The sequence below is a fragment of the Aureimonas altamirensis genome, assembly GCF_023702225.1.
In the GTDB taxonomy this organism is placed as follows: domain Bacteria; phylum Pseudomonadota; class Alphaproteobacteria; order Rhizobiales; family Rhizobiaceae; genus Aureimonas; species Aureimonas altamirensis_B.
The window spans coordinates 54,987-258,386 of record NZ_JAMQCO010000003.1 but is presented as its reverse complement, the minus strand read 5'-3'; the positions used below and the strand labels follow the sequence as shown (position 1 = coordinate 258,386).

The 203,400-nt window shown below is 65.7% G+C and carries 203 protein-coding genes, 2 tRNA genes, 1 other RNA gene, 1 pseudogene, 1 riboswitch and 1 other annotated feature (1 of these 209 cut by a window edge); of the genes and pseudogenes, 113 read left to right on the top strand and 94 right to left on the bottom strand.

What is annotated here, in order from left to right; genetic code table 11:
* Nucleotides 1-24: 24 nt before the first annotated feature.
* Nucleotides 25-447: a peptide-methionine (R)-S-oxide reductase MsrB gene (msrB, locus tag NDN16_RS06475; protein ID WP_251112799.1), complete on the bottom strand. Its 423-nt coding sequence runs from the start codon at nucleotides 445-447 to the stop codon at nucleotides 25-27.
* Between the two features lie 252 nt (nucleotides 448-699).
* Between msrB and NDN16_RS06470 the strand changes: the two genes are divergently transcribed.
* From NDN16_RS06470 to mnhG, 7 genes are read left to right on the top strand one after another with little or no spacing between them, the layout of a single operon-like run.
* A complete protein-coding gene (locus tag NDN16_RS06470) occupies nucleotides 700-3,078 on the top strand; it encodes a putative monovalent cation/H+ antiporter subunit A (protein ID WP_251112798.1) in 2,379 nt (792 codons plus the stop codon).
* Nucleotides 3,075-3,491: a Na(+)/H(+) antiporter subunit B gene (locus NDN16_RS06465; RefSeq protein ID WP_039188888.1), complete on the top strand. Its 417-nt coding sequence runs from the start codon at nucleotides 3,075-3,077 to the stop codon at nucleotides 3,489-3,491. Before NDN16_RS06470 ends, NDN16_RS06465 begins: the two co-directional genes overlap by 4 nt.
* Nucleotides 3,491-3,868 (top strand): Na+/H+ antiporter subunit C, encoded by a 378-nt coding sequence (locus NDN16_RS06460; RefSeq protein ID WP_039188889.1) that lies wholly within the window; start codon nucleotides 3,491-3,493, stop codon nucleotides 3,866-3,868. Before NDN16_RS06465 ends, NDN16_RS06460 begins: the two co-directional genes overlap by 1 nt.
* Before the next feature lie 5 nt (nucleotides 3,869-3,873).
* Nucleotides 3,874-5,574 (top strand): proton-conducting transporter transmembrane domain-containing protein, encoded by a 1,701-nt coding sequence (locus tag NDN16_RS06455; protein ID WP_435301063.1) that lies wholly within the window; start codon nucleotides 3,874-3,876, stop codon nucleotides 5,572-5,574.
* On the top strand, nucleotides 5,571-6,044 hold the full coding sequence (locus NDN16_RS06450) for a Na+/H+ antiporter subunit E (protein WP_251112797.1): 474 nt from the start codon (nucleotides 5,571-5,573) through the stop codon (nucleotides 6,042-6,044). Before NDN16_RS06455 ends, NDN16_RS06450 begins: the two co-directional genes overlap by 4 nt.
* The gene (locus tag NDN16_RS06445; protein ID WP_251112796.1) at nucleotides 6,041-6,430 is read left to right on the top strand and encodes a cation:proton antiporter; all 390 of its coding nucleotides are present in this window, start codon (nucleotides 6,041-6,043) and stop codon (nucleotides 6,428-6,430) included. Before NDN16_RS06450 ends, NDN16_RS06445 begins: the two co-directional genes overlap by 4 nt.
* A complete protein-coding gene (mnhG, locus tag NDN16_RS06440) occupies nucleotides 6,427-6,795 on the top strand; it encodes a monovalent cation/H(+) antiporter subunit G (protein WP_251112795.1) in 369 nt (122 codons plus the stop codon). Before NDN16_RS06445 ends, mnhG begins: the two co-directional genes overlap by 4 nt.
* On the opposite strand, the gene cysQ is transcribed toward mnhG, so the two are convergent.
* Nucleotides 6,787-7,590, bottom strand: a complete 804-nt coding sequence (gene cysQ / locus NDN16_RS06435) for a 3'(2'),5'-bisphosphate nucleotidase CysQ (RefSeq protein WP_251112794.1) — start codon at nucleotides 7,588-7,590, stop codon at nucleotides 6,787-6,789. The genes mnhG and cysQ overlap by 9 nt on opposite strands.
* 57 nt (nucleotides 7,591-7,647) lie before the next feature.
* Here cysQ and NDN16_RS06430 point away from each other — a divergent pair, with 57 nt between their 5' ends.
* Nucleotides 7,648-8,034 (top strand): DUF423 domain-containing protein, encoded by a 387-nt coding sequence (locus tag NDN16_RS06430; RefSeq protein ID WP_251112793.1) that lies wholly within the window; start codon nucleotides 7,648-7,650, stop codon nucleotides 8,032-8,034.
* Here the strand turns inward: NDN16_RS06430 and fic are convergent.
* Nucleotides 8,006-9,118 carry a protein adenylyltransferase Fic gene (gene fic / locus NDN16_RS06425; protein ID WP_251112792.1) on the bottom strand — a complete coding sequence of 371 codons (1,113 nt, stop codon included), beginning with the start codon at nucleotides 9,116-9,118 and terminating at the stop codon, nucleotides 8,006-8,008. The genes NDN16_RS06430 and fic overlap by 29 nt on opposite strands.
* A gap of 108 nt (nucleotides 9,119-9,226) precedes the next feature.
* The gene (locus tag NDN16_RS06420) at nucleotides 9,227-10,027 is read right to left on the bottom strand and encodes a potassium channel family protein (RefSeq protein ID WP_251112791.1); all 801 of its coding nucleotides are present in this window, start codon (nucleotides 10,025-10,027) and stop codon (nucleotides 9,227-9,229) included.
* A 206-nt stretch (nucleotides 10,028-10,233) separates the two neighbouring features.
* Between NDN16_RS06420 and NDN16_RS06415 the strand changes: the two genes are divergently transcribed.
* Together NDN16_RS06415 and preA are read left to right on the top strand one after the other, a co-directional pair.
* Nucleotides 10,234-11,592 (top strand): NAD(P)-dependent oxidoreductase, encoded by a 1,359-nt coding sequence (locus tag NDN16_RS06415; protein WP_251112790.1) that lies wholly within the window; start codon nucleotides 10,234-10,236, stop codon nucleotides 11,590-11,592.
* A gap of 14 nt (nucleotides 11,593-11,606) precedes the next feature.
* Nucleotides 11,607-12,950, top strand: coding sequence for an NAD-dependent dihydropyrimidine dehydrogenase subunit PreA (gene preA, locus NDN16_RS06410; RefSeq protein WP_251112789.1), 1,344 nt, complete (start codon nucleotides 11,607-11,609; stop codon nucleotides 12,948-12,950).
* 8 nt (nucleotides 12,951-12,958) lie between these two features.
* Here preA and NDN16_RS06405 read toward each other — a convergent pair whose 3' ends face one another.
* A complete protein-coding gene (locus tag NDN16_RS06405; protein ID WP_435301062.1) occupies nucleotides 12,959-13,594 on the bottom strand; it encodes a TetR family transcriptional regulator C-terminal domain-containing protein in 636 nt (211 codons plus the stop codon).
* Between the two features lie 173 nt (nucleotides 13,595-13,767).
* Between NDN16_RS06405 and NDN16_RS06400 the strand changes: the two genes are divergently transcribed.
* The 8 genes from NDN16_RS06400 to NDN16_RS06365 all read left to right on the top strand — a co-directional run bounded on the left by NDN16_RS06400 (nucleotide 13,768) and on the right by NDN16_RS06365 (nucleotide 21,656).
* A complete protein-coding gene (locus NDN16_RS06400) occupies nucleotides 13,768-15,036 on the top strand; it encodes a Zn-dependent hydrolase (RefSeq protein WP_251112788.1) in 1,269 nt (422 codons plus the stop codon).
* The gene (gene hydA / locus NDN16_RS06395; protein WP_251112787.1) at nucleotides 15,033-16,481 is read left to right on the top strand and encodes a dihydropyrimidinase; all 1,449 of its coding nucleotides are present in this window, start codon (nucleotides 15,033-15,035) and stop codon (nucleotides 16,479-16,481) included. The genes NDN16_RS06400 and hydA overlap by 4 nt, the downstream gene beginning before the upstream one ends.
* A gap of 30 nt (nucleotides 16,482-16,511) precedes the next feature.
* Entirely contained in the window at nucleotides 16,512-17,291 is a 780-nt protein-coding gene (locus tag NDN16_RS06390; RefSeq protein WP_251112786.1) for an ABC transporter ATP-binding protein, read from the top strand.
* A gap of 80 nt (nucleotides 17,292-17,371) precedes the next feature.
* Nucleotides 17,372-18,217 carry an ABC transporter permease gene (locus NDN16_RS06385; RefSeq protein WP_251113005.1) on the top strand — a complete coding sequence of 282 codons (846 nt, stop codon included), beginning with the start codon at nucleotides 17,372-17,374 and terminating at the stop codon, nucleotides 18,215-18,217.
* Nucleotides 18,214-19,065 carry an ABC transporter permease gene (locus NDN16_RS06380; protein ID WP_251112785.1) on the top strand — a complete coding sequence of 284 codons (852 nt, stop codon included), beginning with the start codon at nucleotides 18,214-18,216 and terminating at the stop codon, nucleotides 19,063-19,065. Before NDN16_RS06385 ends, NDN16_RS06380 begins: the two co-directional genes overlap by 4 nt.
* Nucleotides 19,066-19,113: 48 nt before the next feature.
* Entirely contained in the window at nucleotides 19,114-20,112 is a 999-nt protein-coding gene (locus tag NDN16_RS06375) for an ABC transporter substrate-binding protein (protein ID WP_251112784.1), read from the top strand.
* Between the two features lie 182 nt (nucleotides 20,113-20,294).
* A complete protein-coding gene (locus NDN16_RS06370) occupies nucleotides 20,295-20,729 on the top strand; it encodes a hypothetical protein (RefSeq protein WP_251112783.1) in 435 nt (144 codons plus the stop codon).
* Between the two features lie 258 nt (nucleotides 20,730-20,987).
* The gene (locus NDN16_RS06365) at nucleotides 20,988-21,656 is read left to right on the top strand and encodes a response regulator transcription factor (RefSeq protein ID WP_251112782.1); all 669 of its coding nucleotides are present in this window, start codon (nucleotides 20,988-20,990) and stop codon (nucleotides 21,654-21,656) included.
* 24 nt (nucleotides 21,657-21,680) lie between these two features.
* Here NDN16_RS06365 and NDN16_RS06360 read toward each other — a convergent pair whose 3' ends face one another.
* Nucleotides 21,681-21,995 (bottom strand): polyhydroxyalkanoic acid system family protein, encoded by a 315-nt coding sequence (locus NDN16_RS06360; protein WP_251112781.1) that lies wholly within the window; start codon nucleotides 21,993-21,995, stop codon nucleotides 21,681-21,683.
* Nucleotides 21,996-22,191: 196 nt separating this feature from the next.
* On the opposite strand from NDN16_RS06360, the gene NDN16_RS06355 reads away from it, so the two are divergent.
* Both NDN16_RS06355 and NDN16_RS06350 read left to right on the top strand, forming a co-directional pair.
* On the top strand, nucleotides 22,192-22,488 hold the full coding sequence (locus NDN16_RS06355) for a type II toxin-antitoxin system HigB family toxin (RefSeq protein WP_251112780.1): 297 nt from the start codon (nucleotides 22,192-22,194) through the stop codon (nucleotides 22,486-22,488).
* The gene (locus NDN16_RS06350) at nucleotides 22,488-22,928 is read left to right on the top strand and encodes a helix-turn-helix domain-containing protein (protein ID WP_251112779.1); all 441 of its coding nucleotides are present in this window, start codon (nucleotides 22,488-22,490) and stop codon (nucleotides 22,926-22,928) included. The genes NDN16_RS06355 and NDN16_RS06350 overlap by 1 nt, the downstream gene beginning before the upstream one ends.
* Here the strand turns inward: NDN16_RS06350 and NDN16_RS06345 are convergent, their stop codons facing one another.
* The 6 genes from NDN16_RS06345 to NDN16_RS06320 all read right to left on the bottom strand — a co-directional run bounded on the left by NDN16_RS06345 (nucleotide 22,929) and on the right by NDN16_RS06320 (nucleotide 32,640).
* On the bottom strand, nucleotides 22,929-24,305 hold the full coding sequence (locus NDN16_RS06345; RefSeq protein WP_251112778.1) for a DEAD/DEAH box helicase: 1,377 nt from the start codon (nucleotides 24,303-24,305) through the stop codon (nucleotides 22,929-22,931).
* 215 nt (nucleotides 24,306-24,520) lie between these two features.
* Entirely contained in the window at nucleotides 24,521-26,329 is a 1,809-nt protein-coding gene (locus NDN16_RS06340; protein WP_251112777.1) for an ABC-F family ATP-binding cassette domain-containing protein, read from the bottom strand.
* 37 nt (nucleotides 26,330-26,366) lie between these two features.
* Nucleotides 26,367-29,492: an efflux RND transporter permease subunit gene (locus tag NDN16_RS06335; protein ID WP_251112776.1), complete on the bottom strand. Its 3,126-nt coding sequence runs from the start codon at nucleotides 29,490-29,492 to the stop codon at nucleotides 26,367-26,369.
* Nucleotides 29,489-30,766, bottom strand: a complete 1,278-nt coding sequence (locus NDN16_RS06330; protein ID WP_251112775.1) for an efflux RND transporter periplasmic adaptor subunit — start codon at nucleotides 30,764-30,766, stop codon at nucleotides 29,489-29,491. The genes NDN16_RS06335 and NDN16_RS06330 overlap by 4 nt, the downstream gene beginning before the upstream one ends.
* A 144-nt stretch (nucleotides 30,767-30,910) precedes the next feature.
* Nucleotides 30,911-32,344 (bottom strand): PRC-barrel domain-containing protein, encoded by a 1,434-nt coding sequence (locus tag NDN16_RS06325; protein ID WP_251112774.1) that lies wholly within the window; start codon nucleotides 32,342-32,344, stop codon nucleotides 30,911-30,913.
* Nucleotides 32,345-32,475: 131 nt separating this feature from the next.
* On the bottom strand, nucleotides 32,476-32,640 hold the full coding sequence (locus tag NDN16_RS06320) for a DUF1328 domain-containing protein (RefSeq protein ID WP_251112773.1): 165 nt from the start codon (nucleotides 32,638-32,640) through the stop codon (nucleotides 32,476-32,478).
* Between the two features lie 106 nt (nucleotides 32,641-32,746).
* Between NDN16_RS06320 and NDN16_RS06315 the strand changes: the two genes are divergently transcribed.
* Nucleotides 32,747-33,658, top strand: coding sequence for a diacylglycerol/lipid kinase family protein (locus NDN16_RS06315; protein ID WP_251112772.1), 912 nt, complete (start codon nucleotides 32,747-32,749; stop codon nucleotides 33,656-33,658).
* 60 nt (nucleotides 33,659-33,718) lie between these two features.
* Here the strand turns inward: NDN16_RS06315 and NDN16_RS06310 are convergent, their stop codons facing one another.
* From NDN16_RS06310 to NDN16_RS06285, 6 genes are all read right to left on the bottom strand, one after another.
* The gene (locus tag NDN16_RS06310; protein ID WP_251112771.1) at nucleotides 33,719-34,087 is read right to left on the bottom strand and encodes a hypothetical protein; all 369 of its coding nucleotides are present in this window, start codon (nucleotides 34,085-34,087) and stop codon (nucleotides 33,719-33,721) included.
* A 19-nt stretch (nucleotides 34,088-34,106) separates the two neighbouring features.
* Entirely contained in the window at nucleotides 34,107-34,364 is a 258-nt protein-coding gene (locus tag NDN16_RS06305) for a hypothetical protein (RefSeq protein ID WP_251112770.1), read from the bottom strand.
* Between the two features lie 160 nt (nucleotides 34,365-34,524).
* A complete protein-coding gene (locus tag NDN16_RS06300; protein WP_251112769.1) occupies nucleotides 34,525-34,965 on the bottom strand; it encodes a hypothetical protein in 441 nt (146 codons plus the stop codon).
* Between the two features lie 3 nt (nucleotides 34,966-34,968).
* On the bottom strand, nucleotides 34,969-35,298 hold the full coding sequence (locus NDN16_RS06295) for a DUF883 family protein (protein WP_251112768.1): 330 nt from the start codon (nucleotides 35,296-35,298) through the stop codon (nucleotides 34,969-34,971).
* Between the two features lie 85 nt (nucleotides 35,299-35,383).
* Complete coding sequence (locus NDN16_RS06290) at nucleotides 35,384-35,935, bottom strand: sigma-70 family RNA polymerase sigma factor (RefSeq protein WP_251112767.1); 552 nt, start codon at nucleotides 35,933-35,935, stop codon at nucleotides 35,384-35,386.
* Between the two features lie 6 nt (nucleotides 35,936-35,941).
* Nucleotides 35,942-36,151 (bottom strand): NepR family anti-sigma factor, encoded by a 210-nt coding sequence (locus NDN16_RS06285; RefSeq protein WP_251112766.1) that lies wholly within the window; start codon nucleotides 36,149-36,151, stop codon nucleotides 35,942-35,944.
* 279 nt (nucleotides 36,152-36,430) lie between these two features.
* Here NDN16_RS06285 and NDN16_RS06280 point away from each other — a divergent pair, with 279 nt between their 5' ends.
* The 3 genes from NDN16_RS06280 to NDN16_RS06270 all read left to right on the top strand — a co-directional run bounded on the left by NDN16_RS06280 (nucleotide 36,431) and on the right by NDN16_RS06270 (nucleotide 38,642).
* Nucleotides 36,431-37,225 (top strand): response regulator, encoded by a 795-nt coding sequence (locus tag NDN16_RS06280; RefSeq protein ID WP_251112765.1) that lies wholly within the window; start codon nucleotides 36,431-36,433, stop codon nucleotides 37,223-37,225.
* A gap of 74 nt (nucleotides 37,226-37,299) precedes the next feature.
* Nucleotides 37,300-38,277, top strand: a complete 978-nt coding sequence (locus NDN16_RS06275; RefSeq protein ID WP_251112764.1) for a sensor histidine kinase — start codon at nucleotides 37,300-37,302, stop codon at nucleotides 38,275-38,277.
* Between the two features lie 80 nt (nucleotides 38,278-38,357).
* Nucleotides 38,358-38,642, top strand: a complete 285-nt coding sequence (locus NDN16_RS06270) for a glycine zipper domain-containing protein (RefSeq protein WP_251112763.1) — start codon at nucleotides 38,358-38,360, stop codon at nucleotides 38,640-38,642.
* Between the two features lie 25 nt (nucleotides 38,643-38,667).
* Here NDN16_RS06270 and NDN16_RS06265 read toward each other — a convergent pair whose 3' ends face one another.
* The gene (locus NDN16_RS06265; protein WP_251112762.1) at nucleotides 38,668-39,435 is read right to left on the bottom strand and encodes a HugZ family protein; all 768 of its coding nucleotides are present in this window, start codon (nucleotides 39,433-39,435) and stop codon (nucleotides 38,668-38,670) included.
* 173 nt (nucleotides 39,436-39,608) lie between these two features.
* On the opposite strand from NDN16_RS06265, the gene NDN16_RS06260 reads away from it, so the two are divergent.
* Nucleotides 39,609-40,745 (top strand): P-loop NTPase, encoded by a 1,137-nt coding sequence (locus NDN16_RS06260; protein WP_285292495.1) that lies wholly within the window; start codon nucleotides 39,609-39,611, stop codon nucleotides 40,743-40,745.
* 10 nt (nucleotides 40,746-40,755) lie between these two features.
* Here NDN16_RS06260 and NDN16_RS06255 read toward each other — a convergent pair whose 3' ends face one another.
* The 9 genes from NDN16_RS06255 to NDN16_RS06215 all read right to left on the bottom strand — a co-directional run bounded on the left by NDN16_RS06255 (nucleotide 40,756) and on the right by NDN16_RS06215 (nucleotide 51,909).
* Entirely contained in the window at nucleotides 40,756-41,526 is a 771-nt protein-coding gene (locus tag NDN16_RS06255) for a hypothetical protein (protein WP_251113004.1), read from the bottom strand.
* A gap of 71 nt (nucleotides 41,527-41,597) precedes the next feature.
* Nucleotides 41,598-42,539: a 2-hydroxyacid dehydrogenase gene (locus NDN16_RS06250; RefSeq protein ID WP_251112760.1), complete on the bottom strand. Its 942-nt coding sequence runs from the start codon at nucleotides 42,537-42,539 to the stop codon at nucleotides 41,598-41,600.
* 24 nt (nucleotides 42,540-42,563) lie between these two features.
* Nucleotides 42,564-43,217, bottom strand: a complete 654-nt coding sequence (locus tag NDN16_RS06245; protein WP_251112759.1) for an NUDIX domain-containing protein — start codon at nucleotides 43,215-43,217, stop codon at nucleotides 42,564-42,566.
* Nucleotides 43,214-44,842: an ABC transporter ATP-binding protein gene (locus tag NDN16_RS06240; RefSeq protein ID WP_251112758.1), complete on the bottom strand. Its 1,629-nt coding sequence runs from the start codon at nucleotides 44,840-44,842 to the stop codon at nucleotides 43,214-43,216. The genes NDN16_RS06245 and NDN16_RS06240 overlap by 4 nt, the downstream gene beginning before the upstream one ends.
* Before the next feature lie 14 nt (nucleotides 44,843-44,856).
* Entirely contained in the window at nucleotides 44,857-46,044 is a 1,188-nt protein-coding gene (locus tag NDN16_RS06235; protein WP_251112757.1) for an ABC transporter permease, read from the bottom strand.
* The gene (locus NDN16_RS06230; protein ID WP_039188951.1) at nucleotides 46,041-47,123 is read right to left on the bottom strand and encodes a microcin C ABC transporter permease YejB; all 1,083 of its coding nucleotides are present in this window, start codon (nucleotides 47,121-47,123) and stop codon (nucleotides 46,041-46,043) included. The genes NDN16_RS06235 and NDN16_RS06230 overlap by 4 nt, the downstream gene beginning before the upstream one ends.
* A gap of 63 nt (nucleotides 47,124-47,186) precedes the next feature.
* Nucleotides 47,187-49,064, bottom strand: a complete 1,878-nt coding sequence (locus NDN16_RS06225) for an extracellular solute-binding protein (protein ID WP_251112756.1) — start codon at nucleotides 49,062-49,064, stop codon at nucleotides 47,187-47,189.
* Nucleotides 49,061-50,917: an extracellular solute-binding protein gene (locus NDN16_RS06220; RefSeq protein WP_251113003.1), complete on the bottom strand. Its 1,857-nt coding sequence runs from the start codon at nucleotides 50,915-50,917 to the stop codon at nucleotides 49,061-49,063. The genes NDN16_RS06225 and NDN16_RS06220 overlap by 4 nt, the downstream gene beginning before the upstream one ends.
* 215 nt (nucleotides 50,918-51,132) lie before the next feature.
* Nucleotides 51,133-51,909, bottom strand: a complete 777-nt coding sequence (locus NDN16_RS06215) for a c-type cytochrome (protein ID WP_251112755.1) — start codon at nucleotides 51,907-51,909, stop codon at nucleotides 51,133-51,135.
* A gap of 218 nt (nucleotides 51,910-52,127) precedes the next feature.
* Between NDN16_RS06215 and NDN16_RS06210 the strand changes: the two are divergent.
* Both NDN16_RS06210 and NDN16_RS06205 read left to right on the top strand, forming a co-directional pair.
* Nucleotides 52,128-52,892 (top strand): annotated as a pseudogene (locus tag NDN16_RS06210) (3-deoxy-manno-octulosonate cytidylyltransferase); the annotation flags it as partial.
* Between the two features lie 30 nt (nucleotides 52,893-52,922).
* Nucleotides 52,923-53,783: a prephenate dehydratase gene (locus tag NDN16_RS06205; protein WP_353050202.1), complete on the top strand. Its 861-nt coding sequence runs from the start codon at nucleotides 52,923-52,925 to the stop codon at nucleotides 53,781-53,783.
* Here NDN16_RS06205 and nudC read toward each other — a convergent pair whose 3' ends face one another.
* Nucleotides 53,784-54,704, bottom strand: a complete 921-nt coding sequence (nudC, locus tag NDN16_RS06200; protein ID WP_251112754.1) for an NAD(+) diphosphatase — start codon at nucleotides 54,702-54,704, stop codon at nucleotides 53,784-53,786.
* On the bottom strand, nucleotides 54,701-55,120 hold the full coding sequence (locus NDN16_RS06195; protein ID WP_251112753.1) for an HIT family protein: 420 nt from the start codon (nucleotides 55,118-55,120) through the stop codon (nucleotides 54,701-54,703). Before NDN16_RS06195 ends, nudC begins: the two co-directional genes overlap by 4 nt.
* Nucleotides 55,121-55,195: 75 nt before the next feature.
* Between NDN16_RS06195 and ffs the strand changes: the two genes are divergently transcribed.
* From ffs to recR, 4 genes are all read left to right on the top strand, one after another.
* An RNA gene (gene ffs, locus NDN16_RS06190) (signal recognition particle sRNA small type) lies at nucleotides 55,196-55,293 on the top strand.
* A gap of 113 nt (nucleotides 55,294-55,406) precedes the next feature.
* The gene (locus NDN16_RS06185) at nucleotides 55,407-57,341 is read left to right on the top strand and encodes a DNA polymerase III subunit gamma/tau (RefSeq protein WP_251113001.1); all 1,935 of its coding nucleotides are present in this window, start codon (nucleotides 55,407-55,409) and stop codon (nucleotides 57,339-57,341) included.
* A 4-nt stretch (nucleotides 57,342-57,345) separates the two neighbouring features.
* On the top strand, nucleotides 57,346-57,669 hold the full coding sequence (locus NDN16_RS06180; RefSeq protein WP_251112752.1) for a YbaB/EbfC family nucleoid-associated protein: 324 nt from the start codon (nucleotides 57,346-57,348) through the stop codon (nucleotides 57,667-57,669).
* Between the two features lie 22 nt (nucleotides 57,670-57,691).
* A complete protein-coding gene (gene recR / locus NDN16_RS06175) occupies nucleotides 57,692-58,297 on the top strand; it encodes a recombination mediator RecR (RefSeq protein ID WP_251112751.1) in 606 nt (201 codons plus the stop codon).
* 35 nt (nucleotides 58,298-58,332) lie between these two features.
* Here the strand turns inward: recR and NDN16_RS06170 are convergent, their stop codons facing one another.
* Nucleotides 58,333-59,340 (bottom strand): lytic transglycosylase domain-containing protein, encoded by a 1,008-nt coding sequence (locus NDN16_RS06170; protein ID WP_251112750.1) that lies wholly within the window; start codon nucleotides 59,338-59,340, stop codon nucleotides 58,333-58,335.
* A gap of 217 nt (nucleotides 59,341-59,557) precedes the next feature.
* Here NDN16_RS06170 and dapE point away from each other — a divergent pair, with 217 nt between their 5' ends.
* Together dapE and NDN16_RS06160 are read left to right on the top strand one after the other, a co-directional pair.
* Complete coding sequence (dapE, locus tag NDN16_RS06165) at nucleotides 59,558-60,757, top strand: succinyl-diaminopimelate desuccinylase (protein WP_251112749.1); 1,200 nt, start codon at nucleotides 59,558-59,560, stop codon at nucleotides 60,755-60,757.
* Nucleotides 60,717-61,349, top strand: coding sequence for a hypothetical protein (locus NDN16_RS06160; protein WP_251112748.1), 633 nt, complete (start codon nucleotides 60,717-60,719; stop codon nucleotides 61,347-61,349). Before dapE ends, NDN16_RS06160 begins: the two co-directional genes overlap by 41 nt.
* Here the strand turns inward: NDN16_RS06160 and truA are convergent, their stop codons facing one another.
* The 3 genes from truA to def are packed head-to-tail and all read right to left on the bottom strand — an operon-like array spanning nucleotide 61,350 to nucleotide 63,557.
* The gene (gene truA, locus NDN16_RS06155; RefSeq protein WP_251112747.1) at nucleotides 61,350-62,093 is read right to left on the bottom strand and encodes a tRNA pseudouridine(38-40) synthase TruA; all 744 of its coding nucleotides are present in this window, start codon (nucleotides 62,091-62,093) and stop codon (nucleotides 61,350-61,352) included.
* Nucleotides 62,093-63,037, bottom strand: coding sequence for a methionyl-tRNA formyltransferase (gene fmt, locus NDN16_RS06150; protein WP_251112746.1), 945 nt, complete (start codon nucleotides 63,035-63,037; stop codon nucleotides 62,093-62,095). Before fmt ends, truA begins: the two co-directional genes overlap by 1 nt.
* A 4-nt stretch (nucleotides 63,038-63,041) precedes the next feature.
* Nucleotides 63,042-63,557 (bottom strand): peptide deformylase, encoded by a 516-nt coding sequence (gene def / locus NDN16_RS06145; protein ID WP_251112745.1) that lies wholly within the window; start codon nucleotides 63,555-63,557, stop codon nucleotides 63,042-63,044.
* 174 nt (nucleotides 63,558-63,731) lie between these two features.
* Here def and NDN16_RS06140 point away from each other — a divergent pair, with 174 nt between their 5' ends.
* The gene (locus NDN16_RS06140; protein ID WP_251112744.1) at nucleotides 63,732-65,240 is read left to right on the top strand and encodes a serine protease; all 1,509 of its coding nucleotides are present in this window, start codon (nucleotides 63,732-63,734) and stop codon (nucleotides 65,238-65,240) included.
* Between the two features lie 33 nt (nucleotides 65,241-65,273).
* Here the strand turns inward: NDN16_RS06140 and NDN16_RS06135 are convergent, their stop codons facing one another.
* The 4 genes from NDN16_RS06135 to dapD form a co-directional block, all read right to left on the bottom strand.
* Nucleotides 65,274-66,758 carry a SulP family inorganic anion transporter gene (locus NDN16_RS06135; RefSeq protein WP_251112743.1) on the bottom strand — a complete coding sequence of 495 codons (1,485 nt, stop codon included), beginning with the start codon at nucleotides 66,756-66,758 and terminating at the stop codon, nucleotides 65,274-65,276.
* 78 nt (nucleotides 66,759-66,836) lie between these two features.
* Nucleotides 66,837-66,892, bottom strand: a sequence feature (sul1 is cis-regulatory element that is thought to sense ions involved in sulfur or methionine metabolism; They are found in Alphaproteobacteria).
* Between the two features lie 63 nt (nucleotides 66,893-66,955).
* Nucleotides 66,956-67,864, bottom strand: coding sequence for a cation diffusion facilitator family transporter (locus NDN16_RS06130; protein ID WP_251112742.1), 909 nt, complete (start codon nucleotides 67,862-67,864; stop codon nucleotides 66,956-66,958).
* Nucleotides 67,865-67,872: 8 nt separating this feature from the next.
* Complete coding sequence (locus tag NDN16_RS06125) at nucleotides 67,873-69,102, bottom strand: lytic murein transglycosylase (protein ID WP_251112741.1); 1,230 nt, start codon at nucleotides 69,100-69,102, stop codon at nucleotides 67,873-67,875.
* Nucleotides 69,103-69,120: 18 nt separating this feature from the next.
* Nucleotides 69,121-69,966 (bottom strand): 2,3,4,5-tetrahydropyridine-2,6-dicarboxylate N-succinyltransferase, encoded by an 846-nt coding sequence (gene dapD / locus NDN16_RS06120; RefSeq protein WP_251112740.1) that lies wholly within the window; start codon nucleotides 69,964-69,966, stop codon nucleotides 69,121-69,123.
* 364 nt (nucleotides 69,967-70,330) lie between these two features.
* On the opposite strand from dapD, the gene NDN16_RS06115 reads away from it, so the two are divergent.
* The gene (locus NDN16_RS06115; protein WP_251112739.1) at nucleotides 70,331-71,188 is read left to right on the top strand and encodes an LOG family protein; all 858 of its coding nucleotides are present in this window, start codon (nucleotides 70,331-70,333) and stop codon (nucleotides 71,186-71,188) included.
* Nucleotides 71,189-71,292: 104 nt separating this feature from the next.
* Entirely contained in the window at nucleotides 71,293-71,574 is a 282-nt protein-coding gene (locus tag NDN16_RS06110; RefSeq protein ID WP_251112738.1) for a hypothetical protein, read from the top strand.
* On the opposite strand, the gene NDN16_RS06105 is transcribed toward NDN16_RS06110, so the two are convergent.
* The 4 genes from NDN16_RS06105 to NDN16_RS06090 all read right to left on the bottom strand — a co-directional run bounded on the left by NDN16_RS06105 (nucleotide 71,557) and on the right by NDN16_RS06090 (nucleotide 75,984).
* A complete protein-coding gene (locus tag NDN16_RS06105) occupies nucleotides 71,557-72,306 on the bottom strand; it encodes a pyrimidine 5'-nucleotidase (RefSeq protein ID WP_251112737.1) in 750 nt (249 codons plus the stop codon). The two genes, NDN16_RS06110 and NDN16_RS06105, sit on opposite strands and share 18 nt — an antisense overlap.
* Nucleotides 72,307-72,364: 58 nt before the next feature.
* Nucleotides 72,365-73,669, bottom strand: a complete 1,305-nt coding sequence (locus NDN16_RS06100; protein ID WP_251112736.1) for an MFS transporter — start codon at nucleotides 73,667-73,669, stop codon at nucleotides 72,365-72,367.
* A gap of 82 nt (nucleotides 73,670-73,751) precedes the next feature.
* Complete coding sequence (gene argB, locus NDN16_RS06095) at nucleotides 73,752-74,639, bottom strand: acetylglutamate kinase (protein ID WP_251113000.1); 888 nt, start codon at nucleotides 74,637-74,639, stop codon at nucleotides 73,752-73,754.
* Nucleotides 74,640-74,715: 76 nt separating this feature from the next.
* Nucleotides 74,716-75,984, bottom strand: coding sequence for a glycerate kinase type-2 family protein (locus NDN16_RS06090; protein ID WP_251112735.1), 1,269 nt, complete (start codon nucleotides 75,982-75,984; stop codon nucleotides 74,716-74,718).
* A 170-nt stretch (nucleotides 75,985-76,154) separates the two neighbouring features.
* Between NDN16_RS06090 and ltnD the strand changes: the two genes are divergently transcribed.
* The 5 genes from ltnD to otnC are packed head-to-tail and all read left to right on the top strand — an operon-like array spanning nucleotide 76,155 to nucleotide 80,529.
* Nucleotides 76,155-77,063, top strand: a complete 909-nt coding sequence (ltnD, locus tag NDN16_RS06085; RefSeq protein WP_251112734.1) for an L-threonate dehydrogenase — start codon at nucleotides 76,155-76,157, stop codon at nucleotides 77,061-77,063.
* Complete coding sequence (otnK, locus tag NDN16_RS06080) at nucleotides 77,063-78,346, top strand: 3-oxo-tetronate kinase (RefSeq protein ID WP_251112733.1); 1,284 nt, start codon at nucleotides 77,063-77,065, stop codon at nucleotides 78,344-78,346. Before ltnD ends, otnK begins: the two co-directional genes overlap by 1 nt.
* 2 nt (nucleotides 78,347-78,348) lie before the next feature.
* Nucleotides 78,349-79,128 carry a 2-oxo-tetronate isomerase gene (gene otnI / locus NDN16_RS06075; RefSeq protein ID WP_251112732.1) on the top strand — a complete coding sequence of 260 codons (780 nt, stop codon included), beginning with the start codon at nucleotides 78,349-78,351 and terminating at the stop codon, nucleotides 79,126-79,128.
* Nucleotide 79,129: 1 nt separating this feature from the next.
* Entirely contained in the window at nucleotides 79,130-79,912 is a 783-nt protein-coding gene (locus tag NDN16_RS06070; protein ID WP_251112731.1) for a DeoR/GlpR family DNA-binding transcription regulator, read from the top strand.
* Nucleotides 79,909-80,529, top strand: a complete 621-nt coding sequence (gene otnC / locus NDN16_RS06065; protein ID WP_251112730.1) for a 3-oxo-tetronate 4-phosphate decarboxylase — start codon at nucleotides 79,909-79,911, stop codon at nucleotides 80,527-80,529. The genes NDN16_RS06070 and otnC overlap by 4 nt, the downstream gene beginning before the upstream one ends.
* Nucleotides 80,530-80,539: 10 nt before the next feature.
* Here the strand turns inward: otnC and NDN16_RS06060 are convergent, their stop codons facing one another.
* From NDN16_RS06060 to NDN16_RS21070, 6 genes are all read right to left on the bottom strand, one after another.
* Complete coding sequence (locus NDN16_RS06060) at nucleotides 80,540-80,881, bottom strand: type II toxin-antitoxin system PemK/MazF family toxin (protein ID WP_353050196.1); 342 nt, start codon at nucleotides 80,879-80,881, stop codon at nucleotides 80,540-80,542.
* The gene (locus NDN16_RS06055; protein WP_285292461.1) at nucleotides 80,878-81,096 is read right to left on the bottom strand and encodes an antitoxin MazE family protein; all 219 of its coding nucleotides are present in this window, start codon (nucleotides 81,094-81,096) and stop codon (nucleotides 80,878-80,880) included. Before NDN16_RS06055 ends, NDN16_RS06060 begins: the two co-directional genes overlap by 4 nt.
* 75 nt (nucleotides 81,097-81,171) lie before the next feature.
* On the bottom strand, nucleotides 81,172-81,969 hold the full coding sequence (locus NDN16_RS06050) for an ABC transporter ATP-binding protein (protein ID WP_251112728.1): 798 nt from the start codon (nucleotides 81,967-81,969) through the stop codon (nucleotides 81,172-81,174).
* Nucleotides 81,966-82,847, bottom strand: coding sequence for an ABC transporter permease (locus NDN16_RS06045; RefSeq protein WP_251112727.1), 882 nt, complete (start codon nucleotides 82,845-82,847; stop codon nucleotides 81,966-81,968). The genes NDN16_RS06050 and NDN16_RS06045 overlap by 4 nt, the downstream gene beginning before the upstream one ends.
* Complete coding sequence (locus tag NDN16_RS06040) at nucleotides 82,844-83,812, bottom strand: ABC transporter substrate-binding protein (protein WP_251112726.1); 969 nt, start codon at nucleotides 83,810-83,812, stop codon at nucleotides 82,844-82,846. Before NDN16_RS06040 ends, NDN16_RS06045 begins: the two co-directional genes overlap by 4 nt.
* A 103-nt stretch (nucleotides 83,813-83,915) precedes the next feature.
* Nucleotides 83,916-86,237, bottom strand: a complete 2,322-nt coding sequence (locus tag NDN16_RS21070; RefSeq protein ID WP_251112725.1) for a mechanosensitive ion channel family protein — start codon at nucleotides 86,235-86,237, stop codon at nucleotides 83,916-83,918.
* Nucleotides 86,238-86,611: 374 nt separating this feature from the next.
* Between NDN16_RS21070 and galU the strand changes: the two genes are divergently transcribed.
* Nucleotides 86,612-87,517, top strand: coding sequence for a UTP--glucose-1-phosphate uridylyltransferase GalU (gene galU, locus NDN16_RS06030; protein WP_251112724.1), 906 nt, complete (start codon nucleotides 86,612-86,614; stop codon nucleotides 87,515-87,517).
* A 7-nt stretch (nucleotides 87,518-87,524) separates the two neighbouring features.
* Here galU and NDN16_RS06025 read toward each other — a convergent pair whose 3' ends face one another.
* The 4 genes from NDN16_RS06025 to NDN16_RS06010 all read right to left on the bottom strand — a co-directional run bounded on the left by NDN16_RS06025 (nucleotide 87,525) and on the right by NDN16_RS06010 (nucleotide 90,871).
* Nucleotides 87,525-87,968, bottom strand: coding sequence for an NfeD family protein (locus tag NDN16_RS06025; RefSeq protein WP_251112723.1), 444 nt, complete (start codon nucleotides 87,966-87,968; stop codon nucleotides 87,525-87,527).
* A gap of 2 nt (nucleotides 87,969-87,970) precedes the next feature.
* Nucleotides 87,971-88,912: an SPFH domain-containing protein gene (locus NDN16_RS06020; RefSeq protein WP_251112722.1), complete on the bottom strand. Its 942-nt coding sequence runs from the start codon at nucleotides 88,910-88,912 to the stop codon at nucleotides 87,971-87,973.
* A 25-nt stretch (nucleotides 88,913-88,937) separates the two neighbouring features.
* A complete protein-coding gene (locus tag NDN16_RS06015) occupies nucleotides 88,938-89,306 on the bottom strand; it encodes a hypothetical protein (protein WP_251112721.1) in 369 nt (122 codons plus the stop codon).
* A gap of 119 nt (nucleotides 89,307-89,425) precedes the next feature.
* The gene (locus tag NDN16_RS06010) at nucleotides 89,426-90,871 is read right to left on the bottom strand and encodes a homospermidine synthase (RefSeq protein WP_251112720.1); all 1,446 of its coding nucleotides are present in this window, start codon (nucleotides 90,869-90,871) and stop codon (nucleotides 89,426-89,428) included.
* A 124-nt stretch (nucleotides 90,872-90,995) separates the two neighbouring features.
* On the opposite strand from NDN16_RS06010, the gene NDN16_RS06005 reads away from it, so the two are divergent.
* Entirely contained in the window at nucleotides 90,996-91,970 is a 975-nt protein-coding gene (locus NDN16_RS06005; RefSeq protein WP_251112719.1) for a small ribosomal subunit Rsm22 family protein, read from the top strand.
* Here NDN16_RS06005 and NDN16_RS06000 read toward each other — a convergent pair whose 3' ends face one another.
* Nucleotides 91,971-93,797: a M3 family oligoendopeptidase gene (locus NDN16_RS06000; RefSeq protein ID WP_251112718.1), complete on the bottom strand. Its 1,827-nt coding sequence runs from the start codon at nucleotides 93,795-93,797 to the stop codon at nucleotides 91,971-91,973.
* Nucleotides 93,798-93,996: 199 nt separating this feature from the next.
* Between NDN16_RS06000 and NDN16_RS05995 the strand changes: the two genes are divergently transcribed.
* From NDN16_RS05995 to NDN16_RS05980, 4 genes are all read left to right on the top strand, one after another.
* Nucleotides 93,997-95,907: a DUF882 domain-containing protein gene (locus NDN16_RS05995; protein WP_251112717.1), complete on the top strand. Its 1,911-nt coding sequence runs from the start codon at nucleotides 93,997-93,999 to the stop codon at nucleotides 95,905-95,907.
* A gap of 388 nt (nucleotides 95,908-96,295) precedes the next feature.
* Nucleotides 96,296-96,721: a MucR family transcriptional regulator gene (locus tag NDN16_RS05990; RefSeq protein WP_251112716.1), complete on the top strand. Its 426-nt coding sequence runs from the start codon at nucleotides 96,296-96,298 to the stop codon at nucleotides 96,719-96,721.
* Nucleotides 96,722-96,867: 146 nt separating this feature from the next.
* Nucleotides 96,868-99,432 (top strand): bifunctional lysylphosphatidylglycerol flippase/synthetase MprF, encoded by a 2,565-nt coding sequence (mprF, locus tag NDN16_RS05985; protein ID WP_251112715.1) that lies wholly within the window; start codon nucleotides 96,868-96,870, stop codon nucleotides 99,430-99,432.
* Entirely contained in the window at nucleotides 99,429-100,763 is a 1,335-nt protein-coding gene (locus tag NDN16_RS05980; RefSeq protein WP_251112714.1) for an AcvB/VirJ family lysyl-phosphatidylglycerol hydrolase, read from the top strand. The genes mprF and NDN16_RS05980 overlap by 4 nt, the downstream gene beginning before the upstream one ends.
* A gap of 50 nt (nucleotides 100,764-100,813) precedes the next feature.
* On the opposite strand, the gene NDN16_RS05975 is transcribed toward NDN16_RS05980, so the two are convergent.
* Both NDN16_RS05975 and NDN16_RS05970 read right to left on the bottom strand, forming a co-directional pair.
* Complete coding sequence (locus tag NDN16_RS05975) at nucleotides 100,814-101,515, bottom strand: outer membrane protein (protein WP_251112713.1); 702 nt, start codon at nucleotides 101,513-101,515, stop codon at nucleotides 100,814-100,816.
* Nucleotides 101,516-101,717: 202 nt separating this feature from the next.
* Nucleotides 101,718-101,792, bottom strand: a tRNA-Glu gene (locus NDN16_RS05970).
* A 114-nt stretch (nucleotides 101,793-101,906) separates the two neighbouring features.
* Here NDN16_RS05970 and NDN16_RS05965 point away from each other — a divergent pair.
* The gene (locus tag NDN16_RS05965; protein WP_251112712.1) at nucleotides 101,907-102,707 is read left to right on the top strand and encodes a TrmH family RNA methyltransferase; all 801 of its coding nucleotides are present in this window, start codon (nucleotides 101,907-101,909) and stop codon (nucleotides 102,705-102,707) included.
* Here the strand turns inward: NDN16_RS05965 and NDN16_RS05960 are convergent.
* Nucleotides 102,685-103,494 (bottom strand): hypothetical protein, encoded by an 810-nt coding sequence (locus NDN16_RS05960; RefSeq protein ID WP_251112711.1) that lies wholly within the window; start codon nucleotides 103,492-103,494, stop codon nucleotides 102,685-102,687. The genes NDN16_RS05965 and NDN16_RS05960 overlap by 23 nt on opposite strands.
* A 21-nt stretch (nucleotides 103,495-103,515) precedes the next feature.
* A complete protein-coding gene (locus tag NDN16_RS05955) occupies nucleotides 103,516-104,094 on the bottom strand; it encodes a DUF1134 domain-containing protein (protein WP_251112710.1) in 579 nt (192 codons plus the stop codon).
* A 203-nt stretch (nucleotides 104,095-104,297) separates the two neighbouring features.
* Between NDN16_RS05955 and chpT the strand changes: the two genes are divergently transcribed.
* Nucleotides 104,298-104,954 (top strand): histidine phosphotransferase ChpT, encoded by a 657-nt coding sequence (gene chpT, locus NDN16_RS05950; RefSeq protein WP_251112709.1) that lies wholly within the window; start codon nucleotides 104,298-104,300, stop codon nucleotides 104,952-104,954.
* Between the two features lie 102 nt (nucleotides 104,955-105,056).
* Here the strand turns inward: chpT and ctrA are convergent, their stop codons facing one another.
* A complete protein-coding gene (gene ctrA / locus NDN16_RS05945; RefSeq protein WP_251112708.1) occupies nucleotides 105,057-105,752 on the bottom strand; it encodes a response regulator transcription factor CtrA in 696 nt (231 codons plus the stop codon).
* A gap of 296 nt (nucleotides 105,753-106,048) precedes the next feature.
* Here ctrA and NDN16_RS05940 point away from each other — a divergent pair, with 296 nt between their 5' ends.
* Nucleotides 106,049-106,408 (top strand): flagellar export protein FliJ, encoded by a 360-nt coding sequence (locus NDN16_RS05940; protein WP_251112707.1) that lies wholly within the window; start codon nucleotides 106,049-106,051, stop codon nucleotides 106,406-106,408.
* 28 nt (nucleotides 106,409-106,436) lie between these two features.
* A complete protein-coding gene (locus tag NDN16_RS05935) occupies nucleotides 106,437-107,144 on the top strand; it encodes a ribonuclease activity regulator RraA (protein ID WP_251112706.1) in 708 nt (235 codons plus the stop codon).
* Between the two features lie 3 nt (nucleotides 107,145-107,147).
* Here NDN16_RS05935 and lhgO read toward each other — a convergent pair whose 3' ends face one another.
* The 3 genes from lhgO to NDN16_RS05920 all read right to left on the bottom strand — a co-directional run bounded on the left by lhgO (nucleotide 107,148) and on the right by NDN16_RS05920 (nucleotide 109,078).
* Nucleotides 107,148-108,350 carry an L-2-hydroxyglutarate oxidase gene (gene lhgO / locus NDN16_RS05930; RefSeq protein ID WP_251112705.1) on the bottom strand — a complete coding sequence of 401 codons (1,203 nt, stop codon included), beginning with the start codon at nucleotides 108,348-108,350 and terminating at the stop codon, nucleotides 107,148-107,150.
* Between the two features lie 31 nt (nucleotides 108,351-108,381).
* Nucleotides 108,382-108,633: a DUF2312 domain-containing protein gene (locus NDN16_RS05925; protein ID WP_143190195.1), complete on the bottom strand. Its 252-nt coding sequence runs from the start codon at nucleotides 108,631-108,633 to the stop codon at nucleotides 108,382-108,384.
* 142 nt (nucleotides 108,634-108,775) lie between these two features.
* Nucleotides 108,776-109,078, bottom strand: a complete 303-nt coding sequence (locus NDN16_RS05920) for a DUF1244 domain-containing protein (protein WP_251112704.1) — start codon at nucleotides 109,076-109,078, stop codon at nucleotides 108,776-108,778.
* A 153-nt stretch (nucleotides 109,079-109,231) separates the two neighbouring features.
* Between NDN16_RS05920 and NDN16_RS05915 the strand changes: the two genes are divergently transcribed.
* The gene (locus NDN16_RS05915; RefSeq protein ID WP_039189086.1) at nucleotides 109,232-109,666 is read left to right on the top strand and encodes a DUF1036 domain-containing protein; all 435 of its coding nucleotides are present in this window, start codon (nucleotides 109,232-109,234) and stop codon (nucleotides 109,664-109,666) included.
* Nucleotides 109,663-111,099: a pyruvate kinase gene (pyk, locus tag NDN16_RS05910; RefSeq protein ID WP_251112703.1), complete on the top strand. Its 1,437-nt coding sequence runs from the start codon at nucleotides 109,663-109,665 to the stop codon at nucleotides 111,097-111,099. The genes NDN16_RS05915 and pyk overlap by 4 nt, the downstream gene beginning before the upstream one ends.
* A 43-nt stretch (nucleotides 111,100-111,142) precedes the next feature.
* Here the strand turns inward: pyk and NDN16_RS05905 are convergent, their stop codons facing one another.
* The 5 genes from NDN16_RS05905 to NDN16_RS05885 all read right to left on the bottom strand — a co-directional run bounded on the left by NDN16_RS05905 (nucleotide 111,143) and on the right by NDN16_RS05885 (nucleotide 113,926).
* Complete coding sequence (locus NDN16_RS05905) at nucleotides 111,143-111,790, bottom strand: tetratricopeptide repeat protein (RefSeq protein WP_251112702.1); 648 nt, start codon at nucleotides 111,788-111,790, stop codon at nucleotides 111,143-111,145.
* Nucleotides 111,791-111,890: 100 nt separating this feature from the next.
* Nucleotides 111,891-112,016 (bottom strand): type B 50S ribosomal protein L36, encoded by a 126-nt coding sequence (gene ykgO / locus NDN16_RS05900; RefSeq protein WP_039189096.1) that lies wholly within the window; start codon nucleotides 112,014-112,016, stop codon nucleotides 111,891-111,893.
* 130 nt (nucleotides 112,017-112,146) lie between these two features.
* A complete protein-coding gene (locus tag NDN16_RS05895; RefSeq protein WP_251112998.1) occupies nucleotides 112,147-113,223 on the bottom strand; it encodes a 5-(carboxyamino)imidazole ribonucleotide synthase in 1,077 nt (358 codons plus the stop codon).
* A gap of 5 nt (nucleotides 113,224-113,228) precedes the next feature.
* On the bottom strand, nucleotides 113,229-113,726 hold the full coding sequence (gene purE / locus NDN16_RS05890) for a 5-(carboxyamino)imidazole ribonucleotide mutase (protein ID WP_251112701.1): 498 nt from the start codon (nucleotides 113,724-113,726) through the stop codon (nucleotides 113,229-113,231).
* Nucleotides 113,723-113,926, bottom strand: coding sequence for a YdcH family protein (locus NDN16_RS05885; RefSeq protein ID WP_039189103.1), 204 nt, complete (start codon nucleotides 113,924-113,926; stop codon nucleotides 113,723-113,725). The genes purE and NDN16_RS05885 overlap by 4 nt, the downstream gene beginning before the upstream one ends.
* Nucleotides 113,927-114,136: 210 nt before the next feature.
* Here NDN16_RS05885 and NDN16_RS05880 point away from each other — a divergent pair, with 210 nt between their 5' ends.
* The 7 genes from NDN16_RS05880 to NDN16_RS05850 all read left to right on the top strand — a co-directional run bounded on the left by NDN16_RS05880 (nucleotide 114,137) and on the right by NDN16_RS05850 (nucleotide 119,755).
* A complete protein-coding gene (locus tag NDN16_RS05880) occupies nucleotides 114,137-114,313 on the top strand; it encodes a YdcH family protein (RefSeq protein ID WP_251112700.1) in 177 nt (58 codons plus the stop codon).
* Between the two features lie 75 nt (nucleotides 114,314-114,388).
* Complete coding sequence (locus NDN16_RS05875) at nucleotides 114,389-115,042, top strand: thiamine phosphate synthase (RefSeq protein ID WP_251112699.1); 654 nt, start codon at nucleotides 114,389-114,391, stop codon at nucleotides 115,040-115,042.
* Nucleotides 115,039-115,977 carry a tetratricopeptide repeat protein gene (locus NDN16_RS05870; protein WP_251112698.1) on the top strand — a complete coding sequence of 313 codons (939 nt, stop codon included), beginning with the start codon at nucleotides 115,039-115,041 and terminating at the stop codon, nucleotides 115,975-115,977. Before NDN16_RS05875 ends, NDN16_RS05870 begins: the two co-directional genes overlap by 4 nt.
* 92 nt (nucleotides 115,978-116,069) lie before the next feature.
* On the top strand, nucleotides 116,070-116,633 hold the full coding sequence (gene efp, locus NDN16_RS05865; RefSeq protein WP_251112697.1) for an elongation factor P: 564 nt from the start codon (nucleotides 116,070-116,072) through the stop codon (nucleotides 116,631-116,633).
* Nucleotides 116,634-116,719: 86 nt separating this feature from the next.
* Nucleotides 116,720-117,544, top strand: a complete 825-nt coding sequence (locus NDN16_RS05860; protein WP_251112696.1) for an inositol monophosphatase family protein — start codon at nucleotides 116,720-116,722, stop codon at nucleotides 117,542-117,544.
* Between the two features lie 125 nt (nucleotides 117,545-117,669).
* Nucleotides 117,670-118,722 (top strand): flagellar motor protein MotA, encoded by a 1,053-nt coding sequence (locus tag NDN16_RS05855; RefSeq protein WP_251112695.1) that lies wholly within the window; start codon nucleotides 117,670-117,672, stop codon nucleotides 118,720-118,722.
* Between the two features lie 4 nt (nucleotides 118,723-118,726).
* On the top strand, nucleotides 118,727-119,755 hold the full coding sequence (locus NDN16_RS05850; protein ID WP_251112694.1) for a peptidoglycan -binding protein: 1,029 nt from the start codon (nucleotides 118,727-118,729) through the stop codon (nucleotides 119,753-119,755).
* Nucleotides 119,756-119,771: 16 nt separating this feature from the next.
* Here NDN16_RS05850 and NDN16_RS21065 read toward each other — a convergent pair whose 3' ends face one another.
* Together NDN16_RS21065 and NDN16_RS05840 are read right to left on the bottom strand one after the other, a co-directional pair.
* Entirely contained in the window at nucleotides 119,772-124,046 is a 4,275-nt protein-coding gene (locus NDN16_RS21065; RefSeq protein ID WP_353050195.1) for a hypothetical protein, read from the bottom strand.
* A gap of 181 nt (nucleotides 124,047-124,227) precedes the next feature.
* Complete coding sequence (locus NDN16_RS05840; protein ID WP_251112693.1) at nucleotides 124,228-124,863, bottom strand: GcrA family cell cycle regulator; 636 nt, start codon at nucleotides 124,861-124,863, stop codon at nucleotides 124,228-124,230.
* 392 nt (nucleotides 124,864-125,255) lie between these two features.
* On the opposite strand from NDN16_RS05840, the gene NDN16_RS05835 reads away from it, so the two are divergent.
* From NDN16_RS05835 to NDN16_RS05825, 3 genes are read left to right on the top strand one after another with little or no spacing between them, the layout of a single operon-like run.
* Nucleotides 125,256-126,467 (top strand): aspartate aminotransferase family protein, encoded by a 1,212-nt coding sequence (locus NDN16_RS05835; RefSeq protein WP_251112692.1) that lies wholly within the window; start codon nucleotides 125,256-125,258, stop codon nucleotides 126,465-126,467.
* The gene (argF, locus tag NDN16_RS05830; RefSeq protein WP_251112691.1) at nucleotides 126,464-127,396 is read left to right on the top strand and encodes an ornithine carbamoyltransferase; all 933 of its coding nucleotides are present in this window, start codon (nucleotides 126,464-126,466) and stop codon (nucleotides 127,394-127,396) included. The genes NDN16_RS05835 and argF overlap by 4 nt, the downstream gene beginning before the upstream one ends.
* The gene (locus NDN16_RS05825; protein WP_285292458.1) at nucleotides 127,341-128,387 is read left to right on the top strand and encodes an Hsp33 family molecular chaperone; all 1,047 of its coding nucleotides are present in this window, start codon (nucleotides 127,341-127,343) and stop codon (nucleotides 128,385-128,387) included. The genes argF and NDN16_RS05825 overlap by 56 nt, the downstream gene beginning before the upstream one ends.
* Before the next feature lie 21 nt (nucleotides 128,388-128,408).
* Here NDN16_RS05825 and apaG read toward each other — a convergent pair whose 3' ends face one another.
* Complete coding sequence (apaG, locus tag NDN16_RS05820; RefSeq protein WP_251112689.1) at nucleotides 128,409-128,801, bottom strand: Co2+/Mg2+ efflux protein ApaG; 393 nt, start codon at nucleotides 128,799-128,801, stop codon at nucleotides 128,409-128,411.
* A gap of 18 nt (nucleotides 128,802-128,819) precedes the next feature.
* The gene (locus NDN16_RS05815; RefSeq protein WP_251112997.1) at nucleotides 128,820-130,010 is read right to left on the bottom strand and encodes an O-succinylhomoserine sulfhydrylase; all 1,191 of its coding nucleotides are present in this window, start codon (nucleotides 130,008-130,010) and stop codon (nucleotides 128,820-128,822) included.
* Nucleotides 130,011-130,057: 47 nt separating this feature from the next.
* A riboswitch (SAM riboswitch) is annotated at nucleotides 130,058-130,135 on the bottom strand.
* An 89-nt stretch (nucleotides 130,136-130,224) separates the two neighbouring features.
* On the opposite strand from NDN16_RS05815, the gene NDN16_RS05810 reads away from it, so the two are divergent.
* Nucleotides 130,225-131,307 (top strand): 2'-deoxycytidine 5'-triphosphate deaminase, encoded by a 1,083-nt coding sequence (locus tag NDN16_RS05810; protein WP_251112688.1) that lies wholly within the window; start codon nucleotides 130,225-130,227, stop codon nucleotides 131,305-131,307.
* Nucleotides 131,308-131,373: 66 nt separating this feature from the next.
* A tRNA-Gly gene (locus NDN16_RS05805) sits at nucleotides 131,374-131,448 on the top strand.
* Nucleotides 131,449-131,466: 18 nt separating this feature from the next.
* On the opposite strand, the gene NDN16_RS05800 is transcribed toward NDN16_RS05805, so the two are convergent.
* Genes NDN16_RS05800 through NDN16_RS05790 form a run of 3 tightly spaced genes read right to left on the bottom strand, consistent with a single transcriptional unit; the run spans nucleotide 131,467 to nucleotide 134,164 of the window.
* Entirely contained in the window at nucleotides 131,467-132,318 is an 852-nt protein-coding gene (locus tag NDN16_RS05800; protein WP_251112996.1) for an ABC transporter permease, read from the bottom strand.
* A 5-nt stretch (nucleotides 132,319-132,323) separates the two neighbouring features.
* Entirely contained in the window at nucleotides 132,324-133,145 is an 822-nt protein-coding gene (locus NDN16_RS05795) for an ABC transporter ATP-binding protein (protein WP_251112687.1), read from the bottom strand.
* A complete protein-coding gene (locus NDN16_RS05790; protein WP_251112686.1) occupies nucleotides 133,142-134,164 on the bottom strand; it encodes an ABC transporter substrate-binding protein in 1,023 nt (340 codons plus the stop codon). The genes NDN16_RS05795 and NDN16_RS05790 overlap by 4 nt, the downstream gene beginning before the upstream one ends.
* A gap of 154 nt (nucleotides 134,165-134,318) precedes the next feature.
* Between NDN16_RS05790 and NDN16_RS05785 the strand changes: the two genes are divergently transcribed.
* The 9 genes from NDN16_RS05785 to NDN16_RS05745 all read left to right on the top strand — a co-directional run bounded on the left by NDN16_RS05785 (nucleotide 134,319) and on the right by NDN16_RS05745 (nucleotide 141,381).
* A complete protein-coding gene (locus NDN16_RS05785) occupies nucleotides 134,319-135,053 on the top strand; it encodes an SDR family NAD(P)-dependent oxidoreductase (RefSeq protein WP_251112685.1) in 735 nt (244 codons plus the stop codon).
* Nucleotides 135,054-135,188: 135 nt separating this feature from the next.
* On the top strand, nucleotides 135,189-135,908 hold the full coding sequence (locus NDN16_RS05780) for a tetratricopeptide repeat protein (protein ID WP_251112684.1): 720 nt from the start codon (nucleotides 135,189-135,191) through the stop codon (nucleotides 135,906-135,908).
* Between the two features lie 19 nt (nucleotides 135,909-135,927).
* Nucleotides 135,928-137,334: a ribosome biogenesis GTPase Der gene (gene der, locus NDN16_RS05775; protein ID WP_251112683.1), complete on the top strand. Its 1,407-nt coding sequence runs from the start codon at nucleotides 135,928-135,930 to the stop codon at nucleotides 137,332-137,334.
* Between the two features lie 74 nt (nucleotides 137,335-137,408).
* Nucleotides 137,409-138,500 carry a cell wall hydrolase gene (locus tag NDN16_RS05770; RefSeq protein ID WP_251112682.1) on the top strand — a complete coding sequence of 364 codons (1,092 nt, stop codon included), beginning with the start codon at nucleotides 137,409-137,411 and terminating at the stop codon, nucleotides 138,498-138,500.
* Between the two features lie 15 nt (nucleotides 138,501-138,515).
* A complete protein-coding gene (locus NDN16_RS05765) occupies nucleotides 138,516-138,887 on the top strand; it encodes an AtpZ/AtpI family protein (RefSeq protein ID WP_251112681.1) in 372 nt (123 codons plus the stop codon).
* A 171-nt stretch (nucleotides 138,888-139,058) separates the two neighbouring features.
* Nucleotides 139,059-139,808, top strand: a complete 750-nt coding sequence (locus NDN16_RS05760; protein ID WP_060603054.1) for a F0F1 ATP synthase subunit A — start codon at nucleotides 139,059-139,061, stop codon at nucleotides 139,806-139,808.
* A gap of 161 nt (nucleotides 139,809-139,969) precedes the next feature.
* Nucleotides 139,970-140,194, top strand: coding sequence for a F0F1 ATP synthase subunit C (locus NDN16_RS05755; protein WP_039189151.1), 225 nt, complete (start codon nucleotides 139,970-139,972; stop codon nucleotides 140,192-140,194).
* Between the two features lie 79 nt (nucleotides 140,195-140,273).
* Complete coding sequence (locus NDN16_RS05750; RefSeq protein ID WP_251112680.1) at nucleotides 140,274-140,885, top strand: F0F1 ATP synthase subunit B; 612 nt, start codon at nucleotides 140,274-140,276, stop codon at nucleotides 140,883-140,885.
* Nucleotides 140,886-140,898: 13 nt separating this feature from the next.
* Nucleotides 140,899-141,381, top strand: a complete 483-nt coding sequence (locus tag NDN16_RS05745) for a F0F1 ATP synthase subunit B family protein (RefSeq protein WP_251112679.1) — start codon at nucleotides 140,899-140,901, stop codon at nucleotides 141,379-141,381.
* Between the two features lie 92 nt (nucleotides 141,382-141,473).
* Here NDN16_RS05745 and NDN16_RS05740 read toward each other — a convergent pair whose 3' ends face one another.
* Together NDN16_RS05740 and NDN16_RS05735 are read right to left on the bottom strand one after the other, a co-directional pair.
* Nucleotides 141,474-142,139 (bottom strand): ribonuclease HII, encoded by a 666-nt coding sequence (locus tag NDN16_RS05740; RefSeq protein WP_251112678.1) that lies wholly within the window; start codon nucleotides 142,137-142,139, stop codon nucleotides 141,474-141,476.
* Between the two features lie 67 nt (nucleotides 142,140-142,206).
* Nucleotides 142,207-143,361, bottom strand: a complete 1,155-nt coding sequence (locus tag NDN16_RS05735) for a PA0069 family radical SAM protein (protein ID WP_251112677.1) — start codon at nucleotides 143,359-143,361, stop codon at nucleotides 142,207-142,209.
* 147 nt (nucleotides 143,362-143,508) lie between these two features.
* Here NDN16_RS05735 and NDN16_RS05730 point away from each other — a divergent pair, with 147 nt between their 5' ends.
* Nucleotides 143,509-144,042 (top strand): glycosyl transferase family 2, encoded by a 534-nt coding sequence (locus NDN16_RS05730; RefSeq protein ID WP_251112676.1) that lies wholly within the window; start codon nucleotides 143,509-143,511, stop codon nucleotides 144,040-144,042.
* Between the two features lie 7 nt (nucleotides 144,043-144,049).
* Here NDN16_RS05730 and moaB read toward each other — a convergent pair whose 3' ends face one another.
* The 4 genes from moaB to NDN16_RS05710 form a co-directional block, all read right to left on the bottom strand.
* Nucleotides 144,050-144,598 (bottom strand): molybdenum cofactor biosynthesis protein B, encoded by a 549-nt coding sequence (gene moaB, locus NDN16_RS05725; protein WP_251112675.1) that lies wholly within the window; start codon nucleotides 144,596-144,598, stop codon nucleotides 144,050-144,052.
* Complete coding sequence (locus tag NDN16_RS05720; RefSeq protein ID WP_251112674.1) at nucleotides 144,595-145,494, bottom strand: 4-(cytidine 5'-diphospho)-2-C-methyl-D-erythritol kinase; 900 nt, start codon at nucleotides 145,492-145,494, stop codon at nucleotides 144,595-144,597. Before NDN16_RS05720 ends, moaB begins: the two co-directional genes overlap by 4 nt.
* Nucleotides 145,495-145,498: 4 nt before the next feature.
* Nucleotides 145,499-147,295 carry a tetratricopeptide repeat protein gene (locus tag NDN16_RS05715; protein WP_251112673.1) on the bottom strand — a complete coding sequence of 599 codons (1,797 nt, stop codon included), beginning with the start codon at nucleotides 147,293-147,295 and terminating at the stop codon, nucleotides 145,499-145,501.
* Nucleotides 147,296-147,441: 146 nt separating this feature from the next.
* On the bottom strand, nucleotides 147,442-148,455 hold the full coding sequence (locus NDN16_RS05710; RefSeq protein ID WP_251112672.1) for a polyprenyl synthetase family protein: 1,014 nt from the start codon (nucleotides 148,453-148,455) through the stop codon (nucleotides 147,442-147,444).
* A 150-nt stretch (nucleotides 148,456-148,605) separates the two neighbouring features.
* Here NDN16_RS05710 and NDN16_RS05705 point away from each other — a divergent pair, with 150 nt between their 5' ends.
* From NDN16_RS05705 to NDN16_RS05630, 16 genes are all read left to right on the top strand, one after another.
* Entirely contained in the window at nucleotides 148,606-148,824 is a 219-nt protein-coding gene (locus tag NDN16_RS05705; protein ID WP_251112671.1) for a DUF2007 domain-containing protein, read from the top strand.
* Nucleotides 148,811-149,587 carry a tRNA1(Val) (adenine(37)-N6)-methyltransferase gene (locus NDN16_RS05700; RefSeq protein WP_251112670.1) on the top strand — a complete coding sequence of 259 codons (777 nt, stop codon included), beginning with the start codon at nucleotides 148,811-148,813 and terminating at the stop codon, nucleotides 149,585-149,587. Before NDN16_RS05705 ends, NDN16_RS05700 begins: the two co-directional genes overlap by 14 nt.
* Before the next feature lie 72 nt (nucleotides 149,588-149,659).
* Nucleotides 149,660-150,511 (top strand): S49 family peptidase, encoded by an 852-nt coding sequence (locus NDN16_RS05695; RefSeq protein WP_251112669.1) that lies wholly within the window; start codon nucleotides 149,660-149,662, stop codon nucleotides 150,509-150,511.
* 86 nt (nucleotides 150,512-150,597) lie between these two features.
* Nucleotides 150,598-150,780, top strand: a complete 183-nt coding sequence (locus tag NDN16_RS05690; RefSeq protein WP_251112668.1) for a hypothetical protein — start codon at nucleotides 150,598-150,600, stop codon at nucleotides 150,778-150,780.
* 79 nt (nucleotides 150,781-150,859) lie between these two features.
* Nucleotides 150,860-151,801 (top strand): glycine--tRNA ligase subunit alpha, encoded by a 942-nt coding sequence (locus NDN16_RS05685; protein WP_251112667.1) that lies wholly within the window; start codon nucleotides 150,860-150,862, stop codon nucleotides 151,799-151,801.
* A 75-nt stretch (nucleotides 151,802-151,876) separates the two neighbouring features.
* Complete coding sequence (ypfJ, locus tag NDN16_RS05680) at nucleotides 151,877-152,764, top strand: KPN_02809 family neutral zinc metallopeptidase (protein ID WP_251112666.1); 888 nt, start codon at nucleotides 151,877-151,879, stop codon at nucleotides 152,762-152,764.
* Nucleotides 152,765-152,830: 66 nt separating this feature from the next.
* A complete protein-coding gene (gene glyS / locus NDN16_RS05675) occupies nucleotides 152,831-154,960 on the top strand; it encodes a glycine--tRNA ligase subunit beta (RefSeq protein ID WP_251112665.1) in 2,130 nt (709 codons plus the stop codon).
* Nucleotides 154,961-155,164: 204 nt separating this feature from the next.
* Nucleotides 155,165-156,607, top strand: a complete 1,443-nt coding sequence (locus NDN16_RS21060; RefSeq protein WP_353050194.1) for a glycoside hydrolase family 25 protein — start codon at nucleotides 155,165-155,167, stop codon at nucleotides 156,605-156,607.
* A 69-nt stretch (nucleotides 156,608-156,676) separates the two neighbouring features.
* Complete coding sequence (locus NDN16_RS05665) at nucleotides 156,677-157,636, top strand: L-threonylcarbamoyladenylate synthase (RefSeq protein WP_251112664.1); 960 nt, start codon at nucleotides 156,677-156,679, stop codon at nucleotides 157,634-157,636.
* 39 nt (nucleotides 157,637-157,675) lie between these two features.
* Nucleotides 157,676-159,082, top strand: a complete 1,407-nt coding sequence (locus NDN16_RS05660; protein WP_251112995.1) for an FAD-binding oxidoreductase — start codon at nucleotides 157,676-157,678, stop codon at nucleotides 159,080-159,082.
* 90 nt (nucleotides 159,083-159,172) lie between these two features.
* A complete protein-coding gene (locus NDN16_RS05655) occupies nucleotides 159,173-160,117 on the top strand; it encodes a metallophosphoesterase (protein ID WP_251112663.1) in 945 nt (314 codons plus the stop codon).
* A 46-nt stretch (nucleotides 160,118-160,163) separates the two neighbouring features.
* Nucleotides 160,164-161,141 carry an ABC transporter substrate-binding protein gene (locus NDN16_RS05650; protein ID WP_435301061.1) on the top strand — a complete coding sequence of 326 codons (978 nt, stop codon included), beginning with the start codon at nucleotides 160,164-160,166 and terminating at the stop codon, nucleotides 161,139-161,141.
* A gap of 7 nt (nucleotides 161,142-161,148) precedes the next feature.
* Complete coding sequence (locus tag NDN16_RS05645; RefSeq protein WP_251112661.1) at nucleotides 161,149-162,840, top strand: ABC transporter permease; 1,692 nt, start codon at nucleotides 161,149-161,151, stop codon at nucleotides 162,838-162,840.
* A complete protein-coding gene (locus NDN16_RS05640) occupies nucleotides 162,828-163,856 on the top strand; it encodes an ABC transporter ATP-binding protein (protein ID WP_251112660.1) in 1,029 nt (342 codons plus the stop codon). Before NDN16_RS05645 ends, NDN16_RS05640 begins: the two co-directional genes overlap by 13 nt.
* Before the next feature lie 199 nt (nucleotides 163,857-164,055).
* Nucleotides 164,056-164,631 (top strand): DUF6101 family protein, encoded by a 576-nt coding sequence (locus NDN16_RS05635; protein ID WP_251112659.1) that lies wholly within the window; start codon nucleotides 164,056-164,058, stop codon nucleotides 164,629-164,631.
* A gap of 68 nt (nucleotides 164,632-164,699) precedes the next feature.
* Nucleotides 164,700-165,776: an NAD(P)-dependent alcohol dehydrogenase gene (locus NDN16_RS05630; protein WP_251112658.1), complete on the top strand. Its 1,077-nt coding sequence runs from the start codon at nucleotides 164,700-164,702 to the stop codon at nucleotides 165,774-165,776.
* Nucleotides 165,777-165,798: 22 nt separating this feature from the next.
* Here the strand turns inward: NDN16_RS05630 and ubiA are convergent, their stop codons facing one another.
* Complete coding sequence (gene ubiA, locus NDN16_RS05625) at nucleotides 165,799-166,773, bottom strand: 4-hydroxybenzoate octaprenyltransferase (protein WP_251112657.1); 975 nt, start codon at nucleotides 166,771-166,773, stop codon at nucleotides 165,799-165,801.
* Between the two features lie 171 nt (nucleotides 166,774-166,944).
* Between ubiA and purD the strand changes: the two genes are divergently transcribed.
* The 4 genes from purD to NDN16_RS05605 all read left to right on the top strand — a co-directional run bounded on the left by purD (nucleotide 166,945) and on the right by NDN16_RS05605 (nucleotide 173,967).
* A complete protein-coding gene (gene purD / locus NDN16_RS05620; protein ID WP_251112994.1) occupies nucleotides 166,945-168,192 on the top strand; it encodes a phosphoribosylamine--glycine ligase in 1,248 nt (415 codons plus the stop codon).
* A 110-nt stretch (nucleotides 168,193-168,302) separates the two neighbouring features.
* Nucleotides 168,303-170,564, top strand: coding sequence for an acyl-CoA dehydrogenase (locus NDN16_RS05615; RefSeq protein ID WP_251112656.1), 2,262 nt, complete (start codon nucleotides 168,303-168,305; stop codon nucleotides 170,562-170,564).
* Nucleotides 170,561-171,844 (top strand): acetyl-CoA C-acetyltransferase, encoded by a 1,284-nt coding sequence (locus tag NDN16_RS05610; protein ID WP_251112655.1) that lies wholly within the window; start codon nucleotides 170,561-170,563, stop codon nucleotides 171,842-171,844. The genes NDN16_RS05615 and NDN16_RS05610 overlap by 4 nt, the downstream gene beginning before the upstream one ends.
* 20 nt (nucleotides 171,845-171,864) lie before the next feature.
* Nucleotides 171,865-173,967: a 3-hydroxyacyl-CoA dehydrogenase NAD-binding domain-containing protein gene (locus NDN16_RS05605; protein WP_251112654.1), complete on the top strand. Its 2,103-nt coding sequence runs from the start codon at nucleotides 171,865-171,867 to the stop codon at nucleotides 173,965-173,967.
* A 96-nt stretch (nucleotides 173,968-174,063) separates the two neighbouring features.
* Here NDN16_RS05605 and NDN16_RS05600 read toward each other — a convergent pair whose 3' ends face one another.
* On the bottom strand, nucleotides 174,064-174,939 hold the full coding sequence (locus tag NDN16_RS05600; protein WP_251112653.1) for a LysR family transcriptional regulator: 876 nt from the start codon (nucleotides 174,937-174,939) through the stop codon (nucleotides 174,064-174,066).
* Nucleotides 174,940-175,035: 96 nt separating this feature from the next.
* On the opposite strand from NDN16_RS05600, the gene NDN16_RS05595 reads away from it, so the two are divergent.
* The 10 genes from NDN16_RS05595 (at nucleotide 175,036) to NDN16_RS05550 (ending at nucleotide 184,591) form a co-directional block, all read left to right on the top strand.
* Nucleotides 175,036-176,055 carry a hydroxyacid dehydrogenase gene (locus tag NDN16_RS05595; RefSeq protein ID WP_251112652.1) on the top strand — a complete coding sequence of 340 codons (1,020 nt, stop codon included), beginning with the start codon at nucleotides 175,036-175,038 and terminating at the stop codon, nucleotides 176,053-176,055.
* A gap of 60 nt (nucleotides 176,056-176,115) precedes the next feature.
* The gene (locus tag NDN16_RS05590) at nucleotides 176,116-177,117 is read left to right on the top strand and encodes an ABC transporter substrate-binding protein (protein WP_251112651.1); all 1,002 of its coding nucleotides are present in this window, start codon (nucleotides 176,116-176,118) and stop codon (nucleotides 177,115-177,117) included.
* A 76-nt stretch (nucleotides 177,118-177,193) separates the two neighbouring features.
* Nucleotides 177,194-177,979, top strand: a complete 786-nt coding sequence (locus NDN16_RS05585; protein WP_435301066.1) for an ABC transporter ATP-binding protein — start codon at nucleotides 177,194-177,196, stop codon at nucleotides 177,977-177,979.
* Nucleotides 177,976-178,869 carry an ABC transporter permease gene (locus NDN16_RS05580; RefSeq protein ID WP_251112650.1) on the top strand — a complete coding sequence of 298 codons (894 nt, stop codon included), beginning with the start codon at nucleotides 177,976-177,978 and terminating at the stop codon, nucleotides 178,867-178,869. The genes NDN16_RS05585 and NDN16_RS05580 overlap by 4 nt, the downstream gene beginning before the upstream one ends.
* 42 nt (nucleotides 178,870-178,911) lie before the next feature.
* Entirely contained in the window at nucleotides 178,912-179,793 is an 882-nt protein-coding gene (locus tag NDN16_RS05575) for a hypothetical protein (RefSeq protein WP_251112649.1), read from the top strand.
* The gene (locus NDN16_RS05570; protein WP_251112648.1) at nucleotides 179,793-180,293 is read left to right on the top strand and encodes a PPC domain-containing DNA-binding protein; all 501 of its coding nucleotides are present in this window, start codon (nucleotides 179,793-179,795) and stop codon (nucleotides 180,291-180,293) included. Before NDN16_RS05575 ends, NDN16_RS05570 begins: the two co-directional genes overlap by 1 nt.
* Complete coding sequence (locus NDN16_RS05565; protein ID WP_251112647.1) at nucleotides 180,290-181,267, top strand: 2-hydroxyacid dehydrogenase; 978 nt, start codon at nucleotides 180,290-180,292, stop codon at nucleotides 181,265-181,267. The genes NDN16_RS05570 and NDN16_RS05565 overlap by 4 nt, the downstream gene beginning before the upstream one ends.
* A gap of 17 nt (nucleotides 181,268-181,284) precedes the next feature.
* Nucleotides 181,285-181,992: an RraA family protein gene (locus NDN16_RS05560; protein WP_251112646.1), complete on the top strand. Its 708-nt coding sequence runs from the start codon at nucleotides 181,285-181,287 to the stop codon at nucleotides 181,990-181,992.
* Nucleotides 181,993-182,060: 68 nt separating this feature from the next.
* On the top strand, nucleotides 182,061-183,821 hold the full coding sequence (locus tag NDN16_RS05555; protein WP_251112645.1) for an acyl-CoA dehydrogenase: 1,761 nt from the start codon (nucleotides 182,061-182,063) through the stop codon (nucleotides 183,819-183,821).
* Nucleotides 183,822-183,832: 11 nt separating this feature from the next.
* Complete coding sequence (locus NDN16_RS05550; protein WP_251112644.1) at nucleotides 183,833-184,591, top strand: crotonase/enoyl-CoA hydratase family protein; 759 nt, start codon at nucleotides 183,833-183,835, stop codon at nucleotides 184,589-184,591.
* Here the strand turns inward: NDN16_RS05550 and NDN16_RS05545 are convergent.
* The 7 genes from NDN16_RS05545 to aroC form a co-directional block, all read right to left on the bottom strand.
* A complete protein-coding gene (locus NDN16_RS05545) occupies nucleotides 184,563-185,159 on the bottom strand; it encodes a DedA family protein (protein ID WP_251112643.1) in 597 nt (198 codons plus the stop codon). The two genes, NDN16_RS05550 and NDN16_RS05545, sit on opposite strands and share 29 nt — an antisense overlap.
* A 15-nt stretch (nucleotides 185,160-185,174) precedes the next feature.
* A complete protein-coding gene (locus NDN16_RS05540; RefSeq protein WP_251112642.1) occupies nucleotides 185,175-186,404 on the bottom strand; it encodes a class I SAM-dependent RNA methyltransferase in 1,230 nt (409 codons plus the stop codon).
* Complete coding sequence (locus NDN16_RS05535; protein WP_251112641.1) at nucleotides 186,401-187,144, bottom strand: TlyA family RNA methyltransferase; 744 nt, start codon at nucleotides 187,142-187,144, stop codon at nucleotides 186,401-186,403. The genes NDN16_RS05540 and NDN16_RS05535 overlap by 4 nt, the downstream gene beginning before the upstream one ends.
* Nucleotides 187,141-189,048, bottom strand: a complete 1,908-nt coding sequence (gene dxs / locus NDN16_RS05530; RefSeq protein ID WP_251112640.1) for a 1-deoxy-D-xylulose-5-phosphate synthase — start codon at nucleotides 189,046-189,048, stop codon at nucleotides 187,141-187,143. Before dxs ends, NDN16_RS05535 begins: the two co-directional genes overlap by 4 nt.
* A 186-nt stretch (nucleotides 189,049-189,234) precedes the next feature.
* Nucleotides 189,235-189,495, bottom strand: a complete 261-nt coding sequence (locus tag NDN16_RS05525) for an exodeoxyribonuclease VII small subunit (RefSeq protein ID WP_251112639.1) — start codon at nucleotides 189,493-189,495, stop codon at nucleotides 189,235-189,237.
* 9 nt (nucleotides 189,496-189,504) lie between these two features.
* A complete protein-coding gene (locus NDN16_RS05520) occupies nucleotides 189,505-190,431 on the bottom strand; it encodes a histone deacetylase family protein (protein WP_251112638.1) in 927 nt (308 codons plus the stop codon).
* Nucleotides 190,428-191,519, bottom strand: a complete 1,092-nt coding sequence (gene aroC / locus NDN16_RS05515; protein ID WP_251112637.1) for a chorismate synthase — start codon at nucleotides 191,517-191,519, stop codon at nucleotides 190,428-190,430. The genes NDN16_RS05520 and aroC overlap by 4 nt, the downstream gene beginning before the upstream one ends.
* A 124-nt stretch (nucleotides 191,520-191,643) precedes the next feature.
* Between aroC and NDN16_RS05510 the strand changes: the two genes are divergently transcribed.
* Nucleotides 191,644-191,901 carry a DUF1344 domain-containing protein gene (locus NDN16_RS05510; protein WP_251112636.1) on the top strand — a complete coding sequence of 86 codons (258 nt, stop codon included), beginning with the start codon at nucleotides 191,644-191,646 and terminating at the stop codon, nucleotides 191,899-191,901.
* Between the two features lie 10 nt (nucleotides 191,902-191,911).
* Here NDN16_RS05510 and NDN16_RS05505 read toward each other — a convergent pair whose 3' ends face one another.
* The 4 genes from NDN16_RS05505 to NDN16_RS05490 all read right to left on the bottom strand — a co-directional run bounded on the left by NDN16_RS05505 (nucleotide 191,912) and on the right by NDN16_RS05490 (nucleotide 194,998).
* Nucleotides 191,912-192,511 (bottom strand): histidine phosphatase family protein, encoded by a 600-nt coding sequence (locus NDN16_RS05505; RefSeq protein WP_251112635.1) that lies wholly within the window; start codon nucleotides 192,509-192,511, stop codon nucleotides 191,912-191,914.
* Nucleotides 192,512-192,520: 9 nt separating this feature from the next.
* Nucleotides 192,521-193,339, bottom strand: coding sequence for an enoyl-ACP reductase FabI (gene fabI / locus NDN16_RS05500; RefSeq protein WP_251112634.1), 819 nt, complete (start codon nucleotides 193,337-193,339; stop codon nucleotides 192,521-192,523).
* Nucleotides 193,340-193,464: 125 nt separating this feature from the next.
* Entirely contained in the window at nucleotides 193,465-194,406 is a 942-nt protein-coding gene (locus tag NDN16_RS05495; RefSeq protein ID WP_251112633.1) for a DnaJ C-terminal domain-containing protein, read from the bottom strand.
* Nucleotides 194,407-194,524: 118 nt separating this feature from the next.
* Nucleotides 194,525-194,998, bottom strand: a complete 474-nt coding sequence (locus NDN16_RS05490) for an RT0821/Lpp0805 family surface protein (RefSeq protein ID WP_251112632.1) — start codon at nucleotides 194,996-194,998, stop codon at nucleotides 194,525-194,527.
* Nucleotides 194,999-195,038: 40 nt separating this feature from the next.
* Between NDN16_RS05490 and pdxH the strand changes: the two genes are divergently transcribed.
* Nucleotides 195,039-195,659 carry a pyridoxamine 5'-phosphate oxidase gene (gene pdxH, locus NDN16_RS05485; protein WP_251112631.1) on the top strand — a complete coding sequence of 207 codons (621 nt, stop codon included), beginning with the start codon at nucleotides 195,039-195,041 and terminating at the stop codon, nucleotides 195,657-195,659.
* 5 nt (nucleotides 195,660-195,664) lie between these two features.
* On the opposite strand, the gene tldD is transcribed toward pdxH, so the two are convergent.
* Both tldD and NDN16_RS05475 read right to left on the bottom strand, forming a co-directional pair.
* Nucleotides 195,665-197,083 (bottom strand): metalloprotease TldD, encoded by a 1,419-nt coding sequence (tldD, locus tag NDN16_RS05480; protein WP_251112630.1) that lies wholly within the window; start codon nucleotides 197,081-197,083, stop codon nucleotides 195,665-195,667.
* A gap of 77 nt (nucleotides 197,084-197,160) precedes the next feature.
* A complete protein-coding gene (locus tag NDN16_RS05475) occupies nucleotides 197,161-197,751 on the bottom strand; it encodes an invasion associated locus B family protein (protein ID WP_251112629.1) in 591 nt (196 codons plus the stop codon).
* Between the two features lie 346 nt (nucleotides 197,752-198,097).
* On the opposite strand from NDN16_RS05475, the gene coxB reads away from it, so the two are divergent.
* The 6 genes from coxB to NDN16_RS05445 all read left to right on the top strand — a co-directional run.
* Nucleotides 198,098-199,012 (top strand): cytochrome c oxidase subunit II, encoded by a 915-nt coding sequence (gene coxB / locus NDN16_RS05470; RefSeq protein WP_251112992.1) that lies wholly within the window; start codon nucleotides 198,098-198,100, stop codon nucleotides 199,010-199,012.
* A gap of 32 nt (nucleotides 199,013-199,044) precedes the next feature.
* Nucleotides 199,045-200,646 carry a cytochrome c oxidase subunit I gene (gene ctaD, locus NDN16_RS05465; protein ID WP_251112628.1) on the top strand — a complete coding sequence of 534 codons (1,602 nt, stop codon included), beginning with the start codon at nucleotides 199,045-199,047 and terminating at the stop codon, nucleotides 200,644-200,646.
* A gap of 125 nt (nucleotides 200,647-200,771) precedes the next feature.
* A complete protein-coding gene (locus NDN16_RS05460; RefSeq protein ID WP_251112991.1) occupies nucleotides 200,772-201,692 on the top strand; it encodes a heme o synthase in 921 nt (306 codons plus the stop codon).
* Between the two features lie 2 nt (nucleotides 201,693-201,694).
* Nucleotides 201,695-201,835: a protoheme IX farnesyltransferase gene (locus NDN16_RS05455; RefSeq protein ID WP_251112627.1), complete on the top strand. Its 141-nt coding sequence runs from the start codon at nucleotides 201,695-201,697 to the stop codon at nucleotides 201,833-201,835.
* Entirely contained in the window at nucleotides 201,832-202,440 is a 609-nt protein-coding gene (locus NDN16_RS05450) for a cytochrome c oxidase assembly protein (protein WP_251112626.1), read from the top strand. Before NDN16_RS05455 ends, NDN16_RS05450 begins: the two co-directional genes overlap by 4 nt.
* Before the next feature lie 109 nt (nucleotides 202,441-202,549).
* A protein-coding gene (locus NDN16_RS05445) for a cytochrome c oxidase subunit 3 (RefSeq protein ID WP_251112625.1) crosses the window boundary here: on the top strand, nucleotides 202,550-203,400 show its 5' portion. It continues 28 nt past the right edge of the window; only the first 851 of its 879 coding nucleotides appear in the window; it begins with the start codon at nucleotides 202,550-202,552; its stop codon lies beyond the right edge, outside the window.

Genomic DNA, 203,400 nt, shown 5'->3' with positions numbered 1-203,400 from the left:
TAACCCGCCCCGACGATCGGATGTTCAGTCGCCTTCCGGCGTGAACTCCATGGCATAGCCGTTCATGCAATAGCGAAGCCCGGTCGGTCGGGGGCCATCGTCGAAGACATGGCCCAGATGCGCGTCGCAATCGGCGCAACGCACCTCCGTGCGCACCATCCCGTGGGAGCGGTCGACCACCTCGAGGACGGCCTCCTCGTCGACGGGTTCATAGAAGCTGGGCCAACCGGTGCCGGATTCGAACTTCGTATCGGCATCGAACAACGGCCGATGGCAGCATACGCAGGAATAGGTGCCATCAGCCTTCTGGTCCCAGTTCGGGCCGGTGAAGGGCCGTTCGGTACCGTGTCCGCGCGCGACGGCATATTGTTCGGGCGTCAGGATCGCGCGCCATTCCGCGTCCGTCTTGTCGACTTTCAGCTGGCGATGCGCTTCGTTTTCCATCATCTTTCTCCGTGAAAGGCGTCGTCGACGGTCAAGTAGTCCCGGATGGGCATCCCCACAAGCGCGACGCCGTGCGGCCCGGTGGCAATCGTTGCCGGGAGCGTTTGCGCGGCAGCATGAAGCCTTCGTGAAAATGACTTGAACGGGTTGAAGAATCACCGCTGAAATCTAACATGGTGAAAGAACTCGGCCGTCGAGCGAGAGCGTCGATCCGGCCGGTTAGCCGACACGAAATCCACAGAGGGGAACAGGTGCATGGAAGGACAGACTGGGCAGCTTTTTTACTTGGCTGTCGTCCTTCCTTTTCTTGCAGCGATTGTTGCTCCGTCAGTTCACAAGCTTCTCGGACGGTTTTCTGCTTACGCGCTGGCACTTTTTCCCGCTCTCGCATTTACATTGATATTTGCCGTATCGGAGCAGATCCAGGGACGGGAGATTTTCCTGTTCGGCTTCGATTGGATTCCGACTTTCGATGTGCGGCTATCGTTCCGGCTCGACGGATTATCCTACGCTTTCGCGCTGCTGATCCTGGGAATCGGGGCGCTTATCGTCCTCTATTCCGGCGGCTATCTATCGAAAAGCGACAAGCTCGGTAGATTTTACTCCTATATTTTCCTGTTCATGGGCGCGATGCTGGGCCTCGTGCTTGCCGACGACCTGATGACGCTGTTCATCTTCTGGGAGCTGACATCGATCACGTCGTTCCTGCTGATCGGTTTCCAGCACGAGCGCGAAGCGGCGCGCCGCGGGGCGATCCAGGCGCTGGTGGTAACCGGGGCGGGTGCCCTTGCGCTGCTGGCCGGCTTCATCCTGATCCGCGCGACGACTGGGCTGACATCGGTCAGCGAGCTGATCGACCAGCCGCAGGCCATCTACGAGAGCGGAGCCTACGGCCCGATCCTGGTTCTTCTGCTGGCCGGCGCGTTCACCAAGTCCGCGCAGATGCCGTTCCATGTCTGGCTGCCGAACGCCATGGAGGCGCCGACGCCGGTTTCGGCCTACCTGCATTCCGCCACCATGGTGAAGGCGGGCATCTATCTTCTGATGCGCTTCTTCCCCGTGATGGGCGAGACGGTGATGTGGGAGGTGGCGCTCGTCACCGCGGGCAGCATCACCATGGTGATCGGAGCGATCCTGGCGCTGCGGCAGGCCGACGTGAAACTGATGCTCGCCTATACGACGGTGGCGTCGCTGGGCCTCCTGGTGCTCCTGATCGGTATCGGCTCGGAACTGGCCCTCGAGGCCGCCGTGCTCTACGTGATCGCGCATTCGCTGGCCAAGGCCTGCCTATTCATGGTCGCCGGTTCGGTAGACCACGGCGCCGGAACGCGCGACATCCGCGCCCTCGGCGGACTTGCGCGCACCATGCCCTACACGTTTTCCGCCGCCCTTCTGGGCGCCGCGGCCATGGGCGGCCTGCCGCCGCTCTTCGGCTTCCTGGCCAAGGAAGAGGTCTATGCCGCCGCGTTCGAGGCCGGGCCCTTACCCTATGCCGGTGCCATGACCCTCGTCACGCTCGTCGGCAATTGCTTCATGTTCGCGACCGTTCTGGTCGTGGCGTGGAAGCCGTTCGTCGGTGCGCTGCCCAGCGGCTTGCGCCGTGCCCACGAGACGTCGTTCCTCGTCTGGGCGCCGCCTCTGCTGCTCGGCGTCATCGGGCTTCTGGCCGGCCTGTTCTCGCAGGTGACGCACCAGTTCATATCCAATCCGATGGCTCCGCCCTCACTGGACGAGGCGGTCGCCATCACCATCGCGGTCGGGTTTCATTTCGGCGCGCCGCTCGTCCTGTCGGTCGTGACCGTGGTCGCCGGCATCCTGCTCTACCTGAAGTCCAAGGAGGCCCGTGCGCGCATCGCCTCGGTGCTGACGGCCATCGGCTGGGGGCCGGACCGCGGCTTCGACCAGTTCATCCGCGGCCTGATCGTGGCATCTGCCGCCATCACCAATTTCCTGCAGCCGGGCCGGCTCGACTATTACATGCGCATGACGTTCATCGTCATCATCGGCCTGCTCTGGGTCACCATGATTTCCACCGGCGGCCTGCCCAGCATGCCCGAATGGCCCATGCTGTATTTCTACGAGTGGATGCTGCTCGGCATCCTCGTTCTCGGCGTGGTCGTCGTGGCCGTCGCGCCGAACCGCCTGGCGGCCATGCTGTCCCTCGGTATTCAGGGCCTTGCCGTCGCGCTGCTGTTCCTGCTGCTGGGCGCACCCGACCTGTCGTTCACGCAGTTCATGGTGGAGATTCTGTCGGTCGCCATCCTCGCCCTCGTCATGACGCGGCTGCGCCTGCAGCCGGCCGACCGGCGGCCCTGGCGGGAGGTGGCGCCCGAGCTGGTACTGGCGGCGCTCGGCGGGGCAGGGCTTGCGCTCTTCCTCATTTCCGTCACGCAGACGACCATGGATACGACGCTGTCGGACTTCTACACCCGCTATTCCTACGTCATCGCGCATGGCCGCAATATCGTGAATGTCATCCTGGTGGATTTCCGCGCCGTGGATACGTTCGGCGAGATCGCGGTGGTGCTGACGACGGGTGCCGCCATCCTGGCGCTGGTGCGGATCCGCGTCTCCAAAAAGGACAGGCAGGGCATCAGGAAGAAAAAGCGCCCGGCGGCGGAGGCACAGCCATGAGAACAGTCATCTTCCGGGTCATGGCGCCCTACCTCACCAGCCTCATGTTCCTGTTCTCGCTGTTCGTGCTGCTGCGCGGCCACAACGAGCCCGGCGGCGGTTTCATCGGGGGCCTCATCGCGGCGTCGGCCATCGCCGTCTACGGTATGGCGGTGGGGGTGGAATCGGTTCGTCGCGCCTTGCATTTCCACCCCATCGCCTATGCCGGCTTCGGGCTGATCATGGCAACGCTGGCCGGCTTCGCCTCGATCTTCCTCGGCTATCCGTTCATGACCGGGCTCTGGTGGTTTCCGCAGTTCCTGGGCGAGCCGCCCATCTCGACGGCGCTGTTCTTCGACATCGGGGTCTACCTCGTCATCGTCGGTTCCATCTCGTCGATCGCCCTTTCGCTCGAAGAAAGGTATGTCGACTGATGGAGATCGCGCTCGCCGTGGTGATCGGCATCATGTTCACCTTCACGATCTACCTGCTCCTGTCGCGCTACATCATCCGGATGCTGCTGGGCGTCGTGCTTCTGGGCAACAGCGTGAACCTGTCCATCTTCGTGTCGGGTCGCATCGGCCCGATCGCCCCGCCGCTGATCCCGGGCGGACTGGACATGCCGCCGATGGCCATCGCCAACGCCGTGCCGCAGGCGCTGGTGCTGACGGCCATCGTGATTTCCTTTTCTTTCTTCGTCTTCCTGCTGGTGCTGACCTACCGCGCCTACCAGGATCTGGAAACCGACGACACGCAGGACATGCGGGTCGCAGAACCTGAGGACGAGGGGCTGCCCCCGCTTGGATACTGACTGAGATGACCGCGACGCAGAGCATGGAAGAGATGATCCGCCAGGCCATGGTGCTGGACCAGTCCAGCCTGGCGGGCTGGTTGCTCATTATGCCGATCCTGATCTGCTTCCTGTTCGGGGCGGGTCTCCTGATGCTGCGCCGGCAGATGCACTGGCATCCGCCGGTGGCGGTGGCCGGACTCGTCCTCCTGCTGGTCGCGGACGTCGCGCTGTTCGTCGAGGTCTATCGCGAAGGAACCCTGGCCATGGCGATGGGGGGGTGGCGTCCGCCCTACGGCATCTCCTTCGTCGCCGACATGACCAGCGTCCTGTTCCTGACGGTGGCCGGTTTCGTCGGCCTCGCCTGCGGCATCTACGCCATCGCCTCAATCGACGAGGAAGAGCGCCGATACGGCTTCTATCCATTCCTGTTCATGGTGATGGCCGGCGTCTCGGGGGCGTTCCTGACCGGCGACATCTTCAACCTCTATGTCTGGTTCGAGGTGATGCTGATCGGCTCCTTCGGCCTGCTTATCCTGGGGTCGGAGCGCGAGCAGCTCGACGGCGCCACCAAATACTGCTTCCTGAACCTCATCGGGGCCACCGTCTTCCTGCTGACGACCGGTTATCTCTATGGCGTGTTCGGAACGCTCAACATGGCCGAGATCGCCGTCAAGGCGGCCGCCTTCGAGGGCAACGGGACGCTGCTCACCATCGGCGCCCTCTATTTGGTCGCCTTTTCCATGAAAGCCGCCGCCTTTCCGCTGAATTTCTGGTTGCCGGCGTCCTACCATACCCCGCGCTTCGTCGTGTCGGCGCTGTTCGCCGGCCTGCTGACCAAGGTCGGCATCTATGCGCTGATGCGTGTCCAACTCATGCTGTTTCCGCCGGAGCGCGTCGGCCTGGGCATCCTGATCGCCTGGGTGGCGGGTCTGACGATGATGGCGGGTGCGCTCGGCGCTCTTGCGCAAAGCGACCTCCGGCGCATGCTGAACTATGTGGTGATCGCCGGCATCGGCACCATCATGGCCGGCATGGCGATCCCCCCCTTCCTGGAAAGCACGACGACGACGGTCACGACCGGGGCGGCCAGCGTGCTGCGCGACGGCAGCCTGAACGGCAGCGGCGAGGTTCTGTCGACGCTCGTCACCGGCGTTTCGGGCGCGATCTACTACGCGATCCACTCCATCGTGGTGATGACGGCGCTTTACCTTGCCGCCGGCGTCGCGGCCTTCCGAAACGGGTCGTCGTCGCTGCACGAGATGGGCGGGCTGTGGCGCCGCAACCCGGTCTTCTCGGTGATGTTCCTGGTTCTCTTCCTGGCCGTGGCCGGCCTTCCGCCCTTCTCGGGCTTCTGGCCCAAGATGCTGCTGGTGCGCGCCACCATTGCCGCCGACATGCCATGGCTGACCGCCGCCATCCTGGTTTCGGGGCTGCTGATCACCATCGCCTGCATGCGCGCCTTCGCATTGGCCTTCTGGCGTCCTTTGCCCGCCATGGCGGCGGCGCAGGATGTCGGCGAGGCGAAGCAGATCGCCGAAGAGACCTTCCGCGCCCCGCCGCCGGGCACGCCGCTGGCGCTGGTGCCGCTGGTGGCGCTGTGCATCTTCGTGGTGGTTGCCGGCATCTGGCCCGAATGGCTGGCGGAGTTCAGCTTCCAGGCGGCGGCCGACCTTCTGGAGCCGCAGGGCTATCTGTCGTCCGTGCTGGGTGAGGTGGCGCCATGACGCTGTTCGTCGTCAACATCGTTCTCGCCCTCGTCTGGGTCATCGTCACGGCCACGTTCAGCCTGGCGAACCTTCTGTTCGGCTTCTTCCTGTCGGCTTTCACCCTTGGCCTGATCCGCGAGCAGATCGGCACGGGCGGCTATCTGCGCCGCGGGCAACGGGTGGCCTCGCTTTTCCTGTACCTCGTGTCGGAGATATTCCTCTCGGCGTGGCGGGTTGCCGTTTCGGCGCTCAAGCCCAAGCTCGATCTTAAGCCCGGCGTGTTCGTCTACCGCATGATGGTGGACCGCGATTACGAGATCGCCATCCTGTCCGGTCTCGTGGGGCTGACGCCGGGATCGCTGGTGCTGGACGTTTCCGAGGACCATTCGACCCTCTACATCCACGCGCTCGACTGCACCGATCCGGATGCCGAGCGGCGCCGGATCGCCCGCGGCTTCGAACGCAAGCTTCTGGAGGCGCTGAGATGACCTTTCTCGAATTTTCGGAAATCGTCCTCGACTGGGCGTTGTCCATCGCCCTCCTGTTCATCGGCGTGGCCTTCGTGCTGACCATCTTCCGCATCTTCAAGGGTCCGACCCTGCCGGATCGCGTGCTGGGTCTCGACGTTCTCACGGCGGGTTCCATCGGCTTCATCGCCATCATCGGCATCGACACCGGCTTCACCCTGTATGTGGACGTGGCGATCGCACTCGGCCTCGTCGGCTTCCTCGCGACGATCTCCTTCGCGCGGTTCATCATGGTGCGCGGCGATACGGAGCGCTCTCCGGTGCAGCAGGAAAAGACGCAGGAGGAAGACGAGCCGGATCACAAGCATGTCCGCCAGCCCATCGGGCGGACGGAGGTCCTGCGATGAGCGGGCTCGGCAACATCATCGCGGCACTGTTCGTCATCGCGGGCGCCGGCTTCACCATGGTCGCCGCCATCGGGATCGTCCGGTTTCCCGATTTCTACACGCGGATCCATGCGGCGGCCAAGGCCGGCACGGTCGGATCCGTGCTGATGCTGGTGGCGCTGGCGATCGTATCCAACGAGACGGCAGAGGTTCTGCGGGCCATAGCGGCCATCATCTTCTTCCTGATGACGGCGCCGATCTCTGCCCATCTCCTGGGCAAGGCGGCGCAATCGGCCGGCTATCGCATGGGGTCGGAATCGATCCGCGACGAGCGAAGCCAGATGCAACCGCGCGACATCGACGAAACCGACACGTTCTCAGGCTGAGCGGCCGGCGCCGCAGGCGATGAAGGGTGGGTTGGCGAAGCCGTCCCGTCCGCTCTCGGCGTGCTTGCCATAGCGAAGCGGCGTTCCGTCCAGTGTCTCGACCAGGCCCCCGGCAGCGGTCAGCACCGCTTCGGCGGCAGCCGTATCCCATTCCATGGTCGTGCCGAGGCAGGGATAGAGGTCTGCTGCGCCCTCCGCGATGCGGCAGAATTTGAGCGAGGATCCCATGGGCACGATCTCGGCAGGCTTCAGCCGGGCAAGATAGGTATCCGTCTCCGGCGTGCGATGCGAACGGCTGACGAGCGCGGTCGCGCCCACGGCAGGCGGGCGGCGGACGGCGATCCGTTCGGGCGAGGGGGCGCCCGTGCGCCATCGAAAGGCACCGCCCCGCAGGCCGCCGAAGCTCTCACCCGTGGCGGGCACATGGACCATGCCCACGACCGGCCGTCCCCCGATGACGAACGCAATGTTGACGGTGAACTCGTCACGCGCGGCGACGAATTCGCGCGTGCCGTCGAGAGGGTCGATCAGAAAGAACCCGTCATGCGTGTCGCAACCGGAAAGCCCTGCGCTGCAGGCTTCCTCGGCAATATACGGTATCGCGGGAAAGGCCGCCGCGAGGCGTTCGACGATGATGCGTTCCGCTTCGCGGTCGGCGGCGGTGACGGGCGATGCGTCGGGCTTGGTCTCGGCGGCGCAACCTGCCGCGCGGATGCGCAGTATGGCATGCCCGGCCGTCTCGGCTACTGCCTTGAAGATCTCCATCATGTGAAGATCGTCTGCCTGCCCGCTCATGCTGTACACCCGCCTTGTCCTTCGATACTTCCTGCGGGAGTTGGTAGGACAAAGTCAATGAAACACTCTCAACCCGATGCGGCCGGCGCGACGCTTCTGGTCTTCGCCGGCCTGTTCGGCGCGGCGGGCACCGCAGGCGCCGCCTATGCCGCCCATGCGACGGCGTCGCCGCTGGCGGCGGTCGCGGCGGCGATCGCCTTCGTTCATGCGCCGGCACTGCTGGCGCTTGCCCTGGCGCAGCCGTCCATGATCGCGGCGCGTGCCATACCCGGCGCCATGCTGATCGCCGGCGTGCTCTTGTTTTCAGGCGACCTCGCCATGCGCATCGCGACGGGTGCGAGGCTCTTCGCCAATGCCGCGCCGAGTGGCGGCATGATGCTGATGGCCGGGTGGCTGGCCATCGCCGTTTGCGCCGTCATTGCATTCCTGCGTCGGCCTCGGTGAATCGGCGGTCCGAGAGCAGCGATATGAGGCGCGGGTTTATGTAGAGCCGTTCACGTCCGGCTATGCGCTCTTCCAGAATGCCGGCTTCGGACAAGGCCTTCAGATAGGTCGATGCGGTCTGTCGCTTGGCGATGCCGGCCTCCACGAGGTCTGTTATCCGGCAGTAGGGATTGACGAAAATCAGCTCCGCCAAATCACGTGAGTAGATTTTCGGGGTATCGGCCCGCATCCGCGCGGCCGTCTCTTCCAGCAGTTTGCGTATGTCCATGATCTTGCGCGTCGACCAGCGCGCAGTCGTTTCAATCGCCTCGACCATGAACAGGACGAAGGCCTGCCAATCTCCCTCGGTCGTGACGTTGAGAAGAAGGTCGTAATAGCGTCGTTTGTTCTGGATGATACGACCGCTTAGATAGAGCACCGGTATATCCAGCAGGCCTTTTTCCACCAGGTACAGCAAATTGAGGATGCGGCCGGTGCGTCCGTTTCCGTCTATGAACGGATGGATCGCCTCGAACTGATAATGCATGACGGCCATGCGAATCAGCGGATCGAGCGTTCCGTCCGCGTGCAGGAAACGTTCCCAGTCCGCCAACTTGTCGCGTATGGTCGCTTCGCCCTCGGGCGGCGTATAGATGACCTGTCCGGTGTTGTCGTTCACAAGCCGGGTGCCCGGCGTAACGCGAAGGTCGATATCGCTGGCCTTTATGATGCGACAGATCTGCACTGCGGTGCGTGTCGTCAGCGGGTGTTCGGCAAGGGAGCGATAGCCCATGTACAGCGCGGAGCGATATCGCAGCGTTTCCTTTGTCGCCGCATCGGTATCGCCTCCATCGTCCTTCGCAAAGCGGAACAATTTATCGGTGGTGGTGACGATGTTCTCGATCTCCGAACTTGCCTGAGCTTCCAGCAAGGGGATCGAATTGATGAGTACGGTCTGGTTCGGGATGAGCAGGCCCGCCATGCGCAACTCCGCCAACGCCGCTCTCGCTTCTATACAGGCGCGGAGGATTAACGGCGTCTCCAGTTCCGTTGACGGCGGGAGACCGGGGAGTTCGTTGTAGGGACGGTTCGGGTTAAAGCTCATGTCGAAGAAATCCGGTTTTGTCGACATATCCGTCGAATATGTCGATGGCATCGACATATCGCAAAAACGTGTCGAAGAAATCGCATTTTATCGACATGAGGAAACGCTCTAATCCTGGCCCTCGTCTGGAATTTTCAACAAATGGCCGCAGGCCTTGCAATGGACGGCATCCGGATCGTGTCGGGACAGGCCGCATTGCGGGCAGGGGAAGGTTACCTTGTGCGGCCGGAACAGCGCCTGCGCCAGCCGCACGAACAGCGAGATGCCGATCAACATCGTCACGATGGACGTCAGCTTGCCGGCGGGGCCGGGCAGGATGATGTCGCCGTATCCGGTGGTCGTGACGCTGGTGACGGTGAAGTACAGCGCGTCCACATAGCCGATGAGGCCCGACCCGTCGCGGAAGAAGAAGGTGTAGATGAAGCCTGTGGCGACGAACAGGAAGGTGACGAGGTTCACCACCGCGCGCCCGGCATCCTCCCAGTCTTCCAGCCTGTGCCGATGCAGCGGACGCCACAGCACGCCGCTGCGCGAGACCGTCCAGAGCCGCAGGATGCGCAGGAAACCCAGATTGATGAAGGTATAGGGGAAGAGCAGCGTCACGAAGATGAATATGTCGACGATCACCGTCGGCTGCCGCAGCCACCGGCCGATGTCGGTCGAGGCAAGGCCGCGGGCCGCCAGATCGGCAAGCAGGATCGCCGCAACCGCATAATCGAACCAGAGGAAGGCTTCCTGATCCCGCAGGACGGGCGTGGCGATGAAGAAGGCGATGATCACGAAATCGACGATGATCATTGCCGTCTGGAAGCGCTGTGCGCCCCGCGAGCGCCCATGATAGAGCAGCCTCAGCCAGTCCCGAAGGTTCTGAAAGCCGCTTGTCTGCTCGCCGACCGACTCGGTACCCACGGTCTCGCCTCCCTGCCGTCATCCATACCATCATAAGGCGGCAAGGGACCGGCGTCGAAATATCCGTGTAATGATCATAAAATGGGCATTTCGTGTTGCGGTGCGATAATTCGCCATTTTTTGATCGAATGGTCAAAATCATTGTTGACGCGATCTCTAAACTGGACCCATTCTAGGTTGGAACAGTTCAAGGGAGACCGACCCGCATGAACGAGCTTCCCCCATATCGCCCCGATATCTCGGCCGGTCGCCTTGCGCCGGACGCATTGACGGTGAACTTCTCGGACATCCATCCGCCGCTGGAGCGTCATGAGGCCGCGGTCGAATCCGACCGCTGCTACTTCTGCTACGATGCGCCCTGCATGCAGGCCTGCCCCACCGGCATAGACATCCCGCTCTTCATCCGGCAAATCCAGTCCGGAAATCCGCTCGGCGCCGCCCGCACCATCCTGTCCGAGAATGTTCTGGGCGGCATGTGCGCCCGCGTCTGCCCCACCGAGACCCTTTGCGAGGAAGCCTGCGTGCGCGAGGCGGCGGAGGGCAAGCCGGTGAAGATCGGTCTGCTGCAGCGCTATGCCACCGATGCGATGATGGATACCGGCCGGCAGCCTTTCCGGCGGGCAGCGCCGACCGGTCGGCGCGTCGCGGTGGTGGGGGCGGGTCCGGCCGGCCTGTCCTGTGCGCACCGCCTTGCCATGCTTGGCCATGACGTGACCATCTACGACGCGCGGCCGAAGCCCGGGGGGCTCAACGAATACGGAATCGCCGCCTACAAGGCGACGGAGGACTTCGCCGCCATCGAAGCCGAATTCGTCCTGTCGATCGGCGGCATAAGCCTTCAGACGGGCAAGGCGCTGGGGCGGGACATCCACCTGGACGAGCTGCGACGCAGCCATGACGCGGTTTTCCTGGGGCTCGGGCTTTCGGGTGTGCGCGCATTGGAGGCCGAGGGGGCCGGCGCCAGCGGCGATGCCGATGCCGTCTCCTGGATCGCCGAGCTGCGCCAGACGGCGAATCTGGGCGATATTCCCGTCGGGCGACGCATCGTGGTCATCGGGGGCGGCATGACCGCCATCGACGTCGCCGTGCAGGCCAAGGCGCTGGGTGCGGACGAGGTGACCCTGGCCTATCGTCGGGGCCGCGATGCAATGAACGCCAGCCGCTACGAACAGGAGATCGCGGCCAACCGTGGCGTGCGCATCCTGTGCGACGTGATGCCGAAACGGCTTCTGGTCCAGGGCGAGGCGGTCTGCGGCATCGAACTGGAGCGCACCCATACCGTGGATGGCCAATTCGGCGGCACCGGCGAGACGCTCGTGCTGGAGGCGGACCAGGTCTTCAAGGCCATCGGACAGACATTCCATCTGGAAGGCGTCGCGGCGGAGGCCCTGCCGCCCATGCGCGGCGGGCGCATCGCCGTCGACGAAGACCGGCGCACCGGCCTCGACGGCGTCTGGGCCGGCGGCGACTGCATCTTCGGGGGGCAGGATCTGACGGTGGCCGCCGTGGAAGACGGCAAGCTGGCGGCCCTGTCCATTCACCACGCCCTCGCGGCCAAGGCTTGAGGAGAAACCGGACGATGGCCGATCTCGCTACGGAATTCCTGGGCATCCGCTCTCCCAACCCGTTCTGGCTGGCGTCCGCGCCGCCCACCGACAAGGAGTACAATGTCCAGCGCGCCTTCGAGGCCGGGTGGGGCGGTGTCGTGTGGAAGACGCTGGGAGAGGGGCGGCCCGTCGTCAACGTGAACGGGCCGCGCTACGGTGCGATCCACGGACCCGACCGCCGGTTGCTTGGCCTCAACAATATCGAGCTGATCACGGACCGAGAACTCGATCTCAACCTGGAGGAGATCGCCCGGGTCAAGCGCAACTGGCCGGACCGCGCCTTGATCGTGTCGCTGATGGTGCCGTGCGAGGAAGAGAGCTGGAAATCCATCCTCGCGCGCGTGGCCGATACGGGCTGCGACGGGGTGGAACTGAACTTCGGATGCCCGCATGGCATGAGCGAGCGTGGCATGGGCTCGGCCGTGGGGCAGGTGCCCGAGTATATCGAGATGGTCGCACGCTGGTGCAAGCAGCACTCGAAGCTGCCCGTCATCGTGAAGCTGACGCCCAATATCACCGACATCCGCTATCCGGCGCGCGCCGCAAGGCGCGGAGGCGCCGATGCCGTATCCCTGATCAACACCATCTCGTCCATCGTCAGCGTCGACCTGGACAATTTCGCGCCCACGCCCACCATCGACGGGAAGGGCAGCCACGGCGGCTATTGCGGCCCGGCGGTCAAGCCGATCGCCCTCAACATGGTGGCCGAAATCGCCCGCGACCGCGAGACATGGGGCATGCCGATCTCGGGTATCGGCGGCGTGACCACGTGGCGGGACGCCGCGGAGTTCATCGCGCTCGGTTGCGGCACCGTCCAGGTCTGCACGGCTGCGATGACCTACGGTTTCAAGGTCGTGCAGGAAATGGCGACCGGCCTTTCGGAGTGGATGGACGAGAAGGGCTATCGCGGCATTGAGGACTTCCGCGGGCGGGCGGTCGGCAACGTCGTCGACTGGCAGTATCTCAACCTCAACTACGTCACGAAGGCGCATATCGACCAGACGCTCTGCATCAAATGCGGACGCTGCCACATTGCGTGCGAGGACACGTCCCACCAAGCCATCACATCGATGGTGGACGGCGCACGCCATTTCGAGGTGATCGACGCGGAATGCGTCGGCTGCAATCTCTGCGTGAATGTCTGCCCGGTCGAGGACTGCATCATTATGGAGCGCGCGCACGGGGTCGATCCACGAACGGGCAAGCCGATACCGGACGCCTATTCCAACTGGACGGTGCATCCGAACAATCCGATGGCGCGGGAGGCGATGCAGTTCGCGCCGGAACCCGTGGTGCTGCCGGACGCCGCCGAGTGACCGGCGCTTCAGCCGGCGCGGGGCCGCAGCCCGTTCATCACCAAAGCAAGCACGTTGCGCGCCGTCGCCTCGCGGAAGGCGGGTTCTTCGGCGTCGGGGCCGACGATCGCCCGGACCTGAACCGCGAAGTCGGCATAATGCTGCGTGATCGCCCAGATCATGAAGACCAGGTGCACCGGGTCCATCCGTGCCAGCCGCCCTTCGTCCATCCACCCCGCGATGATGGCAGCCTTGGCGCGCACCAGTCGGCGCAGCCGCCCGGAGAGAAAGTCGCCGATCACCGGCGCGCCATGCAGGATTTCGTTGGCGAACAGGCGGGAGGCGTCGGGCGCATCGGCCGACATCTGCAGCTTCACCCCGATGTAGCGGGAAAGTTCCGCCTCCGGGTCGCCGTCTGCATCGAGCCGCTCCAGCGGATCGAGCCAGATTTCCAGCGTACGCTCCAGGACGGCCGAATAGATGTCTTCCTTTCGCCGGAAATAATAAAGGAGGTTTGGCTTCGACATTCCGGCCGCCGCGGCGATGGCGTCCACGGTCGCGGCCTTGAAGCCGTGGGCCGAAAACACCGGCAAGGCCGCGGCTACGATCATCTCGCGGTTTGCCTGCTGGATGCGCGTCCGTCGATGCTTGCGCACGCTTTCCATTCCCCGGCCTCGCCTCCTGGTGCCTCAAGATTTTGCAACGAAAATTACTGCCGCATAAGTCGGCAGGTACGCTTGACCGGCCATAGGCGACCTTTTAGCCTCGCTTTTGACCGGGCGGTCAAGAAAATGCGCCCCGACCGGGCCGGACACGACAGTGCAAGGGGTTATTCCGCATGAGCAGCGCATCCAACCTGCAGGTTGACGGAGATCGCCTGTGGAACGCCCTGATGGATATGGCCGAGATTGGGCCGGGCGTCGCGGGGGGCAATAACCGCCAGACCCTGACCGACGAGGATGCCGAAGGCCGCCGCCTGTTCCAGCGCTGGTGCGAGGATGCCGGGATGCATGTCGCGGTGGACTCGATGGGCAACATGTTCGCCGAGCGGCCGGGACAGGAGGCCGACGCGGCGCCCGTCTACCTCGGCAGCCATCTCGACACGCAGCCGACGGGCGGTCGCTATGACGGGGTGCTCGGCGTTCTCGGCGCACTGGAAGTGGTGCGCAGCCTGAATGACATGAATATCCGGACGCGCCGCCCGATCGTGGTGACGAACTGGACCAACGAGGAGGGGACCCGCTTTGCGCCGGCCATGCTGGCTTCCGGCGTTTTCGCCGGAATCCACGAGGAGGAATGGGCCAAGGACAGGGTGGACGCCAAGGGCAAGCGCTTCGGCGACGAGCTTCGGCGCATCGGCTTCGAGGGCGACGAGAAGGTCGGCGCACGCAAGATCGGCGCCTTCTTCGAACTGCATATCGAACAGGGGCCGATCCTCGAGGACGAAGGCGTCGACATCGGGGTCGTGACGCACGGGCAGGGCCTGTACTGGCTGCAGGTGACATTGACCGGCCGGTCGGCGCATACCGGCTCCACACCAATGCCCAAACGGCGCAATGCCGGGCTGGGAATGGCCCGCGTGACGGAACTGGTGCACGAGGTGGCCATGGACCACCAGCCGGATGCGGTGGGTGCGATCGGCCATGTGGAGGTCTATCCCAACTCCCGCAACATCATCGTCGGCAAGGCGGTGTTCACGATCGACATCCGCTCGCCCGACAGGGATACGCTGGAGGCGATGCGCGCTCGCATCGAGGAGGGTATCGACCGGATCGCCGAGGCGATGGATATCGGCGCCGAGACCGAGATCGTCGGACATTTCGACCCGGTGACCTTCGACGAAGGCTGCGTCGCGGCGATCCGCAGCGCAGCCGAGAAGCTCGGCCTCAGCCACCGCGATATCGTGTCGGGTGCGGGGCACGATGCCTGCTGGATCAACCGCGTGGCGCCGACCGCCATGGTCATGTGCCCCTGCGTGGACGGACTGTCGCACAACGAGGCCGAGGAGATCACCCGGGACTGGGCGCGCAACGGCGCCAACGTGTTGCTCAACGCCGTCGTCGAAACGGCCGGCATCGCCGAACAGGCGGGGGGAGAAGACCGATGACCATCGCGATCAAGGGCGGCACCGTGGTGACTGCCGACCGCACGTTCCGGGCGGACGTGCTGATCGACGGCGAGCGGATCGCCGCCGTCGGCGAGGGGCTGGAGGGCGACGAGGTGGTCGACGCCTCCGGCGCCTACGTGATGCCCGGCGGCATCGACCCGCATACGCACATGGAGATGCCCTTCATGGGTACCCATTCGAGCGACGATTTCGACACCGGGACGGCGGCGGGCCTTGCCGGCGGCACCACGATGACGGTGGATTTCTGCCTGCCCGCGCCGGGCCAAAGCCTGATCGACGCGCTGCAGGCGTGGCGTCAGAAGGCCGGCAAGGCGCGTGCCGATTATTCCTTCCACATGGCCATCACCTGGTGGGACCGGCAGGTCTTCGAGGAAATGCCGCGTATCGTGGAAGAGGGCATCAACTCGTTCAAGCATTTCATGGCCTACAAGGGCGCGCTGATGGTGAACGACGACGAGATGTTCGCCTCGTTCCAGCGCTGTGCGGAGCTTGGTGCGCTGCCGCTCGTCCACGCCGAGAACGGCGACGTCGTCGCCTCGCTGCAACAGAAGCTTCTGGCGGCCGGCAATGACGGACCCGAGGCGCATGCCTATTCGCGCCCGCCGGAAGTGGAGGGAGAGGCGACGAACCGCGCCATCATGATCGCCGACCAGGCCGGCGTGCCGCTCTATGTCGTCCACGTCTCCTGCGAGGAGAGCCATGAGGCGATCCGCCGTGCCCGGCAAAAGGGCATGCGCGTCTTCGGCGAGCCGCTGATCCAGCATCTCGTGCTCGACGAAAGCGAGTATCAGAACCCCGACTGGGATTACGCGGCGCGGCGTGTGATGTCGCCGCCCTTCCGCGACAGGCGCAACCAGGACTCCCTCTGGGCCGGGCTTGCCAGCGGCTCGCTGCAGGTGGTGGCGACCGACCATTGCGCCTTCACCACCGAGCAGAAGCGGTTCGGCGTCGGTGACTTCACCCGCATCCCCAACGGTACGGGCGGGCTGGAGGACCGGCTGCCCCTCCTGTGGACGCGCGGCGTCAACACCGGCCGGCTGACGATGAACGAGTTCGTCGCCGCCACTTCCACCAATATCGCCAAGATCCTCAACATCTACCCACGCAAGGGCGCGATCCTGCCCGGAGCCGATGCGGACCTGATCGTGTGGGATCCGGAAGCGACCAAGGTCATCTCCGCCGATACGCAGAAATCCGCCATCGACTACAATGTCTTCGAGGGCATCTCGGTAAAGGGCCTGCCGGCATTGACCTTTTCCCGTGGGGCGCTCGCCTTCCGACAGGGCGAGATCCTGGCCGGCACCGGTGACGGGCGCTTCGTCAGGCGGCCCGCCAACGCGCCGGTCAACCGGGCGCTTTCCGCATGGAAAGAGCTGGTCGCGCCCCGCAAGGTGGAGCGCGCCGGCATTCCGGCCGGGGTCTGATCGCCGATGGACGGGGGCTCGGGGCGTGACATGATGGACAGTGTCGTCGGGGCCCGGGGCCTCTCCCTGACATTCCGGACGAATGACGGGCCCGTCCACGCGCTGTCCGATATAGACCTGAACATCCATAAGGGCGAGTTCGTCTCGCTCATAGGTCCGTCCGGCTGCGGCAAGACGACGTTGCTGCGCGTCATCGCCGATCTGGAGCAGCCGACGGCCGGTTCCATCACGGTGAATGGCATGTCCCCCGGCGAGGCGCGGCTGGCGCGCGCCTATGGCTATGTATTTCAGGCCGCCGCGCTGTATCCCTGGCGCACCATCGAGCGCAATATCGCCCTGCCGCTGGAGGTGATGGGCGTGCCGAAGCCCGAGCGCGCCGAGCGGATCCGCCGCAACCTGGCCCTTGTCGGGCTGGACGGCTTCGCCCGCAAATTCCCATGGCAATTATCCGGCGGGATGCAGCAGCGCGCCTCCATCGCGCGGGCGCTTTCCTTCGACCCCGCGCTACTGCTGATGGACGAACCCTTCGGCGCGCTGGACGAGATCGTCCGCGACCGCCTGAACGAGGAACTGCTGCGCCTTTGGGCAACGACGCGCAAGACGGTCGTCTTCGTGACGCATTCCATTCCGGAGGCGGTGTTCCTGTCCACGCGCATCGTGGTGATGAGCCCGCGCCCGGGCCGCATACAGGATATCGTGGACTGCGACCTCGGGCCGGATCGGCCGCTGGACATCCGCGAGACGCCGCAATTCCTGGCCATCGCCCACCGTGTCCGCGAGGGGCTTCGCGCCGGGCACTCCTATGACTAGAGCGTTTCCATATGAGTAGGAAACGCTCTGGAGCGGAGCGCTCCGACGCCGCAACCGCCCCGCGCGCCTCCGCGGCGCCGATGCTGAGCGTGCTGATCGCCTTCATGGCGGTCTGGTACGTCGCAGCCGTCGCGCTGAACTGGCAGACGACATCGGATCGGCTCGCCCGCGAGGATCCGGCCCATGGCGCGGCGGCGCTGATGGCGGCGACCCTTTCGGCCGAAAGGCCGATCCTGCCCGCCCCGCACCAGATCGTAGCCGAGATGGCCAACACGATCTTCGGCGTGCGCCCGTCCTCGCCGCGTTCGCTCCTGTTCCATGCCGGGGTGACGCTATCCTCCACGCTGTTGGGCTTCGTCCTGGGCACGCTGCTGGGCATCGCTCTGGCCCTAGGCATCCTCAACTCGCGGACGCTCGACAAGAGCCTGATGCCCTGGATCATCGCCAGCCAGACCATACCGATCCTCGCCATCGCGCCGATGCTGATCGTGGTGCTGAACTCCATCGGCGTTACCGGGCTGGTGCCGAAGGCGCTCATATCCACCTATCTCTCCTTCTTTCCCGTTACGGTCGGGATGGTGAAGGGGCTGCGCTCGCCGGACCGGATGCATCTGGACCTCATGCGCACCTATGCGGCCAGCACGACGCAACTTCTGTTCAAGTTGAGGCTGCCTGCCTCGCTGCCCTTTCTCTTCGCGTCGATGAAGGTGGCCGTCGCCGCCGCGCTGGTGGGGGCCATCGTGGGCGAACTGCCCACCGGCGCGCGCGCCGGGCTGGGCGCGCGCCTGCTTGCCGGCTCCTATTACGGGCAGACGATCCAGATATGGTCGGCCCTGGTCATGGCCGCGTTGATGGCGGGCCTTCTGGTGGCGGCGATCTCGCTTGCGGAGCGGGTCGCCCTGGCCCGCACGGGGCAGGGGCGATGAGCGGCGTACTGGCCTTGGCCGCCGCCATCGCGGCAGGCGCCGCCTTCCTGTTGCGGCGGCTGTCCCTCATCGCGGCCGGCGGGGGCAGCCGATGGCTGGACCTCGCCATCCCCCTGATCTTCGGCGCAACGCTGCTGCTGCTGTGGGAACTCCTCACGCGCGGACTCGGCGTTCCGGCCGTGCTGCTGCCGCCACCCAGCCAGATCGGGGCCCGCATTGCCGCTTCCTCCGGCCTGCTTTGGGCCGATTTCGTCCAGACCTTCATGAAGGCGGTGCTGGTGGGTTACGCTATCGGTTGCGGCCTGGGCTTCCTGATGGCGCTGGCTGTCGACCGCTATCCCTTCCTGAAGCGCGGGCTGCTGCCGCTGGGCAACTTCGCCTCGGCGCTGCCCATCATCGGCGTCGCGCCCATCATGGTGATGTGGTTCGGCTTCGACTGGCCGTCCAAGGCCGCGGTCGTCGTGCTGATGACGTTCTTCCCCATGCTGGTGAATACGGTTGCCGGCCTGGGGTCGGCCGGGCCGATGGAGCGCGACCTCATGCGCACCTATGCCGCCGGCTATTGGCAGACGCTGTGGCGGCTGCGGCTGCCGGCGGCCATGCCCTTCATCTTCAACGCCTTGAAGATCAACTCGACGCTGGCGCTGATCGGAGCCATCGTGGCCGAGTTCTTCGGCACGCCCATCGTCGGCATGGGGTTTCGTATCTCGGCCGAGATCGGTCGGCTCAACACCGACATGGTCTGGGCCGAAATCGCCGTGGCAGCGCTGGCCGGCTCGGCATCCTACGCACTTCTGGCCCTGGCCGAACGCCGGGTCACGTTCTGGCATCCCTCGCAACGCATCTGACCTGAGTGCCGCCGGCAGGCGGCGGCCCACCCCAAAAGGAGAAATGGCATGAAGGCAATTCGGTCGGGCGGTGTCGCCCTTGCGGTTCTCCTCTCCGCGACGGCGGGGGCGCAGGCCGCGGACTCGCTGACGCTGCAGCTCAAATGGGTCACGCAGGGCCAGTTCGCCGGCTACTACGTCGCCCACGACAAGGGCTTCTACGACGAGGCCGGGCTGGACGTCGATATCCTGCCGGGCGGGCCCGACGTCGCACCGACGCAGGTGATCGCCGGCGGCGGCGCCGATGTGATCGTGGAATGGATGCCCGCAGCCCTCGCCGCGCGCGAACGCGGCGTGCCGCTTGTCAACATCGCCCAGCCGTTCAAGGCATCGGGCATGGAACTGACCTGCCGCAAGGATACCGACATCGCATCGCCCGCGGACTTCAAGGGCAAGACGCTGGGTGTCTGGTTTTCGGGCAACGAATACCCGTTCCTGTCCTGGATGTCGAAGCTGGGCCTCTCCACCGAGGGCGGGGCGGAAGGCGTCACGGTGATCCGTCAGGGCTTCAACGTCGATCCGCTGATCCAGAAGCAGGCGGACTGCATTTCCACGATGAGCTACAATGAATACTGGCAGGTTCTGGATGCCGGCATTCCGGCCGACGAGCTGACGGTCTTCAAGTATCAGGACCAGGGTGTGGCGACGCTGGAGGACGGCCTCTATGCAACCGAGGAGACGCTGGCCGATCCGGAGATGGTCGATGCGCTGGCGCGCTTCGTCAAGGCGACGATGCGCGGCTGGGCCTATGCCGCCGAAAACCCCGACGAGGCCGCGCAGATCGTGCTCGACAACGACATGACGGGTGCGCAGACCGAAGAGCATCAGAAGCGCATGGTCGGCGAGGTCATCAAGCTGGTCGGTGACAGCGATGGAACGCTGGACGTGGCCGCGGCGGAGAACACGGTCGCCGTGCTGCTCGGCGGCGGCTCGGACCCGGTCATCACCAAGGCGCCCGAGGGCGCCTGGACGTCGGCCGTGACGGACAAGATGAAGACCATGCCCTGAACGCTCGGCAACTCCAGCGTAGCGCAAGGCTCGCGCCGCGGGGAGGGGGCCGCTCAAGCCCGTGGCAAGGTAGATGCCGCATCCTGATCGGCGAATGGTAGAGGGCGGGGTGCCTGTCACCTCGCTCTTTTCATATCTGCGGACGTCTCCGGACGGGCGCAAGACAGGGGATGCAGCCTTCCATGGGTTATCACGCCATGCCGGACCTGAGCGAGAGCAACCCGAACCACGATCGGGAACGCCTGCTGGCCGTGGCGCTTCGCCCGGTCGTCGCCGAACTGCGCCTCGTCGAACCGGCGGATTATATCGCCTTCCTGCGCATGGATGTCCCGGGAAACATCCAGGACATCGTTGAGTCGTCGAGCCAGTTGCATATGAAGGCGGGAGCATTGAGCTTTTCGTCTTCCGGCGAGGCGCGGGTCACGTGGTCGACGCCGCCGGCCATCGATCTCGATCTTTTGTTTCGAGAGGCCGAGACGACGGTGCATTTCAGGCTGACGCTGAAGAGCGGCGGCTCGGTCATCCAGATCGACCATTTTCCCCAACTGGCCGAAGACGAGACGCCAAGCGCGCAAACCGGGCGGCTCAAGCGTGCGCTGGATGCGGCGCGCCTCTAGAGTGTCTCCCGATGAGCAGGAGACGCCTCATGTCTGTTGCGGAAAAGACTCAATTTCTCCGTCCGGGCCGGAAAAGTGAAAACCGGACGAAATTTTTCGGAACCGCGTTAACCGGCCGCTAACCCTTTTCCAGCAATGGTTTGGCTCACATTATGGAATCGATGTCTGAGTCGCCTAGTGAAATTTGGGGATAGGCGAGATTCCACCTCACCGCGTATCAATAGATCAGGTTCAAGCAAGCTGATTCGGTGAGGTCACATGATCGTTGTCGTAGACAATCGTGAATTAGTCACGAGCGGTTACAAGTCTCTCCTGAATGGAGAGGGCGTCTCGTCTGCCGGTTTCCATGTATCCGAATTCCAGGATTGGGTCGAAAGCGCATCGGATACTGATGTATCCGCTGTCGAAGCTTTCCTTCTGGGAGATTTCCCCGACCGTGGCGCGGTCACGCGTCTGGTTCGCGCGCGGACCAACGCCCCGCTGATCGCACTGGCGGAGACCAAGGCCCTCAACTCGACTCTGGATCTGTTCGCGGCCGGCATCGACGACGTCGTCGCCAAGCCGGTGCACATCAAGGAGATCCTGGCGCGCGTCGGAGCCATCCGCCGCCGCGACGTGATCGACCGCAACCGGCTCGAGGCGGACGAGATCTGCGTCTTCAACGATGGGCGCGATGCCGAAGTGGCGGGCGAAGCGCTCGTGCTGCCCCGCCGCGAGCGCCGCATCCTCGAATATCTGGTCGCCAACAAGGGTCGCCGCGTATCCAAGCAGCAGCTCTTCTCGGCGATCTACGGGATTTTCGATGAGAACGTCGAGGAGAACGTCATCGAGAGTCACATCTCAAAGCTGCGCAAGAAGCTGAAGATGCGTCTGGGATACGACCCGGTGTCGTCCAAGCGGTATCTTGGATACGGCATCGGCGTTTGATCCAAGCGCCAATGCCGCAGGCCTTCACGGCTTGTGTTCCAGAAGGATGGTTCCTTCCTTCCTGATCTTGCCGGTGAGCTTCTCGGCAAGCGCGGCCAGAAACCCCGGAAGATCGATCTCGATGTGGACGTGATCGTCCATCACGTCGAGACGGCCGATAACGGACTGGCCCATGGCGCGGGCCCTGAAATCCAGGCGGTCGCCGGTCCAGACATCCTCGAACTTCACCATGCCGCCGGTCGCGTCGGAGCGGATGCGGTCGAAGCCGCTGGCGATGCGCTGGCGCGCCTGTTCCCGTGTCAGCTTGTGCGGGATGTCCACCCTGACGGTCTCGGCCATTGTTCTGTCTCCGATCGGCTGTAACGCCGCTCCCCGTTGCGCAGCGCCGTTGGGCCTAGGGCATCGGCGACCCTCAACTGCCTGAAGGTAGGCAAGGTTGCCGCTGCGTTCAAGCCGAGGGCTTGCATCGATCGATGGAGGATTGCAACCGCGTGTTGCTAGTTCCCATATAGGGAATTATCCTAAACGACGGTCTATGCAGATCCTGTCGAAACGAACCTTGAAGCTATTCTGGCAAGCGCATCCAAGAGCGGAGCCCGTTCTGCGAACCTGGTATGCGTTGGCCATGCGCAGCGATTGGCGAACGCCGGCAGACGTAAAGCGGCAGTTTGGAACGACAGTGGATTTCGTCGCCGACAACAGGATTGTATTTGACCTTGGTGGCAACAAGTATCGATTGATCGTTCACGTGTCTTACAAGTTCGGGCGGATCCTTATCAAATTCGTCGGAACGCATGCTGAGTACGATCGCATCAATCCGGAGACTGTGTGATGGATGTCAGGCCGATCCACACCGAAACTGATTATGAATGGGCTCTAGAAGAGGTTCGGCAATATTTTGAGGCTGAGCCGGCGCAGGGAACTCCGGAAGCGGACCGTTTCGATGTTCTTTCTACCCTAATCGACGCCTATGAGGCAGCGCATTGGGCGATTGATCCGCCGGATGCGGTGGAGGCCGTCAAGGCCGTCATGGAAGAGCGGCAACTGACGCGTGAGGGGCTTGTACCGCTGTTCGGCTCGAAGTCCCGCGTGTCCGAGTTTCTCAATCGCAAGCGCGGATTGAGTATGGCGGTTGCCAGCCGGCTGCACGAGCAACTGCGGATTCCGGCCGCGGTGCTTCTGCGTTCTTACGAGCTTGATGCGGGCGACACCGGCAGTCGGAAATGCTCGAAACAAAACGGCCGGGGCAATGCCCCGGCCGCGTCGTCATAATCAGGCCATGGCCGCCTGCGGGCGGCCGCGCTGGCCATTGCCGCGCCGTCGCTTGTTTCGGTTGGCGCCGTCGCGCTTGGCCTCGCCGGCGGCATTGGCCGGACGCCGATCGCCGCCCTGCTTCTGCTGGCCGCGGGCGTTGTGGCGCTCGCCGGGCTGGCCGGAGCGCGCCGGGCGGCCCTGCCGATTGCCGTTGTTGCCACGCCGGGGAGCTTCCTCGCTGGCCGACGCCGCAAGCGCCTCATCCGTGGCGAAGTCGCTTTTCTGGACGTCGAAGCGAAGGCCCGTCAGCTTCTCCACGCCGCGCAGCTTGGCGCGCTCGGACGGATCGCAAAGGGTGATCGCGATGCCGGACTTGCCGGCGCGCGCCGTGCGGCCGATCCGGTGCACGTAGCTTTCCGCCTCTTCGGGCAGGTCGAAATTCACCACATGGCTGACATCGTCGACATGGATGCCGCGCGCCACGATATCGGTGGCGATCAGCACCTTGAGACGGCCGGAATGGAACTCGCCGAGGGCGCGCTGCCGCGCCGACTGGCTCTTGTTACCATGGATGGCCAGCGCCTCGATGCCGGCCTTCTCGAGGTCGGTCGTCAGCCGGTTGGCGCCGTGCTTGGTGCGGGTGAAGACGACCGTCTTGTCGAAGCGTTCCAGATTCTGGATCAGCCAGTGCTTCTTGGCCTTTTGCGGCACGAGGAAGACGCTCTGGTCGATCTTCTCGACGGTGACGACTTCCGGCGTCACCTCGACCCGAACGGGCTCCGAAAGGATGCGTCCGGCAAGCTGCTCGACCGAGGCCGGCATGGTTGCAGAGAACAGAAGCGACTGGCGCTCCGTCGGCAGCATCTTCACGATGCGCATGACGTCGCGCACGAAGCCCATGTCCAGCATGCGGTCTGCCTCGTCCAGCACGACATGGCGTACGTCGGACAGGGTCAGCGCCTTCTGGTCGATCATGTCGAGCAGCCGACCGGGCGTTGCGATGACGATATCCACGCCGCGGCTGGCGGTCTCGATCTGCGGGCGTATGGAGACGCCGCCGAAGATCGTCATGTGGCGGATCGGCGTGCCGGCGGAATAGGCCTTCACGTTCTCGGCGATCTGCACGGCGAGTTCGCGCGTCGGAGCAAGGAACAGCGCCTTGCAGCTGCGCGGCTGCGGCCGGCCGCCCTTGCGCAGGATGGAATCGAGGACGGGAAGGGCAAAGGCGGCGGTCTTGCCGGTGCCGGTCTGGGCGATGCCGAGGACGTCGCGGCCCTTGAGCACGGCGGGCATGGCCTTTGCCTGAATCGGGGTAGGGGTAACGAGGCCCATCTTGGTGATGGCATTAAGCAGCGCTTCGGACAGGCCGAGCGTGTCGAACTGGGATTGGGTCAAGGAGTACCTGTGACTGGAGCAGGCAAACCGCCTGCGAGATGGCCGAACGTCTTCGCGCGGAAGCGACAGAACGGCACGGAACCGTGGCCAACCCCTTTGATAAGCGGCTGGCGGGCGCACGATCGCCAAAGAATGGGGCGTGCGCAGCGCGATCACGGCGTGACGGCCCGGATATCGCGTTTTTTGACGCCGACGTCAAGATGCCGCGGTTGGGTTTAGCCTTCCAGCTCCGCCTTCAGCATCTCCAGCTCCAGCCACTGGTCTTCCGCCGAGGCCAAGGCGGCACGCTTTTCGCCGATGATCGCGGCGAGCTTGTTGAAGCGATCGGGCGCGCGGTTGAAGAGGTTCGGATCGGCCATTTCGCTCTCCGCGTCGGCGATGGCCTTTTCCAGTGCGGCCATTTCCTTCGGAAGGTTTTCCAGCGCGAATTTCTGCTTGAACGACAGTTTGGCCGGGACGGAAGAGGCCTTCGCCTCCGGTCTGGCTTCGCGGCCCTCGCGCGTCTTCTCCAGCCTTGCGGCGTCCTTTGCCGCGCCGCGCTTTTGCGCCAGCATGTCCGAATAGCCGCCCGCATATTCCAGCCAGCGCCCGTCCGCTTCCGGCGAGATCACGCTGGTCACCGTCCGGTCGAGGAAGTCGCGGTCGTGGCTGACCAGGAGCACCGTGCCCGGATAGTTGGCGATCAGCTCCTGCAGGAGGTCCAGCGTCTCCATGTCGAGATCGTTGGTCGGCTCGTCCAGCACCAGGAAATTGGCCGGCGTGGCCAGGACCTTGGCCAGCAGCAGCCTTGCCCGTTCGCCGCCGGACAGGTTGCCGACCGGGGTGCGGATCTGCTCGGGCTGGAACAGGAAGTCCTTGAGGTAGCCGGCGACATGCCGCGCCTCTCCGTTGACGACGATCTGGTCGCCGCGTCCGTCGGTCAGCGCGTCCACCACGGCCACGTCGTCGCGCAGGCGCGTGCGCTTCTGGTCCAGGAAGGCGATGTCGAGGCGGGTACCCTGGCGCACGTCGCCCGAATCCGGCAGCGTTTCGCCGATGAGCATCTTGAGAAGGGTGGTCTTGCCGGCGCCGTTCGGGCCGACGAGACCCAGCCGGTCGCCGCGCAGGATGCGGGCCGAGAAATCGCGCACCAGAACCCGGTCGCCATACGCCTTGGAGATGTTGCGCGCCTCGATGACGAGCTTGCCGCTTTCGCGTGTTTCGCCGGCACTCATTTCCACGGTGCCGACGGCCCGCCGCGCATCGCGCCTGTCGGCGCGCATCTGGTGCAGGGCTGCAAGCCGACGCTCGTTGCGGGTGCGGCGCGCCGTGACGCCGTAGCGCAGCCAATGCTCTTCCCGCTCGATCTTGCGATCCATCTTCTGCAGCTGGACCTCTTCCTCCTCCAGCGTCTTGTCGCGCCACGCCTCGAAAGCGGCGAAACCCTCGTTCAGGCGGCGCGCCGTTCCGCGATCGATCCAGACGGTGGCATTGGTTGTGCGTTCCAGGAAACGCCGGTCGTGGCTGATGATGACGACGGCGCTGCGAAGACCGCGCACCTCTTCTTCCAGCCATTCGATGGTGGGCAGGTCGAGGTGGTTCGTCGGCTCGTCCAGAAGGATGATGTCGGGTTCGGGCGCCAGCACCCGGGCCAGCGCGGCGCGGCGCGCCTCGCCGCCGGACAGGTCCTGGGGGCGGGCATCGGCCTTCAACCCCAAGCCGTCCATCAGCCGCGTCACTCGCCAGGGGTCGTCGGCGGGCCCGAGCCCTGCGGCGATATAGGCCTCGACGCTGGGGGCATCGCCGAAATCGGGCTCCTGCGCCAGATAGCGCACCGTCGCGCCCGGTTGCCGGAAGACCTCGCCCTTGTCCGCCTCCACCGATCCGGCGGCGATCTTCAGGAGGGTGGACTTGCCGGAGCCGTTGCGCCCCACGAGGGCGATGCGATCCTGCGGCAGCACGTTGAGTTCCACGCCCGCAAGAAGCGGCGTGCCGCCGAAGGTCAGTCGGATGCCGTCGAGGCGGAGAAGCGGAGGAGGAGCCATGGCGGCGTCATATCGCAAGGGCAGGCGGCTGTGAAGCTCAGGCGATTCCCTTCGCTTCACCCTCGTCGAGGTCGCGCTCCAGCGCCGCTTCGGTTTCCCCGGTGGGACGCGAGAAGCGCGCCAGCGCAAGATAGGCGATCGGCGTCAGGAACAGCGTCGCCAGCGTGGACAGCCCCAGCCCGCCGACGATGACGTAGCCGAGCGACATCCGGGCTTCGGCGCCCGCGCCGGACGAGACGATCAGCGGCACGCCGCCGACGATGGTTGCGATCATCGTCATCATCACCGGCCGCAGCCGGATCAGCGCGGCCTCCTCGACGGCCTCGCGCACGCTGCGTCCCTGCTCGCGGAGCTGGTTGGCGAACTCGACGACGAGGATGCCGTTCTTGGCCATGATGCCGACCAGAAGGACAAGGCCGATCTGGCTGTAGAGGTTGAGGCTCTCGCCGAAGAGAAGCAGCGCGTAGACCGCACAGGCAAGCCCGAAGGGTACGGTGACGAGGATGATGAGCGCCGACACGAAACTTTCGAACTGCGCGGCCAGAACCAGGAAGACGACGATGATGGCGAAGGCGAAGACGAGGGCGAGGCCGCTGGACGTCTGTTGCAGCGTCGCAGCTTCGGCAAGCGGAACGATCTGTACCCCTGCCGGCAGCAGGGGCCGGGCAAATTCCACGACATCCTGCCAGCCGTCGCCGATCGCATAGCCCGGCGTCAGGTCGGCCGACAGGCCGACGGCGCGGCTCTGGTTCTCGCGCGAAAGATTGGGCGCGATGGCCTCTTCCGTAACGGTCGCGATTGTCGACAGCGGCACGAAGCGGCTGTCGCCGGTGCGCAGATAGACGTTGCCGAGGTCTGCCGGGTCATTGACAGGTACGGCGGAGGAGATCAGGCGGATGGGAACGGAGCGGTCGTCCACGAAGGTCGTGCCGATCTCGCGCCCGTCCAGCAGCGCCTGGACAGCCGTCGCCAGCCCGTCGATGTCGATGCCGAGATCGGACGCGCGCTCGCGGTCGATGGAGACCGAGAGTTGCGGTTGCGTCGTGTCGTAGGCCAGTTGCACGCGGCCCCAGCGGCCATCCTCCGCCATGGCGTCGCGCAGGCGCTCGGCCGTGTCGGACAGGACGTCGTAGCTGATGCCCGTCAGCGCGAACTGCAGGCCGCGCCCGCCGCCCCGGATGCCGAGGGAGTTGGGCTGGATCACCCGCGCCTGGACGCCAGGAATGTCGGCAAAGGCCGCGTTCAGTTCTGCTGCGATATCCTGCTGGCTGCGCTCCCGCTGGTTCCAGCCCGTCAGCGGCATGACCATGAAGGCGGAGTTGCCGGTGAAGATGCCGATGCGGGCGTAGACGCTGGTCGCTTCGCCATGCTCGACATAGGGCAGGACGACGGCTTCGACCCGTCGCATCTGCGCATCGAGATAATCCAGGCTGGCGCTTTGCGGCGCCGAGATCATCATCAGGACCGTCCCACGGTCTTCGGCGGGAGTCAGTTGCTGGGGGATGTCGCGATAGGCGAAGGCGGCTGCCCCGGCGAAGAGCACCGAGACGGCCACCACGACCAGCGGAAAGCGCAGCGACAGGCGCAGCAGCCGGGCATAGAGGCTCGCCAGTCGGTTGCCGAGCGCCACCGTACCGCGCTTGAAGCGGCCCGGGGCCGCATCCTGCCTGCGCGCGCCGATGATGCGGGAGGCCAGCATCGGGCATAGGGTCAGGGCGATGAAACTGGACAGCGTGACGGCCAGGGCCAGCACGAATCCGAATTCGCGGAACAGTCCGCCCGCCACGCCGGGCAGGAAGGAGATCGGAACGAAGACAGCGGCCAGTGTCGCCGTAGTGGAGATGACGGCAAAGAACACCTCCCGCGTGCCGACGACGGCTGCGGCCTGCGGCGTCAGCCCCATATCGCGGCGGCGCACGATGTTTTCCAGGACGATGATGGCGTCGTCCACGACGAGCCCGGTGGCCAGCACCAGCGCCAGCAAAGTGATGATGTTGATAGAGAATCCGGCCAGATAGATGCATGCGACGACGCCGATCAGCGCAATCGGAATGGTCACGGTGGGGATCAGTGTGGCGCGCATCGACAGAAGGAAGAGATAGATGACGGCGACGACGATCAGCACCGCAAGCGCCAGCGTCAGTTCCACCTCGTGGATCGAACCATTGATAAAGACGGCCTCGTCGCTGATGACGACGACGCGCGTACCGTCGCGGAAGCCGGCGTTCAACTCTTCGGCGGCGGCGCGAACGCCTTCCGAGATCGCGATCGTGGATGCGCCGGCCTGCCGTACGATGTCGAGGCCGATGCCGGTCTGGCCATTGACCCGCAGTTTCGACGAGGCCTCGTCCGGGCCGAAGCGGATGTTGGCGACGTCGGACAGACGCGTCGTCCTGTCCAGCATGACGTTGGCGAAGGACGCCGGATCGGCAAGGCTGGCGTCTGCGCGCACGACGAGTTTCTGCGTAGCCGATTCCAGCGCGCCCGCCGGCACGTCCAGCGAGGCGTTGGCCAGCGCATTGGACAGGTCGCCCAGCGTCAGGCCGCGCGTTGCCAGCTCGTCGGGTCGGATGTCGATATAGACCTGCCGCTCGCGCTCCCCGGTCAGGGTGACTTCCGCCACGCCCTCGACCGCTGCGATGCGATTGGCGATCTGGTCGTCGACGAGATCGGTCATGTCCTCGATGCGCATGTCGGGGGAAAGGACGGCAAGGCGCATCATGGCGTCGGCATCGGCATCCGCCTTGACGATGCGCGGCTCGTCGGCATCGTCGGGCAGGCGGTTGGCGATGGCGGCGACGGCATTGGTGACGTCGCTCGCGGCGACATTGAGGTCCGTCGCGCTGGAAAACTCGATGACGACGCGGCTGCTGCCGAGGCGCGAGGTCGATGAAATGGATACGATGCCGGGCACGCGCGCGACGGCGCTTTCCACCTCGCTCGTCACCTGCCTGTCGACCGCCTCCGGCGAGGCGCTTTCGAAGGTGGTGGAAACCGTGATGACCGGTCGGTCGACATTGGGCAGCTCGCGGATTTCCACGGCCTGCAGCGCCGCCAGCCCGGCGACGATGATCAGGAGGTTGAGAACCAGCGTCAGGACGGGACGGCGGATGAACAGCGAGGTGAACTTGGTAACCCCGTCGCGGACGCGCCCGCCGCTCATCGGGTTGCGGCCCGGCTGTCGGCGAGCCGCCCGGCCGGAGCAAGTCCAGCGCGGTTTCGTTCCGCGCCGCCATCCCGGTCGACTGTCGGAACGTCTTCCGGTGCCTGCGGTACGTCCGGAAGCGCCTCCGGGTTCTCCACGCGCACGGGAGCGCCTTCGCGCAGCTGCTGCACGCCTTCGGTGACCACGGGCTGGCCGGCCCGAAGACTTTCCGAGGCAACGAGGACGCGGTCGACATTACGTTCGATGATGTCAATCCGCGCCTTGCGCGCCTGGCCGCCGGCGACGGTCCAGACGAAGGCGCCGGCGCGCTCCCATTGGATCGCGAGCGCGTCGACCGACAGATATTCCTGGCCGTTGAAGCCGATATCGACGGTGAAGGACATTCCCGGACGCAGGATGTCGGAACTGTTGTCGATCGTCGCTTCGGCGCGCAGCGTGCGGCTGGTCTCGTCGATACGATTGTCCAGCGCGGTAATCTCGCCATCGTAGGTGCGGCCGGTCCGCGTCGTGGGCGTCGCGGTGACCGCATGGCCGATGCCGATTTCCGGAACGAACGCCTCGGGCACCTCGATCACGACCTTGAGTTTCGAGCGGTCGTCCACCGTCGCGACAAGCGTATCGCTGGACACGTAGCTGCCCGGCTCGATGGTCACGAGGCCGACGATCCCGCCGATCGGAGCCACGATTCGCCTGTCGTCCAGGTTGATTTCGGCGGTGCGCAGATCGAGCGCCGCAGCTTCCGCGGCGCGGCGGACCTCGTCGAACTGTACCGATGTGATGGAGTTGGAGTTGAGCAGTGCGCGATAGCGCCGCACCTGGTCCTGCGCGGCTTCCAGCGCGATGCGGGCCCGCTCGACAGCGACCGTCTCGGCATCGCTCTGCAAGACCGCCAGCACCTGCCCCTGCTGAACCCGGTCGCCGGAGCGGAAACGGACCTCGGTGATGAGGCCGGACGCGTCGGGATGGATCGCGACGGTGGACAGGGCCTGCCCGGTGCCGATGACGCGCAACCTGTCGCGCGTGCGGTCGGGTGTTGCCGGGTCGGTGACGACGAGCGTGCGCGACAGGGCGTCGTCGGTGGATAGGGGGGTGGCCCCTATCTTGTCGCCGCCGCCGCGGGAGACGGCTTCCACGACACGCACCAGCGGGGCCGGCAGCGCTTCGCGATGCGACAGCAAAAAGCGACCGGGGGCCTCGAACGCCCATACGGCGACGACGGCAATAACGGCCAGAACGGCGATGCTTGCCAGGATTTGACGAAGAAGTGCCATCGGCGCCTTTCGTGCTGGAGTGTCGGGTTCCGCCGACGTTCTGAGGGTACAATACCGCCGAATCTGGGTGCAAACGTTACGATTTGTTGCCGCAATGCAGAAAGCCCGGCGCTGGGCCGGGCTTTCTCGTTTTCGTGACCGTCTTTACTGCGCCGTTGCGCCGCTTTCGATCCGCATCGTGTCGCGGTTGTCCGCGTAGGTATCGCGGTTGTACTCGGGCGCCGCTTCCAGCTCGTCCTGGGTGAAGTCGGTCGTCAGGTACATCGAGCCACCGGAGTCACGCATGAACTGCAGGTTGTCCATGGCCACGGCAACCGGCTTGGCGCCGATGCCGAGGAAGCCGCCGACATCCACGATCACCGCGTCGACCTGGCCTTCCGGCGTCAGGGCGATATCGCCGATGCTGCCGATGGAGCTGTCGTCCGGACCGTAGACCGTGGTGCCCATCAGGTTGTCGGCGGTCAGTTCGGCGCCGGCAACGGGCGTCAGGTCTGCCGGACGGCTGGTGCCGCCGGTCGAAGCCGTGGTGGTCGCGTCCGTTTCAGCCGGGGCCGCCGCCATTCCAGTGCCTGCCGCGGTTCCGGCGGCCATGCCGGTCCCTGCCGCCATGGTGCCGCCTGTGGTTCCGGCCGGGCTCGTCTCGGTGGCGGCCGGCGCGGCCGCCATGTCGGACGAGGCATCCTCGTCGAAGGCAGGCGCCGCGTCGAGATCCTCACGGGTCACGACAAGGCTCGCATGCTGCTCGCCTTCCTCGTTGTTGGTCAGCGAAACGGCGTCGAACGGTACGCCGACATTCTTCTCGCCGATCCCGAGGAAGCCGCCGACGCCGACGATCAGCCCGGCAATGGTGCCATCGTCATTGATGACGAGGTTGTTGATGTTGCCGATATTGTCGGCATCGGTGGTCGGGCCGGTATAGACGCTATCGCCGACAAGGTCGTCAGCAAGGTACTGGTCGGCGGCAAGCGTCGCCAGGTATTCGCCGCCCATGCCGGTCTGTGCCGTCGTGGTGGCGGGCGTCTCCATGGTGCTTTCCGGGGCCGGCGATGCGGCCATTTCGCCTGCAGGGGCCGGCGTCGTCGCGGTGCCGCCGGCCGGCGCCATGGTGCCGGTAGTGGCGGCTGCGGTGTCTTCCTCGCTGGTGAAGGTCGGCGCGGCGGACACCTCATCCGCCGTTGCGGTCAACGTGGCCACGGGCTCGTTGTTCTCGTTCATCGACCACTCGATCTTGTCGAACGGCACCGCGACATCGCGGGATTCGTCGCCCAGCGCATCGCCGGTCCGCAGCACTGCCGCAAGGACCGTTCCATCGGCGCCGACCACGAGGTTCTGGATCTCGCCGGCCTGCTGGTCTGCCGCACCCTGCATCATGACATTGGCGCCGACCATGTCGTCGGACAGGTGCTGGCCTGCTGACAGGGCGGTGATGTAGTCGAAGGTTGCTGCGGAGTGACCTGCGGGGGCCGTGGCGGGCTCGGCCGCCATCGTGCCGCTTTCCGTGGCAGCGGGGGCGGGTTCCGTGGTCGTCGGCGCGTTGGCTTCCTGCGCGATGGCGCCGGTCGCGAGCAGCGTTGCCATGGCGGAAGTTGCAAGAAGTTTACGTAGCATAAGGTAAGTCTCCCGTATCCGGTTGATGCGGATGTGCGCATCCTGCGGTTTCGTGGTTAAAACCGCGATCGCCGCGGATCGGTTCCGCCATCACGCGGAAGTCAGGCGAAGACGATGACGCCGAACAGAAGCAGCAGAAGAATGCCGGCCAGGACGATGAAGATGAGGATCTTGGCCAGTCCGGCCGAAGCTCCGGCAACGCCGCGGAATCCGAGAAGGCTTGCAATTGCGGCGACGATGAGAAGTATCACGATCCATTCGAGCATGGCATTTTCCCTTTCCTGCCGCGGTGATCCAATCCATGAAACGAAAGGGCCTTGCGCGCGTTCCGCCGCAGGCCACATGCCTGGGACTGAAGGGGGTGCCTGACGCATGGACATACACGTCATACTGAACCGCACGGGCGGAACGTTGAGGACGACCGACCTCGACCTGCTCACCGCGCTCATTCGCGACGAGTTCACCCTCCACGGTCATCGGGTCGAGATCGAGGTCGTGCAGGGCCAGGATATAGGCCGTGCGATCGGACAGGCCGCGGCGCGCACCGACATCGATGTCCTGATGGTGGGCGGCGGCGACGGCACGGTCAGCTGCGCGGCCGGCGCGGTTGCCGGCACCGACATCGCGCTCGCGGTCCTGCCGGCCGGCACGATGAACCTCTACGCCCGTACCCTTCAGATTCCGCTGGAACTGTCCGCGGCTGTGAACGCACTGGCGTCGGGCATCGTGGCCGAAGTCGATATCGCCATGGTGAACGACAAGCCGTTCGTACATCAGTTCGCCGTCGGCATTCATGCGCGGATGGTGCGGATGCGGGAAAAGCTCGACTACGCCTCGCGCGTCGGCAAGATGTGGGCATCGACCAAGGCAGTCCTGATGACGCTGCAGAGCTTGCCGCTCGTGCGCCTAGACGTCGAGATCGACGGCAAGCTCGAGAAGATCGAGACCCCCGCCGTCGCCGTGTCGAACAACATGTATGGAGACGGGCATCTTCCGTTTGCCGACAATCCGCGGGGCGGCGCACTCGGGGTCTATATCTGCCGCACCCGGGACAGGGCCGAAGTCGCCAGGCTGGCATTCGACGTCTGGCGCGGGCGCTGGAAGGAAAACCCGTCGCTGACGGTGCTGAGGGCGCAGCAGGTTGAATTGTATTATCCCGGGATCACGCGGGATAAGCGCGCGGTGCGCGACGGGGAGCTGGAAACGCTCGAACCGAAGTCGCTCGTCAGCATCCGGCCCGGCGGCCTGAAGGTCCTGGTGCCCGACGAGGTCTCCTATCTGTAACGCCTGACATGCGAACGGGCGCAAATCGCGCCCGTTCTCCTTTGCACGCCCATCCGACTTTCAGAGTGCTTCGTCATCCGTGTCGTCCGGCGCGCGTGCGTCGGACCTGTAATCGGGGTCGAGCCCTACGGATTCCGGCGTGCCGTATGTGTGCCCGCCATCCGCAAGCAGGCCCAGCGCCTCGTTGATCTGCTCGATCAAGGGATCGAATTCGCCTCCGCGATCCATCTCTTCACGGGCGCCCAACGTTTCGGCCATGCTATGAAGGCGCTCGACACGCTCCTCGATCGGCATCGTCGTGTCGTTGACCAGATCCTCGATCTCCGACCGGGTAAAAGGCTGGCTGATGCCTGGCGTGTCCGCGTCATCTCCGACTGCCGTATCGACCGGCATGACGGGACTGTCGCCGCTGGTGGTGATTCTGGACATGGTCTCTCGCCTCGAATGGTTACTGCGCCGGTTGCGTCGACGTCTGCCCCGGGGTCACGACGCCGCCTTCCGATTCACCGGCCGCCGGCGGCGGTGCGGAGGTTTCGACCCCGCTGGATTGAGGACCGTCGATATTCTGGTCTGGCAGGATCTTGCCGTAGATGCCGAGCCCCGCGAAAACGACGAGACACAAGGCGAGGGCGACCAGAAGTATCGTGAGAGTGCGGTTGCCCTTCACTCCCTGCTTGGCTTCGGTCGAGCGGATTTCTTCGGCCATGATTCTTTTCCTCTTGTCCGGTCGGCATGAGACCGAATGATCCTGACGAAACGAAATTCATGCGCTTTCGATCCGTCACGAACGCTTCATCGCGCAAAAAGAAAGCCGACCGCGCAATGGCAGCCGGCTTTCCAAAATCGAGGTTCGGCCGTGCCGACCTCTACCTGAGATTGCGTCTCGACGAAAACGCCCGAAGCCCTGCCCAGAGCGCGGCTCCGACGACCGGGATGATCAGCAGCCCTTTGCGACGCTTCACCGAATGTAGGATCAGAGGAAGGTTGCTGACGGCCGCTACGCTGGCGAAGGATGCGACATCCCGTTGCAGGCGATCGCTCGCCCGTTCCTTGGGCGTGCGGCCGACGACCAGCAGCACGACATAAAGAACGACCAGCAGCAACGCCAGCCCACCGCAGAAGTAGAGTGCCGCCGGCAATGCGCCGACGCCTTGCGCCAACCAGAGGAAGGCAGCAATCAGCAGGAAAAGCAGCAGGAAAAGCGCCACAATGGCCATCAGCACATAGATGACGGCCATCTGTCTCAGGCGGGCAATGAAGATGCCGGCCTCACCCGTGACGACTTTGGCAAGAAACTGCCCCAGCATGGATCAGTTTTTGAAGATGCGAGCGTAGAAATACCCGATCGCCGCAGCGATCAGGACGGCTTTCAACGGCTCCGAGCGAACCCGCTCGCTCAATTGTTCTTCAAGCTCGCCGACCGTTTCCTGAGCCTGCCGGAAATACTGCTCGCCGGTTTCCTTGATGTCGTTCTTCAAGGCGAAAGCCTGGTCGCGCGCATTGTTTGCGCGGCTTCCGGCCAGACCCTTCAGCGTTTCGGCGACATCCGCGAGATCCTCGCGCAACCGCTTCACCTGCGCTTCCAGATCGCCCTCGGCCGGGTCGGTATTCGTGGATTCGCTGGGGTTGATGCTCGACATGAAATAATTTCCCTTCCGAATGAGCGGTCGATATGCAGCTTGCGCTTCCCCGGATAATGCGGAGTTGCCGGTTCCGTTCCGAGGTTCAGGCAGCCGGCGCAACGCCGATGATCTGCGATGAGATCGAGTCCGGACCGTATTCTCCGTCGCCTTCGATGCCAAGCGTCTCGGCAAGCCGCATGCGGGCCCGCGATACCCGGCTCTTGATCGTCCCGACGGCACATTTACAGATTTCCGCTGCCTCCTCGTAGGAGAAGCCGGACGCCCCGATCAGCACGAGCGCCTCGCGCTGATCGTCCGGCAGGAGGTCGAGCGCCTTGCGGAAATCCTGCAGGTCCAGATGGCCCTGTTGTTCCGGATGTCCCGCAAGCTGCATGGCGTGGATGCCGTCCACATCCTGCACTTCGCGGCCCTTCTTGCGCATCTGGGTATAGAACTCGTTCCGCAGGATGGTGAACAGCCATGCCTTGAGATTGGTGCCCGGCTGGAAGGTGTGCTGCTTGTCCCATGCCTTGACCAGCGTTTCCTGAACGAGGTCGTCCGCCCTGTCGAAATTCCCGGCGAGCGACGCCGCAAAGGCACGCAGGCTCGGGATTATGGAGATGAGTTCTTTTCTGAAGTCCGGGTTTTCGCTCATGGGCCGTCAGTCTCCCATACCGGATTTCGGGCCACCCTTTTCCGCGGCGTCCAGGGCATCGAGAAGCGAAAGGAACCGATCCGGCACCGGCTCGCTCGCGACATCTTCGTAATAGGCCTTGAGCCGCCGTCCGATGGCGCTGCTTGCGCCCAGGGCGGTATCGTCCTTGCGCTCAGCGCCCTTGGGCGATTCCGCCGGCTTTCTCTGGTCGTCCATCAAACCTCGCATGGGCTGCTTCCTGTTCCGCTGGCCGCAGGTTGCGTCGCGGTGCAAAGCCAGGCTGCCGATAAAATGTGCCGCCGGCCTCGATCAGCAAGACCATGCCGGGCAGTTTTGTTTCGTCATTCGTGACGGCGCGCGGGCACACATTCACGATTTCAAAAATCTAGTCTGGAAATCATGTAGGAACCGTTGGCATTTTTTTCGACAGCCCCATATCCGCGGCTGCAATCATGTCCTATTCCGGTCTGGTTGATCGGCACGAGGGGAGTTTCCATGTCGATGTCGTCGCGCATTGCGCCGCACATTCCTTACCTGCGCAGGTACGCCCGCGCGCTTACCGGTTCGCAGGCCAGCGGCGACGCCTATGTGGCGGCCGTCCTGGAAGCCCTGATCGCCGAGCCGGGCCTGTTCGACACGCAGGAAAGCCCGCGCATTTCGCTTTACCGCCTCTTCTCGTCGCTCTGGCAGTCGCTGGACGTGAATATCCGCGAGGATGCGCCCGTATCCGCCTGGGAAGAGAAGGCATCGCGCAACCTGCGCGCCATCTCGCCCCTGCCGCGCCAGGCTTTCCTGCTCGTCGCGGTGGAAGGGTTCACCACCGACGAGGCGGCGCTGATTCTCAACACCTCCGAAACGGAGTTTTCCCGCCTGATCGACCAGGCCAGCGCGGATATCGGCCGGCAGGTGTCCACCAACATCATGATCATCGAGGACGAACCTCTGATCGCGATGGACATCGAGCAGATGGTCGAAAGCCTCGGCCACGGCGTAACGGGCATCGCCCGCACGCATCAGGAGGCGATCACCCTGTTCGAGGAGCAGAAGCCCGGCATGGTGCTGGCCGATATCCAGCTTGCCGACGGCAGCTCCGGCATCGACGCCGTCAACGATATCCTCTCGCGGGTCTCCGTCCCGGTGATATTCATCACGGCCTTCCCGGAACGGCTCCTGACCGGCGAGCGCCCGGAACCGACCTTCCTCGTCACCAAGCCCTTCAACCCGGACATGGTGAAGGCGCTGATCAGCCAGGCGCTGTTCTTCGAGGCCGACAAAAAAGCGGCCGCCTGACGTGGAACACTCCCGGAACTGTGCCGGCGTCGCTGCACGTTCGGTGACCCGTCGCAGTTTCGAACGGGGCTAGGATGGTCGCTTACAAGGCCCTTCGCGCGTTGACCAACACCGAGATGGCGCTTTTCGCGCAGGATCTCGACATGCGCTATCTGTGGCTGTTCAACGCCGACAATTCCTGGCTTGCCTCCGCCGCGAACGGGCTTCGCGATTCCGATTTCCTGCCGGCGTCGGCGGCCGAGCGCTGCGATGCCATCAAGCGGACGGTTCTGGACAGCGGCAAGCCGGCTCGGTTCGAGTTGCAGATCGCCGATGCGGAGCAGCATCGTTGGTTCGACGTGCGGGTCGATGTGGATCGCGACGATACGGGAGCAGTCATCGGTCTCGTCGGAACATCGCTCGAGATCACCGAGCAGAAGCGCCGCGAAGATACGCTGAAGTCCCTGCTGCGCGAGCTATCGCACCGCTCCAAGAACCTCCTGGCGATCATTCAGAGCCTGGCAAGCCAGACGGCGCGCCACTCGATCACCGTGCCGGAGTTCCTGGTGCGCTTCCGGGGCCGTATCCAGTCACTGTCCGCCTCGCAGGATATCGTGACGGATGCGGACTGGCGTGGCGCCGGCCTTTCCATGCTGGTGGCCAGCCAGGTGGAGCGCTATGCGCCGGAAGGCATGCGGCAGGTTCACATGGCCGGGCCGGAGATATATTTGTCGCCGACGGCCGCTCTGCATGTGGGGCTTGCCCTGCACGAGCTTGCCGTGAATGCGGCATCCTACGGCTCCCTGTCCGTTCATGGCGGGATCGTCGACATCCGGGTGGATGTCGCGCAGGAGCAGGATGCACGCCACCTGACCCTGCACTGGCAGGAGATGAACGGCCCGCATGTGGGCGAGCGGAGCGACACGCGATTCGGCACTTCGACGCTGGAGCGAATCGTGCCCAATTCCGTCGGAGGGGAAGCCGAGTTGAGCTACCAGCCGGAAGGGCTTCGATACCGCCTGCGCATTCCCGACGCTCATTTTGAAGTAATCGAGCAGCGCAAAGCCGTGTAAGCATGTGCGCAGGCACTTTCATCCTGCCACAAACTCGTGAGAGAAAACCCCTAGGGACGAAGCTGAAGAGGCAAATCACCATGAAGAAATTCGTTGTACTGGGCGTTTTCGCTGCACTTCTGGCGCTGGCCGGCTGCCAGACGCCGAATCAGGATATCGTCGCACCCGCGGCAGTCGGCGGTCTCGGTGGGGCGGCCATCGGCGCTGCCGTCGGCGGTGACGTGCAGGGCGCGCTGATCGGCGGTGCGGTCGGCGCGGCTGGCGGCGCCCTCGTCGGCGCGGCAACCAGCCGCCCCGGCGAATGCGTCTACCGCGACGGGCGCGGCCAACGCTATGTGGCAAGCTGCCCGGCCGGCTATCGCTGATCCGGCCCGGGATATTTCGGAAACATCATGCGGCGCCTTCGGGCGCCGCATCGCTTTTGGCCCGGCGCGCCAAATCCACGAAGGCCATGTGATAGTCGCTGCCGGCGTCGATCATCCGGTCGAATTCGATTCGCCATACATCGTCTCCGCGTACGCAATCGAAGCCGTGTCGGTCTATGGTGCCGATGAGCCAGCCCGTGCCTGCGCCGCCGGCCTGACGCACCATACGCTCCGTCGCGTCGGCATGATCCTCGTTCATATGCCCGGAGACACGCGGCTCCGCGTCCACGATCTCGGCATGGACCGCCTCCGTAAGGTCGTCGCGTGACAATTCATGCGCGCGGCCGAATCCGCCGTTCAGGGAAGCGCTCGACAAAACGATTCGCCAGAAGGCGAAATCCGGAAAATCCACATACAGCTTCGCCTTCGGCTGCCGCGCCAGAAACCGGCGCCGGATACGCTCGTAGTCGGGATGGCGGGCATCGATTTTCTCGGCGCTGCCCCGCGCCGACAGGCGGGCATGCGCCAGAGGATCGCCCTTTCCGGCTGCGCCGAACAGCAGGCAGGCGCGCGGATCGGCGACGAGCGCTCCCGCATGGGCCGCCAGCGTCGAAACCAGGATGACCGGATCTCCGGTGATGTCGGGTGCAACCAGGACCCGGCTTGCCAGTGGCCAGCCATCATCGGGGTCCAGGCTGGCCATCGCGGCATGACGCGCCGTCCTGATGAGGTGGCGGGCCTGGCGGCGCGTCTCATCGGTCACCGGTTGCAGCACGCCTTGTGTCTCGGCCATCTCGATCTCCATAAGTTGATCCGCGCTGTCATATATCATTTTTTGGGGAAGTCCCCCTGAACTTCGCATTCCCGGATCATAAGTTGGAAAACGCGTACCAAAGGCTCTACAGCCTGAGGAATGCGTTTTGAGACAGATTGGAGAGCCGCCTCGTGAATGCCGCCTTGAAAGACATGATCCTGGATATGCTCCGCCGTTTGCCGGCCCCTGATGGTGGCGCCGACATCGTTTCGCGCGGGATGGTGTCCGATATCTTCGTGGCGGACGGCAAGGCGTTCTTCTCGCTCACCGTGCCGGCCAGCGAGGCCGAGCGGTTCGAGCCGATGCGCCAGGAGATCGAGCGACGGGTGACCGCCCTCGAGGGTATCTCCTCGGCCATGGTGGCCCTGACGGCGGAGCGGACCGGCGGGGGCTCGCAGCAGCCCGCGCCGCCGCGCCCGTCGGCGCAACCGCCGGCTCATGGCCATGGCCACTCCCACGCCGGCGCACCCCGCGGCGGCGGCAGCAAACCGGGTGTGCCGGGGATAGGGCAGATCATCGCCGTCGCCTCCGGCAAGGGCGGCGTCGGCAAATCCACCACCGCCGTCAACCTGGCCCTCGGGCTTTCCGCCGCCGGCAAGCGCGTGGGCCTGCTGGATGCGGATATCTACGGACCGTCGGTGCCACGGCTGATGGGGCTGAAGGGCAAGCCGCAGACGGTCGGCGGCCGGGCGTTGCTTCCGATGGAAGCGTACGGCCTCAAGACCATGTCCATGGGCTTCCTGGTGGAAGAGGACACGCCGATGATCTGGCGCGGGCCGATGGTCATGTCGGCGCTGACTCAATTGCTGCGGGAGGTGGAATGGGCGCCCCTCGACATTCTGGTGGTCGACATGCCGCCGGGCACCGGCGACGCCCAGCTGACGATGGCTCAGCAGGTTCCGCTGGCCGGAGCCGTGATCGTATCCACGCCCCAGGATCTCGCCTTGATCGATGCGCGCAAGGGGTTGGCGATGTTCCGCAAGGTAGAGGTGCCGTTGCTCGGCATCGTGGAGAACATGAGCTACTTCATCGCCCCGGATACCGGCCGCCGCTACGATTTATTCGGCCACGGCGGGGCAAAGGCGGAAGCCGCGCGGCTGGGCGTGCCCTTCCTTGGCGAAGTGCCGCTTGAGATGGGTATCCGAGAGAGTTCCGATGCCGGCCGGCCCGTCGTGGCCACGCAGCCCGATAGCGTAACCGCCGCTACCTACCGCGACATCGCGACCAAGGTGCTGGCCCGGCTGGAGGGACATGCGGCGCCTGCCGCGCCCACGATCCTGTTCGAATAGGGGTCCTGGGTCAGAACCGGTATGTCAGGCCGAGCGCAGGCCCTTGCAGCGTCGTGTCGAAGACATGGCCGTCCGCCTCGTATTCGACGTCCAGCACCTTGTATCCGGCCGATACGGACAGATGCCGGTTGAGTTCGTAGTTGAGCGTGCCGAGCGCCTGCCATGTGCGCTCGGAGCCCGCGCCGAAGCCGCCGATGTCGGCCTGGACCTGAAGGGACAACCGATCGGCAAGGACGACGAAGGCCCGGGCGCCGACGATCGGGTCGACCCACGAGAAGCTCTCGTCGTAGGATGCGGTGCCGACAGGGGTAGCCACTGTCAGGACGTTGCTGATGTCCCACGCCCGAATACCGGCCAACAGCGCAAAGTTGAAATGCGGCGTGGCATATAGCTGATAGCCGCCCATGAGGGTGCCGGAAACCTGGCGGGAATCCACGGAGACGTCGATCGACGGGATCTGGCCGATCACCGGCAGGGCGCCCACCTGCCGTGCATCCGTGGTGTCGACATACAGCAGGTCTCCCACCGCCACGAAGCGACCGGAACGTCCGTAGACGTGCAGGAAGGCTGCGACGTTCAGATCCTCGAGCACGTCGGAGAAGGATTTTTCGACGCCGATGGTCGGCGCGCGCCTGAATGGCGAGATGTCGCCCTTCAGGCCGGCGGCCCAGACATACGGGGTCACCTGCAGCGCCCAGCCCGGCCGCCCTTCCTCTGCCGAAGCCGTGCCGGCTGCGACCGCGCCGACTGCAAATGCCGCCAATGATGCGGTCAACCGCATCCCACGCATCGTCACCCCATACCCGTTTCCACCCAGCCTGTGGGGAGCTTAGAGCATAATCGCGCTGCCGGTCAGTAGCCGGCCGTGCGATCGACGATGCCGACGAGGGATTCTCCGGCTCTGTGGCGCAAAATCTGCCGGGCGATGAGCACCGAAAGCGCCGTCGGGTCCGAGGAGGCAGCGACATGCGGTGTCACGAACACTCGGGGATGAGCCCACAAGGCGCTGGCGGTGGGCAGGGGCTCTTCCTCGAACACGTCCAGCGACGCTTCCATCAGGCGTCCGTCGTTCAGGGCACGCAGGATCGCCTCGTCGCTCTGCAACCCGCCGCGGCCGGCATTGATCAATACCGGGCCGCCCAGGGGCGTTTGTGCCTTCAGCGCCGACAGGAAGCCGTCGTCGATCAGGCCGCGTGTTTCGTCGGTCAGCGGCAGCAGGACGACGACGATGTCCGAGGCGGCGAGGCACGCCGCAAGGCCGTCCGGGCCGCTATGGGTCTCGATGCCGTCGAGGGTGCGTTGCGTGCGGCTCCAGCCCCGCACGGAAAAGCCGAGTGCCTGCAGCTTGCGGCCGGCGTCGCGCCCGAGTTCTCCGAGGCCGAGGATGCCGACCGAGACCGAGGCTGCGGCTGGCTGCGACCGCTCGCGCCATAAGGTGGCCTCCTGCTGCTCGCGGTAGAGCCGGCCCTGTCGCATGTGATCGAGCACGCGCCAGACGACATACTCGCTCATGCGGTTGGTAAGATCCTCGGCGACGATCCGAACCACCGGCACATCCGGCAGGGTCGGGTCGGACAGGACGTGATCCACGCCCGCGCCCAGCGAGAATATCGCCTTCAGCGCCGGCAGGCGCGACAGAACGCCCTGCGGCTGTCGCCATACCACGGCGTAGTCGATGCCGGAGGCCTCGCCCTCGTCCGGCGACAGGGCGAAAGTATCGTCCGGCAGCTGCGCCGCGAGGGCATCGCGCCAGCGCTCAGGGGATTCCCCGGTGGATGAGATCAGGATGGTCATGGCGTGTCCCCTCGAACGGCCCGGTCAGGCCGGAGCATCGATACTGTCGGCAAGCATGCGGGCAACGGGCCGGCCCTTCCTGTCGAACCAGTTGAGAGCCGTGACGAGCAGGTTGTTGGCGATGAAGCCTTCGTCCATCGCAGCGATGAGCGCCTCCGCCGGCGCCGCGATGGGGATGATATCCTCGTGCTCGTCGGCCAGACCGGCCGTTTGCGGCAGGCGTCGCGTATCGACGATGCACATGAAGTAGTGGGCAACCTCGTCGCACAGGCCGGGAGAGGTCAGGACGGAGAAGAGCGGGGCTGTTGCCAGCGCCTCGAGCCCTGTTTCTTCGCGCAGTTCCCGTATGGCCGCGACGGCCGGCTTCTCGTCGTCGTCGATGAGGCCGGCCGGCAGCTCCAGTGCCGCGGCGTTGGGCGTCTTCAGTGCCGCGCCGATGCGGAACTGGCGGATGATGACGATCTCGTCGGTATCGGGATCGTATGGAAGGACGATTGCCGCTTCGCGCGCACGCAGGACTTCGCGTCGCACGCCCTCGAAGCGCCGGGCCCCATCCAGGCTGGCGTGCGATACGAATAGGCGGTCGAGCGGACGAAAGCCGTCTGCCAATCGCTCCTCGGACGTCAGGGTAAAGTCGAGCGGCTGGTCTGCCAGCCGCCGGCGATCGGATGTGCTCATTGCGATACTCCACCGGCCGCAACGGCCTTGACGTCGAAGGCCGCCGCCATCAGCGCCTTCGTGTAATCGGTGCGGGGCCGGTCGAACACGTCCTCTGCGGGGCCGGACTCCACCACCTTGCCATTGCGCATGACGATGATGTGGTTTGCCAGCGCGCGCACGACCTTGAGGTCGTGGCTGATGAACAGGTAGGCGAGGTCGTGCTTCCTCTGCAGGTCGCGCAAAAGGTCGACTACCTGTGCCTGCACGCTCATGTCGAGCGCGGATGTCGGCTCGTCGAGCATGACGAATCTGGGATTCAGCACCATCGCGCGCGCGATGGCGACGCGCTGGCGTTGCCCGCCGGAGAATTCATGCGGATAGCGGAAGCGCGTTTCCGGATCGAGGCCCACTTCGCGCAGGGCCGAGACCACGCGGGCCTCCCGCGCCTCGGTGGAGAGCTCCGACGCATGGATGGACAGGCCTTCCGCCACGATATCGGCCACCGGCATGCGCGGCGACAAAGAGCCGTAGGGATCCTGGAATACGATCTGGATGCGCTTGCGCAGGCTGCGCATTTCGGCAAAGGACCGCTGGTCGATGCGCTCGCCCTCGAACAGGATCTCGCCCTTCGATGCGATCATGCGCGTCAGCGCCAGGCCAAGCGTCGTCTTGCCGGAGCCGGACTCCCCGACAACCCCCACCGTCTGCCCGGCGCGTACCGCGACGTCGACGCCGTCCACCGCCTTCACATGGTCGCTCACCCGGCGCATGAGGCCGGTGCGGACGGGAAACCAGACCCGTATGTCGCGCCCCTCCATGACCAGGGCGGCGTTTTCGTTCGCGGCGGGCGGGCGGCCCTTGGGCTCGGCCGCCAGGAGATGCTTGGTGTAGGAATGACGCGGATGGGCGAAGATGTCCTCCGTCCGGCCTTCCTCGACCAGCTTGCCCTTGAACATCACGCAGACGCGGTCGGCGATGCGGCGCACGATGCCCAGATCGTGGGTGATGAACAGCATGGCCATGCCGCGCTCGGCCTGGAGTTTCTTCAGGAGCTCCAGGATCTGCGCCTGCACCGTCACGTCGAGCGCGGTGGTAGGCTCGTCCGCGATGAGCAGGTCGGGCTCGTTGGCCAGCGCCATCGCGATCATGACGCGCTGGCGCTGGCCGCCCGATAATTGATGCGGATAGGCGTTCAGCCGTTTTTCGGGGTCGCGGATGCCGACCTGATGCAGAAGCTCGAGCGTGCGTTCGCGCGCCTGCCGGTCGGACAATCCGCGATGTACTTTCATGATCTCGCCGACCTGCTTCTCGATCGTATGAAGCGGGTTGAGGGAGCTCATCGGCTCCTGGAAGATCATCGAGATGCGATTGCCGCGAATGCCGCGCAACGACGTGTCGTCGGCGCGCAGCAGATCGTGTCCGTCATATAGTATCGCGCCGCCGGGGTGGCTGGCGGCAGGATAGGGCAGGAGCTTAAGGACCGACAGCGCCGAAACCGATTTGCCTGAGCCCGATTCGCCCACCAGCGCCAGCGTCTCGCCCGGCGCGATGGAAAAGGACACGTCGTCGACGGCGAGCGTCCGTCCGAAGGCGACGGAAAGGTTGCGCACATCCAGCAGCGGCCGGTCTGCGGTCTCTGTCATGGGGACGCCGGCTTTCATTGGAAGCTCTTTCGCGGGTCGAAGGCGTCCCGCACGGCCTCGCCCACGAAGACGAGCAGCGAGAGCATCAGCGACAGGACGACGAAGCCGGAAATGCCGAGCCACGGCGCCTGCAGGTTGTTGCGGCCCTGTGCCAGCAACTCGCCCAGCGACGGCGAGCCGGGCGGCAGGCCGAAGCCGAGGAAATCCAGCGATGTCAGCGTGGTGATGGAGCCGTTGAGAATGAAGGGCAGGAAGGTCAGCGTCGCCACCATGGCGTTCGGCAGAAGGTGGCGCATGATGATGGTGCCGTCCTTGACGCCCAGTGCCCGCGCCGCATTCACATATTCGAAGTTGCGGGCGCGCAGGAATTCGGCGCGCACCACGCCCACGAAGGCCACCCACGAGAACAGCAGCATGATGCCGAGCAATATCCAGAAGCCGGGCGGCAGGATCGCGGCCACGATGAGCAGCAGGTAAAGGACCGGAATGGACGACCAGATCTCGATGAAGCGCTGGAAGATCAGGTCCACCCAGCCGCCGAAATAGCCTTGCACCGCACCGGCGGAAACGCCGATGACGGCGGAGGCGATCGTGAGCACCAGCCCGAACAGTACGGAGATGCGGAACCCGTATATAAGGCGTGCCAGCACGTCGCGCGCCTGGTCGTCGGTGCCGAGCCAGTTCATGTTGCCGAAATTGCAGTTGATGTCGGCAACGCCTTCGGGATAGCGCTGGCAGCGCTCCTCCTTGGTCATCGTCCAGGAGGGCGGCGAGGGGGCGGGTGTCGGCACCTCGTTGTTGACCGTACGGTAGGAATAGCGGATCGGCGGCCAGACCGCCCACCCGTTCTCTGCGATCTCATTCTGGATGAAAGGGTCGCGGTAATTGGTGACGGGCAGGAAGCCGCCGAAGACCTCCTCCGGATAGTCGACGAAGATCGGCGCGTAATATTCGCCCCGATACTGGATGAGGATCGGCTTGTCGTTGGCCACGAACTCGGCGAACAGCGTGACCACGAACAGCACGAGGAAGATCCAGAGAGACCATGTGCCTCGCCGGTTCGCCTTGAAGTTCTGCCAGCGACGGCGGTTTAGCGGCGACAGGCGGGGGCGCCGCGCGGCCGCCGACGGGGCAACCTGCGCGATCCCGGCGGCATCGGCGCTGGCGCGGCTGGCCGCGGGTTCCAGGGAATCCACGCTCATACGTCCCGCCTTTCGAAGTCGATCCTCGGGTCGATCCATGTGTAGCAGAGGTCGGAGACCAGGGTCGCGACCAGGCCGATCAGCGAGAAGATGTAGAGCGTCGCGAAGACCACGGGATAATCGCGCCGATAGATGCTCTCGAAGCCGAGCAGGCCCAGCCCGTCGAGAGAGAAGATCGTTTCGATCAGCAGCGAACCGGTGAAGAAGGCCGAGATGAAGGCGCCTGGAAAGCCGGCGACGATGATCAGCATCGCGTTCCGGAAGACGTGGCCGTACAGCACCTTGCGGTCGGTCAGCCCCTTGGCCCGTGCCGTCGTCACGTATTGCTTGCGGATTTCGTCCAGGAAGGAGTTCTTCGTCAGCAGCGTCGTGGTGGCGAAGGCCGACAGCGAAAGAGCGATCAGCGGCAGGGTCAGGTGCCAGAAATAGTCGACGATCCGCTCCGGCCAGGACAATTGATGCCAGTTGTCGGAGACGAGGCCGCGCAGGGGAAACCAGTCCAGGAACGATCCGCCGGCGAACAGCACGATCAGAAGCACGGCGAACAGGAAGCCCGGTATCGCATAGGCGACGATGACGATGGCCGATGTCCAGACGTCGAAGCTCGTTCCGTCCTTCAGCGCCTTGCGGATGCCCAGCGGAATGGAAATGCCATAGGAGATCAGGGTGATCCACAGCCCGAGCGAAATGGAAACGGGCATCTTTTCCTTGATGAGGTCGATGACGCTCACCGAGCGGAAATAGCTTTCGCCGAAATCGAAGCGGACGAAATTCCAGATCATCAGGCCGAAGCGTTCCAGCGGCGGCTTGTCGAAGCCGAATTGCTGCTCCAGCTTTGCGATGAAGGCGGGGTCCAGCCCCTGCGCGCCGCGATAGCCGGAGCTGTCCGTACTGGGCTGGTATTGCGTCTCGCCTGCGCCGCCGCCCGACAGGCGGTCGCCCGCCTGGCCCTGCAGGGTGGCGATGACCTGCTCTACCGGCCCGCCCGGCGCGAACTGGATGACGATGAAGGAAATGGCCATGATGCCGAACAGCGTCGGGATCATCAGCAGCAAGCGGCGTAGGATGTAGGCGCCCATATCGGCTGGTTCTCAACTCCGGTTCGGGTGGGCGGCGACGACGGCCGGGCCTGTCATGGCGGGTCAGGCCCGGCCGATGGCGCGGGCCCTATCTTCTTCGTACCACCAGAGGGATTCCACCGGGAAGCCGTAATCGGGCTTTTCGTCCTTCATTCCGAACATATCCCAGTAAGCCATGTGATTGACGTCGGAGGTGATGTTGGGAACCCAGTCCAGCCGCGCCCGCAGCGCGCGGTCGATGCAGCGCATGATGGCTACGAGCTCGTCGCGGCTCTTGGCCGTGCCGGTGCGCTCGATCAGTGCGTCCACCGCAGGGCTGGCCATGCCGGGGAAATTGTAGCCTCCTTGCGCGTCCTTCATGCCGCTGCCGAAGAAGATACGCAGGCTTTCCGGCGTCGGCGTCGCGCCCAGCGAGAAGGCCGAAAGCATCATGTCGAACTCGAAGCGGTTCTGCCGCGCCTGATACTGGGCGGCGTCCACCAGCCGGAAATCGGCCCGGATGCCGACGCGGCGCATGTTCTCGATCATCTTGCCGTAGACACGGGTCTGTTCCGGATCGTTGATCATGTACTCCACGGACAGCACGACGCCCTGCGCATTGACGAGGCGGTCACCGTCTCGCCGAAAGCCGGCATCGGCGATCAGCGTGCTGGCCTCGCGCAGCATGGCGCGGTCGAAGCCGCTGCCATCCGATACGGGCTGCACCCAAACCTCGCCGAACACTTCCGGCGGCAGGTCGGCGCGCAGCGGCTCCAGAAAGGCCAGCTCGTCGGCGCCCGGCGCACCCGTGGCCACGAACTCGGACCCCTGGAAGCAGGAATTGGAATGGGTGCGCAGCCCGAACATCAGGTTGGCATTCGTCCATTCGAAGTCGAAGCACAGGTTGATGGCCCGGCGCACGCGCGGATCGGCAAACTGGGCGCGGCGCTGGTTGAAGGCCCAGCACTGGAATTTGGGCCGCTTGTCGGCGGGAAACTCGCGCTTGACGATCCGCCCCTCGGCGACGGCCGGAATGTCGTATTCGCTCGCCCAGGCCTTGGTGGTGAACTCCTGGCGGCAGGTGATGTCGCCCTTCTTGAAGGCCTGCAGGGCCGCCTGCCTGTCGCGAAAAAACTCGATGCGCAGCGTCTGGAAGTTGTCCAGCCCCCGCGCGAAGGGCTGCGCCCAGCCCCAGTAATCGTCGCGCCGCTCATATTCGATGAAGCGCCCCGGCTCGAACCGGCCGACGCGATAATTGCCGCTGCCGGGAAGTTCCTGCATCCCGGTGCGGGTGAAGTCCTTCCCGTCCAGGAAGGCGGCGCTGAGGATCGGAATGCCGGACATGGCGCCCAGCGCCGCCGGCACCGTCTGCTGGCCCGAAAAGCGCATGATGACGGTTTGCGGGTCGGTGGCCTCGACGCTGTCGACCTCGGACAGGAGGATCATCAGGCTCGGATGGCCCTCGCGCTTCATCAGCTCGTAGGTAAAGGCGACATCCTGCGCAGTGACCGGCTCTCCGGTCGAAAAGCGCGCTTCCGGCCGCAGCCGGAAGGTGAAGCTGTTGGTGTCGGCAGACATGGCGACCGATTCCGCCAGGGCGCAATAGATCGAGTCTGGCTCGTCCAGAGCCAAAACCATCAGCGTGTCGTACAGCTTTTCCATGCGGGGCGGGGCATTGCCCTGCAGCACGAAGGTGTTGAGCGTATCGAACGTATCGGGCGCCTGGTTGAACAGCCAGGACGGCACGCTCAGGACCATGCGCCCGCCCACCGGCGCATCCACATTGGCGTAGTCGAAGCTTTCGAAGCCTTCTGCATACTTCAACTCGCCGAAGGCGGACAGGCCGTGCAATGGCCGGTCTGTAGGGTTGTCCGCCAGGGACAGGCGCGGAAACGCCGCCGCGCCTGCGGCCCCGGCCAGGATCTGCCCGAAACGGCGGCGATGGAGCCAGAGCCCCGTCATTGCGGCTGCCCTTCGGCAGCGGCCGGCTGCGGAGCGGCCGCACCAGCGCGCACCCACCAGGAGAACGGGTCCAGGCCGATATAGGCCGGCTGTTTCTCGGGCATCTGGAGCTTGTCCCAATAGGCCAGCCAGATGTCGGGATTATGCCATTGCGGGACCATGTAATAGTTCCACAACAGCACGCGATCGAGCGCGCGGCTGGCGGCCACCAGGCTCTCGCGATCCGGTGCGAAGACGATCTTGTCGATGATCGCGTCCACGGCCTCGTTGCGGATGCCGGCCAGGTTGCGGCTGCCGCGCTGCGACGCGGCGGCCGAGCTCCAGAAGTCGCGCTGTTCGTTGCCTGGGGACAGAGACTGCTGGAACTGCCCGGTCACCACGTCGAAATCGAATTCGTCCACCAGCGCCTGATACTGCGAGGCATCGACGATCCGCACGGTGGCGCGGACGCCCAGCCGGCGCAACTGGTTGGCATACGGCTCCAGGATGCGGCTGTCGTTGGGGTCGTCCCCCAGGAACTCGATGCTCAGCACTTCGCCCGTATCGCCCTTGACGAGGTCGCTTCCGCGCCGCTCGTACCCCGCCTCGCGCAGCAGGTCGAAGGCCTCGCGAAGGTAGGTGCGCTCGGCATTGGGGGCGGAATAATCGGGCAGCGCATATTCCTGCGTGAAGACCTCCGGCGGCAGCTTGTCGCGCAGGGGCTCGAGAACGGCCAGTTCGTCTTGCCCGGGAAGGCCGCTGGCGGCCAGTTCGGTATTCTGGAAGTAGCTGCCCGTCCGCTTGTACTGACCGTGGAACAGCGTGCGGTTCATCTCCTCGAAATTGAAGGCCAGCAGAAGGGCATGGCGCACGCGCGGATCGGCAAATTTCTCGCGCCGCGTGTTCAGCACATAAGCCTGCATCGGCTGCGCGCCCTCCGTCGGCAGCGCCTCCTTCTTCACCTGGCCGGATTTGAAGGCCGGGAAATCGTAGCCCGTCGCCCAGCGCCCGGCGCTGTTTTCGGCGCGATAATCGGCGAAGCCGCCGCGCTTGAACGCTTCCCAGGCTGAGTTCAGATCGCGGAAATAGGTGTAGTGAATGCGATCGTAATTATACCGGCCAAGGCGCGTCGGATGGTCCTTGGCCCAATAATCGGGCACCCGCTCCCAGGTGATCGTGTTTCCGGTGTCGAAGCTGGCGACGCGGTAGGGGCCCGAGCCGAGAGGCGGCTCCAGCGTCGGCTCCTCGATATTGCGCCTGTTGCCCCGCGCGTCCGTGCCTTCCCAGTAGTGCTGGGGCAATACGACGAGATCCCCCATGATGTTGGGCAGTTCACGGTTGCCGGTCTGGTCGAAGCGGAAGGTGACTTCGCGCTCGCCGGTTTCCTCGACGGAGGTGACGTTGTGATAGTAGTTGGCATAGAGCGGGTAGAGGCGCGTAACCGTCTGGAAACTCCATATCACGTCGTCGACGGTGATCGGCTCGCCATCGTGCCAGCGGGCATCGGGATCCAGCCGGAAACTGACGGATGAATAATCGGCAGGATAGCGGATCGCCTCGGCGATCAGCCCGTGGCTGACGCCCGGCTCGTCCAGCGCCTGGTCCATCAGCGTATCGTAGGCAAGGCCGCCGCCGAATGCCGCGAAACCCGCCGCGGCCGTGCCGCGCAGCACGAACGGGTTGAAACTGTCGAAGCTGCCCGAGCCGGCAAGGTTCAGCGTGCCGCCCTTCGGGGCATCGGGGTTGACGTAGTCGTAGTGGGCAAAATCGTCACCGTATTTGGACGGCTCGATGATGCTGGACCATTCGCGCCATTCGCCGACGGCGGGCTCCTGCGCCCGAACGGGCGCGGCGAAGGAGAAGGCGGCGACCATCAGGGCGAGGGTCGGGGCAACGGCGCGTCCGGTCAAATCTGTCTCCGCATATCGTTTCCAGGGTCGCACCCAAGCTGCGGCCAGCTTTGTGGCACGGTTTGGACAAACCCTCATCATGACGAAAGTTTAATCGCCGGTCCCGGAGGCGCAAGAATACGCCAACAAAAAAGGCCGGCGGTCGGCCGGCCTTTTCCGAAATATATCTATGCACAAACCTACTGCGCGCCGGCCGGGGCACCTTCAGCGGGTGCGGGAGGTGCTTCCTGCTCGCCCGTGGAAGGGTCGGTCGTCGCCGGAGCCTGCTGCGCGCCATCCGTCGTGGTGGTGGTGGAGGGTTCCGTCACCTGCGGCGCGGCCCCGGCGGGTGCGGCGGCATCACCGCCTTCGGCGGGCGCGGCTTCCCCTTCGGCGGGTGCGGATGCATCGCCGCCTTCTGCCGGCGCGGCTTCCACTTCAGGCAAGGGGGCAGGGTTGTCCGACAGCGTCCGCAGATAGGCGATCAGGTCGGCGCGGTCTCCGTCATTGTTGATGCCAGCGAAGCTCATCGCCGTACCGCTGACATACTGGCGCGGATTGTGCAGGAAGCCGTTCAGATGCTCGTAGTCCCAGTGGACCGCATGATCCTCGCTGAAGGCGTTCATGGCTGCCGAATAGGAAAAGCCCTCATGCACGGCTATCGGCCGGTTGACGATGTCCCACAGATCGGGGCCGACGAGGTTCGGACCATCCTTTTCGCCGCTGTGGCAGGCCTGGCAGCGCTTGAAGACGGCGGCGCCGGCCTCCGCATCGGCATCCTGCATCAGGACCGCGATGGGCACGGCTGCGGGCGCCTCGGCGGCGGCCCCGGTATCCTCGGGCACCTCGATCGCAAAGCCCGGACGCTCCGGCGCCTCGGAATGGAAGATGACTTCGGCAAGAAGGCTGCCGCCAAACAGAACGAACACAGTACCGAGCACGGCACCGAAGATCTTGTTGGCCTCGAAAGAATTCATGGACAGGGCGGCTCCCTCATCAGCCGGCGGCGGCACCGACGAACGGTTCTAAAAATCGCGCGGAAGCTATGTCTTTTGCCCTTTCAAGGCAACACCTGTAGACCGCTCCCTGGGCTTGCGAATCGCCGGTCTCGGTGCATTTGCGCGAAACCGCCGGGCCGCAAGCTTGGAAGTCTTCTTACATTGCCCGCCGCGCCGATCAAGCAATTGCTGCGGCGATGCGGACGCAAAAACAACCGGACGGTCCTCGTCCACAGGGTCCTGAAGCGATGCGCCCAGTTATTCTGATACCCGCCCGTCTTGCCTCGACGCGCCTGCCCGGCAAACCGCTCGCCGATATCGCCGGCAAGCCCATGATCGTCCGGGTGGCCGAGCGCGCCGCCGCCGCCAATGTCGGCCCCGTCGTGGTCGCGACCGATTCCGACGATGTCGCGCTTGCCGTAAGGGCCGCCGGATTCGAAGCGGTGATGACCGGGGCCGGCCATCAATCGGGTTCGGACCGCATCTTCGAGGCACTGACGCTGCTCGACCCGGACGGCGGTTTCGACACGATCGTGAACCTCCAGGGCGACCTTCCGACCATCGAGCCGGAAACGATTCGCGCCGTATTGTCGCCGCTGCTGGAGCCTGCCTGCGATATCGCCACTGTGGCGGTGCCCTTCGAGGGGGGCGCGGACGCGCAGGATCCGAGCGTCGTCAAGCTTGTCGGCAGCTCCGTCGCCGAGGACAGGCTGCGCGCCCTTTACTTCACTCGCGCGACGGCTCCTTCGGGGCAGGGGCCCCTGTTCCACCATGTCGGCATCTATGCCTATCGACGCGCCGCGCTCGAGCGTTTCGTGGCCCTGGGGCCGTCGGCGCTCGAGCGGCGCGAAAGCCTCGAGCAGCTGCGCGCGCTGGAGGCGGGTCTGCGGATCGACGCCGCCATCGTGAAGGCCGTGCCCCTGGGGGTGGATACGGCGCCCCAACTCGAGGACGCGCGCGCCTTCTACGTATCCGCCGCCCGCACCAACCGGATCTCGTTCCAGGGAGAGCCGGGCGCCAATTCCGACACGGCATGCCGCAACATGTATCCCGGCATGGAGCCCTTGCCCTGCGATACGTTCGAGGAGGCCTTCACCGCGGTGACGCGCGGCGAAGCCGACCTTGCCATGATCCCGATCGAGAATACCATCGCCGGCCGTGTCGCCGATATCCATCATCTGCTTCCCGTATCGGGTCTGAGGATCGTGGGCGAGTACTTCCTGCCCATCCGTTTTCAGCTTATGGCCAAGCCGGGCACGCAGGCGCAGGACATCCGCGAGGTCTACAGCCACATCCACGCCCTCGGCCAATGCCGCGGCATCCTGCGGCGCAACGGCTGGCGCGGCATCGTCGCGGCCGATACCGCCGGCGCGGCGCGCATGGTCTCCCAGATGCAGGAAATGCACGTCGCCGCGCTGGCGCCGAAGCTGGCGGCAGAGCTCTACGGCCTGGAGATCCTGGCCGAGAACGTCGAGGATGCAGAGCATAATACCACGCGTTTCGTGGTCCTGTCCCGAAAGGGTGACGGCGACCGCGCACTGTGGGCGTCGCGCGGGGACCGGATCGTAACGACCTTCCTGTTCGAGGTGCGGAACCTGCCCGCCGCCCTCTACAAGGCGCTCGGCGGCTTCGCGACCAATGGCGTCAACATGACCAAGCTCGAAAGCTACCAGATCGGCGGGGCCTTCACGGCCACGCAGTTCTATGCCGACATCGAGGGCCATCCCGACGAGACGGGCGTCGCCCATGCGCTGGAGGAACTCGCCTTCTTCACCAAGCGGCTGACGATCCTCGGCGTCTATCGCGCTTCGGACGACAGGCCGGTAACGCCGCCGACCGTGCCGGGAGAGTGATCAGCCGGGCACCCTTCCGTCGGCGAAGGCCCGGATGAGGATGTTGGCGATTGCAAACGGCTTCGGAACGCCGAGGCCCTGGGGATGCGCGCCGGCCAGCATGGCGCGGACCTCTGCCCGGTCGAACCAGCGGCAATCCTCCAGCTCGTCGGCGTCGTAGCGCACCGTATCGCCGAGGGCGCGGCCGAAGCAGCCGATCATCAGCGACCCGGGAAACGGCCATGGCTGCGAGGCGTGATAGGCGACCGCGCCGACCTCCAGCCCCGATTCTTCCAGCACTTCGCGCCGCACGGCGTCTTCCAGCGTCTCGCCCGGCTCCACGAAGCCGGCGAGGGCCGAGTACATGCCGGGCAGGAACTGCTTCTGGCGGCCCAGGAGGCAACGGTCCGCGCCGTCATGCACCAGCATGATGACGACGGGGTCGGTGCGTGGAAAGAACATCTCGCCGCACGCGGAACACCGCCGGCGCAAGCCTCCGGCCTCGGACAGGGTCACCCCGCCGCAGACACCGCAATGCCGCGTCCGCCCGTTCCAGTATAGAAGATGCTGCGCCTGTCCTAGCGTACCTTCGACATCGCCGCCGAGGGCGCCGGACATGGCAAGGCCGCGAAGATCCATGGCGCGGACGGCGGACGCGCCTTCGGGCGGCGTCGGCGCCATGGCCGCAACGACCGGAGCGCCATCGTCCGGATGATGGCCCAGCAGCACCGCTTCGGCCAGCGCGGCATCCAGCGCCTGTGCCCCGGCAAGATCGAAGAAGGCATCGGGCGCATCGTCCGCGCCGGTCACCAGGAAGGCCCGTCCGGCCAGGAGGCAGATGCGCAGGCGCGGATCGGCCAGGGCGTTCGGCAGGCTGTCCGGGCCCCGCTTCTCGCTGTCGCGGAACAGCCGATTGCCGGTAAATCCGAGCGGACGCGTCACGATGCCAGATCCGCCGCCGCCAGCCGGGCGATCATGGCATCGGCCTGGTCCGGTTCGTAGGGCTCGCGCCCCGGATGGCCGAAGGGGGCGCCCGGCCAGGCCGGATCGCGGCCGTCGCGCGCGATGACGTGCATGTGGAACTGCTCGACGATATTGCCGAGGCTGCCGAAATTGATCTTCTGCGAGGCGAACTCGCGCGCCAGCATCCGGGCCGTCGCGTTTGTTTCCTCCATGAGCGTCGCCCGGTCCCGATCGGACAGATCGAAGATCTCGACGATCCCCGGCCGTTCCGGAACCAGCAGCAGCCAGGGCCAGCGCCGGTCGTTGAGCAGCAGCATCCGGCACAGGGCAAGCCGGCGTACGAAGAATGCATCGCCGTCGAGCCGGCGGTCGAGAAGGAAGGTCGGATGGGTCAATCGTGATCCTCGGATTTCAGTCCATCGCTGTCTTTGAGGTTGCATTTACACCAAGAGCGAACGATATACACGGCGGGAGGTTGGTGGTGGACGAGCCACTCGCCAACCGGGTCAGGTCCGGAAGGAAGCAGCCCCAACGAGTTCCGGCACGGGTCGCCGTGCCAGCCTCCCACCTTCGGCATTGCATCCGCGTGCTGGCGCGGTATCACTGCATATGAACGGACCGGTTTTCGTTCCGGCAGGAATCGCCACCCGGAGAATCGCTCTTTTGGCCAGTGCTGAAGACATGGCGGATCGTGGCGGCCAGCGCGCCTACCGTGTGCTGGCGCGCAAGTACCGCCCCCAAAGTTTCGACGACCTGATCGGCCAGGAGCCGATGGTGAGAACGCTCACCAACGCTTTCGAGGCGGGGCGGATCGCCCAGGCCTGGATGCTGACGGGCGTGCGCGGCGTCGGCAAGACGACGACGGCGCGCATCCTGGCGCGGGCGCTGAACTACGAAACGGAAACGGTGCACAGGCCGTCCATCCGCATGGACCAGCCCGGCGTGCACGACCAGGCCATCATGGAAGGCCGGCATGTCGATGTGGTGGAGATGGACGCCGCCTCGCACACGGGCATCGACGATATCCGCGAGATCATCGAGCAGGTGCGATACCGCCCCGTTTCGGCCCGCTACAAGGTCTATATCATCGACGAGGTTCACATGCTGTCCACGCAGGCCTTCAACGGCCTGCTGAAGACGCTCGAGGAACCGCCGGAGCACGTCAAGTTCGTCTTCGCGACCACCGAAATCCGCAAGGTTCCGATCACCGTCCTGTCGCGATGCCAGCGTTTCGACCTGCGGCGCGTCGATGCCGGCCGCATGATGGAACATCTCGGCAAGGTGCTCGGCGCCGAGGGCGTCGCCGTCGACGAAGAGGCGCTGCGATTGATCGCCAGGGCTTCCGAGGGCTCCGTCCGTGACGCGCTGTCGCTTGCCGACCAGGCGATAGCGCACGGGGCCGGGCATGTCGGCGCAGACGCCGTGCGCGACATGCTGGGCCTTGCCGACCGTGCACGCGTGATCGACCTGTTCGAGATGCTGATGGCGGGCGACGCCGCCGCCGCCATCAAGGAACTGCGGGCGCAATACGCCGCCGGGGCCGATCCGCTGGTGGTTCTCGGCGATCTCGCCGACTTTACCCATCTGGTCACGTGGCTGCGTTTCGTGCCGGAGGCCGGGGCGGACGCATCGCTGGCGCCGGCAGAGGCCGAGCGTGGGGCGAGGTTGGCGCAGAGCCTGTCGGTGCGCACGCTCTCGCAGGTCTGGCAGATGCTGCTGAAGGCCATCGAGGAGGCGCGGCTGGCCGCTTCACCGCGCCAGGCTGCAGAAATGGCTCTGATCCGGATCGCGTACGCCTCGACCCTCCCCGGGCCGGAGGAACTGTTGAGGCTGGTGGAATCCGCAGGCGCGGTCCCTGCCGCACCGGCTGCCGCCGCATCCGCCACGCCCACACCGCCCCGCTCGCCGGGGCCGGCCGGGCCGACCGGCGGCATGGATGCGGCCGTCGGCGCTCCCGTCGCGGCGCCGGTTGCCGCCGAGCGCGGTGGCGTCAGGGCCCTGGCCGGACGCGGGGCGCTCAGCCTTCATTCCTTCGCGCCCGAGCCGCAGCCGCAACCGGTGCAGGCCCCGGAATCGGAGCCTGCTATCGCGATCGGCTCGCTCGAGGATATCGACGCGCTGGCGCTGGAAAAGCGTGATTCTCTGGCGCGGTTGCGGATTCGCCGTTACTTGAGGCCGGTCCGGGTAGAGGCCGGCCGGCTGGAAGTCGGCCTTGCCGATGACGCCCCGGCGACCTTCCCCGGCGAATTGATGCGCAAGCTGCACGACTGGACGGGTCGGCGCTGGATCGTGACCGTCGCGACGGGCCCGGTCGAAGCTCCGACACTGGAAGAGATCGCGCAGGAGAAGCGGGAAAGGCTTCTGCGCGACGTGGCGCAGGATCCGGACGTGTCCGCCTTGATGGCTGCCTTTCCCGGCGCGCGCATAGCCGATGTGCGCCTGCGGGCCGAGGCGCTGGGCGCGGTGGCACCGGGCGAGGCGCTGGACGCCGTTGCACCGGTGGACGACGCCGGGTTTGACGAGGCCGTCCTGCTGGACGATATCGACCCGGAGGGCGCATTGCCCGAAGAGGCCTTCGCGGCCGCCGACGACGAAGACGACGAGAGCGAGGATTGATTCCGTGAAAGACCTGATGGGCATGATGAAGCAGGCGAAAGCCATGCAGGAGAAGATGCAGGACCTTCAGCAGGAGTTGGCCGAGGTCGAGGCGACCGGGCAATCCGGCGGCGGCCTCGTGTCGGTGACGCTGAAGGGGCAGGGCGAGCTGACGGCGCTTGCCATCGACCCCTCGCTCGTCAATCCCGACGAGAAGGACATGCTGGAAGACCTGATCGTGGCCGCCCATGCGGACGCCCGTCGCAAGCTCGATCAGCAGATTCAGGAAAAGACCCAAAGCCTGACGGCGGGGCTGCAACTGCCTGCCGGGCTGAAACTGCCCTTCTAGTAAGGCCGGCGCACCAGAACCCATGTCCAGAAGCATCGCCGGGCCGGAAATAGAGCGGCTGATCCAATTGCTGGCCAAGCTGCCGGGCCTCGGCCCGCGCTCGGCCCGACGCGCTGCGCTGCATCTGGTGAAACGGCGCGAGCAGCTTCTGTCGCCGCTGGCCGGCGCCATGGCGGAGGCGGCCGACAGGGTCGTCTCCTGCTCGTGCTGCGGCAACATCGATACGCAGGACCCTTGCACCATCTGCCGCGATGCGGCGCGCGACGGCTCCATCATCGTCGTGGTGGAAGACGTCTCCGACCTGTGGGCGCTGGAACGCGCCAAGGCGCTGAATGCCGCCTACCATGTCCTGGGCGGTGTGCTTTCGCCGCTGGAAGGCATCGGACCGGAAGAATTGACCATCGGCAGGCTCGTCGAGCGCGTGGGCGAGGGCGGCGTCCGGGAAGTGATCATCGCCGTCAATGCGACGGTGGAGGGGCAGACGACCGCCCACTACATCATGGACCAACTTGAGGGGATGGACGTGCGCGTCACGCGGCTTGCCCACGGCGTGCCGGTAGGCGGCGAACTGGATTACCTGGACGAGGGAACCCTGTCGGCAGCCATGCGGTCTCGCACGGCTTTCTAGAGTGTTTTCACAAGAACAGGAAACGCTCTGACCGCCTACTGGCCGAAGCGGGCGGGGTCCGGCTCTCCGTCGAATCCGAAGGACGCGGCGTGCTGCGGCACGGGAATGGACCCGAAGCTCTGGCTGCGCGCCGCCAGCTTGGGCGCATCGGCTACGGGGCGCGCCGCGTGGCCCGGCACCGGAACCTTCATTGCCGTCTCGACGGCCATCGCCGCCGGCGTGGCCGTGGCAGCCTTTGCCGGAGCCATCGCGGCGGCGGCATCCGCACCGGCAACCTTGCGCACCGCCGGAGCGGGGGCGTTGGAGGCCAGTTGCACCGGCGCGGAAGCCGCCGGAGGCGATTTCACGGCCGGTTTTGCCGAGGGGGCGCTGGCTGCGACCTGCGTGGTCGCCTGCCTGGGTGCAGGCTTGGCGGAAGGTTGCAGGCGCGCCATGTCCGAGTTTCCCATGGGATGGCCGGAAATGGACGCCATATGCTGCTTGACGCTCGAGCAGTAGGCGCGCGCCGACTGGGTCATGGTGGTGGCGCGGTGGCCGCCCTTGTACTTCATCGAGGTGGCGCATACATCGCGATCGCCCTTGTGCCAGGCGCCCGAAAGATACTTCATGCCGTATTTCAGGTTGGTCTCGGGGTCGAGCAGGTCCTGCGCGGAACCGCTGAATCCAAGGCTGCGCGCCGTGGCGGGCTTGATCTGCGACAGTCCGTAGACGCCGCCGGGGCCGACGGCCTTGGGGTTGTAGCGGCTTTCGACACGCACCACGGCATAGGCGAGCTCGCGCGGGACATCGTTGGCGTCGGCAGCCTTGGCGATCATCTCGTCCAGCTCGCGGCTGCCGGAGATGGTGCCGTTGCGGGCCGGGCCGGACGCGACCCGCTGGCCCTTCGCGCTCGATTCCGCGGGCTTGGCCGCCTCCGCCGTCTCGGCTGCCGGCTTGTCCGCGCCGATCTCGGCGACACCCAGAAGGCCGCCTTCGCTCGAGACGCAACCACCGAGCGCCAGGGGAGATATCAATGCCGCGAAGACCATGGCGTCGGCGCACATGCGAAATCGCTCGCGACGAGCTTCCCCCGGCTTAAGCTCCATCCAACCAGTCCCCACGCTGTTTCCCTCGGAATCCGCTTTTGGGTCAGAACCCGGCCAAAAGATGGCAGAGACCCGGCATAGGGCAAAATGACGCCCGAACGTCTTCCGTGCGATCATCCTTAACGGCTTTCGCCATGGATTGTCAGCCCCCATGACCGGGGCTAAGGAATGCCGCATGACACATTCCGCGACAGACCCTTCCGCCAACCTTGCCGCGCTGATCCGTTGCCCCTCCGTCACACCGGAAGAAGGCGGGGCGCTGACGTTGCTGGAGGCGCTTCTCCGGCCGCTCGGTTTCGACGTGGAGCGCACGGTCTTCTCCGACGCTGGGACGCCGGATGTGGAAAACCTGCTGGCGACGCGTGGCCGGGGCGGACGGCATCTCGTCTTCGCCGGGCATACCGACGTCGTGCCGCCGGGGCGGCTGTCCGACTGGCGTCACCCTCCGTTCGGGGCGGTCGTCGAGAACGGACAGATGTACGGGCGCGGCGCGGTGGACATGAAAGGCGGCATCGCCTGTTTCCTGGCGGCGGTGGCGCGCCTGTCGGAAAAGGGCGACGTGCCGGAAGGCCGCATCTCCTTCCTGATCACGGGAGACGAGGAAGGGCCCGCCGTCAACGGCACGGACAAGCTTCTTGCCCATGCGCGGCAGCGCGGCCTGGAGTTCGACGCCTGTATCGTCGGCGAGCCGACCAATCCGGAACGGATCGGCGACATGATCAAGATCGGCCGGCGTGGCTCGGTGTCCGGCTGGATCACGCTGACGGGCCGCCAGGGGCACGTCGCCTATCCGCATCTGGCCGACAACCCGATGCGTGCGCTGCCTTCCGTGCTGGATGCGCTGATGCGCATGCCGCTCGACGAGGGAACCGAAAGCTTCCAGCCGAGCAACCTGGAAGTCACCGGCGTCGATACGGAAAACCCGTCCACCAACGTCATACCGTCGCGGACGCGGATCGCCTTCAACGTGCGCCACAACGACCTGTGGTCACCCGAGAGCCTGCATGCGGAGATCATCGCGCGCGTGCGGTCGGGCCTGGCGGAAGGGGCGCTCCGGCCCGGTCGCGACGGCCCGGTCGCGTTCGAGGTCGAGTGGCGGGAGAATCCCGCCCAGGTGTTCCTGACGCGCGACGAGCGCTTGACGCAGGCGCTTTCTGCGGCTGTCGTGGAGGTCACCGGGCGCGCACCGGGCCTGTCGACCTCCGGCGGCACTTCGGACGCCCGTTTCATAAAGAACTATTGCCCGGTGGTTGAATTCGGGCTCGTTGGACAAACAATGCATATGAGCGACGAGCGTGTCGCCCTATCCGACCTCGAAACGTTGACGGCCATCTATGAAACCTTCATTTCCCGCTGGTTCTCCGCCGACACCTGATTTCGTACCGAGCCTCGCCGAGCTGCTGCGATACTTCACGGGCATCCTTCGCCTGATGCAGGGCAAGCGCGATGGCCTGCAGCGCCTGAACCTGTCCGCGGACGGCTTCTGGGCGTCGTTCGGCGCCATCATCGTATCCATGCCGCCCATGGCCCTGTCCTGGGTCGAGTTCGAGACCGTGGAGCGTCAGTGGCCGTATCTCGGCGGCGGCGTCGGCGCCTATGCCGCACACGCGCTGGCGGATGTGACGGCCTGGCTTCTGCCGCTGCTGATCCTCATCATGGCGGCGCCGCATATCGGGCTCAGGCGCAAGATCGGGCCGATCGTCATCGCGCTCAACTGGTCCGGTGCGCTGCTGGCCTGGGCGCTCGTGCCCCTGTGGCTGCTGATGCTGCTGACGGGGGGCAGCACCGCCGTCGCCTTTTTGCTGCTTCTCGCCGGGGTCGCCACGCTGGTTCTGACGACGCGGGTGGTGGTTTTTGCGGGCGACTGCGATTACCTCGTCGCAAGCGCGATCACGGCGCTCCTGGTCGTCAGCTCGATCCTGACCTACGCGGCCGTCATGGACATGACCGGCATCAAGCTGATGTAGTCAGTAATCGACCCGGGACAGATAAAGCCCATCCGGCGGCGCGACCGGCCCGCATCTCTTGCGGTCGCGGGCTTCCAGCGCGTCCGCGAGGTCCGCCTCCGTCCAGCGATGCTCTCCGACCAGCTTGAGCGACCCGGCGAACGACCGGATCTGGTTGTGCAGGAAGGACTGGGCCGAGGCGTGGATATGGACCTCCTCGCCGGGGCCGCGCACCACATCCAGCCGCTCCATCGTGCGCACCGGGTTCTTCGCCTGGCAGTGCGCGGAGCGGAAGGTGTTGAAGTCGTGCGTGCCGAGAAGCCGCTTCGCGGCCCGGTCCATCGCTTCGATATCCAGCGGCTTCCATACCCACCACACCTGGCCTTTCAGGACGGTCGGGGGCGGGCGCCGGTTCAGGATGCGGTAGAGATAATGGCGCTTGCGCGCCGAAAAGCGTGCGTCGAACGTATCCGGTACCCGTTCCGCCGCCAGGATGGCGACGCCGCCTTCCTCCCGCAGATAGGCGTTGAGCGCATCGCGCACCGTGTCCGGCTTCCAGTCGCGCGTCAGGTCCACATGCGCCACCTGTCCGGTCGCGTGGACGCCGGCGTCGGTGCGCCCTGCGCCGAACAGGGTGACGTCCTCGCCGCAGAAGGTGCGCAGGGCCACCTCCACGGCTTCCTGTACGGAAAACCCGTTCTTCTGGCGTTGCCAGCCGACATAGGGACGTCCGTTATACTCGATGGTCAGCCGAAAGCGCGGCATCAGGAAAACCGCGCACCGGCCGGCAGCGTCTGGCCGCGCAGGAAGTCGGCCGCCTTCATCGGCTTGCCGCCCTGCTTCTGCAACTCCAGTATGCGTACGGCGCCGTCGCCGCAGGCGACCAGCAGCCGGTCGTCCAGCAGCGTCCCCGGCTCGCCATCGCCTTCGGCGATGGCGGCGCGCAACAGCTTGACGCGTTCCGCACCGTCTTCCAGTCGGGTCCAGGCGCCGGGGAATGGCGAGAAGGCGTTGATCTTGCGCGCCACATCGCGGGCCGGCAGCGCGAAGTCGAGCCGTGCTTCCGCCTTGTCGATCTTGCGGGCATAGATCGGCGCGCGCCCTGTCGCGGCCGCGATCGCCTGCTGGTCTTCGAAAGTCAGCGTTCCGCCCTCCAACCGCTCCAGTGCATTGACCATCAGCCGGGCCGATGCGGCGGCCAGCCTGTCGTGCAGTTCGACGGCGGTTTCCGTATCCCCGATGGGAAGGGTCTGCGTCAGGGCGACCGGGCCCGTATCCAGACCGGCTTCCATGCGCATCACCATCATGCCCGTCTCGAGGTCGCCGGCCTCGATGGCGCGCTGGATCGGCGCTGCGCCGCGCCAACGCGGTAGCAGCGAGCCATGGCCGTTGAGCGCGCCGTATCGCGGCGCATCCAGTATGGGCTGCGGCAGCAGCAACCCATAGGCCACGACGACGGCGACATCCGCGCCGAGGCCGGCGAAGATGGCCTGCTCTTCCGGCGACTTCAGGCTTGTCGGGCAGCGGACGTCAAGGCCGAGGTCCAGCGCAGCGCGGTGGACGGCGGAGGGCCTGTCGGCCATGCCGCGGCCGGCGGGGCGCGGCGGCTGCGTGTAGACGGCCGCCAGGCGATGGCCGGCCGCATGGATGGCCTCGAGAGTCGGCACGCTGAAATCCGGCGTGCCCATGAAGACGATCGTCAGCGCCATGGCGTCAGGCGACGGCTCGCTTGGCCGCCTTGGTGAACTTTCGGATGACCATGTCGCGTTTCAGCTTGGAGATGTGGTCGATGAAGAGAATGCCGTTCAGATGGTCGATCTCGTGCTGAAGGCAGGTGGCAAGCAGGCCATCGGCTTCAAGCTCCTGCGTTTTTCCGTCCAGATCCTGATACCGTACCGTCAGCGATGCGGGGCGCTCCACCTCCGCATAGTATTCGGGGATCGACAGGCAACCTTCCTCGTACAAGGACGGCTCGTCGGATGTGGCGAGGATCTGCGGGTTGACGAACACCAGCGGGTTCTTCGGCTCGTCTTCCTTGGCCAGGTCGATCACCAGCATGCGGCGCGGTACGCCGACCTGGATCGCGGCCAGGCCGATACCCGGGGCATCGTACATGGTTTCGAGCATGTCGTCGGCAAAGGCGCGCAGCGCGTCGTCTATGCACTCGACAGGGTCCGAGACCTGGCGCAGGATCGGGTCGGGCAGGATGATGAGTGGCTTGATCGTCATGCGCGTCACCTAATCAAGCTTGCGAATTCGGTCAATGTGGCAACGCGGGCCGCGATGCCGTGGTTAAGAAGCATCTCTTGCAATTGCTAAAATTGGATGGATCGAATCCCGGTAACCTGCGTTTCCCTGTCGAACGGCTTTTGTCAAGGCTATTATTCGAGAGGGGGCAGAGGGATGCGGCGCACGCTTCGAGCAGTTTTTGCCGGTCTTCTCCTATTTTCATCGCCTGCCGCATTGCAGGCCGCCCCCACGCAGGGGCAGGTCAGCGCGGCCTACGAGCAGAATACAGACCAGGATTTCCGCGTCGGCATGCAGATGCGCCTTGCCTGGACGGGCGATTATTCCGGCCCGTTCGATGGCCGCATCGGACCCAAGAGCATTTCCGCCATCAAGTCCTTCCAGGCCCGCATGGGACAGCCTGCTACCGGTGTGATGGATGCGCCGTTTCTGGACGCCCTGATCGGCCAGAGCGACGATGCCCTGCGCAGCGTCGGCTTCGGCTGGCAGGATGACGGCCAGACCGGCGTTCGTATCGGCCTGCCGTTCGAACTGGTGCAGGAAGTGGGCGCCACGGAAGTCGGCACCATGTGGCGCTCGCCGGACGAGGCGCTGGAAATCGAGACGGTACGGTTCGTCAAGGAGGGGTATTCCCTCCAGGATGTCTTCGACATCCTGCGCACTCCGACCGATGGCAAGGTAGTCGAATCCTCGGAAATCAAGGGTGATGGCTTTCGCATATCCGGGCGCGAGGGCGACAAGGATTATGTCATCCGCTTTCAGGCGCGGGGCGGGGATCTTCGCGGATTCTCCGTTGCCTACCCGGAAGCCATGGAAGCCGGCCTGAAGCCTTATCTTGCCGTCGCGGAAGGTGGCTTCGATCCGTTTGCGGGCGAGCCGGCATCGCAGGCGCCCGATACCGGACCGATGGCCGAACTGTCGCGCGATCCGCGTTATGCACTGGCATTCACCAACAACGGCATCATGCGTGAAAGCGCAACCGGCGGCGAGCGCAGCAGCGATGCGCCGTCGGGGCTTGGTGGTTACGATGTCGGCGGCGACCTCGATGCATCCGGAAGCGGCTTCGTCGTATCGCAGGACGGTTGGGTGCTGACCAACGCGCATGTCGCCAGATCGTGCCGCAGCGTGGCCGTCGGAAGCTTCGGCACGGCGTCCAGGGTGGTGATCGATGACGACAACGACCTGGCCCTGCTGAAGGTCGATGCGGACCTCGGCCGTCCCTTGCCCCTCGTGACCGGCAAGCCCCGCCTTGGCGAAGACGTCCTGGCGCTCGGCTATCCGCTGCGGTCCATCCTGGCCGACAGCCTCAACGTGACGCGAGGCAACATCTCTTCGCTTCTGGGGCTGATGAACGATCCCAACTACCTGCAGATATCCGCGGCGGTGCAGCCGGGGAATTCCGGTGGCCCGGTCATCGATCTCGCGGGGCGCGTCGTGGGCATCGTGACGGCCAAGCTGAACGCCGTGGCAGTCGCAGACATCACGGGCGATATTCCGCAATCGATCAATTTCGCGATCCGCCCGGATGTGGCCGTCCGCTTCCTGGACGCAAACGACGTCGCCTTCGTCGCTGCCGAAAAGGATGCCCCGCTGGAGAGCGTTCCGGACGCCACCGAAAAGACCGCCGACAGCGTCGTGCCGGTGCTCTGCCTCGGCACCAAGTAGAATAGGGCCCCGGACGATCCGGGGCCCTCTGTGTCAGTGTGCGCCGATCTTGTCGAGCGCGCCGGGCTTGTCGTGCAGTGCCAGCCGGTCGACGATGGTTTCGCTTGCCGCATTCAGCCCGACCACGTCCACCACGGCTCCACCTTGCCGGAATTTCAGGATGGCCTGGTCGAGAGCGGCGACGCTGGAGATATCCCAGATGTGGGCGCGTGACACGTCGATGGTGACGCGGGCCAGCTTTTCCCGGAAATCGAACGCCTTGAGGAAATCCTCCACCGAGGCGAAGAACAACTGGCCTTCGATCCTGTAGGTCCGATGCGTTCCATCCGCGTTGACGACGGAGGAGACGCCGAAGAGCTGCGAGATCTTCCAGGCAAAGAAGATCCCGGACAGGAGAACTCCCAGAAGCACGCCGATGGCGAGGTTGTGCGTGTAGAGCACGCCGGCCACCGTAGCCAGCATCACGATGGACGAGGAGCGCGGGTGATGGCGCAGGTTGGCGATCGAGCCCCAGTTGAAGGTGCCGATCGACACCATGATCATCACGGCAACCAGTGCCGGCATCGGGATGCGGCTCACCAGGTCTCCGAGGACGAGGATCATGAACAGGAGGAGGACGCCCGCCGCGAAGGTCGACAGGCGGCCCCTGCCGCCCGAACGCACATTGATGACGGATTGGCCGATCATGGCACAGCCGGCCATGCCGCCGATGAAGCCGGTGGCTGTGTTGGCGATGCCCTGGCCGATGCACTCCTGGTTGCGGTTGGAGGGCGTGTCCGTCATGTCGTCCACGATCTGCGCCGTCATCAGGGATTCGAGAAGCCCGACGATGGCGACTGCGGCGGAATAGGGCAGGATGATCCAGAACGTCTCCATCAACAGCGGGATCGCCGGGATCAGGAAGACGGGCAGGGTGGACGGAAGTTCGCCCATGTCGCCGACCGTGCGCACGTCGACCCCCAGCGCGATCGCGATGGCGGTCAGGGCTACGATGCAGACCAGCGGCGACGGAATCGCGCGGGTAATGTACGGGAACAGGTAGATTATCCCCAGGCCGGCAGCGACGAGCAGATAGGTGATCGGCGTCACGCCGACGAGTTCCGGTATCTGAGCCATGAAGATAAGGATGGCCAAGGCGTTCACGAAGCCGGTGATGACCGACCGCGACACGAAGCGCATGACGTAGCCGAGCTTCATGAGACCGCAGGCGATCTGGAGCAGGCCGGCCAGTACGGTGGCGGCAAGCAGATATTGCAGCCCGTGGTCGCGCACCAGCGTAACCATGAGCACCGCCGTCGCGGCCGTGGCGGCCGAGATCATGCCCGGCCGACCGCCGGTGAAGGCGATGAGGACGGCGATCGAGAAGGAGGCGTAGAGGCCCACCTTCGGGTCGACCCCCGCGATGATGGAAAAGGCTATGGCCTCGGGAATGAGGGCCAGAGCGACGACGAGGCCGGAAAGCAGGTCGCCACGCACATTGGAGAACCATTGTGCGCGATAGGCGGACAGGGAATTCATGGATATCTCGGATCTTTGACAGGTCAAGCCGCGGCGGGACGCGATGGTCGGCCGCATGGAAAAGAATGGCTTTTGAACTGTTGTCCGGCGGATCGGCGGCCGGAAGAGCCACCCGGAGTTTCACCGGGTCCTGATGAATGCCTCTTCCTATAGGACATCGCCTGCTGCGGCGCAACACGACACGAGGCGTTGCCGGCTCAATCCGCCCATCGCGCGTCGCCGGTGAAGGTGACGGTCAGCCAGCGGTTCCGGTCCGGCCCGCCGAGCGCCGTGCTGATCTGGTCCCTTATGAGGTCCAGGTCGCCGGCCGTGCCCAGCCCCATATCGGGCGGGACGATGAAGTGGATTTCCACCATGCGCGAGCGTCCGGCGCGGGCGACGTAGGTGCGGCTGTCCAGAAAGCCCTTCTCGGCCACGATGCGATCGGTGAGGGAGCGCACCTCGGAATCGAGGTCGCGCGGGGCGAGAAGGAAGATGTCGGACACGGCTTTCAGGAACACGCGCAGCGGCACCGGCAGGATGAAGACGACCAGCACCGCAAGCACGAGCGGATCGACGTAGGGCGTCCAGCGTTCGTAGGCGGAACCCTGCAGCAGCCAGCCGCCGGCAAAGGCGATGAACAGGGCCGAGGTGATGAGCCCGGACATGAGCCATCCCTTGACGTCGAGCGCAAGGAAGTCGGAGCCGATGCTCCTGTTGGCGTGCCGTTCCCAGGCATACATCCCGAAACAGGCCGCCATGACGACGGCGGCATAGAGAACGGCCCAGTCGAAGGCGAGGACGCGGCCGCCGGCCAGGATGACCGTTATGGCGTTGACGAAGGCATAGGCCGTCAGAACCATGATGAGCCCCGAATTCAGCGCCAGCACCATGGGCTCGATATGCCAGAACCCCATCTGGAACCGCTCGCTGTTCTGCCGCGCGATCAGCCGCGCGACGAACAGGGCCAGCAGCGTCATCGACGCGTCCACGCCCGAGAAGAGGCCGTCGAAGATGATCGACTGCGAGCCGGAGAGGATGCCGAAGCCGATGCCTGTCGCGCCCACGGCCAGCGTCACCAGCATGGAACGGACGAGAATACGTTGTTCTGCCTTGTCCCGATTCATTGCGGCTCTCAGTTCAGGTGCTTCTTCAACTCGGCCGTCGGCCAGCAATCGACCCGCAATCCATTCGCGGCTTCGAAGGCGCCGATGCTGCGGCGCGTCTTGAAGCCGGGCAGGCCATCGGCGCCGCCGACATCCCGCCCCATCGCCTCGAGCCTCTGCTGCATGCGGGCGACGTCGCCGCGCGATACGCCTTCTACCTTCACCCAGCCGCCACGGAACGCGCCCCCGCCCTGCATCCGGTCGGCGACGTGCCCGATGAACAGGGCATAGAGATCGGAGTTGTTGTACTCCTTGATGACGTAGAAATTCGGCGTTGCGATGAAGGCCGGGCCCATGCGTCCGGCCGGCATCATCAGGTAGCCGGTGGCTGACGCTTCGTGCGGGGGGAAGGGGCGGCCGGAAACACGCGTCACGCCACCCGAAACGAAGTCGCGGATCGGCCGCCCCTGATCCGGACCCTCGAGCGTACAGGAGACGGCGTCGGGCACGTTCGCCTCGAAACCCCAGTCGCGGCCCGCGACCCAGCCGGATTGCTGCAGGTAGTGGGCGATCGAGGCGAGGGTATCGGGCACGGAATTCCAGATATCGCGCCGTCCGTCGCCGTCGAAATCCACCGCCAGTTCGCGGAATTTCGTCGGCATGAATTGCGGCTGTCCGAGTGCGCCCGCCCAGGAAGACTTCATGTCCCGGACCGAAAGGTCGCCATCCTCGACGATCTGCAGGGCGGCGATCAGCTCGGCGCGGAACATGTCCTTGCGCCGGGCCAGGTAGGCTTTCGTGGCCAGCACCTCGAAGGCGTCGTGCGGGATGCTGGCGGAGCCGAAACCGGATTCGCGGCCCCATATCGCGACGACGATCGGACCGGGGACGCCATAGCGCTGCTCGATGCGCTTCAGCGTCGCGGCATGTTGCTGCAGCAGGCTGCGGCCACGCGCGGCGACGGAGGCGACATTGCTTTCGTTGAAATAGGCTGCGGGGCTCTGGAATTCGGCCTGGTGCTGCTTCTCGGCAACTTCGCCCGACTGGCCGGGAAGGACGAGGTCGGGCAGCTTCAGGTTGGGCTTCACCCCGCCGAGGGCGGCGTCGAACGTGTTGCGGGATACGCCCCTGGCCTGTGCCTGCGGCCAGATCTCCCGCTCCAGGAAGGTGCGGAAACCCGCCTCTACCGTCTGGGCAGAGGCGGGCGATGTCAGGATGGCGAGCAGCGTGACGAGCAGGATCGCGATGCGGGAAATCATGGTCGTCCGCCTTTCGGATCAGCTTCGCAGAAGTTCGTTGATGGATGTCTTGGAGCGTGTCCTCTCGTCGACGCGCTTGACGATCACGGCGCAGTAGAGGCTCGGTCCCGGCTCGTTGCCGATGGGCTTGCCGGGCATGGTGCCCGCCACGACCACGGAATAGGGCGGCACTTCCCCGTAGAAGACCTCGCCCGTGGCGCGATCGACGATCTTGGTGGACTGGCCGATATAGACGCCCATGCCGAGGACGGAGCCCTCGCGTACGATGCAGCCCTCGACCACTTCCGACCGCGCGCCGATGAAACACCCGTCCTCGATGATGGTCGGCCCGGCCTGCAGGGGCTCGAGAACGCCGCCGATGCCGACGCCGCCCGAAAGATGCACATGCGCCCCGATCTGCGCGCAGGATCCGACGGTCGCCCAGGTATCCACCATGGTGCCTTCGCCGACATAGGCGCCGAGATTGACGAAGGACGGCATCAGCACGACGTTCTTGGCCACGTGGGCCGAGCGGCGCACGATGGCTCCCGGCACGGCGCGGAAGCCGGCGCTGCGGAACTCCTGCGCGCCCCAGCCTTCGAATTTGGAGGGCACCTTGTCCCACCAGGTCGCCTCTCCCGGGCCGCCGGCTATGACCGACATGTCGTTGAGACGGAATGACAGCAGAACCGCCTTCTTCAGCCACTGGTTGACGGTCCAGGCGCCATCCGCGCCGCGCTCGGCGACGCGCCGCTCGCCGCTGTCCAAAAGCGCCAGCGCGGCGTCGACCGCATCGCGCACCTGCCCCTGGGTCGTGGCGTCGATACCCTCGCGCGCCTCGAAAGCGGCATCGATGGTCTTTTCCAGTGCGGCGTGATCCGTCATCGCTTTGCAGTATCCCCTGTTTGAAAGCTTATCGACCTCCTAGAGCGTTTCCCGCTCATATGGAACCACCCTGTTTCTCCGAGGGCCGGATGGCCCGTCAGGAAGGCGGCGCAGGGCGTACCGGCGGTACGACCAAGTCCGGCTGACGCCGCGGACACTGGCCCTCGGGAAACCCGAAGGGCCGGGGCCATTCGGGCCGCCTTCTTCGGCGTGCGTCTCGGCCATACACCAGTATGGCCTTCGACACCCACCTTGATTGCGACCCGAAGCGCCTCCGGCAGAGTGTTTCCATATGAGCGGGAAACGCTCTAGAAGAAGGCCTTCCTATGGTCAATCGAGTGCATGGATGCGAGGGAAGTTGGGCATGAGAGAGCGGCGCAATGAAGATGGCAGGACCTGGGACCCGTTTCCGGCCTCGGCGGCGGACGACAGCGAGGCCGTCGAGCGGACGCCGGATACGCCGCAGACCCGATCGCCCACCTACAGGCTCGCCTATGCAGACAGCGAATTCCTGACCTCAGAGCCGTTGCGCGCGGTGCGCCTGCAACTGGAGATGCTGAAGCCGGAAATGGCCCTGCTGGAGGCTGGAATCCTCTCGACGGTGGTTCTGTTCGGCGGAGCGCGGATACCGGAGCCGGGCACCGAAGCATGGGCGGCGCGCAACGCCGGCCAGAAGGAGCGGCTGGAAGCCAACTCCCGCTATTACGATGTCGCCCGCCGCTTCGCCGCGCTGGCGTCGACGCACTCCGCCAATTCGTCCGGCGGCAAGGAGTTCGTCATCGTCACGGGCGGCGGCCCCGGTGTCATGGAGGCCGGCAACCGTGGCGCGGCCGATGTCGGCGCGATGTCGATCGCGCTCAACATAACGCTGCCGCACGAGCAGGCGCCGAACCTCTACGTGACGCCGGATCTGTGCTTCAACTTTCACTATTTCGCGATCCGCAAGATGCATTTTCTGCTGCGCGCCCGGGCGATGGCCATCTTTCCCGGGGGGTTCGGCACGCTCGACGAACTGATGGAGGCCCTGACGCTGATCCAGACCGGGCGCATGGAGCGCATGCCGGTGATCCTGTTCGGAAAGGCGTTCTGGGACAGGTTGATCGATTTCGGCTTCCTGGCGCAGGAAGGTACGATCGCGCCGGAGGATCTCAACCTCATATCCTATGCCGAGACGGCCGAGGAGGGGTGGGACATCATCCGCGCCTTCTACGACCTGCCATAAGGGGAACTTCCGCCCCTGGCCATCCGTTGCACGGCAAGGCGGCTTATCTCATGCCGTGGCAACACCAAGAACAGTCACGGCTTCCGCCGTGCGGAGCTGGAGCGATGGGCGAATTCGATACCGACAACGACATGATGGCCGATCAGCAGGCGCGCGATACGCGCGGCCATTCGCGGCAACCGGGCGATGTCGCACACGACATCGACGCGCGCAGCGGTGAGGATCGCCGGGCAGCCCACAAGGCCCCCATGCGCGAAGGCAGGTCCGACGACGCCGTGCTGGAAGAAAACCGCGCCCATCTCGGGCCTTCGGAAGCCGCTCAAAAGCGCCGGTCCAGAGTCATTCCGCCCCTTGCCGGGCGGGGTCGGTCACTTCTGGGCGACTGACGGGGCTACCCCGCCATCGATGCGGCGCAGGAACACTTTCAGGTCGTCGGTCACGAAGTCTATATGCGCGCCGTCGCGGCCCTCGTGCTCCCAGATGTCGCCGAGCGTCGCTTCGAAGTTGCGCGGAACCACGAGCACCGTTTTCATGCCGAGCGCCTTCGGCACTTCGAGATTGCGCGACAGATCTTCGAACATCACCGCGTTTGCCGTGTCTATGCGGTGGAGCCCCATGAACTTGTCGTAGGTCTCCGCGGCCGGCTTCGGTACGAGGCCGGCCGCGACGATGTCGAAGATATCCTCGAATGCGTCGAGTATGCCGAGCTGCCGTGCGGTGCGTTCCGCGTGGCCCCTGTCGCCATTGGTGAAGATGAACTTGCGTCCCGGCAGAGCGCGGATGAACCCACCCAGTTCCGGATCGGGATCCAGCCACGAATAGTCGATGTCGTGAACGTAGTTCAGAAAGGCGTCCGCCTCTATCCCGTGCTCCGTCATCAGGCCACGCAGGGTGGTGCCGTGGCTGCGATAGAAGTCTTTCTGCAGTATGCGCGCCTCGTCGCGCGGCAGTTGCAGAAGGTCTGCGACGAAGGATGTCATGCGCTGGTCGATCTGCGAAAACAGATCGACATGCCGGGGATAGAGGGTGTTGTCGAGATCGAACACCCAGTCGCGGACGCCCCTGAAATCTTCGGGGCAGGCATCCCGCGTGCGGGCGACGGTATCGTTTGCGGACATGCTCGCGCCTCCAGGGGTGGAGCCGCGCCCTCCCGCGAGGGCGCGGCGATCCTTTACTTCAGCTCGATGCGATCATGGCCTTGGGCTTGGCCGGGATGGCGAACAGCGCCAGCGCCGTCAGCAAGCCCGCGATCGAGAGGTAGTAGCCCACCGACGCGATGCCGTACGACGTTGCCAGCGACGTCGCGATGTAGGGCGCCAGCGACGCGCCGACGATGCCGCCCAGATTGAACGTCATCGACGAGCCGGTATAGCGTACCGCCGTCGGGAACAATTCGGCGAGGGCCGTGCCCAGCGGGCCGTAGGTCATGCCCATCAGCGCGAAGCCGATCACCGAGAAGGCAACGACGCCGGCCAGCGAGCCGCCGCCGAACAGCGCCGGCATGAAGAAGCCGAAGACGCAGATGCCCAGCGCCGTGCCGAGCAGCACGTTGCGCCGCCCGAAACGGTCGGCCAGAACGGCGGAGACCGGGATGAGCAGGCCGAAGAAGACGACCCCCAGCATCTGGATGGGCAGGAATTCTCCGCGCGTATAGCCAAGGCCGATCTGCGACGTGCCCCAGGACAGCGAGAACACCGTCATGATGTAGAACAGGGTGAACGTGGCCAGCGCCGCGATGGTGCCGAGCACCAGCTCGGTCTTGTATTTCGAGAAGATCTCGGCCAGCGGAACGGAAACGCGCTCCTGGCTGTCGAGCGTCTTCCGGAAGGCCGGCGTCTCGTGGATCTTCAGGCGCACCCACAGGCCGATGAACACCAGAAGCGCGCTGGCCAGGAAGGGCACGCGCCAGCCCCAGGAGAAGAACTGGTCTTCAGTCAGGAAATCGCTGAGCAGAAGGAAGCTGCCCGTGGCGCAGATGAAGCCGATGGGCGCACCGAGCTGCGGGAACATGCCGTACCAGGCTTCCTTGCCCTTGGGCGCGTTCTCCGTCGCCAGCAGGACCGCGCCGCCCCACTCTCCGCCGAGGCCGAGGCCCTGCCCGAGGCGGCAAAGCGCCAGCAGCAGCGGCGCGACTACGCCGACCTGCGCATAGGTCGGCAATGCCCCGATGATGACGGTGGACAGGCCCATGGTCATCAGCGCCGCCACCAGGGTCGCCTTGCGGCCGATACGGTCGCCGTAATGGCCGAAGATCGCCGCGCCGATGGGCCGCGCGAAGAAAGCGATGGCAAAGGTGGCCAGGGATTGCAGCGTCGCCGACGTGGGATCCGCCGAGGGGAAGAAGAGGTGCGGAAATACGATCACCGCAGCCGTTGCGTAGATATAGAAATCGAAGAATTCGATGGTGGTGCCGATAAGGCTTGCGAACAGGACACGGCCCTTGGAGTTGACCGGCTTTGCTTCGGTGGTTGCGGCTTGCACGTCTTGCGCTTTCAATGGTTTGCTGCGTTTTGTGCATCGCAGTAACGCAAGTTACGCTTGGCCGCAACCCTTCCGCAAAGGTTCATCCCGGCACGATGAGCGTCCCGGCGCCGTGCTCTGTCAGAAGTTCCAGCAGCACGGCGTGGAGCACCTTGCCGTTCAGGATGACCACACCTTCGACGCCCCTGTCGATGGCCTCTATGCAGGTTTCAACTTTCGGGATCATGCCGCCGCTGATGGTGCCGTCGGCGATCAGCTGCCGCGCCTGCGAGACGGAGAGCTCCTTGATGAGGGTCTTGTCCTTGTCGAGAACGCCCGGCACGTCCGTCAGGAACAAGAGGCGCGAGGCCCGCACCGCCCCGGCGATCGCCCCGGCGAACGTATCGGCATTGATATTGTAGGTATGGCCGTCGCGGCCGGGCGCGACCGGCGCGATCACCGGTATCATTTCCGAGCGGGCAAGCAGGTCCAGCAGCGTACGATCCACCTCGACCGGCTCGCCGACGAAACCGAGATCCAGCACGCGCTCAATGTTGGAATCGGGGTCCCGCATGGTCTTGCGCGCCTTCTCGGCGAAGACCATGTTGCCGTCCTTGCCGCACAGGCCGATCGCCCACTCGCCTTCGGCGTTGATGAGGGCGACGATCTCCTTGTTGATGGAGCCGGCAAGAACCATCTCGACGATCTCGACGGTGCGCTGGTCGGTGACGCGCAAGCCGCCCTCGAACCGGCTTTCGATGCCCATCTTGTCGAGCATCCGGCCGATCTGCGGTCCGCCGCCATGCACGACGATGGGGTTGATGCCGGACTGCTTGAGAAGCGCGATGTCGCGGGCGAAGGCGCGTCCAAGGTCGGCATTGCCCATGGCATGGCCGCCATATTTCACCACGACCGTCTTGTTCTCGTAGGCCTGCATGAAGGGCAGGGCTTCCGCCAGCAGGCTCGCCTGCTTCTCGCGGTCGTCGGTCATCTGGCTCACGCGCTGTCTCCTCGAAGTCGCGCGGGGTTGTAGAGCGTTTCAACGACGGTTTGAAGCGCCAATTCCGTCATTCGTCGATGAGGATAGCGCGCAGGTCGTTGACGTTGGTCAGGGTAGGACCCGTGACGACGAGGTCTCCGATTCCCGCAAACAGGCTGTAGCTGTCATGGCCGGCAAGCACGGATGCGGGCTCGAAGCCGGCGGCCGCCGCACGCGCCAGAGTGTCGGGCGCGATGATGGCTCCGGCCGCGTCTTCGGTGCCGTCGATCCCGTCGGTATCGCCCGACACGGCGTAGATGCCGGCCTCACCCTTCAGAGCCAGCGCCAGCGCCAAAAGGCACTCGGTATTGCGGCCGCCACGTCCGGGCCGGGCGGAGCCGATCGTCACCGTCGTTTCGCCGCCCGAAAGGAGGACGGCCGGCGCCTTCACCGGGTGGCCGTGCCGCCGTGCCGACAAGGCGATGCCTGCCATCACGCGCCCGAGCTCGCTTGCCTCGCCCTCCAGCGCGTCGCCCAGTATCAAGGGCTTGTAGCCGAGCGCGCGGGCCTTGTCCGCCGCGGCTTCCAGCGCCATGGCCGGTGTTGCGATCAGCCGGAAATCCGGCGTGCCGCCGGGCGCGGCGGGCCGGTCCGCCTTCAGCAGGCGCACGACGCGCTCGGGCAGCCTGTCTTCGAGCCGCATGACGAGGGCTGCAAGCGCGGCGTCGTCGCCGACATCCGGCACCGTGGGGCCGGAGGCGATGGCGCGGGGGTCGTCGCCCGGCACGTCCGATATGGCCAGCGTCACCAGGCGGGCCGGACGGGCTGCAGCCGCAAGCCGCCCGCCCTTGACCGCCGACAGCCGGCGGCGAACCATGTTCATCTCGTTGATGCCGGCGCCGGATGCCAGAAGCAGCCGGTTGACGGCCTTCTTGTCCTCGAGTGTCAGCCCCTCGGCAGGCACCGTCATCAGCGCCGAGCCGCCACCGGACATGAGGGCAAGCACGAGGTCGTCTTCGGTCAGGCCCCGGACCGCCTGAAGGATCCGCCGTCCGGCCGCCTCGCTGGCGTCGTCGGGGACGGGATGGGACGCCTGGAGAACCTCGATCCGTTCGGTCGGCACGGCGTGGCCGTATCGCGTGACGACGACGCCGGTCAGCGGGACGTCGGGCCAGGCGATCTCGACAGCCCGGGCCATGTTGGCGGCCGACTTGCCTGCGCCCACGACGACCACGCGCCCGTTTGCCGGCGGTCTCGGCAGGTGCGCGGCCAGGACCGCCAGCGGGTCGGCGCTGGCGACGCCCGCCATGAAGATATCCCGCAGCGCCGCGCGCGCCCGCTCCGCTTGCATGGACATCGCCTGAACCCCTCCCGGCCGAATCGATCATCCCGCATAGTCATAAACGCGGATGGACACAGGCGCACTTTCACAAATTTTCACACAATAATGTGGATATTTGTTAATAGGCTCTGGACGGATGGAGCTCGGGTGGCTTAACTGATGCCGGTGGGGGAGGACTATCGATCATGAGCGATCACAAGCCGGCCGTCTGCGTCATCGGCCTGGGCTCCATGGGCATGGGCGCGGCGCGATCCTGCATCGCGGCGGGCCTGCCGACCTTCGGCATCGATATCAGCGCGGCGGCCTGCACGGCGCTTTGCGCCGCCGGGGCGGTGGATGCCGGTCCGGACGGACGGGCTTTCGCGAGCCGGCTGGATGTCGTGCTTGTGCTGGTGGTCAATGCCGCGCAGGTGGAGTCTGTCCTCTTCGGCGAAACGGGGATCGCCTCCGCGCTGAGGCCCGGGACGGCTGTCATGGTATCGGCCACCATCGCGCCGCAGGATGCCCGCCGCTTCGGCGCGATGCTGGCCGAGCGCGGGCTGCTCATGCTCGATGCGCCGGTATCCGGCGGTGCGGCCAAGGCGGCCGTCGGGGCCATGACGGTCATGGCGTCGGGCTCCGGCGAGGCCTTCCAGGCGTTGCGCCCCGTTCTGTCCGCCGTAGCCGAGAAGGTTTACGAGGTTGGGTCCGAGATCGGGCAGGGGGCGACCGTCAAGGTCGTGCATCAACTTTTGGCCGGTGTGCACATCGCGGCCGGGGCGGAAGCCATGGCTCTTGCGGCCCGCGCGGGCATACCGCTGGACCTGATGTACGATGTCGTCACCCATGCCGCCGGCAATAGCTGGATGTTCGAGGACAGGATGAAAGCCGTGGTGACGGGCGACTATACGCCGACATCGGCCGTCGACATCTTCGTCAAGGATATGGGCATCGTCACGGAAACGGGCCGCGCGCTGAAGTTCCCGCTGCCGCTCGCCTCCACCGCATTCGCCATGTACCAGAACGCCAGCAATGCCGGCTTCGGCGCCGAGGCGGACAGCGCCGTCATCAAGACCTTCGCAGGGATAGACCTGCCGGGAAAGGCAGGCTCCTGATGCGCCTCGGCATCATCGCGGACGATTTCACCGGCGCCACCGACATCGCCGGCTTCCTCGTCGCCAACGGCCTCGGCACGATCCAGCTGAACGGCGTGCCCGACGCAACCCGGACGGTGACCGCCGATGCCGTCGTCATCAGCCTCAAGTCCCGCTCCGCGCCGGTGGAGCAGGCGGTGGCCGAAAGCCTCGCCGCCCTCGAATGGCTGATGGCGCGCGATTGCGCGCAAGTGTTCTTCAAATATTGCTCGACATTCGATTCGACGCCGCAGGGCAATATCGGCCCGGTCACGGACGCGCTCATGGCGGCGATGGGCGAGACGCTCACCGTGATCTGCCCGGCGCTTCCGGTAAACGGGCGCACGATCTATCAGGGCTATCTCTTCGTCGGTGACGTACCGCTGGACGAATCGGGCATGCGGCACCATCCGGTGAACCCGATGACGGACGCCAACCTGATGCGGCTGATGGAGGCGCAATCGGAGGGCAAGGCCGGCAACGTGCCTTACGCCGTCGTGGAGCGCGGGCCCGAGGCCGTCCGCGCGGCGCTGGAGGGATTGAAGACAGCGGGGGTGCGGTATGCGGTGCTGGACGCACTGAACGCCGACCATCTGGCAACGCTCGGCGCAGCCGTGTCCGGCATGCGGCTCGTAACGGGCGGCGCCGGCCTTGCCGACGGCATCTGCATGGCCGGCATGGAGGGCTGCGGCGATCCGGCCGATGCGGAGGCGGCCGGCCGCCCCGGCACGGGACGCACGATCCTCCTGTCCGGCTCTTGCTCGCAGATGACGAACCGGCAGGTGGCCGCCTATGCCGCGGCGGCGCCGGTGGTCCGCGTATCCGTGGACGAGGCGATGGCCGACAGCGACGCCTACGCAAGCCGGCTGCTGGATGCGGTGAAGGCGGCGGAAGGCGGCGACTATGCGCCTCTCGTCAGCGCCACAGTCGGGCCGGAGGCGCTGGCCGATATCCAGGAGCGGCTCGGCGCGCAGGCGGCAAGCGCAGCGGTGGAGCGTCTGTTCCACGCGCTTGCGCGCCGACTGGAAGCCGAGGGCTTCCAGACCTTCATCGTGGCCGGCGGCGAGACCTCCGGTACCGTCAGCCAGGCGCTGGAGATCGGCGGCTTCCACATCGGGCCCCGTATCGCGCCGGGCGTGCCCTTCGTACGCGCCGTCGACAAGCCGATATCGCTGGCGCTGAAAAGCGGCAATTTCGGTCAGGAGCGCTTCTTCTTCGAAGCGCAGGACCTTGCGCGCGCAGCAGCATCGCAGGAGGGGGTGTGACCATGCCGCGTCTGGCAGCCAATCTGACGTTGATGTTCACCGAGGTGCCCTTCCTGGACAGGTTCGAGGCGGCTGCGGAAAACGGCTTTTCGGCCGTCGAATTCCTGTTCCCCTACGAGCACAGGCCGGAAGAGATCGCCGAGCGGATCCGGCGCCTTGGGCTGGAAGTCGCCCTGTTCAACATGCCACCGGGAGATTGGGCCGCCGGCGAGCGCGGGATGGCCGCCATCCCGGGCCGGGAGGCCGAATTTGCCCGCAATGCCGGCATCGCGCTGGCCTATGCCCGCGCCCTCGGTGTGCGCCGGGTCCACGCCATGTCCGGTATAACCCAAGGCCTCGATGCGGAGGCCTGCCGCAGCACCTTCATCGCCAGTATGCGGATGGCTTGCGATATGTTCGCTTCCGACGGGATCACCATTCTGGTCGAGGCGCTGAACACCCGGGACGTTCCCGGCTATTTCGTCGCCCATCAGGAGGCGGCCGCCGATCTGTGCGCGGCCGTGGAACGGCCCAACATCGCAGTGCAGTTCGACCTTTATCATGCCCAGATCATGGACGGGGACCTGACCCGGCTTGCCGAGCGGCTGAACGGCCGCTTCGCCCATGTGCAGATCGCATCCGTGCCGGAGCGGCACGAGCCCGACACGGGCGAGGTTGATTACGGCCACATGCTGAACGTCCTGAATCGGCTCGGATATGAGGGCTTCGTGGGTTGCGAATACAATCCGCGCAACGGAACCGTCGCCGGCCTCGGCTGGACGCGGCCCTGGCTCGGAGGCTGACATGGCCCTCATTCCGGCAGAGCGGCAAAGCCGGATCCTAGACCTCGTCAGCCAACGGCCCGCGGTCGGCATCGCCGAACTGACGCGGCTTCTGAGGGTGTCCCACATGACGGTGCGGCGGGACATCCGCGCGCTGGAAGAGGCGGGCCGCGTCATCGCCGTTGCCGGAGGGGTGCGTCTGGCCGATCCTACCGTCTCGCGCGAGGCGCCGCATGCGGCGAAGGCGGCGTTGAACCGCACGTCAAAGGCCGCCATCGGCGGGGCGGCGGCGCGCCTGGTCCCGCAGGGGGCGGCCATCTACCTCGATGCAGGCACCACCATCCTGGCGCTCGCGGGGCGGCTGGCACAGCGCGACGACCTGACCATCGTCACGAACGATTTCGCGGTCATGGAGCTTCTGTCGAGCCATGGCGGCTCCGTGCTGCACCATACGGGCGGGCTGGTCGACCGGGAGAATCGGTCCGCCATCGGTGAAGGTGCCGCGCGCGCCATACGATCCTTCCGGTTCGACATCGCGTTCATATCGTCCTCGTCCTTTTCGGAAGCCGGCCTGTCGGTGACGGATCCGGGCAAGGGCGCGGTCAAGGAGGCCGCCGTGGCCAGCGCGGCATCATCCATCCTTCTGGCCGACAGCTCGAAGTTCGGCCGGCGCGCGCCCTATGCCTCGGTGCCGATGCAGGCGTTCGACACCCTGGTCACGGACGCGGACTTCTTGCCGGAGTGCGTCGAAACGATCGAGGGTCTGGGGCTGACCGTCATTCGCGGCAGGGGAGAAACGGCATGAACGAGGCGAAGGCGCGCGACTGCCTGTGCCGCATGGGCGAGCGTCTCTATCATCGTGGCCTGGTCCACGGCACGGCGGGCAATCTCAGCCTGCGGATCGACGATGGCTGGCTCATGACGCCCACCAATACCAGCCTCGGCGATCTCGACCCGGAGCGCCTGTCGCGACTGGATGCACAGGGGCGTCTGGTCGGCGGCGACAAGCCTTCCAAGGAAGCCTTCCTGCACACCTCCGTCTATGCCGTGCGCAGCGATGCGGAAGCCATCATCCATACCCATTCCACCCATTCGGTGGCGGTTTCCTGCCTCGACCATCCCGAAGGCTGCCCGGTGCTGCCGCCGCTGACGGCCTATTACGTGATGCGGGTGGGCGAGCTTGCGCTCGTGCCCTATTACCGGCCGGGAGACGTCAGGCTGGCCGATGCGGTGCGCGAGGCGGCCGTCAGCCACGCCTGCGTGCTTCTGGCCAATCATGGCCCCGTCATCGCCGGCAAGGGGCTGAACGAGGCGCTCTACGCGCTCGAGGAACTGGAAGAGACGGCCAAACTGCACCTGCTTCTGCAGGGCCGGAAGACAAAGCCGCTGACCCGGGAGGACGTCCGCGAGCTGTTGGGCTGAGCGATGGTCCTCACGGTCTCGCCGAACCTGCAAGCCCCAGGAAAACAAGGATCGCCTGGTTCAGGCGCACGAGGTCTTCGTCCTGCAGGCGACCGATTCTTTCTCCGAGTTTCGATTTCGATACCGTGGTCAGTTTATCGACCATCAGACGGCACACCTGACGCAATCCGTTCTGATCCGTCGGCTCGACCTCGAGACGAAATATCGGCGCGTGCGTGTCGTGCGTCGTGAATACGCAGACGGTTATGGAGTCCGTTCCATCGAAGGCGTCGTCCTGTACGACGACCACAGGCTGCGGCTTTCCTGTGAACGCGGAGCCGCCAGAGGCAGTCCAGATTTCCCCGCGCCTCACTCGACGCTCCAGTCGGAGATCGCATCGACAAATGCCTGATCCTCAGCCTCGCTACTGCTTTGCGCAACCGCCAGGGACTGCCTCGATGCCTCCTTCCTGAAAGTGGAGGACCGAACGTCAGGTACCCAAATCTGAATAGGGCGCATGCCGCGCGCCCGCTGGCGGGCGCGATACTCGGCGACTTTCACGCGCGATGACTTCCGAGCCACTGCCATTGGAACCTCCGATATCGGTTACATGTAACCTAATATCGTTCTCGGGTCGGATCAATCACGCGTAGGTGGAAACCGTCAGCTGGTCAGCAGCTTGTCGTCGTCCAGTTCGCCGCCGCCGCGGACCTTGCGGAACATCTCGATCAGGTCTTCCACGGTCAGGTCGTGCCGGCTGTCGCCGGCGACGTCCAGCACCACGCGGCCGCCATGCAGCATCACCGTACGCGTGCCGAAATCCAGCGCCTGCCGCATCGAATGGGTGACCATGAGCGTCGTCAACCGGTGCTCGGAGACCAGCCGGTTGGTCAGTTCCATCACGAACTCGGCCATGCCGGGGTCCAGCGCGGCGGTATGCTCGTCCAGAAGCAGGACCTCGCTGCCGGCAAGCGTCGCCATGACGAGCGACAGGGCCTGACGCTGCCCGCCGGACAGGAGGTCCATGCGATCGCCCATCCGGTCTTCAAGGCCGAGGCGCAACGCCGATACCCGTTCGCGGAACATGTCGCGACGGCGCGACGACAGCGCGGAGCCGAGGCCCCGCCGCTTGCCGCGCGCTGCCGCCAGCGCCAGGTTTTCCTCGATCGTCAACGCGCCGCAACTGCCGGTCAGCGGGTCCTGGAAGACGCGCGCGACCAGCCGGGCCCGGTCGGCGGTATCGCGACGGGTCACGTCCTGCCCGCCGATGGTGACGCGCCCCTCGGTGGGCAGCACGTCGCCCGCGAGGACGCCGAGCATGGTGGACTTGCCTGCGCCGTTGGAGCCGATGACGGTGACGAAGGCGCCGTTGTCGATGGTGAGGTCGAGGCCGGCGAGGGCCTTCTTCTCCAGCGGGGTACCCCGCCCGAAGGTAACCCCGATCTGGCTGAGTTCGATCATGCGGATGCTCCTCCGCGACGCAGGCGCGGCAGGATCAGGGCGATGGCCACGAGAACGGCGGTGACGAGGTTCAGGTCCGATGCCTTGAGACCGAGCACGTCGGTGGACAATGCCGTCTGGATGGCAATGCGATAGAGGATGGACCCGGCCACGCAGCCGATCAGCGCGATGACGAGGAGGCGGGAACGGAACAGGGTTTCGCCCACGATCACCGCGGCGAGGCCGACGACGATGGTTCCGACGCCGGAGGTGACGTCGGCGAAGCCGTTGGTTTGCGCGAAGAGCGAGCCGCCCAGGGCCACGAGCGCGTTGGAGATGGCCATGCCCAGATAGATGAGCCGGTTGGTCTTGACGCCCTGCGCCCGCGCCATGCGCGGGTTGGCGCCGGTGGCGCGCATGGCGAGGCCGATATCGCTTTCCAGGAAGCGCCAGAGCGCGACGAGCGCGATGACGACGAGAACGAAAACGAACAGCGGGCGGACGTAGTAATCCGGCAGGCCATGCCCGTAGAAGGGCGTCAGCATCGTATCCTGGTTGATCAGCGCGATGTTGGGCCGGCCCATGATGCGCAGGTTGACCGAGAACAGCGCGATCATCGTCAGGATCGACGCCAGAAGGTTCAAAATGCGGAACTGCACGTTCAGCGCCGCGGTGACCAGGCCCGCGCAGGCGCCGGCCAGCATGGCGACGCCCGTCGCCGCCCAGGGATTCCAACCGGCGAGGATCAGCACGGCCGCAACGGCGGCGCCGAGCGGAAACGAACCGTCCACCGTCAGGTCGGGGAAGTCGAGTATGCGAAAGGCAAGGTACACGCCCATCGCCACGAAGGCGAAGACGAGGCCGAGTTCGACCGCCCCGAAGAAAGCGAATTGGCTCATTCGACGACCTGGTTGGCGCGCTCGAGAACGGCCGCCGGAAGCGTTACGCCCATCTTCTCGGCCGCGGCCTTGTTGACGACGAGGTTGGAGCCGGAGGCCACCGCGACGGGGATGTCGCCGGCCGTCTCGCCGTTCAGGATGCGCACGACCACCGCGCCGGTCTCCTTGCCGACCTCGTGATAGTTGAAGCCCAGGGCCGCCAGCGCGCCGCGGCTGACCGAATCGGTATCGGCGGTCACCAGCGGCACGTCGCTTTCCTCGGCGACGCCGACGGCGGATTCCAGCGCCGAGACGATGGTGTTGTCGGTCGGCACGTACATCACGTCGGCACGGCCGACGAGCGCGCGGGCCGCGTTCTGGACCTCGGACGAGCGCGAGGCCGTGGATTCGACCACGGACAGCCCGGCCGCTTCCGCCGCCGTCTTCAATGCGGCGAGCGAGGAGACCGAATTGGTCTCGCCCGGATTGTAGAGAAACCCGATCGTCTTCGCCTGCGGCAGGATCTCCTGGATCAGGGCCACATGCTCGGCCACGGGCGACATGTCGGAAATGCCGGTGACGTTTGCGCCGGGCGCTTCCATCGACTGGACGAGCTGGGCGCCGACCGGGTCGGTGACTGCGGTGAAGACCACCGGAATGTCGCGCGTGGCCGATACGACGGCCTGCGCCGAGGGCGTCGAGATGGCGACGATGACGTCCGGCCCCTCGCCGATGAACTGGCGGGCGATCTGCGCCGCCGTGCCTGGGTTGCCCTGGGCGGACTCGTAGCTGAAGGTCAGGTTTTCACCATCCTTGAAGCCGGCTTCCTCGAGCGCTTCCTTGACGCCGTCGCGCACGGCGTCGAGCGCGGGGTGCTCCACGATGGCCGTCACCGCCACGCTGGCGTCGGCGGCGAAGGCCGCCGTCGCGATGGCCGACGCGGACAGGGAAAGGGCGGTGACGAGGGCGAGGGCCGTCTTGCGCATGTCTTGGAATCCGTCGAATGATCTTCGTCTTCGACGGCAAAAGCCAGCCGCGCGCCCGAAAGTCAACGCCCAAAGCGCGGTGATGACACCATTCGCCTGCCGGTCAGGCGCGGGTGGATTCAGCCGGTTCCAGCTCGAGCACCTCTGCCGGCGATTCCGACTCCCGCGTCAGGACGGTCGTGGTGATGGTGCTGGGTGCGTAGGACACTTCGGCCTCGTCCATCCGCTTCTTGAGCCTGCGGTTGAACTCCCGGCCGACACCCCACTGCATCAACGGCTTGGTGCGGATCGCGCCCTTGATGATGATGCCGTCCGGCGCGAACTGGTCGACGCCCCAAAGCTCGAACGGGATGATGATGTTGCGCTGGAATTGCGGGTCCACCGCGATCTCCGCGCCCACCTCGCGCATGATGGCGATGACCTGGTCGAGGTCGGAGTGATAGGCGACCTTGAACTCGACGATGTAGACGCCGTAGCCGCGCGACGAATTCTTGATCGCCTTGACGCTGGAGAAGGGGATCGAGTGCAGCGCGCCCTGTCCGTCGCGCAGGCGGAGGGTGCGGATGGTGAGCTGCTCCACCGTGCCGGCGCGGTCGCCGGTATCCACCCAGTCACCGATGGCGATCGTATCCTCGAACAGGATGAACATGCCGGTGATCACGTCCTGCACCAATTGCTGCGACCCGAAACCGACCGCCAGGCCGATGACGCCGGCGCCGGCAAGCAGCGGCGCCACGTTGACGCCGATATTGGCCAGCACCGCTATGACGGTGATGACCGTCAGCGCGATGAACAGGAAATTGCGCACCAGCGGCAGAAGGGTCTTGGTGCGGCTCGACTGATGCTTGGCGCGGCCCTTCTTGTCGGTCGGCGCAAGGGCGCCGGCGATCCAGCCGTCGAGCGTTATCCAGAGGAACCAGCTGAACAGCAGCGCGAAGGCGATGGACAGGATGGGCCGCGTGATGGTCCATCCCGCGTCCGTCAACAGCCAGCCCTTGAGATCGAGATGCCAGACATCGAGGCAGGCGAAGGCGACGGCCGCCAGGATGACGACCTGTATGATGATGCGCAGAAGCTCGATGTAGCGGCCCATGATGACGTCACGCGTGCCGGACCGGCCGGCCCGGTTGGCGGCGATGCGCGCCAGCGCGTTGTCCAGCCATGTGGCCAGCAGGAGGCCGCCAGCCACGATGAGAAGCGCGATGGACGCGTCCATCAGGAAGCTGCCGCCGCCGCCCGCCAGCCGCGCCACCACGTTGATGACGATGAAGATGATGGCGAGCAGGTGCCAGAATCGCCCGAAGGCGTTGATCGCGCCGTCCATGATGCTGGTCGCGCGGCTGTCGTCATGGGCGACCCGTCCCTTGAGGATCAGCCGCTGCACCGTGATGCGATGGCGGATGACGAAGACGAGGGCCGTGACCGCCAGAAGGATATCGACGACGAGGCGGGCGACGTCCGTCGCGTCCCAGCCTGCCACGATGCGCAAGGGCGGGTCGGCGAGGACGGTGGAGATGCTGCCCAGGGCCGCCACCGCGGCCACCCATTTGAGAATTCGCCGCTGGCTGTAGCTGACGAGATGCCAGCCGCGGGACAGGCCCAGCAGCATCAGCAGGCAATAGCCGATCTGCCAGACGGCGACGGCAACGAAGACGGGAATCGTCATGCCGGCCAGGATCTGGCGTTGACGTGCGGGCATGTCGATGAAGTTGGAATAGAGTACGAGGACGCAGAAGCCGGCGACCAGCGGCAAGAGGCCGAGAACGAGGCGCTTGCCCGCCATCATCAGCAATTGCCGCCGGTGAGTCGGCCGGTGATCGAGCCGCCGGGCGCGTCGCAGCGGCGGAAGATAGAAAAGCGCCAGGATGGTGGCGGCGACCACGCCCCAGCCGATCAGGGCCCGCGTGAAGAAGGCGATGAGGCTGCCATCGCCATAGCCGGCAAGCACACGGTCGCGGACCTGGGCGCCGGCATTGGCGAGCTTTTCGTCGAGCGGGCCGCCGAGGGCGGCGTTGGGCAGGTTCTGCCCGATATCGGCAAGACTGCCGGTCACGGCCGACAAAAGCCCGTCTTCCGAAAGGATCGGCGCGGTCGCCGGGTCCTGCGGGGCTTCCGCCTCGGCCGCCGGCGCCACCGCGGGCTCTGCCGGCGCACCGGCCGCCGCGGGCGTCGTTCCGTCGGCAGCCGGCTGGGCCGGCTGGCCGCCGGCCACGGTGGCGCGCAGGGCCGTCAGGTTTTGCAGGAGCGCGTCACGGCTGGCCGGATCGTTCAGAAGGCCGATGACACGGTCTAGCGCCTGAAGGTCGGACTGCACGCCGGCTGCCGGCTGCTCCGCCGTCGCGGCTGGGGGCGCCTCCGTCTGGGCGAGGGCCGGTGCGGCGATGGCGATGGCGATGGCTGCCAGGAGAGTTGAGAGAAACTTCACGATCTGGACCGGTCTCGTCGCTGAAAAGGCGGGATGGTTCGGGTGGGCGTTGAAGCCACGGAAATACGGAGATTGGAAGGCAATGCGCCAGTGGCAGCCGATGCGCAAGCCTTTGCGCACGGCCTATCCGGCATACAGGCAGGTTGCGGATGTCACCATCCTGTCTTCCTTTTGCCTTTTCTTGTCGTCAGAAGTCCGCCGCCGCATCCACGGCGGCGATTCAGGGGCGGGCGGACGAGCGCCAAGTATGGACGAAAGTCATTCGTGGCATATCTGTTCACCACCGATACGAAAACGTTTGCCGATAACAACGCCCGGTATCATAGTTGAAACCGCTACCTCCCATCAGCACCAATGTCTGGAGCAATCTCCCGATGCATAAAGTCCGCAAGGCAGTCTTCCCTGTAGCCGGTCTCGGAACGCGCTTCCTGCCGGCCACGAAAGCGATCCCGAAGGAAATGCTCACCGTGGTGGACCGCCCCGTCATCCAGTATGTCGTGGACGAGGCGCGGCAGGCCGGCATCGAGCACCTGATCTTCGTGACCGGGCGCAACAAGGGCGTCATCGAGGACTATTTCGACATCCAGGTCGAGTTGGTGAACACCCTGACCGAGCGGGGCAAGAAGACCGAGCTTTCGCTGCTCGACGATCTCCAGCCGCAGCCCGGCACCGCCAGCTTCACCCGCCAGCAGGCGCCGCTCGGCCTTGGCCATGCCGTCTGGTGCGCGCGCGACCTCGTGGGGCCGGAGCCCTTCGCGCTTCTGCTGCCGGACATGATCATGCAGTCCGAGCGCGGTTGCCTCGCAAGCATGGTCGAACTGTACGAGAAGACCGGGGGCAACATCCTGTCGGTCGAGCAGTGCGACCCGCAGGAAACCAACAAATACGGTATCGTCGGACATGGGGAGACCGTCGGCTCGGGCTTCCGCATCGACGGCATGGTCGAAAAGCCCAATCCCGAGGATGCGCCGTCCAATTACTTCATCACCGGGCGCTACATCCTCCAGCCGGAAATCTTCGATATCCTGGCCACGCAGGAGAAGGGCGCAGGCAACGAGATCCAGTTGACGGACGGCATGCTGAAGCTTGCCGAGAAGCAGGATTTCTACGCCTATCCGTTCACCGGCCGCACGTTCGACTGCGGCTCCAAGGAAGGGTTCATCCGCGCCAACGTCGCCTTTGCGCTATGGCGCAACGACATCCGCCACAAGGTCTACGACGAGATCCAGGAACTGATCGACAACGTCGAACCGTCCGGCAGCCGCAAGGCAGCCGAATAATCGGCGATCAGCCATCGCGCTCCGCTTCGACGGAGAGCAACGAGCCATTTGCCGACAGGATGATGACCGGGGCTCCGGCAGGCATGTCGGGGCCCTCGACGCTCCACCAGCCGTCATCGATCTGCACCCGGCCACGGCCGTTGACGATCGCCTCCGACAGCACGGCGCGGCGGCCGATCAGCCGCGCGGTGCGGGTGTTGAGCGGGTTTTTGTCGTTGCTGGGCCGGCTTCCGTACCAGCGATAGCCGATCAGCGTGGCGGCGGCCGATACGACCGCGAAGCCGATCAATTGGCTGACGACGGAAAGGCCGGGGAGGAACAGGAGGTTCACCCCGATGGCAACGGCCCCGATGCCCAGAAAAAGCAGGTAGACGCCGGGCAGGAACATCTCCGCCGCCAGAAGGGCGAAGCCGGTGACGAGCCATCCCGTGGCGCCGAACAGGGCGGGCACGGTCAGCCCCCCGGCCTGACGGAGGGCGGTTTCGGCTTGTCGAAGACTTCGCGGGCGATTTCCGATATGCCGCCGAGCGCGCCGATCAGCGAGGCGCTTTCCAGCGGCATGAGAATCACGCGCTGGTTGTCCGCCGACGCGAGCTTGCCGATCGCTTCGGTGTACTTCTGCGCGACGAAGTAGTTGATTGCCCTGACATCGCCGCCGGCAATGGCCTGCGAGACGAGTTGCGTGGCCTTCGCCTCGGCCTCGGCGAGACGCTCGCGCGCTTCCGCCTCGCGGAAGGCGGCTTCGCGCTTCCCCTCCGCTTCGAGGATCAGAGCCTGCTTCTCGCCCTCGGCCCTCAGGATCTTCGCGTTCCTTTGCCCCTCTGCTTCCAGGATTTCGGCGCGCTTCTCGCGCTCGGCCATCATCTGGCGGCCCATGGATTCGACGAGGTTGGCGGGCGGCGCGATATCCTTCAGTTCGATACGGGTAATCTTTACGCCCCAATTGTGGGCCGCCTGGTCGACGACGCGCAGGATGCGTTCGGAGATCGCATCGCGGTTGGACAGGAGGTCGTCCAGATCCATCGACCCCATGACCGAGCGCAGATTGGTCATCACCAGGTTCAGGACCGCGTTGCGCAGGCCGGAAACCTCATAGGCCGCCGCAGCGGCGTCGAGGATCTGGAAGAAGGCGACGCCATCGGCCGCGACGGACGCGTTGTCGCGGGTGATGACTTCCTGGGTCGGGACGTCGAGAACCTGCTCCATCATGTTCATCTTGTGCCCGACGCGTTCGACGAAGGGCATGATGATGTTGAGCCCTGGCTTCAGCGTCCGGGTATAGCGACCGAAACTTTCGACCGTGTAGTGATAGCCCTGCGGCACGATCTTGATGGTCGCGAACAGCAGCAGCACGACCAGTACGACGCCGACGCCGACGATCACCAACGGTTCCATGCGTATCCTCCCCGATGCGGTCGCGTCAGGCCTGCCGGGTCAGGTCGAAGCGGGTGCCGGACGAGTTGACGCAGGAAAGCTGGTTTGCCGAGACCTGGTCGCAATTGACGGCGATGCGATCGCCGTTCGACAGCCGCGTATACTCGATGGCGATGCGCGTCTGCGACAGGTTGCGGTAGGTGCCGCGCGCCAGTACCGAGCCGGTGTCGTTTGCCGTGGAGGTGAAGGTGCCGCCCTGAAGGCTGGAGACGGCGACGCCGGACGTGTCGCCCCAGCGCCCGTCGAAGCCCATGCGGGCGGGGCCGGCCGTCGGGCCGCCGCTCGGGCCCGTCATGCAGCCGGACAAGGCGAGGCTCAACGTGGCAAGACCGGCAAACAAAGCTTTACGGCGCATCGCGGCGACTCCCGTGAACAAGATCTCAGTCTGCCTATTATGGGATTCCGCATGCGGCAGGAAAGGGCGGGCCGGCCCTTTTGGGACGCGACCCGCCTCGATCCGGGCTTTGCGTGGTCCTAATGAACCAGGATGTTGCGGAACTGCCAGGGGTCTTTCTCGTCGAGGTCTTCCGGGAACAGGCCGGGCCTGTCCTTCAGCGGCGTCCAGTCGGTGTAGTAGCCCTTCACCGGTCCGAGATACTGGCGCTGGACGTCGAGGCAGCGCCGGTAATCCATCTCGTCGGCTTCCACGATGCCGGCTTCCGGATTCTCGAGCGCCCAGACCATCCCCGCAAGCACCGCGGAGGTGACCTGCAGGCCGGTGGCGTTCTGGTAGGGGGCGATGTCGCGGGTTTCCTCCAGCGATAGCTGGGACCCATACCAGTAGGCGTTCTTCTCGTGGCCGAACAGCAGGACGCCCAGTTCGTCGATGCCGTCGACGAGTTCGTCCTCGTCCAGTACGTGATGCACCGGCTGGATATGCCCGGCCGCGCCGAACAGCTCGTGCAGCGAAAGGACGGCGTCGTTGCAGGGGTGGTAGGCGTAGTGGACAGTCGGCCGGTAGCTGACCTCATCATGCTTGTCGACGACGGTGAAGTAATCGGCGATCGAGATGGACTCGTTATGCGTGACCAGGAAGCCATATTGCGCACCCGGCGTGGGGCACCATGTGCGAACGCGCGTGTTGGCGCCCGGCTGGTCGAGGTAGATCGCGCATTTCGGACCCTTCTTGTGGTCCTTGGCGTTCTTCGGGCGCCACTTCTCGTGCGTGCCCCAGCCGAGTTCCGATGGCTGCATGCCCTCGGAGATGAAGCCCTCGACCGACCATGTGTTCCAGAAGACGTTCATCGGCTTGGGGTTGCGCGTGCGCTGCGTGTCGCGCTCCGCGATGTGGATGCCCTTGACGCCCACCTTCTTCATGAGCTTGGCCCAGCCCTCGCGGTCGTCGGCGGTGGGCTCCTCGTATTTCAGGCCGGTATCGTTGGCGATGTCCACCAACGCCTGCTTGACGAACCAGGAGACCATGCCCGGATTGGCCCCGCAGCACGAGACCGCAGTGGTTCCGCCGGGGTTCTTGCGCTTTTCCTTGCGCACCGTTTCACGCAGCGCGTAATTGGTGCGGTCCGCATTGGTGAGGCTGTCGTCGAAGTAGAAGCCCAGCCAGGGCTCCACCACCGTGTCGATATACAGCACGCCCAGTTCGCGGCACATGCGGATCAGGTCCAGCGAACCGGTATCGACCGACAGGTTGACGCAGAAGCCCCTGCCATCGCCCTCGGTCAGAAGGGGAGTGAGCAGGCTTTCGTAGTTCTTGCGGGTGACGGCTTCCTGGATGAAACGGAAACCGCGCTCTTCCACGATGGCACGGTTGGCGTCACTGGGGTCGATGACCACCACGCGCGACCTGTCGAAGTTGAAGTGCCGCTCGATCAGGGGAAGCGTTCCGCGGCCGATCGACCCGAAGCCGATCATCACGATGGGGCCGGTAATCTCACCATAAACCTGATACTGGTCGTTCGCCATTCTGGCAGGTCCTTTCGCACTGTCGCATCGCAGGATATGTCGCCTTCGGCTAACCGAGATTGCTGTCAAATAAAAGAGGGCGCACGCGACCTTCGACGGCAACCCCGAAATCAGGGAAGACGAAATGGAACTCCCCGCGTCCCTCCGTGCGGCTCTGGACACCCTGCTCGACGGCCACGCCGTCGCCGGCATCGCCGTGGCTGGAAGCCGCCTGTCCGCACGCTACCGCGCCGAGGTTCTGGACGGTCGGCTGCATCTCGACAGCGACGACGCGGCGAGAGCCTATGTGGCAACCAGGTTGCCCGCAACCTATGCTGCGATACGGCGCGCCATGGACCTTGTCGGCGAAGCGATGAACCCGCAGACGCCGGCGCCCGTATCCCTGCTCGATGTGGGGGCCGGGCCGGGAACGGCGCTCTGGGCGGCAGCCGATATGTGGCCGGGGCTCGGCACCGCGACGATGGTGGAGGCCAGCGGCCCGATCCGCCGGATGGGCGAGAGGCTGGCGGCGGCGAGCGACGTTCCGCAACGGCGCTGGCTGGACGGCCGGGCAGGCGACCTGGTGGAGGCGGCGGAGCCCGCCGACCTCGTCACGCTGGCCTATGTGCTGGACGAGTTGCAGGAGGCCGAACGCGACAGGCTGGTCGATGCCCTGTGGCGGAAGGCGCGGCACATCCTCCTGATCGTGGAGCCCGGCACGCCGGCCGGCTGGCGGCGGATCCTGGCCGCGCGCGGCCGGCTTCTTGCCGAAGGGGCGAACATCGTTGCGCCGTGCCCGCATTCGGCAACCTGTCCGCTGGTTGGGCCGGATTGGTGCCATTTCGCCATCCGCCTTCCGCGAAGCCGCATCCACCGGCTGGCCAAGGGTGCGGATGCGCCCTTCGAGGACGAGAAGTTCATCTTCCTCGCTGCGGCGCGCCGGCCCGCCCCGTTTTCGAGGTCGCGGATACTGGCGCCGCCGCAGCAGGGAAGCGGGAAGGTCCGGCTGAAACTGTGCCGGCCGGACGGGCGGGCGGACGATGTCATGCTGACGCGGCGCGACGGCGACGCCTTCAAGGCGGCGCGTCGCGCATCTTGGGGCGATGGCGTGCCCTTGTGATCAGGCTTCGAGCGCCTCCAGTTCGTCGATCAGGCCGGATATGACGGAAAGCCCCCGGTGCCAGAAGCCGGGGTCCGTCGCGTCGAGGCCGAAGGGCGCCAGAAGCTCGGAATGGTGCCTGGTGCCGCCGGCTTCGAGCATTTCGAGATAGCGTTCGGCGAAACCTGCGTCGGACTGGACGTAGACGGCATAGAGAGAGTTCACCAGACAGTCGCCGAAGGCATAGGCATACACATAGAACGGCGAATGGATGAAGTGCGGGATATAGGCCCAGAAAGTCTCGTATCCCGGCTGCAGCCGCACGGAGGGCCCCAGGCTCTCGCCTTGTGTTTCCACCCAAAGCTGCCCGATGCGTTCGGACGTCAACTCGCCTTGGCGGCGCTCGGTGTGGAGCGCCCGTTCGAAATTGTAGAAGGCGATCTGCCGGATCACCGTATTGATCATGTCTTCGACCTTGGACGCGATCAGGAAGCGGCGCTGCTGCGGATCGGGGGTCTTTTCCAGAAGAGAGCGGAAGGTCAGCATCTCGCCGAAGACGGATGCCGTCTCGGCCAGCGTCAGCGGCGTCGGCGCCATCAGCGGACCCTGCCGTGCGGCGAGCACCTGGTGGACGCCGTGCCCGAGTTCATGCGCCAGGGTCATGACGTCGCGCGGCTTGCCGAGATAGTTGAGCAGGACGTATGGGTGCGCCGAGGGCACGGTCGGATGGGCGAAGGCACCGGGCGACTTGCCGGGGCGCACGCCGGCGTCGATCCAGCTTTTGTCGAAGAAGCGCCCGGCGATCTCCGCCATGCGCGGCGAGAAGCCGGCATAGGCCGACATCACCGTCTCGCGGGCCTCGTCCCAGCCGATGGGGCGCCGCTCCATGCCGGGCAGGGGCGCATTCCTGTCCCAGTGGTCCAGGGCTTCCTGCCCGAGCCAGCCCGCCTTGAGCCGGTAATATCTGTGCGAGATGGAGGGATAGGCCTCGCGGACGGCGGCGGCCAGCGCGTCGACGACCTCGCGCTCGACGCGATTGGCAAGGTGCCGGCTGTCGGCGATATCGGTGAAGCCCCGCCAGCGGTCGGAGATTTCCTTGTCCTTGGCCAGCGTATTCGTGATCAGGCTGAACAGGCGAAGATTTGCGCCAAAGACCGCCGCGAGCGCTTCCGCAGCCTCCTGCCGCAGGGCCTTGTCGTCTTCCTGAAGCAGGTTCAGCGTTTCCTCGATCGACAGCTCCTCGCCGCGCACCGCGAAGCGGAGCCCCGTCATCGTCTCGTCGAAGAGGCGGTTCCAGCTTGCCGGCCCGGTGACGGCCTTTTCGAGGAACAGTTCCTCGATCCGGTCCTCGAGCTGGAACGGGCGCTCCAGCCGCAGATCCGCCAGCCATGGACGGTAGTGGGCAAGCTGCGGATTGCCGGCCAGGGCCGCTTCGATGGCAGCGTCCTCTATCCGGTTCAACTCCAGCCCGAAGAACAGGAGGCGCGCCGAAATGTCGGTGACGCGCGCCTGGATGTCCCCGTAGAACTTGGCGTTTGCGGGGCTCGACGTATCGCCTGCATAGACGAGGCCGGCATATGAGATCAGCCGGCCGAGCCGATCCTCGAGCCCTTCGTAGGCGCGGATCGCATCAACCAGGCCGCCGCCGCCGGGCAGGGCGGCTTCCTGTGCCAGCCGCCCGCGCCAGCGCTGCTGGAAGGCCGTCGCTTCGCTCTCGGCCACCTCCAGATCGCCCTTCAGGACCGGACTGTCCATGGCGGGGTAAAGGTCGCCGAGGTTCCATGTGGGAAGCACCCCCAGATTGGGCTTGGCGGATGCGTCGACTGCTGCGGCGGACAGGTTGCTCATGGAGGGATGTCGTTCCTTCGCGAATCTCGTTCATTGCGCCTTAACCATTTTCCTTTGTAATAAGGAAAGAAATAGGCACATGTCATTTTCATGCCGCAGTTCGGTCAGACGTTTTTGGCACGACTGTGACTTGAGGAAGTTCGGGGTTGGTGCCGGGGACATGGTGGCACCGCCCTCGCCAGCGAGGGGAAGAGACCGAATGCTCGGAAACAAAGCCAGCGCCGCGCGCCGCGTGGCGCGTGCCGCCACGATCCTTGCGACGGGCTTCCTGCTGCTAGCCGGCACCGCACTTGCGGCCAAGGCCGAAACCCGGACGCTCAAGCTGTATCATGTCCATCTTCGCGAGAAGACCGAAGTCACCTACAAGCGCAATGGCCGTTTTCTGCCCGAAGGCCTGAAAAAGGCAAACTGGGCCTTGCGCGACTGGCGCGAGAACAAGCCCACCAACATGGATCCGGCGCTTCTCGACATCATGTGGGAAGCGCAGCGCCAGTCCGGCACGCGTGGCTATATCCAGATCCTGGGTGGTTTCCGCTCGCCCAAGACAAACAACATGCTGCGCTCCCGCTCCTCGGGGGTCGCCGGCGGCAGTCTGCATATGTCGGGCAAGGCGATCGACTTCTACATGGAAGACGTCCCCTTGCGGAAGCTGCGTGAAATCGGGCTGCGCATGCAGGTCGGCGGCGTCGGCTACTATCCGCGGTCCGGCTCGCCCTTCGTCCATTTCGACAGCGGCAAGGGCCGGTACTGGCCGCGCATGAGCCGTTCCGAACTGGCGCAGATCTTCCCGCGCGGCAATACGATCTACCTTCCGGCCGACGGCAAGCCGCTGCCGGGATACGATCAGGCGGTCGCTTCCTACAACCAGCGCAAGGGCGCGTCGGGCAACATCCAGATGGCCAGCGCCTCGGAAACGCGCCGGGGTGGCAAATCGCTCATCGCACGGCTGTTCGGCGGTGGCGCCGACGAGGCCGAGGACAACGCCGAGATGGAGGCCGCGCCCGCGCCGGCCCGCCGCGCGCCGGAAGCGCCGCGCCGCGCCCCCGCTCCGCAGGCGCCGGCCGCACCGGCGGCCCCCGCGGAAGAAACGCTCATCGCCGCGGTGCAGCCGACACCGGCGCCGCGCCGTGCCGCCCCTGCAGCGCCCGTCCTGTCGGCCGGGGTCGCCATGCCCGACAGGCCGCAATTCGACACGAGTTCCAACGCTCCGCGGCCCGCAGCCGGTGTGCCGGGCGCCGCGGCGGCCAGTGCGCCCGCCCCGGCGGAAACGCCGAGCCGCGCCGATCCGCCCAGCATCGCCGTCGCCAGCATTCCGATGCCGCAGGCCGCGCCGGCGCGCGCCACGGCCTCGGCTGCAGAGGCGCCGACCCCGGCCCCGACCGTTGTAGCCGCCGCGGTTGCGCGTGAGCCTGCGTCCGCCGCCGGCGAACTGGCCTACGCCGTCCCCACGCCGAGCCGCAGGCCTTTCGAGGCGGTGCTGCAGGCGGCGGCTGCCACCGACGCCCAGGCGCGGACCGCTTCCGCCGAGGCTCCGACGCCTTCGGACGCCATCGCCGACACGATTCTCAAATCCGCTTCCAAAGAGGCTTCCGACGGCCAGGATGCGCTGTCCGTGGCCGTTGCCTTCCCGACGCATCGGCCGGATGCCGGGCCCGTGCTCGAGGCTGCTGCCGACGCCGCCGTCGCGGAGGCGGGCGACGAGGCAACCGACCTTGCCGGGCTCGACATGGCAGATGCCGAGATTCCGGCGGGCGATGCCATCGCCGACATCCTCAACGACGATCGGCCGGCGCCGTCCACCGTGATGGCCTCTCTGGAAACCGGCGTGACGCCGTCCCGCAGTTTCGAAGACATCATGGCAAGAATTGCGCCGTTGCAGGCGGATGTCGAGACGGGCGGCAAGGGCGGCCGGGTCGGCTCCGGCGCGATGCCGAGGGTTGCGGACCAGAGCGTCATCGCATCCCGCATCGCCGGCGCCGCCGAGGTGACAAGGCCGCTTCAGGTTGCAGACGCCGATCCGGACGCCGCCGCCCGCACCGAGCGCCTGTCCAATTCGTCGCTAGTCGTCAACGTGCCCCTGCACGCGGCTCCGGAGCGCTTCGGCAACTGATCTGCCCGCGCCGGTCGCGCCTGGGCGCACTCTACTTTAAATCACTTCCAGAAGGCCGCCCATCGGGCGGCCTTTTCGTTTTCGTGTCTGGCACGGCCGGCGCTATGCCTTTCCAACGACGCGATGGGCTATTATTACGTCTGAGTCTCACAGGACGATGCTGTGCGAATCTCAGTTACAATGTAAAAAAATTACCGGACAACATCAGCCACATTGCCGAAACTTAATTTTCTGCGATGAGACTTGACATTGAATAGCATACAATAAATACACGATCATTAATTGGCGTCGCGGCCATCGGTCATCGTTGAAACGGACCGTTGTTCGCAGCATCACCATAATCGTTCACTTTTAAGGCACGCGGACGGCGTGGGTATTGAGGTATAAGATGGAACGGAGCGAAAGCGTCGAAAACAACGAGATGCTGATGGAGCTGACGGCCGAAGTGGTCGCTGCTTATGTCAGCAACAATTCCCTGCCGGTTTCCGATCTGCCTGCTTTGATTTCCGACGTCTATGGTGCGCTCGGCCGTACGACGGCCGCTCCGGCTGCTGCGCCGGCTGAAAAGCCGAAGCCTGCTGTCCCGGTCAAGAAATCGGTGACGGACGATTACATCGTGTGCCTCGAAGACGGCAAGAAGTTCAAGTCGCTGAAGCGTCACCTGATGACGCATTACAACCTGACGCCCGAAGAGTACCGCGAAAAGTGGGACCTGCCGACCGATTATCCCATGGTCGCCCCCAACTATGCCGCGGCCCGCTCCCGCCTCGCCAAGCAGATGGGCCTCGGCCACAAGCGCCGCCGCGGCCGCTGATACGGTTGCAGGGCGCCTCAGACGTTCCATGATTTCCAGACGCCGGCTTTCGAGTCGGCGTTTTCTTTTGAGCGCCTTGCCTTGCAACCGCCGCAATGCGCGCGCCATGCGGCGTCGAACACGGCTTTGTCATTCGGGTGGGTCCGATGTCTCCTGTCTCCCTGCGGCCTGCCATTCGCAATTCGATTGCGCTCATCGCCGGCCTCGGCATTACGGCACTCGCCTTCTACACCTTGTCGCGCCTCTTGTCGGAAACGCCACTCGACGCGGTTGCCGCCGCCATCAGGGCGATGCCCTGGCCAACGTTGGGCGCCGCCCTGGCCTTCACCATCCTCAGCTTCATGGCCATGGCGGCCTATGACGTGATCGCAGTGGAGAATACCGCTCCGGGTCGCATTTCGCCTGCGATCTCGGCGCTGGTGGGGGCAAGTGGCTATGCGATCTCCAATGCACTCGGCTTTCCGTTCCTGACGGGGGGCGCCGTCCGCTATCGCGTCTATCGCCGCTTCGGATTCGAGCCGGTGGACGTCGCCCGGATCGTGGGCATTTCGTGGTTCGCCCTCTGGTTCGCCCTCGCGCTGATGGTCGGCGTGGCGCTGGTTGCCGATCCCGGCGACGTCCCGCTGCTGGGCGACCTGCCGCCGGCCGTCGATGTCGCGCTGGGCGTCGTTCTGATCGCCTGTGTCGCGATACTGGTGACGTGGCTGTCCACCGGGCGCCGGCAGGTGAGGATCCGCTCCTGGACGCTTCTCCTTCCCAATGGATGGGCAGCGCTGGCCCAGGTCGCTGCCGGGGTCGTGGACGTCGCGGCGGCTGCGGCTGTGCTGTATGTGCTCATGCCGGCCGACGCGGTGGGCAGCTTCACGCTGTTCGCCATCGTCTTCGCCATGGCCACGGTCGCGGGTGTCGTTTCCAATGCTCCGGCCGGGCTGGGCGCATTCGAGGCGACGATCATCGGCACGCTCGGCCTCGGCGCCAATCCGGATGCGCTGGCGGCTGTCGTCGTCTATCGCCTCGTCTATACGGTGCTGCCGCTGATCGTGACGATGTTCGGCCTTGCGCTGTCGGAGATAGCCCTGCAACGCCATGTCGTGCAGGGTCGGCTGGCTGCAGCCGCAAAGCTGGTGGAGCCGATGGCCCCGCCGCTCACGGCCAGCCTGTCCTTTCTCGGCGGGGTCGTCCTTCTGGTATCGGGTGCGACACCCGGGCTGGAAGGCCGCATCGGCGTTCTGGCGGACATCCTGCCGCTGCCGTTCATCGAGCTGTCGCATCTGGCCGCCAGCCTGGTCGGCGTCGGCCTGCTGATCATTGCGCGCGGGCTCGCCCGCCGGCTTTGGCGCGCCTATGTGTTGGCGCTGGTGCTGATGCTGGCCGGTGCGGTCCTGTCGATCGCCAAGGGCCTGGATTGGGAAGAGGCGTCTGCCCTCCTGTCTTTCGCGGCGTTCCTGGTCGTCTTTCGCCGCGCCTTCTATCGCCGGGCGGACGATGCGCCGCTGGCCTTGAACTGGCGTTGGCTCGCCACGGTGGCGGCGGCGCTGATCGGCTGCGGATGGCTCGGCATGTTCGCCTATTCGCATGTCGAATACGCCAACGCCATGTGGTGGGATTTCGCGCTGGACGGCGATGCTCCGCGATTTCTCCGCGCCAGCCTCGTCGTCTTCCTCGTCATTGCGGCGGCCGGGCTGGAATTGTGGATCCACCAGCGCCATGCGCCGAGAAGCGGCCAGCCGATTCCGGATGCCGTCCGCGCGGTCGTGGCAACATCCTCTTCCACCACGGCCAATCTCGCGCTTCTGGGCGACAAGCAGTTCCTGGTGGCCGACGACGGTTCCGGCTTCGTCATGTACGGGCAATCGGGCGGCAGCCTCGTCGCCCTAGGCGAGCCCGTGGCTCCTGCCGGAAAGGTCGACGAGCTGGCGTGGGCGTTTCGCGACCTGGCCGATCGCAAGGCATTGCGGCCCGTATTCTACGAAGTCGGCGCCGAGCGTCTGCCGCTTTTCCTCGACATGGGGCTTACGGCCCTGAAACTGGGCGAGGTCGCCCGCGTCGACCTGGCCAACTTCACGCTCGGCGGGCCCAAGCGCCAGGACATGCGCACGGCAATGCGCAAGGCGGAACGCGAAGGGCTGGAATTCGCGATCCTGCCGGCCTGGGAGGTGCCAGCCGCCATCGAGGAACTCCGCCTGGTGTCCGACGCCTGGCTGGAGATGAAGTCCGGCGCGGAAAAGAGTTTTTCGCTCGGCTATTTCGATAAGGACTACCTCGCGAATTTCGATCACGCCGTGATGCGCAAGGAAGGGCACATCGTGGCCTTCGCCAATCTGTGGCGCAGCGGCGACAGGAGCGAAATCTCCATCGATCTGATGCGCCATTTGCCCGATGTCTCTCGCGGGGTCATGGACGCCTTGTTCGGGCATGTGCTGATGGCGGCCAAGGACGAAGGGTACCTGTGGTTCGACCTCGGTGCGGCGCCCCTTTCGGGCCTCGTCGACAGGCGCGGCGCCTCGCGTTGGAACCGGTTCGGCTCGATGGTCTACCGCCGCGGGGGGGACCTCTACAGCTTCGACGGCCTGCGCGCTTTCAAACAGAAATTCCAGCCGGTCTGGACCCCGCATTACCTGATCTGCCCGCGCGGTCTCGACACCGCCAAGGCACTGATCGACGTTACGGCGCTGATTTCCCGCAGGCCGGCTGAAAGGAACAACGCATGAAACGCTGGATTGCAGGTGTGGCTGCCATCGGCCTGGTCGCCGCGGCCGGCGCATGGTGGACGGGTTGGCTCCGACTGCCCGGCCTCGGCGGGGCGACGTCCGTCTCTTACGAAAATATCGCCGATGTTCATATGCGTGTCCCGGATGGCGATCCTTCGGGTGTCGCGATCCTGATTTCCGATGCCGGCAAGGCTCCCGATGCGTCGCTGGCGGATGCGCTGGTCCAGCGTGGGCTGGTGGTTCTGCCGGTTCGCCTGGACGATTGGCTGAAGCGGCTGCAGATCGACGCAGAAGATTGTCTCTACGCCGGATCGGATATCGAGGGCATTGCCAAGGAGGCGCAACGGACGTTGCAATTGCAGGATTATTTCCACCCCGTCGTCGTGGGGGAAGGGGCCGGAGGGCTGCTCGCCTACGCCGCCGTCGCCGATTCTCCCAGCGCCACCATGGCGGGCGGCGTCGCGATCGCGCCCGCAGTCGCCCTGGCCACCACATTGCCCATTTGCGACGGCGCGAAGTCCACCAGGGCGGGCGATGGCTACGCGTACGACCTGGCGGCCGAGCTGCCGGAACCCTTTCGCATCGTCGCGGCCGACAGGCCGGCGGGCATGAGCGACGAGCATCACCGCGCGCATTTCGTGCAGGCGGCAGACCTGCCGGCTCAGCTGGAGGCGGCGGTCGATGCAAGCACCGAGCTCGCCGGCAGGGATGCGACCGCGATGCCGGTGGTGGTTGCCAAGGCGCAAGGCACCCCGAAGGCCGTCGCCGTGTTCTTTTCGGGCGATGGCGGCTGGCGCGATCTCGACAAGTCCATCGGCGACTGGCTCGCGCAGAATGGCGTCGAGGTGCTTGGTGTCGATTCTCTGCGTTACTTCTGGTCGGAAAAGACGCCGCAACAGATGGGCGACGATATCGGGGCCATACTCGACAATGCCATGGTGCCGGACGGTATCCCCGTTGCCATGATGGGCTATTCGTTCGGAGCGGACACGCTGCCCTTCGCGTGGAACAGCATTCCGGCGAGCTGGCGCGACCGGACAAGCATCATCGCCCTGCTGGCGCCAAGCCTGGAAACGGGGTTCGAGATCTCCATCGGTGGCTGGTTCGGCATGTCGACGGGCGAAAAGCCGGTCGTGCCACAAATCGCCAGCTTGCCGGCGGATAAGGTCCTGTGCGTATTCGGAGAGGAAGAGGGGCCGGATTCGGCCTGCACGCAGCCCGAGCTTGGCAAGCTGCGCAAGATCCAGACGACGGGCGGCCATCATTTCGACGGCGATTACGATGCGCTTGCCGCGCGCCTGCTGGCGGCGATGACGGGCGCCGGCACCTGATGACAGGTGAAAAAGAGGAGGCAGGTAGACCGGCCTCCTCCTCAGCATGATCAGAAGCGGAAATTCACGCCGGCCTTGAAGGTATGGAAGGTGAGGTCTTCGTTGGCAACGGTGGCCGTGGCGCGGCCAGCGGGGGAATAATTGCCGCTGTAGACTTCTTCCTTGCCCAGGTCGACATAGCCATACTCGGCACCGACGGAGATGTTCTGCGTCAGCGAATATTCGGCGCCCGCGCCGGCGGTCCAGCCGGTATGATCGGCCTTGTCGAGCTTGGTGCTATCGAATGCTGCCGATGACGTCTTCTGTTCGGTCTGTCCGAAGGCGACGCCGGCGTGGGCATAGGGCAGCAGCTTATTGACCGCGACGCCGGCTCGCACTCCCGCCGTGCCCAGATACTTCAGCTTGGACGATAAAACAGCATCCCCATTGTCGATGTTCGTAGCGGCGACGGATGCGCGAGCACCAACGACGACAGAGCCGAACTGCTGATCGTAGCCGACCTGAACGCCGCCCAACAGGCCGTCGAAGTCGTTCTTCTCACCGGCGAGGGCGGCGCTGTCAGTCAATTCCGCATCGCCCGTGGCGCCGCCACCGAACACACCGACCGAGAAGCCGGTCCAGTCATGGGCGATCGGGGCGATGGCAGCAACCGGGGCGGCCGGCTCTTCGAAGACAACGTCGGCGGCAAGCGCCGGGGCAGCCAGGGCGAAGGTGAGGGCGGCGGAAGCCAGGATACGATGGTTGAGGCGCATGGCACTCTCCTGTTGGAAGTAATGCCCTGCATTTGCACCGCAGCCCTTAAGATTCAATCTATATCATGTATATGATAAGTTGAATTTTACGGATTTTGCACGCGGTGGGTGCGTCTCCTATGCACGCGAGCGCGCGCGTTGCGGCAATGCAACACAGCCTGCGGGCCGCTATGCTGAAACTTGGAGAATGATGATGGGGAAGTGGTACGCCCAGGGGGAATCGAACCCCCGTTTGCGCCGTGAGAGGGCGCCGTCCTGACCGCTAGACGATGGGCGCCCTTCGGTGTGGGGCTGGATATAGTTGGATCGCTCGCGAATGGCAAGCCGTTTTCGGTGTCTTCCGTGCGGTGCCGCGCTTGAAAATTCCGTCATCGCCGTGCAATCAGCGCGCATGAGGGTAGAGACGATCGACGATGCGGACGATCCAAGGATCGCCGCCTTCCGCGACATCCGCGAGCGCGACCTCGTCCGCTCGGGCGATTTCATCGCCGAGGGGGCGGTCGTGCTGGATCATCTCCTGACAACTTCCCTGTTCGAGCCCTTATCCGTCCTGGTTTCCGAACACCGGATCGGCGGTCTCCTGCCAAGGCTGCAATCGCTCGGCGGCCAGGTGCCCATCCATGTGTGTCCGCAGATCGTCATGGACCGGCTCGCCGGCTTTTCGGTCCATCGCGGTATTCTTGCCCATGGGCGGCGCAGGGCAGGGCAGGCATCGGACGATTGGCTCGACAAGGGGGAGGGACCGGTTCTCGCTGCCTTCGGCATATCCAATCACGACAACATGGGATCTTTGTTCCGCAATGCCGCGGCCTTCGGCTGCGCCGGCATCGTACTGGATGGCGAAAGCTGCGATCCGCTTTATCGCAAGGCCATCCGGGTATCGGTGGGCACTGTTCTGAAAGTTCCCTTCACCCGGTTCGACAGCACCGACGCCGCCCTGGACCGCCTGGACGCCGCGGGCTATGGCATCGTGGCCCTGACGCCTTCGGCCGATGTGGATCTGGCCGGTTGGACCCCACCGGATAAGGTCGCTCTCGTCGTCGGAGCCGAGGGCGGCGGCTTGCCGCCGGCGGTAATCGCCCGATGCCGGGGGCTGCGGATCGAGATGGCGCCGGGGCTCGACAGCCTGAACGTGGCGACCTCGGCCGCCATCGCCTTACATACGGCCTTTACGCGGCGGGTGGTTCGCTGACGAGGCGGCGGGCGAGTTTGCCGGTCACGGCGTCCGGATCGGAACGGGCTTCGTCCGCCAGTCGTGACAGGCTGGAGCCTTCCGTTGCCGCTGCCAGGCTGATCCTGGCAACGGTCGTCGCGATCTCGTCCAGTCTTTCGCGGATCGCCGCACGGCGGAGCGCTGGGTCTGCTTCTGCGGCCCGCGCAAGAATGTCCGCACGCAGGCCGCCGCCGATGCCGTCCCTGCGCAGCCTATCGGCATCCGGGGCCTTTTCATCGTTCGGTCCTTCCGTCGCCTGGCCCTTCCGGCGCGCGGCCAGAAGATCCAGCTCCAGTTGTTCGATGCGCATCAGGGCCGCGGCGAGAATCAATCGGTTTTCGCCGGAGTCCTCATCCATCTCCTGCAGGCGGGCGTTCAACGCCTCCAGCTCGCCCGTCGAGGCGGGGGGCGCCTGGCGCAACGCCTCGAGCGTATCTTCCGGGCTGCGGCGCCCTTGTGCCTCTCCCGCCGCATCGGCGCCCGCCAGAACGGCCCTTGCCGTCAGCCGGCCGGCTTCGGCACGTGCCATGGCTGCCTCTTCGCGGGCCGACGCCGCCTGCAATTCGGCCCGGCGTATGGCCATGGCCGCCTCGGCGCGCACCTTGTCGGTTTCCGCCCTAATTTCTGGAAGGCTCATCGGCATCGTGGCCTCGGCCTCGCGCCACGCAAGCGATTGCGCCTTGCGCCAGACCAGAGGGACCAGCAGCAAGGCGCCAAGAACGGCCACCAGGGCGCCAAGCAGGAAAAACAGTGCGGCAGCAAGCATGGCCGGTGTCCGTACTCAGGATCAGAACGGGTTCCAGGTCGGTGTCGGCGTGATCTTCAGGTAGCCGACATTGATGCCCAGCCGTGCGCCGACGCCGGTCTTCACCGGAACGATCACCACCTGCTCACGCTGCAGCACCGTCATGCCCAGGCCGCCGACGAGATAGGCGCTGCCAGTCACGCCCCCGAACCGGCCGTAGATGCTCTGCACCGCGGGCAGGTTGTAGACGAGCATCATCATGCGCGCACCGTCGCCGCCGGCGTCGAAGCCGATGGAGGGGCCCTGCCAGTAGAGATGATGCTCACCGGCGTTCTTGGTGAAGAGGGTGCCCTCTCCGTAGCGCACGCCGCCGATGAAGGCGCCCCCGGCTTCTTCGCCGAGGATATAGCCGTTGGGCACGCCATACTGCTGGAAGGCGTGTTCGATGACGGAGGCGAGGCCGCCTGCCGTCGTGCCGAAGAAGTTGTGACCTTGCGAGATCACTTCCTCGAATGAATAACCGCTGCTCTGCTGCGCGGAGGCTGGAGCCGCGAACGCCAGCATGACAGTCGTGACAAGCATCGCGCCGAACAGGCGGACCTGCCTCGAAAACGAGACCATCGGGCGCATCCTTTTCCATCGTTCAAGCTGGGGAAATTGGAACATGATAGAGTTTTCAATTTGCTAACGGCCGATCATCCATTTGAGGTATCCGCCATGCCCGCCGCCGCTTCCGGTCCCTCGCCGCAGGCTGTAGGCTCCCGGCAGGGCGATTCGCCGACCCAGGCAAACCGCATGAACACAGCCAAGGGCCTCTCCCACCGATGACAGACCTTCCTTCCATGTCCGCGCCGGATCTCGCCGCCTTGCTCGCCAGCCGCCTGTGCCACGACGTCATCTCTCCCGTCGGGGCCATCCAGAGCGGGCTGGAACTGCTCGACGAGATGCCGGACGACGCGGAATCGATGGAACTCGTGCGCAAATCCACCCGCAGCGCGGTGGCCAAGCTGCAATTCGCCCGTATCGCCTATGGCGCGTCGGGGTCGACGGCGGCGGAAATCGACCTGGGCGATGCCGAAAGCGTTGCCAGGGGCCTGATGGAATTCGAGCGCGCCAACCTGACCTGGAACGGCGCGAGGGCCTATGTGCCGAAGAACCTGGCCAAGCTGGTGCTGAATATGTTGGTGGTCGCCAACGCGTCCGTCCCGCGCGGCCATACGGTCACGGTGAGCCTCAACAGCGTGGGACCGGAGGTCGACATCGTCATCCGGGCCGAGGGCACGCCGCTGCGCGTGCCGGCGCGCTTCGTTGCGCTGATGAACGGGCAGAACGGCGAAGAGCCGATCGACGCCCATGGCGTCCAGCCCTATTACGCCTTGCTTCTGGCCCGCGAAACCGGCCTCGACGTCACCATGAACCAGGAGGCGGAAGCCGTCACCTTCACCATTGCCGGCACGCTGCGCACGTCCTCCGCCGCCTGAGGATCGCAGGCCGGATCATGCAGTAAAAAGAGCGGCGGCACCGGGATCGTCCCGGTGCCGCCGCTCTCGTTCGTCTCTGGTGTCGCGGGAGACGACAGGGCCTCAGGCGGCCTGCGTCTCGCCTTCTTCGTCGCGCAGGACGTAGCCGCGGCCCCATACCGTTTCGATGTAGTTCTTGCCTTCGGTGGCCGTTGCCAGCTTCTTGCGCAGCTTGCAGATGAAGACGTCGATGATCTTCAACTCGGGCTCGTCCATGCCGCCATAGAGGTGGTTGAGGAACATTTCCTTCGTCAGCGTGGTGCCCTTGCGGAGCGACAGGAGCTCCAGCATGGCGTATTCCTTGCCGGTCAGGTGGACGCGCTGGCCGTTGACCTCGACGGTCTTGGCGTCGAGGTTGACCGTCAGGTCGCCCGTTACGATCACCGACTGGGCATGGCCCTTGGAGCGGCGCACGATGGCATGGATGCGCGCTACCAGCTCGTCCTTGTGGAACGGCTTGGTCATGTAGTCGTCGGCGCCGAAGCCGAGGCCGCGCACCTTGTCCTCGATGCCGGCCATGCCGGACAGGATCAGGATGGGCGTCTTGACCTTGGCGAGGCGCAGCGTGCGCAGCACCTCGTAGCCGGACATGTCCGGAAGGTTCAGGTCCAGAAGGATGATGTCGTAGTCATAGAGCTTGCCGAGATCGACGCCCTCTTCGCCGAGGTCGGTGGTGTACACGTTGAAACTCTCGGACTTCAACATCAGTTCGATGCTCTGCGCGATGGCGCTGTCATCCTCGATCAAAAGAACGCGCATCCAGTTCCCCTCTCCGTCAACTCGGCGGGGAGGGCCCCTGCCGAATTAATGTCTGATTCACCCACTTTTCCAAACCGTGACACCGATTGGTTAACAATCGGCTTAAATTCGCAGTCGGGACGGCGAACATGCGGTTTACCCGGCCTTAAAGACTTCCGGCCATGATTAACGGTGCGCGTAAACAGACCGTCAGAGTATCTCATTCCTACGGGCCGAGGCTTGTCCGAGGCAGGTGGCGCAAACGGAAAATGTCATGCGGCGTTGCAATGCGCCGCCTCGGAACCGGGACGAATCGAATGGCCAAGCGTGAAAATCTTGTGCGGCTCGCGCGCTTCAAGGTCGGCGAGAAGCGGCGTCAGGTCGAGCAGCTCGACATGATGATGGCCGAGTTCGAGCGGATGGCGGCCGAGTTGGATGCCCAGATCGCCAGCGAGGAGCGGCGTTCCGGGCTGACCGATATCAACCATTTCGCCTACCCCACCTTCGCGAAGGCGGCGCGGGTGCGACGGGACAACCTGATGAACTCCGTGCGGGATCTGAGGTCCCAGCTGGCCGCGGCGCGCCTGGCGCTGGAGGAGGCCGAGGCCGAATACGTCAACGCCGAAAAGCTCGAACTGCGCGATCTCGGCCAGGAAGACCGCCGCGCGACGGCCTGAAAGCGATATCTGCGAGGGAGGAACGGACATGTCGGTCGACCCCACGGTCATCGAGACGCTGAAGGGCGTATCCACCGCGACGTTGACGACGGTGCTCCTGAAGAAGGGGCTGCGCAATGTCTGGATGCGCGGTACCAAGCCGTTGAAACCCGGTCAGCCCCGGGTGGTCGGCCCGGCCTTCACATTGCGATTCGTACCGGCCCGCGAAGATTTGGCCACGCCGGCCAGCTGGGCCTCGCCGATCTCCACGAGAGCCGCGATCGAAGCCATGCCGGAGGGTGTGGTGGCGGTCGCCGATGCCATGGGCGTTCCGGATGCCGGCATTTTCGGCGATATCCTCTGCTCCCGCATGGCGAAGCGCGGCGTCGCCGCGCTGGTCACGGATGGCGTCATGCGTGATGCCGAAGGCGTTCTGCAATCGGGTCTCGACGTATGGTGCGACGGCATCGCCGCGCCGCCTTCTGTTGCCGGGCTGACATTCGTGGGTTGGCAGGAGCCCATCGGTTGCGGCGGCGTTGCCGTCTTCCCCGGCGATATCGTCGTGGTGGACCAGGATGGCGCGGTGCTGATACCGGCAGCCTATCTGGACCAGTTGATGGCCGAAGCTCCCGAGCAGGAGCGGATGGAAGGCTGGATCATGACCGAGGTGGACCGTGGCGTGCCCCTGCCGGGCCTCTATCCGATGAACGACGAGACCCGGCAGCGCTATGCCGCCTGGAAGGCCGCCAACGCCTGACGATCAGGCGGGCCCGAGCCTGTCGACGATCATGCGGCCGATCGGCATGGCCGAGGTCGCGGCAGGTGAGGGGGCGTTGCAGACATGCAGCATCCGCTCACTCTGCAGGAACAGGAAATCGTGAACCAGCGTGCCGTCGGCAAGGACTGCCTGCGCACGGATGCCCGCGCCGGGCTCGCCGAGATCATCCAGGGTCAGGGACGGGCAGTATTTCCGGCACTGCTCGAGGTACCGGGCGCGTGAAAGGGAGTTGAGAAATTCCGTCGAGCCCGAGCGCCAGTTCTTTCGCGCCATTGCCCAGAAGCCTTTGAAGCCGGCCATCGCGGCGACGTCCGATGGGCGGACGCTGCCCTTCGCATAACCTTCCCGCGCAAAGCCCAGCACCGCGTTCGGGCCTACGGTGACGCGACCGTCGATCATGCGGGTGAGGTGAATGCCGAGGAAGGGCAGGTCCGGGTCCGGGATCGGGTAGATCAGATGCGAGACGATGTCCGATCTGGATTTCGGCAGCGTGTAGTACTCGCCGCGGAACGGGACGATCCGGTGTGTCACCGGAAGGCCGGCCAGCCGCGCGATCCTGTCGGACTGGAGGCCCGCGCAGGCGATGAGCCGGCCGGCCCGAAGGCGCGTTCCATCGTCCATGCCGACGACGACTCCCGTCTCTTCCTCGGCGATCAGCTCCGCGCGGGTGGACAGCCGAAGTTCGGCGCCGCGCTCGGCAAGCTCGGACGCCATGGCAAGGCATATCCGGCGATAATCGACGATTCCCGTCGCCATGATCTTCAGCGCGCCAAGCCCGGCGATGCCCGGCTCGATCTCCCGCAGCCTTGAAGCGGACACCGGCTCATAGGCGATATCGTTGTCGTGCGCGCGCTGCTCCAGCGCCGCCATGCGCTCCATCTCGACATCGTTCGTCGCGACGAGAAGCTTGCCGCATGTCTCGAAGGGAATCGACTTGCGGGCGCAGAAATCCTTCGTGGCCTGTGCGCCCTCGCGGCACAGCCGTGCCTTCAGCGAGCCGGGCTGGTAATAGATGCCGCCATGGATGACCCCGCTGTTGTGGCCCGTCTGGTGCAGGCCGAACTGCGCCTCCTTTTCCAGAAGGACGATCCGCGCCGTGGCATTGCGGTCGATCAGGCTCAGGGCGGTGGCCAGGCCGACGATGCCGCCGCCGATGACGCAGTAATCGTATCGTACTTCGGACATCGGCCCGCTTTCGCTTGTGACGAGGTGCGCCTCAGCTCATTCCCAGCGCCTGCAGATACAGGTCCAGGATGGCTTCCTGCTCCTGCCGCTCATTGGCGTCCTGCTTGCGCAATGAGACGATCTTGCGCAGCACCTTGACGTCGTAGCCGCGGCCCTTGGCCTCGCCGTAGACATCCTTGATGTCGTCGGAGATCGTCTTCTTCTCTTCCTCGAGCCGCTCGATGCGCTCGACGAAGGAACGCAACTCCTCGCCGGCGACATTGGTATCTGCGGGAGAGTCCATCATGAAGTCCTCATTCAATCTTGCGAGGGGCGGGCCGATCTCGGCGCGCCGGATTTTCGTCTGCGGGCGATAGCAGAAAAGCCGCGCCGGGAGAACGCCGTCGATGACGGCGAATGGTTACGAATTTCCTTATGCCCGGGCGTCAGCCTTTCGGATGCGAGGCTGCGAAGCCGGCGACCGCTTCCGGCGTCGCCTCGGTCTGATGCTGCCTGCGCCACTCGTCGTAGGGCATACCGTAAAACTCTTCGCGAGCATCCTCCTTCGTCATCGGAACGCCCGATTCTTCCGCTGCCTGCCGATACCAGTCCGACAAGCAATTCCGGCAGAAGCCGGCAAGGTTCATGAGATCGATGTTCTGTACGTCGCTGCGTTCTCGCAAATGGTCCCGCAGCCTGCGGAAGGCGGCGGCCTCCCATTCGATTCGCGATTTCGTGCTTTCGTCCATGTCGCTCTTTCCTTTCCCGGCTCGTGCCGATATCTGCATTTTCCGACGCCGGTTCAACACGCGGCGGTGGGCTTTCGGCTCCTGTCCGTCCGGTACCGATACCGTGGGGGTTTATCCATGTCTTTCCGGGTGACAGAAGCATGGCGGCGCATCATGCGCACCGGCATGCCGCTTATCGGGGTCGCATTCCTGTCGACGATGGCTCTGCCCGGCGAGGCCCGGGCCGATTTCCGCGTCTGCAACGGTACGCAGGCGCTTCTGGGGGTGGCGATCGGCTATCGCGATGCCGACGGCTGGGTCAGCGAAGGCTGGTGGCGCATCCCGGCCACCACCTGCCGGTCCGTCGTCGAAGGCGATCTCAAATCACGCTTCTACTACCTCTATGCAGAGGACGAGCAGGGCCGCAGCCGCTGGGCCGGCGACATCCAGATGTGCATCGCCGAGAACGAATTCCGGGTGGTGGGAGTGAAAGATTGTTTCGCCCGCGGGTTTCAGGAAATGGGATTCCGGGAGTATGACACCGGGCAACAGGGCAGCTGGATGGTTCAGCTGACCGAAACCCCGAGCGGGAGCAACGACGAGCAATGAAGCGCAACCGCCGTGTAAAGATCCTGGCGACCCTGGGGCCGGCCTCCTCCGAGGAGACCGTGATCCGCAAGCTTTTCGAAGCCGGGGCGGACGTCTTCCGCATCAACATGAGCCATACCAGCCACGACATGATGCGCGAGCTGGTCGTCCGGCTGCGCAACGTCGAGAAGGCGGTGGGCCGCCCCATCGGCATCCTCGCGGACCTGCAGGGCCCGAAGCTGCGCGTCGGTACCTTCGTCGGGGACAAGGCCGAGCTGGCCGTCGGCCAGACCTTTACCCTCGATGACGATCCGTCCCCCGGCGATACCAGCCGCGTCTATCTCCCGCACCCGGAAATCCTGCAAGCGGTGCAGGTGGGCCATCGGTTGCTGATCGACGACGGACGTCTGCAACTGCGCGCCGTGAAGACCGATGGCCGGCATATCGAATGCGTGGTCGTTGCGGGCAACCGCATCTCCAACCGCAAGGGCGTCAGCCTGCCGGACACGACGCTGGCCACCGGCGCGCTGACCGACAAGGACAGGGCCGATCTCGACGCCGTGCTGGCCGAGGGCGTGGACTGGGTGGCGCTGTCCTTCATCCAGCGTCCGGAAGACCTTGCCGAGGCACGCAAGGTGGCGCGGGGCCGCGCAAGCCTTTTGTCGAAGATCGAGAAGCCGCAGGCCGTCGAACGCCTCGACGAGATCATCGAGCTTTCCGACGCCATCATGGTGGCGCGCGGCGATCTGGGCGTCGAACTGCCGCTCGAAGCCGTGCCCGGCATCCAGAAACGCATCACGCGTGCGGCGCGCAAGGCCGGCAAGCCGGTTGTCGTCGCGACGCAGATGCTTGAATCCATGATCTCGGCTCCGGTACCGACCCGTGCCGAAGTGTCGGACGTGTCCATCGCCGTCTACGAAGGCGCCGATGCCGTGATGCTGTCGGCCGAATCCGCCGCCGGCGACTATCCGGTCGAGGCGGTCGAGACGATGGACCGGATCGCCGTTCAGGTGGAGCGGGACCCGCTTTACGCCAGCATCATATCCGCCCAGCGCTCCACGCCGGAGGCGACCGGCGCCGATGCGGTTTCGCTGGCGGCACGCCAGATGGCGGAGACGCTCAGCGTGGCGGCCATCGTCACCTATACATCCACCGGCAATACCGGCCTGCGTACAGCCCGCGAGCGCCCGCTGCTGCCGATCATCGCCCTGTCCCCCAAAGTGGCGACGGCACGCCGGCTCAGCATCGCCTGGGGCCTGCATTGCGTGGTGACGGAAGATGCCACGGATCTGGAAGGCATGGTCGACAAGGCATGCCGCGTGGCGGTGGAGCAGGAACTGGCCCGGCCCGGCGAGCGGGTCATCGTTACGGCCGGCGTGCCGCTGGGCACGCCCGGCGCCACAAACATGCTGCGCATCGCCTATATCGGCTCGGACGGCCTGTCGGCCGTCTGATCATTCGTCAGACTGGAGCATTTCAGTACGAGCCGGAAACGCTCTAGGCCCGCTGGCCGGCCATCTGGTCGGCCAGCCGCGCCATCGCGTCCTGCGCGTCCTTGAGCGTCGGGTACACGTCGAGCGCGCGCTGATAGGCTTCCATCGCCTGTTCGTTGCGCCCGGTCTCCTCCAGCATCGCGCCCAGCCCCATCAGCGCCGGATAGTGCCTCGGCTCACGCGTCAGCACCTGCGTCACGTCCACGATGGCGCGTCCGAAATTGCCGCTGCGATAATTCAGCATCGCGCGCCGGTTCCATATTTCGGGGTTGTCGGGCTGCAACTCAGCACCCTGCTCGACGAGGTCGAAGGCGACGGGCAGCTTGTTGTCCGAGATGGCCTGCTCGGACCATGTCAGCAGCAAATTCACCGTCGCGCTGCCGCTGTCGTTCCAGACGGATTGGATTTGCCGGGCGATGCGCTCGGCGCGGGCGCGATTTCCCTCCCGTCGCAGATCGTGGAACAGCGCGTCCAACCTTTCGTCGCGGCTGAGAGTCCGCTGGTCGGTCCGGCTGACACCCGGCACGGAAGCCGGTGGCGGCAGCAGCGCATCCGGCGCGATCGCCTCGATCTCAGGGGAGGGGGCAACCGTCTGCGCAGACGCCGGAGCGGCGAGAAGCACGATCGGGAGAAGGGCAAAGAAAAAGCGCATCGGCAGAGTTTAGACCGCCGATGCGCTTCGTCAATGCAATTACCTGCCTGGAACGGCAATCCGGCTCGACCGGGCGCCGAAGCGCCCGCGCCGGCAAGCTTCAGCCCTGGCGCGCCTTGAAGCGCGGAGCCTGCTTGTTGATGATGTAGATGCGCCCCTTGCGGCGAACCATGCGGTTGGCCCGGTGGCGGCCCTTGAGCGACTTCAAGGAATTCTTGATCTTCATGACACTCGACCGTCGGTATGTTGGACAGGCGACGATCAATGCAAAATCATGCCGTCGCGTTAAAATGGCGCCCCATTGCTAGAGCGCCCTTCGATGGGCACGGCATAGACGCCGCCGGGACCGATGTCAATCACACGGCGGCGCCAACCCGCGTAAAATGACCCATTTTCCGGCCAGGCCGGGCTTCCGCCTTGCCATAGAGCGTCAACAGCAGCGATGGCTCGGCCATCAGCGCCGGTGCCTTCTCGACATCGTCGCCGATCAGGTTTTCCATGACGCAGTTCGCATGCCGGGCCGGGTCTCCCAGAGGCATGGCGCAGACGGCGCGCACATGCTGCTCGAACTGAGAGATCAGGCAGGCCGCTTCCGTCCAGTGGCCGGAATTGTGCACGCGCGGCGCGATCTCGTTGACCAGCAGCGCACCGTCGGCCGCGACGAAAAACTCCACGCCGATCACGCCGACATAGGACAGGCGATCCAGAATCAGGCCTGCGATGCGCATCGCCTCTTCGGCCTGCTGCGGCGAAACGCGCGCCGGCAGGGTGCTCGTCCGCAGGATGCCCATCCTGTGCACGTTCTCGGCCGGATCATAGGCACGCAGCGCGCCGTCGGCGCCGCGCGCCGCAATCACTGAAATCTCGCGCTCGAAGGGGACCTTCTTCTCAAGGATGGCGGGGACGCATCCGATATCTGCGAAGGCATCGCCGGCCGCCGCGTCCTGCGTCAGGACGGCCTGTCCCTTGCCGTCGTAGCCGAGCCGCCGCGTCTTCAAAATGCAGTCGCCGCCGAGTTCGACGAGGGCGTGCTCGAGCTCTTCCGCGTCGTCCACGGCACGCCACGGCGCGGTTGCGATGCCGACCCCGTTGAGGAATGCCTTTTCCGTCACGCGGTCCTGCGACACTTCCAGCGCCTCGACGGGCGGATGCACCGGACGGATGGCCGCCAGACGCCGCAGCGGGCCCACGGGCACGTTCTCGAATTCATAGGTGACGACGTCGCTGATCCGGGCCAGCTCCGCCAGGGCGGCAGGGTCGTCGTAGGCGCCCTGCACCATCACGTTCGTCACCTGTGCCGCCGGGCAATCCTGGTCCGGGTCCACGACGGCGGTACGCAGGCCCAGGCGTGCGGCCGCACAGGCCAGCATGCGGCCGAGCTGGCCGCCGCCGATGATGCCGACGGTCGAGCCCCGGGGCAGGGGGCGCGGCATCGCGGTCAAGGTGCCGGCTCCCCGTCGGAGGGGTGGGTGGCCACGGCCTCCGTCTGCCGCGCGCGCCAGGCGTCCAGCCTTTCGGCCAGCGCCGCGTCGGACAGCGCCAGCACCGACGCCGCCATGAGCGCCGCGTTCACGGCGCCGGCGCGGCCGATGGCCAGCGTCCCCACCGGAATGCCGGCCGGCATCTGCACGATGGACAGGAGGCTGTCCTGCCCGGACAGGGCCTTGCTTTCGACGGGCACGCCGAACACCGGAAGCGGCGTCATGGCTGCGGCCATGCCTGGCAGGTGCGCGGCGCCGCCGGCGCCTGCGATGACCACCTTGAAGCCCTTGTCGCGGGCGCCCGAAGCGAATTCGTAAAGGCGCGCCGGCGTGCGATGAGCGGAGACGATGAGCGATTCGTGGGCGATTCCCAGCGCATCCAGCGTCACGCTGGCATGGCGCATGGTGGCCCAGTCGGACTGGCTGCCCATGATGATGGCGACGGGGACGCTCATGCGATGATGTCCGGCAGGATCTGGTCTTCGAGATCCTGGAGGCGGTCCTTGATGGACAGCTTCTTCTTTTTCATGCGCTGGATGCGCAACCGGTCGCAGCCGGTTGCTTCCATCGCCTCGATCGCCGCGTCGAAATCGGCGTGGTCTTGCCTGAGCCTTGCGACCTGCAGCCGCAACGCCGCCTGTTCCTGATCCGACATCTGCCCCCCGGGGTCTGACGAATGCGTGACGCATACCCGCCGGGTACGCGCTCTTCCGGCTGCAAATACCAGCCGTCACAAAATTCTCAAAGAATGATCTTGCACCCCTTCCGTAACGACCCAAGCTTATGGGAAGCTTCCCGGCTGCGACTACGGCTTTTGCCGGAAGGCGGGACCGGAAGCTCGAGGAAACAAACAGAGGAGTCTGGAATGTCCCTTGATACCCATCTCGAGACGCTGGAACAGCGTCACAGCGCCTTGGACAGCGAGATCGCTTCGCTTCGCACCAAGCCGGCCACCCCGGACGGGGAGATCGCGGAGCTGAAGCGCAGGAAGCTGCTGCTGAAGGATGAGATCGAGAGATTGAGGACCAACCGGGCGAATTGATAACGATCCGACAAGATGCAAAAATGCGGCGCCGAAAGGCGCCGTATCCATTTCAAGACGACAGATGTGAATTCGATGACTGCTGATTTCGTGCGCCCCCGCCTGATGCTGGCGACAACCCTACTTGCCGACGGCGCTCCGGGCCGTGAGGCATTGTCGCGGGCACTCGCCGGCGGCGATGTCGCAAGCGTGATCCTGGATCCGGCCGGCCGGAGCGAGACCGCCTACCAGGCGTTTGCCGAAACGCTGGTGCCGATGATCCAGGAGGCGGGCGCGGCCGCCATCGTCGTCGACGACACCCGCTGCGCCGGCCGCGTACGTGCCGACGGGATTCATGTCACCGGGGGGGATATCGAGGCGTTGTCGGAAGCGATCGCGCGCTTCGCGCCGAAAGCCATCGTCGGAGCCTCGGGCTTCGATACGCGGCACGAGGCGCTGGAGGCGGGCGAGCGGATGCCCGACTATCTCCTGTTCGGCGCCATCGGCGGCGAGGACGACGCGGCGCGCCCGGCCGACATCGATCTGGCATCCTGGTGGGCCGCCATCGTGGAGGTGCCGGCCATCCTGTCGGGTGGCGGCGCGCTGGAGGCTCTGCCGGCGGCGGCCGCGAGCGGAGCCGAATTCATTCTTCTGTCGCGGGCGATCTTCGGCACCGAGGGCCGGGAGGGTGAGGCCGTGGCCGAAGCGAACGCCCTGTTCGACGCGCTCGAGCGGAGTGCCGCCGCATGAAACGCCTTGCGCTCCTGGCGCTGGCGGCGCTGCTGGCAGCCGGCCCCGCGAAGGCCCAGGAAAGGCTGTTGCCCGATCCAACGACGGGCGAGGCGCCGGCCGGCGGCGATATCGCCGCCGCCTTCAGCGCCTATCAGCGCGGCTTCTACCTGACGTCGTTCCGGATCGCCGAGCCGCTGGCCCATATGGGCGACGCGGCGGCCCAGTCGCTGGTGGCCGAACTGCTTCTGCGGGGGCAGGGCGTCCAGCTCGACGTGCCGGGCGCGGCGCGCTGGTATCGCCTCAGTGCGGAAGCGGGGCGTCCGGAAGCGGAATTCCGTTATGCCCTGATGTTGCTGGAAGGCGAGGGGGTGGAGCGTGACCCCGCCCGTGCGCGCGACTTGATGCGCGCCGCCGCCAATGCCGGGCAGCCGTTGGCGGCCTTCAACTACGGCCAGATGCTGATCCAGTCTTCGCCCACCGGCGGCTTCGAAGAGGCGCTGCGCTATTTCGAGGTGGCCGGCAACGCGGGGGTCTCCGACGCGCAATATGCGATGGCGCAGCTTTACGCCAACGGGCGCGGCGTTTCGGCCCGCGACGACGTCACCGCGCGCTGGTGGTTGCGGCAGGCGGCAATGCAGGGGCACGACACGGCGCAGATAGAACTGGGCATCTGGCTGATCAACGGACGCGGCGGGCCTGCCGAGGCGCGCGAGGGCTTCCGCTGGCTGAAGGGCGCAGCCGAGCGCGGCAACCCGATCGCCGTCAACCGCGTCGCCCATCTCTATAAGGATGGCATAGGCACCGCCCGCGATATGGCGGAGGCCGCCAAATGGACGGTTCTGGCGCGCCGCGCGCGCAACACCGATCCGCAACTGGACAGCTTCTTCCGCGGCCTTTCGCCGGACGACCAGAAGGCCGCCCTGGACGCGGCCAATCGCTTCCGCTCCAGCTGAACGTCTTGTAACAGGCCGGTTTTTGTGGTCTTGAGCGGGCAAAAGGGGCGCACTGGCGCCACCTTCGTTCTTTCAAATGTCGAGCGACCTTCATGAAGATCAATGGAAACGAAATCCGTCCTGGCAATGTGATCGAGCATGATGGCGGCCTGTGGGCCGCGGTCAAGACGGCCCATGTGAAGCCCGGCAAGGGCGGCGCCTTCAACCAGGTCGAACTGAAGAACCTCATCGACGGCACCAAGCTGAACGAGCGTTTCCGTGCCTCCGAAACGGTCGAACGCGTCCGACTGGAGCAGAAGGACTATCAGTTCCTCTACGCCGAAGGCGAGATGCTGGTATTCATGGACAACGAAACCTACGAGCAGCTCGAGCTGCAGAAGGATTTCGTCGGCGACCGCGCCGCCTTTCTGCAGGACGGCATGACCGTGACGGTCGAAAGCCACGAGGAGCGGCCGATCGGCATTTCGCTTCCCGACCAGGTCGTCCTGACGATCGTGGAGGCCGATCCGGTCGTCAAGGGCCAGACGGCAGCCTCTTCCTACAAGCCCGCCATGATGGAAAACGGCATTCGCGTCATGGTGCCGCCCTTCATCGAAAGCGGCGAGAGGATCCTCGTCGATACCAACGAGATCACCTACATCCGCCGCGCCGACTGACGCCATCGCCGCGCCGGACACGAAATCGCGCCGCCGGGCCCCGCAGACGGGCTCCGGCGGCCACATCATTCAAGGACTGCTAAGACATGGCCCGTTCAGCCCTGCTCAACGTGATGACCCAGGCCGCGATGAAGGCGGGGCGCTCGCTCATCCGCGACTTCGGCGAGGTGCAGAACCTGCAGGTCTCCATGAAGGGGCCGGCCGATTTCGTTTCCAACGCCGACCGCAAGGCGGAGGAAATTGTGTTTCAGGAGCTGTCGCGCGCCCGGCCCGACTGGGGTTTCCTGATGGAGGAACGGGGCGAGCTGGAGGGCAAGGACAGCCAGCATCGCTGGATCGTCGACCCGCTCGACGGCACAACGAACTTCCTGCACGGCATTCCCATCTTCGCCGTGTCGATCGCCTTGGAGCGCGACGGCCAGATCGTCGCGGGGGTGGTCTTCAACCCCATCCAGGACGAGCTGTATACCGCTGAGCGGGGCGGCGGCGCCTTCCTGAACGACAGGCGCATCCGCGTCGCCAACCGCCAGCGCATGCCGGAGGCGCTGTTCGCGACGGGCATTCCCTTCCTGGGCAAGGGCGGGCACGGCCGGTTCCTCTACGAGATGCGGCAGATCATGGGCGAAAGCTCGGGCGTACGCCGCCTCGGCGCAGCCTCGCTGGACCTGTGTTATGTCGCCGCGGGGCGCTTCGACGGTTTCTGGGAGCGCGGCGTGCTGCCCTGGGATATCGCCGCCGGCTCCATCGTCGTGCGTGAGGCCGGCGGCTTCGTCAGCAGCGTCGATGGAGACAAGTTCGATCATCTGCAAGGCGATATCGCCTGCGGCAACGAGCTGATCCTGCGGGCGATGGCGGCGGAACTGAAAAAGGCGAACGACGCCTACCGCGCGGCCAGCCAGCGCTCGGCCTGATCCTCGCCTGAAACCGAAAAGCGTGGATAGAGCTTCGCGACGGGGGTTGGAGCTTGCCGCAAAGGCCGGTTACAAGGAAGATGAGATAAGCCACCCAACGTGGCGCAACACCGGATGACGTGCCGATGCAGGTGATGAGTACGCCGCGTGAGGACAAGCGACCGGCCCATGTCATGCCGGAACGCCTTTCCAGCCCCATGGTCTATTTCTGGACCATGGCGGTCTTTCTGGCGCTTGCCGGTTTCGTCGGCCTGATCCTGGGGCGGCAGGTCGTTGCCGCTTTCCAGTCCAATCCGGGTCTGAACGGGCTGATCGGCGGGGTTCTTGCCGTCGGTATCATCCTGGCGCTGGCGCAGATCCTGCGGTTGTCCAGCGAGGTTCGGTGGATCAACCTCTATCGCGACGGCTCGGACGAGGCGGACGACGTTCGCGCGCCGGTCCTGCTTGCGCCGATGCAATCCCTTCTGGCCGGCCGGCGCATCGGCCAGCCGCTGCCGACGCAGCTCGTCCGGTCCATCCTCGATTCGCTGGCCACGCGGCTGGACGAAACGCGCGATATCTCCCGTTACCTTGTCGGTCTTCTGGTCTTCCTGGGCCTGCTCGGCACGTTCTGGGGCTTGTTGACGACGATCGGCTCGATCTCGTCCACCATCCAGTCGCTCGATCCGACGGCAACCGACGCGGCGACCGTCCTGAACTCGGTCCAGCAGGGCCTTTCCGCTCCGCTCGCCGGCATGGGAACGGCTTTCTCGTCCTCTCTCTTCGGCCTGTCTGGCTCCCTGATCCTCGGTTTTCTCGACCTGCAGATCGGCCGCGCGCAAAACCGTTTCTACACCGAGGTGGAGAACTGGCTGGCGACGGTGACCGACGCGGGCGGCGAGGCCGTCGCGGTAGCGGGGCCCATGCCGATGACCCCGGCCGCGGCGTCATCCGGCGCCGACATGGAGATTCTGGCGGACCGGATAACGCGCCTCATGCAGGATCAAGGCGCCGCGCCGCGCTCCGGCGCAGCGATGGCCAGCCTTGCCGAAAGCATCCAGGGTCTGGTGCAGCACATGCGTTCCGAGCAGCAGATGATGCGCGACTTCGTCGAAACGCAGGCGCGCGAGCAGCAGGAGCTGCGCCGTACGCTCGACCGTCTTGCCGGACATCTCGGCCAGCGGCAGGACAGGTACTGAGGCGATGGGGCTGTCGCGCAGAAGCGGATCGCGCCGGCCGGTGGATTATTGGCCCGGCTTCGTCGACGCCCTGTCGACGCTTCTGCTCGCCATCATGTTCTTGCTGTCGGTGTTCGTGATCGCCCAGTTTCTTCTGAGCCGCGAATTGTCCGGGCAGGATACCGTGCTTCAACAGTTGAACTCGCAGATCGCCGAACTGAACCAGCTACTGGCGCTGGAGCGATCCAGCAGCTCGGATTTCCAGGACGAAATCGCCGCCTTGCAGGCTTCCCTCCAATCGGCCGAGAACGAGCGCTCGCGGCTGCAGTCGGCGCTCGACTCCGGCGCGGGCGGCGCCGCCGCGGCGGATGCGCGCATCGGCGATCTTCAGGGACAGCTGGAAAGCGAGCAGCAGATATCGGAAGCGGCGCGTAGCCAGGTTGCGCTTCTCAACCAGCAGCTATCGGCGCTTCGCCAGCAGATCGCGGCGCTGGAGGAGGCGCTCGACGCTTCGGAAGCGCGCGACCAGGAGAGCCAGACGCAGATCGCCGATCTCGGCCGTCGCCTCAACGTCGCACTGGCGCAGAGGGTACAGGAGCTGAACCGATACCGGTCCGACTTCTTCGGCCGCCTGCGCGAAATACTGTCGGACCGCGACAATATCCGCATCGTGGGCGATCGCTTCGTCTTCCAGTCGGAGGTGCTGTTTCCGTCCGGGTCGGATGTCCTCCAGCCGATCGGTGAGGAAGAGCTTGCCAAGCTTGCCCAGGCCATCGTGGAGTTGAACCGCGAAATCCCCTCGGATATCGACTGGATCATTCGCGTCGACGGCCATACCGACAACGTGCCGATTTCCGGGGGGCGGTTCAGCGATAACTGGCAACTCTCCACCGAGCGTGCCGGCGCGGTGGTGAAGTACCTCATCACGCAGGGCGTTCCCGCCAATCGGCTGGCCGCCACGGGCTTCGGGGAGTACCAGCCCCTCGAGGAAGGCGACAGCCCTGACGCCCGTGCCCGCAACCGCCGTATTGAATTCAAGCTGACCGAGCGCTGAGGCGACAATCGGCAATTCAGGCCGCGACGGCCTGGGTCGTCCACAGGGCCTCCTGCGCGGGTCTTACCCGATCGGCCCAGAGGTCGCCGTCTGCCACGTTCAGTGCGCCCATCATGCCGTCATCCCGATCGAAGAAGACATTCATCTCGAATATGAGGGCTTGCAGCGGAGCGCCAGTCAGCACGGCCCAGCCGTCCGCGCATCTGGCGACCAGGGCCACATCGGCATAGCTGTCCTCTCCGCTTCCGAAGTCGTCGATCAGAACGCAGGCTTCTCCCTCGACGTCCGCAAGCGGATCGGCAATGCCCGGCGTAAGGATACGCCCGATTTCCAGGCCGCCTCCGGCCACGGTCCTCAGGTAGAGGTTGCGATAATCCGCATCCATGAAAAGCAGTATATCGCCGTTCTGCTGGCTGCGGCTGGCCCCGGGTTCCACGTAGAGCGCATCGGCACCGAACATTCCCTCGAAAACGAACGTATCGCCGCCGGCGCCGCCGTAGAGGAGGTCCTTCCCGGAGCCGCCCAGAAGAACGTCGTGCCCCTGGCCTCCCAGAAGCACGTCCGTTCCGCGACCGCCGTAAAGGAGGTCGTCACCCGCCATCCCGGCAAGCGTATCGTCGCCTTCGCGGCCGATCAGGACATTGGCGCCCGCATCCCCTGTCAGTATGTCGCGGCCGATCGTGCCTTCCAGATTTTCGATTCCCAGCAGGCGAATTCCGAAAAGGGCATCCATGCCCGATGGCGTACTGCGCGAAAGCAGGCGAGCGCTTGGTGCCGTGAAGGCATTGCCGGCCGCATCCCTTCCGACGCTGAGCGAGGCTGCTATGCCGGGTGTGGCCGTCGTCTCGCCTTCCGTCGGTACGTAGGCGAAGCGAAAACTCGCCAGATCGTCGCCATCCTCACCATCAGCGATGGTCCCCTGGCTCAGCGAGCCGCTCGTGATCGACGCTGCGCCGAGTACGATGATGTCGTCGCCATCACCGCCTTTCAGGATCGAGCGCCCGGACTGGTCGTAGAGGCAGTCGTCGCCCGCTTCACCGTACAGGACATCGTTTCCGGCTCCGCCTATCAAAGTGTCGCCGCCGTCGCCGCCGAACAAGGCGTCGTCTCCTTCGTCGCCGCTGAGGACGTCGTTCCCGGCGCCGCCGTACAGTCGGTCGCTTCCCGACTGGCCGTAGAGCCGGTCGGCGCCCTCACCGCCGAGGAGGGTGTCGTCACCCGCCCCGCCATACCCGGCATCGTGGCCGTCATCCAGTTTCAGGATATCGTCTCCGTCTCCACCCCAGGCGACATCGTCGCCCGTGCCGGCGTCGATCGTATCGCGTCCGCCATCGCCGGACAGCCGATCGCTACCCGCGCCGCCGTCCAGAATGTCATCGTCGTCGTTGCCCACCAGCAGATCGTTTCCCGCGCCGCCACCGAGCGTATCCGAACCGAACCCGCCCGAAAGGGTATCGTTGCCGTCGCCGCCATCGATCCTGTCCGCATAGGCGATTGCCGCAACCGCGATCGTTGCGTCGGAAAAGTCGCCGAAGAGGATATCGTCGCCGACGCCGCCGAAAAGCGTGTCCCGGCCCGCTCCGCCGACGACAGAATCGTTTCCCCACCGAAGGGTGATCCTGTCGTTGCCTTCTCCCCCATCCACATAGGAACCGTGCGGGGCGGGGGCGCCGGCCCGCAGGGCCGATATGGCCTCGACCATGTCGCTGCCCTCGCCGGCCATGATGGTGTCGTTGTTGATTTCCGCGAAGGTGTCGTCTCCTTGCAGGCCTAGCAGAATGTTTCCCATTCCGCCGGAGAACGTATCGGCGTTTGCGGTCCCGGCCACGCCTTCGACGTTGACGAGACTGTCGGTATTTCCATTCAGGTCGTAGGTTCGCAGTTCCGTGACGGCGGTGTATCGCTTGGGCTTGTTCTTGCCCTGCGACTCTTCCTTGACGTAGCGGTAGCTGATCTCGACGACCCCTCGCTTGACGACGTCCAGGCGCCCACGCCCCGTTGCCGCAACGGCAACCGTCGCACCGGACCGCGCGTAACCGGAATAGTCGATGATATCCGTTTCGGATGCCGAGAAGCCCGATCCACCGTCGACGAGCATGGCTCGTGCCGCTGCGATTACCCTGTCGCTTCCTCCTCCCATCGAGAGTTCTATCCCGCCTTCGGAGCCGTACATCCGATCGACGTTCTCGATCGAGTAACTCACGGTCTTCGGCCTTCCATCCACTTGCACGACCTGCGTCCGGGTGACCGTACGGACCTCCGGGGCGAGGTTGCGCGCATCGAATGTCGTGCTGGCAGCGCCGTCACTGAACTTCAGCGTCTTCGGAAGCACAGGTCTGTTCGAGGCTTTCTTGCCTGAGCCGACATCCTCCCGAACCTCCTGTTCCACCCCGGTGAAGGGCGTGGCGAAGGTGACGTACTGCGTCGTATCCGACGTGTCGCCCGGCTTGCCCAGGTCGTAGTCGGTTGTCTTGCGTGCGAAAGGATCCCATTCGGCCGATGCGCCTCCAGCGCCATCCGAAAACAGGAAAGTCCGGCCGCTCCTCATGTTCTGCCGGATCGTGCCTTCCGACGCCCAACCCATCATCTCCGCGTCCGCATCCAACTGGCGAGTGACGTAGACACGCACCCGATCGGCTCTCGACGTTTTCTTCAACTCGGCGGTACGGCTGGCGAATTCCTGGCGCTCCGTCGCGGAGAAGCGGCTGTCGAAACCGTCGTCCCAGAACGCCGTCGCGGCTGCCGCCAACTTTCCCTCACGGGTATCGTAGGCATAGCGCGGATTGTTCCGGTAGGCCGGGTCGTTGTCGATGCGGTTCGCATAGTCCGTAAGGATCAATCGCGACGTTACCGACATATCGATGCCATCGTCGCCCGTCGCCATCGACATGACGCTGGAAAGAATATTGAGCGCGGGCATGCCGTTGACGATGGCGGCCCCGCCGCACTGGCGGTAGTAGATGCCGATCGCCTTGTCGCCCAGCCAGCCGCTGCGGCCGTATCGGGCATCGGCCTCCTCTGCCATGTCGAAATACATGTCCGCGACTGCGAACTGGGAGAAATTTGCAGTCGCAAGAAGCGCCAGGCCGAGTACGCCCACGCCCGACGCGGCCAGGGCCGTGACCGCGTAGGCCATTCCGATCTGGAAGGCCAGGTCGACGCTGGCGGCGGCGATGATCCTCGAGTCCGTACCGCGCTGCTCCATGTCGGCGAGGGTCATGGCGGAGGCGGCCGTCGAGAGAATCTGGGCAGTTCCGGCAACGAGGGTGCCGGCGCCCTTGAACGCGGCGCTGGTGGCGAGCGCCGGTTCGACGATGGGCCCGATCGTGAAGAGGGAACGCGAAATCTTCAGCGCGTCGGACGCATAGCCGATATTGTCGATATGAGTCTGCAGCGCGTTCCTGGGGCTGTCGTCCAAGGACCGCCCGATGATGGAGGCAATGTAAACCGCCGCCGAAAGGACACTGCCGACAACGGCGCCGGCGCCGTCCGGCGTCGCGTCGGCATAGGTTTCATCGGCCTGGAAGCTGCGGTCGAACCGGGCGGACGCGGCTGCGAAGTTGGCGGATTCGGACAGGAACCGCAGCCAGTACCTGGCCTGCACCACCTTGTTCTCGGCCGTCGAAGACGATGACAGCGTCTTGTTCAAAGCCTCCAGCAGGACGATCCCGACGGTCGCGCCGCGCAGCGCGAGCTGGCCCTCGCTCCGCTCGGTGAAATTCCTGTCGTCGGCCAGACGAATCTTGCCGCCATCGTACTTGTAGTACTGGTTCGCCTGAGGGAAGGGCGCGGCAGCCCGCGTATCCGGATCGCTCATCAGCGTGCGGTACTGCGCGACCGCCTCCTTCATCGAAAGGTAGGCGTCGTTCTGCTGTCCCACCGACAGGAGAGAGGGCAGCCTCAGCATCCTGCCGGCATCCCAGACCGTCAGATACCAACTCTTGAAACAGTTGTCCGGCGCAGCCTGCTGGTCCGGCGTGAGCTTCGTCCAGAAGGCATCGAAATCGCCGAAGGCACCCGTCTCCCGATAGGTTTGCATCTGCCACAACATCTCGATCCGCAAGATGCGACGGCCTTCCGCTTCGACGATCTCACGCGTATCGCCGACGGACGCATTCTCCGCTTCCGACGGCTCGCCTGTCTGCAACTCTTTTGCGAGGTCGCCGAAAGACCGTTCGATGCGCGTCGAATAGGAGTTGAAAAGCCTGATACGCTTCAGGGAGTCGGAGAGGGCCAACTGGATGCGTAATACGTCTTCGGCCGAATATGGATTCTGGTTCTTGGCGGGCACCGTGCTGTCCGTCTCTTGCGTGCGGTTTTGCTACGGCACGAGCGGATACAGGCCCCAGGATTCAGTTTTATGATATAACTTTAAGTATATGCATCGATGTTTTACATCTTGATCGGATGCAAAAACGGCCCGCCCTGATGGGCGGGCCGGGTTCAGCTACCGGCTTGCTGCTTCATGAGGCTCAGCGAATGCGCCGGCGCTCCGATGCGGGCTGGAAGGCAATGCGCGCATGATACTGGCAATAGGGGCTGCCCTCGCCGGAATGATTGCCGCAGAAGCGGAAATCCGGAGACAACGGATCGCCGATCGGCCACTTGCACGTCCGCTCCGACAATTGCACCAGCGTCAGGTTGCGCGAGATGGGCACCACCTCGGCGCTGACCCGCTGCTGCGGCATCGGCTCCAGTTCCGGCTCCATCTTCAGCGCCGTCGCGCCCATGGTGCGCGCCATGGGCTGCTGCGCGGAGGAGATGGACGCTGCGGGCTGCAGCACGCGCGGCGCGGAAGCCGCGGCCGGCTCGCGTTGCGGAGCGGCCGCTACGGGGGCGGGCGCGCTGCGGATGGAAGTGGGCGCGGGCTGGCTTGCCTGGGCGACCACCGCGGGGGCAACCGCCGCAGGCGCGGGAGCCGCAGAGGCAGGGGCAGTGGCAGCCGGCGCGGAGGGCGCCTTGATGCGGCTTTCCAGTTTCAGGCGGTGAACCTTGCCGATGACGGCATTTCGGCTGACGCCACCGAGCTCCCCTGCGATCTGGCTGGCGCTGTGCCCCTCCGACCAAAGCCGCTTGAGAGTTTCGATCCGTTCATCCGTCCAGCTCATCGCGGGTCCTTTCAATTCTGTCGGCGGCGGAATCCATCGGTGACCGGCGGCGGTTCAAGCCGGGTCATACCACATCTATTAAGCTGATGGGCTGGCCGCACGAAATCTGGTGTTGACCGGGAAACTAGCAAAACGGTCGAGGCGCTGACAAGCCATGCAGGGTTGCGAGCGAATCGAAAGTTAAGATATCCCCAGTCTTTCGCGTGCGCCTGCACGCCTGCGCGCGGCTATTCCCTTGCGCGCACCTCATGTCGTTCATTCGTTGACAATGCGCAACCCCCGCATGGTATAGCCACACCGTTCTTTGCAGCGGAAAGATCAAAAAGGTCGCCGGACGGTCGCCGGCCCGTTTCTTTCGGCTCAAACCCCACCATTCTCGGAACCTCGTCGCCATGGCACCCGATACCGACACGCACTCCCCGTTGTACGCGACCTATGCGCGCGCGGACATTCGCGTGGAGCGAGGCGAGGGCGTGTGGCTTCACACGGAAGACGGCCGCCGCTTCCTGGACTTTTCCGGCGGCATTGCCGTCAACGTGCTGGGCCATGCCCATCCCCATCTTGTTTCGGCTTTGACGGACCAGGCGCGGAAGCTGTGGCATGTGTCCAACCTGTTCCAGATCCCCGGCCAGGAAAGGCTTGGCCGGCGGCTGACGGAAGCCAGCTTCGCCGACCGCGCCTTCTTCACCAATTCCGGCGCGGAGGCCCTGGAGTGCGCCATCAAGACGGCGCGGCGCTACCATTACGTGAACGGCCGGCCGGAGCGCTTCCGTATCGTGACCTTCGAGGGCGCGTTCCACGGTCGCACCTTGGCCACCATCGCCGCCGGCGGCCAGAAGAAATACCTGGAGGGCTTCGGACCCAAGGTCGAAGGTTTCGACCAGGTTCCCTTCGACGATATCGCGGCGCTGAAAGCGGCGATCACCGACGAAACCGCCGCGCTGCTGATCGAGCCGATCCAGGGCGAGGGTGGTATCCGCCGCGCTTCCGGGGAATTCCTGAGGGCGTTGCGTCAAGTGGCCGACGCACATGGCCTGCTGCTGATCTACGACGAGGTCCAGACGGGCGTCGGCCGCACCGGCGCCTTCTACGCCTACGAGCATAGCGGTGTCGCGCCGGATATCCTGGCCTCGGCCAAGGGCATCGGCGGCGGCTTCCCCCTGGGCGTCTGCCTGGCCACCGAAGCCGCGTCCGCTGGCATGACGGCCGGCACCCATGGCACCACCTACGGCGGCAACCCCCTGGCGATGGCGGTCGGCAACGCGGTGCTGGATGTCGTCCTCGAGGACGGATTTCTGACGCAGGTGCGCGACCGCGCCCTGCAGTTCAAGCAAGGGCTCGCCGGGATCCTGGACAGGTTCCCGGACCTCGTCGAGGAGGTGCGTGGCGAAGGGCTGCTGCTCGGCCTGAAGATGCGCGTGCCGAACGTCGATTTCATCGCGGCGCTGCGTGACCGGCTCATGCTTGCCGTTCCGGCCGGCGACAACGTCGTCCGCATATTGCCACCCCTGAACGTGACCTCGGACGAGGTCCGCGAGGGCCTGGAGCGTATCGAGGCTGCGGCGCAGGCGCTGTCCGCAACCCGTAAGGAGAGTGCAGCATGACACGCGGAACGGCCGGACGGCACTTTCTGGATATTTCGGCGATGCGGCCGGACGAGCTTCGCTCCATCCTGGACGACGCCGCACGCCGCAAGGCGGAGGGGCGGGCTTCCCCGCGCCCGCTCGAGGGGCGCATGCTGGCCATGATCTTCGAGAAGCCGTCGACCCGCACCCGCGTTTCCTTCGATGTCGCCATGCGGCAACTGGGTGGCGAGACACTGTTCCTGTCCGGCACGGAAATGCAGCTCGGCCGGGCCGAGACGATCGCCGACACGGCACGCGTCCTGTCTCGCTACGTCGACGCCATCATGATCCGCACCACGGGGCACGAGCGCCTTCTGGAAATGGCGGAAGCTGCGACCGTCCCGGTGATCAACGCGCTGACCGACGATACGCATCCCTGCCAGATCATGGCCGACCTTCTGACCTTCGAGGAGAAGCGAGGCCCGGTCAGGGGCCGGACCTTCGCCTGGAGCGGCGATGGCAACAACGTGCTGAATTCCTTCATCGAGGCATCGGCACGCTTCGGTTTCTCCCTCCGGATCGCGACCCCGGAGGGGTCGGAGGCCGATGCCGGCTTCGTCGAGCGCGCCCGCGCCGAAGGGGCCGATATCCTGACGACCCTCGATCCGGTGGAGGCCGTCACGGGGGCCGACTGCGTCGTGACGGACACGTGGGTGTCGATGGGCCGCGAAGACGTTGCGCGCGGGCACAACGTCTTCCTCCCCTATCAGGTCAACGACGCCTTGATGGCTCATGCCAGGCCCGACGCGCTCTTCATGCATTGCCTGCCGGCGCATCGCGGCGAGGAAGTGAGCGACAGCGTGATCGACGGCCCGCAATCCGTCGTCTTCGACGAGGCGGAGAACCGCCTGCATGCGCAGAAGTCGGTGCTGGCCTGGTGCTTCGGCGAAGTCGAAGCCCGTGGTTGAGGATGTTCGCCAACTCGGCGAGTTCGGCTTCGCCGGCGACGACGCCGTCGTACCGTTCGAGGTTGCGGCGCTGGATGCGCGCGGCCGCGCCGTGCAACTGGGGGACATGATCGACAGCCTGCTCGGGCGCCACGATTATCCTGAGCCCGTCTCGCGCCTGCTGGCGGAGATGATCGTGCTGACGGTGCTGCTCGGCACGTCGCTCAAGTTCGAGGGCAAGTTTACCGCCCAGACGCAGACGGATGGCCCCGTGGACCTGCTGGTGGTCGACTTCTCGACCCCTTCCAGCGTTCGCGCCTATGCCCGCTTCGACGAGGAGCGCCTGCGCGAGGCCGCCGCGGCCGGCAAGACGAGCCCGGAAGACCTGCTCGGGCAGGGCATCATGGCGCTGACGGTCGATCAGGGGCCGCAGATGCAGCGCTATCAGGGCATCGTCGAACTGGCCGGTGCATCCCTGGAAGACGTGGCGGAAGGGTATTTCCGCCAGTCGGAGCAGATTCCCACCACGGTACGCCTTGCCGTCGCAAGGATCGCGCGCCGGCAGGACGGCGGCGGTTTCAAGGAAGGCTGGCGGGCCGGCGGCCTGGTGGCCCAGTTCCTTCCGCAGGCGCCCGAGCGCATGCGCATGCCGGATCTGCCGGGCGGCGATGCGCCCGAAGGTGCCGAGGAGCTCGAATTCGAGGCGGACGACGCCTGGACCGAGGTGCTGGCGCTTGTCGACACGATCGACGATGCCGAGCTTGCCGACCCGGATGTCGGCGTCGAGCGGCTTCTGTTCCGTCTGTTCCACGAACGCGGTGTCCGGGTATTTCCACCGACGCCGGTCAGGGACGATTGCTCCTGCTCGCGGGAGCGGATCCGCGACGTTCTCGCCAATTTCACGCCGGAGGAACTGGCCGAGAGCGTCGAGGACGACGGCAAGATTCGCGTTACCTGCGAATTCTGCGGCGAGGCCTATGAGTTCAGGGCCGAGGAAGTTACCGGGCTGTAAGGCCCGGCGATTGACGGCGCGTCAGTTCAGAATGCGTCGTACATCCGGCGCGTCCAGCGAGAAGGATGGGATACCCACCTGGAACATGGAGCCGTCCGCCCGCTCGAAGATATAATGGCCGCGCATGAAGCCGGACGGTGTCGGCAGCGGGCACCCGGACGTGTAGGTGAAGCTGTCGCCGGGCGACAGCAGCGGCTCTTCCCCGACGACGCCCGGGCCGCGCACTTCCTGAACGCGGCCCATGGCATCCGTGATATGCCAGTAGCGGGAGCGCAGCCGCACGGCCTCGCCCGAACCGTTCGAGATTTCGACCCGGTAGGCGAATGCCCATCGGCCGGACTCCGGCTCCGACTGGCCTTCGAGGTAGCTCGGCGTCACCGTTACGGTGATCCGGCAGGTGGTGCAGGTGAACATGGCCGGCGCAGACTTCGATCAGGCGGCGTCGAGCGCCGCCTGGAAATCCTCGACCAGGTCGTCGATATCCTCAAGCCCTGCCGAAAACCGCAGAAGGCCCTGGCCGATGCCGGCCGCGGCCTGCGCTTCTGCCGACAGGCTCTTGTGCGTGGTGGTGGACGGATGGGTGATCAGGCTCTTGGAGTCGCCGAGATTGTTGGAGATGCTGACGATGCGCAAGGCGTTGCACAGCCGGAATGCCGCATCCTTGCCGCCCTTCATCTCGAAGCCGACGAGCGTCGAGCCGCCGGTCATCTGCCGCTTGATGATCTCGGCGTCGGGATGGTCGGCCCGGCCCGGGTAGATGACCCGCGAGACCTTGCCGCTGCCTGCCAGGAATTCGGCGATCCGGGCGGCGTTGTCCGTCTGCTGGCGGACGCGCAGGGGCAGCGTTTCCAGCCCCTTCAGCAGAACCCATGCGTTGAACGGCGAAAGTGACGGCCCGGTGTGCCGGAAATAATCGTGCAGGTTCTCCTTGATCCATTCCGCCGAGGACAGGATCACGCCGCCGAGGCACCGGCCCTGGCCGTCGATATGCTTGGTGGCGGAATAGATGACCACGTCGGCGCCCAGTTCCAGGGGTTTCTGCAGCATCGGCGTCGCGAATACGTTGTCGACCACCAGGATCGCGCCCGCCGCGTGGGCGATCTCCGCGACCGCGGCGATGTCGATGACTTCCAGTGTCGGGTTGGTCGGGCTTTCCAGGAAGAAGAGCTTCGTTTCCGGCCGGACGGCCGCGCGCCACTCTTCCAGGTTGCGGCCATCGACGAATGTGGATTCGACGCCCGCGCGTCCGAGGACGGTCTGGATGATGTAGGTACAGGAGCCGAACAGAGCCCGCGCCGCGACGACATGGTCGCCGGCTTTCAGCGAGCATTGCAGGGCGGCGGCCACGGCGGCCATGCCGGAGGCGGTGGCGCGGGCGTCGCCTGCGCCTTCCAGTTCCATCATCCGCTCTTCGAACATGCGGGTCGTGGGGTTGGCATAGCGCGAATAGATGAAGCCGGGGTCCTCGCCGTTGAAACGCGCTTCCGCGGCCTCGGCGGACGGATAGACGAAGCCCTGGGTCAGGAAGATCGCCTCGGACGTCTCGCCGAAGCCGGAGCGCACCGTTCCGGCGTGGATCATGGCTGTTGCTGGACGGAACGGCTTTTTCGCGCTGTCGGACATGGAAACCTCGGGGCGGCCGACTTCGGGCGACGCGTCCATGACCGGTCCTTGCAAGGAGATCGGCCCTTTAGCGACTTGTTTAACGTGGCTGCAAGCCGGCCGGCAAAATCACCACGGCACGTTCCTTAAGCCCGCGCGCGGGGCGGCGTCAACTGGCCAAACGGCGCGCCTTCGTTTATGCGCGATACGCAACGTATCGCACAGGGTTGACGCAATGACTGAAGGCATCCTGCCGGACCGGGAAATCCAGGCCCTCCACGAGGCGGGGCGGATCGTTTCCGACCGTCCGCTGGATGACGACCAGGTGCAGCCGGCCAGCCTCGACCTGCGGCTCGGCGCAAGGGCGTACCGCGTGCGCGCCAGCTTCCTGCCGGGCCGCCAGCGCAGCGTGGAAGAGGCGCTGAACCGCTTTTCGCTGCATGTCGTCGACCTGTCCGAGGGCGCGGTGCTGGAAACGGGCTGCGTCTACATCGTGCCGCTGATGGAGCGGCTGTCGCTGCCGCCCGAGGTGCGCGCCGCCGCCAACCCGAAATCCTCCACCGGGCGGCTCGACATCTTCACCCGCGTCATCACCGACCGCGCGCAGGAATTCGACAAGGTGCCCGCCGGGTACGACGGCCAGCTCTACCTGGAAATATCGCCGCGCACCTTCCCGGTGCTCGTGCGGCAGGGGTCGCGCCTCAGCCAGATCCGCTTCCGGCGCGGCCGCGCCACGCTGACGAGCGACGAAATCTCGACCCTGCACGAGGGGGAGGGGCTCACCAGCGCGTCGGATGCCAACATTTCGGGCGGCGGGATCGCCCTGTCGGTGGACCTGACGGGCGACGACGAAGGCATGATCGGCTATCGCGGCAAGCGTCATACCGGCGTCGTGGACGTGGACAGGCGGGGGGCACATCGCACCCTCGATTTCTGGGAGCCCCTTCGCCGCAGCGAAGGCGGCGTTCTGGTGCTGGATCCGAACGAGTTCTACATCCTCGTCTCGGAAGAGGCGGTGCACGTTCCGCCGGACTTCGCCGCCGAGATGACGCCCTTCGACCCGCTCGTCGGGGAGTTCCGGGTGCATTATGCCGGCTTCTTCGACCCGGGTTTCGGCCATTCCGAAGCGGGGGGCAGCGGCAGCAGGGCCGTCCTGGAAGTGCGCAGCCACGAAGTGCCGTTCATTCTGGAGCATGGCCAGATCGTCGGCCGGCTCATCTACGAGCGCATGGCCGCCCGCCCGGAGCGGCTCTACGGCTCGGACCTGAAATCGAACTACCAGGCGCAGCGGCTCAAGCTGTCCAAGCACTTTTCCTGATGGCGAATGGCGGCAACTTCCCCTTGCGCGCCATCCGCCATTCCTATAGTGCTTTCAGCCAAGGATGCGGGTGTAGTTCAGTGGTAGAACGCAAGCTTCCCAAGCTTGATGTCGTGGGTTCGATCCCCATCGCCCGCTCCAGTTTCCTTCACCGCTTCATCAGGCATTGTGGCTCCCGGATTCCGCGCGTCGCCGCCAGAAGACGATCCGCCGCTCGACGAACGAGACCAGCCAGAACAGCGTCAGGCCGACGAGGCTGAGAAACAGGATCAGCGAGAAGATGCGCGGCGTATTCAGCTGCGCCGCCGCCACGCGGATCAGCTCCCCGAAACCCTTGCCGCCGCCCAGGAACTCGCCCGTGATGGCGCCCGCCATCACGCCCACCGAGGCGATCTTGAGGCCGGTGAAGATCTGCGGCAGCCCAAGCGGCAGTTTCATGCGCCACAATGTCTGCCAGCGGGTGGCGCCCATGGTCTTGAACAGCATCCGCGCGTTCTCGTCGGAGGCATGAAGCCCGGCAGCCGTGGCCACGACGATCGGGAAGGTGGCGATGAAGGCGGCCAGCGCGACCTTGGACGATATGCCGAAACCGAACCAGGCCAGAAACAGCGGCGCGAAGGCGACCTTGGGCATCGTATCGATGGCGACCAGATAGGGCAGCACGACCCGTTCGCCGAAACTGCTTTCTCCGACGATGATGCCGAGCGTGAAGCCGATGGCGATGGCGATCGCGAATCCCAGAACGACTTCCTGAAGCGTGATCCACAATGCGGCCAGCATGTAGCCGCCGGTGGCGAGATTGGTTCCCACCAGGATGATGTCGCGGAACACGGCGGCCGGCGGCGGCAAGATGATGGGCGAGAACAGGCCGATGACATGGACGCCCTGCCATAGCGCGATGAAGGCCGCGGCCAGCAGCGCCATGCCGACCGGGCGCGGTATCCGGTCGATCAGCGGCACCTCTTCCTGCCACAGCGTCTCGGGCGGCGCCTCGCTTCTTTCCAGTTGCACGTGGGTCAATGGAGGCCTCCCTCGTCCAGAAGAGCGCGGATATGGCGGACATAGTCGCCGAGTTCGGGCGAGGTGAGCATGTCCAGCGTGCGCGGACGGTCGAGCTCGATATGGATCGTCTCGACAAAGCGGCCGGGCCGCTTCGACATGACGTAGACGACGTCCGACAGGATGACGGCCTCGGGAATGGAATGGGTGATCAGGAAGGCCGTCGCCTGCTTCTCCATGCAGATGCGCTGCAGTTCCATGTTCATGAAATCGCGCGACAACTCGTCCAACGCGCTGAACGGCTCGTCCAGCAGAAGAACGGACGGCTCCGTCACCAGCATCCGGCAGATCGCGGCACGCTGCGCCATGCCGCCCGACAGCTTGTCGGGATAGACTTCGGCAAATCCCTTGAGACCCACGAGGTCGAGCAGCGCGCGGGCCGCAGGTTCCTTCGCCTTCGCAGCCGACGCCCCATCGCGGATCGCAATGGGAAGCAGGATGTTCTCGATGGTCGTGCGCCAGGGGAACAGTGTCGCCTGCTGGAACATCATGCCGATGTCGCGCCGCGGCCCCGTTACCGGCCGCCCCTCCAGCATGACGCTGCCGGACGAGGGCGGCGTCAGCCCGGCCATGATCTTCAGCAGCGTGGATTTGCCGCAGCCGGATGGACCGATGATGGAGCTGAAAGTGCCACGCTCCAGCGTCAGATCCACATGGTCGAGGGCGCGGATGGCGCCCCGGCCATAGGTCTTCGAGACGTTGCGCAGCGCGTAGACGGCATCGCCACTCCGGGACAGGGCGGCCGGCTGCGTGGAAACCGCGTGTCGAAGCGCCGTCATTGGGCGTTCCAGCGTTCGACGAAATCGTTGGTGTAGGCGGCGGACAGGTCCGGCAGCGGCGCCGAAAGAGCCTGCGTCTCCACCTGGGCGTCCTGCCACAGTTTCCAATGCTCGGGCGGCTGATAGCCGAAACCGTTGCCGGAATCGATCGGAGTGACGCGATCCCGCATCGTTTCCAGCATGGCGGCGGCAAGGCGGGCATCCTCGCCTTCCTGCGGGTTGGCCGCGGCGGCATGCGCCAGCACGGCCTCGGTGTTCGCAGGGTCCAGCCCGAAGCGCGTGCCTTTCACCATGGCCCGGCCGAACCCTTCGATCACATCCGGATTGGCGTCGATATAGCTGCGGGTCGCCGCCCAGCCATTGCCGAAATAGGCCAGGAACTCGTCGGGCGTGATCTCGGTCAAGGGAATGCCCCGCGCCTCGATGATGGCGGCGTCGGCCACTGCGGCCGCATAGGCGTCGATCTCGTCGCTCATGAAGGCGGCGACCGCCGTGCCTCCGTCGCCGACGGTCAGGAACTCGTAGTCCCGCCCTTCCTCGAGCCCGGCCTTGGACAGGATCGCCCGGGTAAAGCCCACTTCCGCACCATCGGCAGTGCCGACACCGATGGTCTTGCCCTTCAGGTCGGACGGGGAGGCGACCTCGGAACCTTCCTTGACGACAAGACCGAACACCGATTTCGGCCAGTAATTGTACAGGATGACGATATCTTCCCCGCGTTCGCGGGCGGCCAGAAGCGGTCCGGGGCCAGGCTGCCCGATCTGCGCCTGGCCCGCCACCAGCGTTTGCAGAACGGAGGCCGATCCGTTGACGACCTCTACCGTCACGTCCAACCCTTCCTCGGCGAAATAGCCCTCCGCATCGGCGACATGCAACGGAAAGATGTTGAGCGCCGACGGGTTGGGAACGACGACCGTCAGCGGCGTCAGGTCCTGCGCTTGTGCGGCGCCCGACAGGGTCATGGCCGCAAGAAGACATGCACCGGCCAGCGGCCGGATGCCGATTGAGAACGATTTCATGATCTTGACCTCCCTGGCCCGTTTATGTCCGGGCTCTCGGGAAAACGTACCACAGATAATATGCATGAAAACCCGCATTATGGGTCGGATCGCACATTTTTCTTGCGCGCAGGCCATGGCAGCCTCTTACTGGTGGGCGGAACGGGAGGACATCATGAAGATCGCGATAGTATCCGGTGCATCGGCGGGGCTCGGGCTGGCCCTGGCGCGAGCGCTGGCGGAAGCGGGCTACGACATCCTGGGCATCGCCCGATCGCCGAGGCCCGAGGGTCTGCAGGCCGCATGGCGCCAGGTCGATCTGCGCGATGCATCCGGCGCTGCGGCTGCCCTGGATTGGCTCGATGGTATGGATGGCGCGAACGTGACCGAGGCGTTGCTCGTGCTGAATGCCGGAACCGAAGAGCCGATCGGGCCGGTGGGCAAGCTCGCGCCCGGGGACATCGCCGCGCATGTGGCGCTGAATCTGACCGCGCCGATGGCGATGACCGCGGCGTTCCTGTCGAAGACGGAAGCGTGGCCGGCGGAGCGCCGCATCCTGGCCGTTTCATCGGGTGCGTCGCGGCGCGCGACCGCCTACTGGAGCGCCTACACTGCCAGCAAAAGTGGCTTGGACGGCTTCGTACGCGCGGTGAACGCCGAATATTCCGATAGTGCCGGGGGGGCCGGCGCGCCGCGCACCGCCGCCGTTGCGCTGGCGCCCGGCATCATCGATACCGCCATGCAGCAAAGGGTCCGCGAGACCGATTTCCCGACCGTGTCACGCTATCGCGGACTCAAGGACAAGGGCGAGTTGACGAGCCCCGAGCAGGCCGCGGCACGGGTGATGGCCTACCTGGCAAGGCCCGGCTTCGGCTCGGTGGAACTGGACGACGTCCGCAACTACGATTGAGCCCGCAGGGCAGATTCACGCGGCAGACCGGGCGGGTACCCTTTCGTTCGCCATAAAAATCGTTAGAAAGCCGGAAACGCCGCAATTCAAGCGATGGCCGCCATGCGGCCTCGCACCGCTACGGACGACGCGCCCATGAGCAACGACACTTTCATTCGCGAAGTGAACGAGGAAATCCGCCAGGAGCGGGTCCGCGCGATCTGGAAGCGTTACGGCATCATCATCATCGCCCTCGTGTCGCTGATCGTCCTCGGTACGATCGGCTACGTCGTCTGGGAGCGGATCGCCGCCGGCCGCTCCGCCGCCGACGGGGATCGGCTGATCGCCGCACAGGAGCTGGTGTCGAACGGGGATTTCGCCGGCGCCGAAACGGCCCTGGCCGCGCTGGCCGACGACGGGACCGCGCATTACCCGGTCATCGCCCGCATGCACCTTGCGGGCGTGCAGTTGCAGGCCGGCGACCCGACTGCCGCCGTCGCCGCCTACGATACCGTCGCATCCGACGCTTCGGCCCCGCGCCCCTTGCGCGACATCGCCTCGATTCGCGCGGCCTACATTCTGGTGGACCACGGTACCGCCGAAGATGTGCGCCAGCGCGCCGAGGCGCTGACCGGCGAGGGGGAGCCCCTTCGCCATCCGGCGCTGGAGGCGATCGGCCTGGCGCTCTGGAAGGCGGGCGACTATGCCGGCGCCGCGCCCCTGTTCGGCCAGCTCGTGGACGATTTCTCGACCCCGGCCGGCATGGCCGAGCGGGCGCGCATGATGCAGGAGCTGATCGCAGGCGAAACCGGACCCGCCCCCACGCAGGAGGCGCCCGAAGCGCCGGATGCGGCGGGCGAGCCCGACCCGTCCTGATCGGCCGGAGGCGCGCCCCATGGTTTCCATCGCCATCATCGGACGGCCGAATGTCGGCAAGTCCACCTTGTTCAACCGCCTAGTCGGTAAGCGCCTTGCGCTCGTCGACGACAGGCCGGGCGTGACGCGCGACCGGCGCGAGGGCGAGGCGCACCTGTTCGACATCGAATTCCAGGTTCTCGATACGGCAGGCCTGGAGGAAGCCGGCGCCGACACGCTGGAAGGCCGCATGCGCGCGCAGACGGAGGCGGCCATCGCAACGGCGGACCTGTCGCTCTTCGTGGTGGACGCCAAGACGGGCATGACCCCGCAGGATTCCTATTTCGGAGAGTTGCTGCGCCGCGCCGGCCGGCCGGTCGTGCTGGTAGCCAACAAGGCCGAGGCGCGGGGCTCGGATGTGGGCTTCTACGACGCCTTCTCGCTTGGCCTCGGCGAGCCCGTCGCCATTTCGGCGGAGCACGGCGAGGGCATGGGGGACCTCCGCGATGCCATCGTTGCGGCCCTGGGGGAAGAGGCGTTCTCGGTCGACGTGCCGGAGGCCGAGGCCGACGTCGACGTCGAGCTCGACGAAAACGGCGAGCCGGTCGATACATATGACGCCACCAAGCCGCTGAACATCGCCATCGTGGGACGGCCGAATGCCGGCAAGTCCACGCTGGTCAACAGGTTTCTCGGCGAGGACCGGCTTCTGACCGGCCCGGAGGCCGGCATCACGCGCGATTCCATATCCGTGTCATGGGCCTGGCGCGGCCGGCAGATCAAGATGTTCGACACGGCGGGCCTGCGGCGCAAGGCGAAGGTGCAGGAGAAGCTGGAAAAGCTGTCCGTCGCGGACGCCATCCGCGCCATCAAGTTCGCCGAGGTGGTCGTCGTCGTGCTGGACGCCACCGTGCCCTTCGAGAGGCAGGACCTGCAGATCGCGGACCTGATCGAGCGCGAGGGCCGCGCCCCGGTGATTGCCTTCAACAAATGGGACATGATCGAAGACCGGCAGGAAGCCCTGGAAGACCTTCTGGAGAAGACCGAACGGCTCCTGCCGCAGATGCGGGGCGTCAAGGCCATCCCGATCTCGGGCGAGACGGGCGAGGGTCTGGATCGCCTCATGCGCGCCATCGTCGAGACGCACGAGACATGGAACAGGCGCATCTCCACTTCCAAGCTCAACCAGTGGCTGGAGCGCATGGTCGCGCATCACCCGCCGCCCGCCGTGGCCGGCCGCCGCATCAACGTGAAATACATGACGCAGATCAAGACGCGTCCGCCGACCTTCATCGTCTCCACTTCGCGGCCGGAGGCATTGGGCGCCTCGTATACGCGCTATCTCGTCAACGGCCTGCGCGAGACGTTCGGCCTGCGCGGCGTGCCGATACGGCTGCACCTGCGCAAGCCCGACAACCCTTATGCGTCGCGCCGCAAACGCCAGTAAAGGCGTGGCGTTAACCAAGCGCTAAGGTTAATGAAACATGATCGACATCCATCGAAATGACATGGATGCCGATCATGAGCGTCACCAGAAGAGCTGCACGACAGCCCGTTCCCAGACGCTCCGGCGGTCTTGCACGGCGTGCCGGCAGCCTCGTCGCATCGCTGCTCCTGGCCACGGGCGCCGTGCTTTGCCAGAACTCCTCCACCGCCGTCTCGGAACGCCCCGAACTCGAGCTGGAAATCGCCGCCGGCCTCCTGCAGGGCGCGATCGAACTGGAGCGGGAAGAGCTCGCATCGTTGCGGCCCGTTTCCGAACCGGCGGAACGTGGTGGCCGGGTGGTCAGCCAGTATACGCTGCTGAAGCGTTTCTCAACGGGGCGAATCGCCCGCGACGGTCCGCGCCTGGCCACCGAGATCGCCGGCGGGGACGCGGTCATGCTGACGGCGCTGTCCGGATTGCCGGCCAGTTTCGAGGCCAGCGCCGACCGGCTCGCGCGCTTCGAACGCGCCAGCCCCTTCAAGGACACCGTCGAGGAAACCATGGCCGTGGCCGACGCGCAGGCGTCGGAGAAGCCGCTGCTGCGCGAGGCGAAAGCCGATGCCGGCACGATGGAACTCGGCTATGCCCCTGCCGCGGGGCCGGCCGCATCCAGCCGCTTCGACACGCTGCTGGGCGGCGAGGGGCCATCCTTCGTGCCGCCGATCGGCGAGAAGGACCATGCCTGGGCGGCGACGCCCCTTCCGGCGGAAGCCTTCGGCGAAGCCGAGCAGACATGCCTGGCGACCGGCATCTACTTCGAGGCACGCGGAGAATCGGAGCGCGGCCAGGAGGCCGTGGCGCAAGTGATTCTGAACCGGGTCCGCAATCCGGCCTATCCCGACACGATCTGCGGCGTCGTGTACCAGAACCGCAACTGGCGCAATCGCTGCCAGTTTTCCTTTGCCTGCGACGGGCGCGCCGACCGCATCACGAACAAGCGCGCCTACGAGCGCGCCGAACGCATCGCCATGGACGTCACGACCGGCCGGACATGGCTGCCGGACGTGGGGTCCGCCACGCATTATCACGCCACCTATGTACGTCCGCGCTGGGCGCGGACCATGGAAAAGGTGGACAAGATCGGCCTCCATGTCTTCTATCGCACCTATAATGGCGGGTGGAACTGACGGAAGGCCGCGCTCATGGCTGTGAACGGACAGGAGCCGGAAGGCCCTTCGCACGACCCGGAATTCCTGGCTCGGCGCGCCCGCCTGGACGAGCGGCTCGACGCGGCGCGCGCACGCCAGGCGCCGCAACCTTCGGCATTGCAGCCGAAGGGGGGGCTGTCGGGAATGGCCGCCGGCCTGAAGATCGCATCGGAGTTCATCGCCGGCGTCGTCGTCGGTGCGCTCATCGGCTACGGAATCGATCTCGCCTTCGATACGCGGCCCTTCGGATTGATCGTATTTCTGCTGTTCGGCTTCGCCGCCGGCGTGACGAATGTCGTCAGATCGGTCTCGAAGGACAAAAAGTCGCCGGATTCCAGCCAACAAGACCGTCTTGATCGGCCTTAGGGAGTTGCGAAGCCGTCCTTGTGACGCTATGGCAGTGTCGCCCGCACGGAGCTTCATGCGAATGACGACGGAGACTGCCTGTCTTCGTATCGCCGGATCCGTGCTCAGATCGAAGGATTGGGGTCGACCGGCGTGCATTGCCGGCCACCCATGCGACAGAGGACCAGACGCTTGGCGAACGATCCGCTTCATCAATTCGTGATTTCTCGGCTCGTGCCGATCGAAATCGGCGGCCTCGATCTTTCCTTCACCAATTCGTCGCTGTTCATGGCGGTCACGGTGGTTGCCGCTTCCGGTTTCCTCTGGGTCGCCACCAGCGGCCGGGGCCAGATACCGACGCGGACCCAGTCGGTCGCCGAGATGGCCTATGAGTTCATCGCCAATATGTTGCGGGATTCGGCTGGTGCCAAGGGCATGGTCTTCTTCCCGTTGGTGTTCTCTCTCTTCATGTTCGTGCTGGTGGCCAACCTGCTCGGAATGTTCCCCTATTTCTTCACAGTCACCAGCCACCTCATCGTAACCTTCGGGCTGGCGATGCTGGTGATCGGTACCGTGGTCGCCTACGGCATCGCCAAGCACGGCCTGTCCTGGTTCAAGGTCTTCGTTCCGTCGGGCGTGCCCGCGGCGGTCGTGCCCTTCGTGGTGGTCATCGAGGTCATCTCCTTCCTGTCCCGGCCGATCTCGCTGTCGATTCGTCTTTTCGCGAACCTGCTTTCGGGCCACATCGCGCTCAAGGTCTTCGCCGGCTTCGTCGTCTCGCTCGGCTCGCTCGGCGCGATCGGCATTGCAGGCGCCATCCTGCCGCTCCTGATGACGATGGGCCTGACGGCCTTCGAATTCCTGGTCGCCTTCCTGCAGGCCTATGTGTTCGCGGTGCTGACCTGCATGTATCTCAACGACGCGGTGCATCCGCATCACTGAGGTTGATCGTCTTCACATGATCGCGATGATCAGGTTGAGGAAACTTTGAGAATACGGACCATCCGGCGGTTCACCTGGAGCTTCGGATGGTCTAGAACCCCTTCGACTTTCGCGGCCTTGGCCGCGGATTCTTCCCGCACGATCCAAAACAGGAGTTTCACATGGACGCGGAAGCCGCTCGCTACATCGGTGCTGGTCTCGCTTGCTTCGGCATGGCCGGAACGGCGCTTGCACTCGGCAACATCTTCTCGAGCTTCCTTTCGGGCGCTCTTCGCAACCCGTCGGCTGCCGACGGCCAGTTCGGCCGCCTCGTGTTCGGCTTTGCCGTGACGGAAGCGCTGGGCATCTTCTCGCTCCTCGTCGCTCTTCTCCTCCTCTTCGTCTAAGTTCAGTCTGAACGAGGATTGTGCTTCCGGCCGCCTTGTACAATCGAGGCGGCCGGCCTTGTATAGACCGGGGTGAGAGATGTTCATCAGCCAAGCCCATGCGCAGGTCCAGGACCATTCGACGGGCAACGCTCCGCTAGAGCCTGGAGCCGTTCCGCCGACGCCGGAAGCCGAGTTCCTGGAAGGCCACGAGGTGCATGAAAGCGCCGGCTTTCCGCCGCTCGAGACAGAGTTCTTCGCCTCGCAGATCCTGTGGCTGGCGATCTCCTTCGGCATTCTTTATCTCATCCTGTCGCGCACCATCGTGCCGCGCCTTGCCGGCATCATCGAAGGCCGCCGCGATCGGATCGCCGCCGACCTCGAGGCCGCGGAGCGCATGCGCACCGACGCCGACGAGGCGCAGGCCGCCTACGAGCAGGAACTGGCGGAGGCGCGCGAACGTGCCCATGCCATCGGCCATACGGCCCGTGACGAAGCGCGCCAGAGCGCCGAGAGCGAGCGCCGCCGCAACGAGGCGGAGCTGGAGGCGAAGCTGGATGCCGCCCAGGCGCGGATCGCCGATATCAAGGCCAGGGCGCTCGCCGATGTCGGCGCCATCGCCGAGGACGCCGCAGAGGCTATCCTGACCGAACTGACGGGCAAGGACGTCTCGCGCGAGGATGTCGCGAACGCCGTCCGTGAATCGCGCTAAGGAGGGCTGACCAATGGCATTCGACGCAAGTTTCTTCGCACTCGTCGCCCTTATCCTGTTCTTCGTGCTGTTGTGGTACGTGAACACGCATCGCACCATCGCCAAGTCGCTGGATGATCGCGCGGCCCGGATCCAGGCCGAGATCGACGAAGCCCGCGAACTCAAGGAAGAGGCCAAGCAGCAGCTTGCCGAGTATCAGCGCCGCCGCCGCGAGGCGGAAGCCGAGGCCAAGGACATCGTCGCCGCCGCAAAGCGCGAAGCCGATGCGATCGTGGCCGAGGCGCGCACCAAGACGGAAGAGTATGTGACGCGCCGTACGGCGGCTGCGGAGCAGAAGATCTCTCAGGCAGAGGCCGATGCCATCGCCGAGGTTCGCGCTTCGGCCGTCAACATCGCAGTGTCCGCGGCAGAGCGGATCATCCGCGACAACGATCTCGGCTCCGATACGCGCCTGACGGAAAGCTCCATCGAGGAAGTGCGCCGCCGTCTCAACTAGAGCGTTTTCCGGCACCGCCGGACAGGGATCGGAAAGGGCGGGGCTTCGGCTCCGCCCTTTTTCGTGCGCTCCAGGCTGAATGTCGATTCAGCCTAGAACAGGACGGGCTCGTCCTGCCGGATCGGCCGGAAGCTCATGCGGTGGTAGAGGCACGGACCGTGATCGCGCAGGGCGCCGAGATGGGTGGGGGTCGCGTAACCCATGTGGCGGCTGAAGCCATAGGCCGGAAACGCCGCACATAGCCGCTTCATCATGCTGTCCCTCGTGACCTTGGCGACGATGGACGCCGCTGCGATCGACAGGGAGCGCGCGTCGCCGCCTATCACGGCCGTGCCGCGCAGGGCAAAGCTCGGCGGTACGTCCCGTCCGTCGACCAGCACGTGGCAGGCGGGCGCCGGCAGCCCGTCGAAGGCGCGGCGCATGGCAAGCAGCGTCGCCTGCCGGATGTTTATGCGGTCTATCTCGGCCGCGCTGGACGATGCGACGCAGACGGTGGCGAAGCGCACGATCTCGGTAAAGAGGCGCTCGCGCTCGGCCATGTCGAGCTGCTTGGAATCGTTGAGACCGTCAGGGATGTTGGCCGGATCCAGTATGACGGCCGCGGCCACGACGGGCCCCGCAAGGGGGCCGCGCCCGGCCTCGTCCACGCCGGCCACGCAGCGCGCCCCGCGCGCCAGGCGCTCTTCCTCGATCGTGAAATCCGGACGTGCGGCAACGGCCTTGGATTGGAGCGGAGAATCGGTCTTGCGATATGCCATCGGGGTAGCAATCCCGCAAAAGCCGATCCTCCGCAAGCCTCCCTCGGGGGAGGGGAGGCAACCGTGATCAGAGAAGCGAAAGCTGCACTCCGTTGCCGCGCGGCGGCACGAACAGGTCGGTGCGCAGCACCGTGCGGCTTTCGTTCAGGTCCAGGCGACGTGCGGCCAACTCGAAGCGGCGGCGGATCTGCATGGCATAGGGGCCGGTGCCCCGCATGCGCTTTCCCCACTCCGCGTCGTAGTCCTTGCCGTCGCGCATCGAACGCATCAGCGACAGGACATGGCGGTAGCGATCCGGATAATGGCGCAGCAGCCAGTCCTTGAAGAGAGGGGATACCTCCAGCGGCAGTCGTAGCAGTACGTAGCCGGCCTCGCGCGCGCCGGCCGCATGAGCCGCGTCCAGCAGGCGCTCGATCTCGGAATCGGTCAGGCCCGGCACGATGGGCGCCGTCATGACCATGGCGGGGATGCCGGCCTCGCTCAGTTGCCGGACCGCGTCCAGCCGCCGCGCCGGAGTGGCGGCGCGGGGCTCCATCGTGCGGGCGAGTGTCCTGTCCAGGGTCGTGACCGACAAAGCCACCTTGGCGAGGCCCTTGGCGGCCATGCGCGACAGGATGTCGATATCGCGCGTGACCAAAGCCGACTTGGTGACGATGCCGACCGGATGGTTGGCGGCCTCCAGCACCTCCAGGATCTCGCGCATGATGCCCATCTTCTTTTCGATGGGCTGGTAGGGATCCGTGTTCGTTCCGATGGCGATGGACCGGACCTCGTAGCCGGGCTTCGACAACTCGGCCTCCAGCAGGGAGGCGGCATTGGGCTTGGCGAACAGGCGCGACTCGAAGTCGAGGCCGGGGGACATGCCCATATAGGCGTGCGTCGGCCGCGCGAAGCAGTAGATGCAGCCATGCTCGCAGCCACGATAGGGATTGATGGAGCGGTCGAAGGAAATGTCGGGAGACGCGTTGCGGGTGATGATCGTCTTCGGACGCTCGACCTGGACTTCCGTCTTGAAGGGCGGCAGCTCTTCCAGCGAGTTCCAGCCATCGTCGAAGCTTGCGCGCGAGAAGGGCTCGAACCGGCCCGTCGGATTGACGCCCGCGCCCCGGCCGCGTCGACGCTCGACACCGACGCGCACGCCGGATTGCTGGACGAGATGCTCCGCCATGTCCACGCCGCCAGGGCCGAAAGCCGCCTTGTCTGCCACCCCGATCTGCTGCATGGCCGTTCTCCGTTTCCGTCATCCAGAGATAGGCCTCCGGAGAGAACAAATCAAGAACAGGATGCGAGGACGGTCGGCATGCCGAAGCCCGCAACGCGGTGATTTCCCTTCCGTCGCGGAATGTTCTATCGGTGTGACATGTTGTCCGTGCTGATTGAAGCTCGTGAAGAGCCCGTCCTGATCGCGTCCACGCTCGCCTCCCTCGTCCCCGGTGCGGTCGAAGGGCTGGTCGGCGACGTGGTGCTGATCGACGAAGGCATGGGCCCGGAGGCCCGCCGCGTAGCGGACCATGCCGGTTGCCGTATCCGGCAAGAGCCGCTTCTGGCCTGTATCGCCGCCGCCAAGGGAGACTGGATCCTGTTCATCGAGGCGGGGGCGCGTCCGACCCCCGGCTGGGTGGACGAGATATCGGGTTTTCTTGCGGATGCTGCCGAAGGCCGCGCGCGAGCCCGGGCGGCGCGTTTTCGCGTGGCACGTCAGGACAGGCCGTTTCTATGGGCGGGGCTGACGTTTCGACGGTCCCTGATGGCTGGGGGGCTTGTCGCCCGCAAATCCGATGCGATGGCCGCCGTGACGCCGGATCGCGGAATGGCCGGGCTGGTTCGCACTCTCCGCCCGATGGTGCTTTCCGCCGACATGCGGCCGAGGCCGCCGGATGGCGAGCCGCAACGCCGTAGGTAGCCGGCGCTTAGGCCGAGCGCCCACCCCGGCGCAGGTGCTCGTCCAGCCGAGGCATGATCTCCACGAAATTGCATGGCCTGTGCCGGTAGTCGAGTTGCGCCGCCAGGATACCGTCCCATGCGTCCCGGCAGGCTCCGGGAGAGCCGGGAAGCGCGAACAGGAAGGTGGTTCCGGCCAGTCCCGCAACGGCGCGCGACTGGATGGTGGAGACACCGATCTTCTGCATCGAGATCTGGTGGAAGACGACGGAGAACCCGTCCATCCGCTTGTCGAAGAGCGGCTCGACCGCTTCGGGCGTGACGTCGCGCCCGGTAAATCCGGTGCCGCCCGTCGTGATCACCACGTCGACGGCGGGGTCGCCCACCAATTCCCGGACGCGGGTGCGGATGGCCTCGATGTCGTCCGGTACGACGCCGCGGGCGGCAAGGCGATGGCCGGCGGCTTCCAGCCGCTCCTGCAGCGTATCGCCCGAGCGGTCGTCGGCAAGCGTGCGGGTGTCCGAGATCGTCAACACGGCGATGGACAGCGGGATGAACGGGCGCTCGGGCGTTGTCATGCGGCCTTCCTGTCGTGCGTCGGGCTTGTATTGGTGGCGCACACCCACCAGCCGGGATGGGCGGCGGCCATGGCGCCGGCGGCACGTTGCGCCTGCGATGCATCCTCGAACAGGCCGTAGCACGTGGCGCCGGAGCCGGACATGGCCGAATGCGCCGCGCCCGCCGCCTGCAAGGCGTGAAGGCAGGTGGCGATGACCGGCTCCAGGCGCATGGCCGGCGCCGCCAGGTCGTTGCGGCACAGAGCAAGGTAAGCGACGACGCTTTCGACGGTCTCGAAACCCTGTCCCGGACGATCGGGCAGGGGGCCATTTTCCGCTTTCGGCAGCGCCCTGAAGATGGCGGGGGTGGAGACCGCTATGCCGGGATTGGCCAGCACCATCGGCAAGGCGGGAAATTGCGGCAGGGGCGACAATGCCTCGCCGATGCCGCGCGCGACGAGCGCCCGTCCGTCGAGGCACATGGGCACGTCGGCACCGAGGTCGAGCGCCGCGCGGGCAAGGTCTTGCCGCGCCGCCTGGGGCATGCCCGGCGACAGTGCCCTTAGAACCGCCGCCGCGTCGGCGGAACCGCCGCCGATGCCGGAGGCGATCGGCAGGTTCTTTTCGAGCTGGATGGAGAGAGGGCCGATCGCGTGACCGTGCGCTTCGCCCACCTGGCGCGCCAGTGCCAGCGCGCGAGCGACCATGTTGTCGTGCCCCTTCAGACCGTGACCGAACGGCCCCGACAGATGGAGGGCATCGTCGTCGGCGGGTGTGAGGGTGAGGCGGTCGCCAGCGTCGGCGAAGGCAACGAGACTGTCCAGAAGGTGATAGCCGTCGGCGCGCCTGCCGACGACGTGGAGCGCAAGGTTTATCTTGGCATGGGCCGTTGCAGTCTTGGCCGCACCCGCTGCCATGGCGTCAGTTCGGCTTGGCGTCTTCGGCGGCTTCCGGCGTCCCAGGCGTATCGACGGAGGCGCGGTCGCCGGGGTTGGAGCGCGGAGCATGGTTCAATTCCGGATCGTCCGCGACACTGGGAAGGCCGTTTTCGAGCTTCTGTTCGATCTTGGCCACGAGGTCTTCCTCCGGGGCCGGATTGCCGTCCAGCGCGCGCTGCCACTGGAAACGGGCCTCGCGCTCGCGGCCGACGCGCCAGTAGGCGTCGCCGAGATGGTCGTTGATGGTCGGGTCGGCGGGCGTGATCAGGACGGCGCGTTCCAGTTGCTCGACCGCATCATCGAACCGCTCGAGACGATAATAGGCCCAGCCGAGCGAATCGATGATGTACCCGTCGTTCGGACGCAGTTCGACGGCCTTGCGGATGAGATCCAGCCCTTCGTCCAGATTGCGATTCATGTCGACCCAGGAATAGCCGAGATAGTTCAGCACCTGTGGCTGGTCGGGCGAAAGCTCCAGCGCCTTGCGGAAGTTAGGCTCCGCCTTGTCCCATTCCTGGAGGCGCTCATAGGCGATGCCGCGCTGGTAGTAGATGTTCCAGTTCTGCGGTCCGTTTTCCGGGGCAAGCTCCACGGCCTTCTCCAGAACCTCGGCGGCGCGGCCGTAGTTCTTGCCGGCGGTCAGGACGTCGGCGAAGGCCAGATGCGCCTGCAGGTCGTCCGGATAAGTGTCGATTGCCGATTCCAGGACGGTGGTCGCCTCGTCCTTCCGGTCGGCGAACCAGAGGTCCAGCCCCTTCTGCAACGTGGCGGTGCGCCGATAGGGCGAATCGTCCGGAATGCGGTCGTAATAGGCGATGGCCTGGTCCACGCGCTCGCCCTGCTCGGCGACGCCGGCCAGCGCGGTGACGAGCTTGTCCGGGGCGGCTTCGCTGACCGCATCCGCCAGCTGGAAATAAAGCAGGGCGACATCGCGCCCGTCGCCCCGGTTGATCGCCTGCCCGAGCGTGTAGAGCACCTCGGCCGCGCCCTGCTGGGGCGTCTGGACGGCAGGGGCCACGGTTTCCCCTGCGTCGAGCTGGCGCTCGAGAAACAGGATCGGATCGTAGGTCGGCGCGACCTGAAGCCCGTAGGCAAGGGCCTCTTCGGCGGCATCCTTGTTGCCGGCCTGCATTTCAAGCCGCGCCAGCGTTTCGACCGCGGCCAGATAGGCATCGGGCGATGTCTGCACGGAGGCCCTGTCGTCCAGCAGCACCTTCAGGACGCGGCGGGCCTCGTCGGGCTGGCCGGCCTGCATGAAGATCAGGCCCTTCTGGTACAGGTTGAAGATGGCGAACCAGGGTGGCCCGGAAATCTCGTCCAGCCGCTGGATGGCGGCGGCGGGATCGCCCTTGCCGGCATCCGCCCAGGCCGAAAGCTGGCCGAGCAGCAGCGTGTCGAGCTCGCTCGAATCGGGCAGATCCAGATTCTCCACCGCCGCGTCGAAGGCCCCCGTGCGCAGCGCATCCATGCCCAGCGCGATCCGTGCGACCTTTCCGGCATCGTCGTCGTCGCGCAGCTTGGCGGCCAGCTCGACGCCGCGATCGAAGCGGCCGTCGGCGAGGAAGGTGAACATGGCCTCGCGCTGAAGGGGCAGCGACGAGGGATCGATGGTAAGCGCCTTTTCATAATAGTCGCTGGCGACCCCGAGCGCGCCCGCGGCCTGCGCGGACTTCGCGGCGAGGTAGGCGCCCGAAAGCGACTGGACGTTGACCTCGGGCAGGCTGCGGACCAGCCTCATGTCGTCCTGCGTCGAGGCGGCGAAGGCCGGATGGAGAAACATGGTAAAACTCGCGAGTGCCGTGGCGAGTGCGAATTTCCGGGTACCGTATTTCTGCACGTGTCACGCCCCCTGGAGCATCGATCCGAAAGAATGAGAATTGGTCCGGTGCAATGTCCGGAACCAGCATGACGTTTTTGGGGCCGAGATCAATTGATCCTGTCGATGCAGAAATCGACCACGTCGGCCAGGGCGCCGCGCACCGGCGACGCCGGCAGGCCCGACAGCGCGTCCAGCGCTTCGGCGCCATAGCGCCGGGCCCGCTCTTTCGTTTCCTCGAGCGCGCCATGCTTCTGCATCAGGGCCATGGCCTGCGCCAGCGCCTCGTCGTCGTTGCGGCCGTCTTCCATGGCGGCGCGCCAGAATGCGCGCTCGGCCTCGTCGGCGCGGGCATGGGCGAAGATGACGGGCAGGGTTATCTTGCCCTCGCGGAAATCGTCCCCGACATTCTTGCCCAGCGCATCCGCGGACCCGCCATAGTCGAGCACGTCGTCGACGAGCTGGAAGGCGAGGCCCAGCGCCATGCCGTAGCGGCGCATGGCGGCGATGTCGGCCTCGGACGCTTGCGCGATGACCGGGCCGACCTCAGCCGCCGCGGCAAACAGAGCCGCCGTCTTGGCCTCGATCACGGCAAGGTAGTCGGCCTCGCCGGTGGACATCTTCTTGGCGGCGGACAGTTGCCAGACCTCGCCCTCGGCGATCACGGCGGAGGCGTTCGACAGGATGGCGAGCGCGCGCATGGAGCCCACTTCGACCATCATCTTGAACGCCTGACCCAGCAGGAAATCCCCCACCAGCACGCTGGCCTGGTTGCCCCAGATCATTCGCGCGGTGCGACGCCCGCGCCGCATGTCGCTTTCATCCACCACATCGTCATGCAGCAGCGTCGCCGTGTGCAGGAACTCGACGCTGGCCGCCAGCCTGACATGTCCGTCGCCGCGATAGCCGAAGGCCTGCGCCGCTGCCAGCGTCAGCATGGGGCGCAGGCGCTTGCCGCCCGACGAGATCAGGTGGTCGGCGATCTCGGGGATCAGCTCGACGTTGGAACCGGCCATGGAAAGGATCAGCGCATTCACGCGGTCCATATCGGACCTCGTCAGGTCCAGTATGGCCTCGATGGATGGCCGCGGCGAAAGCGCGCTGACGGAATTTGCAAGGCTCACGATGTCACTCCGTTCGACACGCCGGGAATAAACTTCGGCGCGGCCAGCGGCAAGGTGTTAGATGACGCTCGCGCGGCCAAATGAAAGCGTTTTGCCCGATTACCATGCTCCGCCTTGCGACAGGCGCCCGATTCGTGCCGAGATGCCATCATGCTGGAACTCATCCGATCCAACGACGCCGTCCTCATATCCTTTGTGGAATCCCTTCTCAAGGAAGCCGGCATCGGCCACTTCATCGCGGACTCGCACATGAGCATCCTCGATGGTTCGATCGGTGCGCTGCCGCGCCGGATGATGGTGGATGCCGACGCGGTGGAATCCGCGCGCACGCTGCTCCGGGAGGCCGGGCTCGGCCATGAGCTGTCCTGAGCCATCGCTGTCGCACGACGCCTTCTGGCGCGGCGCCTTCCACCTGGTGCAGCCGCGCAAGGGAGCGTACCGCTCGGGGCTGGATGCGCTTCTGGTGGCGTCCGGCGTCGCCGCGGGCGCCACTGGCCGCGCTCTGGACATGGGCGCCGGGTCGGGCGCCATCGGCCTTGCAGCGGCGAGCCGCGCCCCGGCGCTGCGCGTCGTGCTGGCGGAGAAGACCGCCGAGATGGCGTCCTGCGCGCGGGCGGGGCTGGCGCTGGACGGAAACTCCGGGCTGGCGGCCCGCGTTTCCATCGTCGAGGCGGACCTTTTGGCGCCGCGCGCCGCGCGCGAGGCGGCAGGGCTGGGCGACGGCAGCTTCGACCATGTGCTGACCAATCCGCCCTTTTATCCGCATGGGCATCGCGCCTCGCCATCGCCGCTGCGCCGCGAGGCGCTGTCCATGCCGGACGGCGCGTTCCTGGCGCGGTGGCTTCACGTCGCGGCGGCCCTGTCGCGCCACGGCGCCTGCTTTCTGTGCATCGCGCCGCCCGCCTGCCTGCCGGCCTTGTTGTCCGCGATGGACGGGCGCTTCGGTGCAACGGGGCTCCTGCCGGTGCATGCGCGGGCGGGCCGACCGGCGACGCGGCTGCTGGTCGCTGCCCGCCGCGGCTCCCGCGCGCCGCTGCGGCTGCTGCCGGCGCTGAATCTCGCCGATGCCGACGGCACGGCCACGGCCGAGGCGGAGTCCCTGGCGCACGGAACGCTTCACCTTGACTTGTAGGCTCTTGGCGGACCGGGGGGCGCGCGCCTATCTGTGTTCGCGACACGATCCTGACGAGAAGAGTGATTCCGGGTGGCCAAGGGCTTGCAGCGTTTCCTTCCCAAGCGTTTCCGCAAACAGCGCACCGTCGTGCCGGTTGTCCGGCTGATGGGCACGATCGCCGCCGAAAACGGCGGCATCGGGCGCAAGGCCCTGTCGATGGCCAATGTGGAGCCGCTGCTGGACAAGGCATTCGAGATCAAGGATGCGCCGGTCGTCGCTATCGAGGTCAATTCGCCCGGCGGCTCTCCCGTGCAGTCGCGGCTCATCTGCCGCCGCATCCGCGAACTGGCCGGGAAGCACGATCGCAAGGTGCTGGTGTTCTGCGAGGATGTCGCGGCCTCCGGCGGCTACATGATCGCCTGCGCCGGCGACGAGATCTTCGCCGATCCTTCGAGCATCGTGGGCTCCATCGGCGTTGTCTCGGGCGGCTTCGGCTTCGTCGACCTGATCCGTCGCATCGGCGTGGAGCGGCGCCTCTATACGGCCGGCCGCAACAAGGCGACGCTGGACCCGTTCTCGCCGGAAAAGCCGGAAGACGTGAAGCATCTGAAATCCCTGCAGCTCGACGTCCACGAGACCTTCATCGAACTCGTCCGCGAGCGGCGCGCCGGCCGCCTGAAGGAAGACGAGCCGGAGCTGTTCTCGGGCCAGTTCTGGTCGGCCCGGCGCGGGATCGAGCTGGGGCTCGTCGACAGGTTCGGCACCTTGCACGAGGTGCTGGCCGAACGCTTCGGCCCCGATGTCGAGCTGGAGCGCATCCAGCCCAGGCGCGGCCTCCTGGGAGGGCGTATCGGCTTCGGTGCGGAAGCGGCCGGTGCGGCCGTCGAACGGCTGGCAGCCGTGGCGGAAGAGCGTGCGCTGTGGGCGCGCTACGGCCTGTAGGCGGTAAATCGCGGCGCCGCCTTGCTTTCGCTCCGGTTGCGCGCAAGATACCTCGAGAAAGGGCCCTTCAAGATATGGAAAGCCTTATGCCGCCGCTCATACTACTCGGTCTTCTCGGTGCAGCCGCCTATCTGGGCGTGCAGCAGATGAAGAAGGAAGCGACGCGCGTCACCGCGCGCAACCGCCGCGCCGAGATGGAGGCGCGCAACAAGGCGCAGGGCACGCTGGTGCGCGGCGACGACGGGGTCTACCGGCTGGAGCGGGATTGACCGGGCACGTTCGCCCATGGCAACTGACGCAGCCGTGGCGGGGCCTGCCCGCCGGTCGTGTCCGAGAGCCTGTAGCATCATGTCCGAACTTGCCCCGCATATGCGCCCCGAGCGGTCCTTTCAGGGCCTGATCCTCGCGCTTCATCGCTATTGGGCCGATTACGGCTGCGTCGTGCTGCAGCCCTACGACATGGAAGTCGGCGCCGGCACCTTCCACCCGGCCACGACGCTGAGGGCGCTTGGGCCGAAAAGCTGGAACGCCGCCTATGTCCAGCCCTCGCGCCGCCCCAAGGACGGGCGCTACGGGGAAAACCCCAATCGCCTGCAGCATTATTACCAGTACCAGGTGCTGCTGAAGCCCAACCCGTCCAATCTGCAGGAATTGTATCTCGGATCGCTGCGCGCCATCGGCCTCGACCCGCTGACGCACGATATCCGCTTCGTGGAGGACGACTGGGAAAGCCCGACGCTGGGTGCCTGGGGCCTCGGCTGGGAATGCTGGTGCGACGGCATGGAGGTATCGCAGTTCACCTATTTCCAGCAGGTCTGCGGCATCGAATGCGCCCCGGTGGCGGGCGAGCTGACCTACGGGCTGGAGCGGCTGGCCATGTATGTCCAGAACGTGGACAATGTCTACGACCTGAACTTCAATGGCCGCGAGGGCGCGGAAAAGGTCACCTATGGCGACGTCTTCCTGCAGGCCGAGCAGGAATATTCCCGCTACAATTTCGAGTTCGCCAACACGGCTATGCTGTTGAAGCATTTCGAGGATGCCGAGGCCGAGTGCGCCGCGCTGCTGGCGGCCGGCGCCCCGGATGCACCCGGTATGCTGCATCGCTGCGTGCTGCCGGCCTACGACCAGGCGATCAAGGCCAGCCACGTCTTCAACCTTCTCGACGCGCGCGGCGTCATCTCGGTCACCGAGCGGCAGAGTTACATCCTGCGGGTACGCACGCTGGCCAAGGCCTGCGGCGAAGCCTTCCTGCTGACGGATGCCGGCGGCGCTGTCGCGACCGCCTGACAAGGCGCATAAACAACTGGTGATTATTTCGCGATCTGCCCTATCCTGCATTGCGTGAAGCGGTGGAGGGTTCCCATGCAGTGGAAGGGTCGCAGGCAGAGCACCAACGTGTCGGACCAGCGCGGGTCGGGGGGCGGCTTCGGCGGCGGCGGTCCCATGCGGATTCCGGTTCGCGCGGGCGGCGGCGGCGGGATCGGCCTTCTCATCATCATAGCCATCCTGTGGCTGGGCTTCGGTATCAACCCCCTTGCGCTGCTGGGCATGGACCAGGGCGGCGGAAGCGGGCAGAGCCAGGTGGCACGCGGGCCCGGGCCGCAGGGCACCGCGGACGAGACGGACGACTTCGTCGCAACGGTGCTGGCCGATACCGAAGACGTCTGGAACCGCCGTTTCGCCGATTCGGGCGAAACCTACCCGGAGCCGACGCTGGTGATGTTTTCCGGCAGCGTCTCCTCCGCCTGCGGCCAGGCGGCCGCGGCTATGGGCCCCTTCTACTGTCCGCTCGACCAGAAGGTGTATATCGACCTGTCCTTCTTCCGGCAGCTCGCCGGCCAGCTCAACTCTCCCGGCGATTTCGCACAGGCCTACGTGATCGCGCACGAAGTCGGCCATCACGTGCAGAACGTGACGGGCATCCTGCCGCGCACCACGGAAATGCGTCGGCAGATGTCGCAGGCCGACGCCAATTCGGTGTCGGTGCTGGTGGAGTTGCAGGCCGATTGCTACGCCGGCATCTGGGCGCACGATACCTATCAGGCGGGATATCTCGAGCCCGGAGACATCGACGAGGCGCTCAATGCCGCCTCGCAGATCGGCGACGATACGCTGCAGCGTCGCAGCCAAGCCACGGTCGTGCCGGACAGCTTCACCCACGGCACGTCGGCGCAGCGGCAGCAATGGTTCAAGCGCGGCTACGAAAGCGGCGACATGGCCACCTGCGATACCTTCCAGGGACGGCTGTAGCGGCCTTGACAGGCCGGGCATGGTGTCGGAAGGAGCCGGGCGAAGTCCCAACGCCGGAACCAGACCATGCCAGACCTGCTTCTAGAACTCCGTTCGGAGGAGATCCCCGCCCGCATGCAGCGCAAGGCGGCGGGCGACCTGAAGAAGCTCGTCACGGAGGCGCTCGTCGCCGCCGGCCTGACCTATGAGGGCGCCCGCGAATACTGGACGCCGCGGCGCCTGACACTGGACATCCGGGGGGTGGACGCGCGTTCGCGCGACGTGCGTGAAGAGCGCAAGGGGCCGCGCACCGATGCGCCGGAAAAGGCGATTGAGGGGTTCCTGCGCGGGGCGGGCCTCGTTTCCATCGGCGAGGCCGAGGTGCGTTCCGACGGCAAGAAGGGCGAATTCTACGTCGCCGTCATCCAGAAGCCGGGCCGCCCGGCGGAGGAGATCCTGGCCGAAGTGATGCCTGGCATCATCCGCGATTTCCCATGGCCGAAATCCATGCGCTGGGGCGCCGCCTCGCGGGAGCCGGGCAGCCTGCGCTGGGTGCGGCCGCTGCAATCCATCATCTGCCTGTTCGGGCCGGAGCAGGGCGAGACGGTGGTGGTGCCCTTCGAGGTATCGGGCATCCGGTCCGGCAACGAGACGGTCGGCCATCGCTTCCATGCGCCCGAGCCATTTGCCGTCCGCCGTTTCGAGGATTATGCCCACAAGCTCGAGAAGGCGCATGTGGTGCTGGACGCCGAACGGCGGAAGGACATCATCCGCACCGATGCCGAGACGCTCGCCTTCGCGCAGGGGCTGGATGTCGTCGCGGACGATGGGCTGCTGGAAGAGGTCAGCGGCCTCGTGGAATGGCCCGTCGTGCTGATGGGCGAATTCGACGAGGCCTTTCTCGCCATTCCGGCCGAGATGATCCAGCTTACCATCCGAACCAACCAGAAATGCTTCGTCACCCGCCGCCGCGGACAGGATGGCCTGGCCAACCGCTTCCTGCTCGTCGCCAATATCGAGGCCGCCGATGGCGGACGCGAGATCATGCGCGGCAACGGCAAGGTGGTGCGCGCCCGTCTTTCCGACGCCCTCTACTTCTGGCGCACCGACCAGGGCGATCTGCCGGATGTCGCATCCTATGCCGGTATCGCCGACGATTTCGGGCTGGACCTCGCCCGCCCGCTGGACCAGCGTATGGCCAAGCTGGAAGCGCTCGGCGTTACCTTCCACGCCAGGCTGGGCACGCAAGGCCAGCGCGTCCGCCGCATCGCCGATCTTGCGGCGGTGCTGGCGCCGATCGTCGGCGCCGACCCGGCGCAGGCGCGCCGCGCCGCCGTTCTGGCCAAGGCGGATCTGACGACGGAAGCCGTCGGCGAGTTTCCCGAGTTGCAGGGCCTGATGGGCCGTAAATATGCGGGGCTGCAAGGCGAAACAGCTTCCGTGCAGGCCGCCCTGGAGGATCATTACAAGCCGCTCGGCCCGACGGACCGCGTTCCGGCCGATGCGGTGGCGATCGCCGTCGCGCTGGCCGACAAGCTGGATACGCTGGCGGGCTTCTGGTCCATCGACGAAAAGCCGACCGGCTCGAAGGATCCCTATGCGCTGCGGCGTGCGGCGCTCGGGGTGATCCGCATCCTCATCGACAACGCGATCCGCCTGCCGCTCGGCCAGTTCGTGCCGGCGGGCGACCTGATCACCTTCTTCCACGACAGGCTCAAGGTGCAGCTGCGCGACAGCGGGGCCCGGCACGACCTCGTCGATGCCGTGCTGTCGAGCGAGGGCGAAGGCGGACGCAACGACGATATCGTGGATATCGCGGCCCGTGTCGCCGCGCTCGGACAGCTTCTCGATACGGAAGACGGCCGCAACCTGCTGGCCGCCTATCGCCGCGCGGCCAATATCCTTGCGGCGGAAGAAAAGAAGGGCACTGCGGTGGCCGCGGCCGTCGATCCCGCCCGTTTCGAACAGGCGGAAGAGCAGGCGTTGCTGATGGCGATCGGCGATGCGGAAGGCCGGCTGTCCGATGCGCTGGGCGCAGAGGATTACGGTGCGGCGGCGGCGGCGCTGGCGACCCTTCGCGCACCGGCCGACGCCTTCTTCGACAAGGTGCTGGTGAATGCCGACGATGCCGCCATCCGCGCCAATCGCCTGGCGCTCCTGGCCCGCATCCGGCAGGCCACGACGCGCGTTGCCGACTTCTCGCGCATCGCGGGATGACGCATCCGTTACAATGCGGCCGTCCGCAGCAAGGATTCATTAAGGAAAAAAATACGTTTGTGCCCGTATCCTGCCGCCAACTTGCCTGATTGCACTGGTACAAGGGCTTGAAATAGCGGCAGAAAGTGCCGCGAAAGGCAATGTTGCGGATATCGATGCGGTCGCCTGGCTGCGCGCCTGGCGACGATTGAGGGGGCATACCGAATGCGAAAGCCGGCTGCGGCGCTCAAGGCCGCAATGCACTGGACTGCCGCCCTGGCGGCGAGCCTCGTGGTCATTGCCGCGACGCCGGCTTCCGCCGCATGGAACCAGCCCTGGAAGAACGAGGATCGCGCCCTCGTCATCGACGCCTACGAATTCAACCCCATCGATTGGGTCGAGCTGACCTCAGACGAGCGCATCGCCGGCTTCATCAACAAGGCGTCGGACGGGCTACCGCCATCCTGGTCGTGCCGTGGCCTGTCGGGCGACGACGAAAAGCTGTGCAAGAACCGCTGGTGGAAGTACTCCGTCACGCGCGAATTGTACCAGACCCGCCGCGCCATGGCGAAGCAGCTTGGCCTCAAATGGGGCGCCTACCATCTGGCGCGGCCGGGCAACCCGCGCGAGCAGGCCGATCATTTCCTCGATTTCGCCGAGCCGGCGGAGGACGATCTGATCGCCCTCGACATCGAGGATATTTCGCCGGAATGGATGTCGCTTGCCGACGCGGAGATCTTCGCGGACCAGATCAAGCTGCGCACCGGCCGCTACCCCGTCCTGTATACGAACGGCAATACCGCAGCCTATATCGACAAGAACCAGAAGGCCTATCCGCTGCTGTCGCGGCTGCCGCTCTGGTATGCGCGCTACCGCGACGACATCACCGGCCTGTTCCCCGAAAATACCTGGCCCGATTACGCGTTGTGGCAATTCTCGTCCATGCATAACTGCTCGGAGCGCTCCTGCCCCTACCGTGTTCAGGGCGCGCAGACGGATATCGACGTCAACGTCTCGCCGCTGTCGGTCGCCGACCTCAAGAAGGCCTGGCCATTCCCCGATCTCGTCCGCGATCTTCCGGCGGACGAGGGAACCCTGATGGCGGAGGCGGCTGGCCCGTCGCCGATGCTCAACGCCTTCGGGCCTTCGGGCGACGTCGCGCGGCGCGATCCGCTGGCCCTCCTGACGGAAGTCGCCCGGCGCGAGCATGCCGGACAGGACCGCCAGCCGATCCTGTCTTCCCTGACCGGTTCGCCCCGAACCGACCCGGATATGCCGGGCGACAGGCATGGCGGCCCGGTCGACGCCATGGCCCAGTCGTTCCAGAAGCTCGGGGCCAAGATGCAACGTGTGTGGGCCGTCCTGGCCGACGACGATGCGGATGCCGTGCCCATGCGCGGGCAGTACCGCCATCCGGTCGCGACGCCCGTCGGCGACGTTGCCCCGCGCATTCCGGCCGAGGCCCGCTCCTTCATCATAGAGCAGATGCGGAAGGTGCAGGACGCGCCGGAAAAGAAGGCCGGTATCGTCGATGGCGCCGCCGCCGTCGCGGCGCTGGTCGATGGCGACACCGAGCGTGGCGGCCGCCTGACCGGGGCCGCGGTGGCCGTTCAGGCCCTTGCCACGGCGGGCGGGCGCGTGGCCGACGCCTTCGACCTGACGCGCTGAGCGCGCGCTGCATCTTTCCTTTGCCCGCCGCTTCGCGATAGATGCTCGCGGTGAAACCGGCAGGGGCACATGACGGGCCGCATCCTCGACAGTTCGGAAGACAGCATGGCGCAGGCGGTTGCCTGCCTGGCCGATGGCGGGCTCGTGGCCCTTCCGACGGAAACCGTATACGGCCTTGCGGCCGACGCGACGTCGGGCCGGGCCGTCGCCCGTATCTACGAGGCCAAGGGCCGCCCTTCCTTCAACCCGCTGATCGGGCATGTCTCGAGCATGGAGATGGCGCGGCGCTTCGCACGGTTCGAGCCGCTGGCGCTGGCGCTTGCCGAACGCTTCTGGCCGGGGCCGCTGACCCTGGTGCTGCCGCTCGCCGAAGGGTCGCCCGTGCATCCCCTGGTGACTGCCGGACTGCCGACGCTTGCTCTGCGCATGCCGCGCGGCCCCATGGCCGAGATCGTGCACAGGCTGGGGCGCCCCCTTGCAGCGCCCAGCGCCAACCGCTCGGGCAAGGTTTCGCCGACGACCGCCAGGCATGTCGCGCGCAGCCTCGCCGGCCGCGTCGACTTGATCCTCGATGCCGGCCCGGCCGCGGTCGGGCTCGAATCGACGATCCTCAAACCCGATAACGGGGCCCTGTATCTGCTGCGCCCCGGCGGCTTGACCGTCGAGGCGGTGACGGAGGCCCTCGGCGTGCCGGTCGTATCGGGGCAAGGCGAAGGCATCGAGGCGCCGGGCCAGATGCAATCGCACTACGCGCCCTCCGGAGCGGTGCGCCTCAACGCGTCCCATGTGGACCCCGGCGAGCACCTGATCGCCTTCGGCGACGAGGCTATCGCAGGGGCGGCCGCCGCCGCGAGCGTCTTCAATCTCAGCCGGGGCGGCGATCTCGCCGAGGCCGCCAGCAACCTTTTCGCTGCATTGGCGGCGCTCGACCGTCCGGACATCACGCGGATCGCCGTCGCTCCGATACCGGAGCGTGGACTTGGGCTTGCCATCAACGACAGGCTTCGTCGCGCTGCTGCCCCGCGATAAGGAGGAACAGACATGGATACGCCCATCTCCACCGAGGCAGTGCCCGACACGCTGATCGAACGCTTCTCCGCCATCGTCGGCACGGCCAACGCGCTGACCGAGGCCGACAGGATCGCTCCCTACATCCGGGAGGAGCGCGATCTCTTCGCCGGTCGCACGCGGCTGGTGCTGCGCCCCGGCACGGTGGACGAGGTCTCGGCCATCATGGCGCTGGCCCAGGAAACCGGAACGCCCATCGTGCCGCAGGGCGGCAATACCGGCCTGGTCGGCGCGCAATCGCCGCGCTCCGAGGCGGAGGTCCTTTTGTCCCTGTCGCGGCTGGACCGCATCCGCGACGTGGACCCGGCCGGGCGCACGATGGTGGTGGAAGCCGGCGTGGTGCTGCAGAGGGCGCAGGAGGCGGCCGCCGAGGCCGGGCTTCTCTTCCCGCTGTCGCTGGGGTCGGAAGGCTCGTGCGAGATCGGCGGCAATCTCGCCTCGAATGCCGGGGGCACGAACGTGCTGGCCTATGGCAACGCGCGGGAATTGTGCCTCGGCATCGAGGCGGTGCTGCCGGGGGGCGAGGTATTTCATGGCCTGCGGCGCCTCAAGAAGGATAATCGCGGCTACGACCTGAAAGACCTTCTGATCGGCTCGGAAGGCACGCTCGCGGTCATCACCGCGGCCGTGCTGAAGTTGTTCCCACGGCCTGCCGGCCGCGAGGTGGCCTATGTCGGCTTGCCTTCGCCGGAGGCGGCGCTGGCGCTTCTGAAGCTGGCGGAGGGCCGCGCCGGCGGACAGCTGACGGCGTTCGAGCTGATGCCGCGCATCGGCATGGAATTCACCATCCGGCACACGCAGGGGGCGCGTGATCCCCTGGCGGGGCAGCACGCATGGTATGTCCTGATCGAGATATCGTCGGGCCGTTCCGCGCAGGATGCCCGCGAGACGATGGAGCATATACTCGAGGCGGCCTTCGAAGAGGGCGCCGTGGAAGACGCGGCCATCGCGCAATCCCTGTCGGATGCCGCCGACTTCTGGCGCATGCGCGAGGAGATGAGCTGGGCGCAGAAGCCGGAGGGCGGCTCCATCAAGCACGACGTTTCCGTGCCGGTCGCCCTGGTGCCGCGGTTCCTGGCCGAAGCGGGCGCGGCGGTCGAAGTGGCGATGCCGGGTGCGCGGATCGTCTCTTTCGGCCATATGGGCGACGGCAACATCCACTACAACATTTCCCAACCCGTCGGCGCGGACCGGGCAGCCTTCCTTGCCCGCTGGGGCGAAATGAACGCCATCGTCCACGGCATCGTCGCCAGCCTCGGCGGCAGCTTCTCGGCCGAGCATGGGATCGGCCAGCTCAAGCGTGCCGAACTCGCCCGCACCAAGGCGGGGCTGGAAATGCGCCTGATGCACGGGCTCAAGCAGGTGTTCGACCCCAAGGGGATCATGAATCCCGGAAAGCTTCTCTAGAGCGCGGTCCGATGCGCCAGGCGTCACCGGCCTGTCATCGCGCTCCGATAACACCGCCGCCGATCGAGGATGCGTTGGGGAACTGGACCGATGGTGACGAGGCGCGACGTGATGGTGGCAGGCGGCACGCTTCTGGCAACGGGACCGGCGATGGCTGCATCCGACGGCTCGCCGGGACGGCGGGCGGGGCAGCACGGCCCCTTGCGCTTCGGGATCGTCGCCGATCCGCAATATGCGCCGGTCGTGCCCAACCTGAAGTCGGGCCGCTACTACGCCAATTCGCTGTGGAAGCTGCAAGAGGCCGTCGAGGCGTTCAACGCCGAGGACCTGTCGTTCGTCGCCACGCTGGGCGATATCATCGACCGGCATTGGGAAAGCTTCGGTCACATCATGCCGGTCTATGACGGGCTGCGGCATGAGGCCCGTTTCGTCCTCGGCAACCACGACTTCGATGTGGCTGACGACTATCTCGGCTCCGTCGCCAAGGCGGCGCGCATGGAGGCTCCCTGGTACGACTTCGCGAAGGGGGACGTGCGCTTCATCGTGCTGGACGGCAACGATGTCAGCCTTTTCTCGACGCCGGGCGACAGCGAGCGCCGGGCGCTGGCCGCGGAGCGGCTGGCGCGGTTGCGGGAAACCGGCGCATCGAACGCCCAGACCTGGAATGGCTCCGTGGGCGAGGCGCAGATGCGCTGGCTGGACGAACGCCTCGGCGCTGCGGATGCAGCGGGCGAGCGCGCCATCGTCCTGTGCCACTATCCCGTCTTTCCGCAGAACGAACATAATCTTTGGAATTCCGGCGAGCTGGTCGATCTCGCTTTGTCGCATCGCAGCTTTGCCGTGTGGATGAACGGGCATAACCACGCCGGCAATTACGGCGAACTGGACGGCCGGCACTTCGTCAATTTTCGCGGCATGGTCGATACGCCGGATACGAGCGCCTACGCCATCGTTACGCTGCAAGACGACCGGATGGAGATCGAAGGTTTCGGCCGCGAGGAAAACCGGACTTTGCCGCTTGCGCCTGTTACATGACTGTCATCGATCTGTGGTTGTTGCCAGCCACGTGAAACCGCACTGGATGTCCGACATGACCCGCACTCTTGCCGCCCTGGCGCTCTGCCTTCTGAGTGGCGCGGCCTCCGCCGCCGACCTCGTTCTGTACACCAGCCAGCCCAATGAAGACGCGCAGGCCACCGCCGACGGCTTCAAGGAAGCTACCGGGCTGGAAGTCGAGTGGGTGCGCGACGGCACGCCGAAGGTGATGGCGCGGCTGATGGCCGAGATCGAAGCCGGAAACCCGGCGCCGGACGTGCTTCTGATCGCCGACAGCGTGACGCTCGAGCGGATGAAGCAGGCGGGCCAGCTTCTTGCCTACCGTTCGCCGGAGGCCGAGGGCTACGCGGAAGGCCTGCACGACCCGGATGGCGCCTACCACTCCACCAAGCTGATCACCACGGGCATCGTCTACAATACGGCGGCCGAGATGACCCCGCAGAGCTGGGCCGATCTGGCCAGGCCCGAAGCGAAAGGGCTTGTGGCGATGCCGAGCCCGGCCACGTCCGGCGCGGCGCTGATCCATGCACAGACGCTCACCGGCGTTCCCGCGCTCGGCTGGGACTATTATCGCAGCCTCAAGGATAATGGTGCGGTTGCGGCCGGCGGCAACGGCGCGGTGCTGAAGTCCGTCGCTTCCGGAGAAAAGGCCTACGGAATGGTTGTCGACTACCTGCCGATTCGCGAAGCCGCCAAGGGCGCGCCCGTCGCCTTCGTCTTCCCCGAGGAGGGCGTTTCCGCCGTGACCGAACCGGTGGCGATCCTGTCGACGGCGCGCAATGTGGACGCGGCCAAGAAGTTCGTCGATTATCTTCTCTCGGAGGAGGGGCAGTCGCTGCAGGCCAGGCTCGGCTACATCCCGGCGCGGGACGGCATCGCGCTGCCGGAAGGGTTCCCGCCGCGTGAGGACATCAGGCTCCTGCCGTTCGACCCGGCGGCCGCACTGGCTGCATCCGACGAGGATCTGAAGGAATTCAACGCCATATTCGGCGCAACGCAGTAAGGCGCTCATGCCCGCATTACCCGCCAACCGGCTGCAGCCGCGTTGGCTGACAGGCTTCGTCACCGGGGCCATCCTGTTCCTCTGCGCCCTGCCGTTGCTGCGGCTGGGCGCGACGGGCATGCGTTCGGCCGGTGCCGGAGGGCTGGCGTTGCTGGCGGCGGACCCGGCGCTATGGCCCGCCTTCCGCAACACGCTGACCACATCCGCCGGGGGGATGGCGATCTCCGTGCTGCTGGGCGGGGTCTTCGCCCTGGCGCTGAGCTTGTGCGACCTGCGTTTCAAACGCACCCTGGGCATCCTCTTCATGTTGCCGATGATGATTCCGCCGCAAGTGACGGCATTGGCCTGGATCGGCATGAGCGGGCCATCCAGTGCGTTGCTGAAGGCCATCGGCATGGCCCCGCCGCTCGGCAGCCCGCAGCCGCTTTACTCGGTCGGCGGTATCGCGCTGCTCTACGGGGTGCAGCACGCGCCGCTCGTATACCTGACCCTGCGCGCCAGCCTGCTTGCCCTGCCGCGCGACGCCATCGAGGCGGCGCGCCTGTCCGGAGCCTCGACGGGCCGCGTGCTCAAGGACATCGTCCTGCCCCTGGCGACGCCGGGCCTCGTGGCCGGCGCGGCCATCGCCTTCGTCTCTGGTATCGGCAATTTCGGCATCCCCGCCATTCTGGGCCTGCCAGCCGGGATCGTCACCTTGCCGACCCTGATCTACAGCCGGCTGACGGCCTTCGACGCCGGCACCTTCGGCGATATCGCGATGATCGCTGGGTTGATCGCCGTGATCGCCTTTGCCGGCCTGTGGGTGCAGGAGCGGGCGCTTGCCGGGCGCGATTACCGCACCATCGGGCACTCCGGCGCCAACGCCGCCTTCCGGCTCGGCGTCTGGGCGCTTCCGCTGCAGGCGCTCCTGTGGCTTCTGGTGGCCCTGATGCTGTTCGCGCCCTTCGCCTCGCTCGTGGCCGGCTCGCTGGCGCCGGCCTACGGGGTCAGGCTGACGCCGGATACGGCGAGCCTGGACGCCTATCGCGAGGTGCTGTTTCGCCAGTCCGCGACACGGCAGGCCTTCGCCAACTCGTTCCTCCTGGCAGCCGGCGCGGCATGCGCGCTCGGCATCGTCGCGCTGCTGACGGCCTATATGCTGACGCGCCGGCGCGGACCGCTGGCGCGCATCCTCGCCCTGTTGACGGAGGTTCCCTACGCGCTGCCCGGCATCGTCATCTCCGTCGCCTTCGTGCTGCTGTTCGCCGCGCCCGTTCCGTTTCTCGGCGTGTCGCTGTACGGCACCTTGTGGATCATACTTCTCGCCTATCTGTCGTCTTTCCTTGCCGTGGCCCTGAAACCCGTGGACAGCGCGTTCCGCCAGATGGACCCGGTGCTGGAGGAGGCCGCCCGCATTTCCGGCGCAGGTTTCGGCCGGCGGATGCGGGACATTCTCCTGCCTCTCGTCGCACCATCGGCAGCGGCGGGCGCGGTGCTGGTCTTCCTGTTCGCCTGCAACGAGTTGACCGTGTCGGCGCTGCTTTGGTCGGCGGGCACGCAGACGATCGGCGTCGTCATCTACAATCTCGACGACAGCGGCAGTTTCAACCTTGCCGCCGCTCTGTCGGTGCTCGTCGTCCTCGTCGTGACCGCACTGATGCTGCTGCTCGACCTTTGCGGCCGCTGGCTGCCGCGCGGAACCGTTCCATGGCAAAACTGATCCTCAACGGCGTCACCAAGCGATTTTCTCCCGAGGCGCAGCCCGCCGTCGACGGCGTATCGCTGGAACTCAAGCCGGGCGCATTTCTGGCGTTGCTCGGTCCGTCCGGGTGCGGCAAGACGACCGTCCTGCGCATGATCGCCGGTTTCGAGCAGCCGACCGGTGGCGAGATCCTGCTGGGAGAGCGCCGTCTGGCCGATGCCGGCGGCATGGTCCCGCCCGAGCGGCGCGGCATGGCGATGGTGTTCCAATCCTATGCGCTGTGGCCGCATATGAGCGTCGCCGACAATGCGGGATATCCGCTGAAAGTGCGTGGCATCGGGCGCGCCGAATACGATCGCAAGGTCGGCGCGGCGCTGGCGGCGGTGCGCCTGGAGAAGCTGGCGGACCGCCGCCCGGCAGACCTTTCGGGCGGTCAGCGCCAGCGCGTCGCCCTGGCCCGCTGCCTCGTCACGGACCCGGCCGTTGTGCTTCTGGACGAGCCGCTGGCCAATCTGGACAGGCATCTGCGCAACGAGATGGAAGAGAATTTCCGCATTTTCCACGAGCGGTCGGGAGCCGCCATGATCTACGTGACGCACGATCAGGCGGAAGCGATGGCGCTGGCCTCCGAAATCGCCGTCATGTCCGAAGGGCGGCTTCTGCAGATGGCGGCGCCCGCCACCCTCTATGCGCGGCCCGAGGGGCGTATGGTGGGCAGCCTCGTGGGTCGGGGCGCCATACTGGATCTTCCTGCACCGCTGGATGGTCCGCGCCAGCTCGGCTGGCCGCAACTGGCCGCGATGCTGTCGAAGGGCGATGGCGAGCCGAAGGCCCCCTTCCTCGTGCGGCCGGAACATGTCCGGGAGGATGCGGGCGGCGTCGCCGCTCATGTCGAGGCGGCGATCTTCCAGGGCGAGCGCTATTGCGTGACGCTGCGTCTGCCGGATGGGCAGGCGCTGTTGGCCTACAGCGAGACGCGCCGGCCAGCCGGCCAGCCGATGACCGTATCGATCTCCAGCGCCTGGCGGCTCTGACCGTCCGCCAATAACCGAATCCTGACCGCCGAACCTTTAAAATGCCGGGCCTCGGCCACCATTCGATAACCCTGATTTCGGCTACCAACGCTTAACCCCGTTTCTTCAGAGGCTCGCAACGCGGCGCCCCTAAAAGTCGACGCAACAAGGGGCCGGATCGAAGCCGGCCCGGGCGACGACTGAAGAAGGTGACATCAGGATGAGCATCGTTTCCGGCAAGGTTCCCGTGCATCCCGCCTGGACGCGGACGCCGATCCGCCTGGATCCCGCCGTGGCCGACCGTCGGGTCAGCTTCGACGTCAAGGACGGCGAGGAGACGGTCTCCTACCGCGTCGATCGCCGGGGCGCCGTCGTGCGGCGCTGCTACGAGGGCAGCATGGTGCCCGTGTCCATTCCGCTGGCGCCCGCCGCCTTCCGAGGCGTCGCCGCCCGGGCGATGGAGGAGCAGGGAGGGCGCGTCACCGTCACCCTGGAGTTGATGCACGACGACCCGCGCCTCAGCGTGCCGCTGCTGGTGGCTTCCGACCTCTTCGACGTCGCCGCCGACTGGCGCAGCTGGTCCAACCTGTTCGGCATTCCCATGCTGATGGTCGAGGCCGACGGCACCGTCACCGCGCTGGAAGAGACGCTCGGCAAGCTCAAGGCCGCATCGCCGGCCGACCGCCGACGCAACTACCACAAGGGCCGCCGCCCGCGCTTTCTCGTCCGTCGCAAACCCGGCGGCATCGGGATGCGGATGGTCATATCCGGGAACGAGATCATCGCCCGCCGATAAGCCGTCTTGCCCTTGTCGTCCGGGCAACCCATGATTGCATGCGTCGGAGCGAGGCAGGGGAGCGGACCATGGCAGGCAGGATGAAGGCGGCGATCTTCGTCGAGAACGGACGGATCGTCCTGGACGAGAAACCGATACCGGATGTCGGGCCGCTGGATGCGTTGATGCGCATAACTACAACCACGATCTGCGGCACGGACGTTCATATCCTGAAGGGCGAGTATCCCGTCGCGAGGGGCCTGACCGTCGGCCACGAGCCCGTCGGCGTCATCGAGAAGCTCGGCAGCGAGGTGAAGGGATATCGGGAGGGCCAGCGGGTCATCGCCGGCGCCATCACGCCCTCCGGCCATTCCTATGCGTGCCTCTGCGGCTGCGGCTCGCAGGACGGCCCGGCGGAGCGCCACGGCTTCAAGGTGGCCGGCGGCTGGAAATTCGGCAACACGATCGATGGCTGCCAGGCCGAATATGTGCTGGTCAAGGACGCGCTGGCCAATCTCAGCCCGATTCCCGACCATCTGTCCGACGACGAAGTCCTGATGTGCCCGGATATCATGTCGACGGGCTTTTCCGGCGCCGAGCGCGGCAATGTGCGGATCGGCGACACGGTCGCCGTGTTCGCGCTGGGGCCCATCGGCCTGTGCGCCGTGGCCGGCGCCAAACTCATGGGCGCCACCACGATCATCGGCGTGGATACGGTGCCCGCGCGCATGGACGTCGCGCGCAAGCTGGGCGCCGACCATGTGGTGGACTTCAAGGCCGGCGATCCGGTCGAGCAGATCCTGGCCTTGACCGACGGGCGCGGCGTCGACGTGGCCATCGAGGCGCTGGGGACGCAATCCACATTCGGCTCGGCGCTCAAGGTCCTGCGCCCCGGCGGCACGCTGTCGAGCCTCGGCGTCTATTCCGGCGACCTGTCGATCCCCTTGTCGGCCTTCGGCGCCGGCCTCGGCGATTACTCCATCGTGTCCACCCTGTGCCCCGGCGGCAAGGAAAGGATGCGCCGCCTGATGGAGGTTTGTGGGTCCGGCCGCATCGACCTGAAGCCACTGGTGACGCATCGCTACAAGCTGGACGACATCGAGGCGGCCTACGACCTGTTCGCAAACCAGCGCGACGGCGTTCTCAAAGTCGCCATCACGCCTTAGAGCCGGAAACGCTCCTGCAAAATCAGTCGCCGAAGGGGAAGGACAGCGTCCAGAGGGCGGATGCGAGAAGGCCCAGGAAAAGGATCCAGCCGAAGACGTTGTTGGAGCGGAACAGCCGCAGGCATTCGTCTCCATCGTCGATGTCGAGCCGCAGGATCTGCCACAGCATCTGCGCCGCGCCGATGGCCAGCGCCGCATAGGCCGGCCAGCTCGGACCGGTGGTGGCCGCGCCCGTCATGGCGAAGGCGGCAAGGAACAGCACCATCGCGCCACCATAGAGCACGATCAGCGCGGGCCGGGTCTTCGTGCCGAAGAGCCGCGCGGTGGATCGTACGCCCACCAGTGCGTCATCCTCCCTGTCCTGATGGGCGTAGATCGTATCGTAACCGATGGTCCACAGCACCGAGCCTGCGTAAAGCAGCACCGGCGCCAGCGCCAGCGACCCCCAATAGCCGGCCCAGCCCATCAACGCTCCCCAGGAAAAGGCGAGGCCGAGGCCGAGCTGCGGCCAGTCGGTCACGCGCTTGAGGAAGGGATAGATCGCCACGACGGCGAGGGAGGCGATGCCGAGTAGAATGGAAAAACCGTTGAACTGGATCAGCACCAGGAACCCGGCCAGAAGCTGCGCAGCCAGGAACAGCTTGGCCTGGCGGCGGGATACCCGGCCCGATGGCAGCGGGCGCGAGCGTGTGCGCGCCACCTGATTGTCGATCTCGTGGTCGACAAGGTCGTTGTAGGTGCAGCCTGCACCACGCATCGCGATGGCGCCGATCAGAAACAGCACGAGATGCAGGAAGCTCGGCAGGCCGGTATGCACCGCCGACGGCGCGGCCCATTGCGGGGCCAGCGTCGCGCTCCAGAAGCAGGGCCACATCAAGAGCTGCCACCCGATCGGGCGGTCCCAGCGGGCCAGCTGCGCATAGGGCCACAGCGCGGCCGGCAGCACCCGGTAGACGAAGTTTTCCGACGGGGCGTCGGCGACGCGGCCCTGAACCATCCCCGTATCTTTCCTGTCGTTCTGCATCGGCGGGAGGAAGGCCCCGAAACCATGCCGCGTCAAGCGCTTTTGGGTTAATATGAACCGTTTCGGCCTTGACCCCTTCCATGCGGCCACCCTAGACGGTTGCGCATTGTCCGGATTCTTGCGGAAGACCTGTCCCCCATGAGCATCGACATCCTCCTGATCGGTTCCGGCGGCCGCGAACATGCGCTGGCCGCCAAGATCGCGACATCGCCGCGTGTCGGACGGCTCTACGCCGCGCCCGGCAACCCCGGCATCGCCACGGTGGCGGAGTGTGTGGACCTGGATCCGGCCGACCATGCCGCCGTCCTGTCCTTCGTCAGGGAAAAGTCCGTCGGGCTCGTCGTCGTCGGCCCTGAAGTGCCTTTGGTCGAAGGCATTGCGGATGCCCTGGAGCCTCATGGCATCGCCGTTTTCGGCCCCAGCCGCGCCGCCGCGCAACTGGAAGGCTCGAAGGGCTTCACCAAGGATCTGTGCGCCCGGATGGGCATCCCGACGGCGCGTTTCAGGCGGTTCGACGCCGCCGAGCCGGCGCGCGCCTATATAGAGTCAGAGGGCGCGCCGATCGTCGTCAAGGCCGACGGGCTGGCTGCCGGCAAGGGCGTGACCGTCGCCGCAACCCTTTCGGAAGCGCTGGACGCCGTCGATGCCTGCTTCGCGATGCCCGGTGCGAGCGTGGTGATCGAGGAATGCATGACCGGGCCGGAGGCAAGTTTCTTCTGCCTGTGCGACGGCGTGCGTGCGGTTCCCTTCGGCACGGCGGAGGACCACAAGCGTGCCTTCGATGGCGACATGGGGCCGAACACCGGCGGCATGGGCGCGTATTCGCCGTCGCTGCTGATGACGCCCGAACTCGTCGAGCGCACCATGCGGGAGATCGTGAATCCGACCTTGAAGGGCATGGCCGATGCGGGAATGCCCTTCAAGGGCGTGCTCTATGCCGGCCTGATGCTGACGAGCGAGGGCCCCAAGCTCATCGAATACAATGTCCGCTTCGGCGACCCCGAAGCGCAGGTCCTGATGATGCGGCTGGAAAGCGACATCGTGCCGCTGCTCGAGGCGGCCGCACGCGGCGACCTGTCGACCGCCGATCCGGCATGGAGCGGGGCGGCCGCCGTTACGGTGGTCATGGCCAGCAAGGGCTATCCCGGCGCCTTCGAGAAGGGAACGCCCATAAGCGCCCTGCCGCAGCCGGGCGAGGGGGAAGCGATCTTCCACGCAGGGACCAGCCAAAGCGCCGGGCAATTGATCGCCACGGGCGGACGCGTCCTCACCGTGACGGCCACCGGCAACGGCGTGAGCGAGGCCGCCGACCGGGCCTACCGGCTGGTTGCGAAGGTGGAATGGCCCAACGGCTTCTACCGCACCGACATCGCCCACCGGGCCCGCGGCTGACGGCGAATTGACACAAAAAACCATTCTTGCCGGGTAGCATGACTTCTGCTGCCTCTTACGTTAGCGTAAAAGCATTCCTTGCTTGAGCTCTGCTAACGGGAGGCTGCGACATGGCACAAGGTTCATTTCGGCGCGAGAAGCTGACACGCCCGATCTTCCGCTGGGCACAAAAGGCTATGCCCTCGATCTCCGAAACGGAATCCAAGGCCATCGACGCCGGCACGGTCTGGTGGGACGGCGAGCTTTTCGGCGGGTCGCCCGACTGGGAGAAGCTCGTCGCCATGCCGCCGGCGGAACTGTCCGCCGAAGAGCGGGCGTTCATGGGCGGGCCGGTCGAGCAGCTATGCGCCATGGTCGACGACTGGAAGATCACCTCCGTCGACCACGACCTGCCGCCCGAAGTATGGGACTTCCTGCGCCGGGAAAAGTTCTTCGGCATGATCATCCCGAAAGAGTATGGCGGGCTCGGTTTCTCCAATACCGCCCATTCCGAGGTCGTGCGCAAGGTGTCCTCGGTCAGCGTCGTCGCCGGCGTGACGGTGATGGTGCCCAATTCGCTCGGCCCGGGCGAGCTGATGCTCCATTTCGGCACGGAGGAGCAGAAGAACCACTGGCTGCCCCGCCTTGCCGACGGCCGGGAAATCCCGTGCTTCGGCCTGACCTCTCCGGATGCGGGCTCCGACGCCGCCTCGATGCGCGATACGGGCATCGTCGAATATGGCGAGCACGAGGGGCGCGAGGTGCTGGGCATCCGGCTGAACTTCGACAAGCGCTACATAACGCTCGGCCCGGTCGCGACGGTCATGGGCCTCGCCTTCAAGATGAAGGATCCGCAAAACCATCTGGGTCGTGGCGAGAACCTCGGCATCACGGTGGCGTTGCTGCCGACGGCCACCGCGGGCGTCACCTGCGGAGAGCGGCACGTGCCGCTGGCGACGCATTTCCAGAACGGCCCGCTGCATGGCCGCGACGTCTTCATTCCGATGGACTGGATCCTGGGGGGCGAAGCCCAGATCGGCGAAGGCTGGACCATGCTGATGACGGCGCTGGCCGCCGGGCGCAGCATCTCGCTGCCATCGCAGTCCGCCGCCGCCTGCGCCATGTCGGCGCGTGCGTCGGGCGCCTATGCGCGGGTGCGACACCAGTTCGGCCTGCCCATCGGCAAGTTCGAGGGCATTCAGGAGCCGCTGGCCGAAATCGCCGCCAACGCCTACCAGGTGGATGCGGCGCGCCGGCTGACGCTGGCCGCGCTGGACCAGGGGCATCGCCCGTCCGTGATCTCCGCCATCATGAAGGCGAACGCGACCGAGAGGATGCGCCAGTCCATCAACCTCGCCATGGATATCCATGGCGGCAAGGGCATCGTCGAGGGCCCGCGCAACTACATGGCCCCGCAATATCGCTCCATCCCCATCGGCATCACGGTGGAGGGAGCAAACATCCTGACGCGCAGCCTGATGATCTTCGGGCAGGGCGCCATCCGCGCGCACCCCTATATGCTGAAGGAGATGAAGGCCCTGTCCGATCCGGACGGGGAAGCCGGGCTGGATGCCTTCGACAAGCATTTCTGGGCGCATGTGGCCCATGCTTTCCGCAATGCCGGACGCGCTTTCCTGCGCGGCTGGACCGGCGGCATCGCCGCGCCCGCCCCCGATAACGCGGAGTTGACCGGCCATTGGCGGCAATTGTCGCGCCTGTCCTCCGCGTTCGCGCTGACGGCCGACATGGCTCTGCTCAGCCTCGGCGGAGCGCTCAAGCGCAAGGAGATGCTGTCGGGCCGGCTGGGCGACATATTGAGCGAATTGTATCTGCTTGCCGCCAGCCTGAAGCGCTTCGAAACCGAAGGACGGCCGGAGGCCGACAAGCCCCTCATCGAATATGTCATGCGCCGTGGCATCAACCGCATCGGCGAAGCCTTCGACGGCATCATCGCCAATCTTCCGTCACGTTCGGCGGCCTTTGTGATCCGCGCCATCGCCTTTCCGGCGGGGGCGCCTCGCGCGGCGATGCGCGACGATCTGGTCAGCGAGGTGGCCGAATTGCTGATGCGCCCCACATCCCAGCGGGACAGGCTGACCGCCGACCTCTATCTCGGCGCCGGGCGCGATTCCTACGCCATCGCGGAGCTGGAAGTGGCGCTCGACCTGGTCACGAAGGCGGAGCCCGCCATGCGGAAGATGAAGGAGGCCAGGGTGAAGGATGCCGACAAGGCGCTTGAACAAGCGGTCATCACCAGCCAGGAGCATGCGCTGCTGATGCAGGCGCGCGCGGCGAGCGACAAGGTCGTCGCCGTGGATGCCTTCCCGGCCGAAGAGGTGTCGCACTTCGCAAGGCGGCGCACGGAAGCGGCGCGCGCCGAGGCGGCCGAATGAGCCGTCCCGTCTATCTGGTGGATGGGGCGCGCACGCCCTTCCTGAAGGCGCGCGGCAAGCCCGGCCCGTTCACGCCCGTCGATCTTGCCGTTCAGTGCGGACGCCCGCTGCTGTTGCGGCAGAATTTCGACAAGGCGCTGATCGATCTCGTCATCCTCGGTTGCGTCAACGTGGTCGCCGACGAGATGAACCCCGCGCGGGTCGCCGGATTGCGGCTCGGCCTTCCCGAGGCGACACCCGCCTTCACCGTGCAGATCAATTGCGGTTCCGGGATGCAATCCATGGACACCGCCTACCGCACCATCGAGGGCGGCCATGCGGAGATCGTGCTGGCCGGCGGCGCGGAGTCGCTCAGTCATTCGCCGCTGGTGCTGCGCCGCGAGGCGGTGGACTGGTTCGCGCGGCTCAACGGCGCGCGCAGCACCGCCGACAGGCTCAAGGCGCTCGCCGGCCTCAAGCCCGGCTTCCTCAAGCCGGAGATCGGGCTGGAGCGCGGCCTGACCGATCCCATCACCGATCTCGGCATGGGGCAGACGGCCGAGAAGATCGGCCACATATTCGGCGTCACACGCCGCGATGCCGATGCCTACGCGGCGGAAAGCCACCACCGTCTTGCCGCGGCACAGGCCGAAGGGCGGCTGGCCGGCGAATTGCTTCCCGCAGTCGCGCGGGACGGGCAGGTCTTCGACCATGACGACGGCGTGCGGCCGGACAGTTCCGTGAAGAGCCTGGCGGGCCTGAAGCCCGTCTTCGAGAAGCCCTACGGCAACGTCACGGCCGGCAATTCGTCGCAGATCACGGACGGCGCCGCCTGGACCATCCTCGCCAGCGAGGAGGCCGTGCGCAAGCACGATCTGAGGCCTTTGGCACGGATCGTGGACTCGCACTGGGGCGCGCTCGATCCTTCCATCATGGGCTTGGGGCCGGTCATGGCGACGGCGCCCATCCTGAAGCGGCGTAACCTGTCCGTCGGCGATATCGACCTATGGGAGCTGAACGAGGCGTTTGCAGCCCAGGTGCTGGCATGCCTTGCGGCATTCGAGGACGAACAGGTCTGCCGCGACGTGCTGGGCTTCGACGGCGCTGCCGGCACGATCGACCGCGAGCGGCTGAACGTCGATGGCGGGGCGATCTCCCTCGGGCACCCGGTGGGCACCAGCGGTACGCGCATCACGCTTCACCTGGCCAATGCCATGCGCCAGCGCGGCCTCAGGCAGGGCATCGCAACGGAATGCATCGGCGGCGGACAAGGCGGCGCCATGCTGCTCGAAGCGGCATGACGGGAGGTATGACGGGTCATATGGACAAGATGCTCGAAGCGTTGACGCCCCGCATCATCGAACTGGGCGCGGCGCGCGATGCCCAGCCGCAGGGCAACTGGCGCTACGCGATGGATGCGGACAGGGTCTTCTGGCTGGTGCTGGACAGGCCGGGCAAGTCGGTCAACGTGGTGGATCGGGATGTGCTCGAAGAGCTCAATTCCGTCGTCGACCGGATCGAGGAAGAGCGGCCGGCCGCCGTCGTCCTGCGTTCGGCCAAACCGGCAGGTTTTGCGGCCGGCGCCGATATCAACCAGTTCGTCGGGGCATCCACCCAGGACATCCGGTCCATGCTGGGGCAGGGCCATATCGTGCTGGACCGCCTCGCGGCCCTGCCGATGCCCACCATCGCGGTCATACACGGCCATTGCCTGGGCGCCGGCCTCGAGATCGCACTCGCCTGCCGCTTCCGCCTTGCCGTCAAGGGTGCTTCGCTCGGCTTCCCCGAGGTCATGCTGGGCCTGCATCCGGGGCTTGGCGGCACCTTCCGCTCGCTGGAGGTGGCGGACCCGATCGAGGCTATGACGATGATGCTGACCGGCAAGCCGGTCGACGCCCGACGGGCCCGCAGCATCGGGCTTGTCGATGCCGCGCTGGAGGAGCGCCACGTCGCCAATGCCGTGACGGCCATCCGCTCGGGAGAGATGCGGCAACGCGACGCCGGTTTGCGGCGGCGCGCCTTCGCGCTGCGTCCGGCCCGCAGTTTGATTGCCAAGCAGATGCGCAGGAAGGCGGCGGAAACCGCTCCGAAGGCGCATTATCCGGCGCCCTACAAGCTTATCGACATATGGGAAGCCAATGGCGGTAGCGCCGACGCCATGCGCAAGGCCGAGCTGGACAGCTTTGCCGAACTGATCGAGACGCCGACGGCGCAGAATCTGGTCCGCGTCTTTTTCCTGCGGGAGAAGATGCGCGGCCTGAAGTCCGGCAAGTCCGCGATATCGCATGTCCATGTGATCGGCGCGGGCGCGATGGGCGGCGACATCGCCGCCTGGGCTGCACGCCAGGGCTTTACCGTGACCTTGCAGGATATCGACCTGAAGCCGATCGGGCGGGCCGTCAAGGCCGGTGCCGGGATGATGGCCGCAACGCTGAAGAACGATTTGAAGACGCGCGATGCGCTGGACAGGCTGATCCCCGATCCGGATGGCATCGGCGTAACGCATGCCGACCTCGTCATCGAGGCGGCGCCCGAGCGTCTCGAGGTGAAGCGTTCGATCTACCAGAGTGTGGAGCCGCGCCTGAAGGAAGGCGCGCTTCTGGCCACCAATACCTCGGCCCTGCCGCTGGAACAGCTTTCCGAAGGGCTTGCCGACCGCGGCCGGTTCGTCGGCCTGCATTTCTTCAATCCGGTCTCCCGCATGCAACTCGTCGAGATCGTCTCGCATCCCGACGCCGGGGCGGAAACGTTGCGCCGCGCCACCGCCTTTGCGGTGGAACTGTCGCGCCTTCCGGCGCCGGTCCGTTCGGCACCGGGCTTCCTCGTCAACCGGGCCTTGACGCCATACATGGCCGAAGCGCTGCTGATGGTGGGCGAGGGTCTGCCGAAGGAACGCATAGACGCCCGTGCCGAAGCATTCGGCATGCCGATGGGTCCGGTCGAGCTGGCGGACCGGGTTGGGCTCGATATCGCGCTCGACGTCTCGACCTCGCTCCGCGAGGGGCTTGGAGGCGATTTTCCGGAAACGCCGGCCTGGCTGGTCCAGATGGTCAGGGAAGGCCGGCTCGGCGCGAAGACGAATGGCGGCCTCTACGAGTACGAAGGCGGCAAGCCGAAAAAAGTCCATGTCGACGCCATACCGGATGGCGCGAAGGACGATCCGGATCTGGAGGACCGCCTGATCCTGCCCATGCTCAACGCCGTGGTCGCCGCTCTGCGCGAGGGAGTGGTGTCCGACCCGGACCTGGCGGACGGCGCCATGGTGTTCGGAACCGGCTTCGCGCCCTTCCGCGGCGGGCCGATGAAATACGCACGCGATCGCGGGATAGAGTCCGTCGTGCGGCGCATGGACGAGCTTGCGGAAAAGCATGGTGCCCGGTTTCGGCCGGATCCGGGTTGGAGCACGATCGCAGATCGAGCCTGACCGGCAACGTTGCCGGTCACACCGATTCCGTTGTCAATCGGGACGGCATCTGCGGCACCCGGCAGCATCGCCTTCAAGGTGCAATTATGAGGCCCGTCACGATGCGGTGACGCGCCGTAGAAAATCGGCCACCGTATCGACGGCGGGCGAGCGGTAGGCATCGCGCCGATAGAGCAGGCCGAAACTGCGATCATGGGTGGTTTCGGGGCAGGCGATCTCGATCAGGTTCGTTCCGCCGAGCTTTTGACTGGAGGCGAAGCTTATCAAATCGGTATTGCCGATCAGTCGGGGCATAAGGACGAGGGAGTTGACCTCTACCTGAACACGCGGATGCGGAAGCCCCGCGCGTTCGAATGAGTGGTCCAGCCAACGCCGCAAGGCGACGGTGGATGGCGGCAGAATCCACTCGTATCGCAACATTTCGGGCATTGGCGCCAGGGCGTCGGCAAGCGGGTGGCCCTGTCTGGCAACGACGACGACCTTGTCCGAGATCAGGGGCTCGCTTTCGAATTCCTCTCCGCCGTCAACCGTTGGGCTAACCAGGAGATCGAGCCGGTTTTCCCGTAGTGCCTCGCGCAGGACGTCGTTCATCCCGGTGGTCAGCTCGATCGTGATGCCTGGTGTCTCCCGCATGATCTTGTCGATGACGCCAGGCAAAAGCGCCTCCGTCATGGTGGCAGCGGCCCCCAGGCGAACATGCCCGCTCAGACCCGATGCGTGGCTGGACAGTTCCTGCATGGCGTCTTCCATGCGCAGGAGGATCGCCTTTGCGCGCCGGTGGAACAGCATTCCGGCCGGCGTCAATTCGACGTAGCGCCCCTTTCTTGCAAGAAGGGGCGTGCGCAACAGATCCTCGAGCCGGTCGACGCACTTGGTCACTGCAGGCTGCGTGACGCCCAGGCGGTCCGCTGCCGCGCCGACGCCCCGACAGTCGACGATTGCCAGGAAATACCTCAGGTCGCGCTCGTTCATATTATTCCCGAAAGTTATAGAAGAGTGAATTTTATATATTGGACAGAATGAATCAAGGGTGGTTCGATAGCGTCATTCCGGGGAGGGAATAGCCTCATGCAACGCATCGTCCTCATAACCGCGCCCGCACTGGCGCCTGCCGGCGAGGCCATTCTGGCAAGCGGCGGCTGCACGCCGCGCTACGTTTCTGATTACGCCGACACCGAAGGCTTGCGACACATCCTCGATACGGAGCCGGTAGAGGGGATCATCTCCCGGACGATGCATTTGTCCGCCGACCTCCTGAGTGCCTGTCCATCGCTGAAAGTCATCTCGAAGCACGGTACCGGCACCAGCAATATCGACGTGGCTGCGGCCAGCCGACAGGGCATCAGCGTGTTTTCGACGCCTGGCGCGAATGCGAGGGCGGTTGCGGAGTTTTCGGTGGGATTGATGCTGGCTGCGGCGCGCAGGATCGCACGCTTCGACCGAAGCGTGCGCCTGGGCGAGTGGAGCCGCGCCGGGGACGGCATGCAACTGGCGGGCAAGACGCTTGGTCTTGTCGGTTACGGACGCATTGCCCGTCAGGTCGGCGATATCGCGTGCGCCATGGGAATGCGGATCGTGGCGCTGGATCCTGTCCGGCCGCCGACGGAGACGGCCGGGCCTACCTTTTGCGAAAGCCTTACGGATCTGCTGGAGCGGAGCGATGTCGTAAGCCTGCATTGCCCGGCCGTGCGCGGGGCCGCGCCGTTGATCGACGAAAGGGCTCTCTCGCGGATGAAGCATGGCTCGATCCTGGTAAACACGGCCAGGGGTGAACTGATCGACGAGGCCGCGCTCGTCTCTATGCTGGATAGCGGTCGCCTTGCCGCGGCCGCGCTGGATACCTTCGCGAATGAGCCGCTGGCCGATGGGCCGCTGCGTCGGCATCCGAACGTCATCCTGACACCGCATGTCGGCGGCTCCACGCCCGAAGCGCTGGATGAGATGGCTGCGCAGGCCGCCCGCAACGTCGTCGCCTATCTCGACGCCGCGGCCACGGGAAACGCGCTTCCGAAAGAAATCGCGGATCTTTGTCTGAACCCTGCAGCCGCGCTGCATGCCGAACGAGGACGATACGGCGCTGTTGCCTGATCGCAGGTAAAGGGCGCCGGGGAGGGCGCCCGCAACGAACCGAAATCTGGGAGGATCATAATGAGACATTCAAGACTAGCCGCCTCTGCCATTGCCCTCGTCATGGGCCTTGTCGGCGTCGTGGGCGCCGCTCGCGCGGACGAAATCCGCATCGCCGCGGGCACAGGCATCCTGTTCGCGCCGTTTCACGTGATGAAGGAGGCCGGGCTGATCGAAAAGCATGCCGAGGCCGCCGGCCTCGACCTGACGCCCCAGTATCTGAGTTTCCCGTCAGGCTCTGCCGTCACGGACGCGCTGATTTCAGGCAATGTCGATGTGATCGGGGTGGGCCTGTCCAACGCTCTGCTGCTCTGGTCGCGCACGCGGGGGGACATCAAGGCGGTCGCTGCCGTCAGTGGCACGGAGAGCATTCTCGTGACCAAGGATCCGACCGTCAGGAGCCTGGCGGACTTCAAGCCCGAGAACCGCATCTCTGTTACATCGCTACGCGTCTCCAACCAGGCCATCTACCTTCAGATGGCCCTGGACAAGGAGTTCGGGGAGCCCAACCGCTTCGATCCGATGATGGTTCAGCTTGGCTTCACGGATGCCGTCCAGGCGATGGTCACGCCCAATGGTGCGATCGACACGATGTTCGCCGGCCCGCCCTATTATCAGCAGCTCCTCGACATGGAGGGCATGCACCCGGTGCTGAGTACGCTCGACGTAGCCGGCCCGACCACCAACCTGATGGCCGTCGCACGAACGCAATGGCACGACGACAACCCTCAGGATGTGGGCGTCTTCCTGGAGGCTCTCGAAGAAGCTCAGCAGATCATCAACGATGACCCTACGCGGGCCGCAGAGCTTTACCTTGCCTCGACCGGTGAGCGGTTCGAAAAGGCCGCCTTCGCACAGATGCTCGCGGATGACGGCAACGTCTTCCAGTCGCTGCCGATGGGAACCTTCCAGACGGCGGAATTCATGGCCAGGATCGGCCTGATCGGCGAAGCGCCGCAGGATTGGCGCGATTATTTCTTCGACGATCTGAAGTCGCGGCCACAGGCAGCGAACGCCGATTGATCGGCCCGGGGAAACCCGAAACGAGGAGGAACCCATGAACATGATGAGCAGATCGGCAACGCTGCAGGACGTCGCCATGCCGGCAGACCCTGTCCTGCGCATAGACGGCGTCACCTTGCAGTATGTCGCGGCCGGCCATTCGGTCATGGCCACCTACAAGGTGAGCGCCGACGTCTGCAAGGGCGACCGCTTCGTGCTGCTGGGCCCATCCGGCTGCGGCAAGTCCACGCTCCTGAAGGCGATCGGCGGTTTCCATCGTCCCGCCGAAGGACAGATCAGCCTGAACGGCCGGCCGGTGACCGAGCCGGGACCGGACAGGATGATGGTCTTCCAGGAGTTCGACCAGCTCCTGCCGTGGAAGACCGTGCTGCAGAACGTCATGTTCCCGCTCGTCGCGACCGGCCGTTGCTCCGGGTGGAAGGAAGCGTCTGATCGAGCCCGGCGATATCTCGATAAGGTCAACCTCGGCGCTTTCGCCGACAAGTATCCTCACATGCTGTCCGGCGGCATGAAGCAGCGTGTGGCCATCGCCAGGGGAATGGCGATGGAACCGGACATTCTCCTGATGGACGAGCCCTTTGCCGCTCTCGACGCGCTGACGCGCGCCAAGATGCAGGACGAGCTGCTGGAGCTCTGGGACGATACCCGGTTCACCGTCCTGTTCGTGACCCACTCGATCGCGGAGGCCATCAAGATCGGCAATCGGATCCTGCTCCTGTCGCCGCATCCCGGCCAGGTGAAGGCGGAGTTGAACGGGCTGGATCGCTCCGACCAGTCCCCAGCAAAGGCCGCCGAGCTCGAAGCGGAAATCCACGATCTGCTGTTCTCTCAACCTGTCGAGACAACGGGAGCCACACGATGAGCGATCTTTCGATCCGCCCCGGATACACTGTACAGGGCGCGCGCCCCGAAATCCGGCGGGAGCCGCGTCCGGCAAGCGAGTTCGGTCTGGTGGAGCGTCGCCTGACCCTATGGGAAAAGGCGTGGGGCTCTTCAGCGGTCCGCAAAGCTCTTATCCTCGCGGTACTCGCCCTAATCTGGCAGGTCTACGGCCTTTATGTGGGCAACGACCTCCTTTTCCCCACCTTCGGCCAGACGCTCGACGCCGTCGTTGCTGGCTTTGCCACGGGCGAACTGCCCCTGCGCATATGGGGGTCGCTGCAGGTACTCCTGATCGGATACGGCATCGGCATAGCGCTTGCAGGGCTTTTGACGGTATTGGCGATCGGTACGCGCATCGGCGAAGACCTGATGGTTCTTCTATCGTCGATGTTCAGCCCACTGCCGGCGATCGCGCTCCTGCCGCTGGCGCTGATCTGGTTCGGCCTCGGAACGGCCAGCCTCGTATTCGTGCTCGTCCATTCGGTACTGTGGGCCGTAGCTCTCAATACCTTCTCCGGCTTCCGGTCGACATCGACCACCCTGCGCATGGTCGGCCGCAATTACGGGCTCAGGGGCTGGGGGTTCGTCTCGCAGATCCTGGTGCCTGCGGCCCTGCCTTCCATCGTCACGGGCCTGAAGATCGGCTGGGCCTTCGCATGGCGTACTCTGATCGCTGCCGAAATGGTCTTCGGCGTTTCCTCGGGATCCGGCGGCCTCGGCTGGTTCATCTTCCAGTCCAAGAACATGCTGGACATCCCGGCTGTCTTCGCAGGCCTTCTGGCCGTCATCGTCATCGGTCTCTTCGTCGAAGGGGTCCTGTTCAAAACCCTCGAAGACCGCACGATCCGCCGATGGGCCATGGCTTCCTGACGAGCGACGGCAACCTCATCCATGACAACAGGGAATACACCGATGAACATAGCAACTACCCCGGACGCCGCAGCGAGCACGCCGGATGTCGTTGGGCCCCTCGCCGCCTATTTTCGTTCCCCGCACTGGAACGAGGTGATGAGAGCGCTGCAGATCGACCACGAGCCGGTCTACCATCTCCATGCCTATATCGAGACCCAGATTCACCCGATGAGCCTGGAGCAGATCGTCAAAGGCTACTTCAAGAAGATCGGCCGCCCGGTCCATCGCAAGATCGAAATCTTCACGTCCGGCCAGGTCGCCGACTCCGGTTCGATCCACGGGATCGAACCCCAGGGCATGCCGCATTTCGATCTGTTGTGGAAATACTCTTCCGACGCCCTCATCAAGCCCGCCGACCGTAGCGAGAACGTGGAATGGTGGGGCGCATCCTACATGAAGGACTTCTACGCCCGTTACCCGTTCGTGACCGAGATGACGCCGGAAGCACGCCGCGATGTGGACGCCTATTTCAACGGCCCCGCCTGGGCCAGATACTGCGATCTGAACGAGCATCGCGACGTCGTGCATATCCACGCCAATGTCGAGACCAGCCTGCACCCTGACCTTATCCTCGAGCCGGCGCTTGCGGCCATGAAGAAGCGCGGATGGGAGGTGCACGAGGCCGTCCCGGTTGCCTTCCAGATGCGGGGCCAGATGCACGGCAAGCTCGTCTTCATCGCCGACAAGCCGGAGAAGATCTTCGACATCGCCTGGTGCTTCAACCCGACCGTGTCCCTGATCCCGTCCACCCGGTATTGGCTGACGACCGAAGACCCGACCTACGATGCGCGAACCATGGCCGAACTGCCGCTGCTGCTGAAGCGCGATCCCTATCGCCTTCTGTCCCTGGCCGAGGTCGAAGCCGTCGTGGAGGCGATCTGATGCTGGACGACGCCAAGCGGCATTTCGACAGCGCCGCGGGGACGACCGGCCGGGTCGTCGCCGCGCGCATCCACCCCGATCGCGACCTTCTTGAAAGCGTCGAGGAAGTGTGCCGAGCGCACGATATCTCGTGCGGGGTGATCACCACCAGCATCGGCAGCTTCCGCCGCCTGGCCATGCACTACGTGGACCGCGTCGAGCCGACGAAAGAAGAAGGCTACACCCGCCAACTCGTGTTGGAAGGACCGTTCAGCCTGATCGCGGGGCAGGGCATCGTGGCCCCCAGCCTGCAGCCGGGCCGGCTCGACATCCACTATCACTGCGTGGCGAGCGGTAAGGACAACCGCTTCTATGGCGGCCATGTGGAGCCTGGCACCATTACCCTGACGACGCTGGATCTGGTGATCCAGGAAATCCACGGCATCGACATCGTGCGCGGACGGGATCCGCAAACCGGCGTGATCGTGACGACGATCAGCGAAAAGGAGAACGTGCGATGAAGGTGTTCATAACGCAGCCGCTGGAGCAGGAGGCCGTCGATCTTCTCCATGGCGCCGGATTCGAAGTGGCGTGTTCGAACGTGAACCGCCCGCTGACACGCGGCGAGTTTCTGGACGGAATACGCGATGCCGATGGCGCGATCTTCGTATGGCACACCGAGCAACTCGATGCGGAGGCCATGGCGAGGGCTTCGAGATTGCGCATAGCCGCCCGGCGGGGCGTGGGCTACGAGAATTTCGACCTCGATGAGGCGCGCCGTCGCGGCATCCATGTCACCGTCACCCCGGTCCACACGCATACGATCGCCGACCTGACCTTCGGCTTGATGATCAACGCGGCGCGCAAGCTCCATCTGGCAGACCATTACGTGCGCAGCGGCCAGTGGACGGAGGCCGGCACCGCCGTCGCCCGCCGCTTCATGGGCTACGACGTATCCCACAAGACGCTCGGCATCATCGGCTTCGGCAAGATCGGCAAGAACATGGCGCGGCGCGGCCGGGGATTTGAGATGGAGGTTCTCTACAACGACCCCGTTCGCCAACCCGAGGCCGAGGCCGAACTGGGTGCTGCCTGGGTGCCGCTGGACGAACTCTATGCACGATCCGACTTCATATCCGTCAATTGCGCCCTGACGGAGTCGTCCCGCCGCATGATCGGTCGGGAGGCCATCGGCAAGATGAAGGATACCGCCGTCATCGTCGTCTCGGCGCGCGGCGGAATCGTGGACGAGGAGGCGCTTTACGAGGCACTGACCACCGGCCGTCTCGGCGCCGCCGGCCTGGACGTCTTCGAGGAGGAGCCGGTCGACCGGAGCTCGCCCCTTTTGACCCTCGAGAATGTGGCGCTCTCGCCGCATCTTGGCACAAGCGTGCAGGAAACCCGCGTGAAGATGGCCGTGACGGCGGCAGAGGAAGTCATCCGCGTTTTGCGCGATGAAGAGCCCTCCTATCCGCTTTTCAGCCTCAGCGCGTAAGAAGCGGAGTTGTGACGATGAACGAAATGATACAGGCGAAGTCCGGACAATGGCCGACGGGCTTTCGTGTCAATCCGCGTCGTGTCGATCTGCCCCCGGACCTTGTGGCCGCATATCGGACCGTGCCAAGCTGCCATGCCGGGGATGTGATGGGGCGCCATACGGGATCGATTGGCCTGAAGGCCTACCACGCGGACCTGTCGCTCGTGATGTGCGGGCCGGCCATTACGGTGCGCATCCGCCCGGGCGACAATCTCATGATCCATCTGGCGATGATGATGGCAGAGCCGGGAGACGTGATCGTGATCGATGGCGGCGGGGATATGTCCACCGCGGTGATCGGCGGTCTGATGCGGACGACGGCGGTCGCACGGGGCCTCGGCGGCTTCGTCGTGGATGGCGCCCTGCGCGACGTTGCGGAATGGGCGCAACCCGGTATCGCCGCCTATGCGAAGGGCCATACCCTGCGCGGACCGTCCAAGGACGGACCGGGCGAGGTGAACGTGCCCGTCGTGTGCGGAGGGCTGGCTGTCAATCCGGGTGACCTGATCCTTGGCGACGCCGATGGCGTCATCTGTATTCCGGCCGACGATGCGGAGCGCCTGCTTCCCTTGTGCCATGCGCATGCCGACAAGGAAAAGGGCATCGCCGCCCGCAACGCGACCGGACAGCTCGATCGTGATCGCTTCGACGCTCTTCTGCGCGCCAAAGGCTGCCCGGTCTGATTGACGTAAACGTAAACTCACGTTAGCTGAATGCCTCTGCATCGAACTGCCGGGGAGGGGCATTCAGCATGTACAAGGCACCCGTTTCGGAAATCGGCTTCACCCTCAGGCAGGTCGTCGGGCTCGACGATGCCATGGAGCGCGGCAAGCTCGGCGATCTCACGCCCGACCTTCTCGACGCCATTCTGGAAGAGGCCGGACGCTACGCCGGCGATGCCGTGGCGCCCCTCTACGAAAGCGGCGACAGGATCGGCGCGCAGTTCGACAAGGGCGTCGTCACGATGCCGCCGGGGTGGGGCAAGTTGTATTCCGACTGGTGCGCGGCCGGCTGGAATGCGCTGACCGGCCCGGTGGAAGCCGGCGGGCAGGGGCTGCCCACGGCGCTTTCTGCCGCGGTGACGGAAATGTGGAACGGCGCGTCCATGGCCTTCGGCATCGGCCCGACGCTTACCATCGCCGCCGTCGAGGCGCTGCACAAGCATGGCAGCGACGCGCTGAAGGCGATCTACCTCGAAAAGCTCACCTCAGGCGAATGGACGGGAACCATGCAGTTGACGGAGCCGCAAGCCGGTTCCGACCTGTCGGGCCTGCGGACCCGTGCCGAGCGGCGTGACGACGGCACCTACCGCCTGTTCGGCCAGAAGATATTCATCACCTTCGGCGAGCACGACATGACGGACAATATCGTCCACATCATCCTGGCGCGGCTGCCGGATGCGCCGGCGGGGGTGAAGGGCATCTCGATGTTCCTCGTGCCGAAGTTCATCCCCGATGCGGATGGCCGGCCCGGCCTGCGCAACGATGCCTTCTGCGTCGGCGTGGAGCACAAGCTCGGCATCCATGCCTCGCCCACCTGCACCATGGTCTATGGCGACGATGCCGGAGACACCGGCGAAGCCGGCGCGGTCGCATGGCTCGTCGGCGAGGAGAACAAGGGCCTCGCCTGCATGTTCACCATGATGAACTCGGCGCGGCTCTATGTCGGCGTGCAGGGTCTCGGCGTCGCGGAGGCGGCGACGCAGAAGGCCCTCGCCTATGCCAGGGACCGCCGGCAGGGGCGCGCACGCGACGGCGGCGAGGGGATGGTCCCCATTATCGAGCATCCGGACGTCAGGCGCATGCTGATGGAGATGAAGGCGCTGACGGCCGCTGCGCGCGCCATCTGCTATTCCTGCGCCTTCGCGATCGACATGTCGCATGCCGAGGACGGCACGGAGGCGGCGCGCTGGGCCGACCGCGCCAGCCTGTTGACGCCGATGGCCAAGAGCTTCTCCACCGATATCGGCGTCGAGGTCGCTTCGCTGGGAATCCAGGTGCATGGCGGCATGGGTTTCATCGAGGAAACGGGCGCGGCGCGCCTGCTGCGCGATGCCCGCATCGCGCCCATCTATGAAGGCACGAACGGCATCCAGGCCATGGACCTCGTCATGCGCAAGCTGCCCTTGTCCGGCGGCAAGGCCGTCGATGCGCTGCTGGCCGAGATCGAGGCGGATATCGACGCCGTCGCGGCCGCGAACCGCCCCGGCATCGCCGAGATGGCCGAGGGCCTGCGCGAAGCGCTGGACGATCTGCGCGAGGCCACCGGCTTCCTGCGGCAGTCGGGCGCGGAGGACGCGCTTGCCGGCGCGACGGCCTATCAACGCCTGTTCTCGCTGGTGCTGGGCGGATCGCTGATGGCGCGTGCGGCGCTGCGCGCGGACGAGGGCACCGGCCATGACGCACTGGCGCGCTTCATGGTGGCGGACATCCTGCCGGAGACCGGCGGGCTGAAGCGCAAGGTAAAGGCAACGGGCCGGGCGCTCGAATCCGTCGAAGCGGCACTGGCCTGAGGGGAGAACCGATGAGCGATCCGGTCATCATGGAGTTGGCGGACGGCGTGATGACGCTGACGCTGAACAGAGCCGACAAGAAGAATGCGCTCAACCAGCCGATGTATTCGGCCCTGTCCGACGCACTGGATCGTGCCGAGGCCGATGAAGCGGTGCGCGTGGTGGTGGTGCAAGGGGCGGAGGGCGCATTCTGCGCCGGCAACGATATCGGCGATTTCATCCGCTTCGCCAAGGAGGGGACGGGCCTGGAGGAGACATGGCGCTTCCTGGAGTCGCTCGGGCGCCTCGAAAAGCCGTTGATCGCCGCCGTCGACGGGCTGGCGATCGGCATCGGCACGACGCTGATGTTCCATTGCGACCTCGCCTTCGCCACGGCGCGCTCCCTGTTCCGCACCCCTTTCCTGGATCTCGGCGTCGTGCCGGAGGCGGCGTCCAGCCTTTTGGCGCCGCGTGTGATGGGGCCGCAAAAGGCTTTCGCGCTTCTGGTGATGGGGGAGCCCCTGGACGGAAGACAGGCTGCCGATTGCGGCCTCGTCACTCTCGTCGAGGACGGCTTCCCGGTCGAGGACGCGGCGCGTCAGGCCGCCCGCAGGCTGGCTCGCAAGCCGCAGGGCGCGCTGGCCGTCTCGCGCCGACTGATGCGCGGCGACAGGGAAGAGGTGCGCCAGCGCATCAGGGACGAGGTGACGGCCTTCGAAGAAAGGCTCCGCTCTCCGGAAGCGCGCGCCGCTTTCGAGGCCTTCATGGCGCGTTCTTCCTCCGCCGCATGACATGAACGCCGTAGGCCGCGGCGGCGATGGCCGCCGCGATGCCCACGACAAAGAAGGCTTGCCGCCCGTAGTGGAGATAATGCTCCAGCTCCGTGCCGAAGGCGTAGGCGGCGAAAGACCAGAGCCCGGCCCAAAGGGCCGCGCCGGCGGCGTTGGCGACGATGAAATGCAGCCAATGCATGCCGGTGATGCCGGCGACGAGCCCGTTGAGCTGTCGGAGAACCACGAAGAACCGGGCAAACAGAACGACGAGCGCGCCATATTTCAGGAACTGCCGCTCGACGGCGGCAAAGCGCGGCTCGGTCAGCCCGATCTTCGAGCCATAGCGCACGATGACGGGGCGGCCGAGCGTGCGGCCGATGACGTAGCCGAGATTGTCGCCCAGGACGCCGCCGGCCCAGGCCGCGATGAACACCGTCCAGATATCGAGCTCGCCACGCCCCGCCAGAAGGCCCGAGGCGATCAGCAGGCTTTCGCCGGGCAAGGGCAGGCCCGTGGATTCGAAAAAGATGATGACGAAAATGACGATGGCGCCGTAGGCATGGAGAAAGTCCAGGACCTGGTCCATCGGCGACCCCTTCGCTCAGATGCGCTCGAACACCGCCACCGCTTCGACGTGATGCGACCATAGGAACTGGTCGATGGGCGTCACTTCGATAAGGCGGTAGCCGCCATCGACGAGGATGCGGGCATCCCGCGAGAGCGTCAAAGGGTTGCATGAAACGGCAACGACGCGCCGCACCGACGATTCGGCCAATTGGCGCGCCTGCGCCTCGGCGCCGGCTCTTGGCGGGTCGAAGAGCACGCCGTCGAAGCGTTTGAGCTCCTTGCCCGTTACCGGCCTGCGGAAAAGGTCGCGGCGTTCGCTGGTCAACGGCTTCAGGCCGGGGGCGGCGCGCTGCGCGCGGTCCAGCGCCGCCAGCGATGCCGCGTCGTTCTCGACCGCGTGGGTGGCGTGGTGCCGAGCGATGCGGAACGCGAACGTGCCGACGCCGCAGAAGAGGTCGGCGACATGTCGGCAATCGTGAAGATGCACCATGGCCAGCCGCGCCATTTCGGCTTCGGCCCCGGCAACCGCCTGAAGGAACGCGCCGGGTGGCAGAAGGACAGGCACGTCGCCCGCCAGCACCACCGGTGGGCGCGGCTCCACGACGATCTCTCCATTGATGCTCAGCCGCGCGAAATCCGATGACAGCGCAATCTGCATGGCACGGGCGCGCAAAACCTCCGTCAGCTTCTGGCCCGTTTCCACGGCGACGTCCAGCCCTGTGCCCGCCAGCGTAACGGTGAGACGCGTTTCGCCCTTCCGGGCGACCAGGCCTTCCGCAAGCCGGCGCAGCGCCGGCAGCGCCGAGACGATTTCGGGTTTCAGCACAAGGCAGGTATCGATGGGGGCGATCCGGTTGCTCATGGCTTCGTGGAAGCCGAACAGGATGCGGGGCCCTGCACGCGTGGCCGAAAATACGGCGCGGCGGCGTGTGCCCGGGGCGGTCGGGACCATGGGCCGGACGGGCGCGTCCAGCCCGGCGCGGCGCAATGCTTCGACGACCAGATCGCGCTTGAAGCCGGCATACAGCGTGGGGCTGGCATGCTGCAGGTCGCAGCCGCCGCAATGGGTGTAATGCGGGCAGGGGGCATCCTGCCTTTCGGGGGAAGGCTCAAGTATGGCCGTGGCGCGGGCGCGCTGACCGAGCCGTTCGGCCTTTACGCTTTCTCCCGGCAGGGTGAAGGGCACGTAGGCCGGCCCGCCGGGTCCCGTGCCGATGCCGTCGGCCTTGACGCCCAGTCGCTCGATAAGGATCGTTTCACTCACGCCTTGCGTCCCACCAGAAGAAATTCCCTGTTGCCGTCGCCGCCCGATATCGGAGACGCCGTCGTCCCGATCGAACGCCAGCCATCCTGCGCTTCGAGCCAGCCGGCCATGTCCCGTGCGATGGCTTCGCCCTGCGCTCGATCTTTCAGAAGGCCGCCCTTGCCGATGGCATCGCGGCCGGCCTCGAACTGCGGCTTTACCAGAAAAATGCCGAGCGCGCCCGGTTCGGCCAGCGACAGGGCGGGTGGAAGGGCAAGCTTCAGCGATATGAAGCTGACGTCCGACACCAGGAGGTCCACAGGGTGGCCGCGCAGATCCTGCCGGGCCAGGGCCCGCGCGTTGAGCCCGTCGATCCGGGTGACGCGCATATCGGCCGCGATGCGAGGGTGCATCTGGCCGTGGCCGACATCGATGGCGACGACATGGCTTGCGCCGCGGAGGAGGGCGATTTCCGTGAAGCCGCCCGTGGATGCGCCGATATCCAGCGCCACGCGGCCCGCAATGTCCAGGCGGAAATGGTCCAGCGCCGCCACGAGCTTGAGCGCGGCGCGGGATACGTAGGCTGCGGCCGGATCGTCAACTTCGACAGTTGAGCCATCGGAGACCAGTTGTCCCGGTTTCGACGCCGTCACGCCGTCGATGCGGACGTGACCGCGCAGGATGGCGTCCCGCGCGCGGGCCCGGGTTTCGCTGAAACCCCGATCTGCCAGGAACTGGTCCAGCCGCGTGCGTTCGCTCACGCCTGCAATACGCGGCGCGACGTATCTCCGAGAGCTCGGAAAACGGCATCCACGATGCCTGCTCTGTCGAGGCCGGCGCGATGGATCATCTTTTCCGGTGCGGCATGGTCGACGAAGCTGTCCGGCATGGTCAACGGACGCACCTTCAAGCCGTGCTCCAGAAGGCCGCTGCGCGCCATATGCTCCAGCACCTGCGCGGCGAAGCCGCCGCTTGCCCCTTCCTCCAGCAGGATCAGCACCTCGTGGTTCTGGGCGAGACGGCGGATGAGGTCGGCGTCCAGCGGCTTGGCAAAGCGTGCGTCGGCGACCGTCGTCGACAGGCCGAACGTGTCCAGCTCCTCGGCGGCCGCGACCGCATCCGCAAGCCGTGTGCCGAAGGACAGGATCGCGATCTTGGACCCTTCCCGGACGATACGGCCCTTGCCGATCTCGAGTATCTGGCCGCGCGCCGGCATGTCCACGCCGACACCGTTGCCGCGCGGATAGCGAAAAGAGATCGGGCCTTCGTCATAGGCGGCTGCCGTGCGCACCATGTGCCGGAGCTCGGCCTCGTCGGCCGCGGCCATGACGACCATGCCCGGCAGCGGCGCCAGGAAGCCGGTGTCGAACGAGCCCGCATGCGTCGGTCCGTCGGCGCCGACGAAGCCGGCCCGGTCGATGGCGAAGCGCACGGGCAGATGCTGGATCGCCACGTCGTGGACGATCTGATCGTAGGCGCGCTGAAGGAAGGTCGAATAGATGGCGCAGAACGGCTTGTAGCCTTCGCTGGCAAGGCCTGCCGCAAACGTGACGGCGTGCTGCTCGGCGATGCCGACGTCGAAGGTCCGCGTGGGGAAAGCCTCGCCGAACAGGTCGAGGCCCGTTCCGTTCGGCATGGCGGCGTTGATGGCGACGATCTTGTCGTCCTCATGCGCTTCCTGGACCAGGCTTTCCGCGAAGACGCGCGTATAGCTGGGGGCATTCGCCTTGGCCTTGGCCTGCTCGCCGGTCACGACGTCGAACTTGGATACGCCGTGATACTTGTCGGCCGAGGATTCCGCCGGCCCGTAGCCCTTGCCCTTCTGCGTCACGACATGCACGAGGATCGGCCCGTCCTGCGCGTCGCGCACATTCTTCAGAACCGGCAGCAGATGGTCGAGATCGTGCCCGTCGATCGGCCCGACGTAATAGAAGCCGAGCTCCTCGAAGAGCGTGCCGCCGGTGAAGAAGCCGCGCGTGAACTCTTCGGTGCGGCGGGCGCCCTCGCGCACGAATTCGGGCAGTTTGTCGGTGATCTGCTTGGCGCGGTTGCGTAAGGTCCGGTAGGCCTTGCCGGACACCAGCCGCGCCAGATAGGCGCTCATCGCACCCGTGGGCGGGGCAATGGACATATCGTTGTCGTTCAGGATGACGATGAGCCGCGCGTCCAGGGCGCCGGCATTGTTCATTGCCTCATACGCCATTCCCGCCGACATTGCCCCATCGCCGATCACGGCGATGACGTTGTTGCGCCGGCCGGAGAGGTCGCGTGCGACCGCCATGCCGAGGCCGGCGGAAATCGAGGTGGAGGAATGCCCCGCGCCGAAAGGATCGTAGTCGCTTTCCGATCGCTTGGCGAAACCCGAAAGGCCGTTTTCCTGGCGGATGGTGCGCATGCCGTCGCGACGGCCGGTCAGGATCTTGTGGGGATAGGCCTGGTGGCCGACATCCCAGATCAGGCGGTCTTCCGGCGTGTTGAAGACATAATGCAGGGCAACCGTCAGCTCCACCACGCCGAGGCCGGCGCCGAGATGGCCGCCGGTGCGGGACACCGCATCCACGAGATCGCGCCGGACCTCGTCCGCCACTTGCGTCAGCGCGGATTCCGGCAGGGCGCGAAGATCGGCCGGAGAGGCGATCTCGTCGAGGAGTGGCGTTCTCAACATGTCCGACACGGTGCAGCTTCACCTTTCGATAATCGCGCCGCATCCGGCGGCGGCGCGGCCCATCACGGAAAGGTGCCCTTCCGTGGAGCCGTTTCAAGCTTTGCTCTATAAGATGGCTCGTCGCGGGGCGAAAGTTATGACTGCGGGGTAAACCTTTTCGCCGCGATGAAATCTTGCGTGTTCGGGTCAGGCCGGATCCAGCGGTTCCGTACCCGTGGCCCGTCCGCGCGTCGACTTGATCTTCTCGACCTTGTCCTCCGCCGCCGCGAGCAGCCTGTCGCAATGGGCCTTCAGCTTTTCCCCGCGTTCATAGGTGCGGATCGCCGCTTCCAGCGGAACGTCGCCGCGCTCGAGATCCGAGACGATACGCTCCAGGGCGGCGAGGGCCTGCTCGAAGCTGAGCGCGGAAATGTCGTCTTCGGTTTCGGGACGTTGCTGTTCTGGCATGATGTCTCCTCAGCCGGTCATCAGGCGTTGGACGTGGGCGGCGACGGATTGGGACAGCCCGGTCAGGTCGTAGCCGCCTTCGAGAATGGATACGAGGCGACCGTTACAGAAGCGGTCGGCCAATGTCATCACCTGGCCGGTCGCCCAGTCGAAATCCGCGTCGCGAAGCTGCATGTCGGCCAGCGGATCGCGGAAGTGCATGTCGAAACCGGCGGAGAGAATGATGATATCCGGCCGGAAGGATTCGACCGCCGGCACGACGCGCGACAGGAACGCCTCCCGGAAGGCGTCGCCGCCATCCCCGGCCCGCAGCGGTGCGTTGAAGATATTGCCGGCGCCCGTTTCGCTCAACGCGCCGGTGCCGGGATAGAGCGGCATCTGGTGCAGCGAGGCGTAAAGCACCGTCGGGTCGCTCCAGAAGATGTCCTGCGTGCCGTTGCCGTGATGGACATCCCAATCGATGATCGCGACATGCGACAGGCCAAGCGCCTGCTGGGCATGGCGCGCGGCAATGGCTGCCTGGTTGAACAGGCAGAAGCCCATGGCGGTCGCGCGCTCGGCATGATGGCCGGGCGGACGGGCGGCGACGAAGGCGTTGGCGACCTGCCCCGACACGACGTCGTCCACCGCCAGGCAAGCGCCGCCGACGCCATGCAGGGCAGCGGTGAAGCTGCGCGGGCTCACCACCGTATCGCCATCGATCCGCGCCAGCCCGTCGGCCGGCGTCGCCTGCGCAACGCGGCGCACATACGCCTCGGGATGGCACAGATACACGTCCTGCAACCGGCCTTCCGGTGCTTCCGCCCGCTGCAGCAACTGGAAGCTCTCCGCCTCCAGCGCGGCCTCCACCGCGGCGATGCGTTCCGGACGCTCGGGATGGCCGGCCCCGGTCAGGTGCTCGGCAAAGATCGGATGGTGGTAGAGCCGCGTCCTCATCCGCGGCCCGTCTGCCCGCGATGGCGCAGATAATGGTCGGCGATCGCGCAGGCTACCATGGCTTCGCCGATGGGCACGGCGCGGATGCCGACGCACGGATCGTGCCGGCCCTTGGTCATCACGTCCACCTCCTGGCCGGAGGCGTCGATGGAGCGGCGGGGGGTCAGGATGGAGGATGTCGGCTTGACGGCAAAGCGCGCAACGATGGGCTGGCCGGTGGAAATGCCACCGAGGATGCCACCGGCGTGGTTGGACAGGAACTCGGCCTGCCCATCGGCGCCCATGCGCATCTCGTCGGCGTTTTCCTCGCCGGTCAGTCGGGCGGCGTTGAAACCTTCGCCGATCTCCACACCCTTCACGGCATTGATCGACATCAGGTTGGCCGCGATATCCTGATCGAGCTTGCCGTAAAGCGGCGCGCCGAGCCCCACGGGAACGCCTTCGGCCACCACTTCCACCACCGCTCCGATGGAGGAACCGGCCTTGCGGATCTTGTCGAGATCTTCGGCCCACAGTGCTGCGGTGCCGGAATCCGGGCAGAAGAAGGGGTTCGACGCAATGTCGTCCCAGTTCCAGCTCTGGCGGTTCACGGCGCGCTCGCCGATCTGCACCAGCGCGCCGCGTATGCGCACGCCCGGCACGACACGGCGGGCTATGGCGCCCGCCGCGACGCGCGTTGCCGTCTCCCGCGCGGACGAGCGCCCGCCGCCGCGAAAATCGCGCAGCCCGTACTTCCGATCGTAGGCGTAATCGGCGTGGCCGGGGCGATAGCGCTGGGCGATGTCCGAATAATCCTTCGACCGCTGATCCACGTTGCGGATTTCCATGGCGATGGGCGTGCCGGTGGTGACCAGCGTTCCGTCTGCCTGCTCGATGACCCCCGACAGGATCTCTACCTGGTCCGGCTCCTGCCGCTGCGTGGTGTAGCGCGATTGTCCGGGACGCCGCCGGTCCAGATCGGCCTGTATATCGGCGCGCGTGAAGACCAGCCCGGGCGGCGTGCCGTCGACGATGCAGCCGATGGCAGGCCCATGGCTTTCGCCGAAGGTGGTGACCCGGAAGAGATGGCCAAAACTGTTATGCGACATAACTCTCCCCGGCATCCGCATTTTCTGCCGAATGCTCTAGGACAGGGCCGGCGGCAGGGTCAAATTTTAATATTCCGCGCGGTAAGAGCGGCGCGAAAAAAACACAAAGGCGGTGGAGCTTTCCTTGCGCCGATATTCCGTTTCCAACAAGCGTAGCAAGTTCATGGACCGACGAGCCATTGCCCTTTTCGCCAGCAGCGTCCTGGTCATTTCCGCCACGATACCGCCTCGCGCGCGGGAGGCGGAAGGCATCGTCGCCTCCATCGACCGCATAAGCGCGATGCTGACCCTGGACGACGGAACCCGCTACGCCTTGCCGGACACGCACGACTATGCGCCGCTCCAGCCGGGCATGCAGGTGCATCTTCTCTATCTGGCCTGAGGGCCGCCGATCACACCCAGTCGATCCGGCCGTTCTCGGCCTTCAGCACCCTGTCCTGCAGGATGAGGGTGTATGCGGCCTCTTGCGGGGCCACGCCGCCGTACATCTCCAGGAAAACGCGCGTGATGCCGCCATGCGCAACCACGATGCTGCGGCCGGCCAGCCCCTCGAAGACGGGCCGGACCCGATCGGCCAGCATGCGATAGGATTCCGCCGTCGCGCCGTGCGGCCTGAAATTCCACTTGTCGGCATCGCGGCGAGCGATTTCCTGCGGCTCGTCGCGGCCGATCTCTTCCAGCGTCCGATTCTGCCAGTCGCCGAAATCAAGCTCCAGAAGGCGCTCGTCGGTTGCGAAATCGTCCGGCTCAAGCCCGCACTCGCGGCGGATGATGCGCATCGTCTCGCGCGTGCGGGTGAGGGGGCTCGCCACGAAATGGAAGTCCCTGACCGCGTCGCCCAGCGCCAGACGCAGATAACGCCCGTTCCGCTTGGCCTGCACGCGCCCCAGCGCATTCAGGGGCGTATCGACCTGACCCTGTATCCGCCCCTCGGCGTTCCAGTCGGTCTGGCCATGACGGCAAAGATAGATCAGCGGAAGTGCATGCGTCACGATGGGCGCTCAGTCCTTGACGACGGAGATGTCCGGGGCGTCCACCGCCTTCATGCCGACCGTGTGATAGCCGGAATCGACGTGATGCACCTCGCCGGTGACGGCCGTCGACATGTCGGACAAAAGATACAGGGCGGACTGCCCCACCTCGTCGATCGAAACGGTTCGCTTGAGCGGCGAGTTGTACTCGTTCCATTTGAGGATGTAGCGGAAGTCGCCGATGCCGGACGCCGCAAGTGTCTTGATGGGGCCGGCGGAGATGGCGTTGACGCGGATAGCCTTGCCGCCGAGGTCCACCGCGAGATACCGCACGGACGCCTCGAGGGCAGCCTTGGCGACACCCATCACGTTGTAATGCGGCATCACCTTTTCCGCGCCGTAATAGGTGAGCGTCAGGATCGAGCCGCCCTCGCTCATCAGCGGTTCGGCGCGCTTCGCGACCGCGGTCAGGGAATAGACCGAGATGAGCATCGTCTTGGTGAAATTGCCTTCGGTCGTGTCGACATAGCGACCCGTAAGCTCGTCCTTGTCGGAGAATCCGATGGCATGCACCACGAAGTCGAGCTTGCCCCATTTGTCGGCCAGCGTCTCGAAAACGGCGTCGATGGTGGCGGCGTCGCCGACATCGCAATGGCCGGCCAGGAACGCGCCCAATTCGGCGGCCAGCGGCTCCACGCGCTTCCTGAGAGCGTCGCCCTGCCATGTCAGCGCGATCTCGGCGCCCTGATCGGCAAGCGCCTTCGCGATGCCCCAGGCGATGGATCGGTTGTTGGCCACGCCCATGATAAGCCCGCGCTTGCCAGCCATCAGGCCGCTCTTTTCCGCCATGGACGCGCTCCTTGACCCTTGAGGTCGAATTGTTTCCGGTGCGCGGCGGTATGGCACAGGCTTTCCCGCACGACAAGTTCACGCTTGAACGCGCAATGACATGCTTCGCGAGCGGGAGACAGGTCCTATTCCGCGGCCTTCGCCTTCTGGCGTTCCCGAAGGAAGGCGGCCAGTTCCTCGTCCGGGGTTTCCGGCAGGGCCACCTGCAACGTCACCAGCAGGTCGCCGCGGCCGCCACCCTTCTGGGTCAGGCCCTTGCCGCGCAGCCTCAGCGTGCGGCCGGAGTTCGTCCATGGCGCTATCCTGGCCGCGACGCGTCCATCCAGCGTATCGACGGTCAGCCGTCCGCCCAGGATGGCGGTTTCCAGGGGCAGGTCTTCCCGAAGCTGCAGGTCGCGTCCGCGCACGGTGAAGCGCGGATGCTCGGCGAAGGCGATGGTGATCAGCGCGTCGCCGTCCTTGCCGCCCGGTGCGGGAGCCGGCTGCCCCTGGCCGCGCAGGCGAATCGTCTGCCCGTCCTCGACGCCGTCGGGAAGCTTGATGGCCAGGCGTTTGCCTGTCGGGAATATCGCCTCGACCTTTTCGCCCGAGACGACATCTTCAAGATGCACCTTCAGCGTGGCGCGCATGTCCTCGCCCTTCAGGGGCGCCTGCGCACGGCGCGCGCCGCCGAAGCCGCGTGCACCGCCGGCGCGCCCGCCGAAAGCCTGTTCGAAGAAGTCGGCGAAGCCGCCGGCATCGCCGCCGCGGAACTCGAAATCCGCACCACCGCCGCCGAACGGATCGCCGGCACGGCCCTGGCCCCCGCCGAACGGGTTGCCGCCGCTGAAGCCCTGAAACTTCTGCTTGCCTTCGGCATCGATCTCGCCCCGGTCGTACTGGCCCCGCTTGTCCTTGTCGCCGAGGATCTCGTAGGCCTGATTGACCTCGTTGAAGAGGCCGCTTGCCTTCGGATCGTCCTGGTTGGCATCGGGGTGGTACTTCTTGGCAAGCTTGCGGAAAGCGGATTTGATCTCGCCCTCGCTCGCCGATTTGCCGACGCCGAGAACGGCGTATGGATCCCGCATCTGTCTTAAGGTTCCTTTCGTCGCAGGGCGCGCTGGATGAATGACGTATCCTATATGGCAATACCACGGCGCGTCATAAAGACCCCATGGCGGCGATGAAACGGAAATTATGCCGCTTTCAGCCGGCTTCGCCGAACCGGGTCAGGACCCATTCGCCCGAGCCCGCGCTGCACGCCTCGCCATCATAGAGGGCGATCCCGTCGAACCGCTGGCGCGACGTGGTGAACCGGCGGCAGATCGCCGATCCCTCGCGCATTTCCTGGATGGCCGTGATCGTGCCCGAAGCGCCGGTTTCCGCGTTGGCCCACGCGACGGCAGGGGGGCTATCCGACAGCTTCGCCGCCGAGACCGCATTGCGCACCGTGCGGCCATCCGACAGGCGGTCGGTATCGACCGATGGCGTGGCCCCCGACGCGCCGGGTTCGATCGAGCCCGTCGTGATCGACCTGTCGACCATGTCCTCCAGCCCGCCGCCCGAGAGGGTGCATCCGCCGAGAACAAGCGTCACCAGGAGGCCGGCCACGGACGCGCCTGCGCAGCGTCGCCGCAGCACGGCCTGGCCGAAATCTTTGCCTGGATCGAAGAACCCCATTAGGTAGTCCCGGATTGGAAACTGGAGACTGGCGAAGACAATGAGTCGGCCGACATTAACATTGGATGAAGTGGGCCCGGACCCGTTCGTCACCTTTGCGACATGGTTAAAGGCCGCGACGGAAACGGAGCCGAACGACCCCAACGCCATGGCGCTGGCAACCGTGGACGAGGCGGGCATGCCCGACGTGCGCATGGTGCTGCTGAAGGGGTTCGACCCGTCCGGCTTCGTCTTCTACACCAATTTCGAAAGCGCCAAGGGGCAGGAACTTCTCGGCCAGCCCCGTGCCGGCCTTTGTTTCCACTGGAAGACGCAGCGCCGGCAGGTGCGCGTACGCGGGCCGGTGGAGATCGTGTCCGAAGTGGAGGCGGACACCTACTATGCCAGCCGACCGCGCGGCAGCCGCATCGGCGCCTGGGCTTCCGATCAGTCGCGACCGCTCGAGGATCGCGCGGTTCTGGAGGCCCGCATCGCCGAACTGGAGGACCGTTTCGGACCCGAGGGCGATATCGCCCGTCCGGCGCGCTGGTCCGGCTTCCGGGTGCGCCCGCTGGAAATCGAATTCTGGCAGGACTGCGCCTACCGCCTGCACGACCGCTTCCGCTTCACGCGGGGGGGCGTCGACGCGGCGGCATGGGACATCGCCCGCCTTTATCCGTGACGCCGTCAGGCGGATTCGGTTCCGCCGACCGTCATCCTGTCCATGCGCAGATGCGGCTGGCCGACGCCGACGGGCACGCCCTGTCCGGCCTTGCCGCACATGCCGATGCCCGTATCGAGCGCCAGGTCGTTGCCGACCATGGAAACGCGATGCATGGCGTCGGGCCCGTTGCCGATGAGCATCGCGCCCTTGACGGGCTCGGCCACCTTGCCGCCACGAATGCGATAGGCCTCCGTGCAGGCGAAGACGAACTTGCCGGAGGTTATGTCCACCTGCCCGCCGCCGAAGGAGACGGCGTAGAGCCCGTCCTTGACGGATTCGATGATTTCGGCCGGCTCATGCGGGCCGGCCAGCATCATCGTATTGGTCATGCGCGGCATCGGCGCATAGGCATAGGACTGGCGGCGCCCGTTGCCGGTGGCCTGCATTCCCATGAGGCGGGCGTTCTGCCTGTCCTGCATGTAGCCGACCAGTTTGCCGTCCTCGATCAGGGTGTTCCGCGCGCTCGGGGTGCCCTCGTCGTCGATCGTCAGCGATCCGCGCCGTTCGGCGATGGTGCCGTCGTCGACCACGGTCACGCCGCGCGCCGCCACCTGCTGGCCCATCAGGCCGGAGAAGGCGGATGTCTTCTTGCGGTTGAAATCGCCCTCGAGCCCATGGCCCACCGCCTCGTGCAGCATGACGCCCGGCCAGCCTGCCGCCAGCACGATGTCGAACGTGCCGGCCGGGGCCGGAGCCGCCTCAAGGTTCACCAGCGCCTGTGCCAGCGCCTTGTCGGCGATGTCGCGCCAATTGTCGGGCGCAACGACGCCCTCCAGCCCCACGCGGCCGCCGCCGCCGAAAGAGCCGCTTTCCTGCCGGCCGTCCCGCTCTGCCACGACGCTGACGTTGAGGCGCACCAGGGGACGGATGTCGCGCGCCAGCGAGCCGTCCGTCCGCAGGATCTCGACATGCTGCCACTGCGCCCCGAGCGTCACCGATACCTGCCGGACCGTCTGGTCCTTGCCGCGCAGATAGGCGTCGATCTCGCCCAGAAGCCGCACCTTTTCCTCGAAGCTCGGCGAGGGGATCGGGTTCTCGTCCCCGTAGAGACGCCGGTTGGTGCCGGCCGGAGCTTCGGCCATCCGCCCGGTATGCCCGTCCCTGGCGGTGGACACGGCCTCGGCTGCACGCCTGAGGGCGCCCTCGGTGAATTCGCCCGAATGCGCGAACCCGACGACCTCGCCCGATACGGCGCGCATGCCGAAGCCCTGATCGGTCGAGAAATTGCCCGCCTTCAGCCGGCCGTTGTCGAATACGAGCGACTCCTGCTCGCGATACTCCAGGTAGAGTTCGCCGTCATCCGCGCCGCGAAGCGCGTCGCCGAGCAGGGTCTCGACACGCTCGCGCGACATGTCGAAGCGATCGATCAGGGATGTGGACATGGCCGGTTCCGGGCTTCTCATTATCGGGCAGATAGGGCACGGAAACGATTCTGGAATCGTTCCACCACGAACGCGGGTCAGGGGAGGGCGGCAAATCCCTCGCCGAAGCCCTCCAACTCGACCGGGATGCCGATTCCCTGCTCGGGCGTCTGGAACACGATGAAGGTCGCCGACGTGCCGTCGGACAGCGTCTTGCGCAGGTTCGGGTCCAGGATCACTTCCGCATAGCAGCCATCTTCGAAGCAGCGCATGAACTGCGCCTTGCCGATATCCTGGCCGTCGACATACAGGCCGAGCCCGTTCGGCAGCAGCACGCCCAGCGGCGCCAGGACGCGCAGGATCTCGGTATTTCCGTCGGCGGTCTTCAGGGCGATGACCGTCAGGCCGACCTCGGGCCTGTCGTCGGCCACGACGTTCTGCAGCAGGGCGCATTGTTCCGACGGGGCGCCCGGCGCGCTCTCGCACACGACCGACCATGAGCCGTGGGTCGAACGCACGGTGCCGCTGGTCGCCGACCCGCCGGCGGTGGCAGGCGCCGCAGGTTCCGCCTGGGCGGGGGCGGATGCGCCGCCCTCCGGCGTCGCGGCCGGCGCCTCCTGCGCCGACGCCATGCCGGACAGCGCGGCCGAAACCAGGAAGGCGGTGAAGGAGCGGCGGAGAAAAATCATCTATCTCTTTCCGAATCAATCGAATCTGGATGGTCGGACGCGTCGTCATTATCCGATTGCCGAGCACCGCTGCAAACGGTGCGTCGAATCGAATCACTCGCCCTCGCCGCACCGTGCGTCTAGAATGACTCCGACAAAGAGCCGATACTGGTAGACGACGGCGGCCTTGCGCTGGATCATGTTGCGAAGAGGGCGGTTTCGTGATTTTAAGCGGGCCGGCCAATTGCACATTGGCGGCATTCGAAATTTGCGATCCGGTGACGGATCGGAAAGCCGTAGGGCGAGGCCACCGGGTAAGATCCTCGCGGGGAGAGCATTCGTGAAGAAGACACTTATTGCAGCAGCGATGCTTGCCGCCGTGCCGACCCTGGCCGCGGCGCAGGAGGGGGCCTATCTCCCCGGCCAGCCGCATCCCTGGCAGCTCGGGTTGCAAGAGGCGCTCTCTCCGATCGAGGAGCAGATCCACTGGTTCAGCGCCTATACGCTTTGGTTCCTGATCCCGATCACGATCTTCGTCGCGCTGCTGCTCGTCTGGTGCATGTTCCGCTACAGCAAGCATCGCAATCCGACGCCGTCGCGCACCAGCCACAACACGACCATCGAGGTCATCTGGACGCTGGCGCCGGTGCTGATCCTGCTCTGTCTCGCCATTCCCTCGTTCCAGTTGCTGACCGCGCAGTACAACCCGCCGCGCGAGCCCGAGTTGACCGTCAAGGCCACGGGCTACCAGTGGTACTGGGGCTACGAGTATCAGCCTGCGGCAACGGATCCGGCCGCTGCGGGCGGCGCTGCCGAAGAGGCGGGCGCAGCCGAGGCCGCCGAGCCGATCTCCTACCTGTCCTATCTTCTGCGGGATGGCGATCGCGCGGGCCAGGGCAAGGAGGACATGGCCTTCTATCCGCGTCTTCTGGCCGTCGACAATGAAATGGTCGTGCCCGTCAACACCGTGGTGCGCCTTCTCACCACCTCCGCCGACGTCATCCATTCCTTCGCGGTGCCTTCGCTGGGCGTGAAGGTGGACTCCGTACCCGGCCGCATCAACGAATACTGGTTCGAGGCCACGCGTGAGGGCATCCTCTACGGCCAGTGCTCCGAGCTCTGCGGCCGCGACCACGCCTACATGCCCATCGCCGTACGCGTCGTCAGCCAGGAGCAGTTCGACAACTGGCTGGCCGCCGCGGCCGACGATCTTCCTGCAGCAAACCAACAGTTGAACGCCGAGATCGAGGCCGCCGCCGGCCAGGATGTCGCGGCTCGCTGACCCCTACTGACAAGCGTTCAACGGAGACCGACATGGCTGACGCCTCCTCCCACGAAGCCCACGAGCACAAGATACCGACAGGTTGGGTGCGCTGGGTCAATTCGACCAACCACAAGGACATCGGCCTTCTCTACCTGATCTTCTCGATCATGGCGGGGCTGATCGGCGGTAGCCTGTCCATCGCCATCCGCGCCGAGCTGCAGCAGCCCGGCCTGCAGATCTTCGGCGATCCGGCGGTGTTCAACGTATTCACCACGGCCCACGGGCTGATCATGGTGTTCTTCGTCGTCATGCCGGCGCTGATCGGCGGTTTCGGCAATTACTTCGTGCCCATCATGATCGGCGCGCCGGACACGGCCTTCCCGCGGGTCAACAACATCGCCTTCTGGCTTCTTGTGCCGTCCTTCCTGCTGCTGCTGCTGTCGCTCTTCGTCGAAGGCGCGCCGGGCTCGCTCGGCGCGGGAACCGGCTGGACGCTGTATCCGCCCCTGTCCACCACGGGTCATCCGGGGCCGGCGGTCGATCTCGCCATCTTCGCGCTGCACCTGTCCGGCGCATCGTCGATTCTCGGCGCCATCAACATGATCACGACCATCCTGAACATGCGCGCTCCCGGCATGACGCTGCACAAGATGCCGCTCTTCGCCTGGTCGCAGCTCGTCACGGCCTTTCTGCTGCTTCTGTCGCTGCCGGTGCTGGCCGGGGCCATCACCATGGTGCTCACCGACCGCAACTTCGGCACGACCTTCTTCACGCCGGAAGGCGGCGGCGACCCGATCCTGTACCAGCACCTGTTCTGGTTCTTCGGTCACCCCGAAGTGTACATCATGATCCTGCCGGCCTTCGGCATCATCAGCCACATCATCTCGACCTTCTCGCGCAAGCCGGTCTTCGGCTATCTCGGCATGGCCTACGCCATGGTCGCCATCGGCGTCGTCGGCTTCGTGGTGTGGGCGCATCACATGTACACCACCGGCATCTCGCTCAACACGCAGCGCTACTTCGTCTTCGCCACGATGGTCATCGCGGTTCCGACGGGTATCAAGATCTTCTCCTGGATCGCCACGATGTGGGGCGGCTCGATGACGTTCCGTACGCCCATGTACTGGGCCATCGGCTTCATCTTCCTGTTCACCGTGGGTGGCGTGACCGGCGTCAAGCTGGCCAATGCCGGCATGGACCGCGTGCTGCACGATACCTACTACGTCGTCGCGCACTTCCACTACGTGCTGTCGCTGGGCGCGGTGTTCGGCATCTTCGCTGGCTGGTACTACTGGTTCCCGAAGATGAGCGGCTACATGTACAACGAGTTCATCGGCAAGCTGCACTTCTGGGTCATGTTCATCGGCGTCAACCTGGTGTTCTTCCCGCAGCACTTCCTGGGCGCCGCCGGCATGCCGCGTCGCTACGCCGATTACCCCGATGCCTTCGCCGGCTGGAACTTCGTTTCCTCGATCGGCTCCTACATCTCGGGCGTCTCGGTGCTGATCTTCCTTTACGGCGTCTACGAGGCCTTCCGCGCCAAGCGGCTGGCCGGCGACAATCCGTGGGGTCAAGGTGCAACGACTTTGGAATGGCAGCTTTCTTCGCCGCCGCCGTTCCACCAGTGGGAAGAGCTTCCCCGCATCCGCTGAAGGCGGGCGCGGCCCCGGCGGGACGATCCCGCCATCAACGAGAAACCATGGCCCGTTCACGCGTGAGCGGGCCGTGACGGCAGAACAAGGGTGATCACTTGAGCGCAACCGAACTCAGCCCGGAGATGGCGGCACGGCCTGGAATAAGCCTTGCCGAACCCGGCGATTTCGTCAGCCTTCTCAAACCGCGCGTGATGTCGCTCGTCATGCTGACGGCCGTCACCGGATTCGTGCTGGCGCCCGGTTCGATCCACCCCTTCCTGGGCCTCGTCTCCATCCTCGCCATCGCCGTGGGCGCCGGGGCGTCCGGCGCGCTCAACATGTGGTACGATGCCGATATCGACCGGCTGATGGCCCGCACCGCGAAGCGGCCCGTGCCGCGCGGCCGCATCCAGCCCGAAGGGGCGCTGGCGTTCGGCCTGTCCTTGTCGGTGCTGGCGGTGTTGACGCTCGGTCTCGTCGCCAACTGGTTCGCCGCTGCCTTCCTGGCTTTCACCATCTTCTTCTACGCCGTCATCTACACGATGTGGCTCAAGCGCCGGACCGCGCAGAATATCGTCATCGGCGGCGCTGCCGGCGCCTTCCCGCCGATGGTCGGATGGGCGGTGGTGACGGGCGGCGTTTCGCTGGAGAGCTTCGTGCTCTTCCTCATCATATTCCTGTGGACACCGCCGCATTTCTGGGCGCTGGCGCTTTTCAAGGTCAAGGAGTACGGCGCTGCGGGCATCCCCATGCTGCCCAATGTGGCCGGCCGTGCATCCACCCGCCGGCAGATCTTCCTCTACAGCCTCGTTCTCGTCCCCTGCGGCGTCGCGCCCTGGCTGCTCGGTTTCTCCGGCCCGGTCTACGGGGTCGTGTCCGCCCTTCTCGGGGCAAACTTCCTTCGGCACGCTTATGCGGTTCTCCGGATGAGCGATACCGATGCGGCGATGCTGCCGGCAAAGAAGCTGTTCCGCTTCTCGATCGTCTATCTTTTCGCGCTGTTCACCCTTCTTCTGGCCGAGGGCGTCTACCAGTCCTTCCTGCCTGGCTCGGGAGGGCTTTGAGCATGGCGGAAGAGCACGTCAAGCTGACGGATCAGGAGCGCCGCGTGCAACGCCGGCGTTCCATCGCCATCGGAGTGTTCCTGGCGGTACTGGTGGTCATCTTCTACATCGTCGCCCTGATCAAGATGGGAAGCCAGCTATGAGCGACCCCAAGGCAGATCGCCTGGCTTCGGCGCGGCGGCGCGGCAAGCGCATCGCCATCGGATGCTTCGCCTTCTCCATGGGCATGCTCGGCGCTGCCTATGCATCCGTGCCGCTGTACGAGCTTTTCTGCCAGGTCACGGGCTATGGCGGCACGACGCAAAGGGCCGAAGCCGGCCCCGCGGCCGTATCCGACCGCTCCATCAGCGTGCGCTTCGACTCCAATGCCTCGCCCGGCGTGCCGTGGCGTTTCCAGCCGAACGAACGGCAGGTGACAGTCAAGCTCGGCGAGGTTCGTCAGACGTCTTACCGCGTCCGGAACGAGGCGGATTATCCGGTGACGGCCGTAGCGACCTTCAATGTGACGCCGCTGTCGGCAGGCGTCTACTTCAACAAGCTGTACTGCTTCTGCTTCAACGAGCAGACGCTCCAGCCGGGAGAGGTCGTCGACATGCCCGTCGTCTTCTTCGTCGATCCGGCGCTGCTGGAGAAGGAAGAGTTGAAGGACGCGCCGACGATCACGCTATCCTATACCTTCTTCCCTGTCTCGAAAGGGGAGGCTCCGGTGGCCGCGGCGCGGCAGGGCGGTTCGGAGGACCAGTTGTAACTTCGTCCGCACCGACCTTGTCGGCGCGGCGCAATGATATGTAGTTTGGGGGGGCCGATCCCGCGTGGGGGGCGGCGCCTGCAGCAATTCCGGGAAAGCGGGACGCGAAATGGCAGATACGCACCAGAAGCATCACGATTATCATGTCATCGAACCCAGCCCGTGGCCCTTCGTGGCATCGGTGGGAGCGTTCTTCCTGCTTTTCGGCGCCGTCGCCTGGTTCCGATCGTTGAACGGGTTGCCCTTCGCCTTCGGCGGAGTGGACCTGGCAACGCCGTGGATCTTCTTCATCGGCCTCGTGATCGTGCTCTACACCATGTATGCTTGGTGGTCGGACTGCATCCGCGAAGGCCAGGAAGGGTTCCACACGCCGGTGGTGTCGTTGCACCTTCGCTACGGCGTCATCATGTTCATCGCCTCGGAGGTGATGTTCTTCGTCGCCTGGTTCTGGGCCTTCTTCGACGCCAGCCTGTTCCCCGGCGAGGTTCACCAGGTCGCACGCACGCAGGCGCTGGGCGGCCAGTGGCCCCCGGCCGGCATCGAGGTTCTCGATCCGCTGCACCTGCCGCTGTTCAACACGATCACGCTGCTTCTGTCGGGCACCACGGCCACCTGGGCGCACCACGCCATGCTGGAGGATGACCGCAAGGGCCTGATAACGGGCCTTGCGCTGACGGTGGCCCTCGGCGTCATCTTCTCGTTCGTGCAGTATATCGAGTATGCGCACGCGCCGTTCGAGTTCGCCGGGTCCATCTACGGCGCCACATTCTTCATGGCCACCGGTTTCCACGGCTTCCACGTCATCGTCGGCATTATCTTCCTTGCCGTCTGCCTGCTGCGCGCGATCCGCGGCCATTTCACCCCGCACAAGCACTTCGGCTTCGAGGCGGCGGCCTGGTACTGGCATTTCGTCGACGTGGTCTGGCTTTTCCTCTTCTTCGCCATCTATGTGTGGGGAAG

Excerpts from the sequence above, each read along its gene's own strand:
- msrB (WP_251112799.1), bottom strand. The coding sequence starts at position 447 with ATGATGGAAAACGAAGCGCATCGCCAGCTGAAAGTCGACAAGACGGAC.
- NDN16_RS06470 (WP_251112798.1), top strand. The coding sequence starts at position 700 with ATGGAAGGACAGACTGGGCAGCTTTTTTACTTGGCTGTCGTCCTTCCT.
- NDN16_RS06465 (WP_039188888.1), top strand. The coding sequence starts at position 3,075 with ATGAGAACAGTCATCTTCCGGGTCATGGCGCCCTACCTCACCAGCCTC.
- NDN16_RS06460 (WP_039188889.1), top strand. The coding sequence starts at position 3,491 with ATGGAGATCGCGCTCGCCGTGGTGATCGGCATCATGTTCACCTTCACG.
- NDN16_RS06455 (WP_435301063.1), top strand. The coding sequence starts at position 3,874 with ATGACCGCGACGCAGAGCATGGAAGAGATGATCCGCCAGGCCATGGTG.
- NDN16_RS06450 (WP_251112797.1), top strand. The coding sequence starts at position 5,571 with ATGACGCTGTTCGTCGTCAACATCGTTCTCGCCCTCGTCTGGGTCATC.
- NDN16_RS06445 (WP_251112796.1), top strand. The coding sequence starts at position 6,041 with ATGACCTTTCTCGAATTTTCGGAAATCGTCCTCGACTGGGCGTTGTCC.
- mnhG (WP_251112795.1), top strand. The coding sequence starts at position 6,427 with ATGAGCGGGCTCGGCAACATCATCGCGGCACTGTTCGTCATCGCGGGC.
- cysQ (WP_251112794.1), bottom strand. The coding sequence starts at position 7,590 with ATGAGCGGGCAGGCAGACGATCTTCACATGATGGAGATCTTCAAGGCA.
- NDN16_RS06430 (WP_251112793.1), top strand. The coding sequence starts at position 7,648 with ATGAAACACTCTCAACCCGATGCGGCCGGCGCGACGCTTCTGGTCTTC.
- fic (WP_251112792.1), bottom strand. The coding sequence starts at position 9,118 with ATGAGCTTTAACCCGAACCGTCCCTACAACGAACTCCCCGGTCTCCCG.
- NDN16_RS06415 (WP_251112790.1), top strand. The coding sequence starts at position 10,234 with ATGAACGAGCTTCCCCCATATCGCCCCGATATCTCGGCCGGTCGCCTT.
- preA (WP_251112789.1), top strand. The coding sequence starts at position 11,607 with ATGGCCGATCTCGCTACGGAATTCCTGGGCATCCGCTCTCCCAACCCG.
- NDN16_RS06405 (WP_435301062.1), bottom strand. The coding sequence starts at position 13,594 with ATGGAAAGCGTGCGCAAGCATCGACGGACGCGCATCCAGCAGGCAAAC.
- NDN16_RS06400 (WP_251112788.1), top strand. The coding sequence starts at position 13,768 with ATGAGCAGCGCATCCAACCTGCAGGTTGACGGAGATCGCCTGTGGAAC.
- hydA (WP_251112787.1), top strand. The coding sequence starts at position 15,033 with ATGACCATCGCGATCAAGGGCGGCACCGTGGTGACTGCCGACCGCACG.
- NDN16_RS06390 (WP_251112786.1), top strand. The coding sequence starts at position 16,512 with ATGATGGACAGTGTCGTCGGGGCCCGGGGCCTCTCCCTGACATTCCGG.
- NDN16_RS06385 (WP_251113005.1), top strand. The coding sequence starts at position 17,372 with ATGCTGAGCGTGCTGATCGCCTTCATGGCGGTCTGGTACGTCGCAGCC.
- NDN16_RS06380 (WP_251112785.1), top strand. The coding sequence starts at position 18,214 with ATGAGCGGCGTACTGGCCTTGGCCGCCGCCATCGCGGCAGGCGCCGCC.
- NDN16_RS06375 (WP_251112784.1), top strand. The coding sequence starts at position 19,114 with ATGAAGGCAATTCGGTCGGGCGGTGTCGCCCTTGCGGTTCTCCTCTCC.
- NDN16_RS06370 (WP_251112783.1), top strand. The coding sequence starts at position 20,295 with ATGGGTTATCACGCCATGCCGGACCTGAGCGAGAGCAACCCGAACCAC.
- NDN16_RS06365 (WP_251112782.1), top strand. The coding sequence starts at position 20,988 with ATGATCGTTGTCGTAGACAATCGTGAATTAGTCACGAGCGGTTACAAG.
- NDN16_RS06360 (WP_251112781.1), bottom strand. The coding sequence starts at position 21,995 with ATGGCCGAGACCGTCAGGGTGGACATCCCGCACAAGCTGACACGGGAA.
- NDN16_RS06355 (WP_251112780.1), top strand. The coding sequence starts at position 22,192 with ATGCAGATCCTGTCGAAACGAACCTTGAAGCTATTCTGGCAAGCGCAT.
- NDN16_RS06350 (WP_251112779.1), top strand. The coding sequence starts at position 22,488 with ATGGATGTCAGGCCGATCCACACCGAAACTGATTATGAATGGGCTCTA.
- NDN16_RS06340 (WP_251112777.1), bottom strand. The coding sequence starts at position 26,329 with ATGGCTCCTCCTCCGCTTCTCCGCCTCGACGGCATCCGACTGACCTTC.
- NDN16_RS06335 (WP_251112776.1), bottom strand. The coding sequence starts at position 29,492 with ATGAGCGGCGGGCGCGTCCGCGACGGGGTTACCAAGTTCACCTCGCTG.
- NDN16_RS06330 (WP_251112775.1), bottom strand. The coding sequence starts at position 30,766 with ATGGCACTTCTTCGTCAAATCCTGGCAAGCATCGCCGTTCTGGCCGTT.
- NDN16_RS06325 (WP_251112774.1), bottom strand. The coding sequence starts at position 32,344 with ATGGCAACGCTGCTCGCGACCGGCGCCATCGCGCAGGAAGCCAACGCG.
- NDN16_RS06320 (WP_251112773.1), bottom strand. The coding sequence starts at position 32,640 with ATGCTCGAATGGATCGTGATACTTCTCATCGTCGCCGCAATTGCAAGC.
- NDN16_RS06315 (WP_251112772.1), top strand. The coding sequence starts at position 32,747 with ATGGACATACACGTCATACTGAACCGCACGGGCGGAACGTTGAGGACG.
- NDN16_RS06310 (WP_251112771.1), bottom strand. The coding sequence starts at position 34,087 with ATGTCCAGAATCACCACCAGCGGCGACAGTCCCGTCATGCCGGTCGAT.
- NDN16_RS06305 (WP_251112770.1), bottom strand. The coding sequence starts at position 34,364 with ATGGCCGAAGAAATCCGCTCGACCGAAGCCAAGCAGGGAGTGAAGGGC.
- NDN16_RS06300 (WP_251112769.1), bottom strand. The coding sequence starts at position 34,965 with ATGCTGGGGCAGTTTCTTGCCAAAGTCGTCACGGGTGAGGCCGGCATC.
- NDN16_RS06295 (WP_251112768.1), bottom strand. The coding sequence starts at position 35,298 with ATGTCGAGCATCAACCCCAGCGAATCCACGAATACCGACCCGGCCGAG.
- NDN16_RS06290 (WP_251112767.1), bottom strand. The coding sequence starts at position 35,935 with ATGAGCGAAAACCCGGACTTCAGAAAAGAACTCATCTCCATAATCCCG.
- NDN16_RS06285 (WP_251112766.1), bottom strand. The coding sequence starts at position 36,151 with ATGGACGACCAGAGAAAGCCGGCGGAATCGCCCAAGGGCGCTGAGCGC.
- NDN16_RS06280 (WP_251112765.1), top strand. The coding sequence starts at position 36,431 with ATGTCGATGTCGTCGCGCATTGCGCCGCACATTCCTTACCTGCGCAGG.
- NDN16_RS06275 (WP_251112764.1), top strand. The coding sequence starts at position 37,300 with ATGGTCGCTTACAAGGCCCTTCGCGCGTTGACCAACACCGAGATGGCG.
- NDN16_RS06270 (WP_251112763.1), top strand. The coding sequence starts at position 38,358 with ATGAAGAAATTCGTTGTACTGGGCGTTTTCGCTGCACTTCTGGCGCTG.
- NDN16_RS06265 (WP_251112762.1), bottom strand. The coding sequence starts at position 39,435 with ATGGCCGAGACACAAGGCGTGCTGCAACCGGTGACCGATGAGACGCGC.
- NDN16_RS06260 (WP_285292495.1), top strand. The coding sequence starts at position 39,609 with ATGATCCTGGATATGCTCCGCCGTTTGCCGGCCCCTGATGGTGGCGCC.
- NDN16_RS06255 (WP_251113004.1), bottom strand. The coding sequence starts at position 41,526 with ATGCGGTTGACCGCATCATTGGCGGCATTTGCAGTCGGCGCGGTCGCA.
- NDN16_RS06250 (WP_251112760.1), bottom strand. The coding sequence starts at position 42,539 with ATGACCATCCTGATCTCATCCACCGGGGAATCCCCTGAGCGCTGGCGC.
- NDN16_RS06245 (WP_251112759.1), bottom strand. The coding sequence starts at position 43,217 with ATGAGCACATCCGATCGCCGGCGGCTGGCAGACCAGCCGCTCGACTTT.
- NDN16_RS06240 (WP_251112758.1), bottom strand. The coding sequence starts at position 44,842 with ATGACAGAGACCGCAGACCGGCCGCTGCTGGATGTGCGCAACCTTTCC.
- NDN16_RS06235 (WP_251112757.1), bottom strand. The coding sequence starts at position 46,044 with ATGAGCGTGGATTCCCTGGAACCCGCGGCCAGCCGCGCCAGCGCCGAT.
- NDN16_RS06230 (WP_039188951.1), bottom strand. The coding sequence starts at position 47,123 with ATGGGCGCCTACATCCTACGCCGCTTGCTGCTGATGATCCCGACGCTG.
- NDN16_RS06225 (WP_251112756.1), bottom strand. The coding sequence starts at position 49,064 with ATGACGGGGCTCTGGCTCCATCGCCGCCGTTTCGGGCAGATCCTGGCC.
- NDN16_RS06220 (WP_251113003.1), bottom strand. The coding sequence starts at position 50,917 with ATGGTCGCCGCCTTCTCCTTCGCCGCGCCCGTTCGGGCGCAGGAGCCC.
- NDN16_RS06215 (WP_251112755.1), bottom strand. The coding sequence starts at position 51,909 with ATGAATTCTTTCGAGGCCAACAAGATCTTCGGTGCCGTGCTCGGTACT.
- NDN16_RS06185 (WP_251113001.1), top strand. The coding sequence starts at position 55,407 with ATGGCGGATCGTGGCGGCCAGCGCGCCTACCGTGTGCTGGCGCGCAAG.
- recR (WP_251112751.1), top strand. The coding sequence starts at position 57,692 with ATGTCCAGAAGCATCGCCGGGCCGGAAATAGAGCGGCTGATCCAATTG.
- NDN16_RS06170 (WP_251112750.1), bottom strand. The coding sequence starts at position 59,340 with ATGTGCGCCGACGCCATGGTCTTCGCGGCATTGATATCTCCCCTGGCG.
- dapE (WP_251112749.1), top strand. The coding sequence starts at position 59,558 with ATGACACATTCCGCGACAGACCCTTCCGCCAACCTTGCCGCGCTGATC.
- NDN16_RS06160 (WP_251112748.1), top strand. The coding sequence starts at position 60,717 with ATGAAACCTTCATTTCCCGCTGGTTCTCCGCCGACACCTGATTTCGTA.
- truA (WP_251112747.1), bottom strand. The coding sequence starts at position 62,093 with ATGCCGCGCTTTCGGCTGACCATCGAGTATAACGGACGTCCCTATGTC.
- fmt (WP_251112746.1), bottom strand. The coding sequence starts at position 63,037 with ATGGCGCTGACGATCGTCTTCATGGGCACGCCGGATTTCAGCGTGCCG.
- def (WP_251112745.1), bottom strand. The coding sequence starts at position 63,557 with ATGACGATCAAGCCACTCATCATCCTGCCCGACCCGATCCTGCGCCAG.
- NDN16_RS06140 (WP_251112744.1), top strand. The coding sequence starts at position 63,732 with ATGCGGCGCACGCTTCGAGCAGTTTTTGCCGGTCTTCTCCTATTTTCA.
- NDN16_RS06135 (WP_251112743.1), bottom strand. The coding sequence starts at position 66,758 with ATGAATTCCCTGTCCGCCTATCGCGCACAATGGTTCTCCAATGTGCGT.
- NDN16_RS06130 (WP_251112742.1), bottom strand. The coding sequence starts at position 67,864 with ATGAATCGGGACAAGGCAGAACAACGTATTCTCGTCCGTTCCATGCTG.
- NDN16_RS06125 (WP_251112741.1), bottom strand. The coding sequence starts at position 69,102 with ATGATTTCCCGCATCGCGATCCTGCTCGTCACGCTGCTCGCCATCCTG.
- dapD (WP_251112740.1), bottom strand. The coding sequence starts at position 69,966 with ATGACGGATCACGCCGCACTGGAAAAGACCATCGATGCCGCTTTCGAG.
- NDN16_RS06115 (WP_251112739.1), top strand. The coding sequence starts at position 70,331 with ATGAGAGAGCGGCGCAATGAAGATGGCAGGACCTGGGACCCGTTTCCG.
- NDN16_RS06110 (WP_251112738.1), top strand. The coding sequence starts at position 71,293 with ATGGGCGAATTCGATACCGACAACGACATGATGGCCGATCAGCAGGCG.
- NDN16_RS06105 (WP_251112737.1), bottom strand. The coding sequence starts at position 72,306 with ATGTCCGCAAACGATACCGTCGCCCGCACGCGGGATGCCTGCCCCGAA.
- argB (WP_251113000.1), bottom strand. The coding sequence starts at position 74,639 with ATGACCGACGACCGCGAGAAGCAGGCGAGCCTGCTGGCGGAAGCCCTG.
- NDN16_RS06090 (WP_251112735.1), bottom strand. The coding sequence starts at position 75,984 with ATGTCCATGCAAGCGGAGCGGGCGCGCGCGGCGCTGCGGGATATCTTC.
- ltnD (WP_251112734.1), top strand. The coding sequence starts at position 76,155 with ATGAGCGATCACAAGCCGGCCGTCTGCGTCATCGGCCTGGGCTCCATG.
- otnK (WP_251112733.1), top strand. The coding sequence starts at position 77,063 with ATGCGCCTCGGCATCATCGCGGACGATTTCACCGGCGCCACCGACATC.
- otnI (WP_251112732.1), top strand. The coding sequence starts at position 78,349 with ATGCCGCGTCTGGCAGCCAATCTGACGTTGATGTTCACCGAGGTGCCC.
- NDN16_RS06070 (WP_251112731.1), top strand. The coding sequence starts at position 79,130 with ATGGCCCTCATTCCGGCAGAGCGGCAAAGCCGGATCCTAGACCTCGTC.
- otnC (WP_251112730.1), top strand. The coding sequence starts at position 79,909 with ATGAACGAGGCGAAGGCGCGCGACTGCCTGTGCCGCATGGGCGAGCGT.
- NDN16_RS06055 (WP_285292461.1), bottom strand. The coding sequence starts at position 81,096 with ATGGCAGTGGCTCGGAAGTCATCGCGCGTGAAAGTCGCCGAGTATCGC.
- NDN16_RS06050 (WP_251112728.1), bottom strand. The coding sequence starts at position 81,969 with ATGATCGAACTCAGCCAGATCGGGGTTACCTTCGGGCGGGGTACCCCG.
- NDN16_RS06045 (WP_251112727.1), bottom strand. The coding sequence starts at position 82,847 with ATGAGCCAATTCGCTTTCTTCGGGGCGGTCGAACTCGGCCTCGTCTTC.
- NDN16_RS06040 (WP_251112726.1), bottom strand. The coding sequence starts at position 83,812 with ATGCGCAAGACGGCCCTCGCCCTCGTCACCGCCCTTTCCCTGTCCGCG.
- galU (WP_251112724.1), top strand. The coding sequence starts at position 86,612 with ATGCATAAAGTCCGCAAGGCAGTCTTCCCTGTAGCCGGTCTCGGAACG.
- NDN16_RS06020 (WP_251112722.1), bottom strand. The coding sequence starts at position 88,912 with ATGGAACCGTTGGTGATCGTCGGCGTCGGCGTCGTACTGGTCGTGCTG.
- NDN16_RS06015 (WP_251112721.1), bottom strand. The coding sequence starts at position 89,306 with ATGCGCCGTAAAGCTTTGTTTGCCGGTCTTGCCACGTTGAGCCTCGCC.
- NDN16_RS06010 (WP_251112720.1), bottom strand. The coding sequence starts at position 90,871 with ATGGCGAACGACCAGTATCAGGTTTATGGTGAGATTACCGGCCCCATC.
- NDN16_RS06005 (WP_251112719.1), top strand. The coding sequence starts at position 90,996 with ATGGAACTCCCCGCGTCCCTCCGTGCGGCTCTGGACACCCTGCTCGAC.
- NDN16_RS06000 (WP_251112718.1), bottom strand. The coding sequence starts at position 93,797 with ATGAGCAACCTGTCCGCCGCAGCAGTCGACGCATCCGCCAAGCCCAAT.
- NDN16_RS05995 (WP_251112717.1), top strand. The coding sequence starts at position 93,997 with ATGCTCGGAAACAAAGCCAGCGCCGCGCGCCGCGTGGCGCGTGCCGCC.
- NDN16_RS05990 (WP_251112716.1), top strand. The coding sequence starts at position 96,296 with ATGGAACGGAGCGAAAGCGTCGAAAACAACGAGATGCTGATGGAGCTG.
- mprF (WP_251112715.1), top strand. The coding sequence starts at position 96,868 with ATGTCTCCTGTCTCCCTGCGGCCTGCCATTCGCAATTCGATTGCGCTC.
- NDN16_RS05980 (WP_251112714.1), top strand. The coding sequence starts at position 99,429 with ATGAAACGCTGGATTGCAGGTGTGGCTGCCATCGGCCTGGTCGCCGCG.
- NDN16_RS05975 (WP_251112713.1), bottom strand. The coding sequence starts at position 101,515 with ATGCGCCTCAACCATCGTATCCTGGCTTCCGCCGCCCTCACCTTCGCC.
- NDN16_RS05965 (WP_251112712.1), top strand. The coding sequence starts at position 101,907 with ATGAGGGTAGAGACGATCGACGATGCGGACGATCCAAGGATCGCCGCC.
- NDN16_RS05960 (WP_251112711.1), bottom strand. The coding sequence starts at position 103,494 with ATGCTTGCTGCCGCACTGTTTTTCCTGCTTGGCGCCCTGGTGGCCGTT.
- NDN16_RS05955 (WP_251112710.1), bottom strand. The coding sequence starts at position 104,094 with ATGGTCTCGTTTTCGAGGCAGGTCCGCCTGTTCGGCGCGATGCTTGTC.
- chpT (WP_251112709.1), top strand. The coding sequence starts at position 104,298 with ATGACAGACCTTCCTTCCATGTCCGCGCCGGATCTCGCCGCCTTGCTC.
- ctrA (WP_251112708.1), bottom strand. The coding sequence starts at position 105,752 with ATGCGCGTTCTTTTGATCGAGGATGACAGCGCCATCGCGCAGAGCATC.
- NDN16_RS05940 (WP_251112707.1), top strand. The coding sequence starts at position 106,049 with ATGGCCAAGCGTGAAAATCTTGTGCGGCTCGCGCGCTTCAAGGTCGGC.
- NDN16_RS05935 (WP_251112706.1), top strand. The coding sequence starts at position 106,437 with ATGTCGGTCGACCCCACGGTCATCGAGACGCTGAAGGGCGTATCCACC.
- lhgO (WP_251112705.1), bottom strand. The coding sequence starts at position 108,350 with ATGTCCGAAGTACGATACGATTACTGCGTCATCGGCGGCGGCATCGTC.
- NDN16_RS05925 (WP_143190195.1), bottom strand. The coding sequence starts at position 108,633 with ATGGACTCTCCCGCAGATACCAATGTCGCCGGCGAGGAGTTGCGTTCC.
- NDN16_RS05920 (WP_251112704.1), bottom strand. The coding sequence starts at position 109,078 with ATGGACGAAAGCACGAAATCGCGAATCGAATGGGAGGCCGCCGCCTTC.
- NDN16_RS05915 (WP_039189086.1), top strand. The coding sequence starts at position 109,232 with ATGCGCACCGGCATGCCGCTTATCGGGGTCGCATTCCTGTCGACGATG.
- pyk (WP_251112703.1), top strand. The coding sequence starts at position 109,663 with ATGAAGCGCAACCGCCGTGTAAAGATCCTGGCGACCCTGGGGCCGGCC.
- NDN16_RS05905 (WP_251112702.1), bottom strand. The coding sequence starts at position 111,790 with ATGCGCTTTTTCTTTGCCCTTCTCCCGATCGTGCTTCTCGCCGCTCCG.
- ykgO (WP_039189096.1), bottom strand. The coding sequence starts at position 112,016 with ATGAAGATCAAGAATTCCTTGAAGTCGCTCAAGGGCCGCCACCGGGCC.
- NDN16_RS05895 (WP_251112998.1), bottom strand. The coding sequence starts at position 113,223 with ATGCCGCGCCCCCTGCCCCGGGGCTCGACCGTCGGCATCATCGGCGGC.
- purE (WP_251112701.1), bottom strand. The coding sequence starts at position 113,726 with ATGAGCGTCCCCGTCGCCATCATCATGGGCAGCCAGTCCGACTGGGCC.
- NDN16_RS05885 (WP_039189103.1), bottom strand. The coding sequence starts at position 113,926 with ATGTCGGATCAGGAACAGGCGGCGTTGCGGCTGCAGGTCGCAAGGCTC.
- NDN16_RS05880 (WP_251112700.1), top strand. The coding sequence starts at position 114,137 with ATGTCCCTTGATACCCATCTCGAGACGCTGGAACAGCGTCACAGCGCC.
- NDN16_RS05875 (WP_251112699.1), top strand. The coding sequence starts at position 114,389 with ATGACTGCTGATTTCGTGCGCCCCCGCCTGATGCTGGCGACAACCCTA.
- NDN16_RS05870 (WP_251112698.1), top strand. The coding sequence starts at position 115,039 with ATGAAACGCCTTGCGCTCCTGGCGCTGGCGGCGCTGCTGGCAGCCGGC.
- efp (WP_251112697.1), top strand. The coding sequence starts at position 116,070 with ATGAAGATCAATGGAAACGAAATCCGTCCTGGCAATGTGATCGAGCAT.
- NDN16_RS05860 (WP_251112696.1), top strand. The coding sequence starts at position 116,720 with ATGGCCCGTTCAGCCCTGCTCAACGTGATGACCCAGGCCGCGATGAAG.
- NDN16_RS05855 (WP_251112695.1), top strand. The coding sequence starts at position 117,670 with ATGCAGGTGATGAGTACGCCGCGTGAGGACAAGCGACCGGCCCATGTC.
- NDN16_RS05850 (WP_251112694.1), top strand. The coding sequence starts at position 118,727 with ATGGGGCTGTCGCGCAGAAGCGGATCGCGCCGGCCGGTGGATTATTGG.
- NDN16_RS05840 (WP_251112693.1), bottom strand. The coding sequence starts at position 124,863 with ATGAGCTGGACGGATGAACGGATCGAAACTCTCAAGCGGCTTTGGTCG.
- NDN16_RS05835 (WP_251112692.1), top strand. The coding sequence starts at position 125,256 with ATGGCACCCGATACCGACACGCACTCCCCGTTGTACGCGACCTATGCG.
- argF (WP_251112691.1), top strand. The coding sequence starts at position 126,464 with ATGACACGCGGAACGGCCGGACGGCACTTTCTGGATATTTCGGCGATG.
- NDN16_RS05825 (WP_285292458.1), top strand. The coding sequence starts at position 127,341 with ATGCGCAGAAGTCGGTGCTGGCCTGGTGCTTCGGCGAAGTCGAAGCCC.
- apaG (WP_251112689.1), bottom strand. The coding sequence starts at position 128,801 with ATGTTCACCTGCACCACCTGCCGGATCACCGTAACGGTGACGCCGAGC.
- NDN16_RS05815 (WP_251112997.1), bottom strand. The coding sequence starts at position 130,010 with ATGTCCGACAGCGCGAAAAAGCCGTTCCGTCCAGCAACAGCCATGATC.
- NDN16_RS05810 (WP_251112688.1), top strand. The coding sequence starts at position 130,225 with ATGACTGAAGGCATCCTGCCGGACCGGGAAATCCAGGCCCTCCACGAG.
- NDN16_RS05795 (WP_251112687.1), bottom strand. The coding sequence starts at position 133,145 with ATGACGGCGCTTCGACACGCGGTTTCCACGCAGCCGGCCGCCCTGTCC.
- NDN16_RS05790 (WP_251112686.1), bottom strand. The coding sequence starts at position 134,164 with ATGAAATCGTTCTCAATCGGCATCCGGCCGCTGGCCGGTGCATGTCTT.
- NDN16_RS05785 (WP_251112685.1), top strand. The coding sequence starts at position 134,319 with ATGAAGATCGCGATAGTATCCGGTGCATCGGCGGGGCTCGGGCTGGCC.
- NDN16_RS05780 (WP_251112684.1), top strand. The coding sequence starts at position 135,189 with ATGAGCAACGACACTTTCATTCGCGAAGTGAACGAGGAAATCCGCCAG.
- der (WP_251112683.1), top strand. The coding sequence starts at position 135,928 with ATGGTTTCCATCGCCATCATCGGACGGCCGAATGTCGGCAAGTCCACC.
- NDN16_RS05770 (WP_251112682.1), top strand. The coding sequence starts at position 137,409 with ATGAGCGTCACCAGAAGAGCTGCACGACAGCCCGTTCCCAGACGCTCC.
- NDN16_RS05765 (WP_251112681.1), top strand. The coding sequence starts at position 138,516 with ATGGCTGTGAACGGACAGGAGCCGGAAGGCCCTTCGCACGACCCGGAA.
- NDN16_RS05755 (WP_039189151.1), top strand. The coding sequence starts at position 139,970 with ATGGACGCGGAAGCCGCTCGCTACATCGGTGCTGGTCTCGCTTGCTTC.
- NDN16_RS05750 (WP_251112680.1), top strand. The coding sequence starts at position 140,274 with ATGTTCATCAGCCAAGCCCATGCGCAGGTCCAGGACCATTCGACGGGC.
- NDN16_RS05745 (WP_251112679.1), top strand. The coding sequence starts at position 140,899 with ATGGCATTCGACGCAAGTTTCTTCGCACTCGTCGCCCTTATCCTGTTC.
- NDN16_RS05740 (WP_251112678.1), bottom strand. The coding sequence starts at position 142,139 with ATGGCATATCGCAAGACCGATTCTCCGCTCCAATCCAAGGCCGTTGCC.
- NDN16_RS05735 (WP_251112677.1), bottom strand. The coding sequence starts at position 143,361 with ATGCAGCAGATCGGGGTGGCAGACAAGGCGGCTTTCGGCCCTGGCGGC.
- moaB (WP_251112675.1), bottom strand. The coding sequence starts at position 144,598 with ATGACAACGCCCGAGCGCCCGTTCATCCCGCTGTCCATCGCCGTGTTG.
- NDN16_RS05720 (WP_251112674.1), bottom strand. The coding sequence starts at position 145,494 with ATGGCAGCGGGTGCGGCCAAGACTGCAACGGCCCATGCCAAGATAAAC.
- NDN16_RS05715 (WP_251112673.1), bottom strand. The coding sequence starts at position 147,295 with ATGTTTCTCCATCCGGCCTTCGCCGCCTCGACGCAGGACGACATGAGG.
- NDN16_RS05705 (WP_251112671.1), top strand. The coding sequence starts at position 148,606 with ATGCTGGAACTCATCCGATCCAACGACGCCGTCCTCATATCCTTTGTG.
- NDN16_RS05700 (WP_251112670.1), top strand. The coding sequence starts at position 148,811 with ATGAGCTGTCCTGAGCCATCGCTGTCGCACGACGCCTTCTGGCGCGGC.
- NDN16_RS05690 (WP_251112668.1), top strand. The coding sequence starts at position 150,598 with ATGCCGCCGCTCATACTACTCGGTCTTCTCGGTGCAGCCGCCTATCTG.
- NDN16_RS05685 (WP_251112667.1), top strand. The coding sequence starts at position 150,860 with ATGTCCGAACTTGCCCCGCATATGCGCCCCGAGCGGTCCTTTCAGGGC.
- ypfJ (WP_251112666.1), top strand. The coding sequence starts at position 151,877 with ATGCAGTGGAAGGGTCGCAGGCAGAGCACCAACGTGTCGGACCAGCGC.
- glyS (WP_251112665.1), top strand. The coding sequence starts at position 152,831 with ATGCCAGACCTGCTTCTAGAACTCCGTTCGGAGGAGATCCCCGCCCGC.
- NDN16_RS21060 (WP_353050194.1), top strand. The coding sequence starts at position 155,165 with ATGCGAAAGCCGGCTGCGGCGCTCAAGGCCGCAATGCACTGGACTGCC.
- NDN16_RS05665 (WP_251112664.1), top strand. The coding sequence starts at position 156,677 with ATGACGGGCCGCATCCTCGACAGTTCGGAAGACAGCATGGCGCAGGCG.
- NDN16_RS05655 (WP_251112663.1), top strand. The coding sequence starts at position 159,173 with ATGGTGACGAGGCGCGACGTGATGGTGGCAGGCGGCACGCTTCTGGCA.
- NDN16_RS05650 (WP_435301061.1), top strand. The coding sequence starts at position 160,164 with ATGTCCGACATGACCCGCACTCTTGCCGCCCTGGCGCTCTGCCTTCTG.
- NDN16_RS05645 (WP_251112661.1), top strand. The coding sequence starts at position 161,149 with ATGCCCGCATTACCCGCCAACCGGCTGCAGCCGCGTTGGCTGACAGGC.
- NDN16_RS05640 (WP_251112660.1), top strand. The coding sequence starts at position 162,828 with ATGGCAAAACTGATCCTCAACGGCGTCACCAAGCGATTTTCTCCCGAG.
- NDN16_RS05635 (WP_251112659.1), top strand. The coding sequence starts at position 164,056 with ATGAGCATCGTTTCCGGCAAGGTTCCCGTGCATCCCGCCTGGACGCGG.
- NDN16_RS05630 (WP_251112658.1), top strand. The coding sequence starts at position 164,700 with ATGGCAGGCAGGATGAAGGCGGCGATCTTCGTCGAGAACGGACGGATC.
- ubiA (WP_251112657.1), bottom strand. The coding sequence starts at position 166,773 with ATGGTTCAGGGCCGCGTCGCCGACGCCCCGTCGGAAAACTTCGTCTAC.
- NDN16_RS05615 (WP_251112656.1), top strand. The coding sequence starts at position 168,303 with ATGGCACAAGGTTCATTTCGGCGCGAGAAGCTGACACGCCCGATCTTC.
- NDN16_RS05610 (WP_251112655.1), top strand. The coding sequence starts at position 170,561 with ATGAGCCGTCCCGTCTATCTGGTGGATGGGGCGCGCACGCCCTTCCTG.
- NDN16_RS05605 (WP_251112654.1), top strand. The coding sequence starts at position 171,865 with ATGGACAAGATGCTCGAAGCGTTGACGCCCCGCATCATCGAACTGGGC.
- NDN16_RS05600 (WP_251112653.1), bottom strand. The coding sequence starts at position 174,939 with ATGAACGAGCGCGACCTGAGGTATTTCCTGGCAATCGTCGACTGTCGG.
- NDN16_RS05595 (WP_251112652.1), top strand. The coding sequence starts at position 175,036 with ATGCAACGCATCGTCCTCATAACCGCGCCCGCACTGGCGCCTGCCGGC.
- NDN16_RS05590 (WP_251112651.1), top strand. The coding sequence starts at position 176,116 with ATGAGACATTCAAGACTAGCCGCCTCTGCCATTGCCCTCGTCATGGGC.
- NDN16_RS05585 (WP_435301066.1), top strand. The coding sequence starts at position 177,194 with ATGCCGGCAGACCCTGTCCTGCGCATAGACGGCGTCACCTTGCAGTAT.
- NDN16_RS05580 (WP_251112650.1), top strand. The coding sequence starts at position 177,976 with ATGAGCGATCTTTCGATCCGCCCCGGATACACTGTACAGGGCGCGCGC.
- NDN16_RS05575 (WP_251112649.1), top strand. The coding sequence starts at position 178,912 with ATGAACATAGCAACTACCCCGGACGCCGCAGCGAGCACGCCGGATGTC.
- NDN16_RS05570 (WP_251112648.1), top strand. The coding sequence starts at position 179,793 with ATGCTGGACGACGCCAAGCGGCATTTCGACAGCGCCGCGGGGACGACC.
- NDN16_RS05565 (WP_251112647.1), top strand. The coding sequence starts at position 180,290 with ATGAAGGTGTTCATAACGCAGCCGCTGGAGCAGGAGGCCGTCGATCTT.
- NDN16_RS05560 (WP_251112646.1), top strand. The coding sequence starts at position 181,285 with ATGAACGAAATGATACAGGCGAAGTCCGGACAATGGCCGACGGGCTTT.
- NDN16_RS05555 (WP_251112645.1), top strand. The coding sequence starts at position 182,061 with ATGTACAAGGCACCCGTTTCGGAAATCGGCTTCACCCTCAGGCAGGTC.
- NDN16_RS05550 (WP_251112644.1), top strand. The coding sequence starts at position 183,833 with ATGAGCGATCCGGTCATCATGGAGTTGGCGGACGGCGTGATGACGCTG.
- NDN16_RS05545 (WP_251112643.1), bottom strand. The coding sequence starts at position 185,159 with ATGGACCAGGTCCTGGACTTTCTCCATGCCTACGGCGCCATCGTCATT.
- dxs (WP_251112640.1), bottom strand. The coding sequence starts at position 189,048 with ATGTTGAGAACGCCACTCCTCGACGAGATCGCCTCTCCGGCCGATCTT.
- NDN16_RS05525 (WP_251112639.1), bottom strand. The coding sequence starts at position 189,495 with ATGCCAGAACAGCAACGTCCCGAAACCGAAGACGACATTTCCGCGCTC.
- NDN16_RS05520 (WP_251112638.1), bottom strand. The coding sequence starts at position 190,431 with ATGAGGACGCGGCTCTACCACCATCCGATCTTTGCCGAGCACCTGACC.
- aroC (WP_251112637.1), bottom strand. The coding sequence starts at position 191,519 with ATGTCGCATAACAGTTTTGGCCATCTCTTCCGGGTCACCACCTTCGGC.
- fabI (WP_251112634.1), bottom strand. The coding sequence starts at position 193,339 with ATGGCGGAAAAGAGCGGCCTGATGGCTGGCAAGCGCGGGCTTATCATG.
- NDN16_RS05495 (WP_251112633.1), bottom strand. The coding sequence starts at position 194,406 with ATGCGGGATCCATACGCCGTTCTCGGCGTCGGCAAATCGGCGAGCGAG.
- NDN16_RS05490 (WP_251112632.1), bottom strand. The coding sequence starts at position 194,998 with ATGGGGTTCTTCGATCCAGGCAAAGATTTCGGCCAGGCCGTGCTGCGG.
- pdxH (WP_251112631.1), top strand. The coding sequence starts at position 195,039 with ATGAGTCGGCCGACATTAACATTGGATGAAGTGGGCCCGGACCCGTTC.
- tldD (WP_251112630.1), bottom strand. The coding sequence starts at position 197,083 with ATGTCCACATCCCTGATCGATCGCTTCGACATGTCGCGCGAGCGTGTC.
- NDN16_RS05475 (WP_251112629.1), bottom strand. The coding sequence starts at position 197,751 with ATGATTTTTCTCCGCCGCTCCTTCACCGCCTTCCTGGTTTCGGCCGCG.
- coxB (WP_251112992.1), top strand. The coding sequence starts at position 198,098 with ATGCTTGCCGCCGTGCCGACCCTGGCCGCGGCGCAGGAGGGGGCCTAT.
- ctaD (WP_251112628.1), top strand. The coding sequence starts at position 199,045 with ATGGCTGACGCCTCCTCCCACGAAGCCCACGAGCACAAGATACCGACA.
- NDN16_RS05460 (WP_251112991.1), top strand. The coding sequence starts at position 200,772 with ATGGCGGCACGGCCTGGAATAAGCCTTGCCGAACCCGGCGATTTCGTC.
- NDN16_RS05455 (WP_251112627.1), top strand. The coding sequence starts at position 201,695 with ATGGCGGAAGAGCACGTCAAGCTGACGGATCAGGAGCGCCGCGTGCAA.
- NDN16_RS05450 (WP_251112626.1), top strand. The coding sequence starts at position 201,832 with ATGAGCGACCCCAAGGCAGATCGCCTGGCTTCGGCGCGGCGGCGCGGC.